Annotated in this window: 205 protein-coding genes, 4 tRNA genes, 1 pseudogene and 1 riboswitch; of the genes and pseudogenes, 96 read left to right on the top strand and 114 right to left on the bottom strand. The window is 67.5% G+C overall.

Annotation, left to right across the window (positions count from 1 at the left end; translation table 11 throughout):
* Positions 1-173 precede the first annotated feature (173 nt).
* On the top strand, positions 174-464 hold the full coding sequence (locus JJL56_RS17880) for a YkgJ family cysteine cluster protein (RefSeq protein ID WP_200485798.1): 291 nt from the start codon (positions 174-176) through the stop codon (positions 462-464).
* Here the strand turns inward: JJL56_RS17880 and JJL56_RS17875 are convergent.
* A complete protein-coding gene (locus JJL56_RS17875; RefSeq protein WP_200485797.1) occupies positions 436-1,236 on the bottom strand; it encodes a hypothetical protein in 801 nt (266 codons plus the stop codon). The two genes, JJL56_RS17880 and JJL56_RS17875, sit on opposite strands and share 29 nt — an antisense overlap.
* A gap of 94 nt (positions 1,237-1,330) precedes the next feature.
* Between JJL56_RS17875 and JJL56_RS17870 the strand changes: the two genes are divergently transcribed.
* From JJL56_RS17870 to JJL56_RS17830, 9 genes are all read left to right on the top strand, one after another.
* Positions 1,331-2,101 (top strand): SDR family oxidoreductase, encoded by a 771-nt coding sequence (locus JJL56_RS17870; RefSeq protein WP_145626703.1) that lies wholly within the window; start codon positions 1,331-1,333, stop codon positions 2,099-2,101.
* A 401-nt stretch (positions 2,102-2,502) separates the two neighbouring features.
* Entirely contained in the window at positions 2,503-4,485 is a 1,983-nt protein-coding gene (uvrC, locus tag JJL56_RS17865) for an excinuclease ABC subunit UvrC (protein ID WP_200485796.1), read from the top strand.
* 48 nt (positions 4,486-4,533) lie between these two features.
* A complete protein-coding gene (gene pgsA, locus JJL56_RS17860) occupies positions 4,534-5,145 on the top strand; it encodes a CDP-diacylglycerol--glycerol-3-phosphate 3-phosphatidyltransferase (protein ID WP_145626701.1) in 612 nt (203 codons plus the stop codon).
* A gap of 165 nt (positions 5,146-5,310) precedes the next feature.
* On the top strand, positions 5,311-5,838 hold the full coding sequence (mobB, locus tag JJL56_RS17855) for a molybdopterin-guanine dinucleotide biosynthesis protein B (protein ID WP_145626700.1): 528 nt from the start codon (positions 5,311-5,313) through the stop codon (positions 5,836-5,838).
* An 87-nt stretch (positions 5,839-5,925) separates the two neighbouring features.
* Positions 5,926-7,191 (top strand): molybdopterin molybdotransferase MoeA, encoded by a 1,266-nt coding sequence (moeA, locus tag JJL56_RS17850; protein ID WP_200485795.1) that lies wholly within the window; start codon positions 5,926-5,928, stop codon positions 7,189-7,191.
* A complete protein-coding gene (moaD, locus tag JJL56_RS17845) occupies positions 7,191-7,442 on the top strand; it encodes a molybdopterin converting factor subunit 1 (protein WP_145626698.1) in 252 nt (83 codons plus the stop codon). The genes moeA and moaD overlap by 1 nt, the downstream gene beginning before the upstream one ends.
* A 16-nt stretch (positions 7,443-7,458) precedes the next feature.
* A complete protein-coding gene (moaE, locus tag JJL56_RS17840) occupies positions 7,459-7,917 on the top strand; it encodes a molybdopterin synthase catalytic subunit MoaE (RefSeq protein WP_145626697.1) in 459 nt (152 codons plus the stop codon).
* Between the two features lie 89 nt (positions 7,918-8,006).
* Positions 8,007-8,669: an MORN repeat-containing protein gene (locus JJL56_RS17835; protein ID WP_200485794.1), complete on the top strand. Its 663-nt coding sequence runs from the start codon at positions 8,007-8,009 to the stop codon at positions 8,667-8,669.
* Between the two features lie 74 nt (positions 8,670-8,743).
* Complete coding sequence (locus tag JJL56_RS17830; RefSeq protein WP_145626695.1) at positions 8,744-9,379, top strand: LysE family translocator; 636 nt, start codon at positions 8,744-8,746, stop codon at positions 9,377-9,379.
* A 4-nt stretch (positions 9,380-9,383) separates the two neighbouring features.
* Here the strand turns inward: JJL56_RS17830 and JJL56_RS17825 are convergent, their stop codons facing one another.
* Complete coding sequence (locus JJL56_RS17825) at positions 9,384-10,541, bottom strand: alpha/beta fold hydrolase (RefSeq protein ID WP_200485793.1); 1,158 nt, start codon at positions 10,539-10,541, stop codon at positions 9,384-9,386.
* Between the two features lie 220 nt (positions 10,542-10,761).
* On the opposite strand from JJL56_RS17825, the gene JJL56_RS17820 reads away from it, so the two are divergent.
* Positions 10,762-11,232 carry a hypothetical protein gene (locus JJL56_RS17820; protein ID WP_247889504.1) on the top strand — a complete coding sequence of 157 codons (471 nt, stop codon included), beginning with the start codon at positions 10,762-10,764 and terminating at the stop codon, positions 11,230-11,232.
* On the opposite strand, the gene JJL56_RS17815 is transcribed toward JJL56_RS17820, so the two are convergent.
* The gene (locus tag JJL56_RS17815; RefSeq protein WP_200485792.1) at positions 11,210-11,785 is read right to left on the bottom strand and encodes a GNAT family N-acetyltransferase; all 576 of its coding nucleotides are present in this window, start codon (positions 11,783-11,785) and stop codon (positions 11,210-11,212) included. The two genes, JJL56_RS17820 and JJL56_RS17815, sit on opposite strands and share 23 nt — an antisense overlap.
* 318 nt (positions 11,786-12,103) lie before the next feature.
* On the opposite strand from JJL56_RS17815, the gene JJL56_RS17810 reads away from it, so the two are divergent.
* Entirely contained in the window at positions 12,104-12,274 is a 171-nt protein-coding gene (locus JJL56_RS17810; protein WP_186452967.1) for a hypothetical protein, read from the top strand.
* A 95-nt stretch (positions 12,275-12,369) separates the two neighbouring features.
* On the opposite strand, the gene JJL56_RS17805 is transcribed toward JJL56_RS17810, so the two are convergent.
* Together JJL56_RS17805 and rpoH are read right to left on the bottom strand one after the other, a co-directional pair.
* Positions 12,370-13,716 carry a globin-coupled sensor protein gene (locus JJL56_RS17805; RefSeq protein WP_145626692.1) on the bottom strand — a complete coding sequence of 449 codons (1,347 nt, stop codon included), beginning with the start codon at positions 13,714-13,716 and terminating at the stop codon, positions 12,370-12,372.
* Between the two features lie 230 nt (positions 13,717-13,946).
* Complete coding sequence (gene rpoH / locus JJL56_RS17800; RefSeq protein WP_035673897.1) at positions 13,947-14,837, bottom strand: RNA polymerase sigma factor RpoH; 891 nt, start codon at positions 14,835-14,837, stop codon at positions 13,947-13,949.
* A gap of 523 nt (positions 14,838-15,360) precedes the next feature.
* Between rpoH and JJL56_RS17795 the strand changes: the two genes are divergently transcribed.
* On the top strand, positions 15,361-15,879 hold the full coding sequence (locus JJL56_RS17795) for a GNAT family N-acetyltransferase (protein WP_200485791.1): 519 nt from the start codon (positions 15,361-15,363) through the stop codon (positions 15,877-15,879).
* A gap of 238 nt (positions 15,880-16,117) precedes the next feature.
* On the opposite strand, the gene JJL56_RS17790 is transcribed toward JJL56_RS17795, so the two are convergent.
* Both JJL56_RS17790 and JJL56_RS17785 read right to left on the bottom strand, forming a co-directional pair.
* Positions 16,118-16,528: a Ros/MucR family transcriptional regulator gene (locus JJL56_RS17790; protein WP_145626690.1), complete on the bottom strand. Its 411-nt coding sequence runs from the start codon at positions 16,526-16,528 to the stop codon at positions 16,118-16,120.
* Between the two features lie 68 nt (positions 16,529-16,596).
* Complete coding sequence (locus JJL56_RS17785; protein ID WP_282186563.1) at positions 16,597-16,923, bottom strand: HU family DNA-binding protein; 327 nt, start codon at positions 16,921-16,923, stop codon at positions 16,597-16,599.
* A 321-nt stretch (positions 16,924-17,244) separates the two neighbouring features.
* Here JJL56_RS17785 and JJL56_RS17780 point away from each other — a divergent pair, with 321 nt between their 5' ends.
* Positions 17,245-18,234, top strand: coding sequence for a TerC family protein (locus JJL56_RS17780; RefSeq protein ID WP_145626688.1), 990 nt, complete (start codon positions 17,245-17,247; stop codon positions 18,232-18,234).
* A 6-nt stretch (positions 18,235-18,240) separates the two neighbouring features.
* On the opposite strand, the gene JJL56_RS17775 is transcribed toward JJL56_RS17780, so the two are convergent.
* A complete protein-coding gene (locus JJL56_RS17775) occupies positions 18,241-18,708 on the bottom strand; it encodes an HAD family hydrolase (protein ID WP_200485790.1) in 468 nt (155 codons plus the stop codon).
* 132 nt (positions 18,709-18,840) lie between these two features.
* Between JJL56_RS17775 and JJL56_RS17770 the strand changes: the two genes are divergently transcribed.
* Both JJL56_RS17770 and JJL56_RS17765 read left to right on the top strand, forming a co-directional pair.
* Complete coding sequence (locus JJL56_RS17770; RefSeq protein ID WP_145626686.1) at positions 18,841-19,959, top strand: polysaccharide pyruvyl transferase family protein; 1,119 nt, start codon at positions 18,841-18,843, stop codon at positions 19,957-19,959.
* A gap of 15 nt (positions 19,960-19,974) precedes the next feature.
* Positions 19,975-21,399: an FAD-dependent oxidoreductase gene (locus JJL56_RS17765; RefSeq protein WP_247891121.1), complete on the top strand. Its 1,425-nt coding sequence runs from the start codon at positions 19,975-19,977 to the stop codon at positions 21,397-21,399.
* An 11-nt stretch (positions 21,400-21,410) separates the two neighbouring features.
* On the opposite strand, the gene JJL56_RS17760 is transcribed toward JJL56_RS17765, so the two are convergent.
* From JJL56_RS17760 to JJL56_RS17750, 3 genes are all read right to left on the bottom strand, one after another.
* Positions 21,411-22,751, bottom strand: coding sequence for a ferredoxin reductase family protein (locus tag JJL56_RS17760; protein ID WP_200485789.1), 1,341 nt, complete (start codon positions 22,749-22,751; stop codon positions 21,411-21,413).
* A gap of 144 nt (positions 22,752-22,895) precedes the next feature.
* The gene (locus JJL56_RS17755; RefSeq protein WP_247891120.1) at positions 22,896-23,858 is read right to left on the bottom strand and encodes a hypothetical protein; all 963 of its coding nucleotides are present in this window, start codon (positions 23,856-23,858) and stop codon (positions 22,896-22,898) included.
* A gap of 68 nt (positions 23,859-23,926) precedes the next feature.
* Complete coding sequence (locus tag JJL56_RS17750; protein WP_200485787.1) at positions 23,927-25,207, bottom strand: NAD(P)/FAD-dependent oxidoreductase; 1,281 nt, start codon at positions 25,205-25,207, stop codon at positions 23,927-23,929.
* A 165-nt stretch (positions 25,208-25,372) separates the two neighbouring features.
* Here JJL56_RS17750 and JJL56_RS17745 point away from each other — a divergent pair, with 165 nt between their 5' ends.
* The 8 genes from JJL56_RS17745 to JJL56_RS17710 all read left to right on the top strand — a co-directional run bounded on the left by JJL56_RS17745 (position 25,373) and on the right by JJL56_RS17710 (position 33,824).
* The gene (locus JJL56_RS17745; protein ID WP_145626683.1) at positions 25,373-26,716 is read left to right on the top strand and encodes a glutamine synthetase family protein; all 1,344 of its coding nucleotides are present in this window, start codon (positions 25,373-25,375) and stop codon (positions 26,714-26,716) included.
* Between the two features lie 219 nt (positions 26,717-26,935).
* Complete coding sequence (locus JJL56_RS17740; RefSeq protein WP_145626682.1) at positions 26,936-28,036, top strand: extracellular solute-binding protein; 1,101 nt, start codon at positions 26,936-26,938, stop codon at positions 28,034-28,036.
* Between the two features lie 100 nt (positions 28,037-28,136).
* Complete coding sequence (locus JJL56_RS17735; RefSeq protein WP_200485786.1) at positions 28,137-29,300, top strand: ABC transporter ATP-binding protein; 1,164 nt, start codon at positions 28,137-28,139, stop codon at positions 29,298-29,300.
* Positions 29,297-30,220: an ABC transporter permease subunit gene (locus tag JJL56_RS17730; protein WP_145626680.1), complete on the top strand. Its 924-nt coding sequence runs from the start codon at positions 29,297-29,299 to the stop codon at positions 30,218-30,220. Before JJL56_RS17735 ends, JJL56_RS17730 begins: the two co-directional genes overlap by 4 nt.
* Positions 30,217-31,050 carry an ABC transporter permease subunit gene (locus JJL56_RS17725; protein ID WP_014240466.1) on the top strand — a complete coding sequence of 278 codons (834 nt, stop codon included), beginning with the start codon at positions 30,217-30,219 and terminating at the stop codon, positions 31,048-31,050. The genes JJL56_RS17730 and JJL56_RS17725 overlap by 4 nt, the downstream gene beginning before the upstream one ends.
* Positions 31,051-31,454: 404 nt before the next feature.
* Complete coding sequence (locus tag JJL56_RS17720; protein ID WP_145626678.1) at positions 31,455-32,471, top strand: agmatine deiminase family protein; 1,017 nt, start codon at positions 31,455-31,457, stop codon at positions 32,469-32,471.
* A gap of 145 nt (positions 32,472-32,616) precedes the next feature.
* Positions 32,617-32,886: a hypothetical protein gene (locus JJL56_RS17715; RefSeq protein WP_247889502.1), complete on the top strand. Its 270-nt coding sequence runs from the start codon at positions 32,617-32,619 to the stop codon at positions 32,884-32,886.
* A 143-nt stretch (positions 32,887-33,029) separates the two neighbouring features.
* The gene (locus JJL56_RS17710; protein ID WP_145626712.1) at positions 33,030-33,824 is read left to right on the top strand and encodes a PP2C family protein-serine/threonine phosphatase; all 795 of its coding nucleotides are present in this window, start codon (positions 33,030-33,032) and stop codon (positions 33,822-33,824) included.
* Between the two features lie 25 nt (positions 33,825-33,849).
* Here JJL56_RS17710 and JJL56_RS17705 read toward each other — a convergent pair whose 3' ends face one another.
* Entirely contained in the window at positions 33,850-34,635 is a 786-nt protein-coding gene (locus JJL56_RS17705) for a DUF4384 domain-containing protein (RefSeq protein WP_200485785.1), read from the bottom strand.
* A gap of 335 nt (positions 34,636-34,970) precedes the next feature.
* Between JJL56_RS17705 and JJL56_RS17700 the strand changes: the two genes are divergently transcribed.
* Positions 34,971-36,149 (top strand): lysozyme inhibitor LprI family protein, encoded by a 1,179-nt coding sequence (locus tag JJL56_RS17700; RefSeq protein WP_200485784.1) that lies wholly within the window; start codon positions 34,971-34,973, stop codon positions 36,147-36,149.
* Positions 36,150-36,184: 35 nt separating this feature from the next.
* Here JJL56_RS17700 and JJL56_RS17695 read toward each other — a convergent pair whose 3' ends face one another.
* From JJL56_RS17695 to JJL56_RS17660, 8 genes are all read right to left on the bottom strand, one after another.
* Positions 36,185-37,003 carry an MBL fold metallo-hydrolase gene (locus JJL56_RS17695; RefSeq protein ID WP_200485783.1) on the bottom strand — a complete coding sequence of 273 codons (819 nt, stop codon included), beginning with the start codon at positions 37,001-37,003 and terminating at the stop codon, positions 36,185-36,187.
* Positions 37,000-37,797: a TatD family hydrolase gene (locus JJL56_RS17690; protein WP_145626674.1), complete on the bottom strand. Its 798-nt coding sequence runs from the start codon at positions 37,795-37,797 to the stop codon at positions 37,000-37,002. The genes JJL56_RS17695 and JJL56_RS17690 overlap by 4 nt, the downstream gene beginning before the upstream one ends.
* 6 nt (positions 37,798-37,803) lie before the next feature.
* Complete coding sequence (metG, locus tag JJL56_RS17685; protein WP_145626673.1) at positions 37,804-39,354, bottom strand: methionine--tRNA ligase; 1,551 nt, start codon at positions 39,352-39,354, stop codon at positions 37,804-37,806.
* Between the two features lie 72 nt (positions 39,355-39,426).
* Positions 39,427-40,545 carry a DNA polymerase III subunit delta' gene (locus tag JJL56_RS17680; RefSeq protein WP_200485782.1) on the bottom strand — a complete coding sequence of 373 codons (1,119 nt, stop codon included), beginning with the start codon at positions 40,543-40,545 and terminating at the stop codon, positions 39,427-39,429.
* Between the two features lies 1 nt (position 40,546).
* Positions 40,547-41,179, bottom strand: coding sequence for a dTMP kinase (tmk, locus tag JJL56_RS17675; RefSeq protein ID WP_200485781.1), 633 nt, complete (start codon positions 41,177-41,179; stop codon positions 40,547-40,549).
* 71 nt (positions 41,180-41,250) lie between these two features.
* Positions 41,251-42,417 carry a D-alanyl-D-alanine carboxypeptidase family protein gene (locus JJL56_RS17670; RefSeq protein ID WP_200485780.1) on the bottom strand — a complete coding sequence of 389 codons (1,167 nt, stop codon included), beginning with the start codon at positions 42,415-42,417 and terminating at the stop codon, positions 41,251-41,253.
* Between the two features lie 93 nt (positions 42,418-42,510).
* Complete coding sequence (locus tag JJL56_RS17665) at positions 42,511-43,455, bottom strand: septal ring lytic transglycosylase RlpA family protein (protein WP_200485779.1); 945 nt, start codon at positions 43,453-43,455, stop codon at positions 42,511-42,513.
* A gap of 72 nt (positions 43,456-43,527) precedes the next feature.
* A complete protein-coding gene (locus JJL56_RS17660; protein ID WP_345772599.1) occupies positions 43,528-44,352 on the bottom strand; it encodes a YdcF family protein in 825 nt (274 codons plus the stop codon).
* Positions 44,353-45,430: 1,078 nt separating this feature from the next.
* On the opposite strand from JJL56_RS17660, the pseudogene JJL56_RS34185 reads away from it, so the two are divergent.
* Positions 45,431-46,480 (top strand): annotated as a pseudogene (locus JJL56_RS34185) (methyl-accepting chemotaxis protein); the annotation flags it as partial.
* A gap of 93 nt (positions 46,481-46,573) precedes the next feature.
* Here the strand turns inward: JJL56_RS34185 and JJL56_RS17650 are convergent.
* The 5 genes from JJL56_RS17650 to JJL56_RS17630 all read right to left on the bottom strand — a co-directional run bounded on the left by JJL56_RS17650 (position 46,574) and on the right by JJL56_RS17630 (position 52,600).
* Positions 46,574-49,225, bottom strand: coding sequence for a valine--tRNA ligase (locus JJL56_RS17650; protein ID WP_200485776.1), 2,652 nt, complete (start codon positions 49,223-49,225; stop codon positions 46,574-46,576).
* A gap of 56 nt (positions 49,226-49,281) precedes the next feature.
* The gene (locus JJL56_RS33705; RefSeq protein ID WP_145626665.1) at positions 49,282-49,971 is read right to left on the bottom strand and encodes a DUF2497 domain-containing protein; all 690 of its coding nucleotides are present in this window, start codon (positions 49,969-49,971) and stop codon (positions 49,282-49,284) included.
* Between the two features lie 141 nt (positions 49,972-50,112).
* Entirely contained in the window at positions 50,113-51,504 is a 1,392-nt protein-coding gene (locus JJL56_RS17640) for a TolC family outer membrane protein (protein WP_200485775.1), read from the bottom strand.
* A 2-nt stretch (positions 51,505-51,506) separates the two neighbouring features.
* Entirely contained in the window at positions 51,507-51,833 is a 327-nt protein-coding gene (locus tag JJL56_RS17635) for a rhodanese-like domain-containing protein (protein WP_014240448.1), read from the bottom strand.
* Positions 51,834-51,943: 110 nt separating this feature from the next.
* Positions 51,944-52,600 (bottom strand): protein-L-isoaspartate O-methyltransferase family protein, encoded by a 657-nt coding sequence (locus tag JJL56_RS17630; RefSeq protein ID WP_145626663.1) that lies wholly within the window; start codon positions 52,598-52,600, stop codon positions 51,944-51,946.
* A 217-nt stretch (positions 52,601-52,817) separates the two neighbouring features.
* Between JJL56_RS17630 and JJL56_RS17625 the strand changes: the two genes are divergently transcribed.
* From JJL56_RS17625 to JJL56_RS17615, 3 genes are all read left to right on the top strand, one after another.
* Positions 52,818-52,891 (top strand) — tRNA-Cys (locus JJL56_RS17625).
* Between the two features lie 220 nt (positions 52,892-53,111).
* Positions 53,112-53,187, top strand: a tRNA-Asn gene (locus JJL56_RS17620).
* 210 nt (positions 53,188-53,397) lie between these two features.
* Positions 53,398-53,628: a hypothetical protein gene (locus JJL56_RS17615; RefSeq protein WP_145626662.1), complete on the top strand. Its 231-nt coding sequence runs from the start codon at positions 53,398-53,400 to the stop codon at positions 53,626-53,628.
* A gap of 63 nt (positions 53,629-53,691) precedes the next feature.
* Here JJL56_RS17615 and JJL56_RS17610 read toward each other — a convergent pair whose 3' ends face one another.
* Both JJL56_RS17610 and JJL56_RS17605 read right to left on the bottom strand, forming a co-directional pair.
* Entirely contained in the window at positions 53,692-53,931 is a 240-nt protein-coding gene (locus JJL56_RS17610; RefSeq protein ID WP_200485774.1) for a hypothetical protein, read from the bottom strand.
* A 131-nt stretch (positions 53,932-54,062) separates the two neighbouring features.
* Complete coding sequence (locus tag JJL56_RS17605) at positions 54,063-54,239, bottom strand: hypothetical protein (protein ID WP_200485773.1); 177 nt, start codon at positions 54,237-54,239, stop codon at positions 54,063-54,065.
* Positions 54,240-54,429: 190 nt separating this feature from the next.
* Between JJL56_RS17605 and JJL56_RS17600 the strand changes: the two genes are divergently transcribed.
* The 8 genes from JJL56_RS17600 to JJL56_RS17565 all read left to right on the top strand — a co-directional run bounded on the left by JJL56_RS17600 (position 54,430) and on the right by JJL56_RS17565 (position 60,978).
* Entirely contained in the window at positions 54,430-55,452 is a 1,023-nt protein-coding gene (locus JJL56_RS17600; RefSeq protein WP_200485772.1) for a S1C family serine protease, read from the top strand.
* Positions 55,453-55,540: 88 nt separating this feature from the next.
* Positions 55,541-56,149, top strand: coding sequence for an NUDIX domain-containing protein (locus tag JJL56_RS17595; protein ID WP_200485771.1), 609 nt, complete (start codon positions 55,541-55,543; stop codon positions 56,147-56,149).
* A 128-nt stretch (positions 56,150-56,277) separates the two neighbouring features.
* On the top strand, positions 56,278-57,282 hold the full coding sequence (locus JJL56_RS17590; protein WP_200485770.1) for a cysteine synthase A: 1,005 nt from the start codon (positions 56,278-56,280) through the stop codon (positions 57,280-57,282).
* 16 nt (positions 57,283-57,298) lie between these two features.
* Complete coding sequence (locus JJL56_RS17585; RefSeq protein WP_145626657.1) at positions 57,299-58,006, top strand: alanyl-tRNA editing protein; 708 nt, start codon at positions 57,299-57,301, stop codon at positions 58,004-58,006.
* A gap of 15 nt (positions 58,007-58,021) precedes the next feature.
* On the top strand, positions 58,022-58,924 hold the full coding sequence (sseA, locus tag JJL56_RS17580; RefSeq protein ID WP_145626656.1) for a 3-mercaptopyruvate sulfurtransferase: 903 nt from the start codon (positions 58,022-58,024) through the stop codon (positions 58,922-58,924).
* Positions 58,921-59,355, top strand: a complete 435-nt coding sequence (locus JJL56_RS17575) for a GNAT family acetyltransferase (RefSeq protein WP_200485769.1) — start codon at positions 58,921-58,923, stop codon at positions 59,353-59,355. The genes sseA and JJL56_RS17575 overlap by 4 nt, the downstream gene beginning before the upstream one ends.
* Complete coding sequence (locus JJL56_RS17570) at positions 59,331-59,972, top strand: GNAT family N-acetyltransferase (protein ID WP_145626654.1); 642 nt, start codon at positions 59,331-59,333, stop codon at positions 59,970-59,972. Before JJL56_RS17575 ends, JJL56_RS17570 begins: the two co-directional genes overlap by 25 nt.
* Positions 59,973-60,024: 52 nt before the next feature.
* Positions 60,025-60,978: an EamA family transporter gene (locus JJL56_RS17565; RefSeq protein WP_200485768.1), complete on the top strand. Its 954-nt coding sequence runs from the start codon at positions 60,025-60,027 to the stop codon at positions 60,976-60,978.
* Here JJL56_RS17565 and JJL56_RS17560 read toward each other — a convergent pair.
* The 5 genes from JJL56_RS17560 to JJL56_RS17540 all read right to left on the bottom strand — a co-directional run bounded on the left by JJL56_RS17560 (position 60,914) and on the right by JJL56_RS17540 (position 66,486).
* Positions 60,914-61,999: a pyridoxal phosphate-dependent aminotransferase gene (locus tag JJL56_RS17560; RefSeq protein ID WP_200485767.1), complete on the bottom strand. Its 1,086-nt coding sequence runs from the start codon at positions 61,997-61,999 to the stop codon at positions 60,914-60,916. The genes JJL56_RS17565 and JJL56_RS17560 overlap by 65 nt on opposite strands.
* Positions 62,000-62,141: 142 nt before the next feature.
* On the bottom strand, positions 62,142-62,918 hold the full coding sequence (locus JJL56_RS17555; RefSeq protein ID WP_145626651.1) for an amino acid ABC transporter ATP-binding protein: 777 nt from the start codon (positions 62,916-62,918) through the stop codon (positions 62,142-62,144).
* Between the two features lie 22 nt (positions 62,919-62,940).
* The gene (locus JJL56_RS17550; protein WP_145626650.1) at positions 62,941-64,059 is read right to left on the bottom strand and encodes an amino acid ABC transporter permease; all 1,119 of its coding nucleotides are present in this window, start codon (positions 64,057-64,059) and stop codon (positions 62,941-62,943) included.
* A gap of 5 nt (positions 64,060-64,064) precedes the next feature.
* Complete coding sequence (locus JJL56_RS17545; RefSeq protein ID WP_145626649.1) at positions 64,065-65,264, bottom strand: amino acid ABC transporter permease; 1,200 nt, start codon at positions 65,262-65,264, stop codon at positions 64,065-64,067.
* 199 nt (positions 65,265-65,463) lie between these two features.
* Positions 65,464-66,486, bottom strand: a complete 1,023-nt coding sequence (locus tag JJL56_RS17540) for an amino acid ABC transporter substrate-binding protein (RefSeq protein ID WP_145626648.1) — start codon at positions 66,484-66,486, stop codon at positions 65,464-65,466.
* 241 nt (positions 66,487-66,727) lie between these two features.
* On the opposite strand from JJL56_RS17540, the gene metC reads away from it, so the two are divergent.
* Entirely contained in the window at positions 66,728-67,906 is a 1,179-nt protein-coding gene (metC, locus tag JJL56_RS17535) for a cystathionine beta-lyase (RefSeq protein ID WP_200485766.1), read from the top strand.
* Between the two features lie 40 nt (positions 67,907-67,946).
* Positions 67,947-68,381, top strand: a complete 435-nt coding sequence (hisI, locus tag JJL56_RS17530) for a phosphoribosyl-AMP cyclohydrolase (RefSeq protein WP_200485765.1) — start codon at positions 67,947-67,949, stop codon at positions 68,379-68,381.
* A gap of 335 nt (positions 68,382-68,716) precedes the next feature.
* Here hisI and JJL56_RS17525 read toward each other — a convergent pair whose 3' ends face one another.
* The 4 genes from JJL56_RS17525 to JJL56_RS17510 form a co-directional block, all read right to left on the bottom strand.
* Positions 68,717-68,959 carry a DUF6460 domain-containing protein gene (locus JJL56_RS17525; RefSeq protein ID WP_345772598.1) on the bottom strand — a complete coding sequence of 81 codons (243 nt, stop codon included), beginning with the start codon at positions 68,957-68,959 and terminating at the stop codon, positions 68,717-68,719.
* A gap of 447 nt (positions 68,960-69,406) precedes the next feature.
* A tRNA-Arg gene (locus JJL56_RS17520) sits at positions 69,407-69,483 on the bottom strand.
* A 10-nt stretch (positions 69,484-69,493) separates the two neighbouring features.
* The gene (locus JJL56_RS17515; RefSeq protein WP_014240426.1) at positions 69,494-69,790 is read right to left on the bottom strand and encodes an ETC complex I subunit; all 297 of its coding nucleotides are present in this window, start codon (positions 69,788-69,790) and stop codon (positions 69,494-69,496) included.
* Between the two features lie 49 nt (positions 69,791-69,839).
* Positions 69,840-69,917: transfer RNA gene (locus JJL56_RS17510), tRNA-Pro, on the bottom strand.
* Positions 69,918-70,036: 119 nt separating this feature from the next.
* Here JJL56_RS17510 and JJL56_RS17505 point away from each other — a divergent pair.
* Positions 70,037-70,534, top strand: coding sequence for a hypothetical protein (locus JJL56_RS17505; protein ID WP_200485763.1), 498 nt, complete (start codon positions 70,037-70,039; stop codon positions 70,532-70,534).
* A 13-nt stretch (positions 70,535-70,547) separates the two neighbouring features.
* On the opposite strand, the gene JJL56_RS17500 is transcribed toward JJL56_RS17505, so the two are convergent.
* The 4 genes from JJL56_RS17500 to JJL56_RS17485 all read right to left on the bottom strand — a co-directional run bounded on the left by JJL56_RS17500 (position 70,548) and on the right by JJL56_RS17485 (position 73,545).
* Positions 70,548-70,988, bottom strand: a complete 441-nt coding sequence (locus tag JJL56_RS17500) for a DUF192 domain-containing protein (protein WP_247889500.1) — start codon at positions 70,986-70,988, stop codon at positions 70,548-70,550.
* Between the two features lie 140 nt (positions 70,989-71,128).
* Entirely contained in the window at positions 71,129-71,683 is a 555-nt protein-coding gene (locus JJL56_RS17495) for a hypothetical protein (RefSeq protein WP_145626643.1), read from the bottom strand.
* On the bottom strand, positions 71,680-72,237 hold the full coding sequence (locus tag JJL56_RS17490) for a hypothetical protein (protein WP_145626642.1): 558 nt from the start codon (positions 72,235-72,237) through the stop codon (positions 71,680-71,682). The genes JJL56_RS17495 and JJL56_RS17490 overlap by 4 nt, the downstream gene beginning before the upstream one ends.
* A gap of 156 nt (positions 72,238-72,393) precedes the next feature.
* Positions 72,394-73,545: an acetoin utilization protein AcuC gene (locus tag JJL56_RS17485; RefSeq protein WP_200485762.1), complete on the bottom strand. Its 1,152-nt coding sequence runs from the start codon at positions 73,543-73,545 to the stop codon at positions 72,394-72,396.
* A gap of 127 nt (positions 73,546-73,672) precedes the next feature.
* Between JJL56_RS17485 and JJL56_RS17480 the strand changes: the two genes are divergently transcribed.
* The gene (locus JJL56_RS17480; protein ID WP_200485761.1) at positions 73,673-74,431 is read left to right on the top strand and encodes a DUF1194 domain-containing protein; all 759 of its coding nucleotides are present in this window, start codon (positions 73,673-73,675) and stop codon (positions 74,429-74,431) included.
* Positions 74,432-74,510: 79 nt separating this feature from the next.
* The gene (locus JJL56_RS17475; RefSeq protein ID WP_145626639.1) at positions 74,511-75,335 is read left to right on the top strand and encodes a universal stress protein; all 825 of its coding nucleotides are present in this window, start codon (positions 74,511-74,513) and stop codon (positions 75,333-75,335) included.
* A 59-nt stretch (positions 75,336-75,394) separates the two neighbouring features.
* On the opposite strand, the gene JJL56_RS17470 is transcribed toward JJL56_RS17475, so the two are convergent.
* The 4 genes from JJL56_RS17470 to JJL56_RS17455 form a co-directional block, all read right to left on the bottom strand.
* The gene (locus JJL56_RS17470) at positions 75,395-76,867 is read right to left on the bottom strand and encodes a sodium:proton antiporter (protein ID WP_200485760.1); all 1,473 of its coding nucleotides are present in this window, start codon (positions 76,865-76,867) and stop codon (positions 75,395-75,397) included.
* A 114-nt stretch (positions 76,868-76,981) separates the two neighbouring features.
* Positions 76,982-77,362 carry a DUF1850 domain-containing protein gene (locus JJL56_RS17465; RefSeq protein ID WP_200485759.1) on the bottom strand — a complete coding sequence of 127 codons (381 nt, stop codon included), beginning with the start codon at positions 77,360-77,362 and terminating at the stop codon, positions 76,982-76,984.
* Positions 77,359-79,455, bottom strand: a complete 2,097-nt coding sequence (locus JJL56_RS17460; protein WP_145626636.1) for a TRAP transporter permease — start codon at positions 79,453-79,455, stop codon at positions 77,359-77,361. Before JJL56_RS17460 ends, JJL56_RS17465 begins: the two co-directional genes overlap by 4 nt.
* A 31-nt stretch (positions 79,456-79,486) precedes the next feature.
* Positions 79,487-80,425, bottom strand: coding sequence for a TAXI family TRAP transporter solute-binding subunit (locus JJL56_RS17455; protein WP_145626635.1), 939 nt, complete (start codon positions 80,423-80,425; stop codon positions 79,487-79,489).
* Positions 80,426-80,742: 317 nt separating this feature from the next.
* Here JJL56_RS17455 and JJL56_RS17450 point away from each other — a divergent pair, with 317 nt between their 5' ends.
* The 8 genes from JJL56_RS17450 (at position 80,743) to JJL56_RS17415 (ending at position 89,336) form a co-directional block, all read left to right on the top strand.
* Positions 80,743-81,240: a (2Fe-2S)-binding protein gene (locus JJL56_RS17450; RefSeq protein ID WP_200485758.1), complete on the top strand. Its 498-nt coding sequence runs from the start codon at positions 80,743-80,745 to the stop codon at positions 81,238-81,240.
* A gap of 36 nt (positions 81,241-81,276) precedes the next feature.
* Positions 81,277-83,667 (top strand): xanthine dehydrogenase family protein molybdopterin-binding subunit, encoded by a 2,391-nt coding sequence (locus tag JJL56_RS17445; protein WP_200485757.1) that lies wholly within the window; start codon positions 81,277-81,279, stop codon positions 83,665-83,667.
* Positions 83,668-83,682: 15 nt separating this feature from the next.
* Positions 83,683-84,477, top strand: coding sequence for an FAD binding domain-containing protein (locus JJL56_RS17440; RefSeq protein WP_200485756.1), 795 nt, complete (start codon positions 83,683-83,685; stop codon positions 84,475-84,477).
* Between the two features lie 79 nt (positions 84,478-84,556).
* Complete coding sequence (locus tag JJL56_RS17435) at positions 84,557-85,480, top strand: AAA family ATPase (RefSeq protein ID WP_200485755.1); 924 nt, start codon at positions 84,557-84,559, stop codon at positions 85,478-85,480.
* 6 nt (positions 85,481-85,486) lie between these two features.
* Positions 85,487-86,686 carry a vWA domain-containing protein gene (locus JJL56_RS17430; RefSeq protein ID WP_200485754.1) on the top strand — a complete coding sequence of 400 codons (1,200 nt, stop codon included), beginning with the start codon at positions 85,487-85,489 and terminating at the stop codon, positions 86,684-86,686.
* Positions 86,683-86,997 carry an XdhC family protein gene (locus JJL56_RS17425; protein ID WP_114859690.1) on the top strand — a complete coding sequence of 105 codons (315 nt, stop codon included), beginning with the start codon at positions 86,683-86,685 and terminating at the stop codon, positions 86,995-86,997. Before JJL56_RS17430 ends, JJL56_RS17425 begins: the two co-directional genes overlap by 4 nt.
* Positions 86,994-87,710, top strand: a complete 717-nt coding sequence (locus JJL56_RS17420) for an XdhC family protein (protein ID WP_145626629.1) — start codon at positions 86,994-86,996, stop codon at positions 87,708-87,710. The genes JJL56_RS17425 and JJL56_RS17420 overlap by 4 nt, the downstream gene beginning before the upstream one ends.
* Before the next feature lie 15 nt (positions 87,711-87,725).
* The gene (locus JJL56_RS17415) at positions 87,726-89,336 is read left to right on the top strand and encodes an NTP transferase domain-containing protein (protein ID WP_200485753.1); all 1,611 of its coding nucleotides are present in this window, start codon (positions 87,726-87,728) and stop codon (positions 89,334-89,336) included.
* Positions 89,337-89,339: 3 nt separating this feature from the next.
* Here JJL56_RS17415 and JJL56_RS17410 read toward each other — a convergent pair whose 3' ends face one another.
* Positions 89,340-90,053 carry a type 1 glutamine amidotransferase gene (locus JJL56_RS17410; RefSeq protein ID WP_200485752.1) on the bottom strand — a complete coding sequence of 238 codons (714 nt, stop codon included), beginning with the start codon at positions 90,051-90,053 and terminating at the stop codon, positions 89,340-89,342.
* Positions 90,054-90,219: 166 nt separating this feature from the next.
* On the opposite strand from JJL56_RS17410, the gene JJL56_RS17405 reads away from it, so the two are divergent.
* A complete protein-coding gene (locus tag JJL56_RS17405) occupies positions 90,220-91,755 on the top strand; it encodes a bifunctional metallophosphatase/5'-nucleotidase (protein WP_200485751.1) in 1,536 nt (511 codons plus the stop codon).
* 79 nt (positions 91,756-91,834) lie between these two features.
* Here the strand turns inward: JJL56_RS17405 and JJL56_RS17400 are convergent, their stop codons facing one another.
* Positions 91,835-92,401, bottom strand: coding sequence for a phasin family protein (locus JJL56_RS17400; protein WP_200485750.1), 567 nt, complete (start codon positions 92,399-92,401; stop codon positions 91,835-91,837).
* A gap of 366 nt (positions 92,402-92,767) precedes the next feature.
* On the opposite strand from JJL56_RS17400, the gene ald reads away from it, so the two are divergent.
* The gene (ald, locus tag JJL56_RS17395; protein WP_200485749.1) at positions 92,768-93,886 is read left to right on the top strand and encodes an alanine dehydrogenase; all 1,119 of its coding nucleotides are present in this window, start codon (positions 92,768-92,770) and stop codon (positions 93,884-93,886) included.
* 9 nt (positions 93,887-93,895) lie between these two features.
* On the opposite strand, the gene JJL56_RS17390 is transcribed toward ald, so the two are convergent.
* From JJL56_RS17390 to JJL56_RS17355, 8 genes are all read right to left on the bottom strand, one after another.
* Entirely contained in the window at positions 93,896-94,576 is a 681-nt protein-coding gene (locus JJL56_RS17390; protein ID WP_247891119.1) for an L-2-amino-thiazoline-4-carboxylic acid hydrolase, read from the bottom strand.
* A 39-nt stretch (positions 94,577-94,615) separates the two neighbouring features.
* Positions 94,616-95,599, bottom strand: coding sequence for a branched-chain amino acid ABC transporter permease (locus JJL56_RS17385; RefSeq protein ID WP_200485748.1), 984 nt, complete (start codon positions 95,597-95,599; stop codon positions 94,616-94,618).
* Between the two features lie 3 nt (positions 95,600-95,602).
* The gene (locus JJL56_RS17380) at positions 95,603-96,490 is read right to left on the bottom strand and encodes a branched-chain amino acid ABC transporter permease (RefSeq protein ID WP_038527753.1); all 888 of its coding nucleotides are present in this window, start codon (positions 96,488-96,490) and stop codon (positions 95,603-95,605) included.
* A gap of 105 nt (positions 96,491-96,595) precedes the next feature.
* Positions 96,596-97,810, bottom strand: a complete 1,215-nt coding sequence (locus tag JJL56_RS17375; RefSeq protein WP_145626621.1) for an ABC transporter substrate-binding protein — start codon at positions 97,808-97,810, stop codon at positions 96,596-96,598.
* A gap of 44 nt (positions 97,811-97,854) precedes the next feature.
* On the bottom strand, positions 97,855-98,577 hold the full coding sequence (locus JJL56_RS17370; protein ID WP_145626620.1) for an ABC transporter ATP-binding protein: 723 nt from the start codon (positions 98,575-98,577) through the stop codon (positions 97,855-97,857).
* Complete coding sequence (locus tag JJL56_RS17365; protein ID WP_145626619.1) at positions 98,570-99,325, bottom strand: ABC transporter ATP-binding protein; 756 nt, start codon at positions 99,323-99,325, stop codon at positions 98,570-98,572. Before JJL56_RS17365 ends, JJL56_RS17370 begins: the two co-directional genes overlap by 8 nt.
* A gap of 327 nt (positions 99,326-99,652) precedes the next feature.
* Positions 99,653-100,126: a MarR family winged helix-turn-helix transcriptional regulator gene (locus JJL56_RS17360; RefSeq protein WP_014240398.1), complete on the bottom strand. Its 474-nt coding sequence runs from the start codon at positions 100,124-100,126 to the stop codon at positions 99,653-99,655.
* A 392-nt stretch (positions 100,127-100,518) separates the two neighbouring features.
* Positions 100,519-101,595, bottom strand: a complete 1,077-nt coding sequence (locus JJL56_RS17355) for an enoyl-CoA hydratase/isomerase family protein (RefSeq protein ID WP_200485747.1) — start codon at positions 101,593-101,595, stop codon at positions 100,519-100,521.
* A gap of 167 nt (positions 101,596-101,762) precedes the next feature.
* On the opposite strand from JJL56_RS17355, the gene JJL56_RS17350 reads away from it, so the two are divergent.
* The 3 genes from JJL56_RS17350 (at position 101,763) to hemB (ending at position 104,694) form a co-directional block, all read left to right on the top strand.
* A complete protein-coding gene (locus JJL56_RS17350) occupies positions 101,763-102,743 on the top strand; it encodes a diacylglycerol/lipid kinase family protein (protein ID WP_145626617.1) in 981 nt (326 codons plus the stop codon).
* A 25-nt stretch (positions 102,744-102,768) separates the two neighbouring features.
* Complete coding sequence (locus tag JJL56_RS17345) at positions 102,769-103,617, top strand: metallophosphoesterase family protein (protein ID WP_145626616.1); 849 nt, start codon at positions 102,769-102,771, stop codon at positions 103,615-103,617.
* Between the two features lie 63 nt (positions 103,618-103,680).
* Complete coding sequence (gene hemB, locus JJL56_RS17340; RefSeq protein ID WP_200485746.1) at positions 103,681-104,694, top strand: porphobilinogen synthase; 1,014 nt, start codon at positions 103,681-103,683, stop codon at positions 104,692-104,694.
* Positions 104,695-104,739: 45 nt separating this feature from the next.
* On the opposite strand, the gene JJL56_RS17335 is transcribed toward hemB, so the two are convergent.
* The 3 genes from JJL56_RS17335 to dapA are packed head-to-tail and all read right to left on the bottom strand — an operon-like array spanning position 104,740 to position 107,185.
* Entirely contained in the window at positions 104,740-105,768 is a 1,029-nt protein-coding gene (locus JJL56_RS17335) for a methyltransferase (protein ID WP_200485745.1), read from the bottom strand.
* Between the two features lie 28 nt (positions 105,769-105,796).
* Positions 105,797-106,273 (bottom strand): SsrA-binding protein SmpB, encoded by a 477-nt coding sequence (gene smpB / locus JJL56_RS17330; protein WP_282186562.1) that lies wholly within the window; start codon positions 106,271-106,273, stop codon positions 105,797-105,799.
* Between the two features lie 36 nt (positions 106,274-106,309).
* Positions 106,310-107,185 carry a 4-hydroxy-tetrahydrodipicolinate synthase gene (gene dapA / locus JJL56_RS17325; RefSeq protein WP_145626613.1) on the bottom strand — a complete coding sequence of 292 codons (876 nt, stop codon included), beginning with the start codon at positions 107,183-107,185 and terminating at the stop codon, positions 106,310-106,312.
* 78 nt (positions 107,186-107,263) lie between these two features.
* Here dapA and JJL56_RS17320 point away from each other — a divergent pair, with 78 nt between their 5' ends.
* Together JJL56_RS17320 and JJL56_RS17315 are read left to right on the top strand one after the other, a co-directional pair.
* The gene (locus JJL56_RS17320; RefSeq protein ID WP_145626612.1) at positions 107,264-109,228 is read left to right on the top strand and encodes a lytic transglycosylase domain-containing protein; all 1,965 of its coding nucleotides are present in this window, start codon (positions 107,264-107,266) and stop codon (positions 109,226-109,228) included.
* A gap of 263 nt (positions 109,229-109,491) precedes the next feature.
* Positions 109,492-109,719, top strand: a complete 228-nt coding sequence (locus JJL56_RS17315; RefSeq protein ID WP_145626611.1) for a hypothetical protein — start codon at positions 109,492-109,494, stop codon at positions 109,717-109,719.
* A 49-nt stretch (positions 109,720-109,768) separates the two neighbouring features.
* Here the strand turns inward: JJL56_RS17315 and mltG are convergent, their stop codons facing one another.
* From mltG to fabD, 5 genes are all read right to left on the bottom strand, one after another.
* Positions 109,769-110,770 (bottom strand): endolytic transglycosylase MltG, encoded by a 1,002-nt coding sequence (mltG, locus tag JJL56_RS17310; protein ID WP_145626610.1) that lies wholly within the window; start codon positions 110,768-110,770, stop codon positions 109,769-109,771.
* A gap of 26 nt (positions 110,771-110,796) precedes the next feature.
* The gene (gene fabF / locus JJL56_RS17305) at positions 110,797-112,059 is read right to left on the bottom strand and encodes a beta-ketoacyl-ACP synthase II (RefSeq protein ID WP_145626609.1); all 1,263 of its coding nucleotides are present in this window, start codon (positions 112,057-112,059) and stop codon (positions 110,797-110,799) included.
* A gap of 87 nt (positions 112,060-112,146) precedes the next feature.
* Complete coding sequence (locus JJL56_RS17300) at positions 112,147-112,386, bottom strand: acyl carrier protein (RefSeq protein ID WP_014240383.1); 240 nt, start codon at positions 112,384-112,386, stop codon at positions 112,147-112,149.
* Positions 112,387-112,555: 169 nt separating this feature from the next.
* The gene (gene fabG / locus JJL56_RS17295) at positions 112,556-113,293 is read right to left on the bottom strand and encodes a 3-oxoacyl-[acyl-carrier-protein] reductase (RefSeq protein ID WP_014240382.1); all 738 of its coding nucleotides are present in this window, start codon (positions 113,291-113,293) and stop codon (positions 112,556-112,558) included.
* A gap of 8 nt (positions 113,294-113,301) precedes the next feature.
* Positions 113,302-114,258 (bottom strand): ACP S-malonyltransferase, encoded by a 957-nt coding sequence (gene fabD, locus JJL56_RS17290; RefSeq protein WP_200485744.1) that lies wholly within the window; start codon positions 114,256-114,258, stop codon positions 113,302-113,304.
* Positions 114,259-114,650: 392 nt separating this feature from the next.
* On the opposite strand from fabD, the gene rpsF reads away from it, so the two are divergent.
* The 10 genes from rpsF (at position 114,651) to JJL56_RS17240 (ending at position 123,139) form a co-directional block, all read left to right on the top strand.
* Positions 114,651-115,088, top strand: coding sequence for a 30S ribosomal protein S6 (gene rpsF / locus JJL56_RS17285; RefSeq protein WP_014240380.1), 438 nt, complete (start codon positions 114,651-114,653; stop codon positions 115,086-115,088).
* Positions 115,089-115,361, top strand: coding sequence for a 30S ribosomal protein S18 (rpsR, locus tag JJL56_RS17280; protein WP_145626607.1), 273 nt, complete (start codon positions 115,089-115,091; stop codon positions 115,359-115,361).
* A 34-nt stretch (positions 115,362-115,395) separates the two neighbouring features.
* A complete protein-coding gene (locus tag JJL56_RS17275; protein WP_145626606.1) occupies positions 115,396-116,352 on the top strand; it encodes a DUF2232 domain-containing protein in 957 nt (318 codons plus the stop codon).
* Positions 116,352-116,918 carry a 50S ribosomal protein L9 gene (gene rplI / locus JJL56_RS17270; RefSeq protein ID WP_145626605.1) on the top strand — a complete coding sequence of 189 codons (567 nt, stop codon included), beginning with the start codon at positions 116,352-116,354 and terminating at the stop codon, positions 116,916-116,918. The genes JJL56_RS17275 and rplI overlap by 1 nt, the downstream gene beginning before the upstream one ends.
* Before the next feature lie 240 nt (positions 116,919-117,158).
* Positions 117,159-118,412 (top strand): SAM-dependent methyltransferase, encoded by a 1,254-nt coding sequence (locus JJL56_RS17265; protein ID WP_145626604.1) that lies wholly within the window; start codon positions 117,159-117,161, stop codon positions 118,410-118,412.
* A gap of 182 nt (positions 118,413-118,594) precedes the next feature.
* Entirely contained in the window at positions 118,595-120,127 is a 1,533-nt protein-coding gene (locus JJL56_RS17260; protein ID WP_145626603.1) for a replicative DNA helicase, read from the top strand.
* A complete protein-coding gene (gene alr / locus JJL56_RS17255; RefSeq protein ID WP_200485743.1) occupies positions 120,105-121,241 on the top strand; it encodes an alanine racemase in 1,137 nt (378 codons plus the stop codon). Before JJL56_RS17260 ends, alr begins: the two co-directional genes overlap by 23 nt.
* A complete protein-coding gene (locus tag JJL56_RS17250) occupies positions 121,241-122,017 on the top strand; it encodes an MlaE family ABC transporter permease (RefSeq protein ID WP_014240372.1) in 777 nt (258 codons plus the stop codon). The genes alr and JJL56_RS17250 overlap by 1 nt, the downstream gene beginning before the upstream one ends.
* 8 nt (positions 122,018-122,025) lie before the next feature.
* Positions 122,026-122,817, top strand: a complete 792-nt coding sequence (locus JJL56_RS17245; RefSeq protein WP_145626601.1) for an ABC transporter ATP-binding protein — start codon at positions 122,026-122,028, stop codon at positions 122,815-122,817.
* A gap of 103 nt (positions 122,818-122,920) precedes the next feature.
* Complete coding sequence (locus JJL56_RS17240) at positions 122,921-123,139, top strand: hypothetical protein (RefSeq protein WP_145626600.1); 219 nt, start codon at positions 122,921-122,923, stop codon at positions 123,137-123,139.
* Positions 123,140-123,142: 3 nt separating this feature from the next.
* Here JJL56_RS17240 and JJL56_RS17235 read toward each other — a convergent pair whose 3' ends face one another.
* The gene (locus tag JJL56_RS17235) at positions 123,143-123,733 is read right to left on the bottom strand and encodes an NUDIX hydrolase (RefSeq protein WP_200485742.1); all 591 of its coding nucleotides are present in this window, start codon (positions 123,731-123,733) and stop codon (positions 123,143-123,145) included.
* Positions 123,730-124,557 (bottom strand): type I methionyl aminopeptidase, encoded by an 828-nt coding sequence (gene map, locus JJL56_RS17230; protein ID WP_200485741.1) that lies wholly within the window; start codon positions 124,555-124,557, stop codon positions 123,730-123,732. The genes JJL56_RS17235 and map overlap by 4 nt, the downstream gene beginning before the upstream one ends.
* A 168-nt stretch (positions 124,558-124,725) precedes the next feature.
* Here map and radA point away from each other — a divergent pair, with 168 nt between their 5' ends.
* From radA to JJL56_RS17205, 5 genes are all read left to right on the top strand, one after another.
* Positions 124,726-126,126 carry a DNA repair protein RadA gene (radA, locus tag JJL56_RS17225; RefSeq protein ID WP_145626597.1) on the top strand — a complete coding sequence of 467 codons (1,401 nt, stop codon included), beginning with the start codon at positions 124,726-124,728 and terminating at the stop codon, positions 126,124-126,126.
* A 56-nt stretch (positions 126,127-126,182) separates the two neighbouring features.
* Positions 126,183-126,869 carry a CvpA family protein gene (locus JJL56_RS17220; protein ID WP_145626596.1) on the top strand — a complete coding sequence of 229 codons (687 nt, stop codon included), beginning with the start codon at positions 126,183-126,185 and terminating at the stop codon, positions 126,867-126,869.
* A gap of 100 nt (positions 126,870-126,969) precedes the next feature.
* Positions 126,970-128,418 carry an amidophosphoribosyltransferase gene (gene purF / locus JJL56_RS17215; RefSeq protein WP_145626595.1) on the top strand — a complete coding sequence of 483 codons (1,449 nt, stop codon included), beginning with the start codon at positions 126,970-126,972 and terminating at the stop codon, positions 128,416-128,418.
* A 90-nt stretch (positions 128,419-128,508) separates the two neighbouring features.
* On the top strand, positions 128,509-129,219 hold the full coding sequence (locus JJL56_RS17210) for an SDR family NAD(P)-dependent oxidoreductase (RefSeq protein ID WP_145626594.1): 711 nt from the start codon (positions 128,509-128,511) through the stop codon (positions 129,217-129,219).
* A 42-nt stretch (positions 129,220-129,261) separates the two neighbouring features.
* The gene (locus JJL56_RS17205) at positions 129,262-129,951 is read left to right on the top strand and encodes an RluA family pseudouridine synthase (RefSeq protein WP_145626593.1); all 690 of its coding nucleotides are present in this window, start codon (positions 129,262-129,264) and stop codon (positions 129,949-129,951) included.
* A 19-nt stretch (positions 129,952-129,970) separates the two neighbouring features.
* Here JJL56_RS17205 and JJL56_RS17200 read toward each other — a convergent pair whose 3' ends face one another.
* Entirely contained in the window at positions 129,971-130,411 is a 441-nt protein-coding gene (locus JJL56_RS17200) for a DUF4383 domain-containing protein (RefSeq protein WP_145626592.1), read from the bottom strand.
* Between the two features lie 85 nt (positions 130,412-130,496).
* Entirely contained in the window at positions 130,497-130,796 is a 300-nt protein-coding gene (locus JJL56_RS17195) for a 4Fe-4S dicluster domain-containing protein (protein ID WP_145626591.1), read from the bottom strand.
* A 149-nt stretch (positions 130,797-130,945) separates the two neighbouring features.
* Here JJL56_RS17195 and JJL56_RS17190 point away from each other — a divergent pair, with 149 nt between their 5' ends.
* The gene (locus tag JJL56_RS17190) at positions 130,946-132,409 is read left to right on the top strand and encodes an ATP-binding protein (protein ID WP_145626590.1); all 1,464 of its coding nucleotides are present in this window, start codon (positions 130,946-130,948) and stop codon (positions 132,407-132,409) included.
* Here the strand turns inward: JJL56_RS17190 and JJL56_RS17185 are convergent.
* The 3 genes from JJL56_RS17185 to JJL56_RS17175 form a co-directional block, all read right to left on the bottom strand.
* The gene (locus JJL56_RS17185; RefSeq protein WP_145626589.1) at positions 132,386-133,030 is read right to left on the bottom strand and encodes a response regulator transcription factor; all 645 of its coding nucleotides are present in this window, start codon (positions 133,028-133,030) and stop codon (positions 132,386-132,388) included. The two genes, JJL56_RS17190 and JJL56_RS17185, sit on opposite strands and share 24 nt — an antisense overlap.
* Before the next feature lie 275 nt (positions 133,031-133,305).
* Positions 133,306-134,346 (bottom strand): OmpA family protein, encoded by a 1,041-nt coding sequence (locus JJL56_RS17180; protein WP_200485740.1) that lies wholly within the window; start codon positions 134,344-134,346, stop codon positions 133,306-133,308.
* Between the two features lie 437 nt (positions 134,347-134,783).
* Positions 134,784-134,999 carry a hypothetical protein gene (locus JJL56_RS17175; RefSeq protein WP_186452963.1) on the bottom strand — a complete coding sequence of 72 codons (216 nt, stop codon included), beginning with the start codon at positions 134,997-134,999 and terminating at the stop codon, positions 134,784-134,786.
* A 196-nt stretch (positions 135,000-135,195) separates the two neighbouring features.
* On the opposite strand from JJL56_RS17175, the gene JJL56_RS17170 reads away from it, so the two are divergent.
* A complete protein-coding gene (locus JJL56_RS17170) occupies positions 135,196-135,459 on the top strand; it encodes a hypothetical protein (RefSeq protein ID WP_145626587.1) in 264 nt (87 codons plus the stop codon).
* A gap of 114 nt (positions 135,460-135,573) precedes the next feature.
* Here JJL56_RS17170 and JJL56_RS17165 read toward each other — a convergent pair whose 3' ends face one another.
* The 7 genes from JJL56_RS17165 to JJL56_RS17135 all read right to left on the bottom strand — a co-directional run bounded on the left by JJL56_RS17165 (position 135,574) and on the right by JJL56_RS17135 (position 142,443).
* Positions 135,574-136,674: a branched-chain amino acid ABC transporter substrate-binding protein gene (locus JJL56_RS17165; RefSeq protein ID WP_145626586.1), complete on the bottom strand. Its 1,101-nt coding sequence runs from the start codon at positions 136,672-136,674 to the stop codon at positions 135,574-135,576.
* Between the two features lie 173 nt (positions 136,675-136,847).
* Positions 136,848-137,207: a DUF6867 family protein gene (locus tag JJL56_RS17160; RefSeq protein ID WP_109068299.1), complete on the bottom strand. Its 360-nt coding sequence runs from the start codon at positions 137,205-137,207 to the stop codon at positions 136,848-136,850.
* Positions 137,207-137,917 carry an ABC transporter ATP-binding protein gene (locus JJL56_RS17155; RefSeq protein WP_014240352.1) on the bottom strand — a complete coding sequence of 237 codons (711 nt, stop codon included), beginning with the start codon at positions 137,915-137,917 and terminating at the stop codon, positions 137,207-137,209. Before JJL56_RS17155 ends, JJL56_RS17160 begins: the two co-directional genes overlap by 1 nt.
* Positions 137,918-137,920: 3 nt before the next feature.
* Entirely contained in the window at positions 137,921-138,805 is an 885-nt protein-coding gene (locus JJL56_RS17150; protein WP_200485739.1) for an ABC transporter ATP-binding protein, read from the bottom strand.
* Positions 138,805-140,319 carry a high-affinity branched-chain amino acid ABC transporter permease LivM gene (gene livM / locus JJL56_RS17145; RefSeq protein ID WP_200485738.1) on the bottom strand — a complete coding sequence of 505 codons (1,515 nt, stop codon included), beginning with the start codon at positions 140,317-140,319 and terminating at the stop codon, positions 138,805-138,807. The genes JJL56_RS17150 and livM overlap by 1 nt, the downstream gene beginning before the upstream one ends.
* Before the next feature lie 4 nt (positions 140,320-140,323).
* Complete coding sequence (locus JJL56_RS17140) at positions 140,324-141,229, bottom strand: branched-chain amino acid ABC transporter permease (RefSeq protein WP_145626583.1); 906 nt, start codon at positions 141,227-141,229, stop codon at positions 140,324-140,326.
* 401 nt (positions 141,230-141,630) lie between these two features.
* Complete coding sequence (locus tag JJL56_RS17135) at positions 141,631-142,443, bottom strand: hypothetical protein (RefSeq protein ID WP_145626582.1); 813 nt, start codon at positions 142,441-142,443, stop codon at positions 141,631-141,633.
* Between the two features lie 269 nt (positions 142,444-142,712).
* Here JJL56_RS17135 and JJL56_RS17130 point away from each other — a divergent pair, with 269 nt between their 5' ends.
* Positions 142,713-143,681, top strand: coding sequence for an ROK family protein (locus JJL56_RS17130; RefSeq protein ID WP_200485737.1), 969 nt, complete (start codon positions 142,713-142,715; stop codon positions 143,679-143,681).
* Here JJL56_RS17130 and JJL56_RS17125 read toward each other — a convergent pair.
* The 5 genes from JJL56_RS17125 to JJL56_RS17105 all read right to left on the bottom strand — a co-directional run bounded on the left by JJL56_RS17125 (position 143,653) and on the right by JJL56_RS17105 (position 148,724).
* A complete protein-coding gene (locus JJL56_RS17125) occupies positions 143,653-144,036 on the bottom strand; it encodes a hypothetical protein (RefSeq protein WP_145626580.1) in 384 nt (127 codons plus the stop codon). The two genes, JJL56_RS17130 and JJL56_RS17125, sit on opposite strands and share 29 nt — an antisense overlap.
* A 141-nt stretch (positions 144,037-144,177) precedes the next feature.
* A complete protein-coding gene (locus tag JJL56_RS17120; protein WP_200485736.1) occupies positions 144,178-145,863 on the bottom strand; it encodes a glycosyltransferase family 39 protein in 1,686 nt (561 codons plus the stop codon).
* Positions 145,860-146,195 (bottom strand): lipid-A-disaccharide synthase N-terminal domain-containing protein, encoded by a 336-nt coding sequence (locus JJL56_RS17115; RefSeq protein ID WP_145626578.1) that lies wholly within the window; start codon positions 146,193-146,195, stop codon positions 145,860-145,862. Before JJL56_RS17115 ends, JJL56_RS17120 begins: the two co-directional genes overlap by 4 nt.
* Positions 146,196-146,226: 31 nt before the next feature.
* Positions 146,227-146,985, bottom strand: a complete 759-nt coding sequence (locus tag JJL56_RS17110; protein WP_145626577.1) for a glycosyltransferase — start codon at positions 146,983-146,985, stop codon at positions 146,227-146,229.
* Between the two features lie 104 nt (positions 146,986-147,089).
* Positions 147,090-148,724 (bottom strand): Do family serine endopeptidase, encoded by a 1,635-nt coding sequence (locus JJL56_RS17105; protein ID WP_425599137.1) that lies wholly within the window; start codon positions 148,722-148,724, stop codon positions 147,090-147,092.
* A gap of 650 nt (positions 148,725-149,374) precedes the next feature.
* On the opposite strand from JJL56_RS17105, the gene JJL56_RS17100 reads away from it, so the two are divergent.
* A complete protein-coding gene (locus JJL56_RS17100) occupies positions 149,375-150,022 on the top strand; it encodes a hypothetical protein (protein ID WP_247891118.1) in 648 nt (215 codons plus the stop codon).
* A 219-nt stretch (positions 150,023-150,241) separates the two neighbouring features.
* Entirely contained in the window at positions 150,242-150,466 is a 225-nt protein-coding gene (locus JJL56_RS17095; RefSeq protein ID WP_014240339.1) for a ChaB family protein, read from the top strand.
* A gap of 45 nt (positions 150,467-150,511) precedes the next feature.
* Here the strand turns inward: JJL56_RS17095 and phoU are convergent, their stop codons facing one another.
* The gene (gene phoU, locus JJL56_RS17090) at positions 150,512-151,222 is read right to left on the bottom strand and encodes a phosphate signaling complex protein PhoU (RefSeq protein WP_200485734.1); all 711 of its coding nucleotides are present in this window, start codon (positions 151,220-151,222) and stop codon (positions 150,512-150,514) included.
* A 182-nt stretch (positions 151,223-151,404) separates the two neighbouring features.
* On the opposite strand from phoU, the gene JJL56_RS17085 reads away from it, so the two are divergent.
* On the top strand, positions 151,405-152,715 hold the full coding sequence (locus JJL56_RS17085; RefSeq protein WP_145626573.1) for a pentapeptide repeat-containing protein: 1,311 nt from the start codon (positions 151,405-151,407) through the stop codon (positions 152,713-152,715).
* Positions 152,716-152,758: 43 nt separating this feature from the next.
* Here JJL56_RS17085 and JJL56_RS17080 read toward each other — a convergent pair whose 3' ends face one another.
* Complete coding sequence (locus JJL56_RS17080; protein ID WP_145626572.1) at positions 152,759-153,283, bottom strand: MarR family winged helix-turn-helix transcriptional regulator; 525 nt, start codon at positions 153,281-153,283, stop codon at positions 152,759-152,761.
* A gap of 362 nt (positions 153,284-153,645) precedes the next feature.
* Here JJL56_RS17080 and aguB point away from each other — a divergent pair, with 362 nt between their 5' ends.
* Complete coding sequence (gene aguB / locus JJL56_RS17075) at positions 153,646-154,542, top strand: N-carbamoylputrescine amidase (protein ID WP_145626571.1); 897 nt, start codon at positions 153,646-153,648, stop codon at positions 154,540-154,542.
* Positions 154,543-154,566: 24 nt separating this feature from the next.
* Here aguB and JJL56_RS17070 read toward each other — a convergent pair whose 3' ends face one another.
* Positions 154,567-155,220 (bottom strand): putative metalloprotease CJM1_0395 family protein, encoded by a 654-nt coding sequence (locus tag JJL56_RS17070; protein WP_200485733.1) that lies wholly within the window; start codon positions 155,218-155,220, stop codon positions 154,567-154,569.
* 180 nt (positions 155,221-155,400) lie between these two features.
* Here JJL56_RS17070 and JJL56_RS17065 point away from each other — a divergent pair, with 180 nt between their 5' ends.
* From JJL56_RS17065 to JJL56_RS17055, 3 genes are all read left to right on the top strand, one after another.
* Positions 155,401-158,481: an SLBB domain-containing protein gene (locus JJL56_RS17065; protein WP_345772597.1), complete on the top strand. Its 3,081-nt coding sequence runs from the start codon at positions 155,401-155,403 to the stop codon at positions 158,479-158,481.
* Positions 158,478-159,308, top strand: a complete 831-nt coding sequence (locus JJL56_RS17060) for a glycosyltransferase family protein (RefSeq protein WP_200485732.1) — start codon at positions 158,478-158,480, stop codon at positions 159,306-159,308. The genes JJL56_RS17065 and JJL56_RS17060 overlap by 4 nt, the downstream gene beginning before the upstream one ends.
* Positions 159,309-159,428: 120 nt before the next feature.
* On the top strand, positions 159,429-159,896 hold the full coding sequence (locus JJL56_RS17055; protein ID WP_145626568.1) for a helix-turn-helix domain-containing protein: 468 nt from the start codon (positions 159,429-159,431) through the stop codon (positions 159,894-159,896).
* A 23-nt stretch (positions 159,897-159,919) separates the two neighbouring features.
* Here JJL56_RS17055 and JJL56_RS17050 read toward each other — a convergent pair whose 3' ends face one another.
* The 5 genes from JJL56_RS17050 to JJL56_RS17030 all read right to left on the bottom strand — a co-directional run bounded on the left by JJL56_RS17050 (position 159,920) and on the right by JJL56_RS17030 (position 164,804).
* Positions 159,920-160,771 carry a glycosyltransferase gene (locus JJL56_RS17050; protein WP_200485731.1) on the bottom strand — a complete coding sequence of 284 codons (852 nt, stop codon included), beginning with the start codon at positions 160,769-160,771 and terminating at the stop codon, positions 159,920-159,922.
* On the bottom strand, positions 160,768-161,739 hold the full coding sequence (locus JJL56_RS17045; protein WP_247891117.1) for a GumC domain-containing protein: 972 nt from the start codon (positions 161,737-161,739) through the stop codon (positions 160,768-160,770). Before JJL56_RS17045 ends, JJL56_RS17050 begins: the two co-directional genes overlap by 4 nt.
* The gene (locus tag JJL56_RS17040; protein WP_345772596.1) at positions 161,732-162,979 is read right to left on the bottom strand and encodes a glycosyltransferase family 4 protein; all 1,248 of its coding nucleotides are present in this window, start codon (positions 162,977-162,979) and stop codon (positions 161,732-161,734) included. The genes JJL56_RS17045 and JJL56_RS17040 overlap by 8 nt, the downstream gene beginning before the upstream one ends.
* Positions 162,980-163,028: 49 nt before the next feature.
* On the bottom strand, positions 163,029-164,231 hold the full coding sequence (locus JJL56_RS17035; RefSeq protein ID WP_200485729.1) for a hypothetical protein: 1,203 nt from the start codon (positions 164,229-164,231) through the stop codon (positions 163,029-163,031).
* 102 nt (positions 164,232-164,333) lie between these two features.
* Entirely contained in the window at positions 164,334-164,804 is a 471-nt protein-coding gene (locus tag JJL56_RS17030) for a DUF3299 domain-containing protein (protein ID WP_145626564.1), read from the bottom strand.
* A gap of 303 nt (positions 164,805-165,107) precedes the next feature.
* Here JJL56_RS17030 and JJL56_RS17025 point away from each other — a divergent pair, with 303 nt between their 5' ends.
* Positions 165,108-165,458, top strand: coding sequence for an ArsR/SmtB family transcription factor (locus JJL56_RS17025; protein WP_014240322.1), 351 nt, complete (start codon positions 165,108-165,110; stop codon positions 165,456-165,458).
* Positions 165,459-165,632: 174 nt separating this feature from the next.
* A complete protein-coding gene (gene hutG, locus JJL56_RS17020) occupies positions 165,633-166,457 on the top strand; it encodes an N-formylglutamate deformylase (RefSeq protein ID WP_200485728.1) in 825 nt (274 codons plus the stop codon).
* A gap of 98 nt (positions 166,458-166,555) precedes the next feature.
* Here hutG and JJL56_RS17015 read toward each other — a convergent pair whose 3' ends face one another.
* The 15 genes from JJL56_RS17015 to JJL56_RS16945 form a co-directional block, all read right to left on the bottom strand.
* Positions 166,556-166,966, bottom strand: coding sequence for a bacteriohemerythrin (locus JJL56_RS17015; RefSeq protein ID WP_200485727.1), 411 nt, complete (start codon positions 166,964-166,966; stop codon positions 166,556-166,558).
* A 361-nt stretch (positions 166,967-167,327) separates the two neighbouring features.
* Positions 167,328-168,113 (bottom strand): enoyl-ACP reductase FabI, encoded by a 786-nt coding sequence (gene fabI / locus JJL56_RS17010; RefSeq protein ID WP_145626562.1) that lies wholly within the window; start codon positions 168,111-168,113, stop codon positions 167,328-167,330.
* A gap of 302 nt (positions 168,114-168,415) precedes the next feature.
* Complete coding sequence (locus JJL56_RS17005) at positions 168,416-168,835, bottom strand: YgaP-like transmembrane domain (protein WP_145626561.1); 420 nt, start codon at positions 168,833-168,835, stop codon at positions 168,416-168,418.
* Positions 168,836-168,863: 28 nt separating this feature from the next.
* The gene (locus JJL56_RS17000) at positions 168,864-169,748 is read right to left on the bottom strand and encodes a PRC-barrel domain-containing protein (protein WP_200485726.1); all 885 of its coding nucleotides are present in this window, start codon (positions 169,746-169,748) and stop codon (positions 168,864-168,866) included.
* Between the two features lie 100 nt (positions 169,749-169,848).
* On the bottom strand, positions 169,849-170,487 hold the full coding sequence (ureG, locus tag JJL56_RS16995; protein WP_014240314.1) for an urease accessory protein UreG: 639 nt from the start codon (positions 170,485-170,487) through the stop codon (positions 169,849-169,851).
* The gene (locus tag JJL56_RS16990) at positions 170,484-171,233 is read right to left on the bottom strand and encodes an urease accessory protein UreF (RefSeq protein WP_425599136.1); all 750 of its coding nucleotides are present in this window, start codon (positions 171,231-171,233) and stop codon (positions 170,484-170,486) included. The genes ureG and JJL56_RS16990 overlap by 4 nt, the downstream gene beginning before the upstream one ends.
* A gap of 49 nt (positions 171,234-171,282) precedes the next feature.
* Positions 171,283-171,870, bottom strand: coding sequence for an urease accessory protein UreE (locus tag JJL56_RS16985; protein ID WP_200485725.1), 588 nt, complete (start codon positions 171,868-171,870; stop codon positions 171,283-171,285).
* On the bottom strand, positions 171,867-172,730 hold the full coding sequence (gene murI, locus JJL56_RS16980; RefSeq protein WP_200485724.1) for a glutamate racemase: 864 nt from the start codon (positions 172,728-172,730) through the stop codon (positions 171,867-171,869). The genes JJL56_RS16985 and murI overlap by 4 nt, the downstream gene beginning before the upstream one ends.
* A gap of 18 nt (positions 172,731-172,748) precedes the next feature.
* Positions 172,749-174,458 (bottom strand): urease subunit alpha, encoded by a 1,710-nt coding sequence (ureC, locus tag JJL56_RS16975; protein ID WP_094306278.1) that lies wholly within the window; start codon positions 174,456-174,458, stop codon positions 172,749-172,751.
* 27 nt (positions 174,459-174,485) lie between these two features.
* On the bottom strand, positions 174,486-174,791 hold the full coding sequence (locus JJL56_RS16970; RefSeq protein ID WP_200485723.1) for an urease subunit beta: 306 nt from the start codon (positions 174,789-174,791) through the stop codon (positions 174,486-174,488).
* A gap of 12 nt (positions 174,792-174,803) precedes the next feature.
* The gene (locus JJL56_RS16965) at positions 174,804-175,106 is read right to left on the bottom strand and encodes an urease subunit gamma (protein WP_014240308.1); all 303 of its coding nucleotides are present in this window, start codon (positions 175,104-175,106) and stop codon (positions 174,804-174,806) included.
* A gap of 100 nt (positions 175,107-175,206) precedes the next feature.
* Complete coding sequence (locus JJL56_RS16960) at positions 175,207-176,049, bottom strand: urease accessory protein UreD (protein WP_345772595.1); 843 nt, start codon at positions 176,047-176,049, stop codon at positions 175,207-175,209.
* On the bottom strand, positions 176,042-178,396 hold the full coding sequence (xdhB, locus tag JJL56_RS16955) for a xanthine dehydrogenase molybdopterin binding subunit (RefSeq protein ID WP_200485722.1): 2,355 nt from the start codon (positions 178,394-178,396) through the stop codon (positions 176,042-176,044). Before xdhB ends, JJL56_RS16960 begins: the two co-directional genes overlap by 8 nt.
* Positions 178,389-179,855, bottom strand: coding sequence for a xanthine dehydrogenase small subunit (gene xdhA / locus JJL56_RS16950; RefSeq protein ID WP_145626554.1), 1,467 nt, complete (start codon positions 179,853-179,855; stop codon positions 178,389-178,391). The genes xdhB and xdhA overlap by 8 nt, the downstream gene beginning before the upstream one ends.
* 118 nt (positions 179,856-179,973) lie before the next feature.
* The gene (locus JJL56_RS16945; protein WP_200485721.1) at positions 179,974-180,675 is read right to left on the bottom strand and encodes a LuxR C-terminal-related transcriptional regulator; all 702 of its coding nucleotides are present in this window, start codon (positions 180,673-180,675) and stop codon (positions 179,974-179,976) included.
* A gap of 352 nt (positions 180,676-181,027) precedes the next feature.
* Here JJL56_RS16945 and JJL56_RS16940 point away from each other — a divergent pair, with 352 nt between their 5' ends.
* Positions 181,028-181,690 carry a LuxR C-terminal-related transcriptional regulator gene (locus JJL56_RS16940; protein ID WP_145626552.1) on the top strand — a complete coding sequence of 221 codons (663 nt, stop codon included), beginning with the start codon at positions 181,028-181,030 and terminating at the stop codon, positions 181,688-181,690.
* Between the two features lie 53 nt (positions 181,691-181,743).
* Here JJL56_RS16940 and JJL56_RS16935 read toward each other — a convergent pair whose 3' ends face one another.
* Complete coding sequence (locus tag JJL56_RS16935; protein ID WP_145626551.1) at positions 181,744-182,316, bottom strand: type 1 glutamine amidotransferase domain-containing protein; 573 nt, start codon at positions 182,314-182,316, stop codon at positions 181,744-181,746.
* 129 nt (positions 182,317-182,445) lie between these two features.
* On the opposite strand from JJL56_RS16935, the gene JJL56_RS16930 reads away from it, so the two are divergent.
* Positions 182,446-183,195: a PRC-barrel domain-containing protein gene (locus tag JJL56_RS16930; RefSeq protein WP_200485720.1), complete on the top strand. Its 750-nt coding sequence runs from the start codon at positions 182,446-182,448 to the stop codon at positions 183,193-183,195.
* Positions 183,196-183,232: 37 nt separating this feature from the next.
* Here JJL56_RS16930 and JJL56_RS16925 read toward each other — a convergent pair whose 3' ends face one another.
* Positions 183,233-184,546 (bottom strand): D-amino acid dehydrogenase, encoded by a 1,314-nt coding sequence (locus JJL56_RS16925; RefSeq protein ID WP_200485719.1) that lies wholly within the window; start codon positions 184,544-184,546, stop codon positions 183,233-183,235.
* 273 nt (positions 184,547-184,819) lie between these two features.
* On the opposite strand from JJL56_RS16925, the gene JJL56_RS16920 reads away from it, so the two are divergent.
* Positions 184,820-186,361, top strand: a complete 1,542-nt coding sequence (locus JJL56_RS16920) for a sigma-54-dependent transcriptional regulator (RefSeq protein ID WP_200485718.1) — start codon at positions 184,820-184,822, stop codon at positions 186,359-186,361.
* An 8-nt stretch (positions 186,362-186,369) separates the two neighbouring features.
* Here the strand turns inward: JJL56_RS16920 and JJL56_RS16915 are convergent, their stop codons facing one another.
* The gene (locus JJL56_RS16915) at positions 186,370-186,600 is read right to left on the bottom strand and encodes an FmdB family zinc ribbon protein (protein WP_035673472.1); all 231 of its coding nucleotides are present in this window, start codon (positions 186,598-186,600) and stop codon (positions 186,370-186,372) included.
* Between the two features lie 140 nt (positions 186,601-186,740).
* Between JJL56_RS16915 and JJL56_RS16910 the strand changes: the two genes are divergently transcribed.
* Positions 186,741-187,277, top strand: coding sequence for a gamma carbonic anhydrase family protein (locus JJL56_RS16910; protein ID WP_345772594.1), 537 nt, complete (start codon positions 186,741-186,743; stop codon positions 187,275-187,277).
* Positions 187,278-187,299: 22 nt separating this feature from the next.
* Here JJL56_RS16910 and JJL56_RS16905 read toward each other — a convergent pair whose 3' ends face one another.
* Positions 187,300-188,040, bottom strand: coding sequence for a sulfite exporter TauE/SafE family protein (locus JJL56_RS16905; RefSeq protein WP_247891116.1), 741 nt, complete (start codon positions 188,038-188,040; stop codon positions 187,300-187,302).
* Between the two features lie 335 nt (positions 188,041-188,375).
* Here JJL56_RS16905 and JJL56_RS16900 point away from each other — a divergent pair, with 335 nt between their 5' ends.
* Positions 188,376-188,825, top strand: a complete 450-nt coding sequence (locus JJL56_RS16900; RefSeq protein ID WP_109068344.1) for a CBS domain-containing protein — start codon at positions 188,376-188,378, stop codon at positions 188,823-188,825.
* Between the two features lie 101 nt (positions 188,826-188,926).
* Here the strand turns inward: JJL56_RS16900 and JJL56_RS16895 are convergent, their stop codons facing one another.
* On the bottom strand, positions 188,927-190,660 hold the full coding sequence (locus JJL56_RS16895; protein WP_200485715.1) for a PEP/pyruvate-binding domain-containing protein: 1,734 nt from the start codon (positions 190,658-190,660) through the stop codon (positions 188,927-188,929).
* 235 nt (positions 190,661-190,895) lie between these two features.
* On the bottom strand, positions 190,896-191,648 hold the full coding sequence (locus tag JJL56_RS16890; RefSeq protein WP_200485714.1) for an NUDIX hydrolase: 753 nt from the start codon (positions 191,646-191,648) through the stop codon (positions 190,896-190,898).
* Positions 191,649-191,840: 192 nt separating this feature from the next.
* Here JJL56_RS16890 and pyk point away from each other — a divergent pair, with 192 nt between their 5' ends.
* Positions 191,841-193,304 (top strand): pyruvate kinase, encoded by a 1,464-nt coding sequence (pyk, locus tag JJL56_RS16885; RefSeq protein ID WP_145626542.1) that lies wholly within the window; start codon positions 191,841-191,843, stop codon positions 193,302-193,304.
* 53 nt (positions 193,305-193,357) lie between these two features.
* On the opposite strand, the gene JJL56_RS16880 is transcribed toward pyk, so the two are convergent.
* A complete protein-coding gene (locus JJL56_RS16880) occupies positions 193,358-194,047 on the bottom strand; it encodes a GntR family transcriptional regulator (protein WP_145626541.1) in 690 nt (229 codons plus the stop codon).
* 170 nt (positions 194,048-194,217) lie between these two features.
* Positions 194,218-194,814 carry a thiamine phosphate synthase gene (locus tag JJL56_RS16875; protein WP_247891115.1) on the bottom strand — a complete coding sequence of 199 codons (597 nt, stop codon included), beginning with the start codon at positions 194,812-194,814 and terminating at the stop codon, positions 194,218-194,220.
* A 222-nt stretch (positions 194,815-195,036) separates the two neighbouring features.
* Between JJL56_RS16875 and gcl the strand changes: the two genes are divergently transcribed.
* The 5 genes from gcl (at position 195,037) to oxlT (JJL56_RS16850) (ending at position 201,854) form a co-directional block, all read left to right on the top strand.
* On the top strand, positions 195,037-196,806 hold the full coding sequence (gcl, locus tag JJL56_RS16870) for a glyoxylate carboligase (RefSeq protein ID WP_200485712.1): 1,770 nt from the start codon (positions 195,037-195,039) through the stop codon (positions 196,804-196,806).
* Positions 196,807-197,019: 213 nt separating this feature from the next.
* A complete protein-coding gene (gene hyi, locus JJL56_RS16865) occupies positions 197,020-197,817 on the top strand; it encodes a hydroxypyruvate isomerase (protein WP_200485711.1) in 798 nt (265 codons plus the stop codon).
* Between the two features lie 77 nt (positions 197,818-197,894).
* The gene (gene glxR, locus JJL56_RS16860) at positions 197,895-198,803 is read left to right on the top strand and encodes a 2-hydroxy-3-oxopropionate reductase (RefSeq protein ID WP_200485710.1); all 909 of its coding nucleotides are present in this window, start codon (positions 197,895-197,897) and stop codon (positions 198,801-198,803) included.
* Positions 198,804-199,038: 235 nt separating this feature from the next.
* Entirely contained in the window at positions 199,039-200,301 is a 1,263-nt protein-coding gene (locus tag JJL56_RS16855; RefSeq protein WP_200485709.1) for a glycerate kinase type-2 family protein, read from the top strand.
* 254 nt (positions 200,302-200,555) lie between these two features.
* On the top strand, positions 200,556-201,854 hold the full coding sequence (oxlT, locus tag JJL56_RS16850; protein ID WP_145626535.1) for an oxalate/formate MFS antiporter: 1,299 nt from the start codon (positions 200,556-200,558) through the stop codon (positions 201,852-201,854).
* Between the two features lie 95 nt (positions 201,855-201,949).
* Here the strand turns inward: oxlT (JJL56_RS16850) and thiC are convergent, their stop codons facing one another.
* Positions 201,950-203,791, bottom strand: coding sequence for a phosphomethylpyrimidine synthase ThiC (gene thiC / locus JJL56_RS16845; protein ID WP_200485708.1), 1,842 nt, complete (start codon positions 203,789-203,791; stop codon positions 201,950-201,952).
* Positions 203,792-203,907: 116 nt separating this feature from the next.
* Positions 203,908-204,020: riboswitch (TPP riboswitch) on the bottom strand.
* Positions 204,021-204,209: 189 nt separating this feature from the next.
* On the opposite strand from thiC, the gene JJL56_RS16840 reads away from it, so the two are divergent.
* The gene (locus tag JJL56_RS16840) at positions 204,210-204,398 is read left to right on the top strand and encodes a hypothetical protein (protein ID WP_145626533.1); all 189 of its coding nucleotides are present in this window, start codon (positions 204,210-204,212) and stop codon (positions 204,396-204,398) included.
* Positions 204,399-204,469: 71 nt separating this feature from the next.
* Here JJL56_RS16840 and oxlT (JJL56_RS16835) read toward each other — a convergent pair.
* Positions 204,470-205,552: oxalate/formate MFS antiporter (gene oxlT / locus JJL56_RS16835; protein WP_247891114.1), on the bottom strand; the 1,083-nt coding region annotated here is incomplete at its 5' end.

The raw sequence follows: 205,552 nt of genomic DNA, 5'->3' as shown, positions 1-205,552 counted from the left end.
TAGGTCGCCGCCAGGTCACCACGGCACACGCCAAACCATCAAGGACTTGGACGCAACAGGTTTCAGCATCGCTTGACAATCGGCTTCATGAACGACAAAGCCGGCGCTTTCCCCAACGGGAAGCGCCGGCTTTTCGTCGTGTCCTGGACCAATGAGAAAGAACGGGAAATGCGATGATGACTGAGGATGGCGTACCGGATTGCGAGAGCTGCGGGGCCTGTTGTGCCTATTCCTGGGAATGGCCGACCTTCATCGGTGATTGGGATGGCGACGGCATCATGGAGCATCTGAAGGAGGACGGCCGCATGCGGTGCAACGGGAATCGCTGCGCCGCTCTGATGGGAACCCTCGGCGAGTCCGTCTTCTGCAGCGTCTATGAGCACCGTCCGCTGGTGTGCCGTGAGTTCACGGCCGGAAGCGACGCCTGTCACACCGTCAGGTCCCAGCTGGGGCTGCGAGATTGAACCAGGCGCCAACCCGGTGACGCAGGCTGCGCCGGCGGTCCTCCTCCGGGGCCGGGGCGATGTCCCAATCCCAGGCGCGGTCGGGAGGAGGAAGATCGAGCCCCCAGAGGGAATCCCCGCGCTCCTCGATCGTGCCATTCTCCAACCAGAGACTTTCCGTGTCAGTGAAGAGCGTGGCCTGTTCGGCGACACGGGCAAGCCAGGAGCGATGGCTGCCCGCCAGGGTTCGGGCAAAGCGCTCCCTCTCCGCCTCCGGCGTGTTCGGTGCCTTGCGATCGATGGCGTCCAGGGGCAGAAGGGGGAGTTGCGACAGGAGATTGCAGGACAGGGCGAAGGCGAACCGCTCCCCCGGCAGGTCGGGCGGCGCCGGCGAGGGAAGCGGTAACCCTCCGGAGAGGGCTGCGTCCAGGGTCGCCAACGCCCCGGTGACGTCGAGGGCGAGCAGGCGGACGTTTGGATGGCGCCGCGCCTGCCGGCGAGTGGTGCGGGTGTGCACCATGTCGATCAGCACCACTTCGCCAAATCGCTCGGCCAGCGCCGCGAGCGGAACCTCGATCAGCAGGCCGGACCCCGCCACCAGCGCCCGCCCGCCCCGCGGCGCCCGCTCGGCGGCTTCCTGGACGAAGCGGCGGCAGGCGTCGACGTGGGGAGCCCAGGCCCGCCGCTGGCGCCGGTGGCGGGCGCCGAGGGCCACCGCTTCCGCCAGGTAACCGTAACGGCGGGCCAGTGGCGGGCAGGGCGTGGTCAGATACTCGAAGGCTTCCCTCAGCATGGCCGCGTCCCGCTCCGCGCGTCTTTCACCGGTCCGGTCCTCGACCCGAAGGGAACCCCTTGACCGGAACGGGTGGCAGGGTACCTATGGCGGCATGGTGGAGATCAAGAGGAAAGCGGCCCTGGTTACCGGGGCGGGGAAGCGGATCGGACGCGCCATCGCGCTCGATCTCGCGGCGCGTGGCTGGCGGGTGGGAGTCCATTTCGGGCATTCCCGCGGCGAGGCTGATGCGGTGGTGGCTCAGATCGTCGGGCAGGGCGGCGTCGCCGTCGCGCTTCAGGCAGACCTGGAACGGGAACTGGACGCGCAGGCGCTGGTGCCCGAAGCCGTGGAGCGGCTGGGCACGCTGTCGCTGCTGGTCAACAACGCCTCCTGCTTCGAGCGGGACGAAGTGGAGGACGTGACCCGCGAGTCGTGGGACCGCCACATGGAGGCGAACCTCCGCGCCCCGTTCGTGTTGAGCCAAGCCTTTGCGAAGCAGGTGCCGTGCGACGCGGAGGGGCTGATCGTCAACATGATCGATCAGCGGGTGTGGAACCTCACCCCGCATTTCATCTCCTACACCCTGTCGAAGGCCGGCCTGTGGACCCTGACCCAGACGCTCGCCATGGCGCTTGCCCCCCGCATCCGGGTCAACGCGATCGGACCGGGCCCGACGCTGAAGAATGTCCGGCAGACGGAAGAGGAGTTCGCCGCGCAACGTGACGCGACCCCGCTCAGGCGCGGCCCTTCGCCCGAGGAGATCTGCGCGGCCCTGCGCTTCCTGATCGAAGCGCGGTCGGTCACCGGACAGATGGTGGCGTTGGATGGCGGTGAGCATCTGGGATGGGCGCAGCCGTCCCTGGGGTTCGTGCCGACGGAATAGGCGGGTCGGCCGGGATACGCCTTGCCGTTCAGCGGTCGGCGCCCTGATCGGTCGGGCAACCCGGCAAGAGGACCGCGCGTTGTACACATCCGGCCCTGTTGGCGCAAGGGGCTGTTTGCGTGACCAGGAATTTTAGCGGCACAGCGCCAAAGTGCCGACTTGACTCAAGGTGACTTCAATAAAAACAATAACTTAGGATAAATGCCTAAATTTTGTGCATAGCTTTCGAATCCCTTGGGCCGCCTTGCTTCCCTTGGGGTAACTCTTGGGTTATTGACACACTTATCCACAGGAGTCGTGGATATCCCGACGAGTGATCGCCGACGAGGTGAGTCGTTCGTCTTAACCATTCAGGACGGGGGGTGGTTGACCCATTCCCCGAAGCCGACGACATTCGAAACATGGCCGATACCGCAGACACCCCCACGGACCTCATTCTCCCGGAGATGGACAGCGCGGACGATCTGGATGCCGACGCTCCAGGCGCGGATGCTCAAGGCGCGGACGCCACGCCACGACCACGGCGTCGCCCCGCCGATCTCGCGCGCGGGGCGGAGGTGATCCGCGACCATCTGAAGACTCTGCCGCAGACGCCCGGCGTCTACCGCATGCTGGCGGGTGACGGGGCCGTGCTCTATGTCGGCAAGGCCAAGAACCTGAAGCGGCGGGTGTTCAACTACACCCAGGTCAACCGCCTGCCCGTGCGCCTCCAGCGTATGGTGTCGGAGACGGAGACCATGGAGTTCGTCACGACCCACACCGAGGTCGAGGCGCTGCTCCTCGAATCGAATCTGATCAAGCGGTTGATGCCGCGCTACAACGTGCTGCTGCGGGATGACAAGACCTTCCCGCACATCATGATCACCAAGGACCATGACTATCCGCAGCTGACCAAGCACCGGGGCGCGCGGTCGCGCGAAGCCGATTATTTCGGCCCCTTCGCCTCGGCGGGGGCGGTCAACCGGACGATCACGGCGCTCCAGCGCGCCTTCCTGCTGCGCAACTGCGCCGACACGGTGTTCGCCGCGCGCACGCGGCCCTGCCTGCAGTACCAGATCAAGCGCTGCACCGCGCCCTGCGTGGAGCGGGTCAGCCCGGCGGAGTATCAGGCGCAGGTCGATCAGGCCCGCGCCTTCCTGTCCGGCAAGAGCAGGGACATCCAGACGGAGTTCGTCGCCAAGATGACCGAGGCGGCGGAGAATCTCGACTACGAGACCGCCGCCCGCTACCGCGACCGTATCCGCGCGCTGACCGCGGTGCAGGCGCATCAGGACATCAACGTGGAAGGGGTAATCGAGGACGCCGATGTGATCGCCGCCTATGCGGAGGGCGGGATGACCTGCGTGCAGGTGTTCTTCTTCCGCGGCGGGCGCAATTACGGCAACCGCGCCTATTTCCCCAGCCACGACAAGAGCGCCGAGACCCCGGAGGTGCTGGCCGCCTTCATCGCCCAGTTCTACGAGAACAAGGCGGCCCCCGGCCTCGTCCTGGCCAGCCACGACCTGCCGGAAGAGGAGCTGCTGACCGAGGCCCTGGCGCTGCGCGCCGGCCACCGGGTGGAACTGGCCGCGCCCAAGCGGGGCGACAAGCGTCGCATCGTCGAGCACGCCCTGACCAACGCGCGGGAGGCCCATGGACGGCGGCTGGCCGAAAGCTCGTCCCAGGCGCGGCTGCTCGACGGGGTGGCGACGGTCTTCGGGCTGGACGGCCCGCCGCAACGCATCGAGGTCTACGACAACTCGCACGTCCAGGGCGCCCATGCCATCGGCGCCATGATCGTCGCCGGGCCGGAGGGCTTCATCAAGAACGCCTACCGCAAGTTCAACATCAAGACCGAGGGCGCCGCCGGCGACGACTTCGCGATGATGCGCGAGGTCATGGCCCGCCGGTTCGGACGGGCGGTCAAGGAGGACCCGGAGCGGACGCAGGGCACTTGGCCCGATCTGGTGCTGATCGACGGCGGCATCGGGCAGCTCAACATGGCGCTGGGCGTGCTGGCCGATCTGGGAATCGATGACGTGACGCTGGTCGGCATCGCCAAGGGGCCGGACCGCGACGCCGGGCGGGAGCGCTTCTTCATGCCGGATCGCGCGCCGTTCCAGCTGGAAATGCGCGACCCGGTGCTCTATTTCCTGCAACGGCTGCGGGACGAGGCGCACCGCTTCGCCATCGGCACCCACCGTGCGAAGCGCACCAAGGCGTTGGGAAAATCGATGATCGACGAGATTCCCGGAATCGGACCCGGCCGAAAGAAGGCCCTGCTGCACCATTTCGGCAGCGCCGTCGCCGTCTCCCGCGCCGGTCTGGCGGATTTGGAGTCGGTCGAAGGGATCAGCAAAACGGTGGCGAAAAAGATATACGATCATTTCCATTCAGACGGTTAGAATGACGTCACCCGACGCGCGTTTCCCCCGACTCCAGAGTTGCGACCGATGCTGACCAGCCTGCCGAACCTGCTCACCCTGTCGCGCATCGCGGTGATCCCCGTCGTGGTCGGGCTGTTCTACGTGCCGGAGGCGTGGGCCGCCTACACGGCCTGCGCCCTGTTCGCCGCAGCCTGCATCACCGACTGGTTCGACGGCTATCTGGCCCGCGCCTGGGAGCAGGAAAGCGTCATCGGCAAGTTCCTCGACCCCATCGCGGACAAGCTGCTGGTCGCCGCGACGCTGATCATGCTGGTCGCCTTCGCCCGGCTGTCCGGGCTGTCGGTGCTGGCGGCCGTGGTCATCCTGCTGCGCGAGGTTCTGGTGTCCGGCCTTCGCGAGTATCTGGCCGGGCTGAACGTCGGGGTGCCCGTCACCTGGATGGCCAAGTGGAAGACGACGATCCAGATGGTGGCGATCGGCTTCCTGATCGTCGGCGATTACGGCCCGGTCCATCTCCCGGTCACGCTGATCGGCACGCTGGGCCTGTGGGTGGCGGCCATCCTCACCTTCGTCACCGGCTGGGATTACATGCGCGCCGGGCTGAAGCACATGATGGCCCACCAGCCGGCCAAGCCCCGGAAGGGCGCGCCGGGCAACCCGGCCCGCACGCCGGGCTGAGCCGCCTTCCGGGGCCGAGGCGCTTTTTATCGCAAACGGCTTTCCGGCTGGCGGCAGAGCGCACCACAAATCCGGTTTGTCCGTTCGCACGCCCGTGTGTTTCTGCTATGTGACCGGGGAACGCCCGCGAAGCGATGGGCGGCAAGGCGGAGGATAGGGGCTTCCATGAAGATGTTCGGCCTGACGGGGTGGAGCGGCAGCGGCAAGACGACGCTGATCGTTCGCCTGATCCCGGCGCTGATCCGGCGTGGCCTGACCGTTTCGACCATGAAGCACGCGCACAAGGGCTTCGACATCGATCACCCCGGCAAGGACAGCCACAACCATCGCGAGGCCGGCGCCACCGAGGTCCTGGTCAGCTCGCCCCGCCGCTGGGCGCTGATGCACGAGATCCGGAAGGACGAGCCGGAACTGTCCCTGACCGAACTGCTGCCGAAGCTGTCGCCGGTCGATCTGCTGCTGATCGAGGGATTCAAGCGCGAGCCGCACGAAAAGATCGAGGTGTGGCGCGCCTCGGTGGGCAAGTCGCTGATCGCGCGCGACGACCCGAGCATCGTCGCAATCGCCAGCGACGGGCCGGTGCCGGACGCCGGGGTGCCCGTCTTCGACCTGAACGACGAGGAGGCCATCGCGTCCTTCATCATCGAGCGTTGCGCGCTGGACCGGTGCGGCGCAACGGGGCAGGCTGTCTGAGGCGCCGGGCAGTCTGAAGAAGGCGGCCTGAAAAAGGCAGTCTGAAACAAGACCGTCGGGCAGCGGTGTGCAGGGTGGAGTGGGGCGATGGCTCAGCTTAGCGACGATTGCTTCGCCTTCGGCGGGGAGATGATGGCGGTGGACAGGGCGCTGGAGCTTCTCTCCGGCCGCCTCCGCTCCGTCACGGAGGCTCGCCGGATCGGCCTTGCCGACGCGCTGGGCCATGTGCTGGCCGAGGATGTCGTCGCTCCGTTCAACGTGCCGCCCCACGACAATTCGGCGGTGGACGGCTACGCGGTCTTCTTCGACGACCTGACGCCCGACGCGGCCACGCGGCTGCCGGTCACCGCGCGCGTCGCCGCGGGCCATGCGCTGGACCGTCCGGGGCGGCGCGGGGAGGCGGTGCGCATCTTCACCGGCGCCCCGATGCCCGAGGGCTTCGACACGGTGCTCATGCAGGAGGATTGCAGGGCGGAGGAGGACACCGTCGCCATTCCCCCCGGCATCCGCCGCGGCGCCAACCGCCGCCGCGCGGGGGAGGATATGTCGCAGGGCAGCACCGTCCTGACCGCCGGCCGCCGGCTGCGGGCGGAGGACATCGGTCTGCTCGCCTCGCTCGGGCGGCGGGAGGTGACGGTGCGCACGGTCCTGCGCGTCGCCGTCTTCTCCACCGGGGACGAGGTGCGGGAGCCGGGTGTGCCGCTGGAGCCCGGCTGCATCTACGACGCCAACCGCTTCGCCCTGATCGCTTCGCTGCGCCAGCTCGGCTGCAACGTGACCGATCTGGGCATCCTTCCCGACCGGCTCGACGCCGTTCGCGGCGCTTTGGCGGAGGCGGCGGGGACGCATGACGTACTCATCACCTCGGGCGGCATGTCCACCGGGGAGGAGGACCACGTCAAGGCGGCGGTGGAAGCGTTGGGCGGGCTGCATTTCTGGCGGCTGGCGATCAAGCCGGGGAGGCCGGTGGCGCTGGGCACGGTCAATGCGACGGCCAAGAGCGCGGTCTTCATCGGCCTGCCGGGAAATCCGGTGGCGGTCATGGTCACCTTCCTGCGCATCGCGCGCCCGATCCTGCTCCGGCTGATGGGGGCGGCGGATGAGGCGCCCGCCTTGTTCCCGCTGCGCGCGGGCTTTACCTACAAGAAGAAGGTAGGGCGGCGCGAGTATGTCCGGGCCACGCTCGCCCGCGCCGCCGATGGGGTTTTGACCGCGGTCAAGCATCCGCGCGACGGGGCGGGCATCCTGTCGTCGATGGTCGAGTCCGATGGGCTCGTCGAACTGCCGGAAGAGATCACCCGCGTCGAGCCGGGGATGATCGTGGATTTCCTGCCTTTCAGTGAGGTTCGGTGATGAAGATCCTCTATTTCGCCTGGCTGCGCAGCAAGATCGGCGTGGCGACCGAGACGGTGGACCTGCCGGCGGAGGTCCGGGACGTCGGGACCCTGGTCGAGTGGCTGAAGACCCGCAGCCCGAAGCACGCCGACGCGCTCGCCAACAGCACGGTGGTGAAGGTCGCGGTGAACCAGGAGCACGTGCCCTACGACCACCCGGTCGGTCCCGGTGACGAGGTGGCCCTGTTCCCGCCCGTGACCGGCGGCTGAGAAAGGAAACCTTGCCGTGACGGTGAAGGTGCAGAGCGAGGACTTCGACGTCGGTGCGGAGCTGGCCGCGATGACCGGCGGCAAGACCGGCATCGGCGGGGTGACCCTGTTCGTCGGGCTGGTGCGCGACATGGCCGGCGGCGAATCCGTCAGCGCCATGACGCTGGAGCATTATCCCGGCATGACCGAGCGGCAGTTGGAGGCCATCGAGGCGGAGGCGCGGGAGCGCTGGCCGCTGGACGACGCGCTGATCATCCATCGCTATGGGCGGCTGGAGCCGGGCGACCGGATCGTGCTGGTCGCCACCGCCAGCGCCCACCGCGAGGCAGCCTTCGAAAGCTGCCATTTCCTGATCGACTGGCTGAAGACCAAGGCGCCCTTCTGGAAGATGGAAGCCACGCCGGACGGCGAGCGCTGGGTCGAGGCTAAGGACTCCGACGACAAGGCGGCAGCCCGCTGGACGAAACCGGCATGAGGTGAGAGGCAGGACACAGACGGTGCCCTCCTCACGGTGATTGGATTCGCTCCCGCGCAAGGCTGTGCGCGCATGCAGGGTGTCCGATCATGCGAACCCGGTTTTTGCTCACCGGATTGGCCGTGCTGCTGGGGGCGCTCCTGTCGTGCCCCATCCAAGGGAAGGAGAGGCGACTGGTTGAGTGGGTTCTGACCGACCCGGTCAGCGGCTGCCGCGTCCGCGACCATGACTTGGGCCGTGGGAGGTCCGTCCGATGGAGCGGACCCTGCCGCAACGGCTTCGCTCACGGTGCTGGCGTTCTCGAAACATTCGAAGGCGCAGAACCGGCGGACTGGATCGAGGCGGCCTTCGTCGATGGCCGGGCCGAAGGGCCGGGACGCGCCGGGCGCGAGGATGGGACGATCTTCCAGGGCCGTTTCCGGCATGGCCTCGCCACCGGCCTGGGGACGTTGACCCTTCCGGATGGTCACCGCTATGTCGGTGAATTCGCCTTCGGGCGTCCGACCGGGCAGGGGGAGTTCATCGCCTCCATGGGGTTGCGGTACCGTGCGCGGGTCGACCGGGACGGTCGGGTGTGGCCCGGCGCGCTTCTCGGCGCGAAGCCTCCCGAACCCTTCCAGTCGGCCGAGCGGCCGGTTATGAAAGGACCGGCGGCGCCTGGCAGCCTTGAGGAGTGGCTGCGCACGCCGCCATGGGACTACCGCAATCCAGAGAGGCCCGACCCGGATCGGCCCAACCCGGACGGGCGTTGACCAGCTTTGCACAGGCGGCGTTTGCCAGACGCGCCGCGCCGTGGTGACATCCTGGACCCCTTCGGAAGACGGCGATGAACTGGCAGACCCTCGGATTCTTCTTCGCGACGGCCTTCGTGCTGTCGATGACTCCCGGCCCCAACATGCTGCTGGCGATGAGCCTCGGCCTGCGCTACGGCGTCCGCCGGGCGGCCTGGGGCGGGCTGGGCATGTGCGTGGCGCTGACGACGATGGCCACCCTGTCGGTGCTGGGCCTCGGTGCCCTGCTGGCGGCGTCGGAACCGGCCTTCCAGGCGGTGAAGTGGGCGGGCGTGGCCTATCTGACCTGGCTCGGCATCGCCGCGTGGCGGGCGCCGGTGCCGGACGGCTCGCCGCGCGTCAGCGGCGCCGCGGCGGCGGAAGAGGCTCCGGCCCATCGCCTGTTCCTGCGCGGGCTGCTGGTCGCCTTTAGCAACCCGAAGGCGCTGGTCTTCATGGCCGCCCTGTTTCCGCAGTTCATCGACCCGGCAGCCCCGCTGATGCCGCAGCTCGTGGCGCTGGTGGCGATCATGGTGGTGATCGAGTTCGGCTGGATCATGGCCTACGCCACCGGGGGCAACAGCATCGGCGCCCGCCTGACCAGCGGGTCCGCGGCCCGGACCCTCAACCGCCTGACCGGCGGCCTGATGATCGGCGCCGGCGGGCTGCTGGCGCTCGCCCGCCGGCTGTGATCATTCAATCCATCCGGCGGAGGGTCGTCTCCAGACGGCCCTTGCCGGAGCGGTCCAGCCACGTTGCGGACAGGCGCCCGTCGGTGCGGATGCTGTAGCGCAGCACGTTGCGCCCCTTCTCGTCGAACACCAGCTCGTCGTTCTCGATGCGGCCCTTGCGCTGGGCGCGCTCCATCGGCTGGTCGGCCTCCATGCCCGGCCCCAGCACATAGTCGGCATAGACGGCGTCGCCTTCGACCCGGTCCACGGCCAGAGCGATCTCCCGGCCGTTGATGTAGGCGCCGTACCACACGCCAAGGAAGGAGCGGGCACCGGTGCCCGCCGGAGAGGAGGTGCCGCTGCCGGTGCGCGGTTCCGGCGCCGCGGCGCGCATCAACTCCGCGCTCGGCGTGCGGCCCCAGGACTCGTCGCAGGATGGGTCGCCCCGGCGCGGTGGAGCTTCCGCGAAACGCAGGATGCAGGAGCCGAAACGCCGGACGAACATTCCGGTCGTCGCGGCGCCATGGCCGGTCAGCAGCGCCGGCTGATCCACCACGATGTGTTCCAACCCGCGCGAGGACAGGATTCCGCGCGCCGACTCCCCGCGCCCGCCGGGGTCGAAGTCGTCGCCGTGGAAGAAGAACAGCATCACCCGCGCATTGTGGATGCCGCGGAGGATCGGCCAGAGCTGCGCCGCGTTGTCGCGGAAGCTGTCGTAGGAGTCGGAGAAGTTGCCGAAGGCCGCGGGGGCGGTGCCGACGACGGCGTCCACCCGGTCGCTCTGACCGGCGGCCATCAGCGAGAGGAAGGCGCCGAAGGACTGGCCGGTCAGCACGACCTTGCGGTAGCCGCGGTCCTTCAACTGGTCGGCGTAGCCCGCCAGCGCGCGGGAGCTGTTCGGCAGCGTGTCGCTGACCCGCATGCGGTCCAGCCGGAACACGTCCCACCCCGCGTCCCTCATGGTCTTCATGTAAAGGGGGGTGGGGGCGTTGGAGTCCTCCACATCCACCGACCGGCCGTGGCTCCACACCACCGCGCCTCGGGCCATGGTCGGGCCGAGCAGGGCGCCGTCGCCATAGGCGGGATTCAAGTGAATCTGGGCGGCCGCCATCGGCGCCGTTCCCAGCATCGCCAACACCGCTGCCACCAGTCCGAGCAAGGCCTGTCCGACTGTCCGCTTCATCCTTCCACGCTCCTGTCTGCGGGCGTGGGAAGGGTCCATGAATATGGTTAACCCGACCTTTCCACCAGGACGCTCCGGCTTTTGTCACGGAGCGTTGTCACAGCGCCCCACGATCAGCGCCCTGCGTCAGAAGGTCCATAAGATGCAAATGCGAATGACTCGCATTTCTGGCGTGGATCGTCTAAGGTTGGCTGCGTCACTTCAGTCGGGAGGGGTCAAGATGTGCGATTCGGTGGGCGAGGGGCGTCTGTCTCCCTGGACGGTGTCCGATCTGACGACGGCGGAGCGCGCGCTTCTGACCGGCTTCCGGCAGTGGTTCCGTCACGGCACCGCCGGCGCGATGGCCGCCATGCGGGCCAGCTTCGGCGTGGCCGGCGTGCCGTCGTCGGCTCTGTTGCCACTGTTCGCCCTTCTGGGAACCTTCGCCGTGACCAACGCCGGCCGGCCGGCGTTCCGCTGCCCCTCCTGCTCGCGGGTCGGGATGGACGAGATGGCGGTGCTGGACGCGCTGGCCGCCATGCAGGCCGGGGAGGGTGACGTGACGACTCAAGTGTTCGACCGCTGGCTTCCGCTGGTCGCGCTGACCATGGCTGCCGATTCCGCACGGGAGCTGGCGGACATCCTGGACGGCGCGCGCATCCGTCTGCCGCGACGCCGTCCGGCCCGGCTCATAGCGCTGGCGGCGGAATAGCCGGTGCGAAGCCGGCACCGGTCTGCCATGCCACCGGCCTGAACAGCGGCTTGCGCATGATCCACTGATCGATGGGCACCTGGACCAACTCGCCGGCCGGGGTGCGGTAGGAATAGCGCCCCCGTTCGGTCCCGCGCAGCTCGTAGCCCAGCCGCTCGTAGAAGACGAGGACCCCGGCGTTGTCCCGATCCACGCCCAGCTCCGATTCCGAATAGCCGTGGTCGAGCGCGGCGCCCTCGGCGGCGGCCATCAGACGTGTGGCGATGCCGCGATTGCGAAAGGGCTGGAACACCCGCAACGCCCACAGTGTGGCACGGCGCAGATGCCGCTTGCGCTGGAAGTCGATGCAAATCTGGCCGGCGGGAAAACCATTGACCTCCGCCACCAGGAGCGCGCCACAGCCGCGTTCCTGGGCACGGAACGCCGTGGCGAGGATTTCCCGATGCGGCGTGTGCAGGCCGAACCATTCGAGATCCGGCAGGTCGGTCCGGCAGGCTGGGCGAATTGTGACGGGCAGGCTGATCACATCCTGCGACGCGGTGGCGGCGTCCATTCCTCCTCCGGACTTCAAACCATCTGACGGAATGAACGAGCCTACGCTGCGTGGCGTTCCCCGCGACCAGTGAAAGTCTTACCGGGCAAGAACGGCCTCCGAGCCGCAGGGCGAAAAAGAAAATTTAGAAAATTGCTCAAATATCATTGATATCTTGCGAGCTCTGCAACCCAGAGAATATGACGATCAGCCTTGTTGACGACATGCGCGGACTCTTGATAAGTCTCTATACGAATTGGGGCGAAGAAACCGGCGATCGGTAACGAGAGGAGACTCTCAAGCCGACAGAGAACGCCCGGAGAGAGGGAGGACCGTGCGATGATCAAGATTGTCAACCTGGGACGCACTGGCCTTTTCGTGGTGATGCAGAACGGCGCTTTGACCACCATCGGTGGCCGCAGCCATTGGCGCTCGCTCGATGATGTCCGTTCGGCGGCGAACGCGGCGAAGATCAAGGTCAGCGATACGGTTCTCCGCACCGTTCTCTGACGGCAACGCCCGCGTCGCCCGCAGGACAGCGGGCCAGTCGATTTGGTGAGCCGGCGGCACTGATCGGGGCCGCCGGCCACAGGCCGTTGGAACGATCAGCCGGCCCGGACCCGCGCCAGGAAGCGATCGACCTCGGCCCGCAGATTGTGCGATTGAACGGACAACTCGTTCGTCGCCGACAGAACGCCGCGCGCTTCCGACCCCGTGTCCGACGCCGAGGAGTTGACGCGCACGATGGTCTCACTGACCTCGCGGGTGCCGATCGACGCCTGCTGGACGTTGCGGGCGATCTCGGTGGTGGCAGCGCCCTGTTCCTCCATGGCCGACGCGATGGAGGTCGAAATGTCGTTGATCCGCGCGATGGTCGTGGAAATCGAGCGGATGGCGAGCACCGCGTCTTGGGTCGCCCCCTGAACCGCACCGATCTGGGAGTTGATCTCCTCCGTCGCCTTGGCGGTCTGGTTGGCGAGGCTCTTCACCTCCGACGCCACGACGGCGAAGCCCTTGCCGGCCTCGCCGGCGCGGGCCGCCTCGATGGTGGCGTTCAACGCGAGGAGGTTGGTCTGGCTGGCGATGTCGTGGATCAGCTTGACCACCTGACCGATGCGGCTGGCGGCGTCGGCCAAGCCCTGCACGGTGGTGTTGGTGCGCTCCGCCTGTGACATGGCCTCACCGGCGATGGCCGCCGACTGAGTCACCTGATGGCTGATTTCGCCGATGGAGGCGGTCAGCTCCTCGGCCGCCGCGGCGACCGTCTGAATGTTGACGGAGGCCTCCTCGGCCGCCGCTGCCACCTGGGTGGACTGCGCGCTGGTTTCCTCGGCGGTGCGGCTCATGTTCTGGGCGGTGCCCTGGAGCTGCTGCGCGGCGGAGGCCACGGCCTGGACCACGCTCTTCACCTCGCGTTCGAACGAGTCGGCGGTGGTTCCCAGCTCACGCGAGATGATCGCGGCGGTGTTCAGGTCGACATAGACGGAGGTCGCCAGATCCATGTCCAGGAAGACCGCCTTGTTGATCGCCTGCATCAGCTGGGCGAGCTTCTCCGGCTTCTTGCGGTAGACTTGGTAGGCGAGATCGATCAGCTTGTTCAGCGTGTAGCAATAGGCGCCCGTGTACCAGCGCGGCTCCAGACCGATGCGCTGGTGCGCCTGCCCAATCTTCAGCACCTGGGCCATGTAAGCGTCGTCGAAGGTGCCGGTGAAGACATTCTTCAGCCAGTGCTGCTTCTGCATGTCGCGCGCCCGGCTGACCACCGTGGGATTGGCGAGGAGCGTCGCCACCTGCGGGACAGAGCGCAGATAAACGTAGAAGTCCTCAAGGATCTGATCGATGCGTTGGGCGAGATGGGGTTGGAATTCCCGAAGGACGGCCTTCGTGGGTTCGTCGATTCGCAAGAAGGAGATTCGGTCGAGAATGGATTGTGTCTGGGCAGAATGCGACATGGATCGACTTCCCCGCGAAATAGGACCGCATCAGATTAGCGAAATTTGTTTTTAATGCAAAGTAACTAACCTGCGGGCGGCACTATGGAGGGTTACGATCGGTGTGAAAACCGGCAGCGTTGTCGCAGGCCCAACAAATCATCGGAGTCTAATGAAATAGAAAACCGGCGGAGCCGTTTGGCATCCGCCGGTATGTTGTGAACCCTCGTGGAGATGTCTGTTCGTCTACATCATGCTGCCATGTGGGCCGGTGCGCGGCGCAACGCTTGAGCGGCGCTGAGCACGGCCTTCTGCAGCTTTTCGAAGGCCCGCACCTCGATCTGGCGCACCCGCTCGCGCGATACGCAGAACTGCTGGCTCAACGACTCCAGGGTGGACGGGTCCTCCTTCAGTCGGCGCTCGAACAGGATGCGGCGTTCACGGTCGTCCAGCCGCTCCAAGGCCTGTCCAACCAGCCGGCGGCGCAGCGCCAACTCGTCGGCATCGGCGATCACGCTCTCCTGGGTCGGGCGGTCGTCGGCCAGAAGCTCCAGCCAGTTGGTTTCGCCATCGCTGGACATGGCGGCGTCGAGCGAACTGTCGTTGGACGAGAGCCGGCGGTTCATCTCGATCACCTCCTGCTCCGGCACGTCCAACTCGGTCGCGATGGCGGTGACGGTGGATGGGGACAGGTCGCCCTGCTCCAGTTCCTGCATCTGGCTCTTCAGGCGGCGCAGGTTGAAGAACAGCTTCTTCTGCGCGGCGGTCGTGCCCATCTTCACCAGGGACCAGCTGTGCAGGATGTATTCCTGGATGGCCGCGCGTATCCACCAGGTGGCGTAGGTTGCGAAACGGAAACCGCGTCCCGGATCGAATTTCTGAGCGGCCTGCATCAGACCCACATTGCCTTCGGCGACGAGGTCGACTAGCGGCAGGCCGTAGCCGCCGAAACCGCGGGCGATCTTGATGACCAGCCGCAGATGGCTGCCCACCAGACGCTCCAGCGCATGGCCGTTCCCGCGGTCGCGCCAAGCGACGGCCAGCTCGCGCTCTTCGTCGGGGGCCAGGATGGGGAACCGCTTCGACTCCTCGACGTAACGGGTCAGGCTGGCATTTTCACCAGTCAGGAGTTTCTTGAGCACACCGGCCTCCTCTCTCCAACGCTCCACCGTCTCTTGCCGCTGAACCCTTTCGATGGCCGTTCGCGGACGCCCATCGTTTCGGCATTCTTATTGTGGACATTTGCCGAAATTATCCAGGAACACGTCAATCAGACACTGATACTGTGCCGCCACCACCAAGTTGGATCAAGCCTTGAAACGGCAGTGCAGCAATATTTTTTGGCGTATATCCGGACTATTCGGTCCTTATGAATGCCAAAAACATCGGGAGAACTTTTGGGAGATTGGCGAAAATATGACGGCTTTCGTTTGGAGTGAAGGCAGATGCGGCGCTCTCCGCTTTGTCATCACTCGGCCGCAGATGGGTATCCTTTTCATAAGCCATGGCCATACGGGCTAGTCGTATCAGCCTCCCAGCATAGGACCTTTCTCAGAGGTTGAGGGGCGGCACGGACGCGGCCCGCGGCGACGCTTGTGTTCCACCGGCTTGCGGGCGTGCTATTCCGGGAGGAATCCAAGGAAGACGCAAGGTGAGAGGCCCGCCATGAACATTCGCAGCAGCCGACCGGACGATCTGGCGCGCATCCAGGCGATCTACGCTCACCATGTCCTGACCGGTGCGGCCAGCTTCGAGGAAGTCCCGCCCAGCCTGGAAGAACTCGCCCGTCGCCGCGACGAGGTGCTGGCCAGGGGCATGCCCTATGTCGTTGCGGAGATGGACGGGAGAGTCATAGGGTATGCCTATGCCGGTCCTTACCGGCTGCGCACCGCCTACCGCTACAGCGTCGAGGATTCGATTTATCTCGATCCGGAGTGCATGGGGCGCGGTGCTGGTAGGGCATTGCTCTCGGTGGTGATCGACCGCTGCGAGGAGGCGGGTTGCCGCCAGATGATCGCGGTGATCGGTGACAGCGCGAACGCCTCGTCCATCGGTCTTCATCGCAGCCTGGGCTTCGAGCCGGCGGGTCTGCTGAAGGCGGTGGGATTCAAGTTCGGGCGCTGGGTGGACAGTGTCCTGATGCAGCGCCCGCTCGGCAACGGGGATGCGTCACGGCCTGAATGATGGGAGAGCCGGGCAACCGGGCCGTTGCGTCGTTCAACGTGCGTCGTTCAACGGCCAGAGGTCAGAGGAGAAACCCATCAGATGCGTGTGCTGGATTCTGTATGTCGCGGCGCACGTGGCCTTGTCTCGCGGGAGCGTCTTGACCGCATCCGTGGCATCGATCCACGACCGCTGAAAGCAACAACGGGCGCATCCCTGGGATGCGCCCGACATTGAATGCATTGCGTGGGGCAGGGGATCAGTCCTGGACCACCCGCTTGCGGCCCAGGCCGAGCTTGGTGGCCATCTCCGAGCGGGCCTTGGCGTAGTTCGGGGCCACCATCGGATACTCCGCCGGCAGGCTCCACTTGGCGCGGTAATCGTCCGGGGACATGCCGTAGACGGTCTTCAGATGCCGTTTCAGCATCTTCAGCTTCTTCCCGTCCTCCAGGCAGATGATGTGTTCCGGGGTGACCGACTTCTTGATCGGCACCGCGGGGACCAGCTCGGCCTTGGCCGGCACGGACTTTTCTTCGCCGAGGCCGTTGAAGGCCGCCTGCACGTTGAGGATGAGCGCCGGCAGGTCGGCGACCGGCACCGTGTTGTTGCCGACATAGGCCGCAACGACCTTGGCGGTCAGGGCCTGCAATTCCGATGCTTCGATGGTCATGGCCGCGTTCAGCTCCGTTCCCCTGTGGATCAGCCGTTTGGAACAGCCTTGGATTTGGGCGATGTCGATCAGACGTTCACCACGTCGCGCAACTGCTTGGCCGGCTTGAACCGCGGCGCCTTGGACGCGGCGATCTGCACCACCTCGCCGGTGCGCGGGTTGCGCCCGTCGCGGGCGGCGCGCTCGGCGACCTCGAAAATGCCGAACCCGGCAAGGCGCACATCCTCGCCACGACCGAGCGCCGAGGAAATGCCTTCGAACACCGACTGGACGACCTTCGCCGCATCGGACTTGCGGATGCCGGCGTTGGTTGCGACGGTCTCGATGAGCTCGGCCTGGTTCATGCGAAACTCCTGGTGCGTGTGCGCGTGTGGATTTTTCCGTGTTCTTGGCAGATTGAATCCATTGGCACAAGAGCGATGGCCGGAAAGGCAACCATAAGTGTTTTGCCAATGATGAGTTCTTGCATCCCCTGTGGCCCGGATGCATCAAAGCGACCGCCCGCCGCGGCACAACGGTGCTGTACGGACGACAAAGGGAGGATGATTTCCGTCGATAGTTGATCGACTCGCCGGACACGGGTCTTGAACGGAAAAACAGCAACACCACTTGCGTGGCGTTCGGGTCCGGGCCCCTCTGACGGCTGAGGCGTCGGCCGTGATGTCGGATACCGCTTGAATTCACTGCAGACGCAGCGCAATCAAGTGGGCCTGTTAATGGATTCCCTTATCGCTCCCGTCCTTCTCGATTTCATGGGAAAGCCGGTGTGGGTCTGGTTGACCTTCATCGGCATCGTTCTGGCCTTGCTGGCCTTCGACCTCGGCATCCTCAACCGCCGCGACCGCGAGATCGGCGTGAGGGAGAGCCTTCGCCTTTCCGCCTTCTACATCACCGTCGCCCTTCTGTTCGGCGGCTGGGTCTGGTGGTCGATGGGCGATGCGGCGGCGGCCCAGTACTACACCGGCTTCTTCATCGAAAAGAGCCTGTCGCTCGACAACGTCTTCGTCATATCGCTGATCTTCACCTACTTCGCGGTCCCGCGGGCCTGCCAGCACCGCGTGCTGTTCTGGGGCATCCTGGGCGTGATCGTGATGCGCGGTCTGATGATCGCCGCGGGCGCCGCCCTGGTCAGCGAGTTCCACTGGGTGCTCTATGTCTTCGGCGCCTTCCTGCTGATCACCGGCGTGAAGATGCTGTTCGCCGTGGACAAGGAGCCGGACCTCGCCAACAACCCGGCGCTGCGCTTCCTGAACCGGCATCTGCGGATCACCGACGGCTTCCGCGGCCAGAACTTCTTCGTGCGGGAGACGGGTCCGGACGGGCGGACCGCCCTCTACGCCACGCCGCTGTTCCTGGCGTTGATGATGGTCGAGTTCGCCGACCTGATCTTCGCGGTGGACAGCGTGCCGGCCATCTTCGCCATCACCACCGATCCCTACATCATCTACACCAGCAACATCTTCGCCATCCTCGGCCTGCGCGCGCTCTACTTCGCGCTGGCGGCGATGGTCCACCGCTTCCGTTACCTGAAATACGCGCTGGCTCTGGTGCTGGTCTTCATCGGCGGCAAGATCTTCTACACGCAGATCTTCGGCAAGCCGGACCCGCTGCTCTCGCTGGGCGTGACGCTGACCCTGATCGCGGGCGGCGTGGTCGTCTCGCTTCTCAAGACGCGCAGCGAGGGCAAGCGGCTGCCGGCGGAGTGATGCCGGTCAGCCGGTGAAGCCCAGGCGTTTCAGGGCGGCGATGCTCTCCTTCGCGCTGGTGTGAAGGATGAAGTCGCCGCCCGCCTGCGTCCAGGGATCGCGGGCCTTCTCGCGGTCGTCCACCAGAACCGTGCCCGGCCCGCCATGCCGGTGCTTGTCGCGGGCCATGCAGGTGATGACGTGCACATGGGGGCCCAGCATGTGGGCGACCCAGCGCCGCTTCTGCTCCGGCGCCCAGGAGCCGAGCGGCAGGCCGGTCAGGATGGTCGGCGCGTGGGGTTCGCAGAATCGCCAGAGATCCTGCGCGTCGTGCATGAACTCCAGCGTCCCGAAGAAGTCGGGGTGGCGGGACAGCTCCCGCCACATGACCTTCATCGGGATCTCCTCCGGGCGTTTGCCGGTGATCGCCTTCACGCCGCGGTCGAAGTCGGCCAGAACGCCGTCGAGATCGAGGAACAGCCTGGATTTTTGCATCGTTGTCCTTGTCTTGCCGTCCAACGCCGGGCGAACGCGACGGAAGAATACCGGTCGCACGGAACCTTCGCCAGTCGGTCGGGTTGCACCCGAAGGCATAGGCGCACGGCTTCGGTGCGGCAGGGGGTATGGATGACGGTCATAGGCATTTCAGGGTCTTACGGCGGCCTCAATCTTGGTGACGAAGCGATCCTCACCTCGGCCATCGAGCAGTTGCGCGCCACCGTGCCGGGGGTGGAGGTGGTCGTCTTCTCGCGCAACGCCGCCCACACCCGCGAGAACCACGCGGTGGACCGCGTACTGAACCCGCGGGAAGCCATGAAGGATGAGATCACGCCCGAGGTCGAGCGGCTCGACCTGCTCCTCCTGGGCGGCGGTGGCATCCTCTATGACAGCGAGGCGCAGACCTACCTGCGCGAGGTCACCATCGCGCAGAGGCTGGGGGTGCCGACCCACACCTTCGCCATCGGCGTCGGCCCCCTGAAGGACCGGGTGGAGCGCGACGCGGTGCGCGAGGGGCTGGACCGCATGACCGGAATCACCGTCCGCGAACCGAGCGCCAAGCGGCTGATCGAGGAGATCGGCGTGCAGGTCCCCGTGACGGTCACCGCCGATCCGGCGCTGCTGCTGAAGCCGGAGCCCTTCACGGAGGACATGCTGGCCGAGGCCGGTATCCCGCGCGGGCGCCCTCTGGTCGGCTTGTCGGTGCGCGAGCAGGGGGCCGCCGCTCCCGAACTCAGCGACGCGGCTTACCACCAGCTTCTGGCCGAGGCGGCGGACTACATCGTGCAGCGTTTCGGCGCCGATGTGGTGTTCGTCCCGATGGAACGCGCCGACGTGCGGGAGGCGCACCGGGTGATGGGCCGCATGGCCGTTTCTGAGCGCGCCCATCTGCTGCAATACCGCTACACGCCGCGCCAGATCATCGGGCTGATGGATCACTTCGAAATGGCGGTGGGGATGCGGCTGCATTTCCTGATCTTCGCCGCGATCACCGGCACGCCGCTGATCGCGCTGCCCTACGCCTCCAAGGTGTCGGACTTCCTATCCTCGGTGGGGCTGGAGCCGCGGGCGACCGTGTCCCACACCACCGCCGGGACCTTCCTCGCGGACCTCGACCGGCTGTGGGACCACCGCGCGGAGCAGAAGGGACTGCTGCGCGACCGGATTCCCGTGTTGATGGAGCGCGCCCGCGAGACGGCACCGCTGGCCCTGCAAACGGTGACCCCGCGCGCCGAAGCCGCGGAATGACGAAAGGAGACAGTCTTGCCTGTCCTGCCCTGTCCCCCGAACCCTGAATCGGTCACCCTGCCGCCGCGCCGCGCCATGAAGGTGGCGCGCTGCCATGTGCTCGTCGTCGGCGGCGGCCCGGCCGGCATGGGGGCGGCCATCGGAGCGGCCCAGTCGGGGGCCGACACCATCCTGGTGGAGCGCTACGGCTTCCTCGGCGGCAACGCCACGGCGGCGCTCGTCATGCCCTGGATGAGCTTCTACACCCAGCGCGGTTCGGTGGCGGTGGTCGACAATACGCGCCTGATGCCGCAGGACCACGGCCCCGGCGAACCGGTGGTGGGCGGGGCGCTGGCCGTCTTCCTGGGGCGCCTCTACACCAACCAGGGTGCTGTTCCGCCCTCGCCGGACACCGGATTCACCGTCCCCTTCGACCCGGAGGTGCTCAAGGTCACCGCGCAGCAGATCCTGGACGAAGCCGGCGTGAAGGTGCTGCTGCACGCCTTCGCCTCCACCGTCCTCGGCGAGCCCGGAAAGCCCGATGCCGTCGTGTTCGAGACGAAATCCGGCCCGGTGGTGATCGAGGCCGACGTGATCGTGGATTGCACCGGGGACGGCGACGTCGCAGCCCTGGCCGGCTGCGATTACGATGTCGGGCGGGAGGAGGACGGGCTGACCCAGCCCATGACGCTGATGTTCCGCATGGTCGGATTCGACCACGACGCCTTCAGCGGCTATGTGCGGGAGCACCCGACGCAATGGCGCGGCGTGCACGGCCTGTGGGATCTCGTGTCCAAGGCCACCGCCAACGGCGACCTCGATCTGGCGCGCGAGGACATCCTGTTCTTCGCCACCACCCATCCCGGAGAGATCGCCCTGAACTGCACGCGGGTCACCGGCGCGCTGGGCACCAACGTCTTCGACCTGACCCGCGCGGAGTGGGAAAGCCACCGGCAGGCCGCGCAGATCGCGAATTTCCTGCGAAAGTACGCCCCCGGATTCGCCGACGCCTACAACTGCCAGACCGGCACCGGCATCGGCATCCGCGAGACGCGGCGCATCGTCGGCGACTACGCCATGACCGCCGACGACGTGCTGGGAGCGGCGAAATTCAGGGACGCCATCGCGCGCGGCACCTACCCGGTGGACATCCACAGCCCGACCGGCCGCGGCACGGTTCTGAAGCGCGTGCCCTCCGGCGAATGGTACGAGGTGCCGATGCGCGCCCTGCTGCCCAAGGGGATGGAAAAGCTGCTGGTGGCCGGACGCTGCATCTCCGGCAGCCACGAGGCCCATTCCTCCTACCGGGTGACCCCCACCTGCATGGCGACGGGGCAGGCCGCCGGGGTCTGCGCGTCGATGGCGGCGCGGCGCGGCGAGCGCACCCGCGACATCCCGGTCGGCGCCATCCAGCGCGAGCTGCTGCGCCAGGGCGCCCTGCTGCGCGAGCCGGAAGCGTAAGGCTCCTGGAGTCAGCGCATCGCGAAGAGTTCCTGGTGGAAGCGCTGCTCCACTGGCAGGCCGTGGGCGGCGAAGTCGTGCCGCAGCGCCTGACCGAAGCCCGTCGGGCCGCAGAACCAGACGCTGGCGTCACGCCAGCCCGGCACCAGCGCACGGATGCGCCCGCCGTCCAGGCGGCCGTCGCGCTTGTCGACCAGGACATGGAGGCGAACTCCCGCCGCCGCCGCGTCGGCGGTGAGCTTCGCAATCGCTTCCTCGTCGTATTCGCTGGTGGTGTGGAAGAAGTCGACGGTTTGCGGTGGTCGTTCAGGGCTCGCCGCCAGGAACTTCATACGGGCGATGAAGGGCGTGACTCCGATGCCGCCGCCCACCCAGATCTGGTGCGGACAGGAATCGTCGAAGGTGAAGCACCCGTAAGGCCCCTCCACCGTCACCGCCTGACCGACCGTCAGCCGCTCCCGCAGGCGCCGGGTGTGGTCGCCCAACTCCTTGACCACGAAGGTTATGCGGTGGTCGGCGTCGTTCCAGGCCGAGGCGATGGTGTAGGGATGGGCACCCTCTGCCCTGTCCGACGTGGCGAAGGCGAATTGGCCCGCCTTGTGGCCCGGCCAACCCTGTGGAACGTCGATCGCGACCTCCAGTGTGTGCACGCCTGGAAAGTAATGGAGGGCGCTGATCGCACCCGGAACCCGCCGGTCGGCTGCGACACGGCCGAGAAGCACGACGGCGGCGGCCCAGACGCTGGCGGCGAGCAGCAGCGCCATCACCCAGCCGATCGGCGAACTCCAATAGTCGAAGTCGGTCAGCACGACGGTGTGGAACACCAGCACGAGGTAGGCAATAGCCAGCAGGCGGTGCGTCTTGAAGAACAGGCGGTAGGGAAGGCGCTTGAACAGCGCCAGCGCGATGAGCAGCACGACCGCGTAGAAGGCCCATTCGCCCAGCCATTCGGCGGTGCCCCGCAGGCTCCGGAGCGACTGTTCAAGGGAACTGTCGGGAATGGCGCGCGGTCCCCGTTGCGGCCGGGCCAGCCACCCCCAGCCGACCGCCCATTTCGGCCCCTGGGCCCACAGCCAATGGATGATCGCACCAACGAGCGCGGCGATGCCCAGCCACTTGTGCAGGCGGTACATCTTGTCGAGGCCGCCGAACCACGGCTCCGGCCAGCGCGGCCGCAGCGCCAGGATCATGGCCACGCCCATGCATCCGATGGCGATGATGCCGCTGTATTGAACCAGTTGGGCGCGAAGGCCGAAAAAGCTGCTTGCCAGAAACACACTCGGCTCGGCGGCAAGCCACAAAACCGTCAAAAGCGCTAAAATACCCCATAAAGACAGCTTGATTGCTTTCATGGCTACATCCTCCGTGACGGCCACCGTCAAGGTGCGGATGGAGGGACGTTTCGCGATTTCCCTTCCGGTGACGAGACGATTTGAATCATCGCAGCCATTCCAATGGCTGGCTACGACAACGGAGGGGGATGTCGAGGAAACCGGTTACTTGCGAATCCAGACCTTTGTTTCCATGAAGCGGTTGGCGAGGAAGCGGTAAGTCTGCTTCTGCAACTGCTCTATGGCGGTGGATTTCTCCACCGGCGTGGAGTCCCAGGCCTGAAGGATGTCCTCCCACTCCAAAAGCCGGGCTCTCAGATCGTCGCGGATTGTGCGGATGAAGGTCACGGTGGTGTCGAAGGACTTCAGCGCGCCGAAGATCTCGCCGGTCTGGGCGTCCGCCTGCTCGAAGACGGCGTCATAGTCCTTCAGCGGCTTGGTCAGCAGCCCTTGCATGCGCGCGACCTCGTTGCACAAAGTGCGGTCGGTCCGGTAGATCTGGGTCAGCCGGTTCAGCTTGCCGCTGATGGCGCGGATCGCGTTGAAGCGGTCGCGCAACGCCTCGATGTAGGACAGCTCCTGGGTCAGATCCTCGATGCGGTCGGTCAGATACTGTTCGTAATTGTCCTTCAGGCCGAGCTTCGCCGCGATGTCCTTGAAGGCGGCCTTGACGCGCTGCTTGGTCTGCGGGTCCTCGACGATCTGTTCCAGCTCGTCGGCCTTCACCACGATCATCTCGGTTCCGGAGATCGAGGAGACGAGTTGGACGGTCAGACGGCCCCGCGCGATGTTCCGGTGCTTTTCCTCCACCGACCACGAGGCGCGGCCGTCCAGCAGCTCCCCCGGAATCTGCTCGCCGGGGCGGATCTGCTTCACATAGGCCAAGCCCTTCTCCACCACGTCCAGGAGTTTGGAGTCGCGGCTGTCCTCCTTGATGTCGAAGGATTCCATCAGCGTGTTGAAGGGCAGGGCGGCCTTCAGATCGCCCAGAAGGATGTTGAGCACCGGCTGCTTGGACGAGGGGTCGATGCAGAAGAAGGCCCCGGAAAGGCTGAACACCTTGTGTTCGAAGTCGAAATGCGTGTCCCGCATCGGAACCGCGGGCGTCGCCTCGGTATCGGCTTCCATGCTTCCGGTTTCGGGATCGGGGACATCGGACATGGGCGGGGACCGGAAGCGGGAATGGGACGGGCAGGTTACAGCAGATCGCGCAGCCGGAACCAGAGCATCGCGAGGACAAGGGCGGGTGTGCGGAATCGCCGCCCGCCGGGGAAGGGCCGGTGGGGCACGCGGGCGAACACGTCGAACCGCTCCGCCGCGCCGCGGATCGCCTCCGCCATGACCCGACCGGCCATGCCGGCCAGCGCCACCCCGTGGCCCGAATAGCCGTGGGCGAAATAGACGGTCGGCGTCAGCCGCCCGACCTGCGGCATACGGTTCATGGTGATGGCGACGTGGCCGCCCCAGAAATGATCGACCGCGGCGCCACGGAGCTGCGGGAAGACCGCCAGCATCTTGGACCGCATGGCGATCTTCAGTCCCGGCGCGTCCAGGCCGGAATAGCTGACGCCGCCGCCGAACAGCAGCCGGTGGTCGGCGGAGCGGCGGAAGTAGTTCAGCACGAAGTTCATGTCGCTGACCGCCAGGTTGGTCGGCAGCAGGGAGGCCGCGGTCGCCTCGCCCAGCGGCTCGGTGGCGATCATGTAGGTGGCGACCGGCATCACCACGGCCGACAGGCGCGGCGCCAGCGCCCCCAGATAGGCGTTGCCGGCCAGCACGAGGAAGCGCGCCGTCACCCGCCCCCGCGCCGTGGTGGCGCCGGGGCGGTCCCCGGTGTCGATGGCGGTGACGCGGCTGTCCTCGAAGATGCGCACGCCGGCCCGCGCGGCGGCGTCGGCGAGGCCCAGCGCGTAGTTCAGCGGGTGCAGGTGCCCGCTTCCATCGTCGGCCAGCCCGCCGACATAGGCGTCGCTGCGCACCACCGCCCGTATGGCCTCGCGGTCGAGCGCGCGGACCTTCCCATAGCCGTAGCGGTCGCGCATCTCGCGCTCCATCGCCGCCACGTCGTCCATGTGGCGCGGCTTCACCGCCGCGTGGGCGAAGCCCCAGGTGAGGTCGCAGGGAATGGCGTGCTTCGCCACCCGCTCGGCGATCAGCGCCTTGGACTCCTCGCCGAGGTCCCACAGGCGCCGGGCGTCCTCCGCCCCGACCCAGCGCTCGATGGTGCTCATCGACTTGTTGTAGCCGGTGATGATCTGCCCGCCGTTGCGGCCCGACGCTCCCCAGCCGACGCGGTTGGCCTCCAGCAGAACGACGTCGTAGCCCTGCTCGGCCAGTTCCAGCGCGGTCATCAGCCCGGTGTAGCCGCCGCCGACCACGCAGACGTCGCAGGACAGCGAGTCCTCCAGCACCGGGTGCTGCGGATGCGGAGTCGCGGTGTCGGCGTACCACGAGCGGATGTGGGATGGTGTGGGCATGACCGCCGAGTTAGGGGAGGGACCCCCGCCACGTCAATGATTCCAGCGGTCATATGGGCAGGATCTTTGTTCCCCTCTGGCGCGAAGAGGGGGTGCGGGATCATAGTAAGGCGGTCGTTCACAGCAGGGAGGGGCTGCCCACCGTCCGGTGCGGTCCATACGTTCATGGGTTTCATGGAAGACTTCATCAAGAAGAACCGCATCACCGAAGTGGAATGCCTCGTGCCCGACATGTCGGGCATCGCGCGCGGCAAGATCGTGCCCGCCGAGAAGTTCCTGCGCATCCTGCGCGACCGCGGTCTGCGGCTGCCCGAGGCGATCTTCGTCCAGACCGTCACCGGGGAGTATCCGGAGGACGACAACGTCACCTCGGACGAGAATTCCGACATCTACATGATCCCGGACGAGCGCACGATCCGCTTCGTCCCTTGGTACGAGGAGCCGACCGCCCAGGTCATCACCGACTGCGTCTACGCCGACGGCAGCCCGGTGAACTTCTCCCCCCGCCATGTCCTGAAGCGGGTGCTGTCGCTCTACGAGGAGCGCGGCTGGAAGCCGATGGTGGCGCCGGAGCTGGAGTTCTTCCTCGTGCAGGTCAACAAGGACCCCGACTACCCGTTGGTGCCGCCGGTCGGCCGCAACGGGCGCGTGGAGAGCGGGCGGCAGGCCTTCGGCATCGACGCGGTGAACGAGTTCGATCCGATCTTCGAGATGGTCTACGACTTCTGCGAGGCGCAGGACATCGACATCGACACCCTGACCCACGAGGCCGGGGCGGCGCAGATCGAGATCAACTTCAACCACGGCGACGCGCTGGAACTGGCCGACCAGGCCTTCCTGTTCAAGCGCACGGCGCGCGAGGCGGCGCTGCGCCATCAGGTCTACGCCACCTTCATGGCCAAGCCGATGCAGAACGAGCCGGGCAGCGCCATGCACATCCACCAGTCGGTGGTCGATGCGGATTCCGGGCGCAACCTGTTCTCCGACGCCAACGGGGCGGACACGCCGCTGTTCATGTCCCACATCGCCGGGCTGCAGAAGTATCTGCCCCACGCGATGCCGCTGCTGGCGCCGAACGTGAACTCCTACCGGCGGCTGGTTCCGAACTCCGACGCGCCGATCAACGTGCATTGGGGCCGCGACAACCGGACCACCGGCCTGCGCGTTCCCGTCTCGCCCGCCGATTCGCGCCGGGTGGAGAACCGGGTGGCCGGCGCCGACGCGAATCCGTACCTTGCCATCGCCGCCTCGCTGGCCTGCGGCTATCTCGGCATGGCCCAGGGGCTGGAGCCGACCGACCCGGTGAAGGGGTCCGCCTATCGGCTGGCCTTCACCCTGCCGCGCCACCAGGGCGACGCGCTCCAGAAGTTCAACGCCTGCAAGCCGCTCAAGGAAGTGCTCGGCGAGAAGTTCCTGGACGCGGTGACCTGCGTGAAGGAGGCGGAGTACGAGGCCTATCACCGGGTGATCAGCTCCTGGGAACGCGAGAATCTTCTGCTGAACGTTTGAGCATTTTTCCGCCCCCTTCCGCCGCCGCCGCGGAAGGGGGCGTTTCCGTTCCGCAAAACCCCGCAGTTCCCCCGCAAACCGTTGACAACCAACCTCCCCGTGAGTGCAATAGCGCTCGCGCCGGGGACGCCGTGCGACGCACGCCGCCTCCCACGTCGAATGGAAAAAAGTCGACCAGTCACGAACTGACGAACGATCCAGAATTCGGGGGCTTTCTGCATGAAACGTTTCGCTCTCAGCGTCATCGGCGCCGTCGCGGCGATCGCCATCGCCGGCCCGGCGCTGGCCCAGGCCAAGAAGCCGGTCAACATCTACATCTGGAACGACTATCTGGGCGAATCGACGCTGGCGGACTTCACCAAGGCCACCGGCTACGACACCAAGGTGGATCTGTACGACAGCCTTGAGCTGCTGGAGCAGAAGGTGCTGGTCGGCAAGTCGGGCTACGACGTGATCGTCCCGACCGCCGAGCCGACCCTGTCGCGCATGATCCAGGCGAAGGTCGTGGCGCCGCTCGACAAGGCGAAGATCCCGAACCTGAAGAACGTCGATCCGAAGGTTCTGAAGCTCCTCGAGAACTCGGACCCCGGCAACAAGTTCGCCGTGCCCTATCTGGGCGGCACGGTCGGCATCGCCATCATCCCGGAGAAGATCAAGGCCGTCGCCCCCGACGTCCCGCTCGACAGCTGGGACCTGATCTTCAAGCCGGAGGTGGCGAAGAAGGTCGCGGCCTGCGGCATCACCGTGATGGATTCGGCCATCGACGTGATCCCGTCGGTGCTGAACTACCTCGGCCTCGATCCGAACTCCGAGAAGAAGGAGGATCTGGACAAGGTCGAGAAGACGCTGCTGGCGGTCCGCCCCTACATCAAGCAGTTCGTCACCGGCCAGAACATCAACATCCTGGCGGGCGGCGACGCCTGCGTCGTCATGGCCTACAACGGCGATGCCATCCAGGGTGCCGCCCGCGCCGAGGAAGCCAAGAACGGCGTGAAGGTCGAATACATCACGCCGAAGGAAGGCGTGCAGGTGTGGTGGGACACGCTGGCCGTTCCGGCCGACGCGCCGAACAAGGAGGGCGCGCACGCCTACATCAACTTTATCCTGGACCCGGCGAACACCGCCGCGATCTCCAACACGGTCAGCTACGCCAACGCCGTTCCGGCCTCGCTGGCGTCGGTCGACGAAGCGGTGAAGACCAACCCCGCCGTCTTCCTGCCGGAGAACAGCACCGTCAAGCTGTTCGCCCTGAAGTCGATCAAGCAGGCCACCGACCGGGCCCGCACCCGCGTCTGGACCAAGGTGAAGACCGGCAAGTAAGCGCGCCGCGCAAGCCGGCATGAACGACACGCGCCCCGGTCGCTCCCTGTCGGGAACGGCCGGGGCGTTCCCTTGAGAAGAGGACGCCGAGAGGAGCCGCATGGCCGTCCAGCCGATCCGCAAGCCCACGCGCCTGGAGCCCTGGCAGGACCCGGGACAGAAGCCCTATGTGCGAATCGAAAAGGTGACCAAGACCTTCGGCGATTTCGTCGCCGTGGACGAAGTCAGCCTGTCGATCTACCGGGGGGAGTTCTTTGCCCTGTTGGGCGGCTCCGGGTCCGGAAAGACCACTTTGCTGCGCATGTTGGCCGGGTTCGAGACGCCGACCGAGGGCAAGATCTTCATCGACGGCGTCGATATGGCCGGCATTCCGCCGTACGAGCGGCCGGTCAACATGATGTTCCAGTCCTACGCCCTGTTCCCGCACATGTCGGTGGAGCAGAACGTCGCCTTCGGCCTGAAGCAGGACGGAGTCGCGAAGGCGGAGATCAAGGAGCGGGTGGGGGCGATGCTCGACCTCGTCCAGCTCGGCCAGTTCGGCAAGCGCAAGCCGCACCAGCTGTCCGGCGGTCAGCGGCAGCGCGTGGCGCTGGCCCGCTCGCTGGTCAAGCGGCCCAAGCTGCTGCTGCTCGACGAGCCGCTGGGCGCGTTGGACAAGCGGCTGCGCGAGCGGACGCAGTTCGAGCTGGTCAACATCCAGGAGAAGCTGGGCGTCACCTTCATCGTGGTCACCCACGACCAGGAGGAGGCGATGACCATGTCCTCGCGGATCGCCGTGATGAACCACGGCGTGATCGCTCAGACCGGCACGCCGACCGAAATCTACGAGTATCCGCAGTCCCGCTTCGTCGCCGAATTCATCGGTTCGGTGAACATGTTCGAGGGCAGGGTGGTGGAGGATCAGGCCGACCACGTGCTGATCCGCTCGGAGGACGCCGGCTGCGACCTCTACATCAACCACGCGGTGGCGGTCCCCGCCGGCGCCACGGTGGGCGTCGCCGTCCGTCCGGAGAAGATCGCGCTGAGCAAGGAGCCGCCGGCCAACGCCGCGACCAACGCCGATGGGCGCAACGTCACCAGCGGGATCGTGCGCGAGATCGCCTATCTCGGCGACGTGTCGATCTATCTGGTCGAGCTGAAGACGGGCAAGACGGTGCGCGTCACCGCGCCCAACGTGGTGCGGCGCACCGAGATGCCGATCACCTGGGACGACGAGGTGCATCTGAGCTGGCGTCCCTTCGCCGGGGTGGTGCTGACGCAATGATCGACCTTCTGCGCCGGATCGGCCTGTGGGGGCGGGGGGTGGTGGTCGCCATCCCCTACCTGTGGCTTCTGCTGTTCTTCCTGGTGCCCTTCCTGATCGTGTTCGGCATCAGCCTGTCGGAGGCGATGCTGGCGCAGCCGCCCTACGCGCCGCTGATCGACTGGCTGGTGGACGAGGACGCGGAAACGACCAAGCTCCAGATCCTGCTGAACCTGTCCAACTATCTGCGGCTGGGCGGCGACGACCTCTACATCCTGGCCTATCTGAACTCGGTGAAGATTGCGCTGGTCACCACCGTCTGCTGCCTGCTGCTGGGCTATCCCATGGCCTACGCCATCGCCAGGGCGGAGCCGTCCAGGCGCGGGCCGCTGATGATGCTGGTCATCCTGCCCTTCTGGACCAGCTTCCTGATCCGCATCTACGCCTGGATCGGCATCCTGAAGGCCAACGGGGTGGTGGACAACCTGCTGCAATGGACCGGCCTGACGACGGAGCCGTTCGAACTGCTCTATTCGGACTGGGCCGTCTACATCGGCATGACCTACTGCTATCTGCCCTTCATGGTGCTGCCGCTCTACGCGACGCTGGAGAAGCTCGACCCGACTCTGCTGGAGGCGGCGGCGGACCTCGGCTGCCGTCCCTGGAAGGCGTTCCTGACGGTGACGCTGCCGCTGTCGCTGCCGGGCATCATCGCCGGGTCGCTGCTGGTCTTCATCCCCTCGGTCGGCGAGTTCGTGACTCCGGAGCTGCTGGGCGGCCCGGACACGCTGATGATCGGCCGCGTGCTGTGGAATGAGTTCTTCGCCAACCGCGACTGGCCGGTCGCCTCGGCGGTGGCCATCGCGCTCCTGCTGTTCCTGGTGGTGCCGATCATGGTCTTCCAGCATGTCCAGGGGCGCCAGACGGAGGCCGGGCGATGAAGCAGATGGGAAAACTGGCCTGGGCGCTGTGGTTCGGCTACGCCTTCCTCTACGTGCCGATCGCGCTGCTGATCTTCTACTCCTTCAACGAATCGCGGCTGGTCACGGTGTGGGGCGGCTTCTCCACCAAATGGTACGCGGAGCTGCTGCAGAACGACCAGCTTCTCGGGGCTGCCTGGCTGTCGCTCAAGGTGGCGGCGATGTCGGCCACCGCCTCGGTGGTGCTGGGCACTGTCGCCGGTCTGGCGCTGGCCCGTTTCGGGCGATTCCGCGGAAGGACGCTGTTTGGCGGCATGATCACCGCGCCGCTGGTCATGCCGGAGGTCATCACCGGCCTGTCGCTGCTTCTGCTGTTCGTGGCGCTGGAGCAGGCCATCGGCTGGCCGGATGGGCGCGGCATGACGACGATCACCATCGCCCACACCACCTTCACCATGGCCTATGTCGCGGTCATCATCCAGTCGCGCCTTGTCAGCCTTGACGAGAGCCTGGAGGAGGCGGCGATGGACCTCGGCGCCCGTCCGGCCAAGGTCTTCTTCGTCATCACGTTGCCGATCATCGCCCCGGCCATCGTGTCGGGCTGGCTGCTGGCCTTCACCCTGTCGCTCGACGACGTGGTGGTTGCCAGCTTCGTGTCGGGTCCGGGCTCCACCACGCTGCCGATGGTCATCTTCTCCAGCGTGAAGTTCGGCATCAGCCCGCAGATCAACGCGCTGGCGACGCTGATGATGGTGGTTGTCGCCACCGGCATCTTCATCGCCAGTCTGGTGATGGCGCGGCAGGACCGGCAGAGGAAGCGGGACGAGCAGATGGCGGTGCAGGGGGGCTGACAAGCCCCCCCCCGTTACCCCCAAATATCGCCTCATAGGCGCTATGCCGTTCGGCCGCAGGCGGCGGGGGTGGCCGTTTGCCGTTGCATTTGCTATTGTGTGGGCATCTGCAACAGCGAATGAGGCCGTATCATGCGTGCGCTCTTATGGTTCCCGATGCTTCGTCTTGGTTTTTCGATGCCTTTCTCGGCGCCGAAGCGCCGTTATTCGGATCGTCCGCCCTCCCGCCGCTGAGCGGTCGAGCGCGCTGCCCTTCCGGGCATTCCGGTGGCCCTTTTGCTGGCCGTTGCCAAATCCTCCGCTCCGTGGTTAGGGTGACCGTGGGTCACGGGTGACGCCGTGACGACCCGCTCCGGCCATGCACAAGAGCCGGGCCATTCAGGGATTTGGCAGGAGATTCAAAGATGACGACACCGGCGGCGGAAGGCTTCACCATGCCGGGCGAATGGGCACGGCACACCCGCTGCTGGATGGCGTGGCCGTGCCGGCCCGAGACTTGGCCCGAGGGGGCTTTCGACGCCGCCGCTGCCGCCTACACCGACGTCGCGCGCGCCATCAGCCGGTTCGAGCCGGTGACCATGGTCTGCGACCCCGCCGACGTCGCCGACGCCTCCCTGGCCTGCGGGCCGGGTGTCGAGATCCTGCCCTTGCCGATCAGCGACTCCTGGATTCGCGACACCGGACCGAGCTTCGTCACCGATGGGAAAGGGCAGGTGGCCGGCGTCCATTGGGGCTTCAACGCCTGGGGCGGCAATTATCCGGACAGCGCCAAGGACCAGCAGGTCGGGCGCCTGATGCTCGACCATCTCGGCCTGCGCCGCTTCGAAGCGCCCCTGATCATGGAGGGCGGCTCCTTCCATGTGGACGGGGAGGGGACGCTGCTGACGACCGAGCAGTGCCTGCTGAATCCGAACCGCAACCCGAATCTCGGCAAGGCGGAGATCGAGGCGCTTCTGAAGGAGCATCTCGGCATCTCCACGGTGATCTGGCTGGGCGAGGGCTATCAGGATGATGAGACGGACGGTCACATCGACGAGATCGCCCTCTTCGTGAAGCCCGGCGTCGTCATGGCGATCACCACCGACGATCCCGGTGACGGCAATTTCAAGGCGTTCCAGGACAATCTGGACCGGCTGAAGCGCGCCCGCGACGCCCAGGGACGGGAGTTGGAGGTTATTCCGGTCCGCCAGCCGGCGCGGCGTGACGAGAACGGCGTGCGGCTGACCCTGTCCTACACGAATCTCTACATTGCCAACGGCGGAATCGTCATGCCGGCCTTCGAGGATTCGGCGGACGACGAGGCCTTTCGCATCGTGCGCCGGGCCTTTCCGGATCGCGAGGTGGTGCAGGTTCCAGCCTTGGACATCGTGCGCGGCGGCGGCGGCATCCACTGCATCACCCAGCAACAGCCGGCGGTCTGATCCGAAGTCTTTCTGTTTGCGAAAAAGCGAAGGCTCTTCCGGCCTTCGCTTTTGAATCGGTCGGTGCGTCGATTCGGACCTTGAAACGGTTGGAGCGCGGGCGCATCTTCTTAACATGCAGTTAAGCCCGCTCAATATGCCACCGATGGCAAAGCCGCAGCCGCCGATCACACCGGCGATGCAGATGGCCATGTCTCCGGCGGTTCAGGCGGCGCAGCAGACCACTCCCACCGTCCGCACCCAGACGGTCCAGGCGACCCAGGCGGTCGGCAAGATGGACCAGACGCGGGAAACGCGCAACGCGACCCAGTCGGGGCAGGCGATCGACCCGCAGACGGCGGCCGTCCAGGCACGGACGAACGGCACCGGCTATCGCGGCAAGCAGCGCGGTACGCTCCTGGACGTCAGCGTCTGAGGCGTTTTTACGCGCCCTTTCCCGCTGTTCAATTCGCGCACTCTCCGCCATTATCCTACACAAAGCCGAGGCGGTTTTTCGCGTTGCCGAAGGCTGTCTCCAGGAAGCTGGTTCGGCTGTAACGCGCTGGAGCCATTCGCGTGATGCATTCCGCCCTGATGGAGATGATCGCTTCCGGACAAACGGATGTCGGCCGTGTCCGATCGCGCAACGAGGATGCGTTCCACCTCGATCCGGCGCTCGGCTTGGCGGTGATCTGCGATGGCATGGGGGGACACGCCGGAGGCGACATCGCAAGCCGCACCGCAGTGGAAGTAACGGCCGCTGTGATCGCCGGCCACGGCTGTGCCGATGACGGCCGAACGCCATCCCCGGCGGAGGAGGAAAGAGCGGCAGTGGACGCCGTGTCTACAGTCCGCTCCGCGGTGGTCGCCGCCAACCGGCGGATCAACACCATGAACCGTCAGCGCGGCTATGCCGAAGGGCGCGGCATGGGAACCACGCTGGTGGGGCTCTGGCGGGTGCCGGGAACGGGGCGCGTGGTGGTGTTCCACGCCGGAGACAGCCGGCTGTATCGTCTGCGCGATGGGGAGTTGCGTCCACTGACGCGCGATCACAGTCTTTATCAAGTCTGGCTCGACAACGGGCGCCGCGGGCAGGCTCCCCACCGCAACATCATCGTTCGCGCGCTGGGCACCGGTGAGCAGGTGGAGCCGGACATCGCTGTCCACGATCTGCAGCCCGATGACCTTTACCTTCTGTGTTCGGATGGGTTGACCGGGATCGTGCCGGAGGGGTTGATCCAGCGATTTCTCACCCAACAGCCGCCCCCCACCGCCGAAGACGCCTGCGCCCGGCTGATCGGCCTTGCCAACGGGGCGGGCGGACCGGACAACATCACCATCATTCTCGCCCGTTTCGTCCTTCTTCCGGCCTGACCAACAGACGGCATTGCCGAATGTGTCAGGGCGCCTTGGTTTTCAGGAAACGCGCGGTGGCGACGGTGGTCGGTGCGGCGGAATCCAGCGCCTGCTTCAAGGCGGGAAGATAGGATGAAGCCGCCTCGGCTTCGGGGCGAGGAGACGGGAACAGCGGTGTGGGGCTGGCGATCACGACGATCAATTCGTGACCGTATGGCGGCCCGACGCTCCAGAATCGTCCACCGGCGCCGCGTTCACCCAATCGACGAACCGCGCCGGCCTCCACGCGGCCACTGACCTCCAACGGATTGGGCAACAGGTGGATCACGTCGCCGTCCGATGTGAAGTAATCCACCTGCAGATGCGCAGGAAAATCAGGGGCTGCAATATCGAACATCAAGTCCTGGCCGCCCTTGAACGGCGTTCCGGCGGCTTCCGTGAAGCGGATCGACAAGGGTGCCGCAGAGCCGGCGTTGGCGGTCCGGAGCGGGCCGATCAGGGTCAGGGGTTCGCACAGGGCAGGGGACGCACGCTCGACCTCGACAGCAGCCCGCTGGCCGGTAAGAAAGTCCTGGGCGAGCAGCGCAAGACTGTCCGGATCGGTATCGCCTGCCGTGAGCCCGGAGATCGCAACCCGCTGATCCTTGCCGATGGCGACATCCAGTTCGGCGCAATGAAACTCCGACAAGGCCGTCCGCAGCGCCGACAGGTCGGGCACGGTGGGAACCGGTGGGGCGTCCGGCTCGGAAGGCGGCTGTGCGGAGACAGTCTCGCTGTCCGTCGAGCCATCACCGGACGCCGCGCCGGCATGGCCCGCCCAGGCGGTCATAACGACCCCGACAACGGCGGCAAGCAGCGCCGTGGCGCATCGGTGCCGCCATCTCATCGGCCATCTCATCAGCCATGTCATCGGCGTGTGGGCGTCCTTCACCGGAACCTGGCCGTTGGCTATAAACTGCGATTTATGTAGCGTGCATTGTGGGCATCGCCAAGGGTGGAGGGACGGCTCCTGCCGCAGAACATCGATCATATAATCTGTATTATGGAAAATAATATCGGGAAGAAGCGAGCAGGGCATCAATCCGTCCCTTCCGGCGTTCCGGCCGATGGACTATCGTCGCGGCTCGTTCCCGCATTCGTTCCCTTCGATGAGGGTTGCGCTTTATGCCTCGCTCCTCGTGGCTTTTCGGCCCCGCGCTGTCGCTCTGTCTGATCCCGTTCGCCGCGATCGCCCAAACGCCACCCGATTGCGCCAAGCCAGTCGGACGGGCCGACCGGACCATCTGCGCCAGCGTCGATCTGAAAGTCGCCGCCGAGGAGTTGGCCACGCTCCTGCGCGACACGTTGGGAAACACCCCCGCTGACGACCGGGACACCATTGCGCGCGCGCAGAAGGCGTTCCTGACCGAACGTGACGGCACCTGCGCCGACAAGTCCACCATCACGGCCTGCCGAGCTCTGTATGAGACACGCACCGCCGACCTCGCCGCCCAAAACTCGACGGCCCAAAAGAAGCTGGCCGCGGTCGTCGCCGGGATTCCAAAAGACGCCAAGGCCGCCGCCATGGCCCTTCAGCGCTACAACGGTGCGCCGGCAAAGGCATGGCTGGTCTATCTCTACCAAAGCGGTGCGGTGGCGGTGCCCGACAAGGACGCCACGGTGCGCAGGCTGGTAGACGAGATCGTGAACCAAGGTCTTCCCAAAGATCCCTATCTCCTTGAGGAGATGGCGAATCTCGGTGACATTCCAAGCGCGCCGCTGGGCACGTCGCTGCTGTTCCTGCGCCACGTCCTGTCGACCACGGAGATGGACGCGCCCTGCTTCCTATTCACCAAGCATGGACAACCCGCCTTCGAAGCCTTTGGCGCCTTCTGGGGCAACGCGCGCGACGAGACGCCCGGGCTGTGCAACCCACCGTCCTCCCTGTTCGATCTGCCGGAATGGAAAGCCGTCTCCACCCACATGGACCCAGCCATCGAGCCGGCCCTGGTGGAGCGTGGGAGCATCCGCCATGGCTATGAACGCCAGTTCGAGGTGGACGACCTTCAGGCGTCGCTGGTGCCCAGCACGCTTCTCGAAGCACCCATGTCCGCCGAAGCCAAGAAGATGGCCGAGCAGCGCGGGCGGGCCGTGGCCGCTTTTCGATCCTGGGGCGATTTCGACGCTTGGCCGGAGAAGGAGTACCGCGCGGCGGTGCACACCCTTCCTGCGGCCATCACTGCAACATCAAAGCTTTACAGAGAGAAGTTCAAGCTGAATCCCCAAACGGCGGATCAGGCGGCCAAGGCGGCTGCGGACCGTTTCATCGCCGGGCGGCTGGGCCTCATCATGCCGGACGAGTGACCGCCGCCCTGCCCCATCCCGCCATCGCCTGAACTTCAAAGCTCGATGACGAGCCCGTCATAGGCGGGCTCGACACCGGCGGGAAGCAGCCGGCGGAGCGTGTCGTAATCCATGGTCTGGTCCATGTGAGTCAGGAAGGCTCGCTTGGGACGCACCCGCGCGATCCATTCCAGCGTCAGGGCTAGGTGGGCATGGACCGGATGTGGCGGCTCGATCCGGGCGCAGTCGACCACCCACACCTCAACACCTTCCAACGCCGCGAAGGCGTCTTCATCCAACCTCACGACATCGGTCGAATAGGCAAATTTGTCAAAGCGATAGCCGAGAGTTTTCAGATAGCCGTGATCCTGCTCGAACGGCACGATCCGGTGACCGCGCACCTCGAACGGACCTTCCACGGCGCGAGGCGTCAGCACCGGGCGGTAGAAGGGATCGCCGGGGCGCAGGGGCTCGAAGCAATAGCCGAAACGCCGCTCCAGCTCGGCCAGATCATCGGCGCGGCCGTAGGTGTCGATGGGCGCTTGCATGGCCCGGCACAGTTCCCGCAACTCGTCGATGCCGTGGGCATGGTCGGCGTGCTGGTGCGTCCACAGGACGGCGTCAAGCCGCCGCACATCCGCGTTGAGAAGCTGCTGGCGCAGGTCCGGCGAAGTGTCGACCAGGATGCTGACGCCACTGCCCTGTCCGGCCCCAGCTTGCTTCGACTCCTGCCCTTGCTCCCATTCCACCAGGATGGACGGGCGCATCCGCTGGTTTTTGGGGTTCGCCGGGTCACAGGAGCCCCAGCCGAGACCGATCACAGGAACGCCCCGTGATCCGCCGCAGCCGAGGATCGTAACCCGTTGACCGCTCATGCGGCCGCCTGTCGGGGCGTTCCAGCGCGTGGGAACAGGCGGAAGAAATTCTCGGTGGAGATCCGGGCCATGTCCGCCGCGTCCACGCCCTTGACCTCGGCGACGCAGGCGGCAGTGTGGGCGACGTAGGACGGCTCGTTGCGCTTGCCGCGGAACGGCACCGGCGCCAGATATGGCGCGTCCGTCTCCACCAGAATCCGGTCCAGCGGGACGTCCTTCACGATGGCGCGGAGGTCTTCCGACTTCTTGAAGGTGACGATCCCGGACAAGGAGATGTAAAAGCCGAAATCAAGAGCGTCTTCAGCGAGTTGCCGCCCGGAGCTGAAGCAGTGAAGCAACCCGTTGACCGGCTGGCCAGCGGACTCATCGCGGATGATCCGCATGGTGTCGTCGTCGGCGTCGCGGGTGTGCACGATCAGCGGCAGGCCGGTCTCCAGGCTGGCGCGGATGTGCCGGCGGAAACACTCCTGCTGAACGTCGCGCGGGCTCTTGTCGTAGAAGTAATCGAGCCCGGTCTCGCCCAGCCCGATCACCTTCGGGTGCTTCGACAGCGCGACAAGGCGTTCGACGGTCACCCCGGCGATCTCCTCCGCCGCCTGATGCGGATGGACGCCGAGCGAGCACAGGACATCGTCGTAGCGCTCGGCGACCGCCAGGATGCGGTCGAAGCGCGACAGGTAGGTGCAGATGGTCACCATCCGCCCCACCCCCGCCTGCCGGGCGCGGTCGACGACCGCGTCCAGTTCCTCGGCGAAATCGGGAAAGTCGAGATGGCAGTGGCTATCGACCAGCATCGTTCGTCAGCTCTTCGCTTCGTCCACATAGCGCGGGAACACGCCCTGCGGCGTGGGCAGCGGCGTGCCGGGAACCAGCGCCCCGCCCGCCCCCAGCCGGTCGAACCCGCGGGCGTCCGGCCCCTGCGCCAGCTGGTCCAGGATCTTGGCCGAGGCTTCCGGCATGATCGGCTGGGTCAGGATGGCGAGGTGGCGGATGGTCTCGGCCAGCACGTACAGCACCGTGGCCATGCGCGCCGGATCGGTCTTCTTCAGCGCCCAGGGGGCCTGTTCGTCCACATAGCGGTTGCCGTCGCCGATCACCGCCCAGATGGCGTCCAGCGCCTTGTGGAAGGACTGCGACTGGATTTCCGCACGGACGATCGGCAGCAGGTTGCGGGCGGCGCCGAGCAGCGCGTTGTCGGCCTCCGTGAAGGCGCCCGGCTGCGGCACGGCGGCCCCGCAATTCTTGCCGATCATCGACAGGGAGCGCTGGACGAGGTTCCCGTAATCGTTGGCGAGGTTGCCGTTGATCCGCTGCACCATCTGCTTGTGCGAGAAGTCGCCGTCGTTGCCGAAGGGAACCTCGCGCAGCAAGAAGTAGCGGGTCTGGTCCAGGCCGTAGGTGTTGACCAGCGTCTCCGGCGCGATGACGTTGCCCAGCGACTTGGACATCTTCTGGCCTTCGATGGTCCACCAGCCATGCGCGAAGACGCGCTTCGGCGGGGCCAGCTTGGCGGCCATCAGGAAGGCCGGCCAGTAGACGGCGTGGAAGCGCAGGATGTCCTTACCGACCATGTGCAGGTTGGCCGGCCAGTATTTGGCGTACTCGCCGCTCTCGTCCGGGAAGCCGACCGCGGTGATGTAGTTGGCCAGGGCGTCCAGCCAGACATACATGATGTGGTCGGGGTTGCCGGGAACCGGGATGCCCCACTTGAAGGTGGTGCGGCTGACCGACAGGTCCTTCAGTCCCGACTTCACGAAGGCGACGACCTCGTTGCGCTTGCCGGCCGGGGCAATGAAATCCGGGTTCTGCTCGTAGAACTCCAGCAGACGGTCCTGCCAGGCCGAGAGGCGGAAGAAGTAGGACGGCTCCTCCACCCATTCGCACTCGGCACCGGTCGGGGCGATCTTCTTGCCGGCGGGCGAGGTCGTCAGCTCGTCCTCGCCGTAGAAGGCCTCGTCGCGCACCGAGTACCAGCCGGCGTAGCTGCCGAGATAGATCTCGCCGGCCGATTCCAGACGGCGCCACAGCTCCTGCACCGACGCGATGTGCCGCGGCTCGGTCGTGCGGATGAAGTCGTCGTTGGAGAAGTTCATCAGCGAGACGAGGTCGCGGAAGTTCTTCGACACGCGGTCGGTGAACTCCTGCGGCGCGATGCCGGCGTTCATGGCGGATTTCTCCACCTTCTGGCCGTGCTCGTCGGTGCCGGTGAGGAACTTCACGTCATAGCCGTCCAGCCGCATGAAGCGGGCCAGCACGTCGCAGGCGAGCGTGGTGTACGCATGCCCGATGTGGGGCACGTCGTTCACGTAGTAGATCGGAGTCGTCAGGTAGAAGGTCTTCGACCCGGTCATGGCAGAGGCTCTCCCGAGAATGCGCCGGCCCGGCGCGTCGCCGGCCCGGGTGGGCGTGGTGTGTCGTCCGTGTTAATTAGCAGCCGCTTCCAGCGTCGCCAAGGCGTTCAGGACCACCTGCTTGCGGTCGAGATTGGCGGATTCCGCACGGGCGAAGTGGCGTTGGACCTTTTCCCACACCTCCACCCAACGTTCAAGGCCGCGGGCGTTGGCCAGACGGGTCATCAAGGCGGCCTCCCCGGCCACAACCTCGGCCGGCCACGCGCCACGCGCCAGCGACCGGACGAAGCGGGCCAGCCACCAGACGAGCAGGTCGGTGGCCGTCTCGTAGAGCCCGTCGTCCTGCTTGCGGGTCAGCTTGTCGCCGAAGGCGTGGGCGGCGGTGATGTCCAGCCGCGGCAAGGTGCCGAGCAACCCGATCAGTTCCCGGTACAGGTCGAGCCCGCCGGCCTCGGCCAGCCCGATGGCCCGCCCGATGCTGCCCTCCGCCAGCCGGGCGAGCGCCGCCCGGTCCTCGCCACCGAGGTCCGGACGATGCTGGGCCAACAGGTTGAGAACCGTTTCCTCAGGAAGTGGTTGAAGCGTCAGCTTGCGGCAGCGCGAGCGGATGGTGGGCAGCATGCCGCCGGGGTTGTCGCTGACAAGCAGCAGCAGAGCGCCGGTTGGCGGCTCCTCCAAAATCTTAAGAATAGCATTCAAGCCGCTGAGATTCATACGGTCAGCGCCGTCGATCACGGCGACACGCCAACCGCCTTCGGCGGCGGTCTTGCGCAGGAAGGGGCCGATCTTGCGCACGTCGTCCACGGCGATGTCGCGCTTCAGCCGGTCGCGCTTCTCGTCGCGCTGGCGTTCCACGGTCAGCAGGTCGGCATGACCGCCCGAGGCCACGCGCCGGAAAACCGGGACGTCCGGAGACAGCGCCAAAGAGGCGGGCGGTGGCGGGGCGCCGAACAGGCCGGTGTCCGGCGGCTCGTGCCCTTGGGATAGGACGAAGCGGGCGAAGCGGAAGGCCAGCGTCGCCTTTCCGATTCCCGGCGGACCGCCGATCAGCCAGGCGTGCGGCAGCCGTCCGGAATTCCAGGCGTCGAGCAGCAAACGCTCGGCGTCCTCATGACCGGTCAGCTGGGGATTGCGGCGCGGGGCGAGGGCGTCCTCCTCCGCGACCGGCTCGGGCGCGCGGGCGCGGCTCACCTCAGGACGCTCCCAGGCGACGGGTCACATGGTCGAGAATGGCCGCCTGGACCGCTTCGACGGGGTGGCCAGCGTCGACGACCGCGCAGCGCTCCGGCTCGCGTGCGGCGATGTCGAGGAAGCCCTCGCGCAGGCGGTGGTGGAAGGCGACGTCCATGCGCTCATAGCGGTCCTCCCCGCCGCGGCGGGCGGCGGCGCGGGCCAGCCCGTCCTCCACCGGCAAGTCGAGGATCAGCGTCAGGTCGGGCCGAAAGTCGCCCAGGGCCGCAGTTTGGAGCGTGGCGACCAGCTCGCGCCCCAGCCCCAGCCCATAGCCCTGATAAGCCATCGTGCTGTCGAAGAAGCGGTCGCAGATGACCCAGTGGCCGGCTTCCAGCGCCGGCCAGACGGTGCGCTCCAGATGGTCGCGGCGGGCGGCGGTGTGCAGCAGCGCCTCGGTCACCGGCCCCCAGCGTCCGGTTTCCCCGGCCACCAGAAGGCCGCGGATCTCCTCCGCGCCCGGCGAGCCGCCGGGCTCGCGGGTCACCACGACCCGCTTCTCCCATTTGACGAGCGCGTCGGCGAGCAGGCGGATCTGGGTGGTCTTGCCCGCCCCCTCGCCGCCCTCCAGCGTGATGAACCGCCCGCGCGTCATGGTCTGCTCCCGATGGTGATGAGGCCCGCCGCGTTCCGGATTTCCGGCGGTGACGGGCCGGCTTACACCAATCAGCTCGCCCCGAAAATGAGGAACTTCGCCGCCGCCAGGGCGCGGCCGACGAAGCCCAGCTTCTCCACGTCCTGGGCGGCGACCACCGGGAACTCCTTGCCCGGGAAGCCCGGCGCCGACACCACCACCTTGCCGACCACGTCGCCCTTCTTCACCGGCGCGGCGACCGGCGCGTTGCTTACCAGCGACACCTTCATGCCGCCGCGGTCGGCGCGGGCCATGGTGACCTTCATGTCCTCCGGCACGGTGACCGGAACGGCGTCCTGCGCGCCCAGCCAGAGCGGCACCTGATCGACCGTCTCGCCCGCCTTGAACAGGGCGTAGGTGGCGAATTCGCGGAAGCCCCACTCAATCAGCCGGGCCGATTCGTCGGCACGGGCCTGCATGCTCGGCAGGCCGTTGACAACCAGGATGAGCCGGCGCCCTTCCCGCTCCGCCGAGGCGGTCAGGCCGTAGCCGCCGGCCTCGGTGTGGCCGGTCTTCATGCCGTCCACATCCATGCCGCGGTAGAGCAGCGGGTTGCGGTTGCCCTGGTTGATGCCGTGGTACTTGAACTCCCGGATCGAGTAATAGTGGTAGTATTCCGGGAAATCCTTGATCAGATGCTCGGCCAGGATCGCGAGATCGCGGGCGGTCATGTAGTGATTCGGGTCTGGCCAGCCCGTCGCGTTGGTCAGGTTGGTGTCCTTCAGCCCCAAATCACGGGCGCGCTTGTTCATGCGCTCGGCGAAGGCCGATTCCGAGCCGGCGAGACCTTCGGCGAAAACGATGCAGGCGTCGTTGCCCGACTGCACGATCACGCCCTTGATGAGGTCGTCCACCTTGATGTTGTTGTGCAGCTCCACGAACATCTTGGAGCCCTGCATCCGCCACGCGCGTTCCGACACCGGCAGCGTGCTGTCCAGCGTCAGACGGCCTTCCTTGATCGCGTCGAAGACCATGTACATCGTCATGATCTTGCTCATCGAGGACGGTGCCATGCGCTGATCCGGGCTCTTCTCGAACAGCACGGTGTTCGAGGTGATATCGACCAGGATCGCCTGCTTGGCGATGGTTTCGATGCTGGCGGCGTGAGCCACCGGCCCCACCCCCGCCGCGAACAGCGCGACCGCAAGGCCCATGGCGAAACGGGTGCGGGCAACGCGGGTGCGGACGACAGCGACCATGACAACTCCCTTCGAAACGCGGACTGGACAAGACGTGAAACGGAACGAGGCCCGGTGCCGGGCCAAGCTTGGACTGGGCTCGCTCGCGGGTGATCAATCAACCACGATTTTGGCGTCGGTAAGGCCGGCTTGGAGGATCTGGTTCAAAACGGCGTCGGCGGACTCCACGCTGGCCAGCGGCCCCACCCTCACCCGCTGAAGACGCTGCCGCCCCGCGACCGTCTGGGTGACCTGCGCCTGTTGGCCGAGCGAGGCCAGACGGGCGCGCACGCGGGTGACGTTGTCCTGGCTGCCGAAGGCGCCGACCTGGACGTAGATCTGCTCATAGGGCTTCACCGGAAGCTCGGCGACCACCGGGGCCGGAACGAAGCGACCGTCGACCATGTCGCCGGCCACCGTCGTGGGCGGCGGCACCGGGGCGCGGGTGACCGCGGCGGGAGTCGGACGGGCGACGCCGCCGACCTCCACCGAACCGCGCGGGGCGGCCTTCGGCGGCGGGCCGTCCAGTTCCGCCAGCATCGGCGCCGGCGTGCCCTGGCGGGCCGCGGCGGCGACCGCGCGGCTTTCCTCGGCCAGAATCTGCACGCGCACCTTGGCCGTGCCCGTGCCTTCGAACCCCAGCAATTGCGCGCCGCGCCGCGACATGTCGATGATTCGCCCGTTGGCGTAGGGGCCGCGGTCGTTGATGCGAACAACCAGCGACCGGCCGTTGTCGAGATTGGTGACGCGCACGAGGCTTGGCATGGGCAAGGTCTTGTGCGCGGCCGTCAGCTCATTTTGGTCGTAAACCTCGCCGTTGGCGGTGACCTTTTGGTGGAATCCCGGCCCATACCAGGAGGCGATCCCGGTTTCACTGTAGGAGTAATCCTCGGCGGGGTAATACCAGACGCCGTTGACCTGATAAGGCTTGCCGACCTTGTAGACGCCGCTACGCGGCAGTCCGGAGGAGGATGGCGCGGGCGGCGCGGACGCGCAGGCGGCGAGCGTCAGCGCCCCTGCGAGCACTACCGCCCCCCTCAGCATATGCGCGCGTCGCATGGCCCCACCCCGCTAAATCTGGTGGCGCCACTCTAGCCGAGTTACCTCTCCGCGCCAACCGCGCAACACCCGTCAGGAGCCCGCCTGCGCTGCAGCGCGGTCATGGGCGGGCCCCGGAAACAGCGAATCGGTCCGCCCCATCAGGCGGTAGGCGACGAGGCCGACCCATTCGCGGACCGGGTCCTGGAGCGCGTCGATCTGCTTGTCGAACTCGAACCGGACGAAAGGCCGTCCGCCGAAGCGCGTGCGGTAATCGACCGGATAGGGAATGACGTCCCAACCAACCTGCCGGAAGATGCCAACCGACCGCGGCATGTGCATCGCCGAGGTCACGAGGACCCAGGTCTCCCCCGGCTTCGGCCGGACCAGCCGCTGGCTGAACAGGGCGTTCTCCCAGGTGTTGCGGGACTCGTTCTCGTAGGTCACGCGGTCCGGGTCGATTCCGACCTGCCGTAGGGCGCCGCGCACCGCGATGTCCTCGCGCAGTTCCAGGGCGTCCTGCCCGGCCAGACGCCCCGAGCCGCCGGTGAAGACCGCATGGGCCTGGGGATATCGGCGGATCAGCTCGGCAAAGCCCAGGACACGCTCCGCCGCGTCGTTGACGGACGGCTCGCCGCGATCGCGGGTGATCGGTGGGTTCACCGCCCCGCCCAGCATGATGATGCCGTCCACCCGCTCCGGCAACTCGGGGCGGGGAAAACGCTCTTCCAGCGGCAGCGCGACCCACGAGGCGATCGGCGTGACCATGACGACCACGAAGCCCACGGTCACCGCCACGACCAGCCGCCGCCCCCAGTGGGCCAGACGGCGGGTGAACAGCAGCGCCGTTCCGGCGGAGAGGATCAGCACGAGCAGATTGCCCGGCGAAACCAGGAGCCACAGCAGCTTCGACAGCACGAAGGACAACAGCCGACCTCCCCTTTCGATTTTCAGCGGTTTGTAGATACGGACGCTCACCCGCGATGCCCAGGGGGCGACGGCACGGTAACGAATCCGCCATCAATCCGTAACAGCGGCGTCTTCGGCGGCGGGTAAGGTCCGCGGCGCAACCAAGGATTTCCCGCATATGCTGTCGAACATTTCCATCGGCACGCGAATCGCGCTGCTGGTCGCCGCGTCCGTGGTCACCTTGGGCCTTCTGGGCGGGACGGTCACCGTCGGCGCCCAGCGCATGTTCGAGGCGACCGCGGAGTTGGACCAGTTCCGCGACGCCTACGAGCACACCGCCGCCATCGAGCGCCGGGCCAGCCGCCTGCGCTTCCAGGCGCTGCGCTTCGTGGCTGACCGGGACGAGGCGGCGGCCGAGGCCTTCGCGAAGAATGCGGAGGATGCCTCGCGCCTGCTGGACAATATCAAGGAGCGCGGTGCCGAACGCCTGCCCCAGGATGAGTTGGACCACCTGTCGCAGGGCATCGGCACGCTGAAGGAGCGGTTCTCGTCGGTCGTCGCACGAGCGAAGGAACTGGGGCTGTCCGACGACAGCGGCCTGCGTGGAGTGTTGCGCGCCTCGGCCCGCGCCATCGAGGACGAGTTGAAGCAGTGGCCGAACGCCGACAAGCTGACCGGCCGCATGGAGTCCATGCGGAAGATGGAGAAGGACTTCATCATCTACAGCGACGAATCGCTGCTGTCCGGCCACCGCAAGGCCTTCAACGAATTCACCTTCTTTCTGGCCGATTCGGGCCTGGACACGGCCACCCAGACCAAGCTGGAGAAGCAGGCCCGCACCTATCGCACCGACCTCGGCCGCTTCGTCGACGCCACCAAGGCCTTCCGGGCCGAGGTGCAGACCTTCAACGATGCCTTCCAGGCGATGGTGCCGCGTTTCGAGGCCCTTCTGGAGTCGGCCAACGCCGGCATGGCCGGGGCGGTGGAGACGCAGAACCGGGTGCGCGGCGAGGTGATCGCCAACGTGCTCCAGGTCGGCTCCGTCCTGCTGGTCGGCTTCGCGATCATCAGTCTGCTCGTCGCCCGCAGCATCACCCGGCCCCTGCGGCTCATCGAGGGCGTGATGGAGCGGTTGGCAGGCGGCGACCGGACGGCCACCGTGCCGGAGACCGGGCGGCGCGATGAGATCGGCGCGATGGCCCGCGCTGTCAGCGTGTTCAAGGAGAATCTTCAGCGCACGCATGAGCTGGAGCAGGAGTCCCGCCGGGCCGAACGGCGGGCGGAGGAGGAGCGGGAAAACGCACTCCGCGCCATTGCCCATGACTTCGATTCGGCTTTCGGGCGGGTGCTGCACACGGTCAGCCACGCCGCCGATCAGATCCGCAACGGCGCGCACATCCTGCGCGACACCGCGGAGAAGATGAAGGAGCAGGCGCTCGACACGTCGGAGAAGGCGGAGCAGACCTCCGAGGTCGTCGGCATCGTCAACAACGTGTCGCGCACCCTCTCCGCCTCCATCGGTGAGATCGGCGGGCGGGTGACCACCTCCAGCACGGCCATCCGTCGCGCCGTGGATCACGCCCGGCAGAGCGACTCGGCGGTGGCCGCGCTGGCCGACAGCTCGCAGCGTATCGGCGAGATCGTCCGGTTGATCAACGACATCGCCGGGCAGACAAACCTGTTGGCCCTGAACGCCACCATCGAGGCCGCCCGCGCGGGAGAGGCCGGCAAGGGCTTCGCCGTCGTTGCGTCGGAGGTGAAGGTGCTGGCCAACCAGACCGCCAAGGCGACCGAGGACATCGCCGGTCAGGTCGGCGCCATCCAGGAGGCCACCGGCTCCGTCGTCGAGGCGATCCGGGCCATCCGCACCACCGTGGAAGAGGTCGCCCACCTGTCGGAAGACGTGTCCGCCGCCGTGCGCGACCAGCTTGAGCAGACCGAGGAGATCGTCGGCGCGGTGGGCCGGGCCAACGACAACACCCACGAGGTGACCGAAAGCGTCAGCACCATGGCGATCACCGCCGCGGAAACCGGCAAGTCGGCCATCGAGATGATCTACTCCGCCGCGCAGCTGGCGGACGAGCTCCGGCAGCTCGAAGCCGACGCCGACCGGTTCGTGTCCTCCATCAAGATTTGAGGCATCAGGCCGTCAGGCATTCTTCAGACAAAGAGAAAGGGCAGGAGCCGAAGCCCCTGCCCTTTCTCGTTTTCGGGGCGTGGATGACCGGCCTTACGCGGCCAGCATCTCCAGCGCCTTCTGCAGCTTGTCGCGGGCCTGCTCCGCGGTGTCGCGGCGGTCGCGCTGCTCCTCGATCACCTCTTCCGGCGCCTTGGCGACGAACTGCTCGTTCGACAACTTGGCGTCGATCTTCTTGATCTCGCCGGACAGCTTCTCGATCTCCTTGGTCAGGCGCGCCCGCTCCTTGTCGAGGTCGACGATGCCCTCCAGCGGCAGGATCAGCGTGGCCTCGTCGAGCACGGCCTGGACGGCGCTCTTCGGCACCGGGCCGGACAGCGGCTCGGCGCTGGCCAGACGGCCCATGCGCAGGATCAGGTCGCGGTGCGTGTCCAGCCGCTTCAGGCTCTCCGGACCGGCGTCCTTCAGCTTCAGCTCGATCTGTGCCGCGGGCGGGACGTTCATCTCCGACCGCATGGAGCGGACCGAGGAGATCGTCCGAACCACCCAGTCCATCTCGTCGCGGGCGGCGGGGTCGATCAGCTCCGCGCCGTGCTCCGGCCAATGGGCGGAGATCAGGCGGTTCGCCCGGTCGCCCGAAAGCTGCTCCCACAGCTCCTCCGTGATGAAGGGCATCAGCGGATGCAGCATGTGCAGGATCTCGTCCAGTACCCAGGCGGTGGTCGCCCGCGTCTCGGCGATGGCCGCCTCGTCCGCGCCGTTCAGGATCGGCTTGGTGAACTCCAGGTACCAGTCGCAGAAGGTGCCCCAGGTGAAAGCGTAGGCGGTGTTGGCGGCCTCGTTGAACTTGTACGCCTCGATGGACTCGCCGACTTTCTTCGCCGCCTCCGCCAGGGCGCCGACGATCCAGCGGTTCACCGTCTGGGTCAGTCCGACCGGCTTGAAGCCGGGGATCGGGGCCACCCCGTTCATCTGGGTGTAGCGCGCCGCGTTCCACAGCTTCGTCGCGAAGTTGCGGTAGCCCTCGACGCGGCTGACCGCCAGCTTGATGTCGCGGCCCTGGGCGGCCATGGCCGTCAGGGTGAAGCGCAGGGCGTCGGTGCCGTACTGGTCGATCAGGTCCAGCGGGTCGATCACGTTGCCCTTGGACTTCGACATCTTCTGGCCCTTTTCGTCGCGGACCAGGGCGTGGATGTAGACCGTCCGGAAGGGCACGTCCTTCATGAAGTGCAGGCCCATCATCATCATCCGGGCGACCCAGAAGAAGATGATGTCGAAGCCCGTCACCAGCACGTCGGTCGGGTAATAGCGCGCCAGTTCCGGAGTCTCATCCGGCCAGCCCAGCGTGGAGAAGGGCCACAGGGCCGACGAGAACCAGGTGTCCAGCACATCCTGGTCGCGGGTCAGTTCCACGTCCTTGCCGTAGTGGGCCTTGGCCGCGGCGATGGCCGCCTCTTCGGTCTCCTCGACGAAGAAATGGCCGTCCGGACCGTACCAGGCGGGAATTTGATGGCCCCACCAGATCTGGCGGCTGATGCACCAGGGCTGGATGTTGCGCATCCATTCGAAATAGGTGTTCTCCCACTGCTTGGGGACGAACACGGTCTTGCCGGTCTCCACCGCCTCGATGGCCGGTTTGGCGAGCGTGGCGGCGTCCACGTACCACTGGTCGGTCAGCCAAGGCTCGATGGCGACGCCGGAGCGGTCGCCGTGCGGCACCATGTGGGTGTGCGGCTCGATCGTCTCCAGCAGGCCCAGCGCCTCCAGCTCGGCCACGACCTTCTTGCGCGCCTCGTAGCGGTCGAGCCCGCGGTAGGCCTCGGGAACCTCGTCGCCCGTGATGCGGGCGTCGCGGTCCATGATGTTGATGGCCGCAAGGTTGTTGCGCCGCCCGACCTCGAAGTCGTTGAAGTCGTGGGCCGGGGTGATCTTCACGGCACCCGAGCCGGTTTCCGGATCGGCGTACTCGTCACCGACGATGGGAATCCGACGGCCGACCAGCGGCAGGACGACATTCTTGCCGATCAAGTCTTTGTAGCGCTCGTCCTCCGGATGCACGGCGACGCCGGTGTCGCCGAGCATCGTCTCGGGGCGCGTGGTGGCGACCACGATGAAGCGATCCGCCTCCCCTTCGATCGGGTAGCGGAAGTGCCAGAGGTTGCCCTTGATCTCCTTCTGCTCGACCTCGAGGTCGGAGATGGCGGTGTGCAGCTTGGGGTCCCAGTTGACCAGCCGCTTGTCCTTGTAGATCAGGCCCTGCTTGTGCAGTTCCACGAACACCTTGCGGACGGCGCGGCTCAACCCCTCGTCCATGGTGAAGCGCTCGCGCGGCCAGTCGGGCGAGGCGCCCAGCCGGCGGAGCTGGCGGGTGATGGTTCCGCCCGATTCGGCCTTCCACTCCCACACCTTGTCGATGAAGGCGTCGCGGCCGAAGTCGTGGCGCGTCTTGCCGTCCTTGGCGAGGTTCCGTTCCACGACCATCTGGGTCGCGATGCCGGCGTGATCGGTACCCGGCTGCCACAGAGCGTCGCGCCCGCGCATCCGGTTGTAGCGGGTCAGAACGTCCTGGAGCGTGAAGGTCAGCGCATGGCCCATGTGCAGGCTGCCGGTCACGTTCGGCGGCGGCATCATGATGGTGTAGGGCTTGCCGTTCGACTCGGTCTTCGCCGCGAACGCGCCCGACTCTTCCCACAGCCGGTAGTGCTTTTCCTCGACCTCGGCGGGCCGGTACGTCTTTTCCAACATCACCAGGAACTTTCGCTTACGAATTCAAACGGAATGCGTGGCGGGCGTGACGCCGCTCAGAATTTCTGGGAGCGCCGGATCATCCGGTCGATTTCCTGCTGGACCAGCCGCTCGACGATGGTCGGCAGATTCTCGTCCAGCCACTCCTTCAGCAGCGGCTTCAACAGCTCGCGGACGACCTCCTCCACGGTGCGGACGCCGACGGGCATCGGGCCGATGGACAGGTCGTCGCCGAGCTGGCGCGCCAGATGCGTGAAATGGTGGGACGATTCCTCGGCCACCCGGCGGGAGATCAGCCCGTCGTCGAGACCCGACGCACGGACACGCGGTCGCGGCGGGGGCGGCTCGTCGTCGTCGAAATCGTCGAAGGCCGGCGCCGGACGTTTCGCGGCCGGCCGCGGCGGCGGGGGCGGCGGTTCGGGGTCCGGCGCATGATACGCCGGCTCCGGGTCGGCCATGCCGCCGAAGGATGGCTCGTCGCGCCACGGATCGGGCTCCGGCTCGTCGGGCTCGTCCCTCCCCTCGTCCTGGAGCATCTGGGTGAGTTCCAGAACGTCATCGTCATCGTCGTCGTCCATGGGAGGGGGCGGCGGCGGCGGAGGAGGCGGTGGTGGCGGTGGAGGAGGTGGGGGCGGCGGAGGGGGCGCCGCTTCCGCCTTCGCGGGTTCGCCATCCTCCGAGATGATGCGGCGGATGGAGGCGAGGATCTCCTCCATCGACGGTTCTTGCTGGCCTTTATCGCTCATCGTGGCAAACCCGGGGACGTCATCCTGACGCGGACACTAGGGCAGGACTGGGTAAAAAGCCACCAGACAAAAACGGCCCGCCGAGGCGGGCCGTTTCGATCATCCGGGAACGATCACCCAGGACGGGATGTTCAAGTGCGATCACTCCGGAACGCCGGTACCGATCCACTTGTTGCGCACCTGCTTGTAGTGCGTGTCGGCATCGTAATACTGGACCGGCAGGTTGAGCTGCCGCGCCGTCAACTGGCCGATCGCGCCGAGGACCGTGAAGGCCTGCACCATTTCGGTCCGCTGGGCGCGGACGAGGTTGACGCGGGCGTTGAGCAGTTCCTGCTCCTGGTTCAGCACGTCGAGGACGGTCCGCGAGCCGACCTGGGCTTCCTGCCGCACGCCTTCCAGCGCGATCTCGGCGGCCCGGATCTGGGAGTTGTAGGACTCGATGCTCGCCCGCGCGGCCTGCAGACCTTGCCATGCGCTGATCGCCGCCTCGACCGCCTGACGGCGCGTGTCGTCGATCTGCAGGCGGGCCTGATTCGCCGTGTGCTTCGCCTCGCGGGTCAGCGCTTCCGGCAGGCCGGCCTGGTAGAGCGGAATGGTGATCTGGGCGGTGAGTTGGGCGCCGTCCTGCCGCTTGATGTCGATGCCCGACGAGCGGCCCGCGTCGATGGTGCGGTTCGCCTGGGCCGACAGGTTGGCCGACGGGAGCAGGCGGCCGAACTGCTGGTCCACTGCCTCGCGCTGCGCCGCCTCCGTATAGGTGGCCGACAGCACCGACGGGTTGTTGGAGCGCGCCATCTCGACGACTTCGTCCAGCGTTCCCGGCAGCTTGAACTTCGGCTTCGGCGCCTTCAGCTTGCCCGGCATCGAGCCGACGACGCGCTCGTAGGTCGCTCGCGACGCCTGGAGCGTGCCTTCGGCGGAGATGCGGGCGGCGATGGAGGCGGCAAGACGCGATTCGGACTGGCTGACGTCGGTTCGGGTGTATTCGCCGACGCGGAAGCGGTCGCGGGCGGCGTCGAGCTGACGGCGCAGCACCTGCTCGTTGTTCGCCTGAAGTTCCAGAACCGCCTGGTTCTGCACGACGTCCAGATAGGCTGCCGCGGCGTTCAGCAGGATCTGCTGTTCGTTGGCGAGCACGGTGGCGCGCTGGGCTTCGACGGTGCGCTCGGCACGGCGGACGGCCGGACCTACGGTCGCGTCGTAGAGCGGCTGGGTGGCGGTGACGCCGACGCTCTTGGCGTTGTTCTCGGAACCGGTTTCGCCGCCCTGAAAGGTGCTGTTGGTGGCGTTTCGGGTGATGTCCGCCGTCGCCCGCACCGTCGGACGGTAGCCGGACAGGGCCTGCGGGACGCTTTCGTCCACGGCGCGCTGGCGGGCGCGCTGCGCGGCGAGCGCCGGGTTGTTGGAATAGGCCTGCGCTAGCGCGTCTTCGAGGGATTGGGCCGATGCGGTGTCGATGCCCCCGACGAAGGCAACCCCCAGCGTGAGGGCGGTCGCCATCAAATGGCGCGCGAAACGGCTTCGCACAGTCATGTTCAATAGACCTTCATGTTCGGGTCGATTCGGCGCGCCCAGGCATCCACCCCGCCATTCAGATTGGTGGCGCGGGAAAATCCCTGGGAACGCAACCACATGGTCACCTGCGCACTGCGCCCGCCGTGGTGGCAGACGACCACGATGTCGCGGTCCCGCGGCAACTCCCCGACGCGGGCGGGCAGCGCCCCCATCGGAATGTGGAGGCTGTCGGGAAGGGCGCAGATGGCCACCTCCCCCGGTTCCCGGACGTCGAGCACCAGCGGATCGCCACCCGATGTCCGGATGCGGTCCAGATCCTCGACGTCCATGTCAAACGGCGCCGGCATGCCTTGATTCTCCGCTGCGGGCCGCAGGACCGCGGCCGGTGAAAGGCAAGGTGACAGGCTGGGGGACAGGTCGAAAGGGGCCGAAGCCCCTGGGGTCAGTCTTTCTGAGATCAGAATACAAATTTCGGCTTGGCTTCGAAACCCGGCAACGGGTGCGGATGCGCCTCGAACAGCGTGCGGGCCGAGGTGACTCCGCCGCTGCGCTGAAACAGCTTCACTTCACCGACCCTGCGGTCGCCCAGAACGGCGGCGACCAGCCGCCCGCCCTCGGTCATTTGGGCCAGGATGCCCTCCGGCACCTCCGACACGAGGCCTTCGATGACGATCACGTCGTAGGGGGCCTGCTGGGGATAGCCTTCGGTCAGCGGAGCGGCGATGACGACGGCGTTGTCAACGCCGACCGCGCTCAGCGATTCCGTGGCCTGCCGGGCCAACTCGGCGTCGGACTCGATGCCGACGACGGTCGCCGCGAGGCGGGCCAGAACGGCGGTCGAATAGCCGGAGCCGCTGCCGATGTCGAGCACGACGTCGGTCTCATCGATGCCCACTTCCTGAAGCATGCGGGCGAAGACCATCGGCTCCATCAGATAGCGGCCATTGCCGATGGCGAGATCCTCGTCCACATAGGCGAAGCCGCGCGCCGCCTTCGGCACGAACTGTTCACGAGGAATGTCGAGCATGGCATCGACCAGACGCTGGTCGGTCACCTTGTTCGGTCGGATCTGCCCTTCGACCATGTTGAGACGGGCGGCGGCGTATTCGGACATGGCGGTCGCTTACAATCTGGTGGATGGAGCGCGGCGCCAAGCCGTGGTACGCGGCCTCGCTGCCTCGTCGCGTATATATCTTCAAAGTCTCACGAACACAACGCCGCACCGGATGATCGAAATACGCCACGAAGGCGCTTGACCACCCCTGTGAACAGCAGTATACGTCCGCTCCCACGCTGCGGCGCTCCCGCTAGGGGGTGCCGGACGCAAGGATGGCGCGGTGGCAGAGTGGTGATGCAGCGGACTGCAAATCCGTGTACGTGGGTTCGATTCCCGCCCGTGCCTCCATCCTTGATACGGCTGAGACATCAGAAAAATCAAAGCGTTCGATGAGCATCGCGCCTCTACAGGCCGGTGCTTTTTCGCGTTTTCGCGTCGCGTCGGCGCCGCCATCCGCCCTGCCCCAGCCGTCGATTTTTTGCCATCAAAAGACTTGGCAAGCGTCAGAGGGTCCGCTATATAGCCGCCCACGCCGGACGTTGCGCCTCGCAAAGGCCGGTCAGACTGATCCCGGTTAGCTCAGTCGGTAGAGCAGCGGACTGTTAATCCGCGTGTCGCTGGTTCGAGTCCAGCACCGGGAGCCACTTCGATGAAAAGGCCGAGTCCTCGCGGGCTCGGCCTTTTCTCATAGCGGTCATTCGTAGTATCCTTTCACCGCCACCGCTTCCGGCATCATCCGAAGGAACGAGCGTTCCGACCGAAGGCTTGATGCCGCCGCAGCACTTCCGGCGTTACAATTCCACGGTACACCCATCCGAGTCGGGATTGCGCCTGTTCAGCGGTGGAGGCGACCCATGTCCATTCTCCCCCTCAGTTTTCGACCCTTCACGCCCAAGGGTGTGCCCCCTCGGCCCGATGGCCGGCAGGAAGACGGTGGCTGGGTCGCCGCGGTGGCGATCGTCGCCCTGGCCATGGTGGTGGCCATCGCCCTGCTGGGCGTCGATTGGCACCGGATGCTGGTCCGCGGCGAGGCCGTGCTGCCGGAAAACCAGCGGTCCATGGTGGTCACACCGATGCCCCGCTAAAATGCCCGGCTGAATCGGATGCCTGATGGCCCGATGACCGGGCGGGCCATCCACTGCGGATGTCTATCGAGATTGTGGGTCTTCGTAGATCAGGCGGTTGTCCGCGGCCTCGCCGGCAGGGTCGCCAATGTCGCGTTTCCATTCGCCGCACCAGTCGGTGGACAGGGTGATCGGAAAGCGCCCTTCCGTGTCGCGCGGGGTCACCTGCGGCGGAAAGCGGCGGCACAGTCCCTTCGGTCCCCTCTGGCGGATGCCCTGCCCTTCCCAGAACAGGCAAGTGTAGCAATTGTCGATTCGCTTCATCGTGGGGACGCGCTCCTTCCTTCAACGACGGCGCCCCGGAACGGCAATCCGGTCCGGGAGCGGCGGCAGTGTCGGCCAGCCGCCCCCTCCGCGTCGATGAAGAAATGCGCGCCGGTGTCGGCGGCGGTGCGTCACTCGTGCCGCGGCTTGCCTTTGCGCATGTCGTCGGAGTGCTGGGCGTAGAAGGCCTTGATCTCCGCATCCAGTTCGAGCTTCCGGCGCTCGCCGGACGAACCGGCGGGCTCGTCGGCGAGACGCTGGAACTCCGCCACCGCCTGTTCGAGTTCATGTTCGCTGTTGATGGGCATCCTCGCCGTCCTTCGTGGTGTCGTTGACGCGGGTAACGTTTGTCGGCGGGTGGAGGTTTCACGCATCGGACAGGTGCGCCTCCGTCAAATCGGAGAACCCCTTGATGCAAGCGCCCTGACGCTCATGTTTAATTCGGGGATCGAGCAATCCGGCGTCCCGCCCGACTCGACTCCGGCAAGGGAGGGAAGCATGACGGGTCGCTGGCGCCGCATCTCCTGGACGTTGACCCTCTCAACGACCTGCCTTGCAGCCTTCCTTTCCGTGATCGTTCCCGCCCACGCCGCGCGGGCGGACCAGCTCGACGCGGCGAAGCTGGCGGGTGCCCTGGTCCGCATCTCCGCCACCATTCTGCCCGACAGCCAGAGCGCCCGCTCGCTCGGCACGGAGCGCGAGGGAACCGGCGTCGTCATCGACGGGTCCGGACTGATCCTCACCATCGGCTACACGATTCTGGAGGCGTCCCAGCTTCAGGTCACCACCGGCGAGGGGCGCGGCTATCCCGCGGAATTCGTGGCGTACGATCAGGCCAGCGGATTCGGGCTGCTGCGCGCCGGCATGGGCTTCAGCGCCGCCCCCGTCCGGCTTGGCGACTCCGACGCGATCAAGGAGGGGGAGCGCGCCATGGTGCTCACCCGGCAGGGGTCCACCGGGGTGCAGCCGGTGCTGATCGCCGCGAAACGCGAGTTCGCCGGCTATTGGGAGTATCTGCTGGACGAGGCGATCTTCACCACGCCGCCGATCATGGGCTTCAACGGCGCCGCCCTGATCGACCGTAAGGGCGAGCTGGTCGGGATCGGCTCGCTGATCGTGCGTGACGCGGTGCCGGCCCATGGCGGGATTCCCGGCAACATGTTCGTTCCGGTCTCCGCACTGAAGCCGATCCTGGCCGACCTGCTGGCGTTCGGGCGACGACAGGAGCCGGCGCGGCCGTGGCTGGGCGTCACGCTGCGCGAGGAGCAGGGCCGCCTGATGGTCGAGCGGGTCACCCCGCAGAGCCCCGCGGCGACCGTGGGAATCCGACCGGGCGACATGATCGTCGGGGTCGCCGGCCAGCGGCCGAAGGGATTGGCGGACTTCTACCGCAAGGTCTGGGATCTCGGTCCCGCCGGCGTCACCGTGCCGCTGGAACTGCTGCGCGGCCCCAAGCTGGAACCGGTCGCCGTCCCGTCCGCCGACCGCTACAGCACGCTGAAACTGAACCCGACCTTCTGAGGGAAAATCCCCGGTCGCCTCGCTCCGGACGGGCGGATGCGCTACATCCTTGGACCGTGAACGCATCGCAAGCCAAGGAGTCCCGCCCGTGGATCATCCGGACATCGAGGTCCAAGAGAAGAAGAGGGCCTACAACGGCTATCTCAAGGTCGACGTCTACCGCCTGCGCCACAAGAAGTTCGACGGTTCCTGGACCGGCGTCCTGCCGCCGCGGGAGGTTTGCGTGCGCGGCGAAGCCGTTGGCGTGCTGCTCTACGATGCGGAGCGGGACAGCGTGGTGCTGATCGAACAGTTCCGGGTCGGCTCGGCTTCGGCCAGCGGGCGGGGGTGGCTCACGGAAATCGTCGCCGGCCTTCTGGACGAAGGCGAGACGCCGGAACAGGTGGCGCGGCGCGAGGCCATGGAGGAGGCCGGCTGCACCGTCCAGGACATCGAGATGATCTGCGACTACTACCCCAGCCCGGGCGCCTACGACGAGCATGTCACCGTCTTTTGCGGGCGGGTGGACAGCCGGGGCCTCGCCGCGACGGGTGGCTGCGCGGACGAGCACGAGGACATCCGCATCATGGTCGTCCCGGCGGACGAGGCGATCCGGCTGCTCGACGAGAACCGGCTGAACAACTCAATCGCCATCATCGCGCTCGGCTGGTTCGCGCGGAACCGCGACCGGCTGCGCGCCAAATGGGATGGAAAATAGAGGGGATCGGAAACCGGAAAGAACGAAGAAACTTCGTTCAATACTGCATTTCACAAGCCGACCTTGAATTCCCTGGTGCGCAATCCGATAGTGTTGCCCGGCTCATCATTCGATTCGGGAGACAGTCCGTGGACATCCGCACCGGCTTCATCGGCTCCATCGGCAACACGCCGCTGATTCGGCTGGAAGGGCCGTCGAAGGCCACGGGATGCGAGATCCTGGGCAAGGCGGAGTTCCTCAACCCCGGCGGGTCGGTGAAGGACCGCGCGGCCCTCGCCATCGTCCGCGACGCCGAGCGCCGGGGCCTGCTGCGCCCCGGCGGCACCATCGTGGAGGGCACGGCGGGCAACACGGGCATCGGGCTGGCGCTGGTCGGCAACGCGCTCGGCTACCGCACCGTGATCGTGATGCCGGAGACGCAGAGTCAGGAGAAGAAGGACATGCTGCGTCTGGTCGGCGCGGACCTTCGTCTGGTGCCGGCGGTGCCCTACTCCAACCCCGACAACTACGTCCGTTACTCGGGCCGTCTGGCCGAGGAACTGGCGAAGACCGAGCCGAACGGCGCCGTCTGGGCCAACCAGTTCGACAATGTGGCGAACCGCGAAGGCCATCGCCTGACCACCGGTCCGGAAATCTGGACCCAGACCGAGGGGCGGATCGACGCCTTCACCTGCGCGGTGGGCAGCGGCGGCACGCTGGCCGGCGTCGGGCTGGCTCTGAAGGAGCGCAACCCGGACGTCCGCATCGTTCTGGCCGACCCGATGGGTGCCTCCCTCTACCATCACTACGCCCATGGGACGCTGAAGGCCGAGGGCAGTTCGATCACCGAAGGCATCGGTCAGGGCCGCATCACCGCCAACCTGGAGGGCGCTCCGGTCGATCAGGCGCTGCAGATTACCGACGAGGAGGCCCTGCCGATCATCTTCGACCTGATCAAGTCGCAGGGTCTCGTTCTGGGCGGTTCCAGCGGAATCAACGTGGCGGCGGCCATCCGCATCGCCAGGGAGATGGGGCCGGGCCACACCATCGTGACGATTCTCTGCGACGGCGGGCAGCGCTACCAATCGAAGCTCTTCAATCCGGCCTTCCTGCGTGAGAAGAATTTGCCTGTGCCCGATTGGCTGGATTCGTAAACGCACCCGAGGTTCCATGGAGCTGATCTTCCGCGAGGACGCCTACGCCACCTCCTGCGCCGCCACCGTGACCGTCGCGGACGAGCGGGGCATCCGATTGGACCGGACGGTCTTCTACCCCAACGGCGGCGGCCAGCCCGGCGACACCGGGCTGCTGCGCGTCGCCGGCGCCACGCTGCGCATCGTGGACACGGTGAAGGGCGACGGGCCGGACGACGTCATCCACGTGCCCGAGCCCGGCGCGGCCCTGCCCGCCCCCGGCACCCCGGTGGAGGCGGAGATCGATTGGGACCGCCGGCATCGCCACATGCGGATGCACACGGCGCTGCATCTCGTCTGCGCGGTGCTTCCCGGCGCCTCGATCACCGGCGCCCAGGTCGGGGCGGAGCGCAGCCGGGTCGATTTCAACGTGCCGACCGAAGGGCTCGACAAGGAGGCCATCGCGGCGGCCCTGAATCGGCTGGTCGCCGCGGACACGCCGGTCGGCTCTCTGTGGATCACCGACGCGGAGCTGGACGCCAACCCCGACCTGATCCGCACCCTGACGGTCAAGCCGCCACGCGGCTACGGCCGCGTCCGGCTGGTGGACATCGCCGGGGTGGACCGTCAGCCCTGCGGCGGCACCCATGTGAAGCGGCTGGGCGAGATCGGCGGGCTCGACGTCGTGAAGATCGAGAACAAGGGCAAGCAGAACCGGCGCGTGATCGTCGCGCTGCGTGATTGAACGGGGAGATATTTCATGACCGAGTCGCACACCACGCTCACCCTCCCCGGCCCGATCGTTCCGACGGGCTGGTTGGCGGAACGGCTGCACCAGCCGGGCCTGCGCGTCCTCGACGCTTCCTGGTTCATGCCCGGCTCCGACCGCGACCCGCGCGCCGAGTTCCTGGAGCGGCACATTCCCGGCGCCGTGCGCGTCGACATCGACGAGGTGGCGCAGCCGAACACCCACCCCCTGCCGCACATGGTGCCGGACGAGGCGACCTTCGCCGCCAAGGTCGGGGCGCTCGGCGTCGGCAGCGGCGACACGGTGATCGTCTATGACAGCGCCGGCATGGCCACCGCCGCCGCGCGTGTCTGGTGGATGTTCCGCCTGTTCGGGCATGGCCGCGTCGCCGTCCTGGACGGAGGCCTGCCGAAATGGATCGCGGAGGGCCGGCCTCTGGAATCCGGTCCGGCCGATCCGGCGCCGGCGGAGTTCACGGCAGCGCTGCGGCCCGGTCTGCTGCGCCGGGCCGACGATGTCCTCGCCAACATCGACTCGCGGGCGGATCAGGTGGTGGACGCCCGTGGCGCCAACCGCTACGAGGGCGCCATCGTCGAGCCCTGGCCGGGCCGCCGCAGCGGGCGCATTCCCGGCAGCCTGAACCTGCCCTACACGGAGCTGATCGACGCGGAGAGCAAGACCCTGCTGCCGCCCGAGTCCATCGCGGAACGGGCGAAGGGCGCCGGACTCGATCTGGAGCGTCCCATCGTCGCTTCCTGCGGCAGCGGCGTGACCGCCTGCGTGCTGGCGCTCGGGCTGGCCGCGGCCGGCAAGGAGGACGTGGCCGTTTATGACGGGTCCTGGGCGGAATGGGGGCTGCGCAGCGATCTGCCGCTGGAGACTGGACCCCAGAAAACCGAACCGGTGACTCGGTGAGCGACGCGCTGAGCATCCGTCATTACGAGGCGGCGGACCGCGACGACGTGGTGGCTCTGTGGACCGCCTGCAACCTCGTCGTGCCGTGGAACGACCCGGTGGCCGACATCGCGCTCGCCGTGTCGAAGCCGAACGCCACGATCCTGATCGGCCGCGCGGCAGAGCGGACCGTGGCCTCCGTCATGGTCGGTCATGACGGGCACCGCGGCTGGTTCTACTATCTGGCGGTCGATCCCGCCTGCCGCGGGCATGGCCATGGCCGTGCGATGGTCCGGGCGGCGGAGGGCTGGCTGGTGGAGGCCGGCATGCCCAAGGCGCAACTCATGGTGCGCGCGACGAACCACGCCGTGGTGGCGTTCTATGAGCGGCTGGGCTATGCCACCGGTCCCGTTACCGTGATGCAGAAATGGCTGAAGACCGATTCTCCCTGACTCCGCCTCCCCGGACGTCCCTGTCGCCCTCCCGGATCGCGGCGCCGGTGCCGCTCGGCTGCTTGTCCGTCATCGTCACCTATCTGGAGATGACGGCCCCGCCGGCCCACGCGCCCCTGCCCCGGCCGGTGGGTGACGTGGCGCTGGTGCGGGCCAACCCGCCGACCGCCTCCTACTACCGCTATCTCTACGACACCGTGGGCGAGCCCTGGCTGTGGCACGAGCGGCGGCGCATGCCGATGCCGGAGTTGGGGCGCGTCGTCACCGATCCGCGGGTCGAGATCTGGGTTCTTTATGTCAACGGCACGCCCGCCGGCTACGCCGAGATCGACCGGCGGGAGGACGACACCGACCTGGCCTACTTTGGGCTGATCCCGGATTTCATCGGCCTGAAACTCGGCCCCTGGCTGCTCGACACGGCGATCCGGCTGGCCTGGCAGGGCGGGACGGCGCGCCTTCTCGTCAACACCTGCACCTTCGACCATCCGAAGGCGCTGCCGCTCTATCAGTCCATGGGGTTCGTGCCCTACCGCCATGTGACCCGCGAAATCCGCGATCCCCGTCTCCTCGGCTGGCTGCCGCGGACCTCGGCCCCACACATTCCGATCAACGAGTGACCCCCCGCCCGGGTCCGCTCCACGCCGCTCCGAACGCCGGGACACCGACGCCATGATGAAGGGCATTCTGTTCGCGTTCCTGGCTTTCGCCTTCTTCGCCTGGGGCGATGCGCTGGTGAAGGCGATCGGGCATGGGCTGGACCCCTTCGAGGTCACTTTCTTCGCCTACATCCTGCCGCTGCTGCTCTCTCCCGTCTTCATGACCAAGGGCGACCGGGTCGGCGACCTGCTGCGCTGGAACCGGCCCCGGCTGATGACGGTGCGGCTGATCTTCGTGGCGGCCTCCACCCCGCTCAGCGTCATGTCGTTCCGAAGCCTTCCCTTCGCGGAAGCCTTCGCGATGATCTTCCTGATGCCCAGCCTGGTGACGCTGCTGTCGATTTTCGCGCTGAAGGAGCCGGTGCGCTGGCGTCGGCGGCTGGCCATCGGGGCGGCTTTCATCGGCGTGCTGATCGTCGCTCGCCCCGGCTTCCGCGAACTGCTGCCCGGCCATTTCGCGGCGCTCGGCTGCGCCTTCAGCTCGGCCGTCGTGGTCATCACCGGGCGGATGATCGGGCATTCCGAGAAGCGCTTCACCCTGATCGGGACGGTGTTCCTGTCGACCGCCGTCGCGTCCGGCCTGCTGATGATCCCCGGCTTCGAGTGGCCGACGCGGGAGCAATGGATTCTGACGGTGGGATTCGCCACCACGACCTTCGCCGCCCAGGCCCTGTTCACCCTGGCCGCCGCCTTCGCCCCGGCGGATCGGGTGGGGGCGGCCCAGTACAGCCAGATCCTGTGGGCGCTGGTCATCGGGGCGGTCTTCTTCGACGAGTGGCCTGACCTGCTGTCGCTGGTCGGCATCGTCATCGTGGTCGGTTCCGGGCTGTTCATCTTCGCCCGCGAGCACACCCGCCATCCGGACCCGATGCCAGATCCAATTCCCGGAGAGGAGCCGGATTTCAGCTCAGAATCTCTCCCAGAGCCGCGACCAGAGCCCGGTTTTCGTCCTCCCGCCCGACCGTGATGCGCAGGCAATCGGCCAGCCCGTAGTCCTGGGTGGGCTTCACCAGGATGCCGCGGCGCGCCAGATGGTCCAGCACCGCCTGGACGCCGAGCGACGGGTCGGTCGGGATGCGTGCCAGGATGAAGTTGCAGACGCTGGGATAGACGCGCACGCCGAGCTGTTCCAGCTCGTGGCTCAGCCAGGGCAGCCACGCGCTGTTGTGGGCGAAGGTCGCCTCCTCATGCTCGATGTCGGCGATGGCGGCCTCCGCCGCGGCCTGCGCGGCGATCCCGACGTTGAAGGGGCCGCGCGTCTGGTTGACTGCCTCGATCACCCCCGCCGGGCCATAGGCCCAGCCGACGCGCAGCCCGGCCAGCCCATGCAGCTTGGAGAAGGTGCGTACCATCAGGACGTTGTCGGAAGACTCGACGATCTCCGTCCCGTTGCTGTAGTTGTCGCGGCGGCAATAGTCGGCGTAAGCCGAGTCCAGAACAAGCAGCGTGTGCGACGGCAGGCCGGCGCGCAGCCGCAGGACCATTTCCGAAGGGATGTAGGTGCCGGTCGGGTTGTTCGGGTTGGCGAGGAAGCAGAGCTTCGTCTTCTCGTTCGCCCGGTCGATCATCGCCTCGACATCGACGACCAGATCGCGTTCCGCGGCGATCACCGGAGTCGCCCCGGCGGCGCGGATCGCCTTCATGAAGCCGCGGTAGCCGTGCTCGTGGCACAGCACCTCGTCCCCCGGCCCGGCGAAGGCCTGGGTGACGAGGTGGATCATCTCGTCGGAGCCGTTGGCGCAGGTGATGTGGCCGGCGTCCAGATCGTAGCGCCGGGCGATGGCGTGGCGCAGGCGGTCCTGCGACCAGTCGGGATAACGGTGGATTTGCGCCGCCACATGGCGGTAGGCGGTGAGCGCCTTCTTGCCGGGTCCCAGCGGATTGACCGTCAGCGACAGATCGACCCAGGCGGCCCCGTCCTCCGGTGGTCGGGCGGGACGGTAGGGCTTGATCTGGCCAATTCCGGGACGGGGACTCAGCAGCTCCATCAGGCAGGCTCCGTTGTGCATAGCGGCAAACAGCACGAACGGACTGCATTCAACCCGAAACCGGCACAACCCGCCAGCGTTCGTTGCGGGTTGCGCTGGTTTACCGCGCCGGAACAAGCCATTCCGGCGCGGTCGGCGGGTATCAGTGGTTCAGGATCTGGCTGAGGAACAGCTTCGTCCGCTCCGACTGCGGGCTGTTGAAGAACTCGTTGGGCGTGTTCTGCTCGACGATCTCGCCGCGGTCCATGAAGATGACGCGGTCGGCGACCGACTTGGCGAAGCCCATCTCGTGCGTCACGCAGAGCATGGTCATGCCGTCCTCGGCCAGACCGATCATGACGTCCAGCACCTCCTTCACCATCTCGGGGTCCAGCGCGGAGGTCGGCTCGTCGAACAGCATGACCTTCGGGCTCATGCACAGCGACCGCGCGATGGCGACGCGCTGCTGCTGCCCGCCGGAGAGCTGGCCGGGGTACTTGAGCGCCTGCTCCGCGATGCGCACCCGCTTCAGGTAGCGCATCGCCATCTCCTCCGCCTCCGCCTTCGGCTTCTTGCGGACCCAGATCGGGGCAAGCGTGCAGTTCTCCAGCACGGTCAGGTGCGGGAACAGGTTGAAGTGCTGGAACACCATGCCGACTTCGCGGCGGACCAGCTCGATGTTCTTCAAGTTGCCGGTCAGCTCGATGCCATCGACGATGATGGAACCCTTCTGGTGCTCCTCAAGCCGGTTCAGGCAGCGGATCATGGTCGACTTGCCGGAGCCGGAGGGGCCGCAGATCACGATCCGCTCCCCCTTGGCGACCGACAGGTCGATGTTCTTCAGGACGTGGAACTCGCCGTACCACTTGTGCACGCCCTGGCACTGGATGATCGGCTCCCCCTGGGGGAAGGTGCGCGCGGCGCCGGCGGTTTGGGCCATGGTCATCTCTTTTCCCTTTCCCTCAGCGACGGTGGCCGCGATGCAGGTCGCGTTCGAGCTTTTGGCTGTATTTGGACATCGAGTAGCAGAACACCCAGTAGATCACGCCGATGAACAGGTAGGCCTCGCGGTAGAAGCCGCGCCACGCCGGGTCGGACAGCGCCGCCTTGGCGGTTCCCAGCAGGTCGTAGAGGCCGATGATGATGACCAGCGACGTGTCCTTGAAGAAGCTGATGAAGGTGTTCACCAGCGGCGGGATGGAGATGGCGAGCGCCTGCGGCAGGATGATCTTGCCCATCGCCTGCCAGTAGTTCAGGCCGAGCGCGTCCGCGGCCTCGTACTGGCCCTTCGGGATGGCCTGGAGACCGCCGCGGATCGCCTCCGCCATATAGGCGGCGGCGAACATGATGAAGGCGATCTGCGCGCGCAGCAGCTTGTCGAAGTTCACGCCGGTCGGCAGGAACAGCGGGAACATCACCGAGGCCATGAACAGCAGGCTGATCAGCGGCACGCCGCGGATCAGCTCGATGTAGGTCACCGAGATCACCCGGATGGCGGGAAGCTGCGAGCGCCGGCCGAGCGCCAGCAGGACCGACGCCGGGAAGGCCACGGACAGGCCGACCACCGAGAGCATCAGCGTCAACGGCAGGCCGCCCCACAGCGTGTTCTCGACATAGGTCAGGCCCAGCACGCCGCCCCACATCAGCACGCCGACCGCGGTCAGGCCGGCGATCCACAGGAGGCCCAGCCAGGGCTTCCAGAATCGGCGGTCGCAGCTCGCCAGCACCAGCGCGATGATGATCACGATGGTGATCAGCGGCCGCCACTGCTCGTCGTACGGGAAGGTGCCGAACATGACGAAGCGCAGCTTCTCGCTGACGAAGGTCCAGCAGGCGCCGCCCTCCTGCCGGCACACCTGGGGCGGCGTGCCGAAGCTGTTGGCGCTGAAGATCAGCCAGTCGAGAAGCGGCGGGATCGCCTTGAACAGCAGCCAGGCGATCAGGATCGTCAGGAGCGCGTTGTACCAGGTGTTGAACAGGTTGTTGCGCAGCCACGCCACTGGGCCGACGGTGTTGGCCGGCGGACGCTCGTCGGGGATGCTTCCGGTATGGACGTTGCCGGTATGGACGTTGTCTGTCATGGCCGTCAGCGCTCCACCAGCGCGATGCGCTTGTTGTACCAGTTCATGAAGATCGAGATGCCCAGGCTGATGACCAGATAGGTGCCCATGATCATCGCCACGCCCTCGATCGCCTGACCGGTCTGGTTCAGCGTCGTGTTGGCGATCGACACCAGATCCGGATAACCGATGGCGAGCGCCAGCGAGCTGTTCTTGGTCAGGTTCAGATACTGGCTGGTCAGCGGCGGCACGATCACCCGCAGGGCCTGCGGCAGAACGACGAGCCGCAGCGTCTTGCCGCTGTCGATGCCGAGCGCCCGCGAGGCTTCCGTCTGGCCCCAGTTGACCGCCAGGATGCCGCTGCGCACCACTTCGGCGATGAAGGCGGCGGTGTAGACGACCAGCCCGACCAGGATCGCGAAGAACTCCGGAGTGAGGACCACGCCGCCGACGAAGTTGAAGCCCTGCAGTTTCGGCACGTCCAGCGCCGTGGGCGCGCCACCGGCGATGTAGGCGATCAGCGGAAGGCCGATCAGCAGCCCCAGGGTCGCCGATCCGATCGGGAAGGGCTGTCCCGTCCGCTCCTGCCGGGAATTGGCCCAGCGCCGCAGGAAGATGACGGCGATCACCGCGATGGCGAGCGCGAAGGCCATCGTGCCCCACACCGGGTCGGCGGAGGGCACCGGAACGAACAGGCCGCGCTGCGACAGGAACACGCCGGGGATCGGGTTCAGCGCCTGCCGCACCGGCGGCATGCTTTCCGAGACCAGCGCGTACCAGAAGAAGAGCTGGAGCAGCGGCGGGATGTTGCGGACGATCTCCACGTAGGTGGAGGCCAGCTTGGCGATCAGCCAGTTGCTGGACAGGCGGGCGACGCCGATCAGCGTGCCCAGCACGGTCGCCAGGACGACGCCGATGATCGACACCTTCAGCGTGTTCAGCACGCCGACCAGGAAGGCCCGGCCGTAGCTGTCCCGCGGATGATAGTCGATCAGGCTCTCACCGATGCCGAAGGAGGCCTCGCGCTCCAGGAATCCGAATCCCGTCGCGATGGACCGCTTCGACAGGTTGTCGAGCGTGTTGTGAATAAGGAACCAGCCGACCGCGATGACCATGCCGACCACCAGAATCTGGTAGAACACGGCACGGACCGTCGGGTCGCTGAGGGAAAATGAAACACCGCCAGGCGCGCTTGGGCGCGCGGTGTCCCGGGTCTTGCTGGCCACGGTTCTCTCCCCTCACCAGCATGGCATAAGGGCGTCGGCCGCCTCCCGAACGTCCGCCGCAACTTGCGCCACGTATATCGTCTCCCAAACGGGCCTGCGGCACGGGCATTGATTCTTGTCGCCCTGCGGCCGCCCCGCCCGTCGTCAAAAAAGGAAGGACCGCGGGCCTCCCTGTGGTCCGCGGTCCCCCTTTCCGTCCTTAGCGGATCGGCATCGCGTATTGCAGACCGCCGTTGGTCCACAGCGCGTTCAGGCCGCGCTCCAGCTTCAGCGGGGTCTTCGTGCCGACGTTGCGCTCGAAGATCTCACCATAGTTGCCCATGGTCTTGATCACGTTGTAGGCCCACTTCTCGTCCAGGCCCAGCGCCTTGCCCATGCCCGGCGAGGTGCCGAGGATGCGCTGGATCTCCGGGTTCTTGCTGTTCACGAACTCGTCGACGTTCTTGGAAGTGATGCCCATCTCTTCCGCCTGGATGGTGGCGTAGACGGTCCACTTCACCACATCGAACCACTGGTCGTCACCGTGGCGGACGGCGGGGGCCAGCGGCTCTTTGGAGATGATCTCCGGCAGGATGACATGGTCTTCCGGAACCGGCGCCACGCCGGCGCGGGTGCCGGCCAGGCCGGAGGCGTCCGTCGTCAGCACGTCGCAGCGGCCGGCGAAGTAGGCGGCGTTCACCTCGTCGTTCGACTCGATGACGACCGGGTTGTAGGACATGTTGTTGGTGCGGAAATAGTCCGCGAGATTCAGTTCGGTCGTGGTGCCGGCCTGGACGCAGACGGTGGCGCCGTTCAGCTCCTTGGCGCTCTTCACGCCGAGCTTCTTGTTCACCATGAAGCCCTGCCCGTCATAGTAGGTGACCGGGGCGAAGTTCAGGCCGACCGAGGTGTCGCGGGTCAGCGTGACGGTGGTGTTGCGCGACAGCAGATCGACTTCGCCCGACTGGATGGCGGGGAAGCGCTGCTGGGCCGACAGCGGGGTGAACTTGACCTTGTTCGGGTCGTTGAACAGCGCAACCGCGACCGCGCGGCAGTAATCGACATCGAGACCGGTCCAGTTGCCCGAGCTGTCGGGGTTGCCGAAACCCGGAAGGCCGGCGTTCACGCCGCACTGGACGAAGCCGCGGCCCTTGACGGCGTCGAGCGTCGGACCGGCCTGGGCGCCGGTGACGGCACCGAACACCACGGCCGCGGCAGCAGCGGCGAGGATTCCCGATTTCATATTAAGCTCCACCCTGTTCTTGCGTTTTTACGCTTAGGTTCATGCAATGCGCGCCCCGCATGGCGGACACGCGCGTGTGACAAGAGTGCACCAACAGCATCGGGCTTGTCGAATCATCCTTAAGCCGTGCATTTGGCTTGGTTATCCCTTACAGAGGCTTAGGGAATAGAATCTTTGCCGGTCGGGTCCAACTTGGAATGTCGGGATAACGGCCGCCATCACTGTTGTTGCGGGAAGACCCATGAAAGACGCACGAAAAGATACGATCCTCGGACACGCCGGGCGCAGCCCGCGCGACAATCACGGAATCGTGAATCCGCCGGTCTACCATTGCTCGACGGTGCTGTTCCCGACGCTGGAGGAATTGGAGGCGAGCGACCGCGCGCCCTTCGACAGCATCAACTACGGGCGCGTCGGGACTCCGACCACGCTGGCCTTCGAGCAGGCGATGGCCGAGCTAGAGGGCGCTTATCGCGCGGTCAACACCGGGTCCGGCCTGAACGCCATCGCCACGGCGCTTCTGGCCTTCACCAAGACGGGCGACCATGTGCTGATCACCGACAGCGCCTATGCCCCGACACGCCGATTCGCCAACGACACGCTGGTCCCCTACGGCGTGGAGGTCGAGTATTTCGACCCCACCATCGGCGCCGGCATCACCGCTCTGCTGAAGCCGAACACCAGCGTGGTGTTTCTCGAATCGCCGGGCTCCCTGACCTTCGAGGTGCAGGACGTCCCGGCGATCGCCGCCGCGGCCAAGGCGGCGGGCGCCACGGTGATGATCGACAACACCTGGGCCACCCCCCTCTTCTTCCAGCCACTGCGGCACGGGGTGGATGTTTCCATCCATTCGGCCACCAAATACATCGTCGGTCACGCCGACGCGATGCTGGGCGTGATCTCCTGCGCCAACGAGGCGCAATGGCTGGCGGTGAAGAAGGCCGCCACGCGGACCGGCACCTGCGCCGGTCCGGACGACATCTTTCTGGGGCTGCGCGGCCTGCGCACCTTGTCCGTCCGCCTGAAGCAGCACGAGCAAAGCGCGCTCGCCTTGGCCGGCTGGCTGTCGAAGCAGCCCGAGGTCACGCGCATCCTGCACCCGGCCTTCCCCGACTGTCCGGGACACGACCTCTGGAAGCGCGACATCGGGCGCTCCTCCGGCCTGTTCTCCGTCGTCATGAACACAGTGCCGAAGCCGGCCCTGTCGGCAATGCTGAATTCACTGGAACTCTTCGGGCTGGGCTACAGCTGGGGCGGGTTCGAGAGCCTGATCCTGCCGGCGCGTCCTGGCGCCGTCCGCACGGCGACCCGTTGGAACGATCCCGGCACCGTGTTGCGCCTGCACGCCGGGCTGGAGGACGTGGACGATCTCATCCGGGATCTGGATGGCGCCTTCTCCCGCCTGAGGGCCTCCCTGTAACGGGCGGCCCCCGATACACCAACGCTAAGGATGGGACACCATGACGGACGCCACCGCGTTTGAGCCGCCGTTTGAGCCTGCGTTTGAGGACGTGATCGCCGCCATCGCCTTCAACGCCGACGGGCTGGTCCCGGCCATCGCCCAGGCGGAGGGAAGCGGCGAGATCCTGATGATGGCCTGGATGAACCGCGAGGCCGTGTTGGAAACGTTGCGGACAGGCCGTGTCTGCTACTGGTCACGGTCCCGCAAGGGGCTGTGGCGCAAGGGCGAAACCTCCGGACAGATGCAGCGGCTGAAGGATTTCCGCGTCGATTGCGACGGCGACACCCTGCTGCTGATCGTGGAGCAGGACGGCGTGGCCTGCCACACCGGACGCCGCAGTTGCTTCTACCGGGCGCTGCGGGATGGAAAACTGGACATCGTTCAGGATGTCGAGACCGACCCGTCGACTCTCTACGGACACACGCATAAGTAAGACGCTAAACCTTCGCTGCAATGCGAAAAGTGTTTGATCTATGTCAACGTAGCCCGAGGCGGGAAGAGGTAGAACGCTCTTGTCTCTAACCCTCCCTGTATTCGCCTATGCCGGGGGTTCCAATGGAACCCCCGGCTATTTTTTTGTCCAAAGACAAAGCCCGTCCAGTTGTAGCCATTCGATAAAATTAACGCAGATTGATACAGATCAACGAAGCGGATGTGCCAAGGAGATAAACAGTCCTTGTCTCTAACCCTCCCTGTATTCACTTAGCCGGAGATTCCTTCGAATCTCCGGTTTTTTCTTGTGAGGGTGCGGTCATCGGCGCATCCCGGTCATGGACGGGGGCGCGTGCGGGTCCAGCGCATGACCGCTCCGATGACGGACAACGGGACGACGATCACCGCTCCGATCAGGATGTAGGGCAGCGCCCAATGGAACATGTCCGCGGCGAGCCGGGCGATGTCCTGGATGGTGGCCCAACTGTTGGTCAGGATGCTGGCCGGATTGATGTCCAGGAAGGACAGAACCAGCCCGACCACGAAGCACAACAGAAGCGTTCTGACGACCCAACCCACCAAGACATCACCTCGTACTGACCCCGAACGGCGTGGGATTGATCAAGCGCCCCGTGAAACGTCACCGGCACGGAGACCGTTCCTTGCGCTAGATGGTGATGGCAGTGGCGCATGAGAACGCCTTAGCCCCACCTCGCGCAGACGCTTTCGGGTTATCCCCATTTTCTGTGGATAACTTTGTGGATGAGTCTCAAAGCCTGTTGGAGTGGCGATGCCTTGCCGTTATGCCCCCAAATTGGGCATGGTCATCGCGAGGCGAAACCATTGGATACACTGCAAATCGTCAGCGTTGTACCGCAACCAAAGGCTTTGCGATTCCATTGTCTACGACAAAAGGAATATGGGGATAACTGTGTTGACCGTTTCGGGGGATCAGAAGATTGCCCGCTGAACGTGACCAGCGGACCGTCCAAGCCGATGATGAACGAACGGCATTGCAAAGGAAGATGGCGACCCCAGCAGGATTCGAACCTGCGACCTATCGCTTAGAAGGCGATTGCTCTATCCAACTGAGCTATGGGGCCCCGGTCCGGATCAGAAGCGCGGACGGTCCATGCGGAAGTTGTCGGCGTAGTTGCGCGGGCGGACACGACGAACCGGCGCGTCCTGGACCGTGTAGTCCCAGCCCTTGCGCTGGGCGAAGGCGACCGCCTCCTCCGAGGTCTCGAAACCGATGCGCACCTGGTTCAGCGTGTCGCCGGAGCTGATCCAGCCCATCAGCGGCTCCGGGCGGCGCGGGGTTTCGATCTCGTACTCAAGAAGCCAACGATGCGTCTTGGCACGCCCGGATTGAGTGGCCGCTTTGCTCGGCTGGTAGATCCGGACCTTCATGACGCGGCATCTCCTCTGATACGTGCGTGGTGCATCGTTCGAATTTCATTGGTCGGGGCGCCCGGATTCGAACCGGGGGCCTCCAGTACCCAAAACTGGCGCGCTGACCAGACTGCGCTACGCCCCGACGTCGCGCAGTGGAATACACGAACCCCGCGCGTACGGCAAGACGCAGCCGCATCTATCCCGCAGGGTGGACCTTACGTATGATGCCGCCCCGCTTCGACCGCGCCGAAAACCAACTCCGTGAACCCCACCTTCCCGCCTCCTCCCCGTCTCGCCGTCTTCGTTTCCGGGCTGGACGACACGCCGGCCGGCCGGGCCGCCCTGGCTCTGGCCGATGCCCTGCGGCGGCGGGGATACGGGCTCGACGTGGTGGCACCGATGGGCGGGGGGGCATTGCGGGCGGGGCTGCACCCCGGCATCGGCCAGATCGACCTTGCCAAGCGCCACACCGCCACCTCCGTCCTCGCTCTCGCGCGGATCGTCGCGGAACGGCGGCCGGCCGGGCTGATCGGGGTGGGATCGGACGCGGGGCTGGCGGCCCTTGGCGCCGTCCGGCTGGCGCGGCAAGGCACGCCCGCGGCGGTGCTGGAGGACATGCCGCCTTCCGCCGGCCTGCGGCGCGCCTTGCGGGGGTGGCTGCATCCGCGCGCCGCTGTTACCGTGAGCGGAGCCGGTGACCCAGAGGAAGCGGCCCGGCTCATCCTGGCCGCCTTCGGATTTCCCGGCGCGATTCGTTAGCGCCGCAGCGCCATCACTTGGCGGTGCCGAAGGCCGAATGCACCACACGGTCGCCCTGACGGATGCCCAGACGCGCGCTCATGCCGCCGTTGATCTCCAGAATGCCTTTCACCGGACCGGCCGAGTTCACGGCGTCCAGCGACTGCGGCACGGCGTTGGCGTGGATGTTGACGATCCGGCCGTCCGCCCCGATGAAGATCATGTCGAGCGGGATCAGCGTGTTCTTCATCCAGAAGCTGGCCGGTTGCGGGCGGGCGTAGGTGAACAGCATGCCGGCATCGGCGGCCATCGTCTCGCGGAACATCAGGCCCTGCGCCTGCTGGGCCGGGGTTTCCGCCACTTCCACGTCGAAGCGGTACTTGCCGCCGCCCGCCGTCTCGACGGTCAGAGAGGAGCGCGTGAAACTCTCCAATGCCGCCGCCGGGATGGCCGACAGCACAATCGCGACCCCCATCAGAAGCCCGCCCAAAATGCCACGCACAGCCCGTCCGATCATCGCGAACAACCCATCCCTTGACGTTCAGAGCTTGGACGATGCCGCCGCGGCGCGCGCCTGTCCAGCGGCGTCTCACCCGCCGCGTTTCTCCGGCGGGGTTACGCCGCCGTCCGGTCGGTGGCGGTGGTATAGATGTCCTTGGTCAGTGGCTTGACCTGCTTGATCTGGTAGCCGGGGCGGGCGCTGAAGCGGCGGACGGCCCGTTCCCCGGCCTCCCGGTCGCTCTCAGCCCAGACGAGATAATCGCGCCCGCGCGCCCATTCGACGGCCAGCGGGTGCAGCGCGTCGATCTCGCCGATCTGCGTGTTGACGACCGTCACCAGCCATTCCTTGTCGTTCGGGTTGCGCCGGTCGGTCAGGATCAGGAGTTGGGGCCGCTGTTTGGTCTGCGCCTCGGACAGACGCCGCTGGATGTCCGACTGCTTGCGGCGCGCCTCGACCGTGTCGGCCATGCACTCCTCGATCTCCTTGACGATGTGCTCGTCCTCGTGCTGGAGCCGGCGGATCGTCGCCTCCAGCTTGCCGATCGTGTCCTTGGCGGCGCGCATCCGGCTGCGGCTCTGCGCGACCTGCGAATCGACCGCCAGCAGCACATTGCCCAGCCATGCCCCGATGGCGATGATCCCTAAAATGATGAGGAAGTTGATCATCATGACGCGGGTGCCTTGATCCGTCCGGGGTTGGGGCGGCCTTGGGTCCTCTGGAAGTTTTTGGTGAAGCCCATTTTGAAGGGGAACGCCACCTCGACGAGTTGCTTGGCCTCCTCCGCACCGGATGCCCAGACCTCGGCAACGTTGGCGCAGCGCCAGATCGGATTGACCTGGGCCTTGTCGCCGCCGGCGGAGGCCTTCTCCTGGGCGACATTCACCAGGAACTTCGACAGGCCGGCCTGGGGGTCGCCCACCTCGTGGACGAACACCGGCGGCTGGAGGGCGATTTCCGCGATCGCCCGCTCCATCTTGCGGTTCTCGGTTTCGGCGCGGTGCTTCTCGGCGGACACCTGGTTGCGCCGCTGCACCTTGCCGTTCACCCGGTCCTGAAGCTCATGGATCTCCGAATGCAGGACGTAGATGCGGTTCTCAAGCTGGTCGATGCCCGCGGAGCGATGAAGAAAGTCGGGAAGAAAGCGCTTCAGCATCATGGCGACCGGCACCGCGGCCAGCATCATCGCGGCGATGGTCAGCAGGAGCAAGGTGGTGTTGGACATCGGCGGCCTGCCCCTTCCCTCTCCGGCTCCCGGTTTCCAGCGTGGCGTGATTCAACGGAATGGCCAGCGCATAGCGCGAGTCGCTCGAATCAGGCTGGCCGATTCGTTCCAATACGTCAACTGCATGACATACGTGAATGAAAAACATTCCAAAGATTATCCAGTACGGACCATCTTCGTTATTGCCGCAGCGGCAACGCGACGCACGTCGTCGCGCAACGGGCCGGGACGCGGCGCGTCGGCAAGCGTGGTGAACCAATGCTCCGGCGGGTGGCGTCCGGCGGCGCGCGACCAGGACAGCGCCCGCAGCACATCCTCCGCCTGCGGCGTCGGCGGCACCGCCGGGTCGATGCCGTTCAGCACCGCCCAGATCCCGGCCCAGCAGCGCCCGACGGACCAGGGATTGTAGCCCCCGCCGCCGACCACCATCAGGCGCGGCGCCAGCCCCATCAACGCCCTTACCGCCCGCCACAGCGCGCCATTCGACAGCTCCAGCCGGCTCAGCGGGTCCTCGGCGAGCGCGTCGGCCCCGGTCTGGATGACCAGCGCCTGGGGGCGGAACGCCTGCCCCAGCGGCAGGATCGCCGTCTCCAGAAGGCAATCCATCTCCGTGTCGTTGAACTCGGGAGGGACCGGCAGGTTGACGGCCAGAGCTCCGGGCCGATCCTCCGCCTTGCCGGTGAAGGGCCAACGCCCGTCCTCGTGGACCGACACGGTCAGCACACGGTCGTCGTCGGCGAAGGCGTCCTCCACCCCGTCGCCGTGATGGGCATCGAGATCCACATAGAGCACCCGTTCGATGCCGGAATCGAGCAGAGCCAGAATGCCCAGCACCGGGGCGTTGAGGTAGCAGAAGCCGCTGGCCCGCCCCGGACGGGCGTGGTGGGTGCCGCTGGCTGGGCTGTAGACGATGCCGGCGGGCGCGTCCGCCAGAAGGCGCCCAGCCAGGATGGCGGCGCCGGCGCTGATGGCGGGACGGCGGTACATCTCCGGAAAGACGGGATTCTCCAGCCGGCCGAGGTTGTAGCGCTCGCCAGTTTCGGCATTCACGCGCTGGTCCGTCTCGGCGCGGTGGAGGGCGGCGATGTAGTCCTGGGTGTGGAAGCGGCCCAGTTCCTGCGGCGACGCCAGGGGGCTGTCGCGGTAGGCCGCGTCGGGCAGCCATCCCATGGCGCGGCTGAGGTCGATGGCGGTGGACACCCGCGGAATGGCCAGCGGGTGCTTCGGGCCATAGCTGGAGCCCCGGTAGATCTCGCTGCCCAGGAAGAGCGGGCGGGAGGGACATTCGTTCGGAGATTCGGTCGGCATGGGGTGGAGAGGTGGAGCGGCGACGCCCGTCCGTCAACGTCTCATGCACGAGGCCCCTTGTCGTGGGCGTGTGGCGAACTTTTTTCTAAAGGGGTCTTGACGAAGACATCCGCGGAGGAGGCACGGCATGGACGGTGCGTGGCGTCTGGCGGGGGTGGCCGTCGCGGTTCTTGTGGCCGGTGGAGCGGGCGCGCCGGCCCTGGCCGACACGCCGGTCGATCTGGAACTGGTGCTGGCCGTGGACGTGTCCGGCAGCGTGGACGCGGAGGAAGGCCGCCTCCAGCGGGAAGGCTACGTCGCCGCCCTCACCGACCCGAAGGTCCAGGCGGCCATCCGCGGCGGCCCCTTCGGGCGCATCGCCGTCACCTACATCGAATGGGCCGGGGACAGTTTCCAGCGCATCTCCGTGCCCTGGACCCTGCTGGGCGACCAGGGCAGCGTCGAGGCCTTCTCATCCTCCATCGCCGAATCGCCAACCCTCAGCGCGCAGTGGACCTCGATCAGCGCCGCCATCGACTTCAGCGCCCGCCTGTTCAACGACAATGGATTCGAGGGGACGCGGCGGGTGATCGACGTGTCGGGGGACGGGGTCAACAACCGCGGCCGCCCGGTGCAATGGGCGCGCGACGAGGCCGTCGCCGCGGGGATCACCATCAACGGCCTGCCGATCCTGAACGACCGACCCAATCCCTGGGGCGGGGCGGCGCCGACGAACCTTGACGGCTATTACGAGGAGCATGTGATCGGTGGACCCGGCGCCTTCCTGGTGCCCGCCGTCAGCTTCGAAGCGTTCGCCGACGCCATTCTCAGCAAGCTGCTCCTGGAAATCTCCGGACTGCCCCCCGCCCCCCGCACGGACGGAGGCACCGGCCTCGCCAGCCGCTAGCCACGCCGTTGCCAGACCGGCCCGGCAAACGTTACCAATGGAGTCCCGGTCATCCGGTTCGAAACCTGCGAGCGAGACCATGCCGATCAAGACGATCCTGCTGCACATGTCGAACGACGACCGCCACACCCAACGGCTTGAGGTCGCGGTCGGTCTCGCCAAGCGCTTCTCGGCCTTTGTCGAGGTGCTGTTCGTCGCCACGCCGGTGTCGATGCCCCCCGCGGTGACCGGGCGCGCCGCCTCCTACGCCTACATCGCCGAGGCCACGGCCATCGCCCACGAGAAGGCCGGACTGATCGAACAGGAGGTGCGGTCGGCGTTGAAGGATTGCTCCTATTCCTGGACGGTCGACGAAGGGGACCATGTGGAGCTGCTGGCCGCCCGCGCCGCCTATGCCGACCTGGCCATCGTGACCCAGAGCCACGGGGACGACCTCGGCGACCGGGTGATGCTCCAGGTGCCGGACCGTCTTCCGCTGACCAGCTCTTGCCCGACCCTCGTGCTTCCCTTCAGTTTCCCGCCCCGGACGGAGATCGGCCGCCATGTGGTGGTGGCCTGGAAGAACACGCGGGAAGCCGGGCGCGCCGTGCGCAACGCCATGCCATTCCTAAAGGCGGCGGAACGGGTTACGGTGGTCACCATCGACCCGCCGGGCCATGCGTTGGACAGCGGCCGCGATCTGATGATCTGGCTGGAGCGCCACGGTGTCCGCAGCCAGCATCAGGCCAGCATCTTCCAGGGCGGCGACGTCGGGGAGATCATTCTGGACAGCCATCGCAGCCTGGGCGGGGACCTGCTGGTGATGGGCTCCTACGGCCATTCCCGCCTGCGCGAGCTGGTGCTGGGCGGGGCGACGCGCACGGTGCTGTCGAACCTCACCACCCCGGTCCTGATGTCCCATTGAGGGCGCACAAGGCCGGCGGGCGGCACTTCGCTGCCGCCCGCCGGCCTTGTGGGGGGGACCTATACGAAGAACACCCAGGTCACCAGGACGAACAGCGGCACCAGGATGCCGAAGGACCACAGCATGTAGCCGAAGAAGCTCGGCATCGCCACGCCGCGCTCCTCCGCGATGGCCTTGACCATGAAGTTCGGCGCGTTGCCGATGTAGGTGTTGGCGCCCATGAACACCGCACCCGCCGAAATCGCCGCCAGGGTCACGGCGAGGTCGGTCATCAGCACCTGCGCGTCGCCGCCCGCGGTGTTGAAGAAGATCAGGTAGGTGGGTGCGTTGTCGAGGAAGCTGGACAGCAGGCCGGCCGCCCAGAAATAGGCCGCCGGAACCGGCTGGCCGTCCTGGTTCACCGCCGCGATGATGGCGCCCAGCGCCCCGTCGGTGCCCGCCCGCAGGATGGCGATGGCCGGAATGATGGTCAGGAAGATCGCGGCGAACAGCTTCGCCACTTCAAGAATCGGACCCCAGGTGAAGGCGTTCAGGCGGCGGCTGCGCGCGCTGGTCAGCTTCAGCGACAGGCCGGCGATTCCCAGAAGCAGCAGGTTGCTGACGATCGTCTCCAGCGGCACGTGGATGTGGTAGATCTCCACCCCCACCCCCGGATGCCAGACGCCGCTCAACAGCACCGCGCCGACGATGGCGACGAGCAGGAGCAGGTTCACCGCCCCTTCGATCCGCACCGGCTCCCGCTCATGCACGCCCTCGATCAGCGGGTGCTTGCCGGGGTCCTTGGTGTGCAGATAGAGGTCAAGCAGGAAGTAGATCGCCAGCAGGCAGCCGGCCACCAGCATCATCGGCCAGAACAGGTGCACGGTCGGCCAGAAGAAGCCGACCCCCTTCAGGAATCCCAGGAACAGCGGCGGATCGCCCAGCGGAGTCAGGGACCCGCCGACGTTCGACACCAGGAAGATGAAGAAGACGATGGTGTGCACCTTGTGCCGCCGGTGCTCGTTGGCGCGGATCAGCGGGCGGATCAGCAGCATCGAGGCGCCGGTGGTCCCCATCAGGCTCGCCAGCAGCGTGCCCAGCCCCAACCCCAGCGTGTTCGCCAGCGGCGTTCCCACCAGCGTTCCGCAGATCCGCACGCCGCCCGCCACCGTGAACAGGGCGGTCAGCAAAACGATGAAGGGGATGTATTCGAGAAGCAGGGTGTGCAGCAGCTCGTAAGTGGCGAGGCTGGCCCCGAAGGTCAGCGCGAAGGGCAGCAGAAACGCGACGGCCCAGCCGGCGGCGACCTTGCCGAAATGATGGTGCCAGAATGACGGCGCCAGCAGCGGCATCAGCGCGATGGACAGCAGAATTCCGGCGAAGGGAATCACCCAGAGGACGCTCAGGTCGCGCCCGTCCAGATGCGGAACCCCCGCCCCCTCCGCCGCCAGGGCCAGCCCCGGCAGTCCGGCGGCGGCGAGGCCCGCCAGCGCGGCCAAAGGGGCGGCCAGGGAACGGGTGAGGCGATGTCGGGTCGGTCGGGCGTCGGTCATAACACGCATTCATCTGTAATATCAGTTACCGAAGTATGCGTCCCCGAAAGGGCTAAGCCAAGCCGGAACGCCCCTTCGGAATTCCCTTAACCGCCGTGCGTGAATAACGTGGCTCTAGCCGCAAGGCTTCAGTTCGAGGGGACTCGGGACCGGTCCGCCGATCCAGCCGTGAAGCGGGCGGCACTCCAGGCCCGCGCACAGGTCGTGGTCCGGCGTGAAGATGGAAGCGGCCAGGACCACCCGTTCCAGCGGCGGAACCGCCGGCGTCCAGACCCACCAGCCATCGGCCAGACGGGCGCCGTCCGGTGGCTCCATCCCGGCGCCGCTGCCCTTGACGCGGGCTTCGGTCAGGACGAGACGCCCGTCCGCGATGCGCCACTCCTCCCGCCATTCGGTCTTCTCCACCGAATGGGTCCAGGACAGGGTGAAGGCGGGACCCGGCAGGGCGGCCAGAACCGCCCCGCCGAGCGCCGACAGGCACAACGCTGCACTCATGCCGGGGCGCTGCTCCGTCCCAGGCGGCGCAGGCGATGGCGCTGCCACAGCAGGAAGGCCGCCGTCATGGCGAAGCCGATCTCGTCCGTCACCGGAAGGGCCAGGACGAACAGGAAGGCCGCCACCGCCGCGAACACCCGCTCCGCCAGGTTGAGAGGCGTCCAGAAGAAGCCGATGGTCGCCGCTCCCCACAGCCCGATGGCGATCAGCGCCTTGATCAGGACGTAGGCCACGGCCAGCGGGTCGGTGGTCTGGAGCATCAGCGCGGGGGAATAGACGGCCATGAAGGGCACGACATAGCCCGCCATGGCGATCCGCGTGGCGATCCAGCCGACCTGCATGTGTCCCGCCCGGCAGATCGACGAGGCCGCCAGCGCCGCCAGCGCCACCGGCGGCGTCAGGTCCGCCATGATGCCGAAGTAGAAGACGAACATGTGCGACACGATCAGCGGCACGCCCATCTGCAGCAGGGCCGGCGCCGCGATGGCCGCCGTGACGATGTAGTTGGCCGTCGTCGGCAGTCCGGTGCCCAGCAGGATGCAGGCCAGCATGGTGAGAATCAGCGCGACCAGCAGGTTGCCGCCGGAAAGCTGGACGATCGTCCCGGCGAAGCTGGAGGCCAGACCGGTCAGCGTCAGCATGCCGATCAGCACCCCCACCAGCGCGCAGGCCACGCCCACGCCAACGGCGTTCTTGGCGCCGTCCGCGAGGCTGTTCACCAGCATGGCCAGAGTCTCCCGCCCGCCCTTCACGATCAGGCAGGGAATGACCAGCAGTCCGACGATGGCGAAGGCCAGATGCTCCGTCCGCCAGCCCATCCGCCACAGCGCCGCGGCGAGGAGGCCTAGCACGACCCAGAAGGCGACGCGCAGGGCCATCGGCCCGATGGAGCCGACGATCTTGGTGCCGAGGATCAGCGCGATGGTGGAGGCGATGCCGATCACCCCCGCGAACAGCGGCGTGAAGCCGGAGAACAGCAGATAGACCAGCGCCGCCAGCGGCAGGATCAGGTACCAGCCTTCGACCAGCGCGCGGGACACGCTGGGGCACTGGTCCTTCGGCAAACCGACGAGGTTGCGCTTGCCCGCCTCCAGATGGACCATCCAGAAGGCGCTTCCGAAATAGAGGATCGCCGGGATCGCCGCGGCGATGGCGATGTCGCTGAACGGGACGCCGATGGTCTCCGCCATGATGAAGGCCGCAGCGCCCATGACCGGTGGCATGAGCTGTCCGCCCATGCTGGCCGTCGCCTCGACCGCCCCGGCGAAGGCCGGGCGGTAGCCGAAGCGCATCATCAGGGGAATGGTGAACTGGCCGGTGGTCAGCACGTTCGCCACGCCCGAGCCGTTGATCGTCCCCATGAAGCCGGATGAGACGACCGCCACCTTCGCCGGCCCGCCCTTGGCCGACCCGACGAGGCCCAGCGACACGTCGTTGAACAGCTTGATCATGCCGGCGCGCTCCAGGAAGGCGCCGAACAGGATGAACAGGAAGATGAAGGTCGACGACACGAAGGTGGGGGTGCCGTAGATGCCCTCGGTCGACAGGAAAAGGTTGTCGATGACCTGATCGATGTCGTAGCCGCGGTGGGCCAGCCCGAAAGGCAGATGCCGCCCGAACAGCGCGTAGGGAATGAAGACGCCGCAGATGATCGGCAGCGCCCACCCCATGATGCGCCGGGCGGCCTCGAACACCAGGGCGACGGTGACGGCCCCGACCACGAGGTCCGTCATGCTCGGATCGCCCGACCGCTGGATAAGGTCGACCTCGAACACGTAATGGTAGAGACCCAGCGCGAAGGCGCCCAGGCCGAGCAGCCAATCATACCAGGGCACGCTGCGCCGTTCCGCATCCTGGCGGAAGCCGAACAGGGTGAAGGTCATCAGCAGCAGGAAGCCGACATGGACCGACCGGACGACCAGACTGGACAGCGGGTTGAACGCCGCCGTCCAGATCTGGAACACCGAGAAGGCCACCGCGATGGCGAAGACGGCCTTTCCGGCGACGCCTTCGAAGGCCACGACCGTGGAAGGATTCTCGCGGTCGATCGCCTGGCGGATCTTGCTGTCCGCCGCTTGAGGAGATGCGCTCATCGCACGGGATTCCCGGGGCGACGCGACGCGCTTACATCAGGCCCTTTTCCTTGTAGAACTTCTCGGCGCCCGGATGCAGCGGCACCGGCGACTGGATGGCGGTCGCGTCCAGCTTGATCTGCTTGGCGGCGGCGTGGGCCGCGGCCATCGCGTCGAGATTCTCGAACATCGCCTTGGTCATCGCATAGACTGCGTCGTCCGACACGCCGGCGTGGGTGACCAGCAGGTTGCGCACCGCCGCGGTCGGCACCGGCTCGCCCTGGCCGCTGTAGCTGTTGGCCGGGATGGTCTCGGCGATGTAGGCGGGGTCGCCGACCTTCTGGATCACGTCGGCCGGGATCGACACGATGGTGATGTCCTGCGAGGTCGCCAGATCCTTGATCGCCGCCACGCCGAGGCCCGCGGAGATCAGCGTCGCGTCGAGCTGCCGGTTCTTGATCAGGTCCACCGATTCGGCAAAGGGCAGATACTCGGTCTTGGCGAAGTCCTTGTAGCCCAGCCCGGCGGCGGCGAAGATCGCGCGGGCGTTCAGCTCCGTCCCCGACTTCGGCGCGCCGACCGACACCCGCTTGCCCTTCAGGTCGGCCAGCGTCTTCACGCCGGAATCCTTGGCAGCGACGATCTGGATGTAGTTGGGGTAGATGGCGGCGACGGTGCGCAGCTTGGTCAGCTTGGTCTTGAAGCCGGCCTCCTCGTCGCCCTTCCAGGCGCCGCTCAGCGAATCGCCGAGCGAGAAGGCGATCTCGCCGCGCTCCGACTGGAGGAGGTTCAGGTTCTCGACCGACGCCTTGGTCGCCTGGACCGTGACCTTGGCCCCCGGAATGGCCTTGCCGTAGATGCCGGACAGCGCCACGCCCAGCGGGTAATAGACGCCGCTGGTGCCGCCGGTCAGGACGGTGACGAACTGCTCGGCCTGGGCCGGCAGCGCGGTGAGCATGCAGACGCCGACCGCGGCCAGGAAACGCTTCATTCTTCTATCCTCCCGAGAGACTGTCCGTGCGGATCGTTCGTAAGACGCTTTGGTTTGCGTCGGATTATTGGCTATCCTAACTTGTGGGCGGTGGGTCCGCCAGTCCGTAGGAACCGATAGTCGCGCGGCGGTTCGGCACAAGCCCTCTCCCTTCGGATGAGGCCGAACGGCGTCTTGACCGGACGGGATGACGCCCCCCTATCCTTGTTCCGGTTGGTCCTGCGCCACACTTTATCCCGCAGAGTTGGAAGAACCGTCGAAAGAAGCGTCGCGAAGGTCGGGGCAACAGAACGTCACCAACAATGGGAGGACAGCGGATGCCGTGTACCGTTTCCATGACCGTCAACGGAAAGGCGGTCTCGCGCGAGGTGGAGGAGCGGACCCTGCTGGTCACCTTCCTCCGTGACCAGATCGGCCTGACCGGCACCCATGTCGGCTGCGACACCAGCCAGTGCGGCGCCTGCGTCGTCCATGTGGACGGGCGGTCGGTGAAGTCCTGCACCATGCTGGCGGCCCAGGCCGACGGCGCCGCGGTCACCACCATCGAGGGTCTGGCGGCGGCGGACGGCACACTGCACCCGATGCAGGCGGCCTTCCGCGAGCATCACGGCCTGCAATGCGGCTTCTGCACGCCGGGCATGGTGATGAGCGCCGTCGATCTGGTGACGACCAACCCCTCCCCCAGCGAGCACGAGGTCCGCGAAGGGCTGGAGGGCAACATCTGTCGCTGTACCGGCTACCACAACATCGTCAAAGCGGTGATGGCCGGGGCGGAGGCCATGCAGGGCGGCACGATGAAGGCCGCCGCCGAATAAACAACGGACAAAGGCTCTCATGGGAGGAACACGAAGATGGCGAACCCCAACGGCATCGGCGCCCCCGTACGCCGGCGCGAGGACGCGCGCTTTCTGACCGGGCGCGGCACCTACACCGACGACATCAACCGGCCCGGCCAGACCCACGCGGTCTTCGTCCGGTCCCCCTACGCCCACGCCCGCATCACCGGGATCGACGCTACCGAGGCCATGCAGGCGCCCGGCGTGGTCGCCGTGCTGACCGGCGCCGACATGGAGACCGACAAGGTCGGCAGCCTGCCCTGCGGCTGGCAGATCCATTCCAAGGACGGTTCCCCGATGAAGGAGCCGCCCCACTTCCCGATCGCCCGCGACCGGGCCCGCTACGTCGGCGACGCCGTCGCCGTGGTGATCGCCGAGACGCGCGAGCAGGCGAAGGACGCCGCCGAGCTGGTCATGGTCAATTACGAGGAGCTGCCGGCGGCGGTGACCTCGCTGAAGGCGCTGGGGGGCGGCGCGCCGCTGGTGCATGACGACGTCGGGGGCAACCTGTGCTTCGACTGGCATCTTGGCGACGCGGCGGCGGTGGACGCGGCCTTTTCTCAGGCGGCCCATGTGGCGAAGATCGACCTGATCAACCAGCGGCTCATCCCCAACGCGATGGAACCGCGGGCGGCGCTCGGCGAGTACGACCGGGCGACCGGCGAGCACACGCTGACCACCACCAGCCAGAACCCTCACGTCATCCGTCTGCTGATGGGCGCCTTCGTTCTGGGCATCCCGGAGCACAAGCTGCGCGTCGTCGCCCCGGACGTCGGCGGCGGCTTCGGCTCCAAGATCTTCCATTACGGGGAGGAGGCCGTCGTCACCTGGGCGGCGAAGAAGATCGGGCGCCCGGTGAAATGGACCGCCGAGCGCTCCGAGAGCTTTCTGACCGACGCCCATGGCCGCGACCATGTCAGCCACGCCGAGCTGGCGATGGACCGGGACGGCAACTTCCTGGCGCTGCGCGTCTCCACCGTCGCCAACATGGGCGCCTATCTGTCCACCTTCGCGCCGTCGATCCCGACCTACCTCTACGCCACGCTGCTGGCCGGGCAGTACAAGACCCCGGCGATCTACGCCGAGGTCAAGGCGGTCTTCACCAACACGGTGCCGGTGGACGCCTACCGCGGCGCCGGCCGTCCCGAGGCCTGCTACCTGATCGAGCGGCTGGTCGAGGTCGCCGCCGCCGAGACGGGCATCGACAAGACGGAGCTGCGCCGCCGCAACTTCGTGCCAGCCAGCGCCATGCCCTACCAGACCCCGGTGGCGCTGCAGTACGACACGGGCGACTTCGCCAAGAATCTCGACATCGCCCTGCCCCTCGTCGATTACGACGGCTTCGCGGCGCGCAAGGCCGAGTCCGCCCGGCGCGGCAAGCTGCGCGGCATCGGCTTCGCCACCTACATCGAGGCCTGCGGCATCGCCCCCAGCAACGTCGCGGGTGCGCTCGGCGCGCGGGCCGGACTGTATGAATCGGCGGAGGTGCGTTTCCACCCCACCGGCTCCGTGACGGTCTTCACCGGCTCCCACAGCCATGGGCAAGGGCACGAGACGACCTTCGCTCAGCTCGTCTCCGAACGCTTCGGCGTGCCCATCGAGAATGTGGAGATCGTCCACGGCGACACCAGCAAGATCCCCTTCGGCATGGGCACCTACGGCTCCCGCTCGCTGGCGGTCGGCGGGTCGGCCATCGTCAAGGCGATGGACAAGGTGGAGCGCAAGGCCAAGAAGATCGCCGCCCACATGCTGGAGGCCGCGGAGGCCGACATCGAAGCCAAGGACGGGCGTTTCGTGGTGGCCGGGACCGACAAGGCCCTGACCATCGGCGACATCGCCCTGCAGGCCTACGTCCCGCACAACTTCCCGCTCGACGAGCTGGAGCCGGGGCTGGACGAACAGGCCTTCTATGATCCGAAGAACTTCACCTACCCCAACGGCTGCCACGTTTGCGAGGTGGAGATCGACCCCGACACCGGCGTGGTCCAGGTGGTCAGCTTCGCCGCCGTGGACGATTTCGGGCGGGTAATCAACCCGCTGATCGTCGAGGGGCAGGTCCATGGCGGGCTGGTCCAGGGCATCGGGCAGGCGCTCTACGAGAACTGCGTCTACGACGAGGAGTCTGGTCAGCTCATCACCGGCTCCTACATGGACTATTGCATGCCGCGGGCGGACGACGTGCCGTCCTTCACGGTGCGCTACCACGAGGACCAGCCCTGCACCCACAACCCGCTGGGCGTGAAGGGCTGCGGCGAGGCCGGGACCATCGGCGCGTCGGCCGCCGTGATGAATGCGGTGGTGCACGCCCTGTCCGAGTACGGCGTCACCCATCTCGACATGCCGGCGACCCCGGAGCGGGTCTGGCAGGCGATCCGGCGCCACACCCCCGCCCAGGCGGCCGAGTAAGAGGGAGGAGACATCATGTACGCCTTCACCTATCACCGCCCCAAGAGCGTCGCCGACGCCGTGTCCCTGCTCGGCCAGTTCGAAGACCCCAAGCTGCTGGGCGGCGGGCAGACGCTCCTGCCGACGCTCAAGCAGCGCCTCGCCCGGCCGAGCGACCTGATCGACCTCGGCCAGATCCCGGAGCTTCAGGGCATCCGGGAGGAGGCCGGCGGCCTGACCGTCGGCGCCTTCACCCGCCACGCGGAAGTCGCTCATTCCGACACGGTGCAGCGCGTTATCCCGGCGCTGGCCAGCCTCGCCGAGGGCATCGGCGACCGGCAGGTGCGCAACATGGGCACGCTCGGCGGGTCGATCTGCAACGCCGACCCCTCCGCCGACTACCCCGCCGCGGTCGTCGCGCTGAAGGCCACGGTGCGGACCGACCGGCGGGAGATCGCGGGCGACGACTTCTTCACCGGCATGTTCGAGACGGCGCTGGAGCCCGGCGAGATCATCACCGCTGTGCATTTCCAGAAGCCCGACAAGGCCGCCTACGCCAAGTTCCGCAATCCGGCCAGCCGCTACGCCATCGTCGGCGTGTTCGTGGCGGTGTTCGGCAGCGAGGTGCGCGTGGCGGTGACCGGCGCCGGCCCGTCCGTCTTCCGGGCGGACGACATGGAGACGGCGCTGTCCCAGGACTTCCGCGCGGACGCCCTGAACGGTGCCTCCGTGTCGGCGGCCGGGCTGAACGCCGACATCCATGCCAGCGCCGACTACCGCGCCCATCTGGTGCGGGTGATGGCGCGGCGCGCGGTGGAGGCGTGCGGGTGAAAGTCCCATCACCTTGAATGTCCCCTCTCCCCTCCGGGGAGAGGGTTACCGCAGCACCCAGCGAGGCATCCCGCCAACCATGCCCAACACCCTCCCCGCCTCCGTCGATGCCACGCTGGACCTGCTGCGGCGGGGGAACTACGTCGGCGACCGCTCGCTGGCGACGGCGCTGTACCTCGCGCTGAAGCTGCGGCGCCCGCTGTTCCTGGAGGGCGAGGCCGGGGTCGGCAAGACCGAGATCGCCAAGGTGCTGTCCGCCACGCTGGGGCGGCGCCTGCTGCGGCTGCAATGCTACGAGGGGCTGGACGTCGCCGCAGCGGTCTATGAGTGGAACTACGCCCGGCAGATGATGGAGATCCGCTTGGCCGAGGCGTCGGGCGACCGTGACCGGGAGGCGCTCGGTGCCGACCTCTTTTCCGAACGCTTTCTCATCAAACGGCCGCTGCTCCAGGCGCTGGAACCCGACTTGGCTGGTCCTCCCGTCCTGCTGATCGACGAGTTGGACCGCACCGACGAGCCGTTCGAGGCCTATCTCCTCGAAATCCTCTCCGACTTCCAGGTCTCGATCCCGGAGTTCGGCACCGTCAAGGCGCCGGAGCCGCCCATCGTCATCCTGACCTCCAACCGCACCCGCGAGATTCACGACGCGCTGAAGCGGCGCTGCTTCTACCACTGGGTCGATTACCCCAACGCCGAGCGCGAGCGCGCCATCCTGGCGGTGAAGGCACCGAACGCCGACGCCCGGCTGGCCGCCCAGGTCGTCGGCGTCGTGCAGAGCCTGCGCGGCATGGACCTCTACAAGGCGCCGGGCGTGGCCGAGACTCTGGACTGGGCGCAGGCGCTGGTGGAATTGAACCAGCTGGAGCTGGAGCCCTCGGTCATCAACGACACGCTGGGCACGCTGCTGAAGTATCAGGATGACATCGCCCGCATCCAGGGCAGCGAAGCCGCGCGCATCCTGGCCCAGGTCAAGACGGAACTCGCCGCCAGCACGGCGCGGTGAGCGGCCATGCAGGGCGGCCTCGCCATCAACCTGATGCATTTCGCCCGTGCGTTGCGGGCGGCGGGGCTGCCGGTCGGGCCGGGCAAGCTGCTCCAGGCCGTCGAGGCCGTGGAGGCGGTGGGGATCGGCAACCGGGCGGACTTCTATTGGGCGCTGCACGCCGTCTTCGTGAACCGGCGCGACCAGCGCGAGGTCTTCGATCAGGCCTTCCACGTCTTCTGGCGCAACCCCGACATCCTGAAGCGGATGATGGGCATGATGCTGCCGACCATCCGCACCGAGTCGCCGGACACCCAGGACCCGCTGTCCCGCCGCGTCGCCGACGCCCTGCGCGGCACCGCGCCGGAAGCCGAGGGGCCGGAAAAATCGGAGATCGAGATTGACGCCGCCTTCACCGTTTCGGCCCAGGAACGGTTGCAGGAGAAGGATTTCGAGACGATGTCGGCGGCGGAGATGGCCGAGGCCAAGCGGATGCTGGCCCGCATCGCCCTGCCGGTGGCCGAGGTCACGACCCGCCGCCACCGTCCCGATCCGCAGGGGCCGCGGGTGGACCCGCGGGCGACGCTGCGGCGGATGCTGCGCTCTGGCGGGGACTTGGCCGATCTGGCGCGGCGCAGCCGCCGCACGCGCCCGCCGCCGTTGGTGGTGCTGTGCGACATCTCCGGCTCCATGACCCGCTACTCGCGGATGCTGCTGCATTTCATGCACGCGGTCAGCAACGACCGCGACCGGGTGCACAGCTTCGTCTTCGGCACCCGCCTGACCAACATTACCCGCCATCTGCGGCACAAGGACGTGGACGTGGCGCTGGACGCCGTGTCGGCGGCGGTGGCGGACTGGTCGGGCGGGACGCGCATCGGCACGGCGCTGCACGCCTTCAACCGGACCTGGGTGCGCCGGGTCCTCGGCCAGGGGGCGGTGGTGCTGCTCATCACCGACGGGCTGGACCGGGATGCCGGCGAGGGGCTTGCGGCGGAGGCCGAACGGCTGCACAAGAGCTGCCGCCGACTGGTCTGGCTGAACCCGCTCTTGCGGTGGGAGGGGTTCGCACCAAAATCCAGCGGTATCCGGGCCTTGTTGCCGCATGTGGACGACTTCCGCCCGGTCCATAACCTGAACAGTCTGGCCGGGCTCGCCGACGCGCTGAACCGCGACGGGCCGCGACGGGCCGAAAGCCTGCGCAAGTGGCTGAAGGAGGCCGCATGAGGGACGATATTCTGGAGCAGGCCGCGGGCTGGCGCGCGGAGGGCCGCAAGGTCGCCCTGGCGACGGTGGTCGCCACCTGGGGGTCCTCCCCCCGTCCGGTGGGCAGCCAGATGGCGGTGGACGACGCCGGTTCGATGATCGGCTCGGTTTCCGGCGGCTGCATCGAGGGGGCCGTGGTCCACGAGGCGCGCAAGACCATGGAGGATGGCGAGCCGCGAATGATCTCCTTCGGGGTCAGCAACGAAATGGCCTGGGAGGTCGGGCTGGCCTGCGGCGGCCGGGTGCAGGTCTATGTCGAGGCCGTGGAATGAAGCGCGACATCACCGAACGGCTGCTGGCCGCCCGCAAGGCCGGACGTCCCGTGGCCCTGGTCACCGACCTCGGCACCGGCCTGCAGACGCTGGTCTACGAGGACGCCATCCACGGCGGCTTCGGGCTGGAGGATGACCGTCTGGCGGAGGTGCGGGACCGGCTGCGCCAGGATCGTTCCGGCCTCATCACCGATCCGGAGGGCGAGGAGGACGGCGTCCAGCTGTTCGTTCAGACCCACAACCCGCCGCTTCGCCTGCTGGTGGTCGGTGCCGTGCACATCGCCCAGGCGCTGGCCCCCCTCGCCGCTCTGACCGGCTACGCCGTCACGGTGATCGACCCGCGGGGCTCCTTCGCCACGGAATCGCGTTTCCCCGGCGTCTCCCTGCACGATTCCTGGCCGGACGAGGCATTGACGGAATTGAAAATCGACAACCGCACCGCCGTGGTGACCCTGACCCACGACCCCAAGCTGGACGACCCGGCCCTGCTGGTGGCGCTGCGCTCCCCGGCCTTCTATGTCGGGTCGCTCGGCAGCCGGCGCACCCACGCCAAGCGGCTGGAGCGGTTGACGGAGCAGGGCGTGACCGACGCGGAGCTGGCGCGCATCCACGCCCCGGTCGGGCTGGACATCGGCGCCGTGACCCCGGCGGAAATCGCCCTGTCGGTCATGGCCCAGATCACCGCCGTGCGGCGCAAGGCCGGCGCGGCCTGACAGGAGTTCATCGCCATGTTTTTCGGCCCGCTGCCCCTGCGGGAGCTGGAGGGCGCCATTCTGGCGCATTCGGTCCGCCGTGGCTCCGTCAGTTTCAAGAAGGGCCGCATCCTCAGCGCCGAGGACGTGACGGCGCTGCGCGACGCCGGCTTCACGACGGTGGCTGCCGCCAAGCCCGGTCCTGACGACGTGGGCGAGGACGCCGCCGCCGCCCGCATCGCCGCCGCCCTGAAAGGGCAGGAGATCACCGTCGGCGCCGCCTTCACCGGCCGCGTCAACCTGTTCGCCGAATCGCGCGGCCTGTTCGTTCCGGATGTCGAACGGATCAACGCGCTGAACCTCATCGACGAAAGCGTAACGGTCGCCACCCTGCCTGCCTTCGCGCCGGTCGAGCCCGGTCAGATGGTCGCCACGGTCAAGATCATCCCCTTCGCCGCTCCCCGCGGCGCGGTGGAGGGGGCCGAGGTCGAGGCGTCCGCCGGGATGCCGGCGCTGCGCGTCGCTCCCTTCCGACCGCTGACCGCCGCTCTGATCCAGACCCGCCTGCCCGGCGTGAAGGACAGCGTCCTCGACAAGACCGTGACCGTGACACGGGGCCGTCTGGAGGCGATGGGCGGGCGGCTTGTCCGCGATTCGCGCTGCTACCACGGCGAGGCGGCGCTCGCCGATGCCATTGCGGCGGCGGGGCGCGTCGACCTGCTGCTGATCGCCGGGGCCTCGGCCATCACCGACCGGCGCGATGTGCTGCCGGCAGGCATCGAGCGGGCGGGCGGCGTCATCGAGCATTTCGGCATGCCGGTCGATCCCGGCAACCTGCTGCTGCTCGCCCGCATCGGGGAGACTCCGGTGCTCGGCCTGCCCGGCTGCGCGCGGTCGCCCAAGCTGAACGGCTTCGATTGGGTGCTCCAGCGCATCGCCGCGGGCATTCCGGTGACGCGGGCCGACGTCATGCGCATGGGGGTGGGCGGCCTGCTGGCCGAGATCCCCAGCCGTCCCCTGCCCCGCGCCGGCACGGTCGCGGTGGAACCGCCGAGGGCGCCGCGCATCGCCGCGCTGGTTCTGGCCGCCGGGCGGTCGAGCCGGATGGGCGGCAGCAACAAGCTGCTTGCCGATGTCGGCGGGGAGCCGCTGGTCGTCCGCACGGTCGAATCGGTGCTGGCCTCGCAGGCCAAGCCGGTGGTGGTGGTGACCGGCCACATGGCGGAGGCGGTGTCCGCGCCGCTGGCCGGGCGCCCGCTGACCATCGTCCACAACCCGTCCTTCGCCGATGGGCTCAGCGCCTCGTTGCGCGCCGGGCTGGCCGCCCTGCCGGCGGATGTCGACGGTGTGGTGGTGTGCCTTGGCGACATGCCGCGCGTCACGCCGCAGGCCGTCGACCGGCTGATCGCCGCCTACAACCCGCTGGAAGGCCGGACCGTCTGTGTTCCGACCGTCCATGGCAAGCGCGGCAACCCCGTCCTGTGGGACCGCGGCTTCTTCGCGGAGATGGCGAAGCTGACCGGCGACGCCGGAGCCAAGACCCTGCTGGCCACCCACGCCGATCAGGTGGTGGAGGTGCCGGTGGAGGACGGCGGCATCCTCTACGACGTGGACACGCCGGAGCTGCTGGCGGAGCTTCGCGGGTAAAGCTCAGGCCGCCCGTTCGATCACCAGATCCAGCCAGCGGCGGGTGATCGTCCGGGCGACCGTCTCGGCGGCGGGCAGGTGCCGCTCCAGCGCCGCGTCCAGCCCGTCGAGGACGGCCCGGTTGCGCTCCCGCGAGTCGACGCCGAACTTTTCCGCCCAGCCGCGGACGATGGCGGCGTCGGCCTCCGGGTGGAACTGGAAGGCGTAGAGGTTGCGGCCGAGCCGGAAGGCCTGACGCATGCAGGCTTCGCTCCAGGCCAGCGGCACGGCACCCTCGGGAAACTCGAAGGTGTCGTAGTGCCACTGCACCAAGTGCAGCTCCGGCGCCAGCCCACCGAGCAGCGGATCGTCCGAAGCGGCGTTGAACAGCCGGACCGCGCCCACGCCGATCTCCGCCACCGAATGGCGGTAGACGCGGGCGCCGAAGGCGCGGGCGGCCAACTGCGCGCCCAGGCAGATGCCCATCACCGGACGCTCCTCCGCCGCGAAGGCGCGGATCAGCTTCATGACCTGCGGGAAATGCGGCCCCTGCCCGTCGTTCCAGGCGTCCTGCGGGCCGCCTAGAACCAGCAGCCCGTGATAGCCCTCCGGCGCAGCGGGGAGCGCTTCCCCCTCGTCCGCGGCGATGGTGACCAGCGTCGCGCCGAATGCGGCAAGCGCGTCCCCGACGAGTCCGGCGGGGGCGTTTCGGTTGTTCTGGACGACCAGGATGCGCATCGAGGGGCCACGTCGGTGAGAGCGGATGCCCCGTTCATGAGCGGTGGGGGCAGCGAAATCAAAGCGAATTCAAGCGGTGCAAGGCGGCTATGCGCCGCGCCGCGGGACGGCGTACAGTGCGAGAACGCGAAGGAAGCCTTTCAAATTCCCCAGGGAGACGAGATCGATGCTGACCCGGATTCGCACGTTGGCGGGGGCCGCCGCCCTTGCCGGCACCCTGCTTTTCCCCGCGACCCTGCTGTTCCCGACCTCCGTCGCCGCGCAGAACGGCACGGTGACCTTCCTGCACTTCAACGACATCTACGAGATTTCCCCGGTGAAGGGCCGCGGCGGCTTCGCCCCCCTGATGACGGTGCTGAAGGCGGAGCGGGAGCGCAGCGCCGGGGCGCTGACGACGGTCGGCGGCGATTTCCTGTCCCCTTCCCTGCTCTCCGGAACGACGCGGGGGGCGCAGATGCCGGACCTGTTCAACGCCATGGGCGTGGACGTCGTCGGCTTTGGCAATCACGAATTCGACTTCGGCACGGAGGTGCTGAAGGCCCGCATCGCCGAATCGAAGTTCCCCTGGATCGGCACCAACATCGCCGGGCCGGATGGCCAGCCGTTCCCCGGCTCGGTCGCCACCTGGACAAAGACGGTCGGCGACGTCAAGGTCGGTTTCCTCGGGGTCCTGACCCCGGAAACCGCGCATCTGTCCAGCGGCGGGGCGGAGGCCACCTTCACCAACGTGCAGGCCGCCGCGGCTCTGGCGGTGAAGGCGCTGCGCGACGAGGGGGCGCACGTCGTCGTCGCCCTGACCCACCAGACCATTGCGGAGGACCGCGATCTGGCCGTCAAGGTGAAGGGCATCGACCTCCTGCTGGGCGGCCACGACCACGACCCGATCAGCGTCTACGAAGGCTCGACCCTGATCCTGAAGGCCGGGGCGGACGGCCACTATCTCGGCGTCATCGATCTGGCGGTCAGCACCAAAGCCACGGAAAAGGGGCCGGCGACCACCGTCGCGCCCGCCGGCTGGCGCTTCGTCACCACCGCCGGGGTGGCCCAGGACGCTGAGGTCGGGGCCTTGGTCAAGCGCTACACCGACCGGCTCGACGCCACATTGGCCGGGGTGATCGGGCGGACCGAGACCGACCTGGACAGCCGCAAGGACGTTGTCCGTTCGCAGGAGACGACGATGGGCAACCTGATCGCCGACGCGCTGCGCGACGGGCTGAAGGCCGACGTCGCCATCACCAACGGCGGCGGCATCCGCGCCGACACGCTGCACCCGGCGGGCAGTTCGCTGACCCGCAAGGACCTCTTCGCGGAGATGCCTTTCGGCAACGTCGCCGTGCTGACGCTGCTGTCCGGCGCCGACCTGCTCGCCGCGCTGGAGCATGGCGTGTCGAAGGTGGAGGACAAGGCCGGGCGCTTCCCGCAGGTGTCGGGCCTGACCTTCACCTACGACCCGAAGCTGCCGTCCGGCACCCGCGTGACCGGCGTGACGGTGGGCGGCCAGCCGCTCGACCCCGCCAGGACCTACCGCGTGGCGACCAACGACTACATGCTGAAGGGCGGTGACGGCTACGCCGCGCTGACCCGCGGCCGGACGGTGGTGGACGCCTCCGGCGCCGTGCTGATGGCGACGATGGTCATGGACTATGTGGAGGCGAAGAAGACGGTCGCCCCGAAGGTGGAAGGCCGCATCGTCGCGAAGTGACCGGAGCGCACACAAAAAAGAACGCCCCTGGACCGGCCGGTCCGGGGGCGCAAGGCCAGGATGGATCGTTTATGAAGCGTCAGGCGCTGCGGCGCACGTGGCGTGCGGCCCCTTCGGCCCGCGCGTTCATTCGCCGCACCGCGTCGTTCGCGGTTTTCGCCGACAGCTCCGACACCTTGACGCTGCGGTTCAGCAGAAGTTCCATCTCGTCTTTGACCATGCTGCTCTGCGCGGCATAGAAGTCCTGGACGGACCGGCTGCGCATCATCGCGTTGATGCCTTCCGCGTTGCGGGCCATGGCATCCTGGGCGAAGCCCATCCATTCGCGCATGATGGACTGCATCCCGTCCATCAGCACGGACCCGCACTGCGCCATGACGTCCATGTTCTCGCGGGCTTGCTGGGCGACCTCGCCCTGGGCTTCCGCGGACAGGCCCATCATGCGGTTGAGTTGATCGGTGGTCTGGCCGGCAACTTGGCCGGCCACCTGGGTCGCCTTTCCCATCATGTCGCTGGCCGTATCGGCGCCGCGCTGGGTCGTTTCCGCAGCGGTTTCCGCCATGCGACGGGTGGTGTCCTCGGCAACATTCCGGCCCTTGGCGGCGGTATCACGCGCAATGGTCTGCGCGTCCTTCTCTGAAGCCATCTGCCTTGCTCCTGGTTGCGTTCCGTCCGAATCGGACGCTCCCCCCATTTTTCTTGGATGTCGCTAGTTTTGTGCAGTGCGACACAAGCAATCCTATAGCATGGTGGCGAAGAGTTGTTCCACAACTCTAAAAACTACCCGTCTCCACTTTTTTGCGGATACGAAGAAGCCTTCGCAAGGATTTATTGCGTTGAATTTTTCATCAAATTCCATGAATTGTTTTAATTGATCCAAAGAAAACCGCTGAACTCCGCCGCAAAAGAGATGCAGACGGCCTGAGCACTCCCCAAATTCTGAGGTAAGCAACCCTGAGCCGGTGCGCTGCCTGTCCTTGGTCCGGCACCGGTCCACCCGCGGAGGATGCCCATGCTCATCGGCGTACCGACGGAAATCAAAAATCATGAATACCGCGTCGGGCTGACCCCGGCCTCGGTCCGTGAACTGGCTCATCACGGACACAGCGTGCTGGTGCAGGCGGGGGCCGGCGCCGCCATCGGGCTGGACGACGATCGGTACGAGGCCGCTGGCGCCGAGATTGTTCCGGACGCCGCAACCGTCTTCGCCCGTGCGGAGATGGTGGTGAAGGTGAAGGAGCCCCAGCCGCAGGAGTGCGCGATGCTGCGCCGGGGGCAGATCCTGTTCACCTATCTGCACCTCGCCCCCGATCCGAAGCAGACAAGGCTGCTGCTGGATTCCGGCGCCGTCGCCATCGCCTACGAGACGGTGACCGATCCCCGCGGCGGCCTGCCGCTCCTGGCGCCGATGAGCGAGGTGGCGGGCCGCATGTCGGTGCAGGCCGGCGCCCATTGCTTGGAAAAGGCGCAGGGAGGACGCGGAGTCCTGCTCGGCGGCGTGCCCGGCGTTCCGGCGGCCAAGGTGGTGGTGCTGGGCGGCGGCGTGGTCGGCACCAACGCCGCCCGGATGGCCATGGGGCTGGAGGCGAAGGTCGTCGTCATCGACAAGTCACTGCCCCGCCTGAAGGAACTGGACCTGCAATTCGGCGCCAAGCTCCAGACGCTCTATTCGACCGTCGACACGATCGAGGAGCATGTGAACGACGCCGACCTCGTCATCGGTGCGGTCCTCGTGCCGGGGGCCGAGGCGCCGAAGCTGGTGACCAAGACGATGGTGGAGCGGATGCGGCGGGGCGCCGTGGTGGTGGACGTCGCCATCGACCAGGGCGGCTGCTTCGAGACCTCGCACCCCACCACCCATGCGGAGCCCACCTATCTGGTGGATGGGGTGGTCCATTACTGCGTTGCCAACATGCCGGGGGCCGTCGCCCGCACCTCGACCTTCGCGCTGAACAACGCCACCCTGCCCTTCACGCTGGCCTTGGCCGACCAGGGTTACCGCGCGGCGCTGGCGCGCGACCCGCATTTGCGGGCCGGGCTGAACATTCACGCCGGCGTCGTCACCTGCAAGGCGGTGGCCGACGCGCAGGGGCTGGCCCACCAGCCGGCGGAGGAAGCGCTCCGGCTTTAGATTCCGTTTTCAAACCCCCGACTGGAGCCGCGAAAACCGGAAATCGCAGTGGCTCGCGCCGCCTGCCAACGTTTGCGTCCTTTCCAGATGGATGCCACGTGTTGCGTAGGCATCAAAATCAAGGCCACAGATGTTTGGCAGAATGTCCTTATCGCCATGGCGGGCCGCAAACTTGCAGAAGCCGCAGGCCTTGTAGTTGATGCCGAACTCAAAAGTGTCGCCCGGCCCCGGCTCGACGAAATCGTAGACGAAATCGTCCGGAAACTGCTCCTGAAGGCTTTTCTCCGCCTGCTCACGGAGAAAAGCCTGATTCTCCGCCGACATGAATTGACGCCCCGAAGCGAGCCGTTCCGCTTCGGGTGCGGTGAGCAGTTGGGCCTTGTAGGTGTCCCGCTCGATGTCGCCGATCACGGCCAACGACACGCCGTGACGCCGGAGCACCCGGCTGATGGCCATGAAGCCCAGAAGACGCATGAAGAAATCGCTCATGCGGCTGTCCGCGCCCCCGACATAGGGCATTTGAGCGAGCACGATGTCGAACTCGTCCATCACCTCCTGCTTTATGCCATCGAGGCTGGAAGGATGAACGTGCTCGCGCAACATCGCTTCGGCAAGATCGAGGCGATGGCGCATGGCGGCCTCCATCGCGCTGCGATGCGCTTCGTAAAAAGGATGGATGGTTTCAGCCATTCGGTGTTCCCAAATGTATAATAGCAATCCTCTCCTGGCTCACGGGCGTTTCCGGCCGAACCGTGCGGCGATCTCCCCGACGATGCCGCGGCGGAACAGCAGCACGCAGGCAACGAAGATCACGCCGATGACCACCGGCACCGGCAGATTGCTCGCCGCCAGATAATTCTCCAGCGCCACCACCAGCGCCGCCCCGACCACCGGCCCGAACAGCGTCCCGATGCCGCCCAGCAAAGTCATCAGCACCACCGCGCCGGACATCTGCCACTGCACGTCGGTCAGGGTGGCGAGTTGGAAGACGATGGCCTTGGTGCCTCCGGCCAGACCGGCCAGGGCGGCGGACAGGACGAAGGCCATCAGCTTGTAATGGTCGGTGCGGTAGCCGAGCGAGATCGCGCGCGGCTCGTTCTCGCGGATCGCCTTCAGGACCTGCCCGAAGGGCGAATGCACGGTGCGCCAGATCACCACGAAGCCGACCAGGAACACCGCCAGCACCGTGTAATACATCGACATGGTTTGGCTGAGGTCGATCACCCCGAACAGATGGCCGCGCGGCACCGCCTGGATGCCGTCCTCACCGCCCGTGAACTTGAGCTGGAGCGCCATGAAGAAGACCATCTGCGACAGGGCCAGCGTGATCATGGCGAAATAGATGCCCTGCCGCCGGATCGCCAGCGCGCCGAAGGCCAGCCCGAGCGTCGCGGAAAAGGCGGTGCCCAGCAGGATGCCGAGTTCCGGCGGCAGCCCCCAGACCTTAACCGTGTGGGCGGTGATGTAGGCCGCCCCGCCGAAGAAGGCGGCGTGGCCGAAGCTCAAGAGGCCGGCGAAGCCGATCAGCAGGTTGAAGGCGCAGGCAAACAGCGCGAAGCACAGCACCTTCATCACAAACACGGGGTACAGCACGTACGGCGCGGCGATCAGGACCAGCAGCAGCACGGCGAGGGCCAGCAAGCCCGGCATGGCCGGTCGTCCGGTGGCGGGAGCCGCGGTATCGCGGCGGACGGCGTGGATCTCGGTCGCCATGGGTCACCTCTCCCGCCCGAACAGGCCGGCGGGCTTGATCAGCAGCACCACGGCCATGATGACGAAGACGACGATGTTGGACGCCTCCGGATAGAACACCTTCGTCAGGCCTTCCAACAGCCCGAGACCGTATCCGGTCAGCACCGCCCCCAGAATCGACCCCATGCCGCCGATGACCACCACGGCGAAGACGACGATGATGAGGTTGGAGCCCATCAGCGGCGACACCTGATAGATCGGCGCGGCCAGCACGCCGGCCAGCCCGGCCAGCGCCACGCCGAACCCGTAGGTTGCCGTGATCATCAGCGGCACATTGATGCCGAAGGCCTGGACCAGCACCGGGTTCTCGGTGGCGGCGCGCAGGTAGGCGCCGAGTTTCGTCCGCTCGATGGCGTACCAGGTGGCGAGACAGACGACCAGAGACGCCACGACGACCCAGCCGCGGTAGTTGGGCAGGAACATGAAGCCCAGGTTCTGACCGCCGCGCAGAAGGTCGGGAATCGGGTAAGGCTGGCCCGACACGCCGTAGAAATGCCGGAAAGCCCCCTCCACGATCAGCGCGAGGCCGAAGGTCAGCAGCAGCCCGTAGAGATGGTCGAGCTTGTAGAGGCGGCTGAGCAGCGTCTTCTCCAGCACAACGCCAAAGGCGCCGACAACCAGCGGCGCCAGGAGAAGCGCCCACCAGTAGCCGATCCCCGCCGTGGTCAGAAGCAGCCATGCCACGAAGGCACCCAGCATGTAGAGCGCGCCGTGGGCGAAGTTGATGACGTTCAACATGCCGAAGATGACCGCCAGCCCGAGGCTGAGCAGCGCGTAGAAGGACCCGTTGATCAACCCCAGAAGAAGCTGCCCGAACAGCGCCTGGGGCGGGATGCCGAAGATGGTGGACATGGTGGTTCGCCTCCGGCCGTTCTCCGACCGTTTTGCGCGGCGGGTGATCGCCCCGGCTCCCGTCCCCGCACGCGGCGGCGGACGGAAGGCCGGGGCGGGCGGGGATCAGCCCGGCAGCTTGCAGCCGCTTTCCGCCAGGGTGGCGAAGGCCTCGTCGCCGGGGATGGTGCGGATGATCTGGTAATAATCCCACGGCCCCTTGGACTCGCTGGGCTTCTTCACGCGGGCCAGATACATGTCGTGGACCATGCGCCCGTTCGGCAGGATCTTGCCGTTCTTGGCGAACATGTCGTTGACCGCCATCTCCTTCATCTTGGCGGCGACGGTCGGGCCGTCGTCGGTGCCCGCCGCCTCGACGGCCTTCAGGTAGTGCTTGACCGAGGAGTAGCTGCCGGCCTGCACCATGGTCGGCATCTTGCCGGTCTTTGCCTTGTACTTCTCCGACCAGGCGCGCTTCTCGTCGTCCATGTCCCAGTAGAAGCCGGTGGTCAGGACGAGGTCCTGCGCGACCTGGAGCCCCAGCGCGTGCACGTCCGACAGGAAGATCAGCAGCCCGGCCAGCTTCTGCTGCCCGCTCTGCGTCAGGCCGAATTCCGACGCCTGCTTGATCGAGGTGATGGTGTCGCCGCCGGCGTTGGCGAGGCCGATGACCTGCGCGCCCGACGACTGCGCCTGCAGCAGGAAGGAGGAGAAGTCCGCCGTGTTCAGCGGCGCGCGCACCGCGCCCACGACCGTGCCGCCGGCCTTCTTCACCTGCGCCGCCGTGTCGGTTTCGAGCTGGTGGCCGAAGGCGTAGTCGGCGGTCAGGAAGAACCAGCTCTTGCCGCCCTCCTTCACGATGGCCTGCCCGGTGCCGACGGCCAGCGCGCGGGTGTCGTAGGCCCAGTGGAAGCCGGTGGGGGAGCAGGCGTCGCCGGTCAGCCGCGAGGTCGCCGGCCCCTGCATCAGGAAGATTTTCTTCTTCTCGCGCGTCACCTCCTGCACCGCCAGGGCGACGCCGGAATTCGGCACGTCGACGATGACGTCCACCCCGTCGCGGTCGATCCATTCGCGGGACAGGTTGGACCCGATGTCCGGCTTGTTCTGGTGGTCGGCCGCGATGACCTCGATGGGCTTGCCCAGAGCCTTCCCACCCGCCTCCTCCACCGCCATGCGGACGGCGACCGCGGAGCCTTCACCGCCGAGGTCGGCGTAGAGGCCCGAGCGGTCGTTGAGGACGCCGATCTTCACGACGTCGCCCGAAACCTTGCCCTGCTGGGCCTGCGCGGAACCGACGGCCAGCGCGGCGAGCGCCGCTCCGGCAAGCAGACGTGCAATCATTCCATTCCTCCCGGTTCGAATTCGAACGTTTCTGTTTGCTTGGTTCAGACACCCAGATACGTGTGCAGCTTCTCCATGTTGGCGGCGAGCTGGTTGTTCGGGATCATGTCCATCACGCGACCTTCCTCCATCATGTAATGGCGGTCGGCGATGGTGGCGGCGAAGCGGAAGTTCTGCTCCACCAGCAGGATGGTGAAGCCGCGCTGCTTCAGCTTGCGGACGGCCACTCCGATCTGTTCGATGATCACCGGCGCCAGTCCCTCGGTCGGCTCGTCGAGCAGGATCATCGTGGCGCCGGTGCGCAGGATGCGCGCGATGGCCAGCATCTGCTGCTCGCCGCCCGACAGGCGTGTGCCCTGGGTCGAGCCCCGGCCCTGCAGGTTGGGAAACAGCTCGTGGATCTGTTGGACCGTCATCCCGCCCTCCTTGACGACGGGCGGCAGCGTCAGGTTTTCGTCGACGTTGAGCGAGGCGAAGATCCCGCGCTCCTCCGGCACGTAGCCGATGCCGAGGCGGGGGATCTTGTGCTGCGCCATGCCGATCAGTTCCTGCCCCTGGAATCGAATGGAGCCGGTGCGCTTGCCGACGATCCCCATGATCGAGCGCATGGTGGTCGTCTTGCCGGCGCCGTTGCGGCCCAGCAGGGTCACCACCTCCCCCTGGCGGACCTCCAGGTTCACCCCATGCAGGACGTGGCTTTCGCCGTAGAAGGCGTGGAGATCGGAGACCTCCAGCATCGCGGCCTTCACCGCAGCGCCGTCAGGCATGACCGCTCCCCATATAGGCTTCCCGGACCTTCGGGTGGCGCGATACCTCGCCGTAGGGGCCTTCGGCCAGAACCTCGCCGCGGGCCAGGACGGTGATCCAGTCCGACAGATTGGCGACCACGGACAGGTTGTGCTCCACCATCAGGATCGTGCGGTTGGCCGAAACCCGCTTGATCAGCGCCGCGATGCGGTCGATGTCCTCATGCCCCATGCCGGCCATCGGCTCGTCCAGCAGCAGCATCTCCGGCTCCAGGGCCAGCGTCGTGGCGATTTCCAGCGCGCGTTTGCGGCCGTAGGGAAGCTCCGCCGCCGGCAGATGGGCGTAGCCGGCCAGCCCGACATCCTCCAGCAACTCCATCGCCCGCCCGTTCAGCCGGTCGAGCACCGATTCCGATTTCCAGAACTGGAAGGAGTTGCCGAGCGGCCGTTGCAGCCCGACCCGCACATTCTCCAGAACCGACAAATGCGGGAACACCGCCGAGATCTGGAAGGAGCGGATGATGCCCAGGCGCGCCACGTCCGCCGGCTTCACCGCGGTGATGTCGCGCCCGTTGAACAGGATGTGCCCGTTGCTGGGCTGAAGGAACTTGGTGAGCAGATTGAAAACGGTCGTTTTTCCGGCCCCGTTGGGACCGATCAGCGCATGGATGGACCCTCGGTTCACCCGCAGGCTTACGTCGCGGACAGCGACGAAGCCCCGGAATTCCTTGGTCAGTCCGCGCGTCTCCAGAATGACGTCACTTGCCATATCCTCCCCATTCCCTGCTTTTCAGCGGCCCTTGCGAAGGACCGTCTGTTGTTTGGTTCAGGTTATCAGCAATCTGTCACACGCACAGCTTACGGAAAGAACTTAATCCCGTCCATCCGGAAGCACCGATGGCGTGACAGTGCCTGGCCGGACGGCGAGTCCGTCGGCAAAAAGGGGGTTTGGGAAGGCCGCAACGCGGGCATGAAAAAAGCGGCCACGCAGGGCCGCACACCGACTCGCGGCACGCCTCCAGATTGGAGGCGTGCCTTTCTCTTTCGACGCAGGAGCCGGAAACCGCAGTACCGATACGACTCAGGCGGCCCCGGATCAGGCCGCCGAGGTCAGCGGAAAGCCGCTGTAGTCGAGCGACGCGGACCAGAAGCGTTCGAGCTTGCGCAGGGTCTCGTTCGCCTTGACCAACTCCTCGTCGCTGAAGCCGGCCTTCTCCAGCGCCGTCAGGTGGCGCTCGAACATACGGCTGATCTTCTCGCGAAGGTCCAGACCCTTCTCCGACAGGCGGACGCGCACCGACCGGCGGTCGTGCGGCGAGCGCTCCTGCCCGAGATAGCCGTTCTCGACCATCTTCTTCACGTTGTAGGAAACGTTGGAGCCGAGATAGTAGCCGCGCGCCGTCAGCTCGCCGACGGTCATCTCGTCTTCGCCGATGTTGTAGAGGATCAGGCTCTGGACGTTGTTGATGTCCTGGATACCGAGCCGGTCAAGCTCGGTCTTCAGCACCTCGAGAAAGTGGCGGTGAAGCCGTTCGATCAAGAGGATGCTTTCATAATAGGGTTTGCGCACCGCGGTCTCCTTTGGCTCGTACCGGACATGGGCCGACCTGTGGCCTTTCCGGGGTCCTTAAGGGGAGATTAACCGATCATTGTCCGGCAATCACCTCAATAATGCCCCAAAAGCACAGCCCGGGGTGTAGAACAGCCTGGCCCTGCGGAATACCCCCGTCCTGCCGTGCCAAGCCCCGTTGCGTGCCAGGATGTGCCCGGAATCCGGGCATCCTGGCGGCGTTTCCGCCCGGCGAACCGGGCGGCAAGCCGACCCATGCCATCCGACCTTCCCTAACAACGGTCAGGTTTGAGACAAGTCCCGCAAGGATTTCCCCGATACTAACGCAGAAACGCGCGGAATGTGCCCGCATCCTTGCACGTCCTGAGTGCAATAAAGGAGAACGCGCCACTTCATTCGGTAAAGCGCAAATCCCCGCCAACGGGTTCGGCGAAGTAACCGTCGACCTCTTCAGCCGTCACCTCGGCGAGAGAGGCAGGCGACCAGCGCGGATTCCGGTCCTTGTCCACCAGCGCCGCGCGGATGCCTTCATAGACATCGTGGCGGGCGAGGAAGGCGAGGCTGAGGCGAAGCTCCTGGATCATGCAGCCGTCGAAGTCGAGCGTGGCGCCGCGGCGCAGCGCCTCCAGCGTGACCTTCAGGCTGGTCGGCGACACCCGATTCAGCGTGGCGAGCTGGCCGGCGGCCCATTCCGTTCCTTCGGCCTCCAGGGCGGCGACGATGGCCTCCACGCCGTCGTGGGCGTAGCAGCGGTCGATGGCCGCGCGGTTGGCGGCGACCGGGGGTTCGCCGGCCTCCTCGCGATGGCGCGCGACCACCTCGTCGGCCGGCACGCCGTCGGCCAGTTCGGCGATCAGGGACTCCAGCTTGGCGCTGGGGACGAAGGCGTCGGCGGCGCCGACCTCGATCATGTCGGCCGCCTTCAGACGGTCGCCGGTCAGGCCCAGCCAGACGCCGACCTGTCCGGGCAGGCGCGGAAGGAAGTAGGTGCCGCCGACGTCCGGATAGAGCCCGATGCCCGTCTCCGGCATCGCGAACATCGTCCGCTCGGTCACGATCCGGTGCGACCCGTGCACCGACAGGCCGACGCCGCCGCCCATGCTGATGCCGTCGATCAGCGCCACATAGGGCTTCGGGCAGGTGTGGATCAGGCGGTTGAGGACATACTCCTCGCTGAAGAAGGCGCGGATGGCGGCACCGTCGCCCTGCCCCGCCTTGGCGGCCTTGCCCGTCTCGTACAGGTTCACCACGTCGCCGCCGGCGCAGAAGGCCTTCTCCCCGGCGCCCTGCACGACGATGGCCTTGATGTCCGGATCGGCTATCCAGGCGCGCAGCTGCGGATCGAACAGGCGGATCATGCCCAGCGTCAGGGCATTCAGCGCCTTCGGGCGGTTCAGCGTCACCAGCCCGATGGAGCCGCGGCGTTCGAACAGGATCTCGGCGAACTGAATCTCAGCGGAGTCGCTCATGGTTCCGGTCGTTTCCATTTGTTCGTTTGTGGGGCGAATTTGTTGGTTTCAGGCGATGATACGGTCGGCGGGCGGCGTGTCAAACCGAGGTTTCGCAGCGCAGCGTCGCGGAACACCGCCCCGGCCTCAGCCGTTGCCGCACCCACAGTCATGAGCGGGACAGTTCCATGATGGCAGCCTCAGCAGCGCAAGCGTCACGTCAGGAGGGACCGGGCCGCAAGACGGCCATCATCCTCAACCGGTCCGCGGGAACGCTGGCCGGACAGCCGATCGACGACACGGTGGCGGCGATCCGCAGCGCCTTCGAGCGGCATGGGGCGGAGGTGTCGCTGACCGCGGTGGAGCCGTCCGACTGCGCCTCGGAAATCCGCAAGGCCATCGACTCCGACGCGGAGCTGGTCATCGTGGGGGGCGGCGACGGAACCATCCACACCGCGGTCAACATGATCCTGCCCACGGGCAAGATCCTGGGCATCCTGCCGCTCGGCACCATGAACCTGCTGGCGCGCGACCTGAAGACCCCGCTCGACCTTGACGAGGCGTACGAGGCCTTGGCCGCCGGCGAGGTGAGCAGCATCGACGTGGCGGAGGTGAACGGCGAGATCTACCTGAACAGCTCCGTCCTCGGCTTCTACCCCCAGGTTGTTCAGGAGCGCGAGGAGAAGCGCAAGCGGCACCGTCTGCTGAAATGGCCGGCGATGGCGCTGGCCATGGTCCGCACCTTCCGCCGCCTGCCCCTGCTGGACGTTCGGATCGACTGGGGCGACGGGCCGCGCCGCGTGCGCACCCCGATTCTGGTGGTCTCCAACAACCCCTTCGACGGCGAGGCGGGCAGCATGCTCCTGCGTCGCGACCGGCTCGATTCCGGAAAGCTCGGCGTCTATGTGGCGCGGCAGCGCGACCCCTGGGGGCTGCTGCGGCTGATGGGGCGCACCGTGCTCGGAACTTGGCAGCAGGATGAGGAGTTGGAAACGCTGACGGCCACGCAACTGACGGTGCACAGCCGCCGGCGGCGGCTGAAGATGGTCAACGACGGTGAAATCCTGCAGATGGAGCCGCCGCTGAACTACCGCATCCGCCACAAGGCGCTGAAGATCCTGCTGCCCAAGGCAGCACCTGAAAGCGACGGCACGGCGGACGGCGCGTGACGGGAATGACTGCCGGGGAGGTGTCGTGAAGAAGCTCGCCCACATCTCGGACCTGCATTTCGGGCGGATCGACCCGCTGGTGGTCGACGGCCTGCTGGCCGACCTGACGGCGGCGCGGCCCGACCTGATCGTCATCTCCGGCGATCTGGTCCAGCGCGCCAAGGCCCGCCATTTCCTGGAGGCGCGGGCTTTCCTGGAAAAGCTGCCCTTCCCCTATCTGGTCGTGCCGGGCAACCACGACATCCCGGTCTACAACGTGGTGCGCCGCTTCCTCGACCCGTTCGGCAACTACAAGCGATACATCACCGCCGACCTCAGCCCCTTTCACATCGATTCGGAAATCGCCGTTCTGGGGATCAACACGGCGCGCTCGGTCATCACGGATTTTTCCGAAGGGCGCATGAACAAGGCCCAGATCAAGCGCGTGCGGGAGGTCTTCTGCGAGGTGCCGGACACCGTCTTCAAGGTGCTGTTCACCCACCACCCCTTCCTGCCGCCGCCCGACGCGCCGAAGACGAAGCTGGTCGGGCGGCACAGGCTGGCTCTGCCGGCGCTGGAAAGCTGCGGGGTCGACCTGCTGCTGGCCGGGCATCTGCACCGCGCCTATTCCGGCGACATCATGACCCACCACACCCAGGTGGCGCGCTCCATCCTGGTCGCCCAGGCCTCGACCGCGACCTCCACGCGGCTGCGCAATGAGGCCAACGCCTACAACCTCATCGCCATCGAGCCACCGCGCGTCACCTTCGAGGTGCGGTCCTGGGAGGGAGCGGCCTTCACGGGCGGCCTCGTCTCCCAATGGCGCAAGGACGGGCACCGCTGGGTCATGGAGATGCAGGACTCGGGATTCAGACCTGTGAGCGGTGCGGCTTGAGTCACGGCGGCCATGCGGCGTAGGATCGCGCCGCAAGTTTTAAGAGCACATCAGGTCCCTCGCATGTCCGCTTCGCATTTCCGGTCCCCGGCGTCCTTCCCGCGCACCCGGCTGCGCCGCAACCGCGCCGACGCATGGACCCGCCGCCTCGTCGCCGAAAACCGCCTGACCGTGGACGACCTGATCTGGCCGGTCTTCGTCATCGAGGGGCAGAACCAGCGGGTCCCCGTGGCCTCCATGCCCGGCGTCGAGCGGCTGACCATCGACCTGCTGACCGAGGCGGTGGCCGCGGCCGGCGACCTCGGCATCCCCTGCGTCGCCCTGTTCCCGGTCGTCGGCGCCGAAGGCAAGTCGGAGGACGCGGCGGAGGCCTACCGCCCCGACAACCTGATGAACCGCGCCATCCGCGCGCTGAAGGCCGCGGTGCCGCATGTCGGCATCCTGGGCGACGTGGCGCTGGACCCCTACACCACCCACGGCCACGACGGGCTGATGCGCGACGGCTACATCCAGAACGACGAGACGGTCGAGGTGCTGGCCCGGCAGGCGCTGTCACAGGCCGACGCCGGCGTGGACATCGTCGCTCCGTCCGACATGATGGACGGGCGCATCGGCCTGATCCGCGACCGGCTGGACAGCCATGGGCATGAGCTGGTGCGGCTGTGCTCCTACGCCGCCAAATACGCCTCGGCCTTCTATGGCCCCTTCCGCGACGCGGTGAATTCGGGCGGCTTCCTGAAGGGCGACAAGAAGACCTACCAGATGAACCCCGCCAACACCGACGAGGCCCTGCACGAGGTCGCCCTCGACCTCCAGGAAGGGGCGGACATGGTGATGGTGAAGCCGGGCCTGCCCTATCTGGACATCATCCGCCGGGTGAAGGACACCTTCGCCGTCCCGACCTTCGCCTACCACGTCTCCGGCGAATACGCGATGCTGCGCGCCGCCGCGCAGAACGGCTGGCTGGATTACGACAAGGCCTTGCTGGAGACCCTGACCGGCTTCAAGCGCGCTGGCTGCGACGCCATCCTGACCTACGGCGCCGTGGACGCGGCGCGGCGGCTGCAGGAGGGCTGATCCCTCCACGCGGGGCTGCGCTGCGGCACGGCCCCGCCCCGTCCGTCACTTCGGCGTGCCCTTCCACACCTGGAACTGCGGCGTTTCCAGCAGCAGATCGGCATGGCCGAAGGCCGTCTTGAACAGCTTCCCCACCCCCGCCGTCCGCTGGGTCACCGCGACCAGCGAGCCGCGCAGCTTCAGATACTGCTTGGTGCCGGCGACCAGGGCCTCCAGCATCCCGAAATCCTCGTCCTTGCCGCGGTGGAGCGGCGGGTTCGAGACGATCAGCCCGAAGCGCTCCCGCGCGCCGAGTCCGGCCAACCCGTCGCTCAGTACGCACTCCGCGTCCGGCACATTCTGACGGGCGGCGTGCAGAGCCACCGCGTCGATGTCCAGCAGGGTCAGCCGGGCGTCCGGCGTGCGCTCCCGCACCGCCCGCGCGATCACCCCGGCGCCACAGCCGAAATCCAGGACGGCGGTGCCCGCCGCGATTTCCGGCAGAACCTGGAGCAGGCATTCCGTGCCGGTGTCGAGACGGCCATGGGCGAACAGGCCGGGGTAGGACACGAGATCCAACACCTCGTCGCGCCCCGGCAGCGGCAGGGCGACGGTCTGCCGCCAATCCTCCAGATTGCCCCTGGCCGAATCGTTGGTCCGGCGGGTTTCCAGCAGACGGGCGCGGCGCTTGATGGTCAGCGTCTCCACGCCTTCCGCCAGCCCGTCGAAGCGCTTCGGCGCGGAGGTGATGCCCTCGTCGTTGCTGCCGGCGATCCACAGCGGCGCTCCCGCCGGCAGACGGGCGGCCAGGGCGTGCAGGGCCATTTCAAAAGCGGCCCAGCCGCGCGGCAGACGCAGGACCGCGGCGTCGAAGGCACCGTCGGCCGGCCAGGGCGTGGCCGGCTTGCCGTCGAAAGCCTGCCGGTGCCAGGACACTACCTCGGCCCCGCCGTCGGCCAAGGCCTCTCCTATGGCGCCGTCGGTGTCGCCGGCCACCAGGATGCGGCCCTGCGGGCGGCGCTCGGCCAGGGCCTCCGCGGCGACACCGGCCACGGTGGAATCGCGGTCGGTCGCGCGGTTGGACAATCGGCTCACAGGCTCTTTCCCTTTATTCCCTGATTCCTCAACCCTTGTCGCGCATCAGGCGCGCCTTGTCGCGCTGCCACGACCGTTCCTTCTCGGACTCGCGCTTGTCGTGCTTCTTCTTGCCAGTGGCGAGGCCGACCTCGACCTTGGCGATGCCGCGGTCATTGAAATAGACGGTCATCGGGATCAGCGTGATTCCCTTCTGCTTGATCGCGCCCATGAGCTTGCTCAACTCGCGGCGATGCACCAGCAGCTTGCGCGGGCGCTTCGTCTCGTGCTGAAGCCAGCGGCCCGCCAGCCCGTATTCCGGGATGTAGGCGTTGAACAGGTACAGCTCCCCGTTCTTGAGGCCGGCGTACGCCTCGTTGATGCTGGCACGGCCGCCGCGCAACGACTTCACCTCGGTGCCGGTCAGGATCAGACCGGCCTCCAGGGTGTCTTCGATGAAATAGTCGAAGCGTGCGCGGCGGTTCTGTGCCGCCATGCGCTTTGGTTCGGGCTCGCGGGCGGCCACGTATCCTCCTTCCCTGGGGCGGGGTGATGCTGTCCCTTAGGACAGCACCCCGGCCTTCTTCATCGCGTCGCGGACGATGGTCCGCGTGCTCTCCGACGCGGCGACCAGCGGTAGGCGAACCTCGTCCGAGGACTTGCCGAGCAGGCTGGCGGCGTACTTCACCGGAGCCGGGCTCGTCTCCACGAACATGGAATCGTGCAACGGGGTCAGCAGGTCGCGGTATTTGTAGGCGGTGGCGAGATCGCCCTTCCGCCAGGCGTCCTGCATCGCGGCGCACTGGGCCGGCGCGATGTTCGCCGTCACCGAGATGCAGCCGACGCCGCCCTGCGCGTTGAAGGCCAGCGCCGTCGCATCCTCGCCCGAGAGCTGGATGAAGTCGGGACCGACCTCCTGCAGCAGGCGGACCGGGCGGGCCAGATCCGCCGTGGCGTCCTTCACGCCGATGATGTTCGGCAGCTTGGCGAGGCGGGCCATCGTTGCCACCGACATATCCACGACACTGCGGCCGGGAATGTTGTAGATAACGATCGGCAAATCCGCCGCGTCATGGATCGCTTTGAAATGCTGGTACAGACCTTCTTGCGTCGGCTTGTTGTAATAGGGCGTGACCACCAGCGCCGCGGTGGCGCCGGCCTTCTTCGCATGCTGGGTCAGCGCGATCGCCTCCTCGGTGGAGTTCGACCCGGTGCCGGCGACGACCGGAACCTTCCCGCCCGCGGCCTCGATGCACAGCTCGACGACCCGATTGTGCTCCTCGTGGGAGAGGGTGGGCGACTCGCCCGTGGTGCCGCAAGGCACGAGACCGTGGGTGCCCTGCGCAACCTGCCACTCGACGAAGGACTGGAAGGCGGCCTCGTCCACTTTCCCGTTTTTAAACGGGGTCAAAAGAGCGACGATGGAACCGTACAACATGCCTGCCACCTCCGACGGACTTCAAGAAAAGTGTCGCGCACCTTAGCCGCACCCGTTCCCCCGAGCAAGAGTGCCCGGATGATCATCCGACATGCCACCCGTTCCGCCATCGCCGCCGCCCTGCTGGGGCTGATCGTGCTGTCCCAGCCCGCCGGGGCGGCCAGCCTGACGGCGCAGGACCTCGCCGTCTACCGGCAGGCCTTCAAGGCCGCCGACAACGACCGCCACGACGAGGCGCTGCGCATCGCCGCCCAGGCGTCCAACAAGCTGCCGGCCAAGGTGATCCGCTGGATGGCCCTGGCGACTCCCGGCGGCGGCAGCTTCGACGAGATCGCCGCCTTCATCCGCGAGAACGGCGACTGGCCCAACCAGGCGCAGCTCCGCCGTCAGGCGGAAAAGGCGATGCCCATCGACCTGGACGAGGACCGGGTGCTGGCCTGGTTCAAGCAGTACCCGCCCCTGTCCAACGAAGGCTTCATGCGCCATGCCGACACGCTGCTGGCGACCGGCAACACCGAGCGGGCGGTGCGGATGGTGCGCGACCGCTGGGTGGAGGCGAACTTCACGTCGGCGGACGAGGAGCAGTTCCTGGCCCGCTACCGCTCGCACCTGCGCCCGCCGGAGCACAAGGCGCGCATCGACCGCCTGCTGTGGGAGCGGCAGGAAGCCGCGGTGCGCCGCATGCTGCCCTTCTTCGATGAGGCCTACGACCTGCTGATCGAGGCGCGGATCGCGCTGGACAGCGACGCCAAGAACGCCGACGCGGCGCTGGCCCGCGTCCCCGCGTCCCTGCGCAACGACCCCGGCCTGCTGTTCGACCGCGCCCGCTACCGCCGCCGCAAGGGCGACGACGCGGGGGCGCTGGAGATCATCGCGCAGGCGCCAAAGGATATGGGCCGCCCCCAGGCCTGGTGGACGGAGCGCCACATCCTGGCCCGCCGCGCCATGGTGAACGGCGACCACAACCTCGCCTACCGTCTGGTCACGGCGCACGGGCAGACCGAGGGCAGCGGTGCGGCGGAGGCGGAGTTCCTCGCCGGCTTCCTGGCGCTGCGCTTCCTCGACGATCCGTCGAGCGCCTTCAACCACTTCCACAAGCTCTACCGCTCGGTCGGCGCGCCGATCAGCAAGGCGCGCGGCGCCTACTGGTGCGGACGCGCGGCGGAGGCGCTGGGCCAGACGGCTCAGGCCAAGGACTGGTACGCCAAGGCCGCCCAGTATGGCACGACCTTCTACGGTCAGCTCGCCGCCCGCCACGCCGGGAACGGGCGCATCGCCCTGCCCGCCGAGCCGCGGGTGTCGAACGCCGACGCCACCGCCTTCGAGCGTCGGGAGGTCGTGCGGGTGACCAAGCTGTTGGCCGAGATCGAAGGCAACACCGACGAGCGGGTGACCGCCTTCCTGCGCCGCATCAGCCTCGACGCCAAGGAACCGGCGGATTACGTGCTGGCCGCCAAACTGGCCCGCGAGGTCGGGCGCCGCGATCTCGCCGTCGCCGCGGCGAAGGACGCCGCGCAGAACGACGTGTTCCTGGTGGAAGCCGGCTACCCGATGATCGAGAGCCGCCCGTCCGCTCCGGAAATCGCCCTGGTGCACGCCATCATCCGGCAGGAGAGCACCTTCAACACCCGTGTGGTGTCGTCGGCCGGCGCGCGCGGCCTGATGCAGCTCATGCCCGGAACGGCGCAGCTGGTCGCCAACAAGCTGGGCGTCAAGCACGACAACGCGAAGCTGATCAGCGACCCGGACTACAATGTGCGGCTCGGCTCGACCTATCTGGCGGACATGATCGACCGCTTCAACGGCTCCTACATCATGGCCATCGCCGCCTACAACGCCGGCCCGACCCGCGTGCGTCAATGGATCGACACCTACGGCGACCCGCGCGGCGAAGCCATCGACGCCGTGGACTGGCTGGAGCTGATCCCGATCTACGAGACCCGCAACTACGTGCAGCGGGTCATGGAAGCCATGCTGGTCTACCGAGCGCGCATCCAGGGCGCCAAGGCGGAGCTGAACCTGGACAAGGAAATTCGTCGGTGAATTCCCGGCGGTCCTTCGCCCATGCCGGACGAGGGACCGCCGTGATGATCAAAGACGAATATTCGAAAGTCTCAAAAGCCGGCTTATCTCTGTCACATACCGAAATCGAAATCGTCCAATTTTCGCCGCTTTCGTCTGAAGAGGTAACTCTTCTTCCTACCCGGAAGATGAATTGCATTTAATGCTCTATTAACCACAACCCGAGAGAATTCCCACGCACGGACGGACCGTGTTTCTCTTTATTCCGTGATTGGGAGCCTACCATGCCAGCACCGATGGTCGCCGATGAAGTCCGCCAGGCGTGCCGCATCCACGCGCGCCTTTTAGACGCCTTCATCACCTTGACGGAACAGGAACTGGCGCAGCTCGCCCCTGGTTTCGCCGAGGAAAGCCTCATGGAATCGCTGGAGAAGATGCGGGCCGCCCGCAAGAGCTACGGCGCCTTGGGCGGTGTCGTCGCCTTGGAGATGGTGGCGTCGAACGCCGCCTGACCATCGGGCCTACCGTTCGGCGGGCCTTCCGTCCGGGAACAGGGGACCGCTAATCCTGCGGCGAGTCCCCGTTGCCCGCACCGCCGGACTGCCGGCGCTGCACCTCGCGCCATTTGGCGACATTCCGGTTGTGATCGGGCAGAGTCTTTGCAAAGACGTGCCCGCCGCTGCCGTCCGCGACGAAATACAGGAAGTCATGCCTTTCCGGGTGCAGTGCCGCCTGGATGGACGCCCGCCCTGGATTGGCGATCGGCCCCGGCGGAAGCCCCGCCGCGACGTAGGTGTTGTAGGGCGATTCGAACTTCCAGTCGTTGCGGGTCAAGACCCGCCCCAGTTCCCCGCTGCCGTCGGTCAGCGCATAGATCACGGTCGGGTCCGACTGGAGCTTCATGCCGGTCTCCAGGCGGTTGACGAAGACGCCCGCCACCTTGGCGCGCTCCGCCGCAACGCCGGTTTCCTTCTCCACGATGGACGCCATGGTCAGCGCCTGCTGCGGAGACTCGTAAGGCAGGTCCGGACCGCGGTTCTTCCAGGCGTCGTTCAGCGCCTGGGTCATGGCGTGCTGCATCCGCTCGACCAGGGCCGAGCGCGCATCGCCGTAGGAATAGTGATAAGTTTCAGGCAGTACGGTTCCGTTCTTCGGAACCGCTTTCAACTCGCCGGTCAGCGCCGGCTCGGCATCGAGCAGCGCCACCACCTGGGCGGAAGTCAGCCCTTCCGGCACTGTAAAGCGGCGGACCACGGTCTTGCCCTGGCGGAGCATCTCCAGGACGCCATCGACGCTGATCCCCGCCGGGAATGCATACTCTCCGGCTTTCAGCGGCCCCTGAAGCTTCGCGGCGAACAGGAAGAGGATCGGGGACTCGACGACTCCCGCGTCTTCCAAGGTCAAGGCAATCGCCTCCAGGCCGCTTCCGCGCGGAATGACGACCGTCTCGGCGTGCTCGAGCGGTCCAGGGGCCGTCACGCGGAGGGCACCCCAGAACACCAACCCGCTGCCCGCGGTGAGGACGGTCAACGCCCCCGCCGCGATTCGGAGGCCCCAGCCCATCGGCGGTCTCCGCAATGCGTCGCCGCTCAGGCGAATTCCTTGAAGACCAGGGAGGCGTTGGTGCCGCCGAAGCCGAAGGAGTTCGACAACGCGGCCCGCACGCGGCGCTCCTGCGCAACCTTCGGAACGAGGTTGACGCCGAGGCAGCTCTCCGAGGGGTTCTCAAGGTTCAGGGTCGGCGGCACGAGGCTGTGGTTGATCGCCTTGATCGAGTAGATGGCCTCGACCGCGCCGGCGGCCCCCAGCAGGTGCCCGATGGCCGACTTGGTGGAGGACATCGCGACGTTGTCCATCGCAGCGCCGAACAGGCGCTTCACCGCGCCCAGCTCGATCTCGTCGCCGAGCGGCGTCGAGGTGCCGTGCGCGTTGACGTAGTCGATGTCCGACGGGTCCATCCCCGCCCGCTTCAGCGCGTTGCGCATGGCGCGGAAGCCGCCGTTGCCGTCTTCCGCCGGAGCGGAGATGTGGTAGGCGTCACCCGACATGCCATAGCCGACCACTTCGGCGTAGATGTGGGCGCCGCGCTTCTTGGCGTGCTCAAGCTCTTCGAGAACGACGACACCGGCGCCCTCGCTGATCACGAAGCCGTCGCGATCCTTGTCATAGGGACGCGATGCCTTTTCCGGCGTGTCATTGAAATTCGTGGACAGGGCGCGCATGGCGGCGAAACCGCCGACGCCCAGGCGGCTGACCGCCGCTTCCGTGCCGCCGGCGACCATCACGTCCGCATCACCCAGCATGATCAGACGCGAGGCGTCGCCGATGGCGTGCGCGCCGGTCGAGCAGGCCGTGACCACCGCGTGGTTCGGGCCCTTGAAGCCGTGCTGGATGGAGATGTGACCGGACGCCAGATTGATGAGGCAGGCCGGAATGAAGAAGGGGGAGATGCGGCGCGGCCCCTTCTCCGCCAGGGTGACGGCACCCTCGGCGATGCCCGGCAGACCGCCGATGCCCGAGCCCACCATGACGCCGGTGAGTTCGCGCTCTTCCTCGGTCTGGGGAACCCAGCCGGAATCCTTGATCGCTTCGTGGGCGGCGGCGATGGCGAAGATGATGAAATCGTCCATCTTCCGCTGGTCCTTCGGCGGAACGAAGACATCCGGGTTGAACAACCCGTCTCCGTCCCCGCGCGGGACCTCCCCGGCAACCTTCGAGGCCAGATCGGAGGCATCAAAACCCGTGATGGTGCGGATGCCCGATTGGCTGGCGGTCAAACGCTCCCAGTTGAGCTTGTGGCCGACACCGAGCGGCGTGACCAGACCAAGGCCGGTAACGACGACACGTCTCATGGGGTATTCCTTGACCTTTCCTCGGAAAACTCAGCGACGGCCAGGCCACTTTGAAAAGCTGCCTGGCCCTCTTGCGCCAGCGCCTGATCAGGCGGCGGCGTTCGCCTTGATGAAGTCGATGGCGTCCTTCACCGTCAGAATCTTCTCGGCGGCGTCGTCCGGAATCTCGCAGCCGAACTCTTCCTCGAAAGCCATAACCAGCTCGACCGTGTCGAGGCTGTCGGCGCCGAGATCGTCGATGAAGGAGGCGTTCTCCGTCACCTTCGACTCCTCGACCCCGAGGTGGTCCACAACGATCTTCTTAACGCGCTCGGCGACATCGCTCATTTTTTTAGACCTTCCAATCCTTGAGACCGCTCGGGCGAATTCGGCCGGCTCAACACGCGGCTGCGTGCCTTCCTGCCACAAAAAGCCCCGTCCGATAACACATTTTTACAGCCTTGACCAGCGCCCGCGGGAGCCGGTCCGAACCTGTGGTTCAGGCAGCGAATCCGCCTCAGATCATGGCCATGCCGCCGTTGATGTGCAGCGTCTGGCCGGTGACATAGGCGGCCTCATCGCTCGCCAGGTACACGACTCCGGCGGCGATTTCCCCCGGCTCGCCCATGCGGCCGGAAGGAATGGCGGTGAGCAGCTTGTCCTTCTGCTCGGAATTCAGGGCGTCGGTCATCGCCGTGGTGATGAAACCCGGCGCGACGCAGTTCACGGTGATGCCGCGCGACGCGACCTCCGCAGCCAGCGACTTCGACATGCCGATCATACCGGCCTTGGAGGCAGCGTAGTTGGCCTGACCGGGGTTGCCGGTGACGCCGACGATCGAGGTGATGCCGATGATGCGGCCCCAGCGGCGCTTCATCATGCCGCGCAACACGGCGCGCGACAGACGGAAGGCGGCGGTCAGGTTGACGTCCAGCACCGACTGCCAGTCGTCGTCCTTCATGCGCATGGCCAGCTGGTCGCGGGTCAGGCCGGCGTTGTTCACCAGTATGTCGATCTGGCCGAGAGCGGCCTCCGCGTCCTTGGCGAGCTGCTCGGTCCCGGCGGCGTCGGCGAGATTGCCGGGCACCACCAGGGCGCGCTCGCCCAGTTCGGCGGCGAGCGCCTCCAGCGGGGCGACGCGGGTGCCGGACAGGGCGACGGTGGCGCCCTGCGCGTGCAGCGCGCGGGCGATCTGCGCCCCGATGCCACCCGAGGCGCCGGTGACCAGCGCCTTCTTTCCGGTCAGGTCGAACATGGAATGCCTCACAGGGTCTTCAGGAACGATTCGACGTCGGCCGGGCCCTGAACGGAGGTTCCGGCCAATTCCTTGTCGATGCGCTTGGCGAGACCCGACAACACCTTGCCGGAGCCGAGTTCGACCAGCGTGTCGACGCCCTGCTCCTTCATATAGAGCACGCTCTCGCGCCAGCGAACCATGCCGGTCACCTGCTCGATCAGAAGGCGACGGATCTCGTTGGGGTCCGACACGGCGGAGGCCGTCACGTTGGCGACCACCGGAACCGCCGGCGCGCCAATCGTCACATTGGCCAGGGCCTCGGCCATGGCGTCGGCGGCGGGCTGCATCAACGGGCAATGGAACGGCGCGCTGACCGGCAGGCGCACGGTGCGCTTCAGCCCACGCTCCGCCGCGATCACGATGGCGCGCTCGATAGCCTCGGCATGACCGGAGATCACCACCTGACCCGACGAGTTGTCGTTGGCGACGGTGCAGACCTCGTTTTGCCCCGCGGGGGTCTTGGCGGCGTCGGCGGCGATGGCCTGGGCCTGCTCCAGTTCGGCGCCCAGCAGGGCGGCCATGGCGCCCTGCCCGACCGGCACGGCCTTCTGCATGGCCTGACCGCGCAGCTTCAGCAGGCGCGCGGTGTCGGCCAGGGTGAAGGCACCGGCGGCGCACAGGGCCGAGTACTCGCCGAGGGAGTGACCGGCGACGAAGGCCGCATGCTTGGTCAGGTCGAGTCCGCCCTGGTCCTTCAGCACCCGCAGAACGGCGACGCTGACGGCCATCAGGGCCGGCTGGGCGTTCTCGGTCAGCGTCAGGTCGGCCTCGGGGCCTTCGAACATCAGGCGCGAAAGGCGCTGGTTCAGCGCGTCGTCCACCTCTTCAAAGGTGAGCCGCGCGACCTCGAACGCCTCGGCCAGCTCACGGCCCATGCCGACGGCTTGGCTGCCCTGGCCCGGAAAGACGAACGCCCTGGTCATGCTGTCTGGGAACCCTAGTAAAAAGGCGCGCCACCCGCGGCGCCGCCGTTGAATTCGGCGACAGTCATACCCGGCCTTTCGGGCAAGTCAAGCGATGCTCAACGTTGAAGGGCTGGAATTGGTGCCTTTCTGTTGCTTTTCCGACGTTTTTTCATTGCTGCGATGCAAAGGCGAATGGAGAAAAGGGCCATCTCAAGGGACTTCGAAGGCGACGACGACGGAATCGCCGGCTGCCCCATGTTTCCGCTTGTCGCGGTAGGGCTTTTGTGCATACTGCGCCGCTTCATAACTCCTTGCCGGTGGCCCGCGTGCCGTCGGCTAGGCCCGGGCGGCTGATCCCATCCATAGGGGACGGGGGCAGCGCCGGACCATGAACAGCCATGGGGAGTACGATGGCTCTTTACGAGTGCGTGCTGATCGCGCGCCAGGACATCTCGGCCGCCCAGGCCGAGCAGCTCGGCGAGCAGTTCGCCCAGATCATTCGCGACAACGGCGGCCAGGTCGCCAAGACCGAATACTGGGGTCTGAAGACGCTCACCTACAAGATCAAGAAGAACCGCAAGGGTCACTACACCCTGTTCAACCTTGACGCCCCCGCCGCCGCCGTCCTCGAGATGGAGCGCAACATGGGCATCAACGAGGACGTGCTGCGCTTCATGACCGTCCGCGTCGATGCGCTGGACGCCAACCCGTCGGTGATGATGCAGAGCCGCGGCGAGCGTGGCGACCGCGGTGATCGCGGCGACCGCGGCCCGCGCCGCTTCGAGGATCGTGGCCCGCGCCCGCCGCGCCGCCAGGAGCCCACCGTTGCCGAAGGGGAGAACGCCTAAATGTCCGACAAGCAGACCTCGGGCGCTCCGGCCCGCTCCGGTGGCGGTCCCCGCCGTCCGTTCTTCCGCCGTCGCAAGACCTGCCCGTTCTCGGGCGCGAACGCTCCGGCGATCGACTACAAGGACGTCAAGCTCCTGTCCCGCTTCATCTCCGAGCGTGGCAAGATCGTGCCGAGCCGCATCACCGCGGTTTCCGCGAAGAAGCAGCGCGAACTCGCCCGCGCCATCAAGCGCGCCCGCTTCCTGGCCCTGCTTCCCTACGTGGTGAAGTAAGGACCCGAAGCGGACAACAGGCAAAGGCAATCCCATGGCCTCGCCCCTGGCCGCCCCTCTGGCGGCTGCCATCGGTGTCGGCGTGGTCAGCGCGTTCCTCTATCTTGCCGTTCTGTTCGGCGGATTCGGGGCGCTGATCCTGGGCTATCTGGCGCCGCTGCCGCTGTTCCTCGCGGGACTGTGGCTCGGCTCCACCGCCTCCCTTCTCGCCGGGGCGGCGGGGACGGTGGCGGTCCTGGCGGTGTCGTCCAGCGTCCTGGTGTCTCTCGCCTATCTGGTGACTGCGGCTGTCCCGGTCATCCTGGTGGTGCGGCAGGCGCTGCTGGCGCGGGCGGCTCCCGACGGGAGTGTGGAATGGTATCCTCCGGGTCGGCTCCTGATGGCGCTGACCGGAATGGGACTGGCGGGCCTTCTGGGCGCCGCGGTTCTGACGCTCGACCAGCCCGGCGGGCTGGAGGGCGCGGTGCGGGAAACGCTGGGCCGCATGGCCGACCAGATGTTCTCCGCGCAGGGCCAGCCGGCCCCGGACCCGCAGGACATCTGGATGGCCGAGGTGTTGCCGGGCTTCGCGGTGATCTCATGGCTCGTCATGACGATCGTCAACGGAGCCCTGGCGCAGGGTGTCCTGATGCGGTTCGGCCGCAACAAGCGCCCCGCTATGCGGCTGGACGACCTGGAACTGCCGCGGTGGCTCGCCACTGCGTTCCTGGCGGCCATGCTGGCGGCCTCGCTGGCGCCGGACCCGGTCGGGTTCCTCGCGGTCAACGCCGCGCTGGTCCTGGCTTTGCCATTCGCCTTTGCCGGGCTTTCGGTGGTGCATGTGTTCGCCCGAAGCCGATCGGCCAAGCTGCCGATCCTCGTCGGGTTCTACATGTTCCTGTTTCTTTTCGGTTGGCCGATCGTGCTGATGGTCGGTCTTGGCATGATCGAGCAATGGATTGGGCTGCGTCGCCGTCTCCGGCCCGCCGGCCCCGATCAGGAGGACGAGTGATGGAAGTTATTCTGCTGGAGCGGGTCGAGAAACTCGGCCAGATGGGCCAGGTCGTGAAGGTGCGTCCCGGCTTCGCCCGCAACTATCTGCTGCCGCAGAAGAAGGCCATGCGCGCCACCAAGGCGAACCTGGCGTTCTTCGAAAAGCAGAAGATCCATCTTGAGGCTGTGAACCTGGAGCGCCGCAAGGACGCCGAGCAGGTGGCCACCAAGATGAACGACGTGTCGGTCGTCGTGATCCGTCAGGCCGGCGAAACCGGCGTGCTGTACGGTTCGGTGACCCCGCGCGACGTCGCGGACGCTCTTGATGCCGCCGGCTACAAGGTCGACCGCAAGCAGGTGTCGATCGAGACCCCGATCAAGACGCTGGGCCTGTTCAAGCTGCGTGTCGTCCTGCACCCCGAGGTGAGCGTCTCCGTCACGGTGAACGTCGCCCGCTCGCAGGAAGAGGCTGAACTGCAGCGTTCCCGCGGCGGCATGGTCACCGCGGCCGACCTGCGCGACGACGAGGACGAGATCGAGGAGGCCCCCGAGGCCGCCGAGGCCGAGGTTTCCGAGGAGGGCTGACCGCCCGCTCAACGAGACCAGTCCGCTCGTCCGGAAGCCGCCCGCCCCTGAAAAGGCGAGGCGGCTTTTCCGCGTTTTGAACCTTTTCCCAAACCGGCCCCTCCCCGTCCGGATGCGCCGCCCCCTGCCCCGTCCGGCGGGTTGCCTCCCTCGGCTCCGACCCCCGACTCTCATTGCCGGTGATTCGCTCGCGGCGAAGGAACCAGACCGAGACGTGGTCGACGGATGCGGAGACGCGCGATGCTGCTTGCCCGCCTACTCAGCCCGGCCTTGACCGCCGGCGCCTTGGATATCGTCGGCGCCGATGGGCGGAGGCACCGGGTGGGGGTCGGCACCCCGTCCCTCACGTTGCGCCTGCACGACAGGGCGTTGCACCGCGACCTCGTGGTGAATCCGCGGCTTCGATTCGGGGAAGCCTACATGGACGGCCGTCTGTCCATTGAGGGCGGCTCCGTCTACGATTTCCTGGCGCTGCTGTGCGCCGGGCCGGAGAATGTGCAGGGCGCTCTCGGCAATCTCCGGGAGGCCCTCTCCCCCGCTCTGCGGCTGGTCCAGCAGAACAATCCGCTGCGCCGGTCACGACGCAACGTCGCCCATCATTACGACCTGTCGCGGGCCTTCTTCGAGCTGTTTCTCGACCGCGACCTGCAATACTCCTGCGCCTATTTCACCGCGCCCGGCATCGGGCTGGACGAGGCGCAGGAGGCCAAGAAGCGGCACATCGCGGCGAAGCTGCTGCTTCGGCCCGGCATGCGGGTGCTGGACATCGGCTGCGGCTGGGGTGGCATGGCGCTCTATCTCGCCCGCATGACCGGCGCCCAGGTCACGGGAATCACCCTGTCCGCCGAGCAACTCGCCGTGGCGCGGGAGCGGGCGGCCCATGCCGGGCTGGCCGGACAGGTTCGCTTCGAACAGCGCGACTACCGCCAGATGCAGGGGCGCTTCGACCGCATCGTCTCGGTCGGCATGTTCGAGCATGTCGGTGTTCCCCATTATCCGGCCTTCTTCGCCAAACTGCGCGATCTGCTGGCCGAGGACGGGGTGGCGGTGCTGCACTCCATCGGCCGCTCGGAGGGGCCGGGTTCCACCAACCCGTGGTTCCGCAAATACATCTTCCCCGGCGGCTATTCGCCCGCCCTGTCGGAGGTGATCCCGGTGGTGGAGAAGGCCGGGCTTTGGAACACCGACGTCGAGATCCTGCGCCTCCATTACGCCGAAACGCTGCGCCACTGGCGGGAACGCTTCGCGGCGCGGCGGGAGGGGGCGCGCGCGATGTACGACGAACGCTTCTGCCGGATGTGGGAGTTCTATCTGGCGGGGGCGGAGATCAGCTTCCGCTACCAGGGGCACATGGTTTTTCAGATGCAGTTGGCCCGCTCGCCGGGCGCCGTTCCACTCGTCCGCGATTACATGCATCGCACCGAAACGGCCTTGGCCGACGCCGTGCCGCCGCCCTTGCGAACCGGCCGGACCATCGGCGCCGACAACATTTGACCCGGCGTGCCCGCGCCACATCGACCCACAGAGTTTGCCAAAGGGCAATGCCTTGTTAAGTCTAAGGAATTCTCTGTTACCCCCAACTTTCACCGGCTGTGGATGAAAGTTACTCACAGGAATGTGGGTATCCTTACCCCGATCGCACAGCTTTGCGTCCCGCCCTTTGCTAAAGTGCCGCCATGGATGACAAGACCACCCAGCTTTTCGAGCCGCGCCCCCTCGACGGCGGGCTGTCCCGTGCCGGTGCCGCGAAGCCGACGGCGGAATACCGCACGCCGCCGCACAACGAGGAGGCGGAACAGGCGCTGCTCGGCGCCATCCTGGTGAACAACAAGGCGTACGAGAAGGTCGGCGAGTTCCTGCGCGCCGAGCATTTCTACGACCCGGCGCACCAACGCATCTTCTCGGCCATCGCGAAGATGGTGGAGCGCGGCCAGATCGCCAACCCGGTGACGCTGAAAGCTTATTTCGACAACGATCCGGAGCTGGTTCTGGACGGCGGCTCCGGCTATCTGGCGCAGCTCGCGGCCAACGTCGTGACGGTGGTCAACGCGGGCGACTACGGCAAGACGATCCACGACCTGTTCCTGCGCCGGCAGTTGATCGAGGTCGGCACGGACATGGTGAACGAGGCGTACCAGCACGACCTCGACATCGGCGCCATGGACCAGATCGAGACGGCGGAAAAGCAGCTGTTCGACCTCGCCTCGACCGGCGACGTGCGCGGCGGCTTCGTCGCCTTCTCCGAGTCGCTGAAGGCGGCCATCGCCACGGCGCAGACGGCCTTCCATCGGTCCAGCCATGTCACCGGAGTCACCACCGGCCTGCGCGACCTCGACCGCAAGCTGGGCGGGCTGCACCCGTCGGACCTCGTCATCCTCGCCGGGCGCCCCTCCATGGGCAAGACGGCGCTCGCCACCAACATCGCCTTCAACGCCGCCAAGGCGCACATGCGCACCAACGGGGGTGAAGGCGCGCCGGTCGGCTTCTTCTCGCTGGAAATGTCGGCGGAGCAGCTCGCCACCCGTATCCTGGCCGGCGAGGCCGAGGTGTCGGGCGACAAGATCCGCCGCGGCGAGATCAAGGACAGCGACTTCCCCAAGTTCGTGGCGGCCAGCCAGGAACTCAGCCGCGTTCCCTTCTTCGTGGACGACACGCCGGCCCTGACCATCGCCGCGGTGCGCACCCGCTGCCGCCGGTTGAAGCGCACGCACGGGCTGGGCATGGTGGTGGTGGACTATCTCCAGCTGCTGCGCGGCGGCTCCACCAAGGGCAACGAGAACCGTGTGCAGGAAATTTCGGAGATCACCCGCGGCCTGAAGGCCATCGCCAAGGAGCTGGAGGTGCCGGTGCTGGCGCTGTCGCAGCTCAGCCGCGCCGTGGAAATGCGCGAGGACAAGCGGCCGCAGCTCGCCGACCTGCGCGAATCGGGCTCCATCGAGCAGGACGCCGACGTTGTGATGTTCGTTTACCGCGAACAGTACTATCTTGAGCGCGCCGAGCCGGCCCGCCGGCCGGAAGAGTCCGAAGACAAGTACAACGACCGCTACGCCAACTGGCAGAGGCGCGCCGCCGAGGTCCACAACACCGCGGAGGCGATCATCGCCAAGCAGCGCCACGGCCCGATCGGCAGCGTCCGCATGTTCTTCGACGGCCAGTTCACCAGATTCGGCGACCTCGACACGACCCATGACTTCGGCCCCACTGAGTGATCCGCTGGCCCGCGCCGGCGCCGTTCTGACCATCGACCTCGGTGCGGTGGTCGCCAACTGGACGCAGCTCCGCGACCGGGTGGCGCCCGCCGAGTGCGCCGCCGTGGTCAAGGCGAACGCCTATGGCCTGGGAGTGCAGCGCGTCGTTCCGGCGCTCGCCGCCGCCGGCTGCCGGACCTTCGTCGTCGCCCAGTTCGAGGAGGCCCTGGCGGTCCGCGCCGTGGCGCCGCCGGACGCCCGCGTGCTGTCGCTGGGCGGCCTCCCCGCCGGCACCGCGCCGGACTTCACGGCCCACAGCATCCTGCCGGTGCTGAACCATCTGGGCGACATCGCCGCGTGGCAGGCCCACGCCAGGGCGCAGGGAACGGCCCTGCCCGCCGTCGTCCACATCGACACGGGCATGAACCGACTCGGGCTCGGCCCGGACGAGCTGGACACGCTGGTCGGCGATCTCTCCCGGCTGGACGGGGTGGACGTCCGGGTGTGGATGACCCACCTCGCCTGCGGCGACGAAGACACGGTGATGAACAGCCAGCAGCTCGGTCGCTTCCGCTCGGCGGTCGGGCGCCTGCCGGCGGCCAAGGCGAGTTTCGCCAATTCGTCCGGGATTTTCCACGGAACGGCCTTTCATTTCGACCTCGTGCGGCCCGGCTGCGCGCTCTACGGCGTCAACCCGACGCCCGCCACGGCGAACCCGATGCGGGGCACCATCCGGCTCGACGCCCGGCTGCTTCAGGTGCGCAACGTTGACAGCCCTATGACCGTTGGCTACGGTGCCACGCACCGCGTTGCGGCGAGAGGCAAAATCGCAACCATCGCAGTGGGTTATGCCGACGGATATCTGCGCTCGCTCAGCGGGCGCGGTCATGTCTTCGTCAACGGCGTGGCCGCTCCGGTGGTTGGGCGTGTTTCGATGGATCTGGTCACGGTGGATGTCAGCCACCTTCCCGACGCGGCGGTGACGCCCGGCGGGCTGGTGGAGCTGATCGGCCCGAACCGCCCGGTGGACACCGTGGCGAGCGAGGGCGGAACCATCGGCTACGAGATCCTGACCTCGCTGGGCGCGCGTTACCACAGGGTCTACCGCGACCCGCCGCCGCCTGAGGTCGCTTGATGGGTTTCCTTGCCGCCACCGGACGGGCCTTCCTGATCTTTCTGGAAGCCACCGGTAAGCTCGCCATGTTCACCGGCGCCGCCTTGTCGCACTGCGTGCGTCCGCCGTTCTACCCACGGCAGATCCTGCGCCAGATGATCGACATCGGCTACTACTCGCTGCCGGTGGTCGGGCTGACCGCGCTGTTCACCGGCATGGTGCTGGCGCTGCAGAGCTATTCAGGCTTTTCCCGCTTCCAGGCGGAGGGCGCCATCGCCACGGTGGTCGCCCTGTCGGTGACGCGGGAGCTGGGGCCGGTGCTGGGCGGCCTGATGGTCGCGGGACGCATCGGCGCCGCCATGGCCGCCGAGATCGGCACCATGCGCGTGACCGAGCAGATCGACGCGCTGTCGACCCTGTCCACCAACCCCTTCAAGTATCTGGTGGCGCCCCGCCTGATCGCCGGGCTGGCCATGCTGCCGCTGCTGGTGCTGGTGGCGGACATCATCGGCGTGTTCGGCGGCTTCCTCGTCGGCGTCTACCGGCTGGACTTCAACCCGGCCTCCTACATCGGACGGACCTGGGAATTCCTGGAGCCGGTCGACGTCATCTCCGGACTCGTGAAGGCGGCGGTGTTCGGTTTCATGGTGTCGCTGATGGGCTGCTACCACGGCTACCATTCGCGCGGCGGCGCCCAGGGCGTGGGGGCGGCGACGACCAACGCGGTGGTGTCGGCCTCCATCCTGATCCTGGTGTGGAACTACCTCATCACCGGCATCTTCTTCTCGACGAAGTGAGCGACTCCATGTCCCAGGTTCCCCCCGCTCATCCGCCGAAGATTTTGCTGAAGGACGTGCACAAGGCCTTCGGTCAGAAGGTCGTGCTCAACGGCATCGACCTGGAGGTCGGGCGCGGCGAATCGCTGGTCGTCATCGGCGGGTCGGGCACTGGCAAGTCGGTGATGCTGAAATGCATCCTCGGCCTGCTGTCCCCGGACAGCGGGTCCATCCGCGTCGACGGCGAGGAGACGACGAGGCTTCGCCCGCGCGAGCGGGAGAAGCTGCTGCACAAGTTCGGCATGCTGTTCCAGGGCGCCGCCCTGTTCGACAGCCTGAAGGTCTGGGAGAACGTCGCCTTCGGCCTGATCCAGGGCGAGCACATGCCGCGCGCCAAGGCCAAGGACATCGCCATCGCCAAGATGGGCGCGGTCGGCCTCGGTCCGGAGGTGGGCGAGCTGTTCCCGTCGGAGCTGTCGGGCGGCATGCAGAAGCGCGTCGGCCTCGCCCGAGCCATCGCCGACGAGCCGGAGATCATCTTCTTCGACGAACCGACGACCGGCCTCGATCCGATCATGGCCGACGTGATCAACGAGCTGATCGTGAAGTGCGTGAAGGATCTCGGCGCCACCGCCGTCACGATCACGCACGACATGGCCTCCGCCCGCAAGATCGCCGACCGCGTCGCGATGATCTACCAGGGCCGGATCATCTGGACCGGCCATGCCAACGACATCGACCACTCCGGAAACCCCTATGTGGACCAGTTCGTCCATGGCCGGGGCGAAGGGCCGATCAAGATGCAGGTGCGGGCGCTCTGACGCGCTTCGCCACGGGTTCGTGCAAAATTAACCTGTCGCCCGATAGGGTCGGCCAGAAAGAACGCCGGCCACCACGGGCCGGTTTCCCATCGGAGAGACGAGCATGGCGGACATCACCACGAACGGACTGGCCTTCGCGAGCTTCATGCTGAGCGCCAAGATTCTGGAGACGCTCCAGGCCAAAGGTCTGCTGACCAACGAAGAGACGGTGCAGACCATCAAGAACGCCCACGAGCAGCTCCTCAAGAACGACAACCAGCTGTCGCTCGAAGGGGCCGATGCGCTCGCCCATTTCTTCGCCGGCCCAACCGACGGGAAGTGATCGCTACGGCGCCGGACGCGCCGCCGACCGCGCAAGGTTATTGCGCAGTTCCGGCAGCAGAACGGCGCCCAGCATGGCGATGACCGGCAGAAGGGCGTAATCGCCCTCTGCCGCCGCGGCGATCAGTTCCGCGTGGGTCAGCAACTCCAACCGCATCTCCTCCAGATCTCCGGAGTCCGCCTCGGCCACCTTCCGGGCGTTGCGGGCGTGGAACATATGACAGACGCAGCCGCGCTGGTTGCCCTGCACCACGTAGGAGCCGAGCGCGGCCCAATCCTCCGCGGCGTAGCCGGTTTCCTCCAGCAACTCCCGCTTCGCCGCGCCCAGCGGCTCCTCACCGGGATTCAGTGCGCCGGCGGGAAAGGTCTGGCTGACGCGGCGCGGGCCATGCTTGTAGGTGCGCAGCATCAGGACGCGTCCGCCCTCGTCCTCGACGAACATCTGGACGAAGTCCATCTGCTCGACCTGATAGAAATTCTCCACCCGCCGTCCGGCCGGCGTCTCAACGGTCTCGGCATGCACCTTCAGGAAAGGCCCGGCGTCGAGCAGGGTCCGGCGCTCCAGGACCGTCCAGGGCTTCAATTCCCCGCTCATGCCGCGACGGCCCCGGCAACGGTCCCGTAGGGCGGCTGGGTGAAGCCCGCCGGGGACAGGGTGAAGATCTCGCAGCCCGTCTCGGTGATGCCGACCTGATGCTCGAACTGGGCGGACAGGGAGCGGTCGCGGGTAACGGTGGTCCAGCCGTCCGACAGGATCTTCACGTCCGCCTTTCCGGCGTTGAGCATCGGCTCGATGGTGAAGACCATGCCCGGAACCAGCAGAACCCCGGTGCCGCGCTTGCCGAAATGGTCGACGTGAGGCGCGTCGTGGAACACCCGGCCGATGCCGTGCCCGCCGAAGTCGCGCACCACGCCGTAGCGGTGGGATTCGGCAAGGGTCTGGATGGCGTGGCCGATGTCGCCCAGATGATTGCCCGGCTTGGCCTGCGCGATGCCCGCCATCATCGCCTGATACGTGATGTCGACCAGCTTGCGCGCCTTCACCCCGATCTTGTCGCCGACGAAGAACATGCGGCTGGTGTCGCCGTACCAGCCGTCCAGGATCACCGTCACGTCGACGTTCACGATGTCGCCGTCGACCAGTTTCTTGTCGTCGGATGGAATGCCGTGATTCACCACATGGTTTGGCGAGATGCAGCTCGCCGCCGGATAGCCGTGATAGCCGAGGGTCGCGGGAATCGCGCCGTTGTCCCGCATGAAGGTTTCGATCAGACGGTTCAGATGGCCCGTGCTGACCCCCGGCACCACATGGGGCGTGATGTGGTCGAGCGTCGCCGCGGCCAGCCGCCCGGCCTTGCGAATCCCCTCGAACTCCTCCGGCCCGTGCAGCGGGATCTTCCGCGCGTCCTTGTCCGCCACCGTATCACCTCGTATCCGTGTTCATCATGGGTCCGGGGCAGAACCTACCACCGGATCGGCCCGAGAAAAGCCCCAGCTTTTTATCACCTCGGCCATAGGATTTAGAACGTCCGCTTGCTATATGTGGGGCGCTTACCCCATTCCATCGCCCAACCCATCGCTGGACCCTTGGCAAAGCCAACCACCCGCTACGTCTGCCAGGCTTGCGGCGCGTCCTTCCCCAAGTGGGCGGGTCGCTGCGACGCCTGCGGCGAATGGAACACCCTCGTCGAGGAAGCCGCCCCGGAAGCCGCCCCCAAGGGACTGGGCGTGGCGCGCGGGCGACGGCTTGATTTCGTCGGGTTGGCCGGCTCCAGCGAGGCGCCGCCGCGCCGCATGACCCGCATCGAGGAGTTCGACCGCGTCTGCGGCGGCGGCCTCGTCCCCGGATCGGCGATCCTGATCGGCGGCGACCCCGGCATTGGCAAATCCACCCTTCTCCTCCAGGCCATGGCCCGCTTGTCGCAGGAACACCGCTGCGCCTACGTCTCCGGCGAAGAGGCGGTGGATCAGGTCCGGCTGCGCGCCGTCCGCCTGGGTTGCGCCGCAGCTCCGGTCCAACTGGCCTCGGCGACCAGCGTGCGCGACATCGTCGCCTCGCTGGACGGCACGGACGGGCCGGAGGTGGTCGTGATCGACTCGATCCAGACCATGTATGTCGACAATCTGGACAGCGCCCCCGGCACCGTCGCCCAGGTGCGGGCGAGCGCTCAGGAGCTGATCCGCGTCGCCAAGCGGCGGGGCTGCGTCCTGCTGCTGGTCGGCCACGTCACCAAGGAAGGCACCATCGCCGGCCCCCGCGTGCTGGAGCACATGGTGGACACGGTTCTCTATTTCGAAGGCGAACGCGGCCACCAGTTCCGCATCCTGCGCGCGGTGAAGAACCGCTTCGGCGCGACGGACGAGATCGGCGTGTTCGAGATGACCGACGCCGGGCTGGGTGAGGTCGCCAACCCCTCCGCCCTGTTCCTGGCGGAACGGCGCGGCGACGTCTCGGGGGCCGCGGTCTTCGCCGGCATGGAGGGCACCCGCCCCGTGCTGGTGGAGGTCCAGGCTCTGGTTGCCCCTTCCCCGCTCGGCACGCCGCGGCGCGCGGTGGTCGGCTGGGATTCGGCACGGCTCGCCATGGTGCTGGCGGTGCTGGAGGCGCGCTGCGGCGTGCAGATCGGCGCCAACGACGTCTATCTGAACGTCGCCGGCGGCCTGCGCATCACCGAACCGGCGGCCGACCTCGCGGTCGCCGCGGCGCTCGTCTCCTCGCTGACCGGGGAGCCGGTGCCCGCCGACGCCGTGGTCTTCGGCGAGGTCGGCCTGTCGGGCGAGGTGCGCGCCGTGGGCCAGAGCGACTCCCGGCTGAAGGAAGCCGCGAAGCTGGGGTTTTCAACAGCGATCTTTCCGGCTAGACGGAACGGCAAGAAGCCGGGGCGCGGCGACAACGGCCTGAAATCGGTCGAGTTGCAGCAGCTCAGCGAGTTGCTGCCGCTGTTCCAGGCCGGATCGGGACCCCGACCGCCGCGTGGCCGGGATTAGAGCGTCTGATTTGACACGAGCATCTGAAGCGAAAGCGCACGAGGCGTAGCGGCGTTATGGACACCTTCCCGATCAACCCGGCGGATCTGGCCGTCATCGTGGTGCTTCTGCTGGCGGCCCTGCTGGCCTTCACCCGCGGCATGGTGGCCGAGGTGCTGTCGGTCGCCGCCTGGGTCGGTGCGGCGCTGATCACGCTGAACGCCCTGCCCCACGTGCTGCCCATCGCGCAGACCTACATCCACGTCGAGATGGCCGCCTACGCCGCGTCGGCGGTGGCGCTGTTCGTCGTTAGCCTTGTGGTTTTGACAATCCTGGGCCGCGTCGTGTCGCGCGGGGTGCAGAATTCCGGTCTTTCGGCGCTCGACCGCTCGCTGGGCTTCGTCTTCGGCCTGCTGAAGGGTGCAATCCTCGCCTCCGTCGCCTATCTCTTCTTCGCTTGGCTGGTCCCGAACCCGGCGGAGCATCCGGCGTGGCTGCAGAGCGCCAAGACCAGGCCGATGCTGGTGTCCGGCGCCGCGATGATCTACGAGGTGATGCCGGAGTCGCTGCGCAAGGACGGGCTGGGCCAGATGGATATGGCGCGGGAGCGCGCGCGGCAGGCGGTGGAGGCCAAGCAGGCGCTGGACCGCCTGTCCACGCCGGTTCCCGGCGCGCCGAAGACCGGTGGTGCTTCGCCGTCCGATACCGGTTATAAGGACCGGGACCGCGGCGACCTTGAGCGACTGATCCAGAACGCACGCTGAACGCCGCATGGTGCAGAGTGCCTGTGAGTAACGCCCCGCTGGCAAAGAGGCCGCCGGGGCAATGCCCTTTGGTGATGCTGTGTATGACGAGGATCTTTCGATGCTGACGACGCATCCGTTCGACGACGACAAGCTGCGCGAGGAGTGCGGCGTGTTCGGCATCCACAGCCATCCGCAGGCGGGAGCCATCACCGCGCTCGGCCTGCATGCGCTGCAGCATCGCGGCCAGGAAGCCTGCGGCATCGTCAGCCACGACGGCGACCGCTTCCATCTGGAACACACATTGGGCCTCGTCGGCGATCACTTCTCGTCGGAAGCGATCATCGGCAAGCTGAAAGGCCCGCAGGCCATCGGCCACGTCCGCTACGCCACCACGGGCGACACGACGATCCGCAACGTCCAGCCGCTCTACGCCGACTTCGAGTTCGGCGGCTTCGCGCTGGCCCACAACGGCAACCTGACCAACGCGCACACGCTGCGCCGCCAGCTGGTTCGCCGCGGTTGCCTGTTCCAGTCCACCACCGACACCGAGACCATCGTCCATCTGATGGCCATCGCCCGCGGCGGCTCGCCGGTGGACCGGCTGATCGAGGCGGTCCGGCAGGTCGAGGGCGCCTTCTCCCTGGTGGCGCTGACCCCGAACGAGGTGATCGGCGTGCGCGACCCGCTGGGCGTCCGCCCGCTGGTTCTCGGCAAGCTGGGCGACACCTACATCGTGACCAGCGAGACCTGCGCCCTGGACATCGTCGGCGCCGACTATGTGCGCGATGTCGAGCCGGGCGAGATGGTCGTGCTGAACGAGCAGGGCGTGCAGAGCCTGCGCCCCTTCCAGCCGCAAGGCCGCCGCTTCTGCATCTTCGAATACATCTACTTCGCGCGGCCCGACAGCGTGATGGAGGGCTCCTCGGTCTACAACGCGCGCCAGCGGATCGGCGCCGAGCTGGCCCGCGAATCGGGGATCGACGCCGACGTGGTGGTCCCGGTGCCCGACAGCGGCGTTCCGGCGGCCCTCGGCTACGCCACGCAGAGCGGCGTGCCCTTCGAGCTGGGCATCATCCGGAACCATTATGTCGGCCGCACCTTCATCGAGCCGACCGACCAGATCCGTCATCTGGGCGTGAAGCTGAAGCACAACGCCAACCGCGCCATGATCGAGGGCAAGCGGGTGGTGCTGGTGGACGACAGCATCGTGCGCGGCACGACCTCCAAGAAGATCGTCGAGATGGTGCGCGCCGCCGGGGCGAAGGAGGTGCACATGCGCATCTCCAGCCCGCCGACCTCGCACCCCTGCTTCTACGGCATCGACACGCCGGAGCAGAGCAAGCTGCTCGCACACCGCATGTCGGTGGAGGAGATGCGCGACTTCATCCAGGCCGACAGCCTCGCCTTCATCTCGCTGGACGGCCTCTACCGGGCCATGGGCGCCGAGCGGCGCGACCCGCAGAAGCTGACCTTCTGCGACGCCTGTTTCACCGGCGACTACCCCATCGCGCTGACCGATGCGCTGGACCACCCGCCGGTCGAGGCGAACGTCCGCATCCGCGCCTGATCGCCTGACCACCGCCGCGACGGGCCGGCCGCAACCCAGCGGACCGGCCCGTTTGCCAATCCCGCTACCGAACATCGTCGAGTCGCCGCCATGTCCCGTCTTTCCGGCCGCACCGCCCTCATCACCGGCGCCTCGCGCGGCATCGGCGCCGCCGTCGCCAAGCGCTTCGCCGCCGAAGGCGCCCATGTCATCCTCGCCGCCCGCACCGTCGGCGGTCTGGAGGAGACCGACGACGCGATCTTCCAGGCCACGGGCCGGAACGCCACGCTGGTCCCGCTGGACCTGCGGCAGTTCGACAAGATCGACCAGCTCGGCCACTCGATCTACGAGCGCTTCGGGAAGCTCGACATCCTGGTCAGCAACGCCGGCGTCCTGGAGGCGCTGGGTCCGGTCGCCCATTACGATCCGAAGCTGTGGCAGCGCGTGATGGACGTGAACGTCACGGCCAACTTCCGCCTGATCCGCTCCTTCGACCGCCTGCTGCGCGCGTCCGACGCGGGGCGCGCCATCTTCGTGACCTCGGGCGCCGCGAACGCGCCCTACCCCTACTGGAGCCCCTATGGGGCCAGCAAGGCGGCGCTGGAGATGATGGTGAAGACCTACGCGATGGAAATCGCCGCGTCGAACCTGCGCGTCAACCTGGTCGATCCCGGCATCGTGGCGACCAAGCTGCGCATGCAGGCCTTCCCCGGCGAGGACCAGACCAAACTGGCGCAGCCGGACGACGTGACCGAGGCCTTTGTGGCGCTGGCGGAGGCATCCTGCACCCGCCACGGCGAGGTGGTGTCGGCGCAGGGGTGACTTGCTGATCTCTTCTTTCACGCGCCTGAGGCTGACCCCGGCATGACACCCGAACAAATCCAGGCCCGCGTGCTCTACCGCGATGGGCTCATGCTCATCATCGACAAGCCCGCCGGCCTGCCCGTCCACGCCGGGCCGGGCGGCGGTCCGAACCTGGAACGCCACTTCGACGCCCTGCGCTTCGGCTTTCCGAAGCCGCCGGGCCTCGCCCACCGGTTGGACCGCGACACCTCCGGCTGCCTGATCCTGGGGCGGCATCCGAAGGCCTTGCGCAAGCTGGGCAAGCTGTTCCAGGATGGTAAGGTCGACAAGACCTATTGGGCGGTTGTCGCCGGCACCCCGCCGGAGGAACAGGGGCGGATCGAACTGCCGTTGAAGAAGGTGACCAACCGCACCGGCGGCTGGCGGATCGTCGTGGCCGACGATGGGCAGAGCGCCGTCACCGATTACCGGGTCCTCGGCCGCGGTGACGGCATGACGTGGCTGGAGTTGAAGCCTCACACTGGGCGCACGCATCAGATCCGCGTGCATTGCGCCACGGCGCTGGGTTGCCCGCTGCTGGGCGATCCGCAATATGGTGGTCCGGAGGGGCATCCGCTGCATTTGCAGTCGCGGGCCATTTCGCTGCCCCTCTACCCCTCCCGCGAGGCGGTCGGCGCGGTGGCGCCGGTTCCGCCTCACATGCGCGCGGCGCTCGCCGCCTGCGGTTTCGCAGGAGACGACCCGGCCTGACGGCTGGGCCGCCGGGCCGTTACGCCCGCCATTCGGCGCGTTTCTCCGTGCCGACCTCCGTCTCGTGCACCATGAAGCCGACATAGCCGGCCACGATGGCGAGGACGGCGTGCAGCCAGATGTCGTTGCCGTGCAGCGGCATCAGCCCGAACAGGGTGTTCAGGCCCGGAATCAGGCCCATGACGGTCAGGGCGGCGTAGGCCACGGCCACGCTGCGCAGATAGCTGCGCGAGGCCAGACGGCTGGAGAAGTAGGCGAAGAAGCCCCACAGGCCGAACAGAAGATGCGCGATGTTGTGCAAGAGATTCACCGGGAACAGCCCGAGCAGATAGCCGTGGAAGGATTCGACCGCGAGGGTCATGCCCTCCGGCGGCGGGCTCAGGAAGGTCGGAATGAAGCCCAGTATGCCGATGGCCGTAAAGGCCGCGGCGTAGACCAGCGTTACGTTACGCCACCACATGTGTCTCTCCGTTGGCAGACAGGGGATGAATCCGCCTTACCAACAGAGGGTTTGGAAGCAGCGTTCCCTTATTCCGGCGGCAATCTTAGGCGGCCACCGCCTCCATGGTCACGGCCTTGACCGGGCACACGCCCACGCAGTCGCCGCAGCCGGTGCAGCCCCCCTCCTCGATGATCGGCAGCCAGCGGCCGCGCCCCAGCGGGCGGAAGCGGATCGCGCCGCGGTCGCAATGGTCGCCGCACATCCGGCAATCGGTCCCGATGTAGGACAGGCACGCCGCGCCGATGCGCGCCTCCAACGCTTGCGGTGCCGTCGATGGTGTTTGGGGCGTCGCCGGTTCGGACCGGAAGCGCCCTCGGAAAAGATCCGCGCGACTGACCGCCATGATGGCCGCCCTCCCCTTCCTATTCCGCCGTGCCGTCCTTGCTGCATTCGCGAATGCCGAGCATCGGCGATGACGATACACTGACCATTCGTGCACCACCCGGCCTTGACCGTCGTCAAGGTCCGCACCGCACCGGAAGGACGGACGGCATGGTCCCCATCGGCAACACCACGGCGCGCTGGATGACGCTTCGCTACGGGCTGGCGCTCGGGGTGATCGCGCTGTGCACGCTGGCCGGCTTCGTCATGACCGAGCGGGTCATCGACCAGCACGCCGACATGCTGGAGGTGGTGAACATCTCGGGCCGTCAGCGCATGCTGTCGCAGCGCACCGCCCTGCTGGTGGAGCAACTCCGCAGCGCGCGGAGCGATGCCGAGCGGAGCGCGCTTACCGCCCGCCTGGCCGAGGCGACCGACATGTTCGAGAATGCCCACCGGCGTCTGACCGGCGCCGACGAGGGGCCGGCGATGGGCAAGGACGTGCGCCGCCTTTATTTCGATGGGCTGGAGCCGCTGAACGATCTGGTGCTCCGCCACATCGCCGCGCTCCGCGCCGTGATCGCCGCCGGTCCCGCCGGCCTGCCCCCGGCCATGCCCGAGGCTGACCTCGTCACCCATCAGGCGCTCGGCCCGCTGCTGGCGGGGCTGGAGGACATGGTGGCGCGCTACCAGGAGGCGGGCGAGCGCGGCTTCGCCACCCTGCACAATTTGGGATTCGCCGCCCTGATCCTGACTCTGCTGACCCTGTGCGCTGAAGTTCTGGTGATCTTCCGCCCAATGGTCCGGCAGGTGCAGCAGCAGTTCGCGGACATCACCCGCATGACGCAGGCGCTGGAGCAGACGAACGTCACGCTGGAAGCCCAGGTGCGCGCCCGCACCGCCGAGCTGCACACGGCGAAGGTGGCGGCGGAGCAGGCCCACTTGGCGAAGTCGCGATTCCTCGCCCACGCCGGGCACGACCTGAAGCAGCCCCTCCAAGCCATCAGCATGTTCACCGGCATGCTGGAACGGCAGCTCGACAAGCCCCGCGCCTTGGCGCTGGTGAAGGATTTGCGGCTGGCCCAGCGGTCGATGCACGATCTGCTGAACGCCATCCTGGACATCTCAAAGCTGGAATCCGGCGTGGTCGAGCCGAAGCCCGCCGATGTCGCGCTGTCCGCTCTGTTCGACCAGCTCGAAGCGGAGTTCACCGGGATCGCCGAAGATAAGGGACTGCGGCTGCGCGTCGTGCCGACGGACCTTTCCGTGCGGACGGACCCGTTCCTGCTGGAGCGCATCCTGCGCAACCTTCTGACCAACGCGGTGCGCTACACCGAACAGGGGGGCGTGCTGATCGGCTGCCGACGCCGCGACGACACCGTGTGGATCGAGGTCTACGACACCGGGCGCGGCATCGCCGAGGCCGACCGTCGCCGCATTTTCGAGGAGTTCGTCCAGCTCGACCGGCCCGACCGCGACCGCAGCGAGGGGATCGGGCTGGGGTTGGCCATCGTCGACCGGCTGGCCCGGCTGCTTGGCCACCCGCTGGAACTCCGTTCGGTCGAAGGGCGCGGAACGGTGTTCGCCGTGGGGGTTCCCTTGGTCCGCAGCCTACACGAGACGGTCGCGGCCTGATTCCTTGACCAGCAGCACCGCCTGGGTCCGGCTGCCCACCCCGAGCGCCTTCAGCACGCCCGTGACATGGGTCTTGACGGTGGACAGGTTCAGGCCCAGCCGTTCCCCGATTTCCTGGTTCGACAGACCTTGGGCCAACAGATCCAGAACCTCCAACTGACGGCGGGTCATGCCGTCGAAGACGCTCGGCTCATGCGGCTTGGCGGCGGCCGGCGTCTGGGCCATTCCAGGCATGCCGAGAACCGGCGGCACATAGGACCCGCCGGCCATGACCAGACGCAGGATGTTCACGACCAGAACGTCGTCGGTGGATTTCGGGATGAAGGCCCTTACCCCGCGCGACAGCACGGCGCGCATCTCGTCCGGCGAGTCGATCATCGAGAAGACGACGACCGGCACCGGCGCCACCCGCTTCACCACCGCCTCCACATCGTCCAGACCGCCGAGGCCGGGCATGCGCAGATCCATGATGACGAGGTCGTAGGGTCCCTGGTCCAGCAGCTGGGTCAGCTGGCCGAAGCTGGTCGCCGCCGCCACGCCGGCCTGTTCGTCCAACTCCCCGACCAGATGGGTCAGGCCACTGCGAACGATGGAGTGATCGTCGGCGATCAATACCTGCATGACAACCCTGCTTCGGCGGAGGCGGCTGGTGGGGACGACCCAATGGGACAGGGTCCGCTGGGACCGGGCCGGACTCGGTCGTCTCAAACCAAAGTGCGGCTTCCGGTATGAACCTCATACGCCGACGGGAGGTTTCATGCCACAATTGATGCATGATTCCGCAATGCCGCGCGTGCTTCTGCCGCAGATGCGAAAAGGGCGCCGCGGCAGCGACGCCCTTCTCTCGTTCCTGAGCGCGCCGGCCGGTCCCAAACGAGACCGGCGGTCCGCCCGGATCATTGCACGCGGATGAGGATCTGCGCGCGGCGGTTCGATGGCTCGCGGACGTTCGCACCGGTGTTCACCAGGAGCTGGGTCTCGCCCTTGCCCTCGACGGTGATCTGGTTGGCGGCGACGCCCTTGCCGACCAGCGCGTTCTTGACCGCGTCGGCGCGGCGCAGCGAGAGCCGCTGGTTGTAGGCTGGCGAGCCCGAGGTATCGGTGTGGCCGACCACATGGATGCTGACCGCCCGCACCTGACCGGCCGAGGCGGCGGCATCGCCGATGATCTTGTCGGACGCCGCGGTGATGTTGGCCTTGTCCCAGTCGAAGAACACCAGATACTCCGACTGCGGCTGCGCCTGCACCGGAGCCGCCGGAGCGATGGGGGCCGCCGCGGGGGCCGCCGCCGGGGCGCCGAAGGTGTAGCGCAGGCCGGCCATGATGGTGTGGTTCTGGTACTCGCCCTTCACGGTGGAGCTGGCGAGGCCGGCGGGGCCGCCCAGATCGAACTTCGGATCGAGAGTCGCGAAGTAGCGGTAGTCCAGCGTCAGGGCCAGGTTCTGGCTCAGGGCGTAGGACACGCCGGCGATGCCCTGGTAGGCGAACACCCAGTCGCGGTCATCGAAGCCGCCGAGATCCAGCCGGACTTGGGCAATACCGGCGCCGACGCCGATGTAGGGCGTGAAGGCGGTGCCGGTGTTGATGTCGTACAGCACGTTGCCCATGAAGGCGAGCGAGCTGGCCTTGCCACCCAGACCGTTCACCGCCGTGTTGGAGCTGTCGGTGCTGTCGATCGCGTTGCGCCAGCGCCACGCGAACTCCAGTTCGGCGCGCGGGCCGGCGGCCGTGGCGTAGCCGGCGGAGATGTCGCCGATACCGCCCAGCTTGAAGCTGGTGCTGGCGTCCGTCGGGGTGTTCTCGAAGCGCAGATCGGCGTCGCGCGTCCAGTTCACGCCGGCGCCGGCGCCGACGTAGAAACCTTCGGTCGCGGCCATGGCGGCGGTCGGCAGCATCGCCGCGAGCGCCGTTCCGAGCAGAATCCCACGCAGAGTCATTTTATTCTTTCCCTTGTAGACGGCGTTGCCGGGGCTGTCGAAGCGAACCGTTCGGAAGGCGTGGCATCTGTGGACGCCGGCCTTCATCGGGCGAGCCCGCCGCATTCCGTCGGCGGTTGAAACCTCATGACTTCGAGATAACAGCAACCACCCACCGCCACAAGTGGCCTGTGATAAGACGCACAGAGATGTTGCATTTCTGCATTACCTGAACGTTCGTCGTTCTCTTTATATTCCTTCGAGTTCAAAGCATTCGATCGGCGAGTTCTTCATAATACGAATGGATGCAAACCATAACTTTCGGGATGGATTTATGGGTGAGCCCAGCAGATAAGACGCGCGGAAGCACCCCGCTTTTCGCAGGGAGCACGTCCGCGATGGATTTCCACAATGGATTTCCGCGATGGTGTCAGACGGAAGCCGCGCAGGCGGGCAGGTCAATCCCGCGGTTCGGCGACCGCTTCGAACTGGGTGGGGTCAAGCAGGGCGGAAACCGCCAGGGTTTTCAGGGTCTTGTGGTCATCGGACCGCTGAAGTTGGGCGTGCTGGGTGCCCAGCCCATCCTTGCGGATGGCGATCACCTGCCAGATGCCACCGCCGGGGCCCAGTTTGCGGAACATCTGGCCTTCGACGACTTCGCGCTTTCTGCGCATATCCGATCTCCAACACCCAAAAAAGTCAAACCCGCCAACCTTGCGGATACGGCGGACCATTCAAACACCAAACCGCCCCCGGTTGGCGAGTGTCCGTTGTGCGCGCCACGCATACCGGAGCCGGGATGTAGCGGTGCTGCAACAACCGTCTTCGCACTTGCGGAACAAACCGTCGATCCGGTGTGTTGATGCCGTCATGAAAATCGATCACGACGTGCTCCTGTTCGCGACCCGCCTCGTGGAAGAACTGGGCGAGTCCGCCATCCGCATCAGCCGCGTCCGCCTCGTCGAACTCACGGCTGCGAACAACCTGCGCGCCGCCGCCTTCTGGCGGGACGTGATGCACACCTCGGAGAGGCTTCTGGCGGAGCGCTCCCCCGCCCTGGCGCCGCCTCCCACGTCGTCCCCAGTGGCGCCCCCGGTGGCGTCCGTCATGTCGGCGCAGCCGGCTACTCTCTGAGCCACACCGCAGACACCACGCCAAGCAAAAGGCCCGGCGGTTTCCCGCCGGGCCTTTGCACGACTTCTTTTCCCTGAGGAAACCAGATCGCACGTCCGGGACGTTGGCCCCGGATTACTTGACCTGGGCGTACTGGCCGTTGTTCCAGCGGTACCAGACGTAGGCCGGAGAGGTCACGTCACCCTTGGCATCGAAACCGATCTTGCCGATCACCGTGTTGTAGCTGCCCTTGCGCAGGACATCGGCGATCTTGGCCGAGTCGGTCGAGTTGGCCTGCTTGGCCGCCTCCGCCCAGATCTGCAAGGCGGCGTAGGTGTAGAGGGTGTAGCCCTCCGGCTCATAGCCGGCCTTGCGGAACTTCTCGACGGCTTCCTTGGCTTCCGGCATCTCGCGCGGGTCCGGGCCGAAGGTCATCATGGTGTTCTCGCCGGCCGGGCCGGTGATCGCCCAGTACTCGTTGGTCACCAGGGCGTCGCCCGACACGATCGGGGCGTTCAGGCCCTGATCCTTCATCTGGCGGGCCAGCAGGCCGGCCTCGGTGTGGTAACCACCGACATAGACGACGTCGACGGCCTCCTGCTTCAGCTTCGAGACCAGCGCCGAGTAGTCCTTCTCACCCGCCGTGTAGGCTTCGTAGACCTTCTCCTTCTGGCCGCCGGCGTTCAGCGCCTTCTGCGTCTCGTCGGCGAGCCCCTTACCGTAGGCCGACTTGTCGTGCAGGATCGCGACGTTCTTGCCCTTGTAGTTGTCCAGCAGATACTTGCCGGCGATCTGGCCCTGCTGGTCGTCACGGCCGCAGACGCGCAGCACGTTCTTCAGGCCCTGCTCGGTCAGCTTCGGGTTGGTCGAGGCCGGGGAGATCTGCAGGACGCCTTCCTCGGCATAGACCTGCGAGGCCGGGATCGAGGAGCCCGAGCAGAAGTGGCCGGCGACGAACTTCACGCCCGCCTTGGCGAGCTGGTTCGCCACGGCGACGGCCTGCTTCGGGTCGCAGGCGTCGTCGCCCACTTCCAGCTTCAGCTTCTGGCCCAGGACACCGCCGGCGGCGTTGATGTCGGCAACCGCCTGCTCCATGCCCTTCTTCATCTGCTCGCCGAAGGTGGCGTACTGGCCGGTGATCGGGCCGGCGGTCGCCACCGCGATGTCGGCCTTCGCCACCGAGGCGGTCATAGCGGTCGCCGCAACCGCAACGAGGAGGGAAAGCTTGTAGTTCATAGTTTCGTTGGCTCCCTGTTATGAGTCGTACGCCGGCCCCGCCGGGGCCTTTTCACCGGTCCCCCTTAAGCTGGGGGCGCCGGTGCCGACAAGGTTCCACTATAGTCCGATCATCGCCAAGTGCGACAGTTTCACCCGCGTCCTGGTCGCGATCGGACCCATGGAATTCGCAATCATTCGGCGAGCGTTCCGCCGACGCGCTCGCGCCAGCCGAAGGGTCCCGAACGCTCGTACAGCCAAGGATACTGGGACACCATCCGGCGCGCCATCGAAATGCGGTACGTGGTCAGGGTGATCGCGCCGATCACCAGGGTGTGCACCACGAATCCATACACCGACAGGAGCTGGCCGCCGAACAGGCCCCAGACCAGGAACCGGTCGCCCAAGCCCAGCAGGACGGAATAGGCGATGGCGCTCGACAGCGGCTTCCAGCCTTCGGCCAGGGTCTGGCCGGTGAGAACGCCGCAGCCGCCGAACACCAGGACCGTCAGCCCAAGGAACACCGGCAGAGAGGAGCCGAGAACGCCGTCCATCAGTGACCTCCCTCCAGATAGGCCGAGCGAACTTCCTCGTTCGCCAGCAGTTCGGCACCGGTCCCCGACATGGTGACCTTGCCGTTGACCATCACATAGCCGCGGTGGGCGAGCTTCAGCGCGTGGAAGGCGTTTTGCTCGACCATGAACACGGTCATCTTCTGTTCGCGGTTGATGTCCTTCACCGCCTGGAAGATCTGCTTCACCACCAGCGGGGCGAGGCCCAGCGAGGGCTCGTCGAGCAGCAGCAGGCGCGGCTGGCTCATCAGCGCACGGCCGATGGCCAGCATCTGCTGCTCGCCACCCGACATGGTGCCGGCGCGCTGGCTGATGCGCTCCTTCAGGCGCGGGAACAGGGTCAGGACCCGCTCCAGCTCGTTGGCGAAGCTGCCCGGCTTGGCGGTGATGGAGCCCATCTGCAGGTTCTCCAGCACGCTCATGCGCGGGAAGATCCGGCGGCCTTCCGGCGACTGGGCGATACCCAGGCGGACAAGTTCGTAGGTGGGCATCTGCGTGATGTCCTGCCCCTCGAACGTGATCCGGCCCATGCGGGCGCGCGGACTGCCGCAGATGGTCATGAGAAGCGTGGACTTGCCGGCGCCGTTGGCGCCGATCAGCGAGACGATCTCGCCGGCCCCGATCTCGATGTCGACCCCCTTCAGCGCCTCGATGGCGCCGTAGAAGGTGTGGACGCCCGATACCTTCAGCATGGCTCAGGCCCCCTCCTCGGCTCGCTTGGCGACTTCCGGCAGATCAGCCTTGATCTCCACCGGCAACTCCTCGTCCTCTTCCTCGCCGAGATAGGCGCGGATCACCGCCGGATCGTTCTTCACGAAGGTCGGGTCTCCGTCGGAGATCTTCCGCCCGTAATCCAGCACCACGACATGATCGGAAATGCTCATCACCACGCTCATGTCATGCTCGATCAGCAGGACGCCGATCTTGTGCGCGTCGCGGATGTAGGTGAGCAGATCGGCCAGTTCGCCCGACTCGCGCGGGTTGAGGCCCGCCGCCGGCTCGTCCAGGCAGAGCATCACCGGCTCCGTGCACATGGCGCGGGCGATCTCCAGCCGGCGCTGGGCGCCGTAAGGGAGATTGCCGGCTTCCCAGTCCGCGAACTCCAGAAGGCGCACGCGGTCCAGCCAGTATTTGGCCAGATCGACCGCCTCCCGCTCCGTCCGGGTGTAGGACGGCAGGCCGAGCAGGCCGGCGATGGAAAAGCCCGACGCGCGGATCAGCTTGTTGTGCTGGGCGACGATCAGGTTCTCCAGGACGCTCATGCCGCCGAACAGGCGGATGTTCTGGAAGGTACGGGCGACGCTGGCCTTCTGCGAGATGCGGTAGCCCGGCATCCGCTCCAGCAGGAACTCCTTGCCGTCGGAATGGCGCAGCGTCAGCCGGCCCACCGTGGGGGTGTAGAAGCCGGTGATGCAGTTGAACAGCGTGGTCTTGCCGGCGCCGTTCGGGCCGATGATCGCGGTGATCTCGCCGTTGTTGGCCGCGAAGGAGACGTCGTTGACCGCCACCAGGCCGCCGAAGCGCATGGTGAGGTGTTCGACCGTCAGCAGGGGCGTGGTGGTCATGGAATGAGTCGTCATCACTTCGCGCTCCCCCCGGCGATGCCCTGGCCGCCGGCGGCGGTGCCCGCGGCGGGGCCGCCGCTTCCGCCCTTGGGACGGCCATGCAGGAGGATGGTCGGGTCGCGGTGGGCCAGCAGGCCGCGCGGACGCCACAGCATGATCAGCACCATGCCCATGCCGAACGCCAGCATGCGGTAGTCGGCCAGTTCACGGAAGGCTTCCGGCAGGCCGATGACCAGAAAGGCGGCCACGACGACGCCGATCTGGCTGCCCATGCCGCCCAGCACAACGATGGCGAGAATGATCGCCGATTCGATGAAGGTGAAGCTCTCCGGGCTGATGAAGCCCTGGCGCGTGGCGAAGAAGGACCCGGCGAAGCCGCCGAACATCGCTGCGATGGCGAAGGCCGCCAGCTTCATGTTCGTGCGGTTGATGCCCAGCGAGGCGCAGGCGATGTCGTCCTCGCGCAGCGCTTCCCAGGCGCGGCCCAGCGGCAGCTTGCGGACGCGCATGGTGAACAGGTTCACCACGAGCGCCAGCGCCAGGATCAGGTAATAGAGGAAGATGATCCGGTGCAGCGGGCTGAACTCCAGGCCGAACATCTCGTGGAAGGCCGCGGTGCCCTCCGCGGGGGTCCGCGTGAAGTCGGCGAGGCCGAAGAAGCTCGGACGCGGAATGCCGGAGATGCCGTTGGGACCGCCGGTGAACTGGTACCAGTTGATCAGGATGATGCGGATGATCTCGCCGAAGCCCAGCGTCACGATGGCGAAATAGTCGCCGCGCAGACGCAGGACCGGGAAGCCCAGCAGCACGCCCGACATCGCCGCCAGGAAGCCGGCCAGCGGCAGGCAGACCCAGAAGCTGAAGCCGAAATAATGGGCCAGCAGCGCGTAGGAGTAGGCGCCCACCGCGTAGAAGGCCACGTAGCCGAGGTCGAGCAGGCCGGCGAGGCCGACCACGATGTTCAGCCCCCAGCCCAGCATGACGTAGGTCAGCAGCAGGATGCCGATGTCCAGCAGCTGGCGGTCGGCCAGTGGCGTGAACGGGAAGGCAAGCGCCACGACGACGGCGATCGGACCGAGCCAGCGGGAGGCGTGCTGCACCTGCGCGGCGATGTGGTCCATCCGCTTGTCGCGCTCCGCCTGCGACAGCTTGGAGCGGCCGGTGCGGATCGCCAGGATGGCGCGGATCGCGATGACGGCACCGCCGGCGATCAGGATGACCCGCAGGGCCTCCGTCGGCATGGCGATGAAGAAGCCCGCCGCGGTGGCGGCGGCGGCCAGGACCAGGACGGTGACCGCGTGCCCCTCGCGGATCAGGCAGAGGCCGAGGCGCCCGAGGAAGACCAGTCCGACGGCGGCGGCCACCTCGTTCCAGCGGGTTTCCAGCCCGAGGCCGGTGGGACGGTCCACCGTGCGCAGGCCGACCAGCGGAATCGTCAGGAGAAGGGCGACGAAGGCGGTCATCGCCGCCTCCTTCAGGATCGCGGGCCAGGCGATGGCCCGCGGCGAAGACATGGAAATCGCGGTCATGGCCTCACACCTTCTCGATTTCCGGACGGCCCAGAAGGCCGGTCGGACGGAAGATCAGGACGAGCACGAGAATCGTGAAGGTCGCCACGTCTTTCCATTCGCTGCCCATGTAGCCCGACCAGAAGGCTTCGATCAGTCCGATGACCACGCCGCCCAGCATCGCGCCCGGCAACGAGCCGATGCCGCCGAGCACCGCGGCGGTGAAGGCCTTAACGCCGGCCAGGAAGCCGATGTAGAAGTCGATCACGCCGTAGATCAGCAGAACCATCATGCCCGCCACCGCGGCCAGGGCGGCGCCCATGACGAAGGTCAGCGAGATGACGCGGTCGACGTTGACGCCCAGCAGGCTGGCCATCTTCTTGTCCTGCTCGCAAGCGCGCTGGGCGCGGCCGAGCGAGGTGCGGGTGATGAGCTGGGTGAAGCCGTACATCAGCGCGATCGTGATGATGATCGTCGCCAGGCGCACGTAGCTGACCGACACCGCCCCGTCCATCAGGGTCAGGTTGCCCGGCAGGATCGGCTGCAGCGGCTTGCTGCGCGCGCCCTGCAGGATCTGGACGTAGTTCTGCAGGAAGATCGACATGCCGATCGCCGAGATCAGCGGCGCCAGACGCGGCGAACTGCGCAGCGGGCGATAGGCGATGCGCTCCACCGTCCATCCGTAGACGGCGGTGAACAGCATCGATGCGACCAGCATGACGAGAAGGGCCAGCGGAACCCAGGTGATCCCCAGGCTGCCGATGGCCAGGAAGGTGATGAGGGCCACGAAGGCGCCGATCATGTAGATCTCGCCGTGGGCGAAGTTGATCATGCCGATGATGCCGTACACCATCGTGTATCCGATCGCGATGAGGCCGTAGATGGCGCCCAGCGACAGGCCGTTGATCAACTGCTGAAGAAAGTATTCCATTGTCTTACCTCGCCTCGGCGCGATGCGCAGGCTTCGGCGAGCGAGACAAGCGCGCTCGTACACCAGTCACGTGAAGTGCCACTCCCCGAATTGGCTTACCCGGGCTCTTGAGCGCGGGGCCAAGATTGTTGTGTGAGCGGAACGTTAGCCCAGCGGCTCTCAACAGAGCAAGAGGGCAAACCCGCACTCTATCTGCGGTAATACCAATTTTCCGAGAATTTGCAATATCGATTCATGTCAGTTCCGTGAACTTTGCGCTTGCCTTCTACCATAGCGAATGCATCGCATGAAAAAAGCCCTCTTCACTGTGGTGAAGAGGGCTTCGCAACAACTGTGCCACTGCTGCGATGCATGATGCCGGACAGCCTATGACCTCCGGCATCACCATCGATACTGGCCGGTCAGCGCTTGGCGGAGACCACCTGGGTCTTCGCCGGTTCCTTGGGCTTTCCAGGGGCCTTGGCCGTCGCCTTGCCGGTGGACTTGGACGCGGTGGCCGCACTGCCGCTGCGCGAGGCCGGGGCCTGGGCGACGTCGTAATTCACGTCCGGGTTGCTGACGACCTGGACATCGCACAGCGGCTTTGACGACAAATGCATCAGGCCGGCGCTTTTTTCATCGCCGGTCAGAACGCGGATGTCATCCGCCGTGAGGTCCATCGCCGCCTTGGAGCGGTCCACGAAGTTGGCGCAATAGAGACCGGTGCCGATCACCGCGGCGCGGCGGCTGACCTCGTTCGCCAGCTCGGTGCGGAACATGTCGAACTGCCGCGTCGCGTTGCCGCCACCCTTCTTGCGGAAGTGGTCGATCATCGACGCTTCCGAGTTGGAGATCAGCGAACGGTTCTTGATGGTGAAGTCCTGGTACAGATTGAACGGCTTCTTGTCCGGATTCACCTGCTGGCAGGTCAGCCCGACCACCATCATTTCGGTGTGCATGCGGATGGTCTGCTCCGCGGCGTGCTCCGCACGGCTGTAGCAGGCGCCGGGCTTGGTGGCCGCAGCCTTGGTCGCGGTGCTCTTGGCCGCGGTGCTCTTGGCAGGGGCCGGCTTCGCGGTGGCCTTCGTCGCAGCCGCCTTTTCAGCGGCCGGCTTCGCCGCCTCCTTGGCGGCGGCCGGCAGCGCGGCGCCGGCAAACAGCACGGCGAGGCCGACGGCGGCGGCGCTGCGCAAGGTGAAGGAAGGAATGCGATGGGCGGCGCGCTGGCGATTCATCGTTGGTCCGGCTCCGGTGGCCCTGATTGATGGGCGGAATCCGACGGATCACGCCCTTTCCTACGCTGGTTCTACAAGATCCCGACAGACGGTCAACCCATATCGCCCGTCCAAAGACCATTTGTCCCAGCCTGTGGCACGGGTGTCGACGGGAAGGGACGATCCACCACGCGGTGGTTGCTTGGCTTGCGGGTTGCCGGTCTTTCCCAGTATTGCAACAGCGTTGGCGTCCGTCTGTGACGCAGGCCACATTTCCAGGGCATTTCCCCATGAAGCGCACCGACGGCATCCCTTCGGCCATCCGCATCGGCATCGACCTCGGCGGCACGAAGACGGAGGGGATCGCGCTCGACGCAACGGGCGGGGAGCGCGCCCGCTTCCGCGTCCCCACCCCGCGCGGCGATTACGACGCGACGGTGCGAAGCATCGCCGATCTGGTGGCGCGGCTGGAGAGCGCGACGGGGTCGGCGGGCGCCACCGTGGGGATCGGCATTCCCGGCGCCATCTCCCCGGCGACCGGGCTGGTGAAGAACGCCAACTCGACCTGGCTGATCGGCAAAGCTTTCGACCGCGACCTCGCCGAAGCGCTCAAGCGGCCGGTGCGGATCGAGAACGATGCCAACTGCCTGGCCGTGTCGGAGGCGGCGGATGGCGCCGGGGCCGGCTGTAGGGTCGTCTTCGCGGCAATCCTCGGCACCGGCTGCGGGGCGGGAATTGTCGTGGACGGCCGTCCGCTGGGCGGTCGCAACGCGATCGGCGGCGAATGGGGGCACAATCCCCTTCCCTGGCCCACCGACGAGGAGCGGCCCGGACCGGCCTGCTATTGCGGCAAATCCGGCTGCCTGGAAACCTTCGTGTCCGGACCGGCGGTTGCCGCCGACCACCGCCGGGCCACTGGGGCGGACCTGTCGGCGGAGTCCATCGCGGCGCTGGCGGAACGCGGCGACGCTACGGCCCGCGCCACCCTCGACCGGCTGGTGGACCGGCTTGGGCGCGGGCTGGCGGGAATCGTCAATGTCCTGGACCCGGACGTGATCGTGCTGGGCGGCGGGCTGTCGAACCTGGATCTCCTCTACGCCGCCCTTCCCCCGGCCATCGCCCGCTGGGCCTTCACGGACAGCCTGGACACGCCGGTCCGCCGGGCCGTCCACGGCGATTCGAGCGGCGTCCGCGGGGCCGCCTGGCTGTGGCGGCCCGAGGAGGCCACGGTCACCGCTCGAAGGTGTATTCCGGATTGAGCGTCACCTCGCGCGGGGTGCCCGGCACATTGTCGCCACCACCGCCACGCCGCGCCGCGGTGGCCGCGCCGCGCCCGTCGCGGACCGGCGGCGTCAGCGAGTTGGTTCGGGAGTAGGACGGGGTGGCGCGCGCCGGATCGGTGCCGTAGCCGCGCGAGCCGGCGCGGAACTGCTCACCGTTGCCCATGGCGCCCCAATGGGAGGGCCGCGCTCCGGGAATCGGTTGGGCCTCTTCCATGCGGCGCATGTGGGGCCCGGTCGGGACCATCTCCTCATAAACCCAGGAGGGGTATTCCTGCCTCTGCGCTTCGGCGGGTGCGGCAAAGGCCAGCACCGCGAGGGTCGCTACAGTCATCGTTCGAAGCATGACACGGCGGCCTTCCATCCTTTTGCGTGTGGAAGACGGATTCCGCCGGATGCGGCCGCGCATGTCCAGGGAGGAGGCGGGTTACTCAGCCCGCAGCCTCCATCCGGTGCACACCCCATTCCGGTTCGTTCAGGGTCGTGCCGCGCCGTAGAGCGTCAGGGTCAGCCGCTTGCCCGTGTTGTAGTTGAAGCCGGTGAAGCGGCCGAGCGGCACCGTCTCCGCCCCTTTCAGGGCGGTGCGGAACGCCGCCTCCTCCCGGTCGGTCACCAGGGCCAGCCCGCAGGACGGGCTTTCCGCCAGATGGGCGGCGGCGCCCGCCCCATGGGTCAGGCGCGTGTCGGTTCCCAGCAGAAAGACGAGGCTCGGCTCCGAATAGCCGGCGGAGGCGACCACGCTGTCGGCGCAGGGACGCACCGCCGCGACCGTCCGCGCGGCCTGCCGGCTGATCCATACGCCGTCGATCCCCGGCAGAACGGCGCCGTAAGTGCCCGCGTACAGCACCGCCGCCGCCGCCAACCCCGCCGCGAAACCGTGCGTTTCCCGGCGCTGGGCGAACAGGCGTACGGCCAGCGCGTACAGCACCAAGACCACCGGCAGCATGGCGATGGCCACCGGATCGACGCGCCCGTCCACCAGATATGGGATCACTGCGACCGCGACCATCAGGGCGCCGAAGCCGACGGCCCCGAAAATGGTGGCAACCGAGAACAGACCCCACCGCGGCACATCGGCGCGGCGCAGGAAATGCTCGCGCGCGGCGGCGGCGGTCAGGATGGCGATGGCCGGGAAGACCGGCAGCGTGTAGTGCAGAAGTTTGGTCGGCACCGCCTCGAAGACCAGCCAGCTCGGAATGATCCAGGCGACGCAGAAGCGCACGGCGTCCGCTGTCGGCCCGGTGCCCTTGCGGTGGCGCCATGCCCAGGGAACGGCCAGCAGCGCCAGGAAGGACCATGGCGCGAAGGTCACCCAGAAGGTGCCCAGGTAGTAGCCGGGCGGCAGGCCCTTCGCCTCCTGCCCGCTCACCACCTTACCCATCATGTCGTGGCCGACCGACTCGGCGAAGAAGGCGCCCTTGGTCTTCACCGTGATGGCGATCAGCCAAGGTGCCGCGATGGCGACCACGATGGCGAGACCGACCAGCGGGCGCAGCCGCTTCAGCCAGCCGGCCCGGCGGTCGAGCACCGCCAGCACCAGCGCCGTGGTGCCGGACACCAGGAGGACGATCGGTCCCTTGATGAGGATGCCGATCCCCGCGGCGATCCAGAAGGCGAGCGGCGCCGCCCAGCCGGACCGCTCCGCATGTCGGTTCAGATAGAGGCTGGCCAGCGCCGCCTGCCCGATCACGATGGTCGAGAGAAGCACCGCGTCGGTCTTCGCCATGCGGGCCTCGACACCCAGCACGACGCAGGAGGCCATCATCAGCCCGGCGAGGAACCCGACCGTCCCGCCGAACATCCGCGCCCCGGTCCAGGCCGTCGCCAGCACCGCCAGCACCGCCCCGATCAGCGACGGGATGCGGAAGGTCCAGATTTCCTTCGACATCTCCCCTGGCCCGTCCACAAGCCGCGTCGCCGCGGTCTGCAGCCAGTAGATGCCAACCGGCTTCTTGTGGCGCGCCTCGTCCTGGAAGCGGATGTCCACATAATCGCCACTTTCCAGCATCTGGTGCGACGCCTGGGCGAAGCGCGCCTCGTCGCGGTCGAAGGGCGGCAGGTCGAAGAAGCCCGGCAGGAACAGCAGGACGCTGAGCACCGCCAGGGCCAGATAGGCCAGGACCGGCAGGCGGCTGGCCGTGGCGTTCGGCACCCCGCTCACGGCGTGCCCGCCGCGCTGCCGTCCGCTCCGCCCTTCCGGCGGTTGTTCAAAACGAAGTAGAGGTTCCGGAAATAGATGATGAGGCCCAACCCCTGCCCGAACATGAACACCGGATCACCCCGCTGGATCGAATAGGCCAAGAGAAGAACCCCGCCGCCGATGGAGAAATACCAGAAGAGGTCCGGCACGATGCTGCGCCGGGCGCGCTCGCTGGCGATCCATTGCACGACGAAGCGCATCATGAAGAGCGCTTGCGCAAAAAAGCCGACGCCGACCCAGATCAGGTCGGCGGTGCTTTGGCTCTGATACCAGGCGATGGCGCGTTCGAGCATCGGGCGGCGACCGGTCCGGACGGAGGAAGGGTTAGCGGTCTTCGACCGCGGGCGACAGCGCGGTGCGCCGCTTCAGCCAATAGACGCCCAGCAGATCGACCACGCCGATCAGCCCGCGGCGCCAGTTGTTGTACTTGGACACGCCGCGTTCCCGCGGGCGGTGGTTGACCGGCACATAGGCCACCGGATGGCCGTGCGACCGGAACAGGGCGGGCAGGAAGCGGTGCATCGCCCCGAAGAAAGGCAGATCGAGGAAGGCGTCGCGGCGGAACAGCTTCAGCCCGCAGCCGCTGTCGGTGCAGCCATCCTGAAGGAAGGATTGCCGCACCGCGTTCGCGAAGCGCGAGGCCAGACGCTTGGACAGCGTGTCCTGCCGCTTCCTGCGCAGGCCGCCGACCAGAATCGGCGCGTCCGGACCGCCCTTGGCGGCCAGCGCGAACAGGGCGGGAATGTCGGCGGGGTCGTTCTGGCCGTCGCCGTCGAGGGTGGCGATCCACTCCCCGCGCGCCGCCTTGACCCCGGTGCGCACGGCCGCGCTCTGCCCGGACCGGCGGACATGGCGGATCAGCCGCAGACGGCCCGCGGCGACCACCGGGGCAAGGCGCGTCAGCGTGTCGTCGCTGGACCCGTCGTCCACATAGATCACTTCGAAGGCGCGGCCCAGCACGGCGGCGGGCGACAGCGCGCGTTCGATCTCTTCGAGAAGGGGAAGGACGTTTTCGGCCTCATTGAAGACCGGAACCACGACCGACAGCCGCACGGGCGGACGGCCCTCGGAATCTACGCTCACTGGATTAATCCCATTCGCCAAGTGGCGGGCAAATTACTCCCGCCGCCCGGCAAACGGTAGAGGAAAAGGTTGGGACAGCCCCTGGGGACAGCCTCTGGCCGCCCTCAGCCCTTGCGGTCTTCGATGGGCATCGGCACGTAGCGCAGGTCGCCGTCGCGGCTGAGCAGCATCAGCACCGTCTTGCGCCCCTGGCTGCGCGCGTCGTCGACCAGACGGTTCAGATCCTCCGGCGTTTTCACCGGCTCCTGCCCGGCCTCCACGATGACGTCGCCGGCCTCGATCCCGCGCTCGCTGGCGGCGCTGGCATCGCCGACCTCGGTCACAACCACGCCCTCGACGTCGGGATTGATGGAGAAGCTGTCGCGCAGGCCGGGGGTCAGCTGCGACAGGGTGAGGCCGAGGACCTGCTTGGTGTCGACCGTCGTCTCCGGTCGCGGCGCTCCACTCGACCCGGACAGCGCGACCTGCTCCTGCGGCTCCAGTTCACCCACCGTCACGGTCAGCGTCTCTGCCTTGCCCTCGCGCAGCAGTTCCAGCGGCACGGCGGACCCGATCTTCGTCGCCGCGACGACGCGCGGCAGTTCGCGCATCTGCTCGATGGATTCGCCGTTGAAGCGGGTGATGACGTCGCCCTGCCGGACGCCGCCCTTCCCCGCCGGACCTTCCGGAGACACGCTGGTCACCAGGGCACCCGCCGGCTCCTGCATGCCCAGGCTTTCGGCGATGTCCGAGGTGACGCTCTGCACCTGGACGCCCAGCCAGCCGCGACGCACCTGCCCATGATCGCGCAACTGCTCGATCACCGGGCGGGCGATGGAGGACGGGATGGCGAAGCCGATGCCGACCGAGCCGCCGGTCGGCGAATAGATCGCCGTGTTGATGCCGATCACCTCGCCGTTGAGATTGTAGAGCGGCCCGCCGGAATTGCCGCGGTTGATCGATGCGTCGGTCTGCAGATAATCGTCGTACGGTCCCTGCTGGATGTCGCGCTGCCGCGCGGAGAGGATTCCCGCGGTGACCGATCCGCCGAGGCCGAAGGGGTTGCCGATGGCGACCACCCAGTCGCCGACCCGCAGCGCCTCGCTGTCGCCCCAGGGGGCGGAAACCAGCGGCTTCCTGCTGTCGACCTTCAACACGGCAAGGTCGGTCGGCCCGTCCACGCCGACGAGCTTCGCGGGCAGTTTCGTGCCGTCGTGCATGGTGACGGAAATCTCCGCCGCTTCGGACACCACATGGCTGTTGGTGACGACGAAGCCCGCCGGGTCGATGATGAAGCCGGAGCCCAACGCCGCCGTCGGGCGTGGCGCTTGCTGCTGTTGCGGCTGGCCGCGCTGGCGGTCGCGAAACTCTCGGAAGAATTCTTCAAAAGGCGACCCTGGCGGAAAGCCGGGACGCTCCGGCCCGCGCGGCCCCGCCTGTGGACCGTCTTGCGGAGCCGCCTGCGTGGTGGATATGAAGACCACGGCGTCCAACTGCTTCTCCGCGAGCTCGGCGAAGGTGGGCGGCGCGTTGGGCGGCAGGACGGACGCCAACGGCGGTGCCGCCGGAGCCGGAGACGTTCCGCCCGCATCCTGCGCGAACGCTGGAGCCGCCAAGACGAGAAGGGCCGCGACAAGACCCGCGGGCGCGGCGGACGCCGCCAATCGTGATGCGGAACAAAACGTCAATCCGGACGTCAATCCGGCTTGGCGCGGGACGGAGCCGGACAAGGGCCGGGACCGATCGATGGAATGCGGCATGAAAGAAACTCCGCCAGTCGGACAGCGCGCGCCTTGCGATGGGCGCTTCATGTCAACAGAACGCTCCGCAACGCATTCCGGACCGCCGTGGTTTTTCAAACCCCTTTGCAACCGCTTCCTGCACGACCGATTCGTGAAATACAGTTTTTAAAATTCTCGCCCGCGGATGTTCCTATGCGATTCGCGCAAACAGCCGCCACAAGGCAATCCAGCCTTCGGACTAAGGCTCCGGCAATCAGCCTAAGCGCAATTTTTCCATGCGGCGCAAAGTTCTTCTGGCATTTTCCCAGCAAGTTCCCGATATTCATCTGTACCGACAACATCGCACGCAAAAACGGCTCCTGACGTGATGCTCGTGCACGCGCCCGCGTGCCGCGGCGTCAGAAGGCGCGCGATACGGCCCAAGCAGCGTACGCATGACTCAAAATTCACTTTGGCAACCGAGCGACATAATGAACGCAGAAACCGGGTCCGAACCGGAGGCTCCGAAGAAGCGCGGACGAATCCCCCAGTCGGCATGGCCGCAGATTCTTGAGCGTTACCGTTCCGGCGCTACCCTGTCGGCAATCGCGCGTGAATTCGAATGCACGCCGAGCGCCATTTCCTACATCATTCGCAAGGCCGAAGCGGCCGGCGACAAGGATGCGCCGGTGATTGAAGAAGGTAAGGCCACCGACACCGCCGACGCCGCAGCAGACGCCGCAGCGGAAGCGCCTGCCGGCGACGCGCTGGCGGAGGAGCCGTCGCCCGCTCCGGTTGCTGCCCCGGAAGCTCCGGCGCTGGTCAAGCCGGTGCGCCGCGCCGCGGCCCCCGCCCCGGCACAGGCTCCCCAGACCGTCGCTCCGACGACAACTCCGGCTGTTGCTGCCCAGCCCACGCCGGCCCAGCCGTCCGCTCCGGCTCAGACCGAGACGCTGCGCCTCAACCGTCCGGAGCCGCAGCCTGCGCCCCAGTCGGCACCGGTCCAGCCGGCCCCGGTCCAGTCGGGGGCGGCACCGGCCCAGTCCGCTCCCCAGCCCGCCGCGGCGGATGGAAGCCGCCCCGCCGGCACCAACCCTCCGCCGGTCGATGCCGTCGAGGCGCGGTTGCGCGACACCGCGCGCGGCTGCCTGAACGCCTACCGCGGCTGGCGCCAGCAGCCGGGCGAAGCGTCGATCCAGACCCTGTCGGAAGCGGTGCACGAGTTGCGCAAGGCCCTGGCACGCATCGAGATCGACATGTCGGCCAGCCGTCGCGAAGAGCAGGCGCTCCGGCCCATTCCGATCCCGGCGCATCGCACAGCGCGCCGCACGCCGTAAGTCAGGGTCATCAGAACGGGTCCCCGCGACACTGCTTGGGTTGTCGAAAAAGCCCTTCCCCGCCGATCGGGGAAGGGCTTTTTCGTGTTTCCAGACCTTCGGTCTAAGCCGTCCGCCGGGGCGCCTACCTCCAACGCCGCAGGAAAAAGCCCTACAAACTCCAGTGGAATAGCGGCTATAATGATTGGAACAAAACAATCATAAGCCGGAGGAACGCCCATGACCTTCCGCAGAAACGCCGAGCTGCCCGAATCGGTGAAGCGATGCCTGCCGCCGCCCGCACAGGACATTTACCGGTCGGCCTTCAATCACACCTGGCAAGGCTGCCGGTCGCCGGAGGCTCGCCACGCCATGCAGCGCGAGTTGCTGGCCCATAAGGTCGCCTGGGCCGCGGTGCGGCGGCGTTACGAACCGGACGGCAGCGGCTGGCGCCCAAAGCATTGAGGAACCACGGCCCAAGGGGTGGTCTTCGCCATCCCTGGGCGCGCGTTATTCCTTCTCCACCACGGTGTAGCTGCTGAGATCGCCCTTGGCCCGTTCCTCGGACGGCAGGCGCCCCTGAACGATGTAGCAGATGTTTTCTGCCACGTTCGTGGCGTGGTCTCCGGCCCGCTCGATGGACTTCGCCACGAACAGCAGATGGGTGCAGCCGGTGATCTGTGCCGGCGACTCCATCATGTAGGTCAAAAACTCACGGAACAGGCTGGTGTAGGCCGCATCCACCTGCCCATCGCGGTTGCGGACCGCCATAGCGCGCTCGGCATCCTGATCGTCATAGGCCGTCACCACGTCGCGGATCATGCCGAGCACCGTCTCGCCCATCCAGGACAGCGAAGCGACGGGCGGTTCCACCGGCAAGCCCGCCAACGTAACCGCGCGCTTGGCGACCGAGCCCGCGAAGTCGCCCATGCGCTCCAGATTCGAGGCGATCTTGATCGCCGACACGATGTCGCGGAGATCCTTCGCCATCGGCTGACGCAGGGCCAGCAACCGCACGCTCAGCCCCTCCAGTTCAAGTTCCAGCCGGTCGATCTCGGCGTCGGCCTCGATCACCCGTGCCGCCTTGCCGGCGTCCCGCTCCGCGATGGCTTCCAGCGCAGCGGCGAACTGCCCCTCGACGAGCCGTCCCATGGTCACGATGATCTGGTGCAGGCGCGCCAGTTCGGCGTCGAAGGCCGCTACCGTATGTCCGCCGGTCATTCCGAGCCTCTTTCCCTTGTTTCTTCGCCACACCGCGCCGGTCCGCCGTCGCATCGCGCCCGGCAACGGAAGAGCATGTTAACAATTAAACCAGATTATCTTATGACACTGCTAACGCGCTGGAGTAACCGCGCCCATCCCCCTGCACCGCGCCGGGAACGGGCCGATTGTCGGACGGGGTCATGACGCCACATGAGTTGGTCGCCGTGCTGGAAAAGCACGAGCGTTGGCTGAAGAACCGGTCGGGCGGCAATCGTGCCAACCTGACCATGACCAACCTGGAGGGATCGAATCTCGCCGGGGTGGAACTGACTCAGGGCAAGCTGTCCGGGGCCAACATGGCCCATTGCGACCTGTCCAACGCCAATCTCAGCCACGCCGACCTGTTCGCCGCCCATCTGACCAAGGCGGACCTGACCGGCTGCAACCTCTACCGGGCAGATCTGCGCGGCGCCCACATGCGCGGCGCCAAGTTGAAGCGGGCGATCCTGAAGGAAGCCGACCTGCGTGGCGGCGCGCTGCTCTACGGCGGGAATGGGGCCAACGGCAGCAAGGGCCTGGACTTCGTGCGGTCGGACCTGTCCGGCAGCGACATGGACGACGCGATGATGTCGAACGCCAACCTGTCCGGCGCCGACCTGACCGACGTGTCGATGAACGGGGCGGACTGCGAGGGCGCGCTGATGGCCGGGGCGACTCTGATGCGCTCCACCATGAAGAACTGCAACCTTGCCCGCGCCGACCTGCGCGGTTGCAACCTGTCCGGCGTCAACCTCCAGGGCGCCATCCTGCGCGACGCCAACCTGAATGGTGCGGTCCTGGCCGGCGCCAATCTGCGCAACGCCGACCTCCAGGGCGCGAAAATGGAAGGGGTCGACCTTGCCGGGGCGGACACCACCGGCGCCAACATGGCGCGCTCGGCCGAGAATTTCTCGATCCAGATCCAGGAAGCGCTGCACAATCACTACACCTGGATCAACACCAACGGCGCCATGGGATCGCGCGCCGACCTCAGCGGAGCGGACCTGTCGCACATCGACCTTCACGGCGTGAATCTGTCCGGCGCCAATCTGCGCGGCGTGCGGCTGGTCGGCGCCAAGATGCGCGATTCGCTGCTCATCATGTGCGACATCTCCGCCGCCGACCTGACCGAGAGCGACTTCAGCGGCGCCATCCTCGATGGGGCGACGCTTCGCGGCACCAACCTGTCCGGCGCCCGGTTCGACGGGGCGGGCATCGGCTGGGTCGACATCAAAGGTCCGGACGGGCGGCCGACCGGGCGGCTGTGGGCGGCCAACCTGACCGGCAGCAACTTCACCGGAGCCTCCTGCATCCGCACCAACATGCGCGGGGCGAATCTGGCCGGCTGCGACTTCTCCGGCGCCGACCTGACCGGGGCGATTCTCAGCGACGCGAACATTCGCGACGCGCGCTTCACCGGCGCCAACCTGACCGGCGCCAGCTTGCCGCCGCCCCCCGATCCGGACGACTGACCGGAACGATCGGCGCTGGGCACTTTCGGTCGCCACGCTGCCCCTAACCCAGATCGTCGTCTCCACCGACGGGCGGCAATCCACCGAGATTGGCGGACACCCGGCGCAGCACGCTGACGGTCAGTTCCAGTTCGCGTGGAGAAATGCCCTGGGTGGCGGCTTCCTCGATCTCCTCCGCGCCGGGCAGGATATCGGCCCGCAGCGCCTTGCCCTTCGGCGTCAGGTAGATGTTCACCTTGCGGCGGTCGTGGGGGTTGCGCACCCGCTGCACGAGATCGCACCGCTCCAGGTTGTTCAGCGCGGTCACGGTGGTGGGTTCCATCATACCGACCCGCTGGCTCAATTCGCGCTGGGTCAGCCCGTCCTCCTCCCACAGGGCGCGAAGAAAATACCACTGCCCCATGCTGACGCCATGGTCGGCGACGCGGATCTGCAGCGCACGCGCGATGGCGCGATGCACCTCCCGCACGGCCCGCGGCAAGGTCATGCCGGACGGCGGGAACGGGTCGGCGTCCTCCCCGTGCGGCTCCGCGACGATGGGGTCCTGTCTCTTGAAACGCCCAACCATGACGACGATCTCTCGGCAGACGTCCGTCAGGCCGTGGTGCGGTGCAGCGGACGAAATCAACTTGCCCGATCATATATTCTCTCGGAAAAATCGCAAAGCAATTGCGAATTTAAATTTTCCGCGCATGCAATAATATGTCGCATAGCCATGGCGCGAATCCTGATTGGGTCCTTTTCGTTTTTGTGCATACAACTTTGGAGTTCTGCACCCGTTTGCCCGCCGAGACCGGGCGGAGAGGCCTGCCGGACTTGAAATGTGGACGAATCTGAAAGGTTTATGATAGGGCGGAGATGGGGTTGCGCGCCCGACCCTCCGCCGATTAACACGGCACAGCACCCGCAAGAGCACAGGAGCACCAGCTTATGCGCCCCAACACCGGACGCACCGTCACCGTCGCGGCGACCCAGATGGCCTGCGGTTGGGACCGCGACGCCAATGTGAACGGCGTCGAACGCCTTGTGCGCGATGCGGCGGCGCGCGGCGCCCAGATCATCCTGCCGCAGGAATTGTTTGAAACGCCCTATTTCTGCAAGGACCAGAAGCAGGATCTGTTCGCCCTCGCCCACCCGGTCGAGGATCACCCGGTGATCGCGCGGATGAGCGCGCTGGCCCGCGAACTGTCCGTGGTCATCCCCACCAGCTTCTTTGAACGGGCGCGGAACGCCTATTACAATTCCCTGGCGATGATCGACGCGGACGGCACGGTCCTCGGTGTCTACCGCAAGTCCCACATCCCGGACGGACCCGGTTATCAGGAAAAATACTATTTCAACCCCGGCGACACCGGCTTCCAGGTCTACAAAACCCGTTACGCCGCCGTCGGCTGCGCGATCTGCTGGGACCAGTGGTTCCCGGAATCGGCCCGCGCCATGGCGCTGAAGGGTGCGGAGATCCTGTTCTACCCCACCGCCATCGGGTCCGAGCCCCAGGACGGCGCGCTGGACAGCCAGGCCCACTGGACGCGGGTCATGCAAGGCCATGCCGGAGCCAACCTGATGCCGCTGGTCGCCTCCAACCGCATCGGCCGGGAAGAGGGCGACACCTGCGGAATCACCTTCTACGGCTCGTCCTTCATCGCCGGACCGACCGGGGAGTTGGTCGCGCAGGCCGACCGCGACAGCGAGTCGGTCCTGACCGCCAGCTTCGACCTTGACCGCATCGCCGCCCAGCGCGCGTCCTGGGGCATTTTCCGTGACCGCCGGCCGGAGCTTTACGGCCCGCTGCTGACCCTCGACGGCGAGTCCCCCGTCCGCCGCTGAGACTCGGAACCGGACCGCCCGGCGTCAGACCGTGATGCCGGCGGTCCCGGTCCGCCGGCCGATGCCGAAGGCCGACGCGTAAGCCGCCGCGCCGCGCGCCGCCAGGGCCGGCGCGGCTGTGTCACCGGGCGCCGCGCCCTCCACTTCCACTCCGCCGTCCTGCCCGTCGGGCGAACCGCCGCTCCGTACGCCCGGTCCGGACCCCTTCCGCCGCAACTCCTGCTGCGCCTGCATCTTCGCGGCATCGGCCTGCTGGGCGACGCGAAGGTCCTGGGCGGATGGGTCGGACGGCGCCAAGGCCGCCGCCTTGACCGTGTCCATCTTGCGGACGGTGGCTTCGGGGTCGCTCTCCGCGCCGACATCCACCTGCACTTCGCCGGCGGTCGCGTAGTTCTTGCCATCCGGTCCGCGGGTGAAGGTGAAGGAGGCGCCGCCCGCATGAGGGCCGCCCGCCGCCTGATGCGCCGCCTCGTGCTGGCGGACGCTGGCGTCGATGCGTTTGAGTTCCTGGACCTGTCGCTGCTGATCGTCGGTCAGCGCGCCGGCTTGGTCCGCGCTCGTCCGAGCGGTATCCTGATCGGCGGTCCGGGCACTGTCCGGGCTCCGGTCGCGCGCCGACGGGCCGGCCCGCAAGGAGGGCCAGCCGAAAATGCCACTCGACGACACACCGGCAACCATGGGCCGCGGCTCCTGCGCGTTCCACGCGATGCCCTCAGTCTACACGCGGCACGACGGCACGGCAACGCAGCTTGACCGTTGCCTTTTCCACGACATGCACGCATTAGTAACCGCTGCATCCAGCTTTGACGGCCAATACGGAAACGGACAACGGTGCCAGCACCATCGATGTGTGACTCCGTGCGCAGAATCTTCGCCCTATTGGTGCCTCTGGCGGCGCTGATGGTCTGGGTGCCCGCCGCATCGCTCGCCGCATCGGCCGCCGAACCGGCTTCCCCGGCGCCGCCCGCCCGCCCGGCAACGCCCTCTTCCCAGGCCCTCCCGACACCGCGCGCGGGCGCCACCCGCCCCGGTCCCGGCCCGGACGCCCCGTCACCGATCGAGGCCGCCTACAGCGAGCGGGCCGGCTCCGCCCTTCTCCAGTTCGGCTATGACCAGTTCGGCCAGGACCCGCCGCGTCGGGACGGATCGGGCGGCGTGCAGGCGGACTACACGCTGGGGCCGGGCGACGAGCTTCTGGTGTCCCTGCGCGGCCAGAAATCCTCCAGCAAGCGCCACATCATCGACGGGGCGGGGCTGCTGACCGTCGACGACGTGCGGCCCGTCGTGGCCCAGGGCCTGACCCTCGCGGACCTCCGCGCCCAGTTGGCCGACGCCGTGACGGCGTCCTTTCCAAACACCGAGGTGTACGTCTCGGTGACGGAAATCCGGCGGATCGGCGTCCTGGTGACCGGCGCCGTGGCCCGTCCGGGCCGCCAGGAGATCGGTGCCTTCGCTACGCTGATCGACGCGCTGACCGCTGCCGGCGGCGTCACCCGCGGCGGCTCGCTCCGTCGCATCCGCCTGTATCATGCGCAAGCCGCGGCAAGCCCCCCTTCGACCGGGTTGCCCATCGATCTGTACGACCTGTTCATGACCGGGGACGACGCGAACGCGGGCATCCGGTTGCGCGACGGCGACCGCGTCTTCGTGCCGCCGCTCGGCCCGACGGTGGCGCTGGCCGGCCCGCTGAAGCGCCCCGGCGTCTACGAGCTTCCCCCCGGCGAGGACCGCCTGCCGATCGCCGTCGCGAAGGAGATGGCCGGGGGCCTGCTGCGGCCCGGCGCGCATCGGGCGCTCCGCTACGCCATCGGCCCGAACGGCGAGGAGCGGGCGGAGGAGCTGTTCGACACGGATGCCGTTCAACTGGGCGACGGCGACCTGCTGCTGCTGGCACCCCGCCGCGAGGATCGGGGCGGCGACCTGCGGCTGGATGGCCATGTCCTGCGGCCCGGCGCCCGTGCGTTGGAGCGCACCCCGACCATCGGGGCGCTGGTCTCGACGGCCGATCTGGGGCCGGCGCCTTATCTTCCCTTCGCGGTGCTCGCCTCCATTCATCCGGGCAATCGCGCGCGCGTCCTGCAACCGGTCGACCTGGGAGCGGTGCTCAGCGGCCGCGACCGCCGCCGCCTGGCCGAGAGCGACGTTCTTTATGTGCTGGGGGCGGACGATGTGGACTTCCTGACCTCCGAACCGGTGCTGGACCTGCTGCGCGGCGCGCGCGAGCCCGCCCCGGACGGGTGCCGCGGCCTGGTGGTCCTGGCCCGCGCCCTGACGGCGCAGCCGGACGGGCCGCTCGCCAACGGTCCGCAGGCGCGGGCGGCGGCACGGCTGACCGGTGGACGCACCCCCTGCCCGCCCCTGTTCGAAGCCGTCCCCGACCTGCTCGTCTTCGCGCTGGAGCACTCCACCCTGCTGTTGGGCGGCGTTCCCCGCCCCGGCTTCTACCCCTCCGCCGGACGAGGTGCCGCCGCGGAGCTGGCGCTTGCCGCGGGCGGACCGGAGTCCGGCGCTTACGATCCCCCTGTCGGCGGCGCATCGCAGCACCGTCCGGTGGCGGCGGGTTCCATTGTGGAACCGGACGAGCCCGTCTATGAGCTCACCGGCCATGCCCGCCGACCCGGCGTCCGTCCCCTGGCTGGGGGCGCCACGCTGCGCGACGCCTTGACCGGCGGCGATGCGCTGAAGCGGGACGTCTATCCCCTGCTCGGCGTCATCGAGCGCTTCGACCGCCGCACCCTCGCCCATCGACTGCTTCCCTTTTCGCCGCAGGAGGTGGCCTCCGGACAGGCCAACCGCGCGCTCGCCGACGGTGATCGGGTGCGCCTGCTCTCCTTCGCCGAGGTCCGTGCGCTGACCGGCCCATCGGACAAGGACGGCAAGCCCGAGACGCCCCCGGCCGATGCCAGACCACCCGACGCCGGCCCCCCGCTCCCCGACGACGTGGCGGCGCTGGTGCGGGAACGCGGGGTGCAGGTGCGTGGCGCCGTGCGCGCCCCCGGCACCTATCCCGTGGCGGAGACGGCGACCGTCGACGCCCTTCTGGCGACCGCCGGCGGCCCCGCCGCGACCGCCGATCTCGCCAGCCTGGAAATCACCACCACCACCGGTCAGCGCCGACGCCTGGACCTCCGCGAGGGCTTGTCGGCCCGGACGGCGCTGCATCCGGGCGACAGCCTGCGCGTCAACCCCAAGCCCCAGGCGCTGGAAGCGCGTGCGGTCACCATTTCCGGTGCGGTGCGGCGTCCCGGCACTTACGACGTCGCGCGCGGCGAGACACTGTCATCGCTGATCGACCGGGCCGGCGGCCTGACGGAGGAAGCCTATCCCGCCGGAACCAGCTTCCTGCGCGACAGCGAGCGCAAGCGCGAGCGCGCCTGGTTCGACCAGCAGGCCCGCGACCTGGAACGCTGGATGGTGCAGGAGGTCGAGAAGGGCGAAGCCGCGCGCTCGGACGTGGTCGGGCTGGCCCGGCAACTGGCGACCCAGCTGCGCGGCGTGGAACCGCTGGGCCGCATCGTCGTCGAGGCCGACCCCCTGGTGCTGCGCCAGCGGCCGGAACTGGACGTGCTCCTGGAGCCCGACGACCGCATCCTGATTCCGAAACGTCCCCTCACCGTCACCGTGACCGGGGAGGTTCAGCACCCGACCGCCGCGCAGTTCGTCAGCGGCAAGACCGCCGAAGCCTATCTGCGGGAGGCGGGCGGAGCGAGCCGCAACGCCGACGACGCCCGCATCTTCCTGGTTCTGCCGGATGGGAGGGCGCAGCCGCTGTCCCTCTCCTCCTGGAACCACACCGTCACGGCGATCCCGCCCGGCTCGTCCATCGTGGTGCCGCGCGATCCGAAGCCATTCGATCTGATGGAGTTCTCCAAGAGCATGGGCACCATCCTCGGCCAGCTCGCCATCTCGGCGGCGGCCATCGCGGTGATCTCCGAGTGACGGGCAACACGGGAACGGTCCGGTTGGCCGTGGTCACCGTGGTCCGCGACGACCTGCCCGGCCTGCTCGCCACCCGCGCCAGCCTGCGCGCCCAGACCATCGCGGCCTACGACTGGTTCGTGGCGGACGGCGCGTCCACCGACGGGACGGCGCGCTGGCTGGCCCGCCATGGGAACGAAGCCGTCTGGTGGCGCTCATCCCCCGACCGCGGCCTGTACGACGCCATGAACACCGCGCTGGACGCCATTGCCGAACGGTCGCCCTCCTGCGGGCCCTCTTGCAGCCATGTCCTGTTTCTCAACGCCGGCGACCGGCTGGCCGACGATCGGGTTCTGGAGCGGCTTTATCCCATCCTGACCGCAAGTCCGGATACCGGCCTGTTCTACGGGGATGCGGTGGAGGAGCTTCCCGGCGGACGTCTGGTCGTGAAGCCGGCACGGTCGCACTACCGCGCCCTGCTGGGCATGTTCACGCATCACCAAGCCATGGTCTACCGGTTGGCCGCCCTGTCCAACGTCCGATTCGATCTGCGCCACACGCTGGCCGCCGATTATGCGTTCACCGTGACGGTCCTCAAGCAAGGGGACCCGGCGCACCGCTTGCCACTTCCGGTATGCGTATTCGCCACCGGCGGGCGGTCGCAGAAGGACCCGGCGCGCGGCCGGCGGGAGCAGGCGATCATCCGTCGCGAGCTGCTTGGGCTGGGCCGATCGGCCAACGCAACATTATGGGGATTACAATGGCTTGCCCTTACCTTGCGCCAAACAATTCCATGGCTTTACGCGAAATATCGTTTCTCACCAAATGAACGATCGTTTCTTTCATAAGCTTTGACGACTGTTTCACGCATCTAGCTGTTGATGCGCACGAAAAGTTGCATAGAATTTACTTTCTGACCTAACCAATTTCCCTGGTGGCGCCGACCACCTCCATACTGAGGGTCTATTATGAGTGCCACGAAATCCAAGCTATCGCCCGCCCACACGCTGTCACGCCGTGGCGAGGGTCCCAACCCCATCGACATCCATGTCGGCGCCCGGCTGCGGCTGCGCCGGACCCTGCTCGGTCTGAGCCAGGAGAAGCTGGGCGAGGCGGTGGGCATCACCTTCCAGCAGCTCCAGAAGTACGAGCGCGGGTCCAACCGCATCAGCGCCAGCCGCCTGTTCAATCTGTCACAGGTTCTGGGCGTCCCGGTCAGCTACTTCTTCGAAGACATGCCCTCGCCGGAGCACATCGCCACCCCGTCGCCCGACCTTCCGCCGTCCGAAACGGAAGAGTTCGAGTCGATGGCCCGCCGCGAGACCCTCGAACTGGTCCGGGCCTATTACCGCATCGAAGACTCCTCGGTGCGCAAGCGCACCTTCGACCTTCTCAAGGCGCTGGGCGGCGAGCGCGCCCTGGACGAGGCGGTGTAAGTCACGGCACCCTCGTTCGACCCTCAGTCATCGGTGGGCGCGGGAGGTTCGGCACGCCGCCTCGCGTCCGCGATCTTCAGGCCGATCTGCCAATAGTAAAACGCCCGCGCCAGCGCGTGTTGGAACCCCGGACCGCCGTCCAGGAACCCCAAACGCCAGACATACCCATACAGAAAGACCAGGAGCGGACGGGCCGGGATCATGCCCAAGCAAGCCTTCAGCCAACGGCGCGCGCCGGATTCCCGCCCGATCAGATCCGCCATCCGTCCATCCGACCGCAACGCCGCCTCCCAATCGGCGTAACGGGCGTGCCGCTCGAACCACGCCGCGATCGGTTTGTCGTCGGCATGGGTCAGGCTGTGGCGCAGCCGTCCGACGGTGCCGGCGATCACCGGCTGATAATGGCCCTCTACCTCCCACATGGTGGCCACGTCGAGGTCGGGCACGGTCGGGAAGTGCGCCTTCCGGCGGTCAAACAGGACGAGTTTCCGGTTACGCGCGCCGAAGCGCAGGCGCCGGCCGAGAAACACCGGATGGCCATCGATGAAGTAGCCGGCATGCCGCGGCCCCGCGCTCATCAGCGCGGCGATCTCCTCCACCAGCGCACCGCCGAGCCGCTCGTCGGCATCGACGAACAGGACCCAATCCTGGCGGAACGGCAGTTGGTCCAGGCACCATTGCTTCTTCTTGGGATATCGCCCGTCCCACCGGAAGGGCACGACCCGCGCGCCCGCCGCCTCGGCGATGGCCGGCGTTCCGTCGGTGCTGCCGCTGTCCACCACGAAGCGCTCGGCGAAACGTCCCAGGGCGGACAGACAGTGGGGAAGGTTGGCCGCCTCGTTGCGGGTCATCACCACGACCGACACGGGAATCACGGTGTTGCCTCGCCGCCGGCCCGCCACAGGCGCCGCAGGCCGACGGCGAGCGCCCCGGCCATTAGCCCCACCAACGCCGCCACGGGAACCACGCGCAGGGGATTCGGCCAATCCGGGCGCTGCGCCGCGGCGGGGGGTTCGATGGCGTCCGCCGCCAGCGGCAGATCGACCTCGATCATCATGGCGATCCGTTCCTGCTCCGACAGCAGGTCGGCAAGGGCTTGGCGGTGCTCCGCCACGGTGATCCCGGCCAGCCGGGCACGGGCGTGGGCGATCTGGGCGGCGCTTCGCCGGGACGCTTCCGCCCGCAGATGGGCGTCGGTCGCCTGGGCGGCGGCGGACAGAATCCGCAGCGCCATGGCACGGTCGGCGTGGCGAAGGCGCAGCCGCCGCATCGGCCCGCTGCCCACCATGTCGATGGTGAGCCGGTCCTGAAGGGCGCTCGCCACCCGCTCCGCGTCGGGTTCCACCCAGTCCGACCGGCCGACGAGCGCGAGGAACGTCCGCTTGGCGGACGCCATGGGACCGGGCGCGGGGCGCCAATTCCCCGCCTCCCCGTCCCAGCGGTCAGGGAACAGGCCGCGCAGCAGCAGCGGATCGGCCATCAGCCGCTCCGCCACCGGGATGGAGGTGAACAGCTGGAGATAACGCGCGAAATCCGAAAGGATCTCGTCCCCCGGACCGGGTTCCGACGCGGCGGCGGCGGCCTCCCGGCCGATCAGAACGGGCAGCCGCGCCCCCATGGCCGCCGCACCGACGCGGGCGGTCGGCCCGATCACCATCACCGCGGTGTATTGGGGAACCACCAGCCGCAAGGCGGTCACGGACGCCACCACGCCCAGCGCCGTGCCGATGAACAGGATCGGCCAACCCTCCCGCATCGTCCGGAGGAATCGGCGCAACCGCAGCCCCGTTTCCACCGCCTCGACCTCCACCGGGGAGCGGCGCAGCGGCATTCCGTCAGGCATGGGGCAGGCTCCGCCCGGTCGGAACGGATGCGCCGCGCAGCCTCTCCTGGTGCAGCGTCTCGGCCAGCGCCGTGAACCGCCGGGCCGCGGCGGCGGCGTCCCAAGCCGATGCAACGGTCAGCGCCCTTGCCCCATGCGCCGCGCGCAGTGCCGGATCACGGGCGTAGATGCGAATCGCAGCGGCCAGACCCGCCGCGTCGTCCGGTGCCAGCCTTTGCCCGCAGCCCTCCACCATGGCCGCCGCATCGCTGCCCGCCGGCCCCAGGAACAGGCAAGGCCGGCCGGCCGCCAGCGCGCCGGCCACCTTGCTGGGCACCAGCAGCCCTTCAGCCCGCGGGTCCATGGTCGCCAGATGCAGATCGGCGGCGGACAGGCTTTCAGCCAGCCGGTCCGGCGGCTGGAGCGGCAGCATCCGGACGTTCGTCAGCCCGCGCCGCTCCACCGCCTCCGCAATGGCGGCCCGCCGCCGCCCCTCCCCGATCAACAGAATCGCAAGAGCGGGATCGCTGCGCGCCAGCAGAGCCGCCGCCTCCAGCAGGGCGTCCATCGGGTGGGCGAGCCCCATGTTTCCCGAATAGGCCACAGTGAAACGGCCGCCCAGCCCATGCTCCCGCCGGAACGGGTTGTCCGCGCGCGGCACCGGCCGGATGCGCGGATCGGGCCAGTTCGGCAGGACGGTGATCCGTTCCGCCGACACCCCCGCCGCCGCCAGCCGCCCGGCCATGCAGCGCCCGATGGCGACCACCGCGTCATGGCGGCGAAGCGCCCGAACACTCGCCCGCTCCGTCATCCGCGTCAGCGGTTCCGGCATGCGGATGCCAAGCACCGGCAGCAACGCCGGAAACACATCCTGGCTCCAATGAATGGACGCCGCGCCATGGCGGGCGGCGATCAGCGGTCCGGCACAGGCCAGCAGCGGCGGGTCGGTCATGGTCACCACGACGTCGTGCCGCGGCAGGCGCAACGCCCGTTGAATCAGCCGAACCGCGGCGGCGAGATAGCCGCGGGCGGTCAGCCGCGGGTCCCTGCTCACCGCCCCTGCATCAAGTGGAGCATCCCCGCCGGTGCGGCGGACGGCGACGCCGGGCGGCGCATCGCTGGGTCCGCACCCGTCCGCGACAACGGTGACCCGCCAGCCCATCGCCGCCATCCGCCCCGCCACGTCGAACACGCAACGCCCGGTCGCCCCCTTATCCGGAGGAAACACACGGTTGACGAACAGGATGGACGGTGAATCCACGGAAGAAGAATCGCCAAAATGGTTTGACACGCATAAGTATGCATATCCTTCAGCGCGGCGGCAACCGCTTCCCACGCTCCGCCGCCAGCACCGCCAGAGTGAGGAGAAGTCCGGTGTCGAGGTACTTGAAGCTGGTGTGCGCCCCAAGCGCCATCAGCAGCGGACCCGACACCGCCCAGCCGAGCACCGGATCGGACCGCAGGAGCGCCAGCACACGCGGAGCAAGACCGCCGAGATAGGCGATCAGGGCGCACAGACCGACCACACCGGTTTTGGCGAGAGCGTAGGTCACGAGCGTGTGGGTGTAGGACACGCGCCACCCGCCCACCGCGGGATTGACGAGAAGCGCCCCCCAACCCTGCCCGAACAGGAAGGCAGCCGGGGAGGACAGCGCCTGCCCGAGCGCGGCTTCCGCCTCCTCCCACCGGGTGTTCGCTCCGGCCAGCCGGGTTTTCTCGGCCACCTGCCCCAAGGCGCCGAGCAGCGCCTCTGGAAAAAGCGTCGCCAACAGCAGCGCTATCCCACCCACCCCCAGCACGGCCAGCGGCGCCCGGCGCAGCCACAACAGCCCCAAGGCGGCGAAGGCAATCGCGGCAAGCCCGAGCGCCATCCGGTGCACCGCCCCGGCCAACGCCACCAGACACAGCAAGCCACCCAGAATCGCGGCCACACCGGCGGCGCGTCGCAGCCACCCGCCGCGCGTCAGCATCCCGACTCCGAAGGCCGGCAGCGCGATGGCGGCGAACAGGACCGACGGCGCGTTCAGCAGATAGACGCCGCCGTCCGCCATCGCACGGACACCGACGGCGCCGAACCCCCATTCCGCCTGCTTCCACCAGCGCAGCGCGAACCCCACACCGGCCACCGCCAGACCACCGGCCAGCAGCCCCACCGCCCGGTCGGGGGCAGCGCGCAGCAACGGCACCAGAAGCACGGGAAGGAACAGGTAAAGGAGCGGCACCACGTCGCGCACCATGTCGCCCGGCGCCCAGTCCAGCCATACGCCGCGCATCAGGGGACACCACAACAGCACCGCCAGCGCCAGCACCGCGGGCATCTCCCACGGTGGCGAACCACGCTCCAGCAACGTCTGGCCCGTCGCCACGCACAGGGGGCGCAGCAGCCCGACACCCAGCACCAGCAGGGCACCGATGACCGCCTCCGCCGGGCGGATCTCCGCCGGTGCCGGCGCGCTCAGCAGGCCATAGAGAACGAGCGCCAGGAACAACCCGGCGGCCCGCCACAGAGCCACTCCCTTTCCGGCCACGCGTTCCCCGCCACCCGCCCGACTCGAACAGGCGGCAGGATTTCACGACTCGCCGGAAAAAGGAATGACCGATCCGATCCGCAACGTTCAGGCGTAACGCAGCTCAGCGCGGTCGAGACGGTAGAACAATCCCTCCAAAGGATTCAGCCGCAACGTGCCGGTCATCAGCACCGGGGCCTGCGATTCTCGGACCGGGATCTGGCTGTGGACGTGCAGCATCGTGGAGGGGCTTGGCCGATGGCAGGCCGGGCAGGAAATGGGATTGGCGGCGAGGATGAAGCGGTTGTGGGACGGCGCATCGCTCAGCGGCACCATGAAACCGCGCACCGTCACCAGCGTTCCCTCCAACGCCTTGACTCGGGTCGGAAAGACCGGGTTGGCGGCAGGTCCCTCCATACGGACCTGCACCAGATCCCGCCACAGGGCCGTGGTGTCGTCCAATGGCAGATGGAACGGCCCGGCGGGATGCGTGGGCTCGCTGGCGTTGGCGGCCCAGATCGCCCAGCCGGCCACCGGGGCCAGCGCGAGCGGCAGCAAAACCTGTCGGCGCGACGTCATGACGGTCCTCCCCCTCGATCCTGCCCGTTTCGGTCGTTCGTTCGACCGTTCATTCGATCCCGTTCATTCGATCGTTGAAGGCATCCTGTGCGGCCTTGTCCCAGACCGTCGTGCTTGTGGCCGAATTGTTCCCGAGCCTTTGTCCAAGGTCAACAGGCGAGCGATAGGCCATACGTAAGAGGCCACCGCCAATCGACTTCGGACATCGTTTGGCCGACCTATGGGATTGACGCGGCTTCCGGCCTATACTTTGTAAGAGCGTCAACCACCGATAAAAACCTTACGAGCGGGAATCAACGCGGCATGCAAAAAGGGTCAGCACCGAAGGACAAGCCGGCGCATCTCCGCCTGTCCGAAGACCAGACCACCGAACTGGCCGACATGTTCCGCCTGATGAGCGACCCCAGCCGGCTGCGCATCATCCTGGCCTGCCTGGACACGTCGACCTCGGTCGGCGACATGGCGGCGGCTCTGGGCCTGTCGCCATCCCTGGTCAGCCATCACCTCCGCCTGCTGCGGGCGGGACGGCTGATCCAGGCGGAACGGCGCGGCAACCGCGTCTTCTACCTGATCACCGACGAGCACATCCGGCGCGTCCTGTCGGACATGGTCGACCATGTGGCGGAGGAAAGCGAAGGGGATCTGGAGGCGTAAGGCGGTTGCGGCGGACCCGTCCGCCACAACCCGCTGAAGCCTTTATAACAAATACGCAATAGGATTTGACCGCCATGCCGGTTGCGCCGCATAGTTCCGATTATGCTGCGGCGCACCAAACCGTTGTTGCACGAATGGCTTGACGAATCGGGCCAGGAAACCAGGGGTGTTGGCATGGAGACGTTCCGCTTCCAGCCGGGGGAAACCCCCGTCCTGCTCAGCATCCCGCATGTCGGCACCGTCGTGCCGCCGGACATCGCGGCCACCATGACCGACTCCGCCCTGGCGGTGCCGGACACGGATTGGCATCTCGACCGCCTCTATCATTTCGCTCCGGCGCTGGGCGTCGGCTTCCTGAAGCCCATTCTCTCGCGCTACGTGATCGACCTGAACCGCGATCCCGAGGACGCCTGCTCCACTCCCGGCGCCGGCAGCACCGAACTCTGTCCGCTCACCACATTCGATCACCAGCCGGTGTACCACCCGGGACAGGAACCGGACGCGGCGGAGGTGCAGCGGCGGATCGGTGCCTATTGGCGCCCCTATCACGATCAGCTCAACGGCGAGCTTCAGGCGCTGAAGGACCGCTTCGGCGTGGCCGTGCTGTTCGACGCCCATTCCATCCGATCGCGCGTGCCGCGTTTCTTCGACGGGCAGATTCAGGACTTCAGCCTGGGCACGGCGGAAGGGACCAGCGCCTCGTCGGCGCTGGTCGGCCGGGTGATGAACGTGCTCACCGCGACCGGGCGTTTTTCCTCCGTGCAGAACGGCCGCTTCAAGGGTGGCTTCATCACCCGCCGCTACGGCAATCCCGCCGACAACATCCACTCGGTGCAGCTCGAACTGTCGCAACTCACCTACATGGACGAAGAGGCACCCTTCGGCTTCCGCGAGGAGTCGGCGCGTCAGGTGCGCCCGACGCTGGAGCGGCTGCTAAGCCTCGTCGTCGAATGGGCATGGGAGAACGCCACCGGCCGGCGGCGCAGCGCCTTCCTGTAACGCCCTGCCCGGCCCTCATACGGCCGGCGCATGAACAGTTCCATGATCGGCCGGCCGTATGACCCTTTCGCACATGGCTACGCCATGCGCCTTCGGTATCAGACCCAGACGCCCCGCACATAGGGCGTCAGCTGCGTGTCCTGCATGATGATGTGGTGGACCAGCCAGTTCGCGGTGAAGGTGTAGATCCGCTCGGCGTTCTGATGCGTCGGGTCCCGCGTGAAGACCGCGGACAGTTCGCTCAAGGTCCGCACCGCCTCTTGATGCTGGCGGACATGCTCCTCGAACTTCGGGTAATGCACGGCCTGCATGATCTTTTCTTCGCGAGCGAAGTGCTGCTGAGTGTATTCCAGCAGCTTCATGAGGATCTTGGCGACACGCACGGGCATGAAGCTGCGCGAGTTCAGCGCGGCGTCCAGTTCGTTCAGATACTCGATCAGGTGCTTGTGATCTTCATCGATGGACGGCTGGCCGACGCTGAGCTGCCGCCTCCACGTAATGACACCCATGAACCCTCCGCACCCTGTCTTCCGCGGCCACCGGGCAATTCCGCCGAAAGCCACCGCATTGAAGGGAAGCGCGCCGTACCTGCGCAACTGAAGATGAAGGTGCGCAATCCGTCAAAAAACCGTAAATACCAGACGCCGCGACCCCTGTTACCGCCGACTCCACAACCGGCGGCCTTTGCCTGCATTATGGGCGCATTTTTTACAAAACGAACGCATACGATTGTCACATGGCATTTTGCCGCACCGAAACAAAGACGCGGAAAGGCAGGCGAAACGTCATGTTTCCGCCTGCCTTCACATCGACTTTATGAAGATGAGGCGACGATCAGCCGCCCCAACTTATCGGTGAACCACCGCCCGGTCAGCCGACGATCGAATAACCGCAATCCACATAGGTGGTGCTGCCGGTGATGCCCTTGGCGCCGTCCGTCGCCAGGAAGGCCGTGGTGTAGCCGACCTCTTCGATGGTGACGAGACGCTGCTCCGGCGCGCGTTCCGCGGCCTTCTCCATCAGCTCGTCGAAATGGGCGATGCCGGAGGCGGCGCGGGTCTTGATCGGGCCGGGGGAGATGGCGTGCACGCGGATGCCCTTCGGACCCAGTTCGGACGCAAGATAGCGCACGCTGGCCTCCAGGGCGGCCTTCACCGGACCCATGACGCCGTAATTGTCGATCACGCGGTTGGCACCGAAATAGGACATGGTGAACAGCGAACCGCCGTCCTTCATCAGCGGCTCCGCGTAGCGGGCCATGCGGATGAAGGAATGGCAGGACACGTCCATCGCCATCTGGAATCCCTCGCGCGAGCAATCGACGACGCGGCCGTGCAGATCGTCCTTCGGGGCGAAGGCGATGGAGTGCAGCGCGAAGTCCAGCTTGCCCCACTTCTGCTCGATCTTCTCGAAGATGGCCTTCAGCTCACCCTCGCCGGTGACGTCCACCGGTTCGAAGATCTCCGCTTCGAGCTGCTGGGCCAGCGGCTCGACGAAGCGCTTCGCCTTGTCGTTCAGGTAGCTGACCGCGAGATCCGCGCCCAGAGCGCGGAAGGCGCGGGCGCAGCCCCACGCGATCGACTGATCGTTGGCGATGCCGAGCACGAGGCCCTTCTTGCCTTCAAGAGTGGCGGCGGCGGGGATGATCGTGGTCATAGGCTGGCTTTCCCGGATTGCAAGGTGGCCGGATTCAGAGTGCGCCAGATCGGATCACTCGAATTGTGCAACGCACCATAGTGCAATCGAAGGTCATAGGCAACTTGTTAAAGTCGCAATATAACCGACATTATCGCTTTGTTTATCCGTAACACAGCCTTCACACAGCGAAGACGCGAAGGCCGGCGCGGCAATCCATACCTCTTTCTTGCGTATTCATGAAGAGGACCGCAATAAAAACAAAGGCCCCACCTTCCGGAGGGGCCTTTTGAGAGGACCGGAATTTATGGGACCAGAAACGATCAAACGGCGCCGGGCGTGAAGGACGGCGGATCGCTGGCCGGGAAGGATTCCATCGACGCCTCGTCCACCTTCTCCTTTTCGTCGGCATCGTCGTAGATGTCGCCGGGATGGCGGGAATAGCGATGGACGCCCGGTTCCACATCCGCGGCGGGGATGCCCGCTCCGTCGTGGCCGCCCAGATCCTCCATCATCGCCTTGGCCGGGCAATAGCCGGTCAGCCCGCGGGCGACCAGAGCGCCGCCGGCCAACGCCAGCGCCGCCCCGGCGACCGTCGGGCGGCGGAGCCCGAGCACGGCGAGAAGCCCGCCCCCGACCAGCGACACCAAGCGCTCGGTATGCCCAACGTTGATCATGCGTTCGAGATCGTCCGGCAGGGCCGCGTCGCGGCTGCCCATGCCCTGTTGGCTCGTCATCGCCATCGCTGCTCTCCTCGATCTCTTTCTATGGTCACTGCTGCGGGGTAGGCGGCGTGGACCCGCCCTGGTGCCCGCCCTGGTCTGGGGCCGGCGCCCCGCCGGTCGAACCGGACGAGCCCGGCTGCGCCGTTCCATCGGGCTTGCGGGCCGTATCGGCCAGCGTACGGGCCTGCGACAGTTCGCGGTTCAGCCGATCCACCTCCTGCGACAGGCGCTGCACCTCCGACTGGAGCTGCGGCGTCCCCGCCGCACCGCCCTCCGGCATACCAACCGCGGCGAGCGCGGCACCGTCACGCATCCAATAGGGCTGGACGCCGTAGTAGGTGTGCAACGCCACCGCCCATTGCCGGTCCGACATGTCCGGACGGTTGGAGCGGGTGAATTGCGGCGCCGCGGTCAGCCGGTCCTTGGTCACGTTCAGGACATAGCCGTCGCCGGCCTGCGCCGGCTGGATCAGCGCCCAGGGAACCGGGAAGTTGCGCTCGCCGAGCCCGAGGAAGCCACCGGCCTCGACCACTGCGTAGGCGACGCGCCCGGTGTTCGGATCGACCACCAGCTCCGAGATGGAGCCCATCTCCTCGCCGCTGGCGTTGTGCAGCTTGGCCTTGGACAGGTCGTCGGCGGCGACCACGCGCGGGTGCTCGACCGTGCGCAGCAGGGCGTCGGCCTCGCCCAGGATGGTCTGGCAGGCCGGCTCGCCGCCGCGCTGGCCGGCGCGTTCGGCGGTCTGGCGCAGGGCGCGGAGCTGGCCGATCTCCTGCGGGCTGATGGAGGCGGGAGTCTGGTTGCCGGCGGCCTCCAGCGCGCCGATGCGCTGGCCCAGCCGGTTCACCCCCTCCGGGCAGGTCTCGGCGAGTGCCGGCCAAGGCCCGAGCGCCCCCGCGATCATGGCGGCGCTGAGGAGCAGGCGTTTCATCGTGGGTGCCTCCGGCTTGGTTTCCGTGCGTGTGCGTCTCACGCGGGGAAAACAGCACGGCCAAGACGGAGGTTCCGCGAATGCTTCTTCTGCGAAGTGATCAGCCCGGAAGCGGCAACCCGCCCCGCTGAACGATGAAGGACTGGACCGCGTCCACCCCCTGCCCCGTCTTGATGTTGGTGAAGACGAAGGGCCGGTCGCCGCGCATCTTCTTGGCGTCGCGGTCCATCACCTCCAGGCTGGCGCCGACCAGCGGGGCGAGGTCGATCTTGTTGATGACCAGCAGGTCCGACCGGGTGATGCCCGGCCCGCCCTTGCGCGGGATCTTGTCGCCCGCCGATACGTCGATGACGTAGATGGTCAGGTCAGCCAGTTCCGGCGAGAAGGTGGCCGCCAGATTGTCGCCGCCCGATTCCACGAAGATCAGGTCGAGGTTCGGGAATTTGCGGTTCATCTCGTCGACGGCGGCGAGGTTGATCGAGGCATCCTCGCGGATCGCCGTGTGAGGGCAGCCGCCGGTCTCCACCCCCATGATCCGGTCCGGCTTCAGCGCGCCGGAGCGGGTAAGGAACTCGGCGTCCTCCTTGGTATAGATATCGTTGGTGATCGCCGCGACCTCCCAGTCGTCGCGCATGCGCTTGCACAGCGCGTCGGTCAGCGCCGTCTTGCCGGAGCCGACCGGCCCGCCGATGCCCACGCGCAGGGGGCCACCATGGCTCTTGGAAATCGGGGCGGTCATGAGCGGAACAACCTCGTGTATTGGGTTTCGTGGATCATGGAGGTCCAATCGACGGCCATGGCACGGCTGCCCAGATCGTCGAGCGGGGCGGCCAGCGCGGCCTCCGCCGCAGAGTGCACCACGGAATCGAGCGCCGCCAGGGCCTTCTGCCCGTCCGTCTGCCCCAGCGGCACCAGCCGCACCCCGGCCGAGACGAGGTTGGCGGCGAAGGCGTGCAGATAGGCCGACAGGGCGGGCCCCTCCGGCACGCCGATCAGCGCGGCGGCCAGCGCCACGGCGAGGGCGTAGGCAACCGGGCGGCCGGTGTCGGCGATCACCCGGTCCCAGCGCTCCATCCCCTCCAGCGGCCAAGCGGCGCGCACGGCGATCAGGAAGGCCTGCCCCTGCGCGCGGCTCTCCAGCGCGGTCTCGGAAGAGGCGCGCATGGCGTCGGCGCGTTCGACCGCCCAGGCGAAACCCGCCTCGTCGCCCGCCAGCACGGCGCGGTGGGCGGCGGCGAACAGCATGCCGTCAGTGCGCCCGGCGCCGTGGCGGAGGATGCCGTCCATCCAGCGCGTCAGCGTGTCGCGGTCGCGGACGAGGCCCTGTTCCACCGCCGCCTCGATGCCGTGGCTGTAGGAGAAGCCGCCGACCGGGAAGGACGGCGACAGCCAGGCAAGGAGCTTGGTGAGGTGGGTGGCCGAGACGGGCCCCCACCCCCCCGCTGGGCGGGTCCCTCCCTCCCCCGCTGCGCAGGGGAGGGCCAAGTCCCCTCCCTCGCGAAGCGGGGGAGGGTTAGGGAGGGGGCAAGCGCCCTCAGTCATGCGAATGACCGTGGGAATGCCCATGAGAATGGGAGTGGCTGTGGCTATGGCTGTGGGAATGCGAATGACCATGATCGTGGTCATGCCCATGATCATGGCCGTGCCCGTGCCCGTGCCCATGCGAATGCCCCTGCCCCGAATAGGCCCCGCCCTCCGGCGCGAAGGGCGCGTGGATGGCCGTGACGCTGGCCCCCAGCCCCTTCAGCATGTCCTCGATCACATGGTCGCGGCGCAGACGGATCGTCTCGCCGACGATCTGCACCGGCAGGTGGCGGTTGCCGAGGTGCCAGGCGATGCGGGCGAAGCCTTCCGTCCCGCCGCCGCAGCGCACCTCCATCAGCTCCTCGTCGGCGGCGACCACGCGCAGGAAGGCGCCGTCGCCCAGTTCAAGCCCGTCTCCGTGGTCGAGCGCGACCGCGCGCGGCAGGTCCAGCAGGAAATCGGTCCCCGCATCGTCCCTCATCACCATGCGGCGCCGGTGGCGGTCGTCGAAGGCGAGGGTCACCGTGCCGGCCTCGCGCTCGGCGGGCCAATGGCCGCAGGCGTGGACTCGGATGGCGCGGCGGAGCGTGTCGGTCATGGAGAAAGCCGTTCGAAGGGTGTGGGCCGGCCGAAGAAACGTCCCGCGAGGGCGCCGACCGGTTCCGCCGCTCCCGTGGTGAAGAAACGAAGGACGCCCGGCGCCTCGCCAGCGGACGGGACTGGGGCCGGGGCGTATTCGGGGTGGCGCTCCAGGTAATTGTCCAGCGACCGGGCGACCAGGCTGGGCTGGCACAGCACCTCCACCCCCGGCGGCAGCGCCTCCGTGAACAGATGCGCCACCAGCGGGTAATGGGTGCAGCCGAGCACCGCCGCGTCCAGCGGCCGGCCGCCGAGCTGCTCCAGCAGCGCCCGCACATAGCCGCGCACCGCCGGAGCCAGCTCCGCGTCCCCCGCCCCCCTCTCGATCAGCGGGACGAGGTCCGGGCAGGCCTGCTGCACCACACGCACGTCGGGTGCCCGCTTGCCGATCTCGCGCGGGAAGGAGCCCGACGCGACGGTGGCCGGGGTGGCGAAGACGCCGACGGTCCGCGGCTCCGGACGCCAGTCGGCGGCGGGGCCGTCCTGCATCCAGGGCACGCGGGTGATCGCCTCGACCATCGGCACCAGGACGCCCAGCACGTTGCGGCCCGGATGGGCCACGGGCAGCCACGTCCGCTGCATCCGCCGTAGGGCCACCGCCGCCGCCGTGTTGCAGGCCAGGACGACCAGCCCACAGCCCTGGGCGAACAGCCGCTCCACCCCCTGGACCGTCAGGCGGTAGATGTCCTCCTCGCTGCGCGGACCATAGGGAGCGGCGGCATGGTCGCCGAGATAGACGAAGGGACGCCCGGGAGCGGCGGCCACCAGCGCGCGCAGCACCGTCAGACCGCCATGCCCGGAATCGAAGACTCCAATCACGAACCCGTCACCCCACACTCAGAACAGGAAGTACCGCTGCGCCATGGGCAGCACGTCCGCCGGCTCGCAGGTCAGGAGCTGGCCGTCGGCGCGCACCTCGTAGGTTTCCGGATCGACCTCGATGTGGGGTGTGGAATCGTTGTGGATCATCTGCTTCTTGCCGATGGCCCGCACCCCCGTCACCGCGACCAGCTCACGCCGCAGACCGAGCGAGCGCAGCGCCTCGTTCTCCAGCGACAGCTTGCTGACGAAGGTCAGGGAGCTGGCCTGCATCGCCCGGCCGTAGGCGCCGAACATCGGGCGGTAATGCACCGGCTGCGGCGTCGGGATGGAGGCGTTGGGGTCGCCCATCAGGGCCGCCGCGATGGTCCCGGCCTTCAGCACCATGTCCGGCTTCACGCCGAAGAAGGCCGGCGACCAGACGACCAGATCGGCCAGCTTGCCGACCTCGACCGAGCCGACGACATGGGCGATGCCGTGCGACAGCGCCGGGTTGATCGTGTATTTGGCGACGTAGCGCTTCACGCGGAAGTTGTCGTTCTCGCCCGTCTCCTCGGCCAGACGCCCGCGCTGGACCTTCATCTTGTGCGCGGTCTGCCAGGTGCGGATGATCACCTCGCCGACCCTGCCCATGGCCTGGCTGTCCGAACTCAGCATCGAGAAGACGCCGAGGTCGTGCAGGATGTCCTCCGCCGCGATGGTCTCGCGCCGGATGCGGCTCTCGGCGAAGGCCACGTCCTCCGGAATGCGGGGCGACAGGTGGTGGCAGACCATGAGCATGTCGAGATGCTCGTCCACCGTGTTCACCGTGAAGGGCCGCGTCGGGTTGGTGGAGCTGGGCAGCACGTTGGGCAGACCCGCCACCTTGATGATGTCCGGCGCGTGGCCGCCGCCCGCCCCTTCGGTGTGGAAGGCGTGGATGTTGCGGCCCTTGAAGGCGGCGATGGTGTTCTCCACGAAGCCCGACTCGTTCAGCGTGTCGGTGTGGATCGCCACCTGGATGTCCGTCTCCTCCGCCACCGTCAGGCAGGTGTCGATGGCCGCCGGGGTGGTGCCCCAGTCCTCGTGCAGCTTCATGCCGCAGGCGCCGGCGGCGATCTGCTCCAAGAGCGCGTCGGGACGGCTGGCGTTGCCCTTGCCGAAGAATCCCAAGTTGATCGGCAGCCCTTCCGCCGCCTGGAGCATCCGGGCCATGTGCCACGGGCCCGGCGTGCAGGTGGTGGCCGACGTGCCCGCCGCCGGGCCGGTGCCGCCGCCCAGCATGGTGGTGACGCCGCTGTTCAGCGCCTCGTCCACCTGCTGCGGGCAGATGAAGTGGATGTGGGCGTCGATGCCGCCGGCGGTGACGATCTTGCCCTCGCCCGCGATGACCTCGGTGCCCGGCCCGACGACGATGGTCACGCCCGGCTGGACGTCCGGGTTGCCGGCCTTGCCGATGCCGGCGATGCGCCCGCCGATGATGCCGATGTCGGCCTTGACGATGCCCCAATGGTCGATGATCAGCGCGTTGGTGATGACCGTGTCCACCGCGCCGCCCTGGCGCGAGGTCTGGGCCTGCCCCATGCCGTCGCGGATCACCTTGCCGCCGCCGAACTTGACCTCCTCGCCATAGACGGTGTGGTCCTTCTCGACCTCCACGATCAGGTCGGTGTCGGCCAGCCGGACACGGTCGCCCACGGTGGGGCCGTAGAGAGCCGCGTATTCGGCCCGGTCGATGCGATGCGCCATTGTCTGATGCCCCTCCGCTGGCGCCCTTTACAGGCTGCCGTTGACCTTGCCGTTGAAACCGATGACCACGCGGTTGCCGGCATAGGCCACCAGCCGCACGCGCCGCGTCTGCCCCGGCTCGAAACGCACCGCCGTCCCGGCGGGGATGTCCAGCCGGAAGCCGCGCGCCTTCTCGCGGTTGAAGGTCAGTGCTTCGTTGGTCTCGGCGAAGTGATAGTGCGAGCCGACCTGGATCGGGCGGTCGCCGGCGTTGGCGATGTCCAGCTCCACCGTGTCGCGGCCGGCGTTGAGTTCGATCTCGCCCGCGGCGGGGATGATTTCACCGGGTTTCATCGAGGTTTCCCCTTAGCGAATCGGCTGGTGGACGGTGACGAGCTTGGTGCCGTCCGGGAAGGTGGCCTCGACCTGGATCTCGTGGATCATCTCCGGGATGCCGTCCATCACCTGATCGCGGGTTATCACCGTCGCGCCGTCGCGCATCAGCTCGGCCACGGTGCGTCCGTCGCGGGCGCCTTCCACCACATAGTCGGTGATGAGGGCCACCGCCTCGGGATGGTTCAGCTTCACGCCACGCTCCAGCCGGCGGCGCGCCACCATGGCGGCCATGGCCACGAGAAGCTTGTCCTTCTCGCGCGGTGTCAGGTTCATGGGGCTGTCTCTCCGCCTTCCCATTGGATTGGCGGGATTATGCCACGTCGCTGCGGTGCGCCAATCCCGTTTCGACAGGCGCTGTGCGCTTTCGATCGGGTCAGACTTCCCACAGTCGCGGCAAGCGCGTCGGCAGGCCCGCCGCCGCGGAGCGCAGATGCGACCACAGCGCCGCGTAGGCGCCGCGCACCGACCGCGCCTCGCCGCCCAGGATGCGGACGACCAGCAGCCCGTCAAAGGCCGTGGCGCCGACCCGTACGCCCTCCAGCCCCTCCGCCGCCTCGCGCAGCGTGTCCCGCCGGGTCGCGGCGTCGGGTGCGGCGTAGAGCAGTGTGGCGCAGGCCCCGGCCCCGCCGAAGCCCGCCGGGTGGGCCAGCGTCTCGGCGAGGTCACCGTCCATATGCAGGGCGTCGGCCCAGGCAAGGCGGCCGTCGCGCACCACCTCCCAAGCGTCGCGGACAAGGCCGCGGGTGACCGTCTCGCCGAAGGCGGCGCGCCCGAAGACCAGCATCTCCCCGGCGATCAGGCGGGCGTCGCCCTCCAGTTCCAGCCGGGTCAGGCGGCGCAGGCGGGAGCCCTCGAAGACGATGGCCTCCTGCGGCATCCATTCCAGCCAGCCGCCGGCCTCGACGGTCACGCGGGTGTCGATGCGGCAGTCCGGCCCGGCGGAGCGGTAGACCTTCTCCGCCGCCTGGGTCGTCACCAGCGCCGCCGCCCCCGGCCCCGCCGACAGGGCGACGTCCAGCCGGTCGCCGCCGACCAGCCCGCCGGAGGTGGTGACCAGCACCGCGATGGACAGATCCTCCGCCCGCGGGTCGGGCAGCAGCACCCGCAGCGGATCGTGGTGATAGAGCGTGGCGAGGCGCGTGGCCCCGTGGCGATGCTCGAACCGCACCGTCGCCGCGCCGTGGACGGCGACCTTCTTCATCAACGCGTCAGCCACCAGCGGAACCCATCCTTGCCTTCAATTCCTGGGCCTTCACATCCTCAACCGCCAGCAGCACGCGCTCCGGCGTCGCCGGCGCGTCGAGGCGCACCGGCAGCCGGTGGCCGCCCACCGCCGCGACGGCGTCCTTCAGCGCCAGCCACGCCGAGATGCCGAGCATCAGCGGCGGCTCCCCGATCGCCTTGGAGCGGAACACCGTGTCCTCCCGGTTGGGGCGGTCGGTGTAGAGCGCCACCCGGAAATCCTCCGGCAGCGAGCGCGAGGTCGGGATCTTGTAGGTGCTGGGCGCGTGGGTGCGCAAGCGTCCCTCGCCGTCCCACCACAGCTCCTCCGAGGTGACCCAGCCCAGCCCCTGGACGAAGGCGCCCTCCACCTGCCCCAGGTCGATGGCCGGGTTGATGCTGCCGGAGCAGTCGTGCAGCACGTCGGCGCGGGGGAAGCTGTACTCGCCGGTCAGCGTGTCGATCAGCGCCTCCGTCACCGCGACGCCGCAGGAGAAGTAGAAGAAGGGCCGCCCCTCGCATTTCTCGCGGTCCCACCAGATCTTCGGCGTGGCGTAATGGCCGGTGGAGGACAGCGACACCCGGTTCAGGTAGGCGAGCTTCGCCACCTCCGCGAAGGTCATGGCATGGTTGCCGGCGAAGACGGCGTTGTCGCGGAACTCCACCTTGTCGGGCGTGGTGTGGCAGTGCTGGGCGAGGAACGCCACCAGCCGGTCGCGGATGGTCCCCACGGCGATGCGCACCGCCATGCCGTTCAGGTCGGTGCCGGCCGACGCGGCGGTGGGCGGCGCGTTCGGCACCTTGTCGGTGGCGCTGGCGGTGACCCGCACCCGGTCCACGTCGATCTGGAACTCCTGGGCGGCGATCTGGGCCATCTTGGTGTGGATGCCCTGCCCCATCTCCGTCCCACCGTGGTTCACCTGGATGGAGCCGTCGGTGTAGACATGGACCAGCGCCGCCGCCTGGTTCAGGTGCTTGACGGTGAAGGAAATGCCGAACTTCACCGGGGTCACCGCCAGCCCCTTCTTCAGCACCGGGCTGCGGGCGTTGAAGGCGTCGATCTCCTCGCGGCGGCGGCGGTAGTCGCCGTCCCGCTCGATCCGGTCCATCAGCTCGGCCAGGATCTCCGGCTCCTCCACCGGCATCCCGTAGTGGGTGGTGTCGCGGCCCGGCCCGCCATAGAGGTTGGCGCGGCGCACGTCGAGCGGGTCCTTGCCGAGGGAGCGGGCGATCTCGTCCACCACATGCTCGATGGCGATGACGCCCTGCGGCCCGCCGAAGCCACGGAAGGCGGTGTTGGACACCGTGTTCGTCTTGCAGCGATGTCCGGTCACCCGCGCCGCCGGCAGATAGTAGGCGTTGTCGGCGTGGAACATCGCGCGGTCGACCACGCCGTTGGACAGGTCCAGCGACATGCCGCAGCGCCCGGCAAGGTCCATCTCCAGACCCTGGATGCGCCCCTCGCCGTCGAAGCCGACGTCGTAGCGCACGAAGAAGTCGTGGCGCTTGCCGGTCATCAGCATGTCGTCGTCGCGGTCCAGGCGGAACTTCACGGGCCGCTTCGTCGCGTTCGCCAGCAGGCCGGCGATGGCGGCGATCTGCGCCGGCTGGCTTTCCTTGCCGCCGAAGCCGCCGCCCATGCGCCGACACTCCACGGAGATCCCGTGCATCGGCCGTCCCAGCACCTGGGCGACGGCGTGCTGGACCTCCGCCGGGTGCTGGGTCGAGGAATGGACCAGAAGGTCGCCGTCTTCCTTGGGGATGGCGTAGGCGATGTGGCCTTCCAGGTAGAAATGGTCCTGCCCGCCGACCTCCAGCGTGCCGGTCAGCCGGTGCGGCGCCCCGGCGACCTCCGCCGCCGCGTCGCCGCGCCGGAAGGTCAGCGGCGGGGAGACGAAGCTGCCCGTTTCCAGCGCCGCCTCGGCGGTCAGCACCGCCGGCAAATCCTCGTAATAGATCTCGACCAGCCGGGCGGCGGCGCGGGCCTGCGACAGCGTCTCCGCCGCCACGGCGACCACCGCCTGCCCGGCATAGGTCACCAACTCGTCGGCCAGGATCGGGTCGCCGCGCTGGACGGTGCCGATGTCGCCGTCCCCCGGAACATCGGCGTAGCTCAGGACCGCGTGCACGCCCGGCGCCTGCTTCGCCCGCGACAGATCCATGCCCAGGATGCGCGCGTGCGCCCGCTCGGACAACCGCACCGCGACGTGCAGCGTGCCGGGCAGTTCCGGAATGTCGTCGGTGTAGGCCGCGGCGCCCATCACATGCTTGCGGGCGCTTTCATGCTCGATGCCCCGGTGGACGCCACCGCGGATCGGTTGGATGGTGCCGCCGTCAGCCATGCACGGCCTCCAGGGAAGGCAATTCGGCCCCGGTCGTGTGAAGAAGGAAGCGCATCAGCAGGTTCTTCGCCACCAGCGCCCGGTAGCGGTCGCTGGCCCGCATGTCGGTCATGGGCCGGAAGTCGCCGTCGAGCGCCGGCAAGGCCGCCGCCACGGCGTCCGCCGTCCAGGGCTGCCCGGCCATCGCCGCCTCCAGCGCCGGGGCGCGGGCCGGGGTCGCCGCCATGCCGCCGTAGCCGGCGCGCAGATCCGCCACCCGCCCCTCCCCGTCCAGGGTCAGCAGGAAGGCGGCGCAGACGGCGGAGATGTCCTGATCCCGCCGCTTGGACACCTTCCAGGTGGCGAAGCGCTGGCCCTCGCGCGGCAGCGGGATGCGGATGCGCTCGACGAACTCGCCCGGCTTCAGGTCGTTCCTGCGGTAGCCGTGATAGAAGCCGTCCAGCGGCAGCTCCCGCCGCACCCCGCCCCGGTTCAGCACCAGCGAGGTCCCCAGCGCCAGCAGGGCCGGCATGCTGTCCCCGATGGGGGAGCCGTTGGCGACGTTGCCGCCCAGCGTGCCGGAATTGCGCACCTGCGCCGCCCCGATGCGGGTGACCAGGGCGGCCAGCTCGGGCAGGCGGCGCTCCAGAACCGGCAGCAGGTCGGTGTAGGTCACCGCCGCGCCGATCTCCAGCGCCTCGGTCCCCTCGTCGATCCGGTGAAGCTCCCGCACCTGGGCGAGGTGGATCAGCGTGGGCAGGCTGCGCCCCTGTTTGGTCACCCACAGCCCGACGTCGGTCGCCCCGGCGACCAGCGTGGCGTTCGGATGCGCGACGAACAGGGCGGCCAGTTCATCGACGCTCCGCGGCGCGTGGAAGCTGGCGGGGCCATGAGTCACGGTCAGGGAGCCGTCGCGCCGGATGGAGCGCAGCACCGTGGCGATGCCCTCCTCCGCCCGGTCAAAACGGTCTTCGGCCCGCTCCGCCATCACAGCGCGAGCAGCGTCGAGGATCGGGCGGTAGCCGGTGCAGCGGCACAGGTTGCCGGCCAGCGCGTCATGGATCGCCCCATCGTTCAGGACGCCATCGGCAGCGCGTCCGTCATGGTGGAGCGCGAACAGCGCCATCACGAATCCGGGGGTGCAGAAGCCGCATTGTGAGGCGTGCTTGTCGACCATCGCCGCCTGAACGGGGTGCAGTTCCCCGTCTTCGCCGGCCAGATCCTCGACGGTCAGGAGCAGCTTGCCGTCGATCATCGGCAGGAAGAGGATGCAGGCGTTGACGGCGCGGTAACGCAGGCGCCCATCTGGGGTGAGATCGCCCAGCACCACCGTGCAGGCGCCGCAATCCCCCTCGGCGCAGCCCTCCTTGGAACCGGGGCGCCCGTTGGCGCGCAGCCAGTTCAGCACCGTGGTGGTGGGATCGACGTCCCGCACCTCCACCACCCGTCCGCCGAGCACGAAACGCACAGAGCCCGTCATTGTCCCTCCTGTCGGGCGTTTCCGTCATAGTGCCGGAAAGTCTCCGCAGGCCGCAATGGCGGGCCGGCCGTCTAGCCATAAAGGCATGGTTCGGATGGATAAACGGCGCCGAAAGGCGTCAGACGTCCTCCGGGAAGCAACCGCTGCGGGCCGCCACGACGGCAACCTGGGTGCGGTTGCGCACGCCCAGCTTCTGCATGATGGCCCGCACATGGACCTTCACGGTGCCTTCCAGCACGCCCAGCTCCCGCGCGATCTCCTTGTTCGAGTGGCCGGCCAGCAAAAGCTGGAACACGTCGCGCTGCCGGTCGGTCAGCCGATCGAGGATCTGGCCCGAGGGGCGCGCGACCTCCGTCGCGACGTTGCCGGACAGGACGGCGCGCGGCAGCGGCAGGAAGGTTTCCCCGGTCAGCGCCAGGGAGATCGCATGCTCCAGGACCGCCGTGGAGCTGGTCTTCAGGATGTAGCCCCTGGCCCCCAGGCGCACGCTGTCCACGATGTCCGCCACCTCGTCCGACCCGGAGATGACCAGCAACGGGCGGTTTCCCAGAACCTCGACCATGCGACGCACCCCGTCGCGCCCGCTGCGGTCGCCCAGATTGAGGTCGAACAGGACCAGTGTCAGATCCGGCGTGCGGTCGGCGATGACCATCGCCTCGTCCAGCGAGCCAGCCTCCAGCACCTGCGCGTCCGGGTGGATCTCCCCCACCGAGAGGGCGAAGCCGTGCCGCACCAAGGGGTGGTCGTCCACCACCAGAAACGTTTGCGCCCTGCCGGCCACCGACCGCTCCTTGCCGCGCGTCTGCAGCTGAACTTCCATTTCTTTGCTACCCCATCAAGCCGCCGAAAGCCGATTTGGAAAACAAAGACGTCCCAAACCAGCCCAGCTTTCTGTCCAGCGGAAAAGTATAAAGATACCTCTTTTGGACTTTGCAGAAGCAGCGCTATGCGAATTCCTGACTTTTTGAAGCCATTTATGATTCATTCATATCGAGCTTCTTCCAAGCATCTTGCACCGCTCCCAGACCATCCGTATAAATCATCGGGACAACCAGCGTAAAGCACGCTTTTTCGATACAATAAAGTCGGCTTTTTTCCCTTTTCCCAGGCGAAACGGACAACGATTGGCGTTGTGCGCTGCTCGTCACGGGTGGCGTCACGGAGGAGTTTCGATGAAAACCTGGAACGTCATGCTCGTGGACCATGATCGGCTGTTTTCGGCGGCGCTGGGAACGCTCATCAGCGGTGGCCCCTTCCGCGTCTGCCATCACGCCGCGACGGTGGAGGACGCCGAGGCGGCCATCGCGCAGGGGATGCTGCCCGACCTGATCGTGGTGGCCCTGGGGGAGGCGACGAACGACGAGGCCGGCGGGGTAAAGCGCCTGCGCGCCGCCACCAGCGCCCGCATCGCCGTGCTGGCCGACGCCATCGCCGACCGCACGCTGTCGCTGTCGCTGAAGGCGGGCGCCGACGCCTATCTGAACAAGTCGATGTCGAGCGAGTCCCTTCTGCGCGCCCTTCAACTGGTCATGCTGGGTGAGGTGGTCTATCCCACCCACGTCGCAAGCCTGCTGATCGCCAACGCCAACAGCGAGCGCCCGCAGCCGGAGCGCGCCCAGCCCGCCAGCAACGAACTGTCGAAGCGCGAGGTTCAGATTCTGCGCTGCCTGCTCGCCGGACAGTCGAACAAAGCCATCGCGCGCAACCTGCACATCACGGAATCGACCGTGAAGATGCATTTCAAGAACGTGATGCGGAAGATCAACGCCCAGAACCGCACGCAAGCGGCGGTGTGGGCGATCCAGAACGGCCTGTCGCCGCTGGCGTCCGTCTAGAGAGTTTGTCCCCTCTCCCAGCGCCGGGGAGAGGGGACGGTGCATCATCACTATCACTCCGCCGCGGTGCGGTGGGCGCCGTGGCGACCCTCGGCGAACTCCTCCACCATTTTGCGGCAGAAGGCCGGCAGATCGTCCGGCTTGCGCGAGGTCACCAAGCCCTGGTCGGCGACGACCTCGCTGTCCTCCCAATTCGCTCCGGCATTGCCGAGATCGGCCTTCAGCGACGGCCAGGAGGTCATGCGCTTGCCCTTGGCGCCGCCCGCGTCGATCAGCGTCCAGGGGCCGTGACAAATCGCGGCGATGGGCTTGCCCGACTGGACGAAGCTGCGCACGAAGTCGATCGCCTTGGGCTCCAGCCGCAGCGCGTCGGGATTGATGACGCCGCCCGGCAGCACCAGCGCGTCGAAGGTGCCGGGGTCCGCCTGATCGAGCGTGACGTCCACGTCCACCCGGTCGGCCTTGTCGTGGTGGTTCCAACCCTGGATCTGCCCGCCCTGGGGCGCCACGATCCGCACCTCGGCGCCTTCGTTGCGCAGCGCCTTCACCGGTTCGGTCAGTTCGACCTGCTCGAAGCCGTCGGTCGCCAGAACGGCGACGGTCTTCTTCTCCAGCTTTCCTGCCATGGGATCACCTCCTCGGTTGGCCTGTCCGGTCAGCAACCGGCGTACCTCTGGGGAGTTCCCTCGGGAACCGCCGCGCACCCCCCATGTTCCCTTTGACGGACCGCGCGTCACAATCGGGAGCACAGACCCATGCGTTACAGCGGCACTTCGGCGGGCATCCTCGCCGCGTTCGCCTTCGCCACGTCCCTGACCCTGGGCGTTCCTCAACCCGTCCAGGCTCAACCGTCCCAGTCCGCCGAAACGGGGCGGACCACCGAAACATCCTATCCCCGGCTCTACCAGGGCTGGCGGGCCGGCGTGATCGTCGGGACGGAGGTCGAGGGGCTGCTCGGCGAGGAGCTTGGGCAGGTGGTGGATCTCGTCGTCGGCCCGGACGGGCGGCTGGAAAGCGCGGTGATCGAGGCCAGCGGCATGCTGGATGTCGGCGAGGCGCGCTTCACCGTACCCTGGCACCAGCTCATGCCCGGATCGGTGGACGGCGTCCTGGCCTATCCGGTCACCGGCCCCGACACGCTGGACCTGATCCGCCGCCAGCAGCAGGCGGCCAGCCGTCCCGGCGACTGGCGCGTCTCCGCCCTGCTCGGCCAGCCGGCCAACACGGAAGGCGGAGCGACGGAGGCCGGCTTCTTCGGCACGGTGGAGGATCTGGTGTTCGACCGCAACGGCGCTCTCAAGGCCGTCGTGGTCACGCCGGAGCCTGAGGGCGAAGGCCCTTACGCCGTCGCCTGGAAAGCGGCGGCGCTGGAGCCGGGCCTGACCTCCGTCACATTGCAGGCGACGCCGGAGCAGGTGAAGGCGCTCGGCTTGTTCGACGCGGCGCGCATGAAGGAATTCAACACCGCGCGCCTGAACCAGGGCGCGCAGGCCCGTCGGGAATAGACCCCGACGGGAGTAAGGCCCGTAGGATTAAGGCTCGTCAGGCCGCCGGGCGGGCCACGCCGCCGACCGTGGGGCGGCTGGACGCGGCAGAGGCGGAGCGGCCGTAGCGGGCGACCGTCAGCCCATCCATGTCGATCTCCGTCTGGCGCCCGCCGACCACGTCGGCGACCACCCGGCCCGAACCGGCGGCCATCGTCCAGCCGAGCGTGCCGTGGCCGGTGTTCAGGAACAGGTTGCGCACCGGGGTCGCGCCGACGATGGGGGTGCCATCCGGGGTGTTGGGCCGCAGGCCGGTCCAGAACTCCGCCTTCGACAGGTCGCCGCCCGTCGGGAACAGGTCACTCACCACATGGTCGAGCGGGCCGCGGCGGTCCGGACGCAGGGTGAGGTCGAAGCCGGTCAACTCCGCCGTGCCGCCGACGCGGATGCGGTCACCGAGGCGGGTCACCGCGATCTTGTGCGTTTCGTCCATCACCGTGGATTCCGGAGCACCCGCCGGATCGACGATGGGCAGCGTCAACGAATAGCCCTTCACCGGATAGACCGGCAGGTCCAGCCCGAACGGCTTCACCAACATCGGGGAGTAGCTCCCCATGGCGACGACGTAGGAGTCGGCGGTCAGCGTGCCGGCGTCGGTGACCACGCCGGTGACCCGGCGCCCGTCGCTCTCCAGCTTGCGGATGCCGGTGTTGTAGCGGAACTCCACGCCCAGCTCCGTCGCCATCGCGGCCAGCGCGTTGGTGAAGCGGAAGCAGTCGCCCGTCTCGTCACCGGGCAACAGCAGGCCGCCGACGATCTTCTCCTTGACCAGCCGCAGCGCCGGCTCGACGGCCGCGCAGCCCTCCACATCCAGCAGGCTGTAGGGCACCTTGAAGCGGTCCAGGACGGCCATGTCGGTGGCGGCGGCGTCCACCTGCTTCTGGGTGCGGAAGACCTGGAGCGTGCCCTTGGCGCGCTCGTCGTAACGGATGCCGGTCTCGTCGCGCAGAGCGCGCAGGCAGTCGCGGCTGTATTCGGCCAGCCGGACCATGCGGCCCTTGTTGATCTCGTAGGAGCGCTCGTTGGCGTTCGCCAGCAGCTTCAGGCACCAGGACCACATCGCCGGGTCCAACTTGGGCCGGATCACCAGGGGGGAATGCTTCATCAGCATCCACTTTACGGCCTTCGCCATCAGGCCCGGCGCTGCCCATGGGGCGGAGTAACCCGGCGAAACCTCGCCCGCGTTGGCGTAGCTGGTCTCCAGCGCCGGGCCGTGCTGCCGGTCCACCACCGTGACCTCGTGTCCGGCCTTCGCCAGAAAATAGGCGGTGGAAACGCCGATGACGCCGCTGCCGAGGACGATGACGCGCATGTGAAGGCTCCCGAGATCACGGATTTGTCCGCATCCCATTCGCAAACGGGATGCCAAGTGCCGGAAGCCGCGGAATCACTGGCGCGGACGGTTGAGCTCCGGATGAGACCGTACACCAATCGTTACGCGTCACTCGAAACACATCTCCTGTTTCCCAGTTAAACACCGATAAAACAGCGAGTTGCAGTACCCGTACAGAAATCGTTACGGCGTACACGGATGTTTACAGATGCGCCCGTCGTGGTACTCTCGCCCACTCCACCGGGGGAAGCCATGCGCATCGACGTCCTGTTCGCCGACCGGGTCGGCATCGCCCATGAGATCCTGGCCGTGCTCGCCAAGCGGCGCCTGAACGTCGTGGCGGTGGAGGTGGACCCGCCGCACATCCACATCGACGCGCCGGAACTGGACGTGCCGGGCTTCGGCGCGCTCGACGCCGCCCTGCGCGCCGTGCCAGGCGTGGAGTCCGTCACTCCCATCGACATTCTGCCAGGTACACGGCGGCGGCTGCATCTGGACGCGCTTCTCCAGGCGCTGCCCGACCCGGTTCTGGCGGTGGACCGCGCGGGCCGCATCGTGGTCGCGAACGCCGCCGCCGCGACGGTCGCCGGACGCAGCGAGGCCGCCCTGACCGGCGCCGATTTCGGGCGGCTGTTCGGCGATGCGGAGCTGTCCGACCTGCTGGTGGACAACGGCTTCCGCCTCGCCGCCGGGCAGGAGGTCACGCTGAACGGGCAGCCCTTCCTGCTCGACGCCACCCCCATCGTTGAGGACGGGCGTCCGGCCGGTGGCGTCGTCACCCTCTTCGCGCCGAGCCGGCTGGGCGAACGGCTGAACGCGCTGCAGAACTTCGACGAGGGCGGCTTCGACCGCATCCTCGGCGAGTCCGCCCCGGTCCGCTCGCTGAAGGCGCGGGCTGCGCGGGTCGCGGCGGTGGACGCGCCGCTGCTGATCCTGGGCGAGACGGGCACCGGCAAGGAGCTGATCGCCCACGCCTGCCACCGCGCCAGCCCGCGACGCGACAAGCCCTTCCTGGCGCTGAACTGCGCCGCCGTTCCGGAGAGTCTGGCGGAGAGCGAGCTGTTCGGCTACGCCCCCGGCTCCTTCACCGGAGCGCAGCGCGGCGGCAAGCCGGGCCTGCTGGAACTGGCCCATGGCGGCACGGTCTTTCTCGACGAGATCGGGGAGATGTCGCCCTACCTCCAAGCCAAGCTGCTGCGCTTCCTGAACGACGGGCGCTTCCGCCGTGTTGGCGGCGACCGCGAGCAGACGGTGGATGTCCGCGTGGTCAGCGCCACCCACCGCGACCTCGACGCCATGGTCGCCGAGCACAGCTTCCGCGAGGACCTGTTCTACCGGCTGAACGTGCTGTCGCTCCAGGTCCCGGCGCTGCGCGAGCGCGGCGACGACATCCTTCTGCTGGCCCGGCACTTCATCGCCCGCGCCTGCGCCCAGGCCCGCCGCCCGCCCTGCCGTTTGACCGTCGCGGCGAGCGCCGCCCTGCTCGCCAACCCCTGGCCGGGCAACGTCCGCCAGCTGGAGAACGTCATCTTCCGCGCCGTGACGATGAGCGACGGCGCCTATCTCGACGCCGCCGACCTGGAGTTGGCCGGGGCGCGCATGGACGCCGAAACCGGCGGCGAGCCCGCCGAGCCGTCCAACTGGGACGAGGCGGCGGCGGCGTTCGAGCGCGGCCTGCTCCGCCGCCTCTACCCGCGCTACCCCTCCAGCCGCAAGCTGGCCGCCCGGCTCCACACCTCGCACACGATGATCGCGAACAAGCTGCGCAAGTATGGGATACCGGACGGGACGTGAGCGCCGCGCTAAATGCGCGAGCGTTCCGCCTTGCTGTAGTTGCTGAAATGGCCCTCCGCTGCGGCGGCGCGGCGGGCCGTGTTCAGGAACTTGTCGGCCTTGGTGTCCGGCGCGATGCGCGCCACCTTCCGCTCCAGCGCCGCCGACCCGCAGGAGGCGCAGACGGGCGTGTCCGACGAGCGCACCAGCGCTTCGAAATCGTGGTCGCAGGCGGTGCAGTGGTAGGAATAGAGCGGCATGGGAGTCCTCACACGGGTCGGGAACCAAGCGCACCCATCATATCACGCAATTTTCTTATGGGTATAGCGCAGTGCAGCATTCTCACGCCGCCGATCCGTTCCGCGGTAGGATGCCCACACGAAGAATAAAGGAGGAACGGGTGATCTACGCCTTCAACGACAAGGTCCCGCAGCTGTCGCCAAACTGCTGGGTGGCCCCCAGCGCCACCGTGGTCGGCGACATCCTTCTGGAGGAGGACGTGTCCGTCTGGTGGGGGGCGGTCATGCGCGCCGAGGAGGAGCGCATCCACATCGGCGCCGGCAGCAACGTCCAGGACAACGCCGTCCTCCACGTCGATCCGGGATTCCCGCTGCTCATCGGACGCAACGTGACCATCGGCCATCTGGCGATGGTGCACGGCTGCACCGTCGGCGACGGCAGCCTGATCGGCATCGGCGCCACCGTCCTGAACGGAGCCCGCATCGGACGTGACTGCCTGATCGGCGCCCATGCCTTCATCGCGGAGGGCAAGGAAATCCCCGACCGCTCGCTGGTGCTCGGCGCGCCGGGCAAGGTGGTGCGCACGCTGTCGGACGAGGATGTGGAGCGGATGCGCGCCCCCGCCGCCGTCTACCAGGAGCGGTGGAAGAGCTACGCCAAGGGGCTGCGTCCCATCGCCGTTCCCGGCCAGCCCTGACAAGACCCGGTGTGGGGCGCCCTCAGGCTCCGGCGCCCTTGATGAAGAAGTACAGGGTCAGCCCCACGCCGATCGACACCACCACCCACTTCATCACGTCGCGGCTGACCCGCTTCGCCGCATGCGCACCGACGTAGCCGCCGGCGATGGCCGACACCGCCATCACGGCGGTTTCCGGCCAGGACACCGCGTCGGACAGGCAGAAGGCCGCGACCGCCGCGCCGTTCATCAGAGCGGCCAGCAGGATGCGCAGACCGTTCATGGCGTGGATGTCGCGCAGGCCGAACAGGGTCAGCGCCGCCAGCATCAGGAAGCCGATCCCGCCGCCGAAATAGCCGCCATAGATGGCGATGATGAACTGCACGACCAGAACGGAGCGCCCTCCGAGCCGCAGGCGGGCTGCCAGCGCCGGCATGAAGCTGCCCACCGCGAAGACCGCCGTCGCGAACAGCAGAAGCCACGGCACCAGCCCGGCGAAGGCGCGGTCCGGCGTGGTCAGCAGCAGGATGGCCCCGACCACGCCGCCGACGAGGCTGACCACGGAGAAGGCGGTGACGCTGACCTCCGTCACGCCCCGGATCTCGTTGCGGTAGGCCCAGGCGCTGGCCATCTGGCCGGGGAACAGGGCGACGGTGCTCGACACGTTGGCGCTGACCGGCGGCACCCCGGCGAACAGCAGCGCCGGAAACGTGATGAAGGCCCCTCCCCCGGCGACGGCGTTGAGAACGCCCGACGCGAACGCCGCGAGCATCAGCAGCATCATGGCAACCATCGCACCCCCACACTCAGTCAGTCTGAGTATTTGGCATGCCAGCTATCGTTGTGGGCACCCTGACGATCGCCATAGGGACGACGACGAAGGCCGGCGAAGCCCCAGCAAAAAAATGCAATCTCACTGATTGTTTGCCATGTTAGCTATTGACGAGCCGTGGCATCTGGTATACCAAATATCCATCGCCTGCCACTGCCCGATGCCCAGGTGCCGCCGACGGCCTTCGACCGGCCCGATGCGGCTCCACCGGTCAAGCTCCGGTCCCCCCGCGGGGGTTTCCGTGCAGGGCGCGCTTACGCAACCCGCTGTCTGGTGGAGGGCTCGCCATGAAAGTCGCCGACATTCTTCGGACCAAGGAATCCCGCGTCGTCACCGTCCGTTCCGGCGAAACCATCGAGGAGGCGATCCGACTGATGCGGTCGGAGAACATCAGCGCCCTGGTGGTCAAGGACGTCTGCCGGACGGAAGGCAACGCCGTGGCCGGCATGCTGTCGGAACGCGACGTCGTTTACGCGCTGCTGGAACGCGGCGCCTCGGTCCTGAAGACGCCGGTCTTCATGCTGATGTCGCGCGCGCCGCAGACCTGCTCGCCCGACGACAGCCTTGTCCACGCGCTGGAGCTGATGGACCGCCACCACATCCGCCATCTGCCGGTGCTCGACGGTTCCACGCTGGTCGGTGTCGTCAGCGCCCGCGACTTCACCAAGCTCCAGCTCACCGAGATGGTCGCCCACACCCAGCCGCCGGCACAGGAAACCCCGGTCTACGCCCACTGACCGCAAACCCGGCGGAAGCAAACCCGGCGGAAGCGAAAAGGCCCCAGCCAAAAGGCCCGTCGTCCCCTCGGACGGCGGGCCTTTTTCATGGCTTCAAACCATCACTCGCCGACGCCCTCGGCCCAGCGCAGCAGCAGCGCCACGGCTTCCGGCAGCTCGGGGCGGATCATCGGCACGCTGCCCAGGATCACATGGCCCGCCCCGCCGTCCACGGTGATGATCTCACCCGCCCGGACGGTCAGGTCGCCCACGGTCATCACGCCAGCCGCCGGATCGACGCGCAGCATGCGCGCTCCGGTGACGCAGGGCAGCCCCATGGCGCGGGCGACGGTGGCGGCGTGGCTGGTCGCTCCGCCGCGGGCGGTCACCACGGCGCAGGCCACCTGCATGCCGTGCACGTCGTGGGGAGAGGTTTCCGGGCGGCACAGCACCACCGCCACGCCCTCCGCCGCCAGCCGGACCGCCTCGTCCGACGTGAAGACCGCGGCACCCGTGGCAGCGCCGGAGGAGGCTGGCAGGCCGCGGGCGATCACCTCGCGGGGGGCGTCCGGATCGGGGATGGGGCGCAGGCTGTCCGCCAGCGCCGGCAGATCGGCGCGCCGCACCGCCTCGGCCCGCGTGATGATGCCGGCCTGCGCCATCTCCGTGGCGATGCGCACCCCGGCCTCCGGCGTCCGCTTGCCGGCGCGCGACTGGAGGATGAACAGACGGCCCTGCTGAACGGTGAACTCGATTTCCTGCATGTCGCCGAAATGGCGCTCCAGCCGGTCGGCGATGCGGCCCAGCTCGGCGAAGGCCTCGGGAGCGACCGCCTCCAGGGAGGCCTCGGCGCCGGCCAGCGGCCCCGGCGTGCGCAGACCGGACACGATGTCCTCGCCCTGGGCGTCGGCCAGGAACTCGCCGCACAGCACGGCCTCGCCAGTGGACGGGTCGCGGCTGTGGGCGACGCCGGTGCCCGAGGCGCCGCCGCGGTTGCCGAACACCATCGCCTGCACGGTCGCCGCGGTTCCCCAATCGTCGGGAATGCCGTGCACCGCCCGGAAGGCCACCGCGCGGGCGTTGCTCCAGGAGCGGAAGATCGCCCCGATGGCGGCGAAGAGCTGGGTCCGCGCGTCCTGCGGGAAGGGCTCGCCCGCCTCGCGCTCGATCACCGCGCGGTAGGCGGCGGCCACGGCGCGCCAGTCGGCGGCGTTCAGGTCGGCGTCGCGGGTCAGCCCGCGCCCCTCCTTGTAGGCGTCCAGCGCCGCGTCGAAGACGTGGGCGCCCACCCCCTGCACCACCGCGCCGTAGGTCTGGATCAGACGGCGGTAGCAGTCGTAAGCGAAGCGGGCGTCGCCGCTGCGCGCCGCCAGCCCCTTCACCGTCGCGTCGGTCAGGCCGAGATTCAGGATGGTGTCCATCATGCCGGGCATCGACGCCCGCGCCCCCGACCGCACGGACACCAGCAGCGGGTTCTCCGACCCGCCGAAGCGCGCGCCCGCGACGGCTTCCAGCCGGATCAGCGCCTCCTCGACCTGGGCCGTCAGGCCCGTGGGGAAGCCGCCCTGCCCGGCGCGGTGCCGGCGGCTGGCCTCCGCCACGATGGTGAAGCCCGGCGGCACCGGGACGCCCAGCCGCGCCATCTCGGCCAGCCCGGCGCCCTTGCCGCCCAGCTCCGCCAGCATGCCGCCGTGCCCCTCCGCACCGCCGCAGCCGAAGGCGTAGACCCACCGCTGCCCACCGGCCGCCTGTCCATTGGCCGCCGGCAGCGCCGCGTGCCCGGCAACCACGGCGGCACCGACGGCGAGGGCGCCGCTGGTGTCGGTGGAGCCTTGGATGATGGACTGGTGGAGCATGGACCTATCCTCGCGTCGGCGTGGTGTTCAGGCACCGTGTGGACATGAACGGAAAGTTTCTCCGATCAAACCGATATCTTATTTCACCATAATGCCACTTTGCGAACTGAGTGCAATGCACAAATAGTCGCATTTGCGACGATAACGCTTCGGCGGTGAAAATAGGCACGGGAAATTCCGCATAGCGGAATTTTAGGCGAATTGTGGCGGAGAAATTCGGAATAGCGCGACGCGCTCAACCCAACCGTGCCAGCTCCAAAGGAACACGGGTCAGGGGGTAGCCGAGCCCGTCCGGGATGCACAACGCCGGCCCCTCGGGGGTGTCGGCGGGACGGGGCAGGATGGGCGTCAGCGGGTGGAAGCGCGCGGCCTCCTCCATCGCGTGGCGGACCGTGCGGCAACCGGCCAGACGCAGCAGGTTCATGCGGGTGGCGAAGACCAGCGACAACCGCTCCGCCTCCGCCTCGGCTAGGATGGCCCGCGGCGTGCCCCAGAATCCGGCGACCGCCTCCACCCCGTCGACCACGGCGGTCTGGCGCGCCGGCGCCTTGGCGAGGAAGAACAGGGTGTCGTAGCGTCGCCACACGCTCTCCGGCGTGAGCCAGCGGGCGAAGGGAACCAGCGCCGCCACGTCCGGCTCCAGCCCCACCGCCAGCAGCCGGTCCAGGAAGGTTCCGCCCGACACGGTCCGCAGCCCGTCGAGAAGGGCGGAATCCACCGCGCCGCCGGCCAGCAGCAGGCCGCACTCCTCGAACGCCTCGCGGATCGCGGCCATCCGCTGCGGCATGTCGTCGGTCAGCGGCAGCGACAGCTCCCGCCAGGGCAGTTCGCTGTCCTCCGCGTCCAGCCGCCCGCCGGGAAACACCGTGGCGCCGGGCGCAAAGCGAAGGTCGCGGTGGCGCTGGATCATGAAGACCTCCAGCCCGTCCACACTGTCGCGCAGAAGGATCAGGCTGGCGGCGGAAAGCGGCTCGACAGGCGTGTTCATGGCATCGTCCTGGCTGATCGCGGGCGTCCAGTGTCCGCCCAGGGCTCACTCCCGGTCAAACCAACCGTGTGACTTCCCGCTATGTGGAAAAGCCATAGCGGCGGTTTGACCCACGCCCCGCCCCGGCCGCAGCATCACCCAAAGCACCACCCAGTCATTGTCAAGTCATCGCCCTCTCAGGAGGCCCGCGCCATGCAGCGCAACCGCAGCACCAAGATCGTCGCCACTCTGGGGCCGGCCAGCTCGACCTACAGCCAGATTTTCGCCCTCGCCGAGGCCGGCGTGGATGTCTTCCGCCTGAACGCCAGCCACGGCACGCAGCGCGACCACGCCGAACGCTACCGCCAGATCCGTGCGGTCGAGGAGACGGTCGGGCGCCCCATCGGCGTGCTTCTCGATCTTCAGGGTCCGAAGCTGCGCGTCGGCACCTTCAAAGAGGTGGCGGTGATCCTGGCCGGCGGCGACCGCTTCCGCCTCGACCTCGACCCGACCCCCGGCGACCGCAGCCGCGTTTGCGTCCCCCATCCGGAGATCTTCGCCAGCCTGGAGCCGGGCCACGAGCTTCTGCTGAACGACGGGCGGATGCGCCTGCGCGTGCTGAGCTGCGGCCCCGACCACGCCGAGACCGAGGTCGTGGTCGGCGGCACCCTGTCCGACCGCAAGGGCATGAACGTCCCCGGCACCACGCTGGCCCTCAGCGCCCTGTCGGAGAAGGACCGCAGCGACCTGCAGTTCGGCCTCACGCTGGGCGTGGACTGGATCGGCCTCAGCTTCGTGCAGCGGCCCGAGGACATCCTGGAGGCGCGCGCCCTGATCGGCGACCGTGCCCACATCATGACCAAGGTGGAGAAGCCCGCCGCCCTGCCCCGGCTGGAGGAGATCATCGCCCTGTCGGACGCCGTGATGGTGGCCCGCGGCGACCTCGGCGTGGAACTGCCGCCGGAGGATGTGCCCGGCCTGCAGAAGCGGATGATCCGCCTGAGCCGCGCCGCCGGCAAGCCGGTCATCGTCGCCACCCAGATGCTGGAATCCATGATCACCGAGCCGACGCCGACGCGCGCCGAGGCGTCGGACGTGGCGACCGCCGTCTATGACGGGTCGGACGCCGTGATGCTGTCGGCGGAATCGGCGTCGGGCAAGCATCCGGTGGAGGCCGTGGCGATGATGGACCGCATCATCCGCCGGGTGGAGCGCGATCCCCTCTACCGCCGCATCATGGACTCCGAACACCCGAGCCCGGAGGCCACCACCCCGGACGCCCTGTCCGCCGCGGCGCGCCAGATCGCCGAGACCATCTCGGCCGCCGGCATCGCCACCTTCACCAGCACCGGCTCCACCGCGCGGCGCGCCTCGCGCGAGCGGCCGACCGTGCCGATCCTCGGCCTCAGCGCCGAACGCGGGACCGCCCGCCTGCTCTCGCTGGCCTGGGGCGTGCACCCGGTCTGGACCGCCGACGTGCAGAACTTCGCCGAAATGGTCGAGCGGGCCAGCCTCGTCGCCGCCCAGGAGGGCATCGGCGCTCCCGGCCAATCGCTGATCGTGACGGCGGGCGTCCCCTTCGGAACGCCCGGCACCACCAACAGCCTGCGCGTGGTCACCATCACCGCGAACGGGCTGAACAGCGCGGCCGAGACCAGGATACAGGAACCGGCGTAACCCCGTGGGCGCCCTTTCCCCCTCACCGGGGGCGGGGCGCCGTCACGTCAGGATCACTCCAGGAAGTCGCAATGCTTCTCGACATGCGCCGCCAGACCCAGCGTGTGCTCGCGGATCAGGTGTTCGGCCTGATCGACGTCGCGGCGTTCCAGGGCCTTGATGATTTCCTTGTGGTCGTTGATCGACCGCTCCACCCGGTTGGCCTGGCCGATGGTCAGCTTGCGGATGGCGCGGATGTGGATGAACAGGTTGTCGGTCATTTCCTGGATCAGCTTGGACCCGCTGAGCCGGATGATGCTCTTGTGGAAGGCGATGTTGGCGTCGGAGTATTCGTTGACATGCTCCTTGGGGTTCCGCATCTCGAAGTTGCGGAACAGATCCCACAGGGTGCGGATGTCCTCGTCGGTGGCCTGCGTCGCGACCATCCGCCCGGCCATGCTCTCCAGCGCCGCCCAGACCTGGATCATCTCGACGATCTCGGCCTTGGTCTTGCGGATGACGAAGATGCCCCGGCGCGGCTGGAGCCGGATGAACCCCTCCTGCTCCAGCAGGGTCAGCGCCTCGCGGATCGGCGTCCGGCTGACTCCCAGCAACTCGCTGAGCTGCCGCTCCTCAAGCCGGATCTCGTCGTTATGGTCGTAGATGTCCATTTGCGAGATGGCTTGCTTCAACGCATGATACGCTTGAGCGCGGAAGGTCGATCCGGTGTCGAGCGGCTGGACGTTGATCGGCGGAGGGTTCATGGTCGGCACCGTTCCTCAATGCTGGCCGTCCGGAAGCACCCCAGTGTGCGCCGGCCCGGTCGTGCGAAAGGCATCGCATCGTTTTCGTATATGAGATACCAGATGCACACTTCGGGCTGAAAAGTCCAGGACCACGATAAGGAAAGAGCGTTTCCGTTCGCTGCTCTTCCCTACGGCTGTCCGCCTTTCAAGGTCTTGAGCAGTTCGGGCAGGCGGTCCGGCGTCCGCATCAACGCGCCCATGACCGCCACTCCGACGGCCCCCGCGGCCAGACACTCTCCGATATTGCCCGACTCCACGCCGCCGAGCGCGATGATGGGAAGGGAAGCATCCGCGGCCAAGCGTCTCAACCCCTCCGTCCCGACCGGCGGGCCGTAGCCCGGCTTGCTCGGCGACGGAAAGATGGGTGACAGCGTGACGTAGTCCGCCCCACCCGCCGCGGCGCGGCGAATCCCGTCCGCGTCATGGGCGGAAAGCCCGACCAGGGCGCCGGGGCCGAGCCGCCGCCGAGCCGCCGCCACGTCGGCCCCCTCCGGCAGGTGAACCCCGTCCGTCCCGGCGGCCAGCGCGAGATCGGGATCACCGTGCAGCGTGACCAGCGCCCCCCAGGGCCGCGCCCGTTGCACCAGCGCGTGGGCCAGGGCGACCTGCCGGGATTCGTCCAGATCCTTTTCGCGCAGCGACAGCCAGCGCAAGCCCCCGGCGAACAGGCGCGCCGCCAGATCCGGCAAGGGCTGCGCCGCCTGCCGCCGGTCCGTGATCGCCAAAAGGCGGGGACTCGGGATCGCCATCATCCGATCACGATGACAGCGCCATCGGGACTGTGCAAGTGCAGCATAATTGTCCGGCGCGCCGTGAAGGACTGCCCCGTTCGGCGTGATTTCCATCACGCGGAAAGGATTCGCCAACACTTTGCCAATAGCCGCCCCGTTGATGAAAGCTCAATCCAACGCAACAGCGACCCGTTACGCGAGGGAGGAGACCAAGCCATGGCTAGGATGATGGCGATTGAAGCGGCGGTGCATGTCCTGGAAAAAGAAGGCGTGTCCGTTTGCTTTGGCGTCCCCGGAGCGGCCATCAATCCGTTCTACGCGGCGCTGCAACGCAACGGCCGCATCGGCCACGTTCTTGCGCGCCATGTCGAAGGCGCGTCGCACATGGCCGAAGGCTACACGCGCGCCAAGGCCGGCAACATCGGCGTCTGCATCGGCACCTCCGGCCCCGCCGGCACCGACATGATCACGGGCCTCTATTCGGCCTCCGCCGACTCCATTCCGATCCTGTGCATCACCGGCCAGGCGCCGCGCGCCCGCCTGCACAAGGAGGATTTCCAGGCCGTGGACATCCCGTCCATCGCCAAGCCGGTCGCCAAGTGGGCCGTCACCGTGCTGGAGCCGGGGCAGGTCCCCTACGCCTTCCAGCAGGCCTTCCACCTGATGCGCTCCGGCCGGCCCGGCCCGGTGCTGCTCGACCTGCCGATCGACGTGCAGATGGCCGAGATCGAGTTCGATCCCGACACCTACCAGCCGCTGCCCACCTACAAGCCGGCGGCGACCCGCGCCCAGGTCGAGAAGGCGCTGGAAATGCTGAACGCGGCGGAGCGGCCGCTGCTGGTGGCCGGCGGCGGCATCATCAACGCCGACGCCAGCGACCGTCTGGTCGAATTCGCCGAGATCGCCGGCCTGCCGGTCATCCCGACCCTGATGGCCTGGGGCGCCATTCCGGACGATCACCCGCTGATGGCCGGCATGGTCGGTCTGCAGACCGCCCACCGCTATGGCAACGCCGCCATGCTGGCGTCCGACGTGGTTCTGGGCATCGGCAACCGCTGGGCCAACCGCCACACCGGTTCGGTCGACGTCTACACCAAGGGCCGCAAGTTCGTGCATGTGGACATCGAGCCGACCCAGATCGGCCGCGTCTTCGCGCCGGACCTGGGCATCGTGTCGGACGCCGGAGCCGCCCTCGACCTCTTCATCGAGGTGGCGAAGGAGTGGAAGGCCGCCGGCAAGCTGCGCGACTGGTCGGAGTGGGTGAAGACCTGCCAGGTCCGCAAGCGCTCCATGCTGCGCAAGTCCGACTTCGCCAACGTGCCGATCAAGCCGCAGCGCGTCTATCAGGAGATGAACAGCGCCTTTGGCGAGGACGTCTGCTACGTCTCGACCATCGGCCTGTCGCAGATCGCCGGCGCGCAGTTCCTGCACGTCTACAAGCCGCGCCATTGGATCAATTGCGGTCAGGCCGGTCCGCTCGGCTGGACCCTGCCGGCGGCGCTCGGCGTGCGGGTGGCCGATCCGAAGCGCAAGATCGTCGCTCTGTCCGGCGACTACGACTTCCAGTTCCTGATCGAGGAGCTGGCGGTGGGCGCCCAGTTCAAGCTGCCCTACATCCACGTCCTGGTGAACAACAGCTATCTCGGGCTGATCCGGCAGGCGCAGCGCGCCTTCCAGATGGACTTCCAGGTCCAGCTCTCCTTCGAGAACATCAACGCCCCGGAAATCGGCGTCTACGGCGTCGACCACATCGCGGTGGCCGAGGGTCTCGGCTGCAAGGCCATCCGCGTCACCGATCCGGACAACCTGCAATCCGCCTTCGCGCAAGCGCAGCAGTGGATGGACGAGTTCCAGGTTCCGGTGGTCGTCGAGGTCATCCTGGAGCGGGTCACCAACATCGCCATGGGCACGGAGATCAACAACATCACCGAGTTCGAGGACGTGCTGGACGTGCCCGCGGACGAGCCGGAGCTGGTGCGGGTCTGATCGGCAGCCGGTTGCCCCCCTTCCCATGCTCCGCATGGGCCCCTTCCCTCCCCCGCCCAGCGGGGGAGGGTCAGGGTGGGGGCAAGCGGCTTCCCCAGATCCACAGTTCCGCAGGGTGAAAAAAAGGCGACCGCCACGTTGACGCCTCCGTCATCGCCCTTCGATCCTGACCGCCAACCGGCCAAGCCTGTAACGAACATCCGGGAGAGAGACATGCCCAAGTTCGCCGCCAACCTGACGATGCTCTACAACGAGCTGCCCTTCCTCGACCGCTTCGCCGCGGCGGCGAAGGACGGCTTCACCGGCGTCGAGTATCTGTTCCCCTATGCCTTCGAAAAGGAGGCTCTGGCCGAGCGGCTGGCCGCCAACCGGCTGACCCAGGTCCTGCACAACCTGCCGGCGGGCGACTGGGACGCGGGCGAGCGCGGCATCGCCGTCCTGCCGGACCGCGTGGGTGAGTTCCAGGACGGGGTGGGCCGCGCCATCGAATACGCCACGGCGCTGGGCTGCAAGCAGATCAACTGCCTCGCCGGCAAGACCCCGGCGGGTGTGGCGGCGGACGCGCTGGAGCGCACCTTCGTCGACAACCTGTCCTTCGCCTCCAAGGCGCTGAAGCAGGCCGGCATCCGCTTCCTGATCGAGCCGATCAACACCCGCGACATTCCGGGCTTCTACCTGACCAACACCGCGCAGGCGGAACGGATTCTGGAGGCCGTCGGCTCCGACAACCTCTTCATCCAATACGACGTCTATCACATGCAGATCATGGAGGGCGATCTCGTCCCGACCATCCAGCGCCTGCTGCCGAAGATCGCGCATGTCCAGATCGCCGACAATCCGGGCCGCAACGAGCCGGGCACCGGCGAGATCAACTACCCCTTCGTCTTCGCGGCGCTCGACCGGATCGGCTACGACGGCTGGGTCGGCTGCGAGTACAAGCCGGCCAAGGGGACCAGCGAAGGGCTGGGCTGGATGCGCGCCGCCACGCCCGGCGAGACCGTCGCCGCCTGATGGCCGCCGCCTGATGGCCGCCGCCTGATCGCCATCCCCTTCGACCGCCCGAACACAGAAGATTTGAGGACACAGCCATGAACATTGGATTCATCGGTCTCGGCATCATGGGCCGCCCCATGGCCGGTCATCTGGCCGACGCCGGCCACACCCTGTTCGTCTACGACATCAACCCGGCCCCGGAAGACCTGCTCGCCAAGGGCGCCACCGCCTGCGGCTCCAGCCGCGAGGTGGCGCAGAAGGCCGACATCGTCTTCACGATGGTGCCCGACACCCCCCATGTGCAGGCCGCCCTGTTCGGCCCGAACGGCGTCGCCGAGGGTCTGTCCGCCGGTAAGATCGTCGTGGACATGTCCTCGATCTCCCCGATCGAGACGAAGGCCTTCGCCCAGCGCATCAATGAGCTGGGCTGCGACTATCTCGACGCCCCGGTGTCCGGCGGTGAGGTCGGCGCCAAGGCCGCCTCGCTGACCATCATGGTCGGCGGTCCGGACAAGGCCTTCGAGACGGTGAAGCCGCTGTTCGAGAAAATGGGCAAGAACATCACGCTGGTCGGCGGCAACGGCGACGGCCAGACAACGAAGGTGGCCAACCAGATCGTCGTCGCCCTGACCATCGAGGCGGTGGGCGAGGCCTTGCTGTTCGCGTCCAAGGCCGGCGCCGACCCGGCGAAGGTCCGTCAGGCCCTGATGGGCGGCTTCGCCTCCTCGCGCATCCTCGAGGTGCATGGCGAGCGCATGGTGAAGCGCACCTTCGATCCGGGTTTCCGCATCGAGCTGCACCAGAAGGACCTGAACCTGGCCCTGTCCGGTGCCCGCGCGCTCGGCGTGTCGCTGCCCAACACGGCGACCTGCCAGGAGCTGTTCAACGCCTGCGCCGCCCAGGGCGGCAAGGCGTGGGACCACTCCGGCATGGTCCGCGCGCTGGAGCTGCTCGCCAACCATGAGATCGGCCAGAACCACCGCGTGACCGAACCCGCGGAGTGAGGTTGGAGTGATAACCCCCTCTCCCCTCTGGGGAGAGGGTTGGGGTGAGGGGGTTGCGCTTTTGCCGAACGTGCCGCCACGCACATCCCCCTCACCCTCCCCTCTCCCCGGAGGGAAGAGGGTTTACAAAGCGCTCCCACCCCATTGCCCCCCGCGCCAAATCCGTTAGCATTCCCAGCACATGAGGACCGGCGCCGGTGAACGGCGCGGCTCAGGGAAGGGACAGAACCAGACCATGACGACCACCGATCCCCGCGCGCTCCTGACCGACATGTTCCGCGCCGCCGTCGCCTCGGCGCAGCCGGCGCTGTGCGTGCCTCCGCATCTTCCGGAACCGCCGAAGGGCCGCACGGTCGTCGTCGGTGCCGGCAAGGCCGCGGCCTCCATGGCGAAGGCGGTGGAGGAACACTGGAAGGGTCCGCTGTCCGGTCTGGTCGTCACCCGCTACGGCCACAACGTGCCGTGCGAGCGGATCGAGGTGGTCGAGGCGTCCCACCCCGTGCCCGACGAGGCCGGCCAGCAGGCGGCAAAGCGCATCCTCGACATCGCTGCCTCGCTCGGCCCCGACGATCTGATGCTCTGCTTGATCTCCGGCGGCGGTTCCGCCCTGCTGGCCCTGCCAGCACCAGGCATCTCGATGGCCGACAAGCAGGCGGTGTCCAAGGCGCTGCTCCGCTCCGGCGCGAACATCACCGAGATGAACTGCGTGCGCAAGCACCTGTCCGCCATCAAGGGCGGGCGGCTGGCCGCGGCGACCAAGGCGCGGGTGGTTTCCCTGGTCATCTCCGATGTGCCGGGCGACGACCTGTCGGTGATCGCCTCCGGCCCCACCGTGCCCGATCCGACCAGCTACGCCGATGCGCTGGCCGTGCTGGAGAAGTACGGCATCACCCCGCCGCAGCCGGTCATGGACCATCTGCTGGCCGGGAGCGACGAGAGCCCGAAGCCCGGCGACCCGCGGCTGGAGCGTGTCAGCACCATCCTCGTCGCCACCCCGCAGATGGCGTTGGAGCGCGCGGCGGAGGTCGCCCGCAAGGCCGGCGTCACCCCGGTCATCCTCGGCAACGCCCTGGAGGGTGAGTCGCGCGAGGTCGCGCTGGTCCATGCCGGCATCGCCCGCCAGATCGTCGAGCACGACCAGCCCGCCGCCAAGCCCTGCGTCCTGCTGTCCGGCGGCGAGACCACGGTGACCGTGCGCGGCAAGGGCCGCGGCGGGCGCAACGCCGAGTTCCTGCTGGCGCTGACCGTGGCGCTGGACGGGATGGCCGGAGTTCACGCGCTGGCCGCCGACACCGACGGGATCGACGGGACGGAGGACAATGCGGGCGCCCTGCTCGGCCCCGACACGCTGGCCCGCGCCGCCGAGGCCGGCGTCAACGCCAAGGAGAGGCTGGCCGACAACGACGGCTACAGCTTCTTCAGCGCGCTTGGCGACCTGCTGGTGACCGGGCCGACCCTGACCAACGTCAACGACTTCCGGGCCGTTCTGGTCGTGTAATCGGCGGGGCGCCGCCAGCCGATTTAATATATCACTTATGGCCAGGGCGGCGCTCGCTCACGAAAATTTGTTGATGACTCCACGGATTATCCGCCACACTCACCGTCAAGGCATCACGAATACGGCGTCTGGCATGCCAACAGCATGCAACCGGGCTGCCCCGTTCGAAGGATAAAGCGAAGCGGTCGGGCACCGAACGCACCCCGCGCGCGCCAGGACAAGAACGAGATCGCGGACCATCCGGGAGGAACCATATGCGCCAAACCGGTGCGCAAAGCGCCCTGCCTGTCGGCGGGCGTTGGATGCAGTTGCTTGCCGGCGTCATCTGCATGTCGATGATCGCCAATCTCCAGTACGGGTGGACCCTCTTCGTCGAACCCATCGACGACAAACATGGCTGGGGCCGTGCGGCCATCCAGGTAGCCTTCACCATCTTCATCGTCACCGAAACATGGCTGGTGCCCGTCGAGGGCTGGTTCGTGGACCGCTTCGGCCCGCGGATCGTCGTGCTGTTCGGCTCGGTGCTTTGCGCCGCCTCCTGGGCGTTGAACGCGGTGGCCGATTCGTTGCTGCTGCTCTACGTCGCGGCGGCCATCGGCGGCATCGGGGCGGGCGCGGTCTACGGCACCTGCGTCGGCAACGCGCTGAAGTGGTTTCCCGACCGTCGCGGTCTGGCCGCCGGGATCACCGCGGCGGGCTTCGGCGCCGGCTCCGCCCTGACGGTGGTGCCCATCGCCACGATGATCGAGACCTCGGGCTACGAGGCGACCTTCATGGCCTTCGGGCTGGGCCAGGGTCTGGTCGTCTTCGCGCTCGCCTGGCTGCTGGTGGCGCCGCCCTCCGCTCCCCTCACCCGCGGCGGATACGCCGCCCCGCCCGCGCAGCGGCAGTACACGCCGAGCCAGATGGTCCGCACCCCGGTCTTCTGGGTCATGTACGCCATGTTCGTGATGGTGGCCGGCGGCGGGCTGATGGCGACGGCGCAACTCGGCCCGATCGCCCAGGATTTCGGGCTGGCCCATGCGCCGGTCAGCATCCTCGGCCTGACCCTGCCCGCCCTGACCTTCGCCCTGTCCATCGACCGGGTGCTGAACGGGCTGACGCGCCCTTTCTTCGGCTGGGTGTCCGACCACATCGGGCGCGAGAACACCATGTTCATCGCCTTCGCCATCGAGGCGGTGGGCATCGTCGCGCTCAGCCTCTACGGCCGCGACCCGGTGGCGTTCGTGCTGCTGACCGGTCTGGTCTTCTTCGCCTGGGGCGAGATCTACAGCCTGTTCCCGGCCTGCTGCGCCGACACCTTCGGATCGAAGTTCGCGGCGAGCAACGCCGGGCTGCTCTACACCGCCAAGGGCACGGCGGCGCTGCTGATCCCCTTCGCCAACATCATCGCCGACGCGACGGGAAGCTGGCACGCGGTCTTCCTGCTGGCCGCCGGGGTCAACGCGCTGGCCGCCGTGCTGGCGCTGTTCGTCCTGCGCCCGATGCGCAACCGCATGGCGGCGGAGTCGCTGGGCACGCACAGCGGCCGGAGCGTGACGGCCGAAGCGTAACGGCCATGTCCTGACGCTCTCTTCCCCTCCCCCGCCTGGGGAAGGAGCCGAAGCGAGGGGACGCCCGCGAGGGCGTCCCCTTTTCGACTCAGCCGCTACTCCGCCGCCTGTCCCTCCTCCAGGTAGATCTCTCCGCCCTTGGCGCGGAAGCTCTCCGACATCTCGGCCATGCCGGAGTTGGCGTATTCCCGCACCTCCTGCGTGATCTTCATCGAGCAGAACTTCGGCCCGCACATCGAACAGAAATGCGCGACCTTCGCCCCCTCCGCCGGCAGGGTCTGGTCGTGGAAGCGCTCCGCCGTCTCCGGGTCGAGCGACAGGTGGAACTGGTCGCGCCAGCGGAACTCGAAGCGGGCGCGCGACAGGGCGTCGTCGCGTTCCTGGGCGCCGGGATGGCCCTTGGCGAGGTCGGCGGCGTGGGCGGCGATCTTGTAGGTGACCACGCCCACCTTCACGTCGTCGCGGTCCGGCAGCCCCAGATGTTCCTTCGGCGTGACGTAGCAGAGCATCGCCGTGCCGAACCAGCCGATCATGGCGGCGCCGATGGCGCTGGTGATGTGGTCGTAGCCCGGCGCGATGTCCGTGGTCAGCGGCCCGAGCGTGTAGAAGGGCGCCTCGCCGCACAGCGCCAGCTGCTTGTCGACGTTGGCCTTGATCTTGTGCATGGGCACGTGGCCCGGCCCCTCGATCATCACCTGCACGTCGTGCTTCCAGGCGATCTTGGTCAGCTCGCCCAGCGTCTCCAGCTCGGCGAACTGGGCGGCGTCGTTGGCGTCGGCGATGGAGCCGGGGCGCAAGCCGTCACCCAGCGAGAAGGCGACGTCGTACGCCTTCATGATCTCGCAGATCTCCTCGAACCGCTCGTAGAGGAAGCTCTCGCGGTGGTGGGACAGGCACCATTTCGCCATGATCGAGCCGCCGCGCGACACGATGCCGGTGGTGCGCTTGGCGGTCAGCGGGATGTGCGCCAGACGGATGCCGGCGTGGATGGTGAAATAGTCCACCCCCTGCTCCGCCTGCTCGATCAGCGTGTCGCGGAAGATCTCCCAGGTCAGGTCCTCGGCCTTGCCGCCGACCTTCTCCAGCGCCTGATAGATCGGCACGGTGCCGATGGGGACCGGGCTGTTGCGCAGAATCCACTCGCGCGTGGTGTGGATGTTGCGGCCGGTGGACAGGTCCATCACGGTGTCCGCCCCCCAGCGGGTCGACCAGACCATCTTGTCGACCTCCTCCCCCACCGAGGAGGCGACGGCGGAGTTGCCGATGTTCGCGTTGATCTTGGTGAGGAAGTTGCGGCCGATGATCATCGGCTCCGATTCGGGGTGGTTGATGTTGGCCGGGATGATCGCCCGCCCGCGCGCCACCTCGTCGCGGACGAACTCCGGCGTCACGTGATCGGGGATGGAGGCGCCGAAATCGTCACCGTCCCTCGCCGCCGCCTCGGCCAGCCGCTGGCGGCCCAGATTCTCGCGGACGGCGATGTACTCCATCTCCGGCGTGACGATGCCGGCGCGGGCATAGGCCATCTGTGTGACCGCCCGGCCCGGCTTGCCGCGCAGCGGACGGCGCCCGGCGCGGTCGAAGACGGGCACGGCGCGCGCCTCGCCGACGCGCAGCCCGTCGTCCTCCGGACGGACCTCGCGGCCCTCGTAGACCTCCACGTCGCCGCGCGCCTCGATCCAGGAACGGCGCAGCTCCGCCAGACCGCGGCGGATGTCGGTCTGCACGGCGGGGTCGCTGTAAGGGCCGGAGGTGTCGTAGACGCGCACCGGCGGCTCACCGCCGCCGACATGGATGTCGCGCATGGCCACGCGCAGATCGGGGAAGCGCTCCCCCGCCACATGGACCTTGCTGGACGACGGCAGCGGGCCGGTCGTCACGGTGAAAGGGTCGGACGGCGTGGCGTCCTTTGGGGCGGGGGGAAGAGAGTCGGGCATCTGCTTGGATCTCCATCGCACATAGGATCGTTGGAGATCCGGGTGTGACGGAGCGGCAGAACGGACGACCGGAGCGGTCCCCATAATAGGGGTGCGCAATGGGGATGCGCGTGACCGTGGTCCATTTGTTCCTGTCCCTACGCCGGTACGACCCGGATCAGGTTCAAAGGGTTCGGCGCCTTACGGCATCATCTCAGCCCCGTGCTATGGGGCTCCCCTTGGAACGTCGCCATGCTGAACGATCCGCCCCACCCGCGTCAACGCCCATTCGCGGCGAATCCCGCCTCATCAATGCAATTGACGCGATTCTGGTATCCATTATCTGGTATACAAAATCCTATTGCGCAGCCTGAGCCGGCACACTATGCTGCACCACAACAAGAAACAAAGCCCCTCCCGAGTGCCCGGAGCCCGTCCCATGCTCGAATCCCAGATGATCGCCTTCGTCGCCCTGGCCGGCCTTATGGGCCACGGCCTGACCCTGCTGATGCGGGAGGACGACGAGTGGAATTCCGATCCGCAGGACGAGCAGCCGGACGGCCTCTGGTCGTCGGACCGCTTCAACCAGTCCGGCGAAGGCCACAACCGCCCCTTCTTCCTGGAATGAAGAAAGGCCGCCGCGCGGGGTGCGCGCGGCGGCCTTTATCCGAGGCATGGAACCGAAAGTGTGCGGACCGATCAGTGGCCGGTCTGCACCGCCAGCCCCCCCGTACCCTGCTGGGCGGCGAGTTCGGCGTTTCGGGCATGGTGCCGGCGCAGCATTGGCCGCAGGACCGCGATGGCGCAGAAGGCCGCGATGAGGTCCATGGTGGCGCAGATGTAGAGCACGGTCGCCCAGGTGCCGGTGGCTTCCATCAGCAGGTTGCCCAGCGGGACCAGCAGCGCCGCGACGCCCTTGGCGCAGTACAGCACGCCATAGATCTTCGCCGCGTGCTTGGTGCCGAAGGTGTCCGCCGAGGTCGCGCTGAACAGGCTGTACACTTCGCCCCAGGCCAGGAACACCATGCCCGACAGGATCAGGAACATGATCGGGTCGTGGCCGAAGCGGCTGAGCATCAGGATGCCGATGCCTTCGAAGGTGAAGGCGATGAACATCGTCGCTTCACGGCCGATGTGGTCGGAGATGAAGCCGAACAGCGGACGGGAGATGCCGTTCATCACGCGGTCGAGCATCAGCGCGAAGGGCAGAGCCGCCATGGTGATGCCGAACAGGCTGATCGGGGCTTCCTTCACGCCCAGATCGTGGGCGATCACGCCGAGCTGAGCCACCGCCATCAGACCGCCCGACACGGTGCAGATGAACATGAGCATCATGACCCAGAACACCGGCGTCTGCAGCGCTTCCTTCAGCGTGTAGTCACGGCGGGACTGCAGGACCTTGGTCGAGGCCTTGACCTGATCCTTTTGCGGAGCGCGCAGGAAGAAGGCGGCGCAGAAGATAATCGTGCCCTGCACCAGGCCGAACCAGAAGAAGGCCGACTGATAGCCCGACGAGTGGATCATGTTGGCGATCGGCAGGATGGTCAGGGCCGAGCCGGCGCCGTAACCGCCCGCGGTCAGGCCGACGGCGAGGCCGCGCTTGTCCGGGAACCACTTGAGGGCGCTGTTGACGCAGGTGGCGTAGACGCAGCCGACGCCGATGCCGCCGATGGCCGAGCCGACATAGAGCATGCCGAGCGAGCCGGCGTAGCTGTCGACGATCCAGGACAGGCCGGTCATCACGCCGCCGAAGGCGACGATGACGCGGGGGCCGTAACGGTC

The organism is Azospirillum aestuarii, from assembly GCF_016632405.1.
Taxonomy (GTDB): Bacteria; Pseudomonadota; Alphaproteobacteria; order Azospirillales; family Azospirillaceae; genus Azospirillum; species Azospirillum aestuarii.
Note: the sequence above shows the minus strand (reverse complement) of the source record. Positions and strands in the feature narration are given on the sequence as shown.

Coding starts and splice junctions, on each gene's coding strand:
- JJL56_RS17880 (WP_200485798.1), top strand. CDS start 174: ATGATGACTGAGGATGGCGTACCGGATTGCGAGAGCTGCGGGGCCTGT.
- JJL56_RS17875 (WP_200485797.1), bottom strand. CDS start 1,236: ATGCTGAGGGAAGCCTTCGAGTATCTGACCACGCCCTGCCCGCCACTG.
- JJL56_RS17870 (WP_145626703.1), top strand. CDS start 1,331: ATGGTGGAGATCAAGAGGAAAGCGGCCCTGGTTACCGGGGCGGGGAAG.
- uvrC (WP_200485796.1), top strand. CDS start 2,503: ATGGCCGATACCGCAGACACCCCCACGGACCTCATTCTCCCGGAGATG.
- pgsA (WP_145626701.1), top strand. CDS start 4,534: ATGCTGACCAGCCTGCCGAACCTGCTCACCCTGTCGCGCATCGCGGTG.
- mobB (WP_145626700.1), top strand. CDS start 5,311: ATGAAGATGTTCGGCCTGACGGGGTGGAGCGGCAGCGGCAAGACGACG.
- moeA (WP_200485795.1), top strand. CDS start 5,926: ATGGCTCAGCTTAGCGACGATTGCTTCGCCTTCGGCGGGGAGATGATG.
- moaD (WP_145626698.1), top strand. CDS start 7,191: ATGAAGATCCTCTATTTCGCCTGGCTGCGCAGCAAGATCGGCGTGGCG.
- JJL56_RS17835 (WP_200485794.1), top strand. CDS start 8,007: ATGCGAACCCGGTTTTTGCTCACCGGATTGGCCGTGCTGCTGGGGGCG.
- JJL56_RS17830 (WP_145626695.1), top strand. CDS start 8,744: ATGAACTGGCAGACCCTCGGATTCTTCTTCGCGACGGCCTTCGTGCTG.
- JJL56_RS17825 (WP_200485793.1), bottom strand. CDS start 10,541: ATGAAGCGGACAGTCGGACAGGCCTTGCTCGGACTGGTGGCAGCGGTG.
- JJL56_RS17820 (WP_247889504.1), top strand. CDS start 10,762: ATGTGCGATTCGGTGGGCGAGGGGCGTCTGTCTCCCTGGACGGTGTCC.
- JJL56_RS17815 (WP_200485792.1), bottom strand. CDS start 11,785: ATGGACGCCGCCACCGCGTCGCAGGATGTGATCAGCCTGCCCGTCACA.
- JJL56_RS17810 (WP_186452967.1), top strand. CDS start 12,104: ATGATCAAGATTGTCAACCTGGGACGCACTGGCCTTTTCGTGGTGATG.
- JJL56_RS17805 (WP_145626692.1), bottom strand. CDS start 13,716: ATGTCGCATTCTGCCCAGACACAATCCATTCTCGACCGAATCTCCTTC.
- JJL56_RS17795 (WP_200485791.1), top strand. CDS start 15,361: ATGAACATTCGCAGCAGCCGACCGGACGATCTGGCGCGCATCCAGGCG.
- JJL56_RS17790 (WP_145626690.1), bottom strand. CDS start 16,528: ATGACCATCGAAGCATCGGAATTGCAGGCCCTGACCGCCAAGGTCGTT.
- JJL56_RS17780 (WP_145626688.1), top strand. CDS start 17,245: ATGGATTCCCTTATCGCTCCCGTCCTTCTCGATTTCATGGGAAAGCCG.
- JJL56_RS17775 (WP_200485790.1), bottom strand. CDS start 18,708: ATGCAAAAATCCAGGCTGTTCCTCGATCTCGACGGCGTTCTGGCCGAC.
- JJL56_RS17770 (WP_145626686.1), top strand. CDS start 18,841: ATGACGGTCATAGGCATTTCAGGGTCTTACGGCGGCCTCAATCTTGGT.
- JJL56_RS17760 (WP_200485789.1), bottom strand. CDS start 22,751: ATGAAAGCAATCAAGCTGTCTTTATGGGGTATTTTAGCGCTTTTGACG.
- JJL56_RS17755 (WP_247891120.1), bottom strand. CDS start 23,858: ATGGAAGCCGATACCGAGGCGACGCCCGCGGTTCCGATGCGGGACACG.
- JJL56_RS17750 (WP_200485787.1), bottom strand. CDS start 25,207: ATGCCCACACCATCCCACATCCGCTCGTGGTACGCCGACACCGCGACT.
- JJL56_RS17745 (WP_145626683.1), top strand. CDS start 25,373: ATGGGTTTCATGGAAGACTTCATCAAGAAGAACCGCATCACCGAAGTG.
- JJL56_RS17740 (WP_145626682.1), top strand. CDS start 26,936: ATGAAACGTTTCGCTCTCAGCGTCATCGGCGCCGTCGCGGCGATCGCC.
- JJL56_RS17735 (WP_200485786.1), top strand. CDS start 28,137: ATGGCCGTCCAGCCGATCCGCAAGCCCACGCGCCTGGAGCCCTGGCAG.
- JJL56_RS17730 (WP_145626680.1), top strand. CDS start 29,297: ATGATCGACCTTCTGCGCCGGATCGGCCTGTGGGGGCGGGGGGTGGTG.
- JJL56_RS17725 (WP_014240466.1), top strand. CDS start 30,217: ATGAAGCAGATGGGAAAACTGGCCTGGGCGCTGTGGTTCGGCTACGCC.
- JJL56_RS17720 (WP_145626678.1), top strand. CDS start 31,455: ATGACGACACCGGCGGCGGAAGGCTTCACCATGCCGGGCGAATGGGCA.
- JJL56_RS17715 (WP_247889502.1), top strand. CDS start 32,617: ATGGCAAAGCCGCAGCCGCCGATCACACCGGCGATGCAGATGGCCATG.
- JJL56_RS17710 (WP_145626712.1), top strand. CDS start 33,030: ATGCATTCCGCCCTGATGGAGATGATCGCTTCCGGACAAACGGATGTC.
- JJL56_RS17705 (WP_200485785.1), bottom strand. CDS start 34,635: ATGACCGCCTGGGCGGGCCATGCCGGCGCGGCGTCCGGTGATGGCTCG.
- JJL56_RS17700 (WP_200485784.1), top strand. CDS start 34,971: ATGCCTCGCTCCTCGTGGCTTTTCGGCCCCGCGCTGTCGCTCTGTCTG.
- JJL56_RS17695 (WP_200485783.1), bottom strand. CDS start 37,003: ATGAGCGGTCAACGGGTTACGATCCTCGGCTGCGGCGGATCACGGGGC.
- JJL56_RS17690 (WP_145626674.1), bottom strand. CDS start 37,797: ATGCTGGTCGATAGCCACTGCCATCTCGACTTTCCCGATTTCGCCGAG.
- metG (WP_145626673.1), bottom strand. CDS start 39,354: ATGACCGGGTCGAAGACCTTCTACCTGACGACTCCGATCTACTACGTG.
- tmk (WP_200485781.1), bottom strand. CDS start 41,179: ATGACGCGCGGGCGGTTCATCACGCTGGAGGGCGGCGAGGGGGCGGGC.
- JJL56_RS17670 (WP_200485780.1), bottom strand. CDS start 42,417: ATGGTCGCTGTCGTCCGCACCCGCGTTGCCCGCACCCGTTTCGCCATG.
- JJL56_RS17665 (WP_200485779.1), bottom strand. CDS start 43,455: ATGCGACGCGCGCATATGCTGAGGGGGGCGGTAGTGCTCGCAGGGGCG.
- JJL56_RS17650 (WP_200485776.1), bottom strand. CDS start 49,225: ATGTTGGAAAAGACGTACCGGCCCGCCGAGGTCGAGGAAAAGCACTAC.
- JJL56_RS33705 (WP_145626665.1), bottom strand. CDS start 49,971: ATGAGCGATAAAGGCCAGCAAGAACCGTCGATGGAGGAGATCCTCGCC.
- JJL56_RS17640 (WP_200485775.1), bottom strand. CDS start 51,504: ATGACTGTGCGAAGCCGTTTCGCGCGCCATTTGATGGCGACCGCCCTC.
- JJL56_RS17635 (WP_014240448.1), bottom strand. CDS start 51,833: ATGCCGGCGCCGTTTGACATGGACGTCGAGGATCTGGACCGCATCCGG.
- JJL56_RS17630 (WP_145626663.1), bottom strand. CDS start 52,600: ATGTCCGAATACGCCGCCGCCCGTCTCAACATGGTCGAAGGGCAGATC.
- JJL56_RS17615 (WP_145626662.1), top strand. CDS start 53,398: ATGTCCATTCTCCCCCTCAGTTTTCGACCCTTCACGCCCAAGGGTGTG.
- JJL56_RS17610 (WP_200485774.1), bottom strand. CDS start 53,931: ATGAAGCGAATCGACAATTGCTACACTTGCCTGTTCTGGGAAGGGCAG.
- JJL56_RS17605 (WP_200485773.1), bottom strand. CDS start 54,239: ATGCCCATCAACAGCGAACATGAACTCGAACAGGCGGTGGCGGAGTTC.
- JJL56_RS17600 (WP_200485772.1), top strand. CDS start 54,430: ATGACGGGTCGCTGGCGCCGCATCTCCTGGACGTTGACCCTCTCAACG.
- JJL56_RS17585 (WP_145626657.1), top strand. CDS start 57,299: ATGGAGCTGATCTTCCGCGAGGACGCCTACGCCACCTCCTGCGCCGCC.
- sseA (WP_145626656.1), top strand. CDS start 58,022: ATGACCGAGTCGCACACCACGCTCACCCTCCCCGGCCCGATCGTTCCG.
- JJL56_RS17570 (WP_145626654.1), top strand. CDS start 59,331: ATGGCTGAAGACCGATTCTCCCTGACTCCGCCTCCCCGGACGTCCCTG.
- JJL56_RS17565 (WP_200485768.1), top strand. CDS start 60,025: ATGATGAAGGGCATTCTGTTCGCGTTCCTGGCTTTCGCCTTCTTCGCC.
- JJL56_RS17560 (WP_200485767.1), bottom strand. CDS start 61,999: ATGGAGCTGCTGAGTCCCCGTCCCGGAATTGGCCAGATCAAGCCCTAC.
- JJL56_RS17555 (WP_145626651.1), bottom strand. CDS start 62,918: ATGGCCCAAACCGCCGGCGCCGCGCGCACCTTCCCCCAGGGGGAGCCG.
- JJL56_RS17550 (WP_145626650.1), bottom strand. CDS start 64,059: ATGACAGACAACGTCCATACCGGCAACGTCCATACCGGAAGCATCCCC.
- JJL56_RS17540 (WP_145626648.1), bottom strand. CDS start 66,486: ATGAAATCGGGAATCCTCGCCGCTGCTGCCGCGGCCGTGGTGTTCGGT.
- metC (WP_200485766.1), top strand. CDS start 66,728: ATGAAAGACGCACGAAAAGATACGATCCTCGGACACGCCGGGCGCAGC.
- hisI (WP_200485765.1), top strand. CDS start 67,947: ATGACGGACGCCACCGCGTTTGAGCCGCCGTTTGAGCCTGCGTTTGAG.
- JJL56_RS17515 (WP_014240426.1), bottom strand. CDS start 69,790: ATGAAGGTCCGGATCTACCAGCCGAGCAAAGCGGCCACTCAATCCGGG.
- JJL56_RS17500 (WP_247889500.1), bottom strand. CDS start 70,988: ATGGGGGTCGCGATTGTGCTGTCGGCCATCCCGGCGGCGGCATTGGAG.
- JJL56_RS17495 (WP_145626643.1), bottom strand. CDS start 71,683: ATGATGATCAACTTCCTCATCATTTTAGGGATCATCGCCATCGGGGCA.
- JJL56_RS17490 (WP_145626642.1), bottom strand. CDS start 72,237: ATGTCCAACACCACCTTGCTCCTGCTGACCATCGCCGCGATGATGCTG.
- JJL56_RS17485 (WP_200485762.1), bottom strand. CDS start 73,545: ATGCCGACCGAATCTCCGAACGAATGTCCCTCCCGCCCGCTCTTCCTG.
- JJL56_RS17480 (WP_200485761.1), top strand. CDS start 73,673: ATGGACGGTGCGTGGCGTCTGGCGGGGGTGGCCGTCGCGGTTCTTGTG.
- JJL56_RS17475 (WP_145626639.1), top strand. CDS start 74,511: ATGCCGATCAAGACGATCCTGCTGCACATGTCGAACGACGACCGCCAC.
- JJL56_RS17470 (WP_200485760.1), bottom strand. CDS start 76,867: ATGACCGACGCCCGACCGACCCGACATCGCCTCACCCGTTCCCTGGCC.
- JJL56_RS17465 (WP_200485759.1), bottom strand. CDS start 77,362: ATGAGTGCAGCGTTGTGCCTGTCGGCGCTCGGCGGGGCGGTTCTGGCC.
- JJL56_RS17460 (WP_145626636.1), bottom strand. CDS start 79,455: ATGAGCGCATCTCCTCAAGCGGCGGACAGCAAGATCCGCCAGGCGATC.
- JJL56_RS17455 (WP_145626635.1), bottom strand. CDS start 80,425: ATGAAGCGTTTCCTGGCCGCGGTCGGCGTCTGCATGCTCACCGCGCTG.
- JJL56_RS17450 (WP_200485758.1), top strand. CDS start 80,743: ATGCCGTGTACCGTTTCCATGACCGTCAACGGAAAGGCGGTCTCGCGC.
- JJL56_RS17445 (WP_200485757.1), top strand. CDS start 81,277: ATGGCGAACCCCAACGGCATCGGCGCCCCCGTACGCCGGCGCGAGGAC.
- JJL56_RS17440 (WP_200485756.1), top strand. CDS start 83,683: ATGTACGCCTTCACCTATCACCGCCCCAAGAGCGTCGCCGACGCCGTG.
- JJL56_RS17435 (WP_200485755.1), top strand. CDS start 84,557: ATGCCCAACACCCTCCCCGCCTCCGTCGATGCCACGCTGGACCTGCTG.
- JJL56_RS17430 (WP_200485754.1), top strand. CDS start 85,487: ATGCAGGGCGGCCTCGCCATCAACCTGATGCATTTCGCCCGTGCGTTG.
- JJL56_RS17425 (WP_114859690.1), top strand. CDS start 86,683: ATGAGGGACGATATTCTGGAGCAGGCCGCGGGCTGGCGCGCGGAGGGC.
- JJL56_RS17420 (WP_145626629.1), top strand. CDS start 86,994: ATGAAGCGCGACATCACCGAACGGCTGCTGGCCGCCCGCAAGGCCGGA.
- JJL56_RS17415 (WP_200485753.1), top strand. CDS start 87,726: ATGTTTTTCGGCCCGCTGCCCCTGCGGGAGCTGGAGGGCGCCATTCTG.
- JJL56_RS17410 (WP_200485752.1), bottom strand. CDS start 90,053: ATGCGCATCCTGGTCGTCCAGAACAACCGAAACGCCCCCGCCGGACTC.
- JJL56_RS17405 (WP_200485751.1), top strand. CDS start 90,220: ATGCTGACCCGGATTCGCACGTTGGCGGGGGCCGCCGCCCTTGCCGGC.
- JJL56_RS17400 (WP_200485750.1), bottom strand. CDS start 92,401: ATGGCTTCAGAGAAGGACGCGCAGACCATTGCGCGTGATACCGCCGCC.
- ald (WP_200485749.1), top strand. CDS start 92,768: ATGCTCATCGGCGTACCGACGGAAATCAAAAATCATGAATACCGCGTC.
- JJL56_RS17390 (WP_247891119.1), bottom strand. CDS start 94,576: ATGGCTGAAACCATCCATCCTTTTTACGAAGCGCATCGCAGCGCGATG.
- JJL56_RS17385 (WP_200485748.1), bottom strand. CDS start 95,599: ATGGCGACCGAGATCCACGCCGTCCGCCGCGATACCGCGGCTCCCGCC.
- JJL56_RS17380 (WP_038527753.1), bottom strand. CDS start 96,490: ATGTCCACCATCTTCGGCATCCCGCCCCAGGCGCTGTTCGGGCAGCTT.
- JJL56_RS17375 (WP_145626621.1), bottom strand. CDS start 97,810: ATGATTGCACGTCTGCTTGCCGGAGCGGCGCTCGCCGCGCTGGCCGTC.
- JJL56_RS17370 (WP_145626620.1), bottom strand. CDS start 98,577: ATGCCTGACGGCGCTGCGGTGAAGGCCGCGATGCTGGAGGTCTCCGAT.
- JJL56_RS17365 (WP_145626619.1), bottom strand. CDS start 99,325: ATGGCAAGTGACGTCATTCTGGAGACGCGCGGACTGACCAAGGAATTC.
- JJL56_RS17355 (WP_200485747.1), bottom strand. CDS start 101,595: ATGAGCGACTCCGCTGAGATTCAGTTCGCCGAGATCCTGTTCGAACGC.
- JJL56_RS17350 (WP_145626617.1), top strand. CDS start 101,763: ATGATGGCAGCCTCAGCAGCGCAAGCGTCACGTCAGGAGGGACCGGGC.
- hemB (WP_200485746.1), top strand. CDS start 103,681: ATGTCCGCTTCGCATTTCCGGTCCCCGGCGTCCTTCCCGCGCACCCGG.
- dapA (WP_145626613.1), bottom strand. CDS start 107,185: ATGTTGTACGGTTCCATCGTCGCTCTTTTGACCCCGTTTAAAAACGGG.
- JJL56_RS17320 (WP_145626612.1), top strand. CDS start 107,264: ATGATCATCCGACATGCCACCCGTTCCGCCATCGCCGCCGCCCTGCTG.
- JJL56_RS17315 (WP_145626611.1), top strand. CDS start 109,492: ATGCCAGCACCGATGGTCGCCGATGAAGTCCGCCAGGCGTGCCGCATC.
- mltG (WP_145626610.1), bottom strand. CDS start 110,770: ATGGGCTGGGGCCTCCGAATCGCGGCGGGGGCGTTGACCGTCCTCACC.
- fabF (WP_145626609.1), bottom strand. CDS start 112,059: ATGAGACGTGTCGTCGTTACCGGCCTTGGTCTGGTCACGCCGCTCGGT.
- JJL56_RS17300 (WP_014240383.1), bottom strand. CDS start 112,386: ATGAGCGATGTCGCCGAGCGCGTTAAGAAGATCGTTGTGGACCACCTC.
- fabG (WP_014240382.1), bottom strand. CDS start 113,293: ATGTTCGACCTGACCGGAAAGAAGGCGCTGGTCACCGGCGCCTCGGGT.
- fabD (WP_200485744.1), bottom strand. CDS start 114,258: ATGACCAGGGCGTTCGTCTTTCCGGGCCAGGGCAGCCAAGCCGTCGGC.
- rpsF (WP_014240380.1), top strand. CDS start 114,651: ATGGCTCTTTACGAGTGCGTGCTGATCGCGCGCCAGGACATCTCGGCC.
- rpsR (WP_145626607.1), top strand. CDS start 115,089: ATGTCCGACAAGCAGACCTCGGGCGCTCCGGCCCGCTCCGGTGGCGGT.
- JJL56_RS17275 (WP_145626606.1), top strand. CDS start 115,396: ATGGCCTCGCCCCTGGCCGCCCCTCTGGCGGCTGCCATCGGTGTCGGC.
- rplI (WP_145626605.1), top strand. CDS start 116,352: ATGGAAGTTATTCTGCTGGAGCGGGTCGAGAAACTCGGCCAGATGGGC.
- JJL56_RS17265 (WP_145626604.1), top strand. CDS start 117,159: ATGCTGCTTGCCCGCCTACTCAGCCCGGCCTTGACCGCCGGCGCCTTG.
- JJL56_RS17260 (WP_145626603.1), top strand. CDS start 118,595: ATGGATGACAAGACCACCCAGCTTTTCGAGCCGCGCCCCCTCGACGGC.
- alr (WP_200485743.1), top strand. CDS start 120,105: ATGACTTCGGCCCCACTGAGTGATCCGCTGGCCCGCGCCGGCGCCGTT.
- JJL56_RS17250 (WP_014240372.1), top strand. CDS start 121,241: ATGGGTTTCCTTGCCGCCACCGGACGGGCCTTCCTGATCTTTCTGGAA.
- JJL56_RS17245 (WP_145626601.1), top strand. CDS start 122,026: ATGTCCCAGGTTCCCCCCGCTCATCCGCCGAAGATTTTGCTGAAGGAC.
- JJL56_RS17240 (WP_145626600.1), top strand. CDS start 122,921: ATGGCGGACATCACCACGAACGGACTGGCCTTCGCGAGCTTCATGCTG.
- JJL56_RS17235 (WP_200485742.1), bottom strand. CDS start 123,733: ATGAGCGGGGAATTGAAGCCCTGGACGGTCCTGGAGCGCCGGACCCTG.
- JJL56_RS17220 (WP_145626596.1), top strand. CDS start 126,183: ATGGACACCTTCCCGATCAACCCGGCGGATCTGGCCGTCATCGTGGTG.
- purF (WP_145626595.1), top strand. CDS start 126,970: ATGCTGACGACGCATCCGTTCGACGACGACAAGCTGCGCGAGGAGTGC.
- JJL56_RS17210 (WP_145626594.1), top strand. CDS start 128,509: ATGTCCCGTCTTTCCGGCCGCACCGCCCTCATCACCGGCGCCTCGCGC.
- JJL56_RS17205 (WP_145626593.1), top strand. CDS start 129,262: ATGACACCCGAACAAATCCAGGCCCGCGTGCTCTACCGCGATGGGCTC.
- JJL56_RS17200 (WP_145626592.1), bottom strand. CDS start 130,411: ATGTGGTGGCGTAACGTAACGCTGGTCTACGCCGCGGCCTTTACGGCC.
- JJL56_RS17195 (WP_145626591.1), bottom strand. CDS start 130,796: ATGGCGGTCAGTCGCGCGGATCTTTTCCGAGGGCGCTTCCGGTCCGAA.
- JJL56_RS17190 (WP_145626590.1), top strand. CDS start 130,946: ATGGTCCCCATCGGCAACACCACGGCGCGCTGGATGACGCTTCGCTAC.
- JJL56_RS17185 (WP_145626589.1), bottom strand. CDS start 133,030: ATGCAGGTATTGATCGCCGACGATCACTCCATCGTTCGCAGTGGCCTG.
- JJL56_RS17180 (WP_200485740.1), bottom strand. CDS start 134,346: ATGACTCTGCGTGGGATTCTGCTCGGAACGGCGCTCGCGGCGATGCTG.
- JJL56_RS17175 (WP_186452963.1), bottom strand. CDS start 134,999: ATGCGCAGAAAGCGCGAAGTCGTCGAAGGCCAGATGTTCCGCAAACTG.
- JJL56_RS17170 (WP_145626587.1), top strand. CDS start 135,196: ATGAAAATCGATCACGACGTGCTCCTGTTCGCGACCCGCCTCGTGGAA.
- JJL56_RS17165 (WP_145626586.1), bottom strand. CDS start 136,674: ATGAACTACAAGCTTTCCCTCCTCGTTGCGGTTGCGGCGACCGCTATG.
- JJL56_RS17160 (WP_109068299.1), bottom strand. CDS start 137,207: ATGGACGGCGTTCTCGGCTCCTCTCTGCCGGTGTTCCTTGGGCTGACG.
- JJL56_RS17155 (WP_014240352.1), bottom strand. CDS start 137,917: ATGCTGAAGGTATCGGGCGTCCACACCTTCTACGGCGCCATCGAGGCG.
- JJL56_RS17150 (WP_200485739.1), bottom strand. CDS start 138,805: ATGACGACTCATTCCATGACCACCACGCCCCTGCTGACGGTCGAACAC.
- livM (WP_200485738.1), bottom strand. CDS start 140,319: ATGACCGCGATTTCCATGTCTTCGCCGCGGGCCATCGCCTGGCCCGCG.
- JJL56_RS17140 (WP_145626583.1), bottom strand. CDS start 141,229: ATGGAATACTTTCTTCAGCAGTTGATCAACGGCCTGTCGCTGGGCGCC.
- JJL56_RS17135 (WP_145626582.1), bottom strand. CDS start 142,443: ATGAATCGCCAGCGCGCCGCCCATCGCATTCCTTCCTTCACCTTGCGC.
- JJL56_RS17130 (WP_200485737.1), top strand. CDS start 142,713: ATGAAGCGCACCGACGGCATCCCTTCGGCCATCCGCATCGGCATCGAC.
- JJL56_RS17125 (WP_145626580.1), bottom strand. CDS start 144,036: ATGACTGTAGCGACCCTCGCGGTGCTGGCCTTTGCCGCACCCGCCGAA.
- JJL56_RS17115 (WP_145626578.1), bottom strand. CDS start 146,195: ATGCTCGAACGCGCCATCGCCTGGTATCAGAGCCAAAGCACCGCCGAC.
- JJL56_RS17105 (WP_425599137.1), bottom strand. CDS start 148,724: ATGCCGCATTCCATCGATCGGTCCCGGCCCTTGTCCGGCTCCGTCCCG.
- JJL56_RS17095 (WP_014240339.1), top strand. CDS start 150,242: ATGACCTTCCGCAGAAACGCCGAGCTGCCCGAATCGGTGAAGCGATGC.
- phoU (WP_200485734.1), bottom strand. CDS start 151,222: ATGACCGGCGGACATACGGTAGCGGCCTTCGACGCCGAACTGGCGCGC.
- JJL56_RS17085 (WP_145626573.1), top strand. CDS start 151,405: ATGACGCCACATGAGTTGGTCGCCGTGCTGGAAAAGCACGAGCGTTGG.
- JJL56_RS17080 (WP_145626572.1), bottom strand. CDS start 153,283: ATGGTTGGGCGTTTCAAGAGACAGGACCCCATCGTCGCGGAGCCGCAC.
- aguB (WP_145626571.1), top strand. CDS start 153,646: ATGCGCCCCAACACCGGACGCACCGTCACCGTCGCGGCGACCCAGATG.
- JJL56_RS17070 (WP_200485733.1), bottom strand. CDS start 155,220: ATGGTTGCCGGTGTGTCGTCGAGTGGCATTTTCGGCTGGCCCTCCTTG.
- JJL56_RS17055 (WP_145626568.1), top strand. CDS start 159,429: ATGAGTGCCACGAAATCCAAGCTATCGCCCGCCCACACGCTGTCACGC.
- JJL56_RS17045 (WP_247891117.1), bottom strand. CDS start 161,739: ATGCCTGACGGAATGCCGCTGCGCCGCTCCCCGGTGGAGGTCGAGGCG.
- JJL56_RS17030 (WP_145626564.1), bottom strand. CDS start 164,804: ATGACGTCGCGCCGACAGGTTTTGCTGCCGCTCGCGCTGGCCCCGGTG.
- JJL56_RS17025 (WP_014240322.1), top strand. CDS start 165,108: ATGCAAAAAGGGTCAGCACCGAAGGACAAGCCGGCGCATCTCCGCCTG.
- hutG (WP_200485728.1), top strand. CDS start 165,633: ATGGAGACGTTCCGCTTCCAGCCGGGGGAAACCCCCGTCCTGCTCAGC.
- JJL56_RS17015 (WP_200485727.1), bottom strand. CDS start 166,966: ATGGGTGTCATTACGTGGAGGCGGCAGCTCAGCGTCGGCCAGCCGTCC.
- fabI (WP_145626562.1), bottom strand. CDS start 168,113: ATGACCACGATCATCCCCGCCGCCGCCACTCTTGAAGGCAAGAAGGGC.
- JJL56_RS17005 (WP_145626561.1), bottom strand. CDS start 168,835: ATGGCGATGACGAGCCAACAGGGCATGGGCAGCCGCGACGCGGCCCTG.
- JJL56_RS17000 (WP_200485726.1), bottom strand. CDS start 169,748: ATGAAACGCCTGCTCCTCAGCGCCGCCATGATCGCGGGGGCGCTCGGG.
- ureG (WP_014240314.1), bottom strand. CDS start 170,487: ATGACCGCCCCGATTTCCAAGAGCCATGGTGGCCCCCTGCGCGTGGGC.
- JJL56_RS16985 (WP_200485725.1), bottom strand. CDS start 171,870: ATGACCGACACGCTCCGCCGCGCCATCCGAGTCCACGCCTGCGGCCAT.
- ureC (WP_094306278.1), bottom strand. CDS start 174,458: ATGGCGCATCGCATCGACCGGGCCGAATACGCGGCTCTCTACGGCCCC.
- JJL56_RS16970 (WP_200485723.1), bottom strand. CDS start 174,791: ATGAAACCCGGTGAAATCATCCCCGCCGCGGGCGAGATCGAACTCAAC.
- JJL56_RS16965 (WP_014240308.1), bottom strand. CDS start 175,106: ATGAACCTGACACCGCGCGAGAAGGACAAGCTTCTCGTGGCCATGGCC.
- xdhB (WP_200485722.1), bottom strand. CDS start 178,396: ATGGCTGACGGCGGCACCATCCAACCGATCCGCGGTGGCGTCCACCGG.
- xdhA (WP_145626554.1), bottom strand. CDS start 179,855: ATGACGGGCTCTGTGCGTTTCGTGCTCGGCGGACGGGTGGTGGAGGTG.
- JJL56_RS16945 (WP_200485721.1), bottom strand. CDS start 180,675: ATGGAAGTTCAGCTGCAGACGCGCGGCAAGGAGCGGTCGGTGGCCGGC.
- JJL56_RS16940 (WP_145626552.1), top strand. CDS start 181,028: ATGAAAACCTGGAACGTCATGCTCGTGGACCATGATCGGCTGTTTTCG.
- JJL56_RS16935 (WP_145626551.1), bottom strand. CDS start 182,316: ATGGCAGGAAAGCTGGAGAAGAAGACCGTCGCCGTTCTGGCGACCGAC.
- JJL56_RS16930 (WP_200485720.1), top strand. CDS start 182,446: ATGCGTTACAGCGGCACTTCGGCGGGCATCCTCGCCGCGTTCGCCTTC.
- JJL56_RS16925 (WP_200485719.1), bottom strand. CDS start 184,546: ATGCGCGTCATCGTCCTCGGCAGCGGCGTCATCGGCGTTTCCACCGCC.
- JJL56_RS16920 (WP_200485718.1), top strand. CDS start 184,820: ATGCGCATCGACGTCCTGTTCGCCGACCGGGTCGGCATCGCCCATGAG.
- JJL56_RS16915 (WP_035673472.1), bottom strand. CDS start 186,600: ATGCCGCTCTATTCCTACCACTGCACCGCCTGCGACCACGATTTCGAA.
- JJL56_RS16905 (WP_247891116.1), bottom strand. CDS start 188,040: ATGATGCTGCTGATGCTCGCGGCGTTCGCGTCGGGCGTTCTCAACGCC.
- JJL56_RS16900 (WP_109068344.1), top strand. CDS start 188,376: ATGAAAGTCGCCGACATTCTTCGGACCAAGGAATCCCGCGTCGTCACC.
- JJL56_RS16895 (WP_200485715.1), bottom strand. CDS start 190,660: ATGCTCCACCAGTCCATCATCCAAGGCTCCACCGACACCAGCGGCGCC.
- JJL56_RS16890 (WP_200485714.1), bottom strand. CDS start 191,648: ATGAACACGCCTGTCGAGCCGCTTTCCGCCGCCAGCCTGATCCTTCTG.
- pyk (WP_145626542.1), top strand. CDS start 191,841: ATGCAGCGCAACCGCAGCACCAAGATCGTCGCCACTCTGGGGCCGGCC.
- JJL56_RS16880 (WP_145626541.1), bottom strand. CDS start 194,047: ATGAACCCTCCGCCGATCAACGTCCAGCCGCTCGACACCGGATCGACC.
- gcl (WP_200485712.1), top strand. CDS start 195,037: ATGGCTAGGATGATGGCGATTGAAGCGGCGGTGCATGTCCTGGAAAAA.
- hyi (WP_200485711.1), top strand. CDS start 197,020: ATGCCCAAGTTCGCCGCCAACCTGACGATGCTCTACAACGAGCTGCCC.
- glxR (WP_200485710.1), top strand. CDS start 197,895: ATGAACATTGGATTCATCGGTCTCGGCATCATGGGCCGCCCCATGGCC.
- JJL56_RS16855 (WP_200485709.1), top strand. CDS start 199,039: ATGACGACCACCGATCCCCGCGCGCTCCTGACCGACATGTTCCGCGCC.
- oxlT (WP_145626535.1), top strand. CDS start 200,556: ATGCGCCAAACCGGTGCGCAAAGCGCCCTGCCTGTCGGCGGGCGTTGG.
- thiC (WP_200485708.1), bottom strand. CDS start 203,791: ATGCCCGACTCTCTTCCCCCCGCCCCAAAGGACGCCACGCCGTCCGAC.
- JJL56_RS16840 (WP_145626533.1), top strand. CDS start 204,210: ATGCTCGAATCCCAGATGATCGCCTTCGTCGCCCTGGCCGGCCTTATG.